The 226284-nt window shown below is 64.5% G+C and carries 226 protein-coding genes, 6 tRNA genes and 4 pseudogenes (1 of these 236 running past the window's edge); 82 read left to right on the top strand and 154 right to left on the bottom strand.

Going from position 1 to position 226284, the window contains the following annotated elements; translation table 11 throughout:
- Nucleotides 1-3: 3 nt before the first annotated feature.
- The 10 genes from ABG82_RS09330 to ABG82_RS09285 form a co-directional block, all read right to left on the bottom strand.
- The gene (locus tag ABG82_RS09330) at nucleotides 4-354 is read right to left on the bottom strand and encodes a hypothetical protein (protein WP_052510901.1); all 351 of its coding nucleotides are present in this window, start codon (nucleotides 352-354) and stop codon (nucleotides 4-6) included.
- A complete protein-coding gene (locus tag ABG82_RS09325) occupies nucleotides 351-1883 on the bottom strand; it encodes a DNA cytosine methyltransferase (protein WP_043075844.1) in 1533 nt (510 codons plus the stop codon). Before ABG82_RS09325 ends, ABG82_RS09330 begins: the two co-directional genes overlap by 4 nt.
- A complete protein-coding gene (locus ABG82_RS09320; protein WP_052510902.1) occupies nucleotides 1880-2857 on the bottom strand; it encodes an AAA family ATPase in 978 nt (325 codons plus the stop codon). The genes ABG82_RS09325 and ABG82_RS09320 overlap by 4 nt, the downstream gene beginning before the upstream one ends.
- Nucleotides 2854-3366 carry a hypothetical protein gene (locus ABG82_RS28215; protein WP_157847520.1) on the bottom strand — a complete coding sequence of 171 codons (513 nt, stop codon included), beginning with the start codon at nucleotides 3364-3366 and terminating at the stop codon, nucleotides 2854-2856. Before ABG82_RS28215 ends, ABG82_RS09320 begins: the two co-directional genes overlap by 4 nt.
- Nucleotides 3363-4451, bottom strand: coding sequence for a beta clamp domain-containing protein (locus ABG82_RS09310; protein ID WP_043075846.1), 1089 nt, complete (start codon nucleotides 4449-4451; stop codon nucleotides 3363-3365). Before ABG82_RS09310 ends, ABG82_RS28215 begins: the two co-directional genes overlap by 4 nt.
- The gene (locus tag ABG82_RS09305) at nucleotides 4448-4675 is read right to left on the bottom strand and encodes a hypothetical protein (RefSeq protein WP_043075847.1); all 228 of its coding nucleotides are present in this window, start codon (nucleotides 4673-4675) and stop codon (nucleotides 4448-4450) included. The genes ABG82_RS09310 and ABG82_RS09305 overlap by 4 nt, the downstream gene beginning before the upstream one ends.
- A 166-nt stretch (nucleotides 4676-4841) precedes the next feature.
- Nucleotides 4842-5255, bottom strand: a complete 414-nt coding sequence (locus tag ABG82_RS09300) for a hypothetical protein (RefSeq protein WP_043076095.1) — start codon at nucleotides 5253-5255, stop codon at nucleotides 4842-4844.
- Entirely contained in the window at nucleotides 5252-5512 is a 261-nt protein-coding gene (locus tag ABG82_RS09295; protein WP_043075848.1) for a hypothetical protein, read from the bottom strand. Before ABG82_RS09295 ends, ABG82_RS09300 begins: the two co-directional genes overlap by 4 nt.
- Entirely contained in the window at nucleotides 5509-5769 is a 261-nt protein-coding gene (locus ABG82_RS09290; RefSeq protein ID WP_043075849.1) for a DUF732 domain-containing protein, read from the bottom strand. The genes ABG82_RS09295 and ABG82_RS09290 overlap by 4 nt, the downstream gene beginning before the upstream one ends.
- A 188-nt stretch (nucleotides 5770-5957) precedes the next feature.
- A complete protein-coding gene (locus ABG82_RS09285) occupies nucleotides 5958-6206 on the bottom strand; it encodes a helix-turn-helix domain-containing protein (protein ID WP_054416701.1) in 249 nt (82 codons plus the stop codon).
- A gap of 104 nt (nucleotides 6207-6310) precedes the next feature.
- Between ABG82_RS09285 and ABG82_RS28575 the strand changes: the two genes are divergently transcribed.
- Entirely contained in the window at nucleotides 6311-6457 is a 147-nt protein-coding gene (locus ABG82_RS28575) for a hypothetical protein (protein ID WP_165587498.1), read from the top strand.
- 64 nt (nucleotides 6458-6521) lie between these two features.
- Here the strand turns inward: ABG82_RS28575 and ABG82_RS27610 are convergent, their stop codons facing one another.
- A complete protein-coding gene (locus ABG82_RS27610) occupies nucleotides 6522-6713 on the bottom strand; it encodes a helix-turn-helix transcriptional regulator (protein ID WP_054430100.1) in 192 nt (63 codons plus the stop codon).
- Nucleotides 6710-7114, bottom strand: coding sequence for a hypothetical protein (locus ABG82_RS09280; protein ID WP_043075851.1), 405 nt, complete (start codon nucleotides 7112-7114; stop codon nucleotides 6710-6712). Before ABG82_RS09280 ends, ABG82_RS27610 begins: the two co-directional genes overlap by 4 nt.
- Before the next feature lie 101 nt (nucleotides 7115-7215).
- Between ABG82_RS09280 and ABG82_RS09275 the strand changes: the two genes are divergently transcribed.
- Nucleotides 7216-7440, top strand: a complete 225-nt coding sequence (locus tag ABG82_RS09275; protein WP_131676217.1) for a hypothetical protein — start codon at nucleotides 7216-7218, stop codon at nucleotides 7438-7440.
- 38 nt (nucleotides 7441-7478) lie between these two features.
- Here the strand turns inward: ABG82_RS09275 and ABG82_RS09270 are convergent, their stop codons facing one another.
- Together ABG82_RS09270 and ABG82_RS09265 are read right to left on the bottom strand one after the other, a co-directional pair.
- Entirely contained in the window at nucleotides 7479-8315 is an 837-nt protein-coding gene (locus tag ABG82_RS09270) for a Rha family transcriptional regulator (RefSeq protein WP_052510903.1), read from the bottom strand.
- A complete protein-coding gene (locus tag ABG82_RS09265) occupies nucleotides 8312-8578 on the bottom strand; it encodes a helix-turn-helix transcriptional regulator (RefSeq protein WP_043075853.1) in 267 nt (88 codons plus the stop codon). Before ABG82_RS09265 ends, ABG82_RS09270 begins: the two co-directional genes overlap by 4 nt.
- 179 nt (nucleotides 8579-8757) lie before the next feature.
- Between ABG82_RS09265 and ABG82_RS09260 the strand changes: the two genes are divergently transcribed.
- A complete protein-coding gene (locus ABG82_RS09260; protein WP_052510904.1) occupies nucleotides 8758-9606 on the top strand; it encodes a hypothetical protein in 849 nt (282 codons plus the stop codon).
- A 2058-nt stretch (nucleotides 9607-11664) separates the two neighbouring features.
- On the opposite strand, the gene ABG82_RS09255 is transcribed toward ABG82_RS09260, so the two are convergent.
- The 7 genes from ABG82_RS09255 to ABG82_RS09225 form a co-directional block, all read right to left on the bottom strand.
- Entirely contained in the window at nucleotides 11665-12141 is a 477-nt protein-coding gene (locus tag ABG82_RS09255; protein ID WP_043075854.1) for a hypothetical protein, read from the bottom strand.
- A 10-nt stretch (nucleotides 12142-12151) separates the two neighbouring features.
- Complete coding sequence (locus tag ABG82_RS09250) at nucleotides 12152-12649, bottom strand: hypothetical protein (protein ID WP_043075855.1); 498 nt, start codon at nucleotides 12647-12649, stop codon at nucleotides 12152-12154.
- Between the two features lie 128 nt (nucleotides 12650-12777).
- Entirely contained in the window at nucleotides 12778-14397 is a 1620-nt protein-coding gene (locus ABG82_RS09245) for an alpha/beta hydrolase (protein ID WP_043075856.1), read from the bottom strand.
- Nucleotides 14397-14705, bottom strand: a complete 309-nt coding sequence (locus ABG82_RS09240; protein ID WP_234707963.1) for a WXG100 family type VII secretion target — start codon at nucleotides 14703-14705, stop codon at nucleotides 14397-14399. Before ABG82_RS09240 ends, ABG82_RS09245 begins: the two co-directional genes overlap by 1 nt.
- A gap of 46 nt (nucleotides 14706-14751) precedes the next feature.
- Nucleotides 14752-15972 (bottom strand): hypothetical protein, encoded by a 1221-nt coding sequence (locus ABG82_RS09235; RefSeq protein WP_043075857.1) that lies wholly within the window; start codon nucleotides 15970-15972, stop codon nucleotides 14752-14754.
- Nucleotides 15973-15988: 16 nt separating this feature from the next.
- Nucleotides 15989-16597 carry a DUF3558 domain-containing protein gene (locus ABG82_RS09230; RefSeq protein WP_054416698.1) on the bottom strand — a complete coding sequence of 203 codons (609 nt, stop codon included), beginning with the start codon at nucleotides 16595-16597 and terminating at the stop codon, nucleotides 15989-15991.
- The gene (locus ABG82_RS09225) at nucleotides 16597-16995 is read right to left on the bottom strand and encodes a hypothetical protein (protein WP_043075859.1); all 399 of its coding nucleotides are present in this window, start codon (nucleotides 16993-16995) and stop codon (nucleotides 16597-16599) included. Before ABG82_RS09225 ends, ABG82_RS09230 begins: the two co-directional genes overlap by 1 nt.
- A gap of 265 nt (nucleotides 16996-17260) precedes the next feature.
- Between ABG82_RS09225 and ABG82_RS09220 the strand changes: the two genes are divergently transcribed.
- The 4 genes from ABG82_RS09220 to ABG82_RS09205 all read left to right on the top strand — a co-directional run bounded on the left by ABG82_RS09220 (nucleotide 17261) and on the right by ABG82_RS09205 (nucleotide 20190).
- Nucleotides 17261-17440, top strand: coding sequence for an excalibur calcium-binding domain-containing protein (locus ABG82_RS09220; RefSeq protein WP_407661877.1), 180 nt, complete (start codon nucleotides 17261-17263; stop codon nucleotides 17438-17440).
- A gap of 2 nt (nucleotides 17441-17442) precedes the next feature.
- Nucleotides 17443-18381, top strand: a complete 939-nt coding sequence (locus ABG82_RS09215) for a pentapeptide repeat-containing protein (protein ID WP_043075861.1) — start codon at nucleotides 17443-17445, stop codon at nucleotides 18379-18381.
- Between the two features lie 275 nt (nucleotides 18382-18656).
- Complete coding sequence (locus ABG82_RS09210) at nucleotides 18657-19709, top strand: hypothetical protein (RefSeq protein ID WP_131676219.1); 1053 nt, start codon at nucleotides 18657-18659, stop codon at nucleotides 19707-19709.
- Complete coding sequence (locus ABG82_RS09205; protein ID WP_131676221.1) at nucleotides 19687-20190, top strand: hypothetical protein; 504 nt, start codon at nucleotides 19687-19689, stop codon at nucleotides 20188-20190. The genes ABG82_RS09210 and ABG82_RS09205 overlap by 23 nt, the downstream gene beginning before the upstream one ends.
- A gap of 10 nt (nucleotides 20191-20200) precedes the next feature.
- Here ABG82_RS09205 and ABG82_RS29225 read toward each other — a convergent pair.
- Nucleotides 20201-20381: pseudogene (locus ABG82_RS29225) on the bottom strand (tyrosine-type recombinase/integrase); the annotation flags it as partial.
- A gap of 159 nt (nucleotides 20382-20540) precedes the next feature.
- Nucleotides 20541-20613: transfer RNA gene (locus tag ABG82_RS09200), tRNA-Asn, on the bottom strand.
- A 216-nt stretch (nucleotides 20614-20829) separates the two neighbouring features.
- On the opposite strand from ABG82_RS09200, the gene ABG82_RS09195 reads away from it, so the two are divergent.
- On the top strand, nucleotides 20830-21078 hold the full coding sequence (locus ABG82_RS09195; protein WP_043075864.1) for a hypothetical protein: 249 nt from the start codon (nucleotides 20830-20832) through the stop codon (nucleotides 21076-21078).
- Nucleotides 21079-21083: 5 nt separating this feature from the next.
- Here the strand turns inward: ABG82_RS09195 and dnaG are convergent, their stop codons facing one another.
- Together dnaG and ABG82_RS09185 are read right to left on the bottom strand one after the other, a co-directional pair.
- Nucleotides 21084-22991, bottom strand: coding sequence for a DNA primase (dnaG, locus tag ABG82_RS09190; RefSeq protein WP_043075865.1), 1908 nt, complete (start codon nucleotides 22989-22991; stop codon nucleotides 21084-21086).
- A gap of 20 nt (nucleotides 22992-23011) precedes the next feature.
- Complete coding sequence (locus tag ABG82_RS09185; RefSeq protein WP_043075866.1) at nucleotides 23012-24289, bottom strand: deoxyguanosinetriphosphate triphosphohydrolase; 1278 nt, start codon at nucleotides 24287-24289, stop codon at nucleotides 23012-23014.
- Nucleotides 24290-24348: 59 nt separating this feature from the next.
- Here ABG82_RS09185 and ABG82_RS09180 point away from each other — a divergent pair, with 59 nt between their 5' ends.
- On the top strand, nucleotides 24349-26367 hold the full coding sequence (locus ABG82_RS09180) for a TPM domain-containing protein (protein ID WP_043075867.1): 2019 nt from the start codon (nucleotides 24349-24351) through the stop codon (nucleotides 26365-26367).
- On the opposite strand, the gene ABG82_RS09175 is transcribed toward ABG82_RS09180, so the two are convergent.
- From ABG82_RS09175 to ABG82_RS09060, 24 genes are all read right to left on the bottom strand, one after another.
- The gene (locus ABG82_RS09175) at nucleotides 26364-27758 is read right to left on the bottom strand and encodes an aspartate aminotransferase family protein (protein ID WP_043075868.1); all 1395 of its coding nucleotides are present in this window, start codon (nucleotides 27756-27758) and stop codon (nucleotides 26364-26366) included. The genes ABG82_RS09180 and ABG82_RS09175 overlap by 4 nt on opposite strands.
- 13 nt (nucleotides 27759-27771) lie before the next feature.
- Entirely contained in the window at nucleotides 27772-29190 is a 1419-nt protein-coding gene (locus ABG82_RS09170; protein WP_043075869.1) for a glycine--tRNA ligase, read from the bottom strand.
- 101 nt (nucleotides 29191-29291) lie between these two features.
- Nucleotides 29292-30188, bottom strand: coding sequence for a metal-dependent hydrolase (locus ABG82_RS09165; protein WP_043075870.1), 897 nt, complete (start codon nucleotides 30186-30188; stop codon nucleotides 29292-29294).
- A gap of 2 nt (nucleotides 30189-30190) precedes the next feature.
- Nucleotides 30191-31390 carry an MlaD family protein gene (locus tag ABG82_RS09160; RefSeq protein WP_043075871.1) on the bottom strand — a complete coding sequence of 400 codons (1200 nt, stop codon included), beginning with the start codon at nucleotides 31388-31390 and terminating at the stop codon, nucleotides 30191-30193.
- Nucleotides 31387-32517 (bottom strand): MlaD family protein, encoded by a 1131-nt coding sequence (locus tag ABG82_RS09155; protein WP_043075872.1) that lies wholly within the window; start codon nucleotides 32515-32517, stop codon nucleotides 31387-31389. Before ABG82_RS09155 ends, ABG82_RS09160 begins: the two co-directional genes overlap by 4 nt.
- Nucleotides 32517-33608 (bottom strand): MCE family protein, encoded by a 1092-nt coding sequence (locus tag ABG82_RS09150; protein ID WP_043076100.1) that lies wholly within the window; start codon nucleotides 33606-33608, stop codon nucleotides 32517-32519. The genes ABG82_RS09155 and ABG82_RS09150 overlap by 1 nt, the downstream gene beginning before the upstream one ends.
- 14 nt (nucleotides 33609-33622) lie before the next feature.
- Entirely contained in the window at nucleotides 33623-34636 is a 1014-nt protein-coding gene (locus tag ABG82_RS09145) for an MlaD family protein (protein ID WP_043075873.1), read from the bottom strand.
- A 2-nt stretch (nucleotides 34637-34638) separates the two neighbouring features.
- Nucleotides 34639-35706: an MCE family protein gene (locus ABG82_RS09140; protein ID WP_043075874.1), complete on the bottom strand. Its 1068-nt coding sequence runs from the start codon at nucleotides 35704-35706 to the stop codon at nucleotides 34639-34641.
- Complete coding sequence (locus ABG82_RS09135; protein ID WP_043076101.1) at nucleotides 35703-37232, bottom strand: MlaD family protein; 1530 nt, start codon at nucleotides 37230-37232, stop codon at nucleotides 35703-35705. The genes ABG82_RS09140 and ABG82_RS09135 overlap by 4 nt, the downstream gene beginning before the upstream one ends.
- A complete protein-coding gene (locus tag ABG82_RS09130) occupies nucleotides 37213-37980 on the bottom strand; it encodes an ABC transporter permease (protein WP_078343599.1) in 768 nt (255 codons plus the stop codon). Before ABG82_RS09130 ends, ABG82_RS09135 begins: the two co-directional genes overlap by 20 nt.
- Before the next feature lie 89 nt (nucleotides 37981-38069).
- Nucleotides 38070-38939: an MlaE family ABC transporter permease gene (locus ABG82_RS09125; protein ID WP_043075875.1), complete on the bottom strand. Its 870-nt coding sequence runs from the start codon at nucleotides 38937-38939 to the stop codon at nucleotides 38070-38072.
- On the bottom strand, nucleotides 38936-40594 hold the full coding sequence (locus ABG82_RS09120) for a fatty acyl-AMP ligase (protein WP_234707964.1): 1659 nt from the start codon (nucleotides 40592-40594) through the stop codon (nucleotides 38936-38938). Before ABG82_RS09120 ends, ABG82_RS09125 begins: the two co-directional genes overlap by 4 nt.
- Entirely contained in the window at nucleotides 40591-40866 is a 276-nt protein-coding gene (locus ABG82_RS09115; protein ID WP_043075877.1) for an acyl carrier protein, read from the bottom strand. The genes ABG82_RS09120 and ABG82_RS09115 overlap by 4 nt, the downstream gene beginning before the upstream one ends.
- A 17-nt stretch (nucleotides 40867-40883) precedes the next feature.
- Nucleotides 40884-41654: an ABC transporter permease gene (locus tag ABG82_RS09110; protein ID WP_043075878.1), complete on the bottom strand. Its 771-nt coding sequence runs from the start codon at nucleotides 41652-41654 to the stop codon at nucleotides 40884-40886.
- Nucleotides 41651-42589: an ABC transporter ATP-binding protein gene (locus ABG82_RS09105; protein ID WP_043075879.1), complete on the bottom strand. Its 939-nt coding sequence runs from the start codon at nucleotides 42587-42589 to the stop codon at nucleotides 41651-41653. The genes ABG82_RS09110 and ABG82_RS09105 overlap by 4 nt, the downstream gene beginning before the upstream one ends.
- 3 nt (nucleotides 42590-42592) lie before the next feature.
- Nucleotides 42593-43345 (bottom strand): hypothetical protein, encoded by a 753-nt coding sequence (locus ABG82_RS09100; protein ID WP_043075880.1) that lies wholly within the window; start codon nucleotides 43343-43345, stop codon nucleotides 42593-42595.
- Nucleotides 43342-43860, bottom strand: coding sequence for an SRPBCC family protein (locus ABG82_RS09095; RefSeq protein WP_043075881.1), 519 nt, complete (start codon nucleotides 43858-43860; stop codon nucleotides 43342-43344). Before ABG82_RS09095 ends, ABG82_RS09100 begins: the two co-directional genes overlap by 4 nt.
- Nucleotides 43857-44567 carry a hypothetical protein gene (locus ABG82_RS09090; RefSeq protein ID WP_043075882.1) on the bottom strand — a complete coding sequence of 237 codons (711 nt, stop codon included), beginning with the start codon at nucleotides 44565-44567 and terminating at the stop codon, nucleotides 43857-43859. The genes ABG82_RS09095 and ABG82_RS09090 overlap by 4 nt, the downstream gene beginning before the upstream one ends.
- The gene (locus tag ABG82_RS09085; RefSeq protein ID WP_043075883.1) at nucleotides 44564-46069 is read right to left on the bottom strand and encodes a pyridoxal phosphate-dependent decarboxylase family protein; all 1506 of its coding nucleotides are present in this window, start codon (nucleotides 46067-46069) and stop codon (nucleotides 44564-44566) included. The genes ABG82_RS09090 and ABG82_RS09085 overlap by 4 nt, the downstream gene beginning before the upstream one ends.
- Nucleotides 46066-47388: an aminotransferase class III-fold pyridoxal phosphate-dependent enzyme gene (locus tag ABG82_RS09080; RefSeq protein ID WP_043075884.1), complete on the bottom strand. Its 1323-nt coding sequence runs from the start codon at nucleotides 47386-47388 to the stop codon at nucleotides 46066-46068. The genes ABG82_RS09085 and ABG82_RS09080 overlap by 4 nt, the downstream gene beginning before the upstream one ends.
- A complete protein-coding gene (locus ABG82_RS09075; RefSeq protein ID WP_043075885.1) occupies nucleotides 47385-48443 on the bottom strand; it encodes a fatty acid desaturase family protein in 1059 nt (352 codons plus the stop codon). The genes ABG82_RS09080 and ABG82_RS09075 overlap by 4 nt, the downstream gene beginning before the upstream one ends.
- Nucleotides 48440-49420 carry an NAD-dependent epimerase/dehydratase family protein gene (locus ABG82_RS09070; protein WP_043075886.1) on the bottom strand — a complete coding sequence of 327 codons (981 nt, stop codon included), beginning with the start codon at nucleotides 49418-49420 and terminating at the stop codon, nucleotides 48440-48442. Before ABG82_RS09070 ends, ABG82_RS09075 begins: the two co-directional genes overlap by 4 nt.
- The gene (locus ABG82_RS09065) at nucleotides 49420-50616 is read right to left on the bottom strand and encodes a hypothetical protein (RefSeq protein WP_043075887.1); all 1197 of its coding nucleotides are present in this window, start codon (nucleotides 50614-50616) and stop codon (nucleotides 49420-49422) included. The genes ABG82_RS09070 and ABG82_RS09065 overlap by 1 nt, the downstream gene beginning before the upstream one ends.
- Nucleotides 50588-51670, bottom strand: a complete 1083-nt coding sequence (locus ABG82_RS09060; protein ID WP_078343598.1) for a hypothetical protein — start codon at nucleotides 51668-51670, stop codon at nucleotides 50588-50590. Before ABG82_RS09060 ends, ABG82_RS09065 begins: the two co-directional genes overlap by 29 nt.
- A 492-nt stretch (nucleotides 51671-52162) precedes the next feature.
- Between ABG82_RS09060 and ABG82_RS09055 the strand changes: the two genes are divergently transcribed.
- Together ABG82_RS09055 and ABG82_RS09050 are read left to right on the top strand one after the other, a co-directional pair.
- Complete coding sequence (locus tag ABG82_RS09055) at nucleotides 52163-52522, top strand: ArsR/SmtB family transcription factor (protein ID WP_078343579.1); 360 nt, start codon at nucleotides 52163-52165, stop codon at nucleotides 52520-52522.
- A 62-nt stretch (nucleotides 52523-52584) separates the two neighbouring features.
- Entirely contained in the window at nucleotides 52585-52977 is a 393-nt protein-coding gene (locus ABG82_RS09050; protein ID WP_162269249.1) for a Fur family transcriptional regulator, read from the top strand.
- Here ABG82_RS09050 and ABG82_RS09045 read toward each other — a convergent pair.
- Genes ABG82_RS09045 through recO form a run of 3 tightly spaced genes read right to left on the bottom strand, consistent with a single transcriptional unit; the run spans nucleotide 52974 to nucleotide 55040 of the window.
- Nucleotides 52974-53384, bottom strand: a complete 411-nt coding sequence (locus tag ABG82_RS09045) for a hypothetical protein (protein ID WP_043075890.1) — start codon at nucleotides 53382-53384, stop codon at nucleotides 52974-52976. The genes ABG82_RS09050 and ABG82_RS09045 overlap by 4 nt on opposite strands.
- The gene (locus ABG82_RS09040) at nucleotides 53384-54292 is read right to left on the bottom strand and encodes an isoprenyl transferase (protein ID WP_078343577.1); all 909 of its coding nucleotides are present in this window, start codon (nucleotides 54290-54292) and stop codon (nucleotides 53384-53386) included. The genes ABG82_RS09045 and ABG82_RS09040 overlap by 1 nt, the downstream gene beginning before the upstream one ends.
- Nucleotides 54255-55040 (bottom strand): DNA repair protein RecO, encoded by a 786-nt coding sequence (recO, locus tag ABG82_RS09035; RefSeq protein WP_043075891.1) that lies wholly within the window; start codon nucleotides 55038-55040, stop codon nucleotides 54255-54257. Before recO ends, ABG82_RS09040 begins: the two co-directional genes overlap by 38 nt.
- Before the next feature lie 73 nt (nucleotides 55041-55113).
- On the opposite strand from recO, the gene ABG82_RS09030 reads away from it, so the two are divergent.
- Nucleotides 55114-56514, top strand: coding sequence for an amidase (locus ABG82_RS09030; RefSeq protein WP_043075892.1), 1401 nt, complete (start codon nucleotides 55114-55116; stop codon nucleotides 56512-56514).
- A 92-nt stretch (nucleotides 56515-56606) separates the two neighbouring features.
- Here ABG82_RS09030 and ABG82_RS09025 read toward each other — a convergent pair whose 3' ends face one another.
- The 9 genes from ABG82_RS09025 to hrcA all read right to left on the bottom strand — a co-directional run bounded on the left by ABG82_RS09025 (nucleotide 56607) and on the right by hrcA (nucleotide 64741).
- On the bottom strand, nucleotides 56607-57455 hold the full coding sequence (locus ABG82_RS09025; protein ID WP_043075893.1) for a DUF559 domain-containing protein: 849 nt from the start codon (nucleotides 57453-57455) through the stop codon (nucleotides 56607-56609).
- 116 nt (nucleotides 57456-57571) lie between these two features.
- Entirely contained in the window at nucleotides 57572-58486 is a 915-nt protein-coding gene (gene era / locus ABG82_RS09020; protein WP_043075894.1) for a GTPase Era, read from the bottom strand.
- Nucleotides 58483-58809 (bottom strand): hypothetical protein, encoded by a 327-nt coding sequence (locus tag ABG82_RS09015; RefSeq protein ID WP_043075895.1) that lies wholly within the window; start codon nucleotides 58807-58809, stop codon nucleotides 58483-58485. Before ABG82_RS09015 ends, era begins: the two co-directional genes overlap by 4 nt.
- Nucleotides 58802-60109, bottom strand: a complete 1308-nt coding sequence (locus ABG82_RS09010; protein ID WP_043075896.1) for a hemolysin family protein — start codon at nucleotides 60107-60109, stop codon at nucleotides 58802-58804. The genes ABG82_RS09015 and ABG82_RS09010 overlap by 8 nt, the downstream gene beginning before the upstream one ends.
- Nucleotides 60109-60621, bottom strand: a complete 513-nt coding sequence (gene ybeY, locus ABG82_RS09005; protein WP_005060346.1) for an rRNA maturation RNase YbeY — start codon at nucleotides 60619-60621, stop codon at nucleotides 60109-60111. The genes ABG82_RS09010 and ybeY overlap by 1 nt, the downstream gene beginning before the upstream one ends.
- Nucleotides 60618-61661: a PhoH family protein gene (locus ABG82_RS09000; protein WP_052510906.1), complete on the bottom strand. Its 1044-nt coding sequence runs from the start codon at nucleotides 61659-61661 to the stop codon at nucleotides 60618-60620. The genes ybeY and ABG82_RS09000 overlap by 4 nt, the downstream gene beginning before the upstream one ends.
- Before the next feature lie 84 nt (nucleotides 61662-61745).
- On the bottom strand, nucleotides 61746-62522 hold the full coding sequence (locus ABG82_RS08995) for a 16S rRNA (uracil(1498)-N(3))-methyltransferase (protein WP_043075897.1): 777 nt from the start codon (nucleotides 62520-62522) through the stop codon (nucleotides 61746-61748).
- Nucleotides 62523-62529: 7 nt separating this feature from the next.
- Nucleotides 62530-63675, bottom strand: coding sequence for a molecular chaperone DnaJ (gene dnaJ / locus ABG82_RS08990; RefSeq protein ID WP_043075898.1), 1146 nt, complete (start codon nucleotides 63673-63675; stop codon nucleotides 62530-62532).
- A gap of 40 nt (nucleotides 63676-63715) precedes the next feature.
- The gene (gene hrcA, locus ABG82_RS08985; protein WP_043075899.1) at nucleotides 63716-64741 is read right to left on the bottom strand and encodes a heat-inducible transcriptional repressor HrcA; all 1026 of its coding nucleotides are present in this window, start codon (nucleotides 64739-64741) and stop codon (nucleotides 63716-63718) included.
- Between the two features lie 111 nt (nucleotides 64742-64852).
- Between hrcA and ABG82_RS08980 the strand changes: the two genes are divergently transcribed.
- A complete protein-coding gene (locus tag ABG82_RS08980; protein WP_005060335.1) occupies nucleotides 64853-65161 on the top strand; it encodes a type II toxin-antitoxin system VapB family antitoxin in 309 nt (102 codons plus the stop codon).
- 8 nt (nucleotides 65162-65169) lie between these two features.
- Here ABG82_RS08980 and hemW read toward each other — a convergent pair whose 3' ends face one another.
- Entirely contained in the window at nucleotides 65170-66345 is a 1176-nt protein-coding gene (gene hemW / locus ABG82_RS08975) for a radical SAM family heme chaperone HemW (RefSeq protein WP_043075900.1), read from the bottom strand.
- An 89-nt stretch (nucleotides 66346-66434) separates the two neighbouring features.
- On the opposite strand from hemW, the gene ABG82_RS29320 reads away from it, so the two are divergent.
- The 7 genes from ABG82_RS29320 to ABG82_RS29220 all read left to right on the top strand — a co-directional run bounded on the left by ABG82_RS29320 (nucleotide 66435) and on the right by ABG82_RS29220 (nucleotide 72210).
- Nucleotides 66435-66578, top strand: a complete 144-nt coding sequence (locus tag ABG82_RS29320) for an Ms4527A family Cys-rich leader peptide (RefSeq protein WP_350494483.1) — start codon at nucleotides 66435-66437, stop codon at nucleotides 66576-66578.
- Between the two features lie 105 nt (nucleotides 66579-66683).
- The gene (locus tag ABG82_RS08970; protein ID WP_043075901.1) at nucleotides 66684-68366 is read left to right on the top strand and encodes a nitrite/sulfite reductase; all 1683 of its coding nucleotides are present in this window, start codon (nucleotides 66684-66686) and stop codon (nucleotides 68364-68366) included.
- Nucleotides 68363-69076, top strand: coding sequence for a phosphoadenylyl-sulfate reductase (locus tag ABG82_RS08965; protein ID WP_043075902.1), 714 nt, complete (start codon nucleotides 68363-68365; stop codon nucleotides 69074-69076). Before ABG82_RS08970 ends, ABG82_RS08965 begins: the two co-directional genes overlap by 4 nt.
- Nucleotides 69073-69999 carry a sulfate adenylyltransferase subunit CysD gene (gene cysD, locus ABG82_RS08960; RefSeq protein WP_043076106.1) on the top strand — a complete coding sequence of 309 codons (927 nt, stop codon included), beginning with the start codon at nucleotides 69073-69075 and terminating at the stop codon, nucleotides 69997-69999. The genes ABG82_RS08965 and cysD (ABG82_RS08960) overlap by 4 nt, the downstream gene beginning before the upstream one ends.
- Complete coding sequence (locus ABG82_RS08955) at nucleotides 69999-71291, top strand: sulfate adenylyltransferase subunit 1 (RefSeq protein WP_043075903.1); 1293 nt, start codon at nucleotides 69999-70001, stop codon at nucleotides 71289-71291. Before cysD (ABG82_RS08960) ends, ABG82_RS08955 begins: the two co-directional genes overlap by 1 nt.
- Nucleotides 71284-71979 (top strand): sirohydrochlorin chelatase, encoded by a 696-nt coding sequence (locus tag ABG82_RS08950; protein WP_043075904.1) that lies wholly within the window; start codon nucleotides 71284-71286, stop codon nucleotides 71977-71979. The genes ABG82_RS08955 and ABG82_RS08950 overlap by 8 nt, the downstream gene beginning before the upstream one ends.
- A gap of 78 nt (nucleotides 71980-72057) precedes the next feature.
- Nucleotides 72058-72210, top strand: coding sequence for a zinc transporter permease (locus tag ABG82_RS29220; RefSeq protein WP_078343575.1), 153 nt, complete (start codon nucleotides 72058-72060; stop codon nucleotides 72208-72210).
- A 120-nt stretch (nucleotides 72211-72330) separates the two neighbouring features.
- On the opposite strand, the gene ABG82_RS08940 is transcribed toward ABG82_RS29220, so the two are convergent.
- The 5 genes from ABG82_RS08940 to ABG82_RS08920 all read right to left on the bottom strand — a co-directional run bounded on the left by ABG82_RS08940 (nucleotide 72331) and on the right by ABG82_RS08920 (nucleotide 76782).
- A complete protein-coding gene (locus ABG82_RS08940; RefSeq protein ID WP_005060315.1) occupies nucleotides 72331-73356 on the bottom strand; it encodes a sulfate/molybdate ABC transporter ATP-binding protein in 1026 nt (341 codons plus the stop codon).
- 24 nt (nucleotides 73357-73380) lie between these two features.
- Nucleotides 73381-74193: a sulfate ABC transporter permease subunit CysW gene (gene cysW / locus ABG82_RS08935; protein WP_043075906.1), complete on the bottom strand. Its 813-nt coding sequence runs from the start codon at nucleotides 74191-74193 to the stop codon at nucleotides 73381-73383.
- The gene (gene cysT / locus ABG82_RS08930; protein WP_043076107.1) at nucleotides 74190-74963 is read right to left on the bottom strand and encodes a sulfate ABC transporter permease subunit CysT; all 774 of its coding nucleotides are present in this window, start codon (nucleotides 74961-74963) and stop codon (nucleotides 74190-74192) included. Before cysT ends, cysW begins: the two co-directional genes overlap by 4 nt.
- A gap of 113 nt (nucleotides 74964-75076) precedes the next feature.
- Nucleotides 75077-76135 (bottom strand): sulfate ABC transporter substrate-binding protein, encoded by a 1059-nt coding sequence (locus tag ABG82_RS08925; RefSeq protein WP_043075907.1) that lies wholly within the window; start codon nucleotides 76133-76135, stop codon nucleotides 75077-75079.
- A gap of 386 nt (nucleotides 76136-76521) precedes the next feature.
- Nucleotides 76522-76782: a hypothetical protein gene (locus ABG82_RS08920; protein WP_043075908.1), complete on the bottom strand. Its 261-nt coding sequence runs from the start codon at nucleotides 76780-76782 to the stop codon at nucleotides 76522-76524.
- Between the two features lie 59 nt (nucleotides 76783-76841).
- Here ABG82_RS08920 and ABG82_RS08915 point away from each other — a divergent pair, with 59 nt between their 5' ends.
- The 5 genes from ABG82_RS08915 to ABG82_RS08895 are packed head-to-tail and all read left to right on the top strand — an operon-like array spanning nucleotide 76842 to nucleotide 81719.
- Nucleotides 76842-78392 (top strand): hypothetical protein, encoded by a 1551-nt coding sequence (locus ABG82_RS08915; protein WP_043075909.1) that lies wholly within the window; start codon nucleotides 76842-76844, stop codon nucleotides 78390-78392.
- Complete coding sequence (locus ABG82_RS08910) at nucleotides 78389-78802, top strand: hypothetical protein (protein WP_043075910.1); 414 nt, start codon at nucleotides 78389-78391, stop codon at nucleotides 78800-78802. The genes ABG82_RS08915 and ABG82_RS08910 overlap by 4 nt, the downstream gene beginning before the upstream one ends.
- A 1-nt stretch (nucleotide 78803) precedes the next feature.
- Nucleotides 78804-79961: a hypothetical protein gene (locus tag ABG82_RS08905; protein WP_043075911.1), complete on the top strand. Its 1158-nt coding sequence runs from the start codon at nucleotides 78804-78806 to the stop codon at nucleotides 79959-79961.
- Nucleotides 79958-80479: a hypothetical protein gene (locus tag ABG82_RS08900; protein ID WP_043075912.1), complete on the top strand. Its 522-nt coding sequence runs from the start codon at nucleotides 79958-79960 to the stop codon at nucleotides 80477-80479. The genes ABG82_RS08905 and ABG82_RS08900 overlap by 4 nt, the downstream gene beginning before the upstream one ends.
- The gene (locus ABG82_RS08895) at nucleotides 80466-81719 is read left to right on the top strand and encodes an FAD-dependent oxidoreductase (RefSeq protein ID WP_043075913.1); all 1254 of its coding nucleotides are present in this window, start codon (nucleotides 80466-80468) and stop codon (nucleotides 81717-81719) included. The genes ABG82_RS08900 and ABG82_RS08895 overlap by 14 nt, the downstream gene beginning before the upstream one ends.
- Here ABG82_RS08895 and ABG82_RS08890 read toward each other — a convergent pair.
- The 5 genes from ABG82_RS08890 to ABG82_RS08870 are packed head-to-tail and all read right to left on the bottom strand — an operon-like array spanning nucleotide 81709 to nucleotide 86507.
- Nucleotides 81709-82494: a hypothetical protein gene (locus ABG82_RS08890; RefSeq protein ID WP_043075914.1), complete on the bottom strand. Its 786-nt coding sequence runs from the start codon at nucleotides 82492-82494 to the stop codon at nucleotides 81709-81711. The two genes, ABG82_RS08895 and ABG82_RS08890, sit on opposite strands and share 11 nt — an antisense overlap.
- Nucleotides 82495-82510: 16 nt before the next feature.
- Nucleotides 82511-83311, bottom strand: a complete 801-nt coding sequence (locus ABG82_RS08885; RefSeq protein ID WP_043075915.1) for a hypothetical protein — start codon at nucleotides 83309-83311, stop codon at nucleotides 82511-82513.
- The gene (locus ABG82_RS08880) at nucleotides 83308-85278 is read right to left on the bottom strand and encodes a glycoside hydrolase family 15 protein (protein WP_043075916.1); all 1971 of its coding nucleotides are present in this window, start codon (nucleotides 85276-85278) and stop codon (nucleotides 83308-83310) included. The genes ABG82_RS08885 and ABG82_RS08880 overlap by 4 nt, the downstream gene beginning before the upstream one ends.
- Nucleotides 85279-85317: 39 nt before the next feature.
- The gene (locus ABG82_RS08875; RefSeq protein ID WP_043075917.1) at nucleotides 85318-85500 is read right to left on the bottom strand and encodes a hypothetical protein; all 183 of its coding nucleotides are present in this window, start codon (nucleotides 85498-85500) and stop codon (nucleotides 85318-85320) included.
- Between the two features lie 8 nt (nucleotides 85501-85508).
- On the bottom strand, nucleotides 85509-86507 hold the full coding sequence (locus ABG82_RS08870) for a nitronate monooxygenase (protein ID WP_043075918.1): 999 nt from the start codon (nucleotides 86505-86507) through the stop codon (nucleotides 85509-85511).
- Nucleotides 86508-86562: 55 nt separating this feature from the next.
- Between ABG82_RS08870 and ABG82_RS08865 the strand changes: the two genes are divergently transcribed.
- On the top strand, nucleotides 86563-87315 hold the full coding sequence (locus ABG82_RS08865) for a DUF899 domain-containing protein (RefSeq protein ID WP_196770502.1): 753 nt from the start codon (nucleotides 86563-86565) through the stop codon (nucleotides 87313-87315).
- Between the two features lie 21 nt (nucleotides 87316-87336).
- Here ABG82_RS08865 and lepA read toward each other — a convergent pair whose 3' ends face one another.
- The gene (gene lepA / locus ABG82_RS08860) at nucleotides 87337-89178 is read right to left on the bottom strand and encodes a translation elongation factor 4 (RefSeq protein WP_043076108.1); all 1842 of its coding nucleotides are present in this window, start codon (nucleotides 89176-89178) and stop codon (nucleotides 87337-87339) included.
- 77 nt (nucleotides 89179-89255) lie between these two features.
- Here lepA and ABG82_RS08855 point away from each other — a divergent pair, with 77 nt between their 5' ends.
- Complete coding sequence (locus ABG82_RS08855; RefSeq protein ID WP_043075920.1) at nucleotides 89256-89855, top strand: type II toxin-antitoxin system PemK/MazF family toxin; 600 nt, start codon at nucleotides 89256-89258, stop codon at nucleotides 89853-89855.
- 18 nt (nucleotides 89856-89873) lie between these two features.
- Here the strand turns inward: ABG82_RS08855 and ABG82_RS08850 are convergent, their stop codons facing one another.
- The 4 genes from ABG82_RS08850 to ABG82_RS08835 all read right to left on the bottom strand — a co-directional run bounded on the left by ABG82_RS08850 (nucleotide 89874) and on the right by ABG82_RS08835 (nucleotide 94075).
- Nucleotides 89874-90530 (bottom strand): TetR/AcrR family transcriptional regulator, encoded by a 657-nt coding sequence (locus tag ABG82_RS08850; protein ID WP_043075921.1) that lies wholly within the window; start codon nucleotides 90528-90530, stop codon nucleotides 89874-89876.
- A 62-nt stretch (nucleotides 90531-90592) separates the two neighbouring features.
- Nucleotides 90593-91432 (bottom strand): transglutaminase family protein, encoded by an 840-nt coding sequence (locus tag ABG82_RS08845; protein ID WP_043075922.1) that lies wholly within the window; start codon nucleotides 91430-91432, stop codon nucleotides 90593-90595.
- Nucleotide 91433: 1 nt separating this feature from the next.
- Nucleotides 91434-92411 (bottom strand): alpha-E domain-containing protein, encoded by a 978-nt coding sequence (locus tag ABG82_RS08840; RefSeq protein WP_043076109.1) that lies wholly within the window; start codon nucleotides 92409-92411, stop codon nucleotides 91434-91436.
- Entirely contained in the window at nucleotides 92411-94075 is a 1665-nt protein-coding gene (locus ABG82_RS08835; RefSeq protein ID WP_043075923.1) for a circularly permuted type 2 ATP-grasp protein, read from the bottom strand. Before ABG82_RS08835 ends, ABG82_RS08840 begins: the two co-directional genes overlap by 1 nt.
- A gap of 245 nt (nucleotides 94076-94320) precedes the next feature.
- Here ABG82_RS08835 and rpsT point away from each other — a divergent pair, with 245 nt between their 5' ends.
- Nucleotides 94321-94581, top strand: coding sequence for a 30S ribosomal protein S20 (gene rpsT, locus ABG82_RS08830; protein ID WP_043075924.1), 261 nt, complete (start codon nucleotides 94321-94323; stop codon nucleotides 94579-94581).
- An 83-nt stretch (nucleotides 94582-94664) separates the two neighbouring features.
- On the opposite strand, the gene holA is transcribed toward rpsT, so the two are convergent.
- Complete coding sequence (holA, locus tag ABG82_RS08825) at nucleotides 94665-95615, bottom strand: DNA polymerase III subunit delta (RefSeq protein ID WP_043075925.1); 951 nt, start codon at nucleotides 95613-95615, stop codon at nucleotides 94665-94667.
- Nucleotides 95616-95745: 130 nt separating this feature from the next.
- On the opposite strand from holA, the gene ABG82_RS08820 reads away from it, so the two are divergent.
- The 5 genes from ABG82_RS08820 (at nucleotide 95746) to ABG82_RS08800 (ending at nucleotide 100969) form a co-directional block, all read left to right on the top strand.
- Entirely contained in the window at nucleotides 95746-97599 is a 1854-nt protein-coding gene (locus ABG82_RS08820) for a hypothetical protein (protein WP_043075926.1), read from the top strand.
- Nucleotides 97596-97754: a hypothetical protein gene (locus ABG82_RS28570; protein ID WP_052510907.1), complete on the top strand. Its 159-nt coding sequence runs from the start codon at nucleotides 97596-97598 to the stop codon at nucleotides 97752-97754. The genes ABG82_RS08820 and ABG82_RS28570 overlap by 4 nt, the downstream gene beginning before the upstream one ends.
- Before the next feature lie 12 nt (nucleotides 97755-97766).
- Nucleotides 97767-98138, top strand: a complete 372-nt coding sequence (locus tag ABG82_RS08810) for a hypothetical protein (RefSeq protein ID WP_078343596.1) — start codon at nucleotides 97767-97769, stop codon at nucleotides 98136-98138.
- Nucleotides 98135-99460: a hypothetical protein gene (locus ABG82_RS08805; RefSeq protein ID WP_043075928.1), complete on the top strand. Its 1326-nt coding sequence runs from the start codon at nucleotides 98135-98137 to the stop codon at nucleotides 99458-99460. Before ABG82_RS08810 ends, ABG82_RS08805 begins: the two co-directional genes overlap by 4 nt.
- 90 nt (nucleotides 99461-99550) lie before the next feature.
- Complete coding sequence (locus ABG82_RS08800; RefSeq protein ID WP_043075929.1) at nucleotides 99551-100969, top strand: FAD-dependent oxidoreductase; 1419 nt, start codon at nucleotides 99551-99553, stop codon at nucleotides 100967-100969.
- 14 nt (nucleotides 100970-100983) lie between these two features.
- Here the strand turns inward: ABG82_RS08800 and ABG82_RS08795 are convergent, their stop codons facing one another.
- From ABG82_RS08795 to ABG82_RS08750, 10 genes are all read right to left on the bottom strand, one after another.
- A complete protein-coding gene (locus ABG82_RS08795; RefSeq protein ID WP_043075930.1) occupies nucleotides 100984-102501 on the bottom strand; it encodes a ComEC/Rec2 family competence protein in 1518 nt (505 codons plus the stop codon).
- A complete protein-coding gene (locus ABG82_RS08790) occupies nucleotides 102498-103304 on the bottom strand; it encodes a ComEA family DNA-binding protein (protein WP_043075931.1) in 807 nt (268 codons plus the stop codon). Before ABG82_RS08790 ends, ABG82_RS08795 begins: the two co-directional genes overlap by 4 nt.
- 83 nt (nucleotides 103305-103387) lie before the next feature.
- Entirely contained in the window at nucleotides 103388-104224 is an 837-nt protein-coding gene (locus tag ABG82_RS08785; RefSeq protein WP_043075932.1) for a DegV family protein, read from the bottom strand.
- Between the two features lie 3 nt (nucleotides 104225-104227).
- A complete protein-coding gene (octT, locus tag ABG82_RS08780) occupies nucleotides 104228-104971 on the bottom strand; it encodes a diglucosylglycerate octanoyltransferase (protein WP_043075933.1) in 744 nt (247 codons plus the stop codon).
- Nucleotides 104958-105623, bottom strand: a complete 666-nt coding sequence (gene gpgP, locus ABG82_RS08775) for a glucosyl-3-phosphoglycerate phosphatase (protein WP_043075934.1) — start codon at nucleotides 105621-105623, stop codon at nucleotides 104958-104960. The genes octT and gpgP overlap by 14 nt, the downstream gene beginning before the upstream one ends.
- Complete coding sequence (gene rsfS, locus ABG82_RS08770) at nucleotides 105620-106021, bottom strand: ribosome silencing factor (protein WP_043075935.1); 402 nt, start codon at nucleotides 106019-106021, stop codon at nucleotides 105620-105622. Before rsfS ends, gpgP begins: the two co-directional genes overlap by 4 nt.
- On the bottom strand, nucleotides 106018-106686 hold the full coding sequence (gene nadD, locus ABG82_RS08765) for a nicotinate-nucleotide adenylyltransferase (protein ID WP_078343572.1): 669 nt from the start codon (nucleotides 106684-106686) through the stop codon (nucleotides 106018-106020). The genes rsfS and nadD overlap by 4 nt, the downstream gene beginning before the upstream one ends.
- A 32-nt stretch (nucleotides 106687-106718) precedes the next feature.
- The gene (locus ABG82_RS08760; protein WP_043075937.1) at nucleotides 106719-108149 is read right to left on the bottom strand and encodes a vWA domain-containing protein; all 1431 of its coding nucleotides are present in this window, start codon (nucleotides 108147-108149) and stop codon (nucleotides 106719-106721) included.
- Nucleotides 108149-109054 carry an AAA family ATPase gene (locus ABG82_RS08755; RefSeq protein ID WP_043075938.1) on the bottom strand — a complete coding sequence of 302 codons (906 nt, stop codon included), beginning with the start codon at nucleotides 109052-109054 and terminating at the stop codon, nucleotides 108149-108151. Before ABG82_RS08755 ends, ABG82_RS08760 begins: the two co-directional genes overlap by 1 nt.
- A 13-nt stretch (nucleotides 109055-109067) precedes the next feature.
- Entirely contained in the window at nucleotides 109068-110396 is a 1329-nt protein-coding gene (locus tag ABG82_RS08750) for a glutamate-5-semialdehyde dehydrogenase (RefSeq protein WP_078343571.1), read from the bottom strand.
- 56 nt (nucleotides 110397-110452) lie between these two features.
- On the opposite strand from ABG82_RS08750, the gene ABG82_RS08745 reads away from it, so the two are divergent.
- Nucleotides 110453-111319, top strand: a complete 867-nt coding sequence (locus ABG82_RS08745) for a ribokinase (protein ID WP_078343570.1) — start codon at nucleotides 110453-110455, stop codon at nucleotides 111317-111319.
- Nucleotide 111320: 1 nt separating this feature from the next.
- Here ABG82_RS08745 and ABG82_RS08740 read toward each other — a convergent pair whose 3' ends face one another.
- The 13 genes from ABG82_RS08740 to ABG82_RS08680 form a co-directional block, all read right to left on the bottom strand.
- A complete protein-coding gene (locus ABG82_RS08740; protein ID WP_043075940.1) occupies nucleotides 111321-111863 on the bottom strand; it encodes a hypothetical protein in 543 nt (180 codons plus the stop codon).
- Between the two features lie 69 nt (nucleotides 111864-111932).
- A complete protein-coding gene (locus ABG82_RS08735; RefSeq protein ID WP_043075941.1) occupies nucleotides 111933-112553 on the bottom strand; it encodes a hypothetical protein in 621 nt (206 codons plus the stop codon).
- A gap of 149 nt (nucleotides 112554-112702) precedes the next feature.
- Nucleotides 112703-113344 (bottom strand): hypothetical protein, encoded by a 642-nt coding sequence (locus ABG82_RS08730; protein WP_043075942.1) that lies wholly within the window; start codon nucleotides 113342-113344, stop codon nucleotides 112703-112705.
- 113 nt (nucleotides 113345-113457) lie between these two features.
- A complete protein-coding gene (gene proB, locus ABG82_RS08725) occupies nucleotides 113458-114594 on the bottom strand; it encodes a glutamate 5-kinase (RefSeq protein WP_043075943.1) in 1137 nt (378 codons plus the stop codon).
- Nucleotides 114591-116039, bottom strand: coding sequence for a GTPase ObgE (gene obgE / locus ABG82_RS08720; RefSeq protein WP_043075944.1), 1449 nt, complete (start codon nucleotides 116037-116039; stop codon nucleotides 114591-114593). The genes proB and obgE overlap by 4 nt, the downstream gene beginning before the upstream one ends.
- A 55-nt stretch (nucleotides 116040-116094) precedes the next feature.
- Nucleotides 116095-116352 carry a 50S ribosomal protein L27 gene (rpmA, locus tag ABG82_RS08715; protein ID WP_005060213.1) on the bottom strand — a complete coding sequence of 86 codons (258 nt, stop codon included), beginning with the start codon at nucleotides 116350-116352 and terminating at the stop codon, nucleotides 116095-116097.
- A 46-nt stretch (nucleotides 116353-116398) separates the two neighbouring features.
- Nucleotides 116399-116710: a 50S ribosomal protein L21 gene (rplU, locus tag ABG82_RS08710; RefSeq protein WP_043075945.1), complete on the bottom strand. Its 312-nt coding sequence runs from the start codon at nucleotides 116708-116710 to the stop codon at nucleotides 116399-116401.
- A gap of 210 nt (nucleotides 116711-116920) precedes the next feature.
- Nucleotides 116921-119812 carry a translation initiation factor IF-2 N-terminal domain-containing protein gene (locus ABG82_RS08705; RefSeq protein WP_078343569.1) on the bottom strand — a complete coding sequence of 964 codons (2892 nt, stop codon included), beginning with the start codon at nucleotides 119810-119812 and terminating at the stop codon, nucleotides 116921-116923.
- A gap of 408 nt (nucleotides 119813-120220) precedes the next feature.
- A complete protein-coding gene (ndk, locus tag ABG82_RS08700; protein ID WP_005060204.1) occupies nucleotides 120221-120631 on the bottom strand; it encodes a nucleoside-diphosphate kinase in 411 nt (136 codons plus the stop codon).
- Nucleotides 120632-120641: 10 nt separating this feature from the next.
- Nucleotides 120642-121061 (bottom strand): DUF4233 domain-containing protein, encoded by a 420-nt coding sequence (locus ABG82_RS08695; protein WP_043075946.1) that lies wholly within the window; start codon nucleotides 121059-121061, stop codon nucleotides 120642-120644.
- Nucleotides 121058-122494 carry a bifunctional tetrahydrofolate synthase/dihydrofolate synthase gene (folC, locus tag ABG82_RS08690; protein ID WP_043075947.1) on the bottom strand — a complete coding sequence of 479 codons (1437 nt, stop codon included), beginning with the start codon at nucleotides 122492-122494 and terminating at the stop codon, nucleotides 121058-121060. The genes ABG82_RS08695 and folC overlap by 4 nt, the downstream gene beginning before the upstream one ends.
- A complete protein-coding gene (locus ABG82_RS08685) occupies nucleotides 122491-125130 on the bottom strand; it encodes a valine--tRNA ligase (RefSeq protein ID WP_043075948.1) in 2640 nt (879 codons plus the stop codon). The genes folC and ABG82_RS08685 overlap by 4 nt, the downstream gene beginning before the upstream one ends.
- 203 nt (nucleotides 125131-125333) lie before the next feature.
- Nucleotides 125334-125948 (bottom strand): DUF937 domain-containing protein, encoded by a 615-nt coding sequence (locus ABG82_RS08680; protein WP_043075949.1) that lies wholly within the window; start codon nucleotides 125946-125948, stop codon nucleotides 125334-125336.
- A gap of 127 nt (nucleotides 125949-126075) precedes the next feature.
- On the opposite strand from ABG82_RS08680, the gene ABG82_RS08675 reads away from it, so the two are divergent.
- The gene (locus tag ABG82_RS08675) at nucleotides 126076-127230 is read left to right on the top strand and encodes an FAD-dependent monooxygenase (RefSeq protein ID WP_043075950.1); all 1155 of its coding nucleotides are present in this window, start codon (nucleotides 126076-126078) and stop codon (nucleotides 127228-127230) included.
- Nucleotides 127231-127239: 9 nt separating this feature from the next.
- Nucleotides 127240-127935 carry a VOC family protein gene (locus ABG82_RS08670; RefSeq protein WP_043075951.1) on the top strand — a complete coding sequence of 232 codons (696 nt, stop codon included), beginning with the start codon at nucleotides 127240-127242 and terminating at the stop codon, nucleotides 127933-127935.
- Nucleotides 127936-127955: 20 nt separating this feature from the next.
- Here ABG82_RS08670 and ABG82_RS08665 read toward each other — a convergent pair whose 3' ends face one another.
- From ABG82_RS08665 to ABG82_RS08640, 6 genes are all read right to left on the bottom strand, one after another.
- Nucleotides 127956-129191, bottom strand: coding sequence for a YibE/F family protein (locus tag ABG82_RS08665; RefSeq protein WP_169918206.1), 1236 nt, complete (start codon nucleotides 129189-129191; stop codon nucleotides 127956-127958).
- Nucleotides 129192-129196: 5 nt separating this feature from the next.
- Entirely contained in the window at nucleotides 129197-129763 is a 567-nt protein-coding gene (gene mobA / locus ABG82_RS08660) for a molybdenum cofactor guanylyltransferase (RefSeq protein WP_043075952.1), read from the bottom strand.
- A gap of 89 nt (nucleotides 129764-129852) precedes the next feature.
- Nucleotides 129853-130185 carry a transglycosylase family protein gene (locus tag ABG82_RS08655; RefSeq protein WP_043075953.1) on the bottom strand — a complete coding sequence of 111 codons (333 nt, stop codon included), beginning with the start codon at nucleotides 130183-130185 and terminating at the stop codon, nucleotides 129853-129855.
- A gap of 687 nt (nucleotides 130186-130872) precedes the next feature.
- Nucleotides 130873-131181, bottom strand: a complete 309-nt coding sequence (locus tag ABG82_RS08650; protein ID WP_043075954.1) for a hypothetical protein — start codon at nucleotides 131179-131181, stop codon at nucleotides 130873-130875.
- A 200-nt stretch (nucleotides 131182-131381) separates the two neighbouring features.
- A complete protein-coding gene (locus tag ABG82_RS08645) occupies nucleotides 131382-132488 on the bottom strand; it encodes a 2-oxoacid:ferredoxin oxidoreductase subunit beta (protein WP_043075955.1) in 1107 nt (368 codons plus the stop codon).
- The gene (locus ABG82_RS08640; RefSeq protein ID WP_043075956.1) at nucleotides 132485-134446 is read right to left on the bottom strand and encodes a 2-oxoacid:acceptor oxidoreductase subunit alpha; all 1962 of its coding nucleotides are present in this window, start codon (nucleotides 134444-134446) and stop codon (nucleotides 132485-132487) included. The genes ABG82_RS08645 and ABG82_RS08640 overlap by 4 nt, the downstream gene beginning before the upstream one ends.
- Nucleotides 134447-134742: 296 nt before the next feature.
- On the opposite strand from ABG82_RS08640, the gene ABG82_RS08635 reads away from it, so the two are divergent.
- The 4 genes from ABG82_RS08635 to ABG82_RS28905 are packed head-to-tail and all read left to right on the top strand — an operon-like array spanning nucleotide 134743 to nucleotide 138547.
- Nucleotides 134743-137055, top strand: coding sequence for an FdhF/YdeP family oxidoreductase (locus tag ABG82_RS08635; protein ID WP_043075957.1), 2313 nt, complete (start codon nucleotides 134743-134745; stop codon nucleotides 137053-137055).
- On the top strand, nucleotides 137048-137872 hold the full coding sequence (fdhD, locus tag ABG82_RS08630) for a formate dehydrogenase accessory sulfurtransferase FdhD (RefSeq protein ID WP_043075958.1): 825 nt from the start codon (nucleotides 137048-137050) through the stop codon (nucleotides 137870-137872). The genes ABG82_RS08635 and fdhD overlap by 8 nt, the downstream gene beginning before the upstream one ends.
- Complete coding sequence (locus ABG82_RS28910) at nucleotides 137869-138228, top strand: immunity protein Imm33 domain-containing protein (protein WP_234707965.1); 360 nt, start codon at nucleotides 137869-137871, stop codon at nucleotides 138226-138228. The genes fdhD and ABG82_RS28910 overlap by 4 nt, the downstream gene beginning before the upstream one ends.
- The gene (locus ABG82_RS28905) at nucleotides 138212-138547 is read left to right on the top strand and encodes a hypothetical protein (RefSeq protein WP_234714539.1); all 336 of its coding nucleotides are present in this window, start codon (nucleotides 138212-138214) and stop codon (nucleotides 138545-138547) included. The genes ABG82_RS28910 and ABG82_RS28905 overlap by 17 nt, the downstream gene beginning before the upstream one ends.
- Nucleotides 138548-138559: 12 nt before the next feature.
- On the opposite strand, the gene ABG82_RS08620 is transcribed toward ABG82_RS28905, so the two are convergent.
- Entirely contained in the window at nucleotides 138560-139246 is a 687-nt protein-coding gene (locus ABG82_RS08620; protein ID WP_174544356.1) for a guanylate cyclase, read from the bottom strand.
- A 40-nt stretch (nucleotides 139247-139286) separates the two neighbouring features.
- On the opposite strand from ABG82_RS08620, the gene ABG82_RS28565 reads away from it, so the two are divergent.
- Nucleotides 139287-139448 (top strand): hypothetical protein, encoded by a 162-nt coding sequence (locus ABG82_RS28565; RefSeq protein WP_052510908.1) that lies wholly within the window; start codon nucleotides 139287-139289, stop codon nucleotides 139446-139448.
- On the opposite strand, the gene ABG82_RS08610 is transcribed toward ABG82_RS28565, so the two are convergent.
- Nucleotides 139445-140107 carry a TetR family transcriptional regulator gene (locus ABG82_RS08610; RefSeq protein ID WP_043076113.1) on the bottom strand — a complete coding sequence of 221 codons (663 nt, stop codon included), beginning with the start codon at nucleotides 140105-140107 and terminating at the stop codon, nucleotides 139445-139447. The two genes, ABG82_RS28565 and ABG82_RS08610, sit on opposite strands and share 4 nt — an antisense overlap.
- Before the next feature lie 104 nt (nucleotides 140108-140211).
- Here ABG82_RS08610 and ABG82_RS08605 point away from each other — a divergent pair, with 104 nt between their 5' ends.
- From ABG82_RS08605 to ABG82_RS08595, 3 genes are read left to right on the top strand one after another with little or no spacing between them, the layout of a single operon-like run.
- Nucleotides 140212-141303 (top strand): ferredoxin reductase, encoded by a 1092-nt coding sequence (locus ABG82_RS08605; protein WP_043075960.1) that lies wholly within the window; start codon nucleotides 140212-140214, stop codon nucleotides 141301-141303.
- Nucleotides 141304-141319: 16 nt separating this feature from the next.
- A complete protein-coding gene (locus tag ABG82_RS08600; protein ID WP_043075961.1) occupies nucleotides 141320-142495 on the top strand; it encodes a fatty acid desaturase family protein in 1176 nt (391 codons plus the stop codon).
- Nucleotides 142496-142505: 10 nt separating this feature from the next.
- Nucleotides 142506-142727: a hypothetical protein gene (locus ABG82_RS08595; RefSeq protein WP_043075962.1), complete on the top strand. Its 222-nt coding sequence runs from the start codon at nucleotides 142506-142508 to the stop codon at nucleotides 142725-142727.
- 50 nt (nucleotides 142728-142777) lie between these two features.
- On the opposite strand, the gene ABG82_RS08590 is transcribed toward ABG82_RS08595, so the two are convergent.
- The 7 genes from ABG82_RS08590 to ABG82_RS08560 form a co-directional block, all read right to left on the bottom strand.
- The gene (locus tag ABG82_RS08590) at nucleotides 142778-143320 is read right to left on the bottom strand and encodes a GNAT family N-acetyltransferase (RefSeq protein WP_043075963.1); all 543 of its coding nucleotides are present in this window, start codon (nucleotides 143318-143320) and stop codon (nucleotides 142778-142780) included.
- A gap of 17 nt (nucleotides 143321-143337) precedes the next feature.
- Nucleotides 143338-143961, bottom strand: a complete 624-nt coding sequence (locus ABG82_RS08585; protein ID WP_043075964.1) for a maleylpyruvate isomerase family mycothiol-dependent enzyme — start codon at nucleotides 143959-143961, stop codon at nucleotides 143338-143340.
- Between the two features lie 6 nt (nucleotides 143962-143967).
- Entirely contained in the window at nucleotides 143968-145248 is a 1281-nt protein-coding gene (gene clpX, locus ABG82_RS08580; RefSeq protein ID WP_043075965.1) for an ATP-dependent Clp protease ATP-binding subunit ClpX, read from the bottom strand.
- Between the two features lie 241 nt (nucleotides 145249-145489).
- On the bottom strand, nucleotides 145490-146143 hold the full coding sequence (locus ABG82_RS08575; RefSeq protein ID WP_043075966.1) for an ATP-dependent Clp protease proteolytic subunit: 654 nt from the start codon (nucleotides 146141-146143) through the stop codon (nucleotides 145490-145492).
- Nucleotides 146140-146733 carry an ATP-dependent Clp protease proteolytic subunit gene (locus ABG82_RS08570; RefSeq protein ID WP_078343568.1) on the bottom strand — a complete coding sequence of 198 codons (594 nt, stop codon included), beginning with the start codon at nucleotides 146731-146733 and terminating at the stop codon, nucleotides 146140-146142. The genes ABG82_RS08575 and ABG82_RS08570 overlap by 4 nt, the downstream gene beginning before the upstream one ends.
- A gap of 140 nt (nucleotides 146734-146873) precedes the next feature.
- A complete protein-coding gene (tig, locus tag ABG82_RS08565; RefSeq protein WP_043075968.1) occupies nucleotides 146874-148343 on the bottom strand; it encodes a trigger factor in 1470 nt (489 codons plus the stop codon).
- 66 nt (nucleotides 148344-148409) lie between these two features.
- Nucleotides 148410-148483: transfer RNA gene (locus tag ABG82_RS08560), tRNA-Pro, on the bottom strand.
- A 143-nt stretch (nucleotides 148484-148626) separates the two neighbouring features.
- Here ABG82_RS08560 and ABG82_RS08555 point away from each other — a divergent pair.
- Nucleotides 148627-148700 (top strand) — tRNA-Gly (locus ABG82_RS08555).
- A 21-nt stretch (nucleotides 148701-148721) separates the two neighbouring features.
- Nucleotides 148722-149591 carry a hypothetical protein gene (locus ABG82_RS08550; RefSeq protein ID WP_043075969.1) on the top strand — a complete coding sequence of 290 codons (870 nt, stop codon included), beginning with the start codon at nucleotides 148722-148724 and terminating at the stop codon, nucleotides 149589-149591.
- A gap of 6 nt (nucleotides 149592-149597) precedes the next feature.
- On the opposite strand, the gene ABG82_RS08545 is transcribed toward ABG82_RS08550, so the two are convergent.
- The 3 genes from ABG82_RS08545 to ABG82_RS08535 form a co-directional block, all read right to left on the bottom strand.
- On the bottom strand, nucleotides 149598-150260 hold the full coding sequence (locus ABG82_RS08545; protein WP_043075970.1) for a TetR/AcrR family transcriptional regulator: 663 nt from the start codon (nucleotides 150258-150260) through the stop codon (nucleotides 149598-149600).
- Nucleotides 150261-150338: 78 nt separating this feature from the next.
- Entirely contained in the window at nucleotides 150339-151136 is a 798-nt protein-coding gene (locus tag ABG82_RS08540; protein WP_043075971.1) for an Fpg/Nei family DNA glycosylase, read from the bottom strand.
- Between the two features lie 6 nt (nucleotides 151137-151142).
- Complete coding sequence (locus ABG82_RS08535; RefSeq protein WP_043075972.1) at nucleotides 151143-151622, bottom strand: ribose-5-phosphate isomerase; 480 nt, start codon at nucleotides 151620-151622, stop codon at nucleotides 151143-151145.
- A gap of 9 nt (nucleotides 151623-151631) precedes the next feature.
- Between ABG82_RS08535 and ABG82_RS08530 the strand changes: the two genes are divergently transcribed.
- Nucleotides 151632-152636, top strand: a complete 1005-nt coding sequence (locus ABG82_RS08530; protein WP_407661859.1) for a M48 family metallopeptidase — start codon at nucleotides 151632-151634, stop codon at nucleotides 152634-152636.
- On the opposite strand, the gene ABG82_RS08525 is transcribed toward ABG82_RS08530, so the two are convergent.
- Nucleotides 152633-153250, bottom strand: coding sequence for a mycothiol-dependent nitroreductase Rv2466c family protein (locus ABG82_RS08525; protein WP_043075974.1), 618 nt, complete (start codon nucleotides 153248-153250; stop codon nucleotides 152633-152635). The two genes, ABG82_RS08530 and ABG82_RS08525, sit on opposite strands and share 4 nt — an antisense overlap.
- A gap of 130 nt (nucleotides 153251-153380) precedes the next feature.
- On the opposite strand from ABG82_RS08525, the gene pepN reads away from it, so the two are divergent.
- The gene (gene pepN, locus ABG82_RS08520) at nucleotides 153381-155945 is read left to right on the top strand and encodes an aminopeptidase N (RefSeq protein ID WP_043075975.1); all 2565 of its coding nucleotides are present in this window, start codon (nucleotides 153381-153383) and stop codon (nucleotides 155943-155945) included.
- A 57-nt stretch (nucleotides 155946-156002) separates the two neighbouring features.
- Here the strand turns inward: pepN and ABG82_RS08515 are convergent.
- The 4 genes and pseudogenes from ABG82_RS08515 to ABG82_RS08500 all read right to left on the bottom strand — a co-directional run.
- A pseudogene (locus ABG82_RS08515) lies at nucleotides 156003-156638 on the bottom strand (endonuclease domain-containing protein); the annotation flags it as partial.
- A 175-nt stretch (nucleotides 156639-156813) separates the two neighbouring features.
- Nucleotides 156814-157281: a DUF5130 domain-containing protein gene (locus ABG82_RS08510; RefSeq protein ID WP_162269189.1), complete on the bottom strand. Its 468-nt coding sequence runs from the start codon at nucleotides 157279-157281 to the stop codon at nucleotides 156814-156816.
- Entirely contained in the window at nucleotides 157268-157537 is a 270-nt protein-coding gene (ctaJ, locus tag ABG82_RS08505; RefSeq protein ID WP_043075978.1) for an aa3-type cytochrome oxidase subunit CtaJ, read from the bottom strand. Before ctaJ ends, ABG82_RS08510 begins: the two co-directional genes overlap by 14 nt.
- Before the next feature lie 31 nt (nucleotides 157538-157568).
- Nucleotides 157569-158120, bottom strand: coding sequence for an HNH endonuclease (locus tag ABG82_RS08500; protein ID WP_078343566.1), 552 nt, complete (start codon nucleotides 158118-158120; stop codon nucleotides 157569-157571).
- Between the two features lie 246 nt (nucleotides 158121-158366).
- Between ABG82_RS08500 and ABG82_RS08495 the strand changes: the two genes are divergently transcribed.
- The 4 genes from ABG82_RS08495 to ABG82_RS08480 all read left to right on the top strand — a co-directional run bounded on the left by ABG82_RS08495 (nucleotide 158367) and on the right by ABG82_RS08480 (nucleotide 162185).
- Complete coding sequence (locus ABG82_RS08495) at nucleotides 158367-158774, top strand: globin (protein ID WP_043075980.1); 408 nt, start codon at nucleotides 158367-158369, stop codon at nucleotides 158772-158774.
- 51 nt (nucleotides 158775-158825) lie between these two features.
- A complete protein-coding gene (locus tag ABG82_RS08490) occupies nucleotides 158826-160415 on the top strand; it encodes a glycoside hydrolase family 13 protein (RefSeq protein ID WP_043075981.1) in 1590 nt (529 codons plus the stop codon).
- A 293-nt stretch (nucleotides 160416-160708) separates the two neighbouring features.
- Entirely contained in the window at nucleotides 160709-161443 is a 735-nt protein-coding gene (locus ABG82_RS08485; protein WP_078343591.1) for a class I SAM-dependent methyltransferase, read from the top strand.
- Nucleotides 161430-162185: a pirin family protein gene (locus ABG82_RS08480; RefSeq protein WP_043075982.1), complete on the top strand. Its 756-nt coding sequence runs from the start codon at nucleotides 161430-161432 to the stop codon at nucleotides 162183-162185. Before ABG82_RS08485 ends, ABG82_RS08480 begins: the two co-directional genes overlap by 14 nt.
- A gap of 12 nt (nucleotides 162186-162197) precedes the next feature.
- Here ABG82_RS08480 and ABG82_RS08475 read toward each other — a convergent pair whose 3' ends face one another.
- From ABG82_RS08475 to ssb, 5 genes are all read right to left on the bottom strand, one after another.
- Entirely contained in the window at nucleotides 162198-162845 is a 648-nt protein-coding gene (locus ABG82_RS08475) for a hypothetical protein (RefSeq protein WP_043075983.1), read from the bottom strand.
- The gene (locus ABG82_RS08470; protein ID WP_043075984.1) at nucleotides 162842-163267 is read right to left on the bottom strand and encodes an acyl-CoA thioesterase; all 426 of its coding nucleotides are present in this window, start codon (nucleotides 163265-163267) and stop codon (nucleotides 162842-162844) included. The genes ABG82_RS08475 and ABG82_RS08470 overlap by 4 nt, the downstream gene beginning before the upstream one ends.
- Nucleotides 163268-163274: 7 nt before the next feature.
- Nucleotides 163275-167945, bottom strand: a complete 4671-nt coding sequence (locus ABG82_RS08465; protein ID WP_043076115.1) for an NAD-glutamate dehydrogenase — start codon at nucleotides 167943-167945, stop codon at nucleotides 163275-163277.
- A gap of 227 nt (nucleotides 167946-168172) precedes the next feature.
- On the bottom strand, nucleotides 168173-169846 hold the full coding sequence (gene ettA / locus ABG82_RS08460) for an energy-dependent translational throttle protein EttA (RefSeq protein ID WP_043075985.1): 1674 nt from the start codon (nucleotides 169844-169846) through the stop codon (nucleotides 168173-168175).
- 116 nt (nucleotides 169847-169962) lie between these two features.
- Nucleotides 169963-170445: a single-stranded DNA-binding protein gene (gene ssb, locus ABG82_RS08455; protein ID WP_043075986.1), complete on the bottom strand. Its 483-nt coding sequence runs from the start codon at nucleotides 170443-170445 to the stop codon at nucleotides 169963-169965.
- Between the two features lie 185 nt (nucleotides 170446-170630).
- Between ssb and atzF the strand changes: the two genes are divergently transcribed.
- On the top strand, nucleotides 170631-172241 hold the full coding sequence (atzF, locus tag ABG82_RS08450) for an allophanate hydrolase (protein ID WP_043075987.1): 1611 nt from the start codon (nucleotides 170631-170633) through the stop codon (nucleotides 172239-172241).
- Here atzF and ABG82_RS08445 read toward each other — a convergent pair.
- Nucleotides 172238-174247: a cytochrome c oxidase assembly protein gene (locus tag ABG82_RS08445; protein ID WP_043075988.1), complete on the bottom strand. Its 2010-nt coding sequence runs from the start codon at nucleotides 174245-174247 to the stop codon at nucleotides 172238-172240. The genes atzF and ABG82_RS08445 overlap by 4 nt on opposite strands.
- A gap of 73 nt (nucleotides 174248-174320) precedes the next feature.
- Here ABG82_RS08445 and ABG82_RS08440 point away from each other — a divergent pair.
- Nucleotides 174321-174394, top strand: a tRNA-Arg gene (locus ABG82_RS08440).
- 12 nt (nucleotides 174395-174406) lie between these two features.
- On the opposite strand, the gene ABG82_RS28210 is transcribed toward ABG82_RS08440, so the two are convergent.
- Nucleotides 174407-174583, bottom strand: a complete 177-nt coding sequence (locus ABG82_RS28210; RefSeq protein WP_155772768.1) for a hypothetical protein — start codon at nucleotides 174581-174583, stop codon at nucleotides 174407-174409.
- 781 nt (nucleotides 174584-175364) lie between these two features.
- Here ABG82_RS28210 and ABG82_RS08430 point away from each other — a divergent pair.
- On the top strand, nucleotides 175365-177089 hold the full coding sequence (locus tag ABG82_RS08430) for a hypothetical protein (RefSeq protein ID WP_131676223.1): 1725 nt from the start codon (nucleotides 175365-175367) through the stop codon (nucleotides 177087-177089).
- A gap of 200 nt (nucleotides 177090-177289) precedes the next feature.
- On the opposite strand, the gene ABG82_RS08425 is transcribed toward ABG82_RS08430, so the two are convergent.
- The 4 genes from ABG82_RS08425 to ABG82_RS08410 all read right to left on the bottom strand — a co-directional run bounded on the left by ABG82_RS08425 (nucleotide 177290) and on the right by ABG82_RS08410 (nucleotide 181053).
- On the bottom strand, nucleotides 177290-178300 hold the full coding sequence (locus tag ABG82_RS08425; protein WP_078343564.1) for a GNAT family N-acetyltransferase: 1011 nt from the start codon (nucleotides 178298-178300) through the stop codon (nucleotides 177290-177292).
- Nucleotides 178301-178406: 106 nt separating this feature from the next.
- Entirely contained in the window at nucleotides 178407-179243 is an 837-nt protein-coding gene (locus ABG82_RS08420; protein WP_043075990.1) for an LLM class F420-dependent oxidoreductase, read from the bottom strand.
- A gap of 12 nt (nucleotides 179244-179255) precedes the next feature.
- Complete coding sequence (locus tag ABG82_RS08415) at nucleotides 179256-180146, bottom strand: aldo/keto reductase (RefSeq protein ID WP_196770501.1); 891 nt, start codon at nucleotides 180144-180146, stop codon at nucleotides 179256-179258.
- 76 nt (nucleotides 180147-180222) lie between these two features.
- Nucleotides 180223-181053: a helix-turn-helix domain-containing protein gene (locus ABG82_RS08410; RefSeq protein WP_043076117.1), complete on the bottom strand. Its 831-nt coding sequence runs from the start codon at nucleotides 181051-181053 to the stop codon at nucleotides 180223-180225.
- A 192-nt stretch (nucleotides 181054-181245) separates the two neighbouring features.
- Between ABG82_RS08410 and ABG82_RS08405 the strand changes: the two genes are divergently transcribed.
- Together ABG82_RS08405 and ABG82_RS08400 are read left to right on the top strand one after the other, a co-directional pair.
- On the top strand, nucleotides 181246-181995 hold the full coding sequence (locus tag ABG82_RS08405) for an SDR family NAD(P)-dependent oxidoreductase (protein WP_043075992.1): 750 nt from the start codon (nucleotides 181246-181248) through the stop codon (nucleotides 181993-181995).
- Between the two features lie 88 nt (nucleotides 181996-182083).
- A complete protein-coding gene (locus ABG82_RS08400) occupies nucleotides 182084-182428 on the top strand; it encodes a DUF732 domain-containing protein (RefSeq protein WP_043075993.1) in 345 nt (114 codons plus the stop codon).
- Nucleotides 182429-182449: 21 nt separating this feature from the next.
- Here ABG82_RS08400 and ABG82_RS08395 read toward each other — a convergent pair whose 3' ends face one another.
- Nucleotides 182450-183064, bottom strand: coding sequence for a TetR/AcrR family transcriptional regulator (locus tag ABG82_RS08395; protein WP_043075994.1), 615 nt, complete (start codon nucleotides 183062-183064; stop codon nucleotides 182450-182452).
- A gap of 74 nt (nucleotides 183065-183138) precedes the next feature.
- Between ABG82_RS08395 and ABG82_RS08390 the strand changes: the two genes are divergently transcribed.
- A complete protein-coding gene (locus ABG82_RS08390) occupies nucleotides 183139-184038 on the top strand; it encodes a hypothetical protein (RefSeq protein WP_043075995.1) in 900 nt (299 codons plus the stop codon).
- Between the two features lie 189 nt (nucleotides 184039-184227).
- A pseudogene (locus ABG82_RS08385) lies at nucleotides 184228-184449 on the top strand (hypothetical protein); the annotation flags it as partial.
- A 70-nt stretch (nucleotides 184450-184519) separates the two neighbouring features.
- Here ABG82_RS08385 and ABG82_RS08380 read toward each other — a convergent pair.
- Nucleotides 184520-185218 carry a hypothetical protein gene (locus tag ABG82_RS08380; protein WP_043075997.1) on the bottom strand — a complete coding sequence of 233 codons (699 nt, stop codon included), beginning with the start codon at nucleotides 185216-185218 and terminating at the stop codon, nucleotides 184520-184522.
- A gap of 45 nt (nucleotides 185219-185263) precedes the next feature.
- On the opposite strand from ABG82_RS08380, the gene ABG82_RS08375 reads away from it, so the two are divergent.
- Nucleotides 185264-187627, top strand: a complete 2364-nt coding sequence (locus tag ABG82_RS08375; RefSeq protein WP_043075998.1) for a Tex family protein — start codon at nucleotides 185264-185266, stop codon at nucleotides 187625-187627.
- A gap of 58 nt (nucleotides 187628-187685) precedes the next feature.
- Here ABG82_RS08375 and ABG82_RS08370 read toward each other — a convergent pair whose 3' ends face one another.
- A complete protein-coding gene (locus ABG82_RS08370) occupies nucleotides 187686-188255 on the bottom strand; it encodes a hypothetical protein (protein WP_043076118.1) in 570 nt (189 codons plus the stop codon).
- A gap of 103 nt (nucleotides 188256-188358) precedes the next feature.
- Here ABG82_RS08370 and ABG82_RS08365 point away from each other — a divergent pair, with 103 nt between their 5' ends.
- The 5 genes from ABG82_RS08365 (at nucleotide 188359) to cysC (ending at nucleotide 194679) form a co-directional block, all read left to right on the top strand.
- Nucleotides 188359-189558, top strand: a complete 1200-nt coding sequence (locus ABG82_RS08365) for an AAA family ATPase (protein ID WP_043075999.1) — start codon at nucleotides 188359-188361, stop codon at nucleotides 189556-189558.
- Nucleotides 189559-189646: 88 nt separating this feature from the next.
- Entirely contained in the window at nucleotides 189647-191008 is a 1362-nt protein-coding gene (locus ABG82_RS08360; protein ID WP_043076000.1) for a sulfatase family protein, read from the top strand.
- Between the two features lie 76 nt (nucleotides 191009-191084).
- Nucleotides 191085-191888, top strand: coding sequence for a trehalose 2-sulfotransferase (stf0, locus tag ABG82_RS08355; RefSeq protein WP_043076001.1), 804 nt, complete (start codon nucleotides 191085-191087; stop codon nucleotides 191886-191888).
- Nucleotides 191885-192802, top strand: a complete 918-nt coding sequence (cysD, locus tag ABG82_RS08350; protein ID WP_043076002.1) for a sulfate adenylyltransferase subunit CysD — start codon at nucleotides 191885-191887, stop codon at nucleotides 192800-192802. The genes stf0 and cysD (ABG82_RS08350) overlap by 4 nt, the downstream gene beginning before the upstream one ends.
- Nucleotides 192802-194679 (top strand): adenylyl-sulfate kinase, encoded by a 1878-nt coding sequence (gene cysC, locus ABG82_RS08345; RefSeq protein WP_043076003.1) that lies wholly within the window; start codon nucleotides 192802-192804, stop codon nucleotides 194677-194679. Before cysD (ABG82_RS08350) ends, cysC begins: the two co-directional genes overlap by 1 nt.
- A gap of 23 nt (nucleotides 194680-194702) precedes the next feature.
- Here cysC and ABG82_RS08340 read toward each other — a convergent pair whose 3' ends face one another.
- A complete protein-coding gene (locus ABG82_RS08340; protein WP_043076119.1) occupies nucleotides 194703-195044 on the bottom strand; it encodes a DUF732 domain-containing protein in 342 nt (113 codons plus the stop codon).
- A gap of 157 nt (nucleotides 195045-195201) precedes the next feature.
- Here ABG82_RS08340 and ABG82_RS08335 point away from each other — a divergent pair, with 157 nt between their 5' ends.
- Nucleotides 195202-197037, top strand: coding sequence for an APC family permease (locus ABG82_RS08335; protein ID WP_043076004.1), 1836 nt, complete (start codon nucleotides 195202-195204; stop codon nucleotides 197035-197037).
- 14 nt (nucleotides 197038-197051) lie between these two features.
- Here the strand turns inward: ABG82_RS08335 and ABG82_RS08330 are convergent, their stop codons facing one another.
- The gene (locus ABG82_RS08330) at nucleotides 197052-198431 is read right to left on the bottom strand and encodes a cation:dicarboxylate symporter family transporter (protein WP_043076005.1); all 1380 of its coding nucleotides are present in this window, start codon (nucleotides 198429-198431) and stop codon (nucleotides 197052-197054) included.
- A gap of 135 nt (nucleotides 198432-198566) precedes the next feature.
- On the opposite strand from ABG82_RS08330, the gene ABG82_RS08325 reads away from it, so the two are divergent.
- Nucleotides 198567-199310: an MmpS family transport accessory protein gene (locus ABG82_RS08325; RefSeq protein ID WP_043076006.1), complete on the top strand. Its 744-nt coding sequence runs from the start codon at nucleotides 198567-198569 to the stop codon at nucleotides 199308-199310.
- Here the strand turns inward: ABG82_RS08325 and ABG82_RS08320 are convergent.
- Nucleotides 199307-200680, bottom strand: a complete 1374-nt coding sequence (locus ABG82_RS08320) for an MFS transporter (RefSeq protein WP_162269244.1) — start codon at nucleotides 200678-200680, stop codon at nucleotides 199307-199309. The genes ABG82_RS08325 and ABG82_RS08320 overlap by 4 nt on opposite strands.
- Before the next feature lie 57 nt (nucleotides 200681-200737).
- On the opposite strand from ABG82_RS08320, the gene cmrA reads away from it, so the two are divergent.
- Nucleotides 200738-201541 carry a mycolate reductase gene (gene cmrA / locus ABG82_RS08315; RefSeq protein ID WP_043076008.1) on the top strand — a complete coding sequence of 268 codons (804 nt, stop codon included), beginning with the start codon at nucleotides 200738-200740 and terminating at the stop codon, nucleotides 201539-201541.
- Between the two features lie 118 nt (nucleotides 201542-201659).
- Here the strand turns inward: cmrA and ABG82_RS08310 are convergent, their stop codons facing one another.
- A complete protein-coding gene (locus ABG82_RS08310) occupies nucleotides 201660-203030 on the bottom strand; it encodes a sensor histidine kinase (protein WP_078343562.1) in 1371 nt (456 codons plus the stop codon).
- Nucleotides 203031-204193: 1163 nt separating this feature from the next.
- Here ABG82_RS08310 and ABG82_RS08300 point away from each other — a divergent pair.
- The 3 genes from ABG82_RS08300 to ABG82_RS28200 all read left to right on the top strand — a co-directional run bounded on the left by ABG82_RS08300 (nucleotide 204194) and on the right by ABG82_RS28200 (nucleotide 206795).
- Nucleotides 204194-204904, top strand: coding sequence for an MspA family porin (locus tag ABG82_RS08300; protein WP_043076011.1), 711 nt, complete (start codon nucleotides 204194-204196; stop codon nucleotides 204902-204904).
- A gap of 51 nt (nucleotides 204905-204955) precedes the next feature.
- On the top strand, nucleotides 204956-205654 hold the full coding sequence (locus ABG82_RS08295) for an MspA family porin (RefSeq protein WP_043076012.1): 699 nt from the start codon (nucleotides 204956-204958) through the stop codon (nucleotides 205652-205654).
- A 925-nt stretch (nucleotides 205655-206579) separates the two neighbouring features.
- On the top strand, nucleotides 206580-206795 hold the full coding sequence (locus ABG82_RS28200) for a hypothetical protein (RefSeq protein ID WP_054492961.1): 216 nt from the start codon (nucleotides 206580-206582) through the stop codon (nucleotides 206793-206795).
- Nucleotides 206796-206896: 101 nt separating this feature from the next.
- Here the strand turns inward: ABG82_RS28200 and ABG82_RS29315 are convergent, their stop codons facing one another.
- The 6 genes and pseudogenes from ABG82_RS29315 to ABG82_RS08275 all read right to left on the bottom strand — a co-directional run bounded on the left by ABG82_RS29315 (nucleotide 206897) and on the right by ABG82_RS08275 (nucleotide 213238).
- Nucleotides 206897-207052 (bottom strand): hypothetical protein, encoded by a 156-nt coding sequence (locus ABG82_RS29315; RefSeq protein WP_407661857.1) that lies wholly within the window; start codon nucleotides 207050-207052, stop codon nucleotides 206897-206899.
- 44 nt (nucleotides 207053-207096) lie between these two features.
- Nucleotides 207097-207826, bottom strand: a pseudogene (locus tag ABG82_RS08290) (YoaK family protein).
- 408 nt (nucleotides 207827-208234) lie between these two features.
- Nucleotides 208235-208540 (bottom strand): hypothetical protein, encoded by a 306-nt coding sequence (locus ABG82_RS08285; protein ID WP_043076013.1) that lies wholly within the window; start codon nucleotides 208538-208540, stop codon nucleotides 208235-208237.
- 49 nt (nucleotides 208541-208589) lie between these two features.
- A complete protein-coding gene (locus ABG82_RS27590) occupies nucleotides 208590-208898 on the bottom strand; it encodes a hypothetical protein (RefSeq protein WP_054173088.1) in 309 nt (102 codons plus the stop codon).
- A 1176-nt stretch (nucleotides 208899-210074) separates the two neighbouring features.
- Entirely contained in the window at nucleotides 210075-211220 is a 1146-nt protein-coding gene (locus ABG82_RS08280; RefSeq protein ID WP_043076014.1) for an AbrB family transcriptional regulator, read from the bottom strand.
- A 488-nt stretch (nucleotides 211221-211708) separates the two neighbouring features.
- Nucleotides 211709-213238, bottom strand: a complete 1530-nt coding sequence (locus ABG82_RS08275) for a helicase HerA-like domain-containing protein (RefSeq protein WP_043076015.1) — start codon at nucleotides 213236-213238, stop codon at nucleotides 211709-211711.
- A gap of 120 nt (nucleotides 213239-213358) precedes the next feature.
- Between ABG82_RS08275 and orn the strand changes: the two genes are divergently transcribed.
- The 3 genes from orn to ABG82_RS08260 all read left to right on the top strand — a co-directional run bounded on the left by orn (nucleotide 213359) and on the right by ABG82_RS08260 (nucleotide 214847).
- Entirely contained in the window at nucleotides 213359-213985 is a 627-nt protein-coding gene (gene orn / locus ABG82_RS08270; RefSeq protein ID WP_078343560.1) for an oligoribonuclease, read from the top strand.
- Between the two features lie 47 nt (nucleotides 213986-214032).
- Nucleotides 214033-214108, top strand: a tRNA-His gene (locus tag ABG82_RS08265).
- 148 nt (nucleotides 214109-214256) lie between these two features.
- A complete protein-coding gene (locus tag ABG82_RS08260; protein WP_043076016.1) occupies nucleotides 214257-214847 on the top strand; it encodes a GNAT family N-acetyltransferase in 591 nt (196 codons plus the stop codon).
- On the opposite strand, the gene ABG82_RS08255 is transcribed toward ABG82_RS08260, so the two are convergent.
- A complete protein-coding gene (locus ABG82_RS08255; RefSeq protein ID WP_131676225.1) occupies nucleotides 214779-215534 on the bottom strand; it encodes an aminoglycoside adenylyltransferase domain-containing protein in 756 nt (251 codons plus the stop codon). The two genes, ABG82_RS08260 and ABG82_RS08255, sit on opposite strands and share 69 nt — an antisense overlap.
- Nucleotides 215535-215651: 117 nt before the next feature.
- Here ABG82_RS08255 and ABG82_RS08250 point away from each other — a divergent pair, with 117 nt between their 5' ends.
- On the top strand, nucleotides 215652-216044 hold the full coding sequence (locus tag ABG82_RS08250; protein WP_043076018.1) for a DUF2834 domain-containing protein: 393 nt from the start codon (nucleotides 215652-215654) through the stop codon (nucleotides 216042-216044).
- Between the two features lie 387 nt (nucleotides 216045-216431).
- On the top strand, nucleotides 216432-217319 hold the full coding sequence (locus ABG82_RS08245) for a DivIVA domain-containing protein (RefSeq protein WP_043076019.1): 888 nt from the start codon (nucleotides 216432-216434) through the stop codon (nucleotides 217317-217319).
- A gap of 24 nt (nucleotides 217320-217343) precedes the next feature.
- On the opposite strand, the gene ABG82_RS08240 is transcribed toward ABG82_RS08245, so the two are convergent.
- Nucleotides 217344-218564, bottom strand: a complete 1221-nt coding sequence (locus ABG82_RS08240) for a L,D-transpeptidase (RefSeq protein WP_078343559.1) — start codon at nucleotides 218562-218564, stop codon at nucleotides 217344-217346.
- A gap of 158 nt (nucleotides 218565-218722) precedes the next feature.
- Between ABG82_RS08240 and ABG82_RS08235 the strand changes: the two genes are divergently transcribed.
- From ABG82_RS08235 to ABG82_RS08225, 3 genes are all read left to right on the top strand, one after another.
- Nucleotides 218723-218795: transfer RNA gene (locus ABG82_RS08235), tRNA-Lys, on the top strand.
- A gap of 204 nt (nucleotides 218796-218999) precedes the next feature.
- Nucleotides 219000-219476, top strand: coding sequence for an FAS1-like dehydratase domain-containing protein (locus ABG82_RS08230; RefSeq protein ID WP_043076020.1), 477 nt, complete (start codon nucleotides 219000-219002; stop codon nucleotides 219474-219476).
- Between the two features lie 375 nt (nucleotides 219477-219851).
- Nucleotides 219852-220667 (top strand): aldo/keto reductase, encoded by an 816-nt coding sequence (locus tag ABG82_RS08225; protein ID WP_078343558.1) that lies wholly within the window; start codon nucleotides 219852-219854, stop codon nucleotides 220665-220667.
- A 6-nt stretch (nucleotides 220668-220673) separates the two neighbouring features.
- Here the strand turns inward: ABG82_RS08225 and ABG82_RS08220 are convergent, their stop codons facing one another.
- On the bottom strand, nucleotides 220674-222122 hold the full coding sequence (locus tag ABG82_RS08220) for a flavin-containing monooxygenase (RefSeq protein WP_043076022.1): 1449 nt from the start codon (nucleotides 222120-222122) through the stop codon (nucleotides 220674-220676).
- On the bottom strand, nucleotides 222119-222976 hold the full coding sequence (locus ABG82_RS08215) for an SDR family oxidoreductase (RefSeq protein ID WP_043076023.1): 858 nt from the start codon (nucleotides 222974-222976) through the stop codon (nucleotides 222119-222121). Before ABG82_RS08215 ends, ABG82_RS08220 begins: the two co-directional genes overlap by 4 nt.
- Before the next feature lie 88 nt (nucleotides 222977-223064).
- Between ABG82_RS08215 and ABG82_RS08210 the strand changes: the two genes are divergently transcribed.
- The 3 genes from ABG82_RS08210 to ABG82_RS08200 are packed head-to-tail and all read left to right on the top strand — an operon-like array spanning nucleotide 223065 to nucleotide 225534.
- A complete protein-coding gene (locus ABG82_RS08210; protein WP_043076024.1) occupies nucleotides 223065-223700 on the top strand; it encodes a TetR/AcrR family transcriptional regulator in 636 nt (211 codons plus the stop codon).
- Nucleotides 223701-223759: 59 nt separating this feature from the next.
- The gene (locus ABG82_RS08205) at nucleotides 223760-225049 is read left to right on the top strand and encodes a magnesium transporter MgtE N-terminal domain-containing protein (protein ID WP_043076025.1); all 1290 of its coding nucleotides are present in this window, start codon (nucleotides 223760-223762) and stop codon (nucleotides 225047-225049) included.
- On the top strand, nucleotides 225046-225534 hold the full coding sequence (locus tag ABG82_RS08200; RefSeq protein WP_043076026.1) for a DUF1003 domain-containing protein: 489 nt from the start codon (nucleotides 225046-225048) through the stop codon (nucleotides 225532-225534). Before ABG82_RS08205 ends, ABG82_RS08200 begins: the two co-directional genes overlap by 4 nt.
- 2 nt (nucleotides 225535-225536) lie before the next feature.
- Here ABG82_RS08200 and ABG82_RS08195 read toward each other — a convergent pair whose 3' ends face one another.
- Nucleotides 225537-226193 carry a response regulator gene (locus ABG82_RS08195; protein ID WP_043076027.1) on the bottom strand — a complete coding sequence of 219 codons (657 nt, stop codon included), beginning with the start codon at nucleotides 226191-226193 and terminating at the stop codon, nucleotides 225537-225539.
- On the bottom strand, nucleotides 226186-226284 hold the 3' portion of the coding sequence (locus ABG82_RS08190) for a sensor histidine kinase (protein ID WP_043076028.1). Its footprint extends 1119 nt past the window's final position; 99 of the gene's 1218 nt are visible here — the last part of the coding sequence; its start codon lies off the right edge, out of view; the stop codon is at nucleotides 226186-226188. The genes ABG82_RS08195 and ABG82_RS08190 overlap by 8 nt, the downstream gene beginning before the upstream one ends.

Genomic DNA, 226284 nt, shown 5'->3' with positions numbered 1-226284 from the left:
ACTTCATGCCGCCACAAGGCTTCCGTCATCACACAGCAGCACCGTCTGCTCGTGGCGGTAGAACACCGCGACGTCTGCGGGCTCCTCGTTCTGGTCGACGATGAATCCGAGCTTGCGCGCCTCGCCCCGCTCCCCCGTCTCCAGGAAGCTATGGCACCAGGTGCATGCCATGAGTCCGTTGGCGGCCCGGCGCGACGAGTGGCGCTTGGTGCCACCGTTGCCACGGGGCCGACGATGGTGACCGACCAACTGGCTGCCGCTGCCCTGGCATACCTTGGGCCACTGCACCTCACAGAGTCCGTCACAACGCTGACGCATGAGCCGCAACGCCTCAGCAGTGAACTCGGCGGTCACGTCAAACTCTCCACGCCCACGGTGATCAAGTCGCGCGAGCTAGGCGGAGTCACAGCGTTTCCTGCCATGCGAACCTGTTCACGCCGGTTGCCCTTGATCACGTAGTCGGCCGGAAAGTCCATGGCGCGTTTGATTTCCCGTGGCTCCAGCATTCGGAAACGGACGTCGTCGAGATCGAACGTGGGCCGATCAGCGTCTATGAGTGACTGATGTCCCGTCGTCGTGATGGTGCGTGCGGGCTCGGTGGCCGGTGTGGAGTGCTCGGCACCGCTGCCTCGGCTGCTGTTGTTCCGCATGACCAAGGCGTGGTGGTTACCCGATGCGGTCACAGTCGCCAGCGGATCGGTAACCGCCCGCGCATCACTGCCGCCGCCGCGGAGTTCAGCGATGAACGCCAGCCCGTCGGTCTCCCGTGTGGTTCGGGTGGAGAACGGCTCGCTCGTCGGCGCCGCACCGTCGCGCCAAGTACCGCCACATGGGACGAGTAGTCCGGTTTCGTTGCGGGTGGTCATGGTGCGCATAGGTGCCGATATCGGTAGTGCTTGCTTGCCGTCGCGCCCCTCTACCGGAATTGCCAGCGCCTTGGTGGTCTCATTTGCCGTCACGGTCGACAACGGCTCATCCAAACCGCGCACGCGGTATTCGTGTCGGCGCTCGACGATGAACGGGGCCCAGTAGCGTTCGATACCTGCGCGGATCCGCGCCATGGTCTTCTCAGCTAGCGGTTTGTCGCGGTCGCCGAGGCGCGTGCCGAGTAGTGACCAGTCAATGATCTCGGCTGCGGGACGCACGGCTGGATCAACAACCTGGTGGCGGCACTTCGTGTTCGGGCATCGATAGAGGTATTGCGAGCGGTATCGGCCTACAGTGTTGCCGGGTTTCTTGAATGCCTGCATGGCGTTCACAGGTCCGCAGTCTGGGCATACGGCGCGGGGGCGCACGAGCCGCTCAAGATCGGGCTTCCGGTTGCCCCGCCGCCAGAACACCACATACAGGCGGTCGCGAGATTGCGGCGCCCCGAAGCCGGCCAGCTGCGCGTGCATCGAATTGAGCATCACGAGCCGGTGCTCGTACCCCAGTGATTCCATGGCCGCAAGCCACGCGGGGAACGGCGCCCACGAGGCCGCCTCGACTACGTTCTCCACGAATACCAGTTCGTATCGGTGAAATTCAGAGAACCGGATGACGTCCCACATTGTGGCGCGTGAGCGTTCCGCGGCTTCGTCGGGCAGGGTGTCGCCGAAGAGGTCGGGTTGCGAGTCAACGCGTTTGCGCCCCTTGGCTTGTGAGTGGTTGGTGCACTCCGGCGAGAACCAACCCATGGTCGTCTTCGGAAAGTACATAGGATGGATCTGCGACAGATCCGCGCAATAGTGATCAGCGTCCGGGTGATTCGCATTGTGCGTCTCGACGGCTAGCGGCCAATGGTTCGCAGCCGCCCGGACCGTCACACCGGCGACGTCTACCGCACCGGTACTCGAACCCCCTGCGCCACAGAAAAAGTCAGTCAGCGAGATATGCAGGCTCATGCGGCAGGCCTCCCCATCGCCTCGAAATGGTCGATGGTGGCCTGCAGCTGCTCCAGGTCGGTCGTTGAATTCAAGTCCCCGCCGTACTCACTGTTGAACCAGGCACCCGCGGCGGACGCCTCGATCCGCCTGTCCTTGAGCAGCGCCCGGAGGGTCAACTTCATCTGCTGCGCCGGCGGAATGTCAGATGCCTGCAAGGGCGTGGTCTTGCGCGGCGACATGCCGGGCTTCATCACGTCGAAGATCAGCCACTCCAGCGAGAAGTCCTTCACCGACCTGGGCTGGTCCACGCCGGGGCGCACCCCGTACGTGGGCGAACGGACACCGACAATCACCGGCGGCCGCTCACGGGAGAGCTGTACCCAAGCGGTCGCTTCGTACGCCAGGTCTTTCTGGCCCTCCACGCGGTAGTCGCGCTTGCCGGTGGGCTTCCCGTCCTCAACCTCAGCGACTTCCTTGCCGCGGGCGGTCATGACCACGATGCCGGGGAATGCCACGAGCATTCGCATCAGCTGGTAGTGCCGCTCGCTGACGTCGTTCCAGAAGTTCATCGACGGTTTGATCTCGGCGTCGGGATCCTTGGCGAGCTTGGCGCGATTGGCCGGTGTGTTCCTGGCGCGCTGATCGGCCCAGTCCTTGAGGAACGTCCATTCGTTGGTCATGGAGTCGATGACAAGCACGACCGGGGGCTCACCGGCAATGTGGGCGGCCTTGGCGAGCTTGGCCACTTCCTCGACCTGGTGCACGATGTCGTGCCAGGTGCCGTCGTGCTCGATGATCAGGTAGTCGGCGCCCGGGATGACTGAGTACTCGTCGGCTGCGTCTTCCCCCAGGTCGAGCCAGTAAGCCTGCCCGATCCTATCCGAGGAAGTGAACTGCGCTGCGGCGTAGGTCTTCCCGGACTTCTCAGGTCCCTCAATCAGCACTAGCGGGAACGGAACCACACCCGTGGGCTTGCGAACAGTCAGAGTCACGATTGCGCCTCCCTGTCGAGATCGGTGACGTCGTTCTCGATGAACCAGATGAGGTCGGCCAGGGAGCGCCGCCCTAGTAGTTCGGCGAGATGCTGGTCTGCGTCCTTGAGTAGTCGGGTGGTGGTGTAGGCGTTCGGCAGCTCCAGCCCAACCCACGGGCAGATTTCACCCTCTGCGTCGACTAGGCAGCCGCCATTGGCCGCCATGTCCGCCGACATCTGAGAGAGGAACGACGTGCGCACCGCGGGGACAATCTCGGTCGGCCAACGCTTCTGCACCCACTGGGCCAGTCGGTCCGGGTCCTCCACCTTGATCTTGGCGCTCGGTTGCACGCGAGTGGTGGACGACACCTCTACCTTGGCTCCGTCGATAACGACGTGAGCCTTGACTTTCTCCTCGGCGAATTCGACCTCGGCACGCTGGTTGGCCTCTGCCTCTATCACCTTGAGTTGCTTACGTACCCAGGAGATCATTGCGAGTATCTGTGCTGCGTCTCTGCGACCGCTCATTGCTTGTCTCCCACCATTCCCATGACTGCTACTGCCATCTCTTCGGGCGGCAGCGATATGTCTGTGCGCTCGAACACCACCTCGGGAGTTCCGGGGTAGATGCCTACGCGCATTCCGTTGAATCCCAGCGTCATCCGATCGGTATCGATCGCCTTAATCGCCGCCGCGAGCCGCCTACCGTTGATGGCGACCTTCGTGGGGGCGCCCGAGAACTTGTGCGGCTCCAGCTCGTCGCGGGTGAGGGCATCGCCGCCAAGGTTCTGGACGGCAAGGGTCCCCTCGCTCGCGAACAACTCGATGCGCGCGTAGTCCCCGGAGCTGAAAGCGGAGGCCCGGCTGAGCATGGTCACGAGCTGACTCTTGGACACCTCGCACGCCGCCGTCAGCTCCTTTGGATACACCCGCTCCACTGAGGGGTACGGGTAGGCCAAGATGCTCATCGTGGACGCAGATCCGCTACCCGATATGGCGAATAGGTTTTCGTCCCAGGACAACTCGATCGACCCGTCGAATCCCTTCCAGGGGCCCACCGCATCGGCCAGAAGCCCTGCGGGAACATCCACCCTGGTGACCTCATCGGCGGCGAAGTCGAAGGGGATCTGCTTGACAATGACTGAGCACTTGTCGCAGGCCGTCAGCTCGAGGTACGCCTCGGTGGCGACCATGTGCACGGCCGTCCACTCATGCAATGCGGGGTCACCGGCCGCGAACGGGGCTGCTGCGGCGACGGCCGCACTGAACTCAGCTGCCACTACCGAACCGACCACGCGATCCTCGGCGACCTGCGGCAGCTGTGGGTAGTAGTGGGCCTCCATGAGCGGCAGCACAATTGAGGCCTTGCCACACGCGACCGAGAGGGTTCCGCCCTCGACTTCCAAGACCACCTCGGCATCAGCGGGCAGTAGCTTGCCGATGGTGGCCAACAGCCTGCCGGCGACCAGCACGGGCCCGTCCACTTCGCCAACGTCAGCAGTGACTTCCATGCGGATGGAGCGCTCGTAGTCGTAGCTGCTCAGTGTGAAGTCACCCGTAATCACGATGCCCTCGATGCTGAACTGGGAGACTTCTCCCGCGTAAACGGTCATGCCACTACCTCCTGATACATCACGCACGAGCACGAAACTGGTTGGGACCAAACCCCGGTGGCCATCCGATACTGAACAACCCCATGGCCTTCACACAGCAGGCACACTTCGCCATCGGCCTTCGCATAGATGGCCCGCGCAGAGGCCACGGTCTCGATATCTGCCAGCGCCGCGTTGTCACGAATCAGCTCGGCGAGCGAGTCGTCAAAGTTCTGCAGGCTCATCGGCCACCACACTCAAACCACAAGACCGCGGTCAAAAACGCACTGAACAGCAGTACCCATCCGATTGCTGCCCAGTTCTGGATTCGCAGCCGCGCAGCCTGTTTCGCACACGGAGCACACGGCTTGAACGTCTGGTGCACTGTGCACACCGGCACGGTCAACTCGATCATTTGCCGTCCCCCGCCTGCATATAGCCGGGATGCTGACCCGCCATGTGACGCTCTAGGTTGGCGAATGTTCTATTGCAGCAAGGGCACACGCCGTTCGCGATCCGCTTCTTAGTCTTGGTCAGCTGGCCCTTGGTTGCGGCATGCGCGCGGCGCTCTGACTCCAGGCGCCGCTGCTCGGTGCGGATGTCGGCCTCGCGGGCCTCGACCTGACGCTGCAGTCGCTCGGCGCGCTCGCGTTGCTTCTCAGCCTCGGTCTTGCCGTAGTAGTGCTGACCGTGGCCAGCCGGGCAGTGGTAGGTCTTGTGGTCTTCCTTGCGGCGGCGTTGGAAATCGGCCGGGACGGCGAAGGCCATGCTGCAGGCGCAGCAGCACTCGACAACCAGCTGCTCGGTGTACTCAAGGGTTGTCATGCCGCCCACCTCGGCGCGTCAATCCACCAATCGCCCGCCAGCGTGGGCTTGTAGCCCAGCTTGTCGGCGATCTCGCGATAGCAGCCCCCGAACCAGTTCGGGTCCCCGTTGAACTCCGGCACCTGGATACCGGTCGTCTCCGACACGTCGAAGGCGACCGCGATCAGGTGGCCGATCACTACGCCGATCTCCACGAGGTCGTCCTCAGCATCCAGCTCGTCCTGGATTTCGACACACCGCATCTCGGTCGCGCTCATGCCGACCTCCCAGGCACGACGCCCGCCGCAGCGACGTAGCGCTGGAGCAGATCACTGTGACGTGGGCAGAATGTATCGACCGACAACCGCAGGATGCGGCCCGCGTCATACGACGAGAATCCTTCTCCTGCAACGAGTGCACCCACACGGGTCACCCCTGACAGTGTCGGGGTCGCGTCGAGCTGTTTGCAGACCAGGCCGCCATAGCTGGCGACGTAGTCGACCGCGCCATCGGCACGCGCAGGTGGTGCGCACATGACGAGGGCGGAGATCGTGGCGACTATTAGACTGACGCGTCCGACTCTGGATATGGTTGCTCTAGGCTTCCTCATGCCATGCCTTTCCATGAGAGGTGCTGGTTGATTCGGTACCGACGTCCGTTGGACCCGCCAAGATCAAGCGGACGTCGGTACTGGGTGGATATATTCAGTTGTGGGACATACGATTACGCGCTTCTGCAACGCTCCTGGGCATATCTGTTTAGCTCAGACAAGCGGACGATCACCTTGCGGGATCCGTGCTGCTCGGTGGCGATCTCGTCGCGTGCACGCAGCTCGTCGAACTCGCGCTCTGATACCCCGAGGTACTTCGCAGCCTCGATCCGCGGGATGAAGGGGTCATAGACCTGAGCGCCCTGAAGCGCCGCTTCGATCATGTCTCTGATCGCGGATTTGTCCGCAGAGGTCAACGCCATAACCCCACCTCCGACACGCCGTGCGTACTCCTGGACCTCGACGTATGCCGACGTATGGTTGATACGTACGAACAAACTTTCGATATGGGGAGGGGGTGAATTCCATGGCATCTCGCGGAGCATCGAGCTCCGGGCGCGGCAGCAGTTCGAAGAGCACCAGCGCCCGGAGCGCGATCAGCGGCCGGTATGTGACGAAGGCTTACGCCAATAAGCATCCGAACACGACCGTGAAGGAGACCCGCAAGAAGTAGCGTGCGGCCCTTCGCTCGGAGCGGGGTTTCTACGGGGAAGTGGTAGCCCCGCTCCGGGTCCACATCATTGCGCATTGCGATCACCCCCGCTGCTGACCCAGTCCCGAACATCGGCCCAGTCGTATCGGACCCACCTGCCGACTTTCGACCACTGCGGACCGCGACCGGCCTGGCGCCACTGAGCCAGAGTCACGACGCTGACTTTCAGGTACTCGGCGACTTCTACTGGCGTGCCTAGCGGTTCAAGCGGATTCATGCTTCCGCCTCTTTGATGGTGCCCGACGGCCGCGCGGTGAGCACGGCTCGTCGGACCCACGCCTTACGCTGCAACCACCGAGACGCGGCAAGGATCGCGCCGGCTACATAACGGGTGCTCAGCCCGTGCAACGTAAGGAGATTGTTATGGCCGAAGAATTTGATTTTCTCAACGACCACATCCCGGATGGATTCGAAGCCACCCGCGCGTTCCGCGACGGGGTCGCCGGCGACATCGCGAAGCACGGAAACGAACGAATCACCGTTCTTCACTCCATAGCCAGTAGGGCCGCAGCCGCGATCCCGGCGCTTGAGCAGCGCATCATCGCCCTGGAGAAGCGAATCGAGCAGAGCGGCGGATAGCATCGCGCCGGTCAAGTGAGGTCCATCGAAGGCGGTCATACGGGCACCACCTCAGTGCAGACAAGCTCGAAACCTCCACGCGTCCCTAGCCCTCCCTCTACCGTTGAGCTGCTTGATAGTTCGATCGAAGGGGAATGCTCATGGGTCTGAGGGACGACGTTCTGCGCCTCATTGGCGACGAACCGCCAATTACCGGCTTGCTGGCGGAGAACATCACACAAATCTTGGCCGCGGGCGACGCTGCGGCTGGCACCTACGACGTCGACAAGGTGCTTACAGCCTTCGTTTTTGCGTTTCGGGAACTCGAGGAGAGCATTATCCAGGATCGGCAGCGTCAGGAATTGTGGGGAAAGTTGCACGAGTGAGGTCACTGCCTCGGGTGCTCGGCGGACATCGAGGGCGGTCACGCGCTACGCCCGCCGATCTCACGTGGCAGTTCTAGCGAGCCGTTGGCGTTGATGTAACGGGTGATCCGCTCCCAGGCGTACGCCTGGCCGGCAGGGGTAAGTAGACCCGTGACAACATTCCGACCATTGCGGGTGTCGCGGCGGTTTTCGCAGAGCCCGCGGCGGATTGCATCGGTCGTGGCATGCCCGTTGTCCGAGCGGTCGCCGGCGACGAACAGATGCAGCTTGCGAGCCAGGAATTCGCGGATCTGCTTGTGCAGGATCCGAATTCCCTGCTCCTCTGCCCACTCCACAACCTCGCGGCCGAAGTCGGTTCGGTTGACCGATCCTGCCCCGGAGGCGTGGGTCCTTGCACGCTCGACGAGCGGCCGGTCGACTTCGGCCTGAGCCTCCAGCGCGATGCGCTGCTCGTGTTCGGCGCGATACAGCTCCACAGCCGTGGTTGTCGCCTGCGCCAGCTGCGCGATGTGGTCGACGTTGGTGATGTCGACCGCCAAGGAAGTGCGTCGGCTCAGCGCGGCGCGCATGGCGTAGAACTCCCCCACCAACCGCTTCTTGAAGTCTCGCACTACCGAGCTGTTGCGGAGGGAGGTCATCAAAAGCGCAGCAGCAGGCTCGTCGAGCTCGGCGTACCGGACATCCCCGCCGCCGTGCTGCCCCTCAGGTCTTGGTCGGATTTCAAATCGGACCAAGCCGACCTCGTTGAGATCGTCGAGGTTCTCGCGAACGAGTCGGATCACCGAGGCGTGCTCGTTACCCGTCTCAGCGGCAATGACCGTCGACGTGGTGAACGGCTCACCGTCAGATCCCATGAACACAAGGTCGATAGTCACGAGGCCACCCGCTCCCGAGAAGATTTCAAAGGATCGGGCTGGAATACATCGAGGCCACTCAGCCCCAGCGCCTTAGCCCAAGCGGTCATAAGCGGCTTGGATGCGCGCTTGTATCCGAGCTCGACGTTGCGGATCGTGTCCGGGTGGGTGCCTTTGGGCCCACCGGCCTGCTCGATGCGCTCAATCAGTGTCGGCACCGAGAACCCAAACGCTTCACGCAAGGCCCGGATAGGAACTTGAGCTCCGATAGGTCTGTCGTTCATGTCGATGAGTTTAGCGACAGGAGTCGACAGATACAAGAATTTGGCGCTATTTCTATCGGTTAATGTCACGTAAGCTGCGGAATGACAGGGGTGTAAGTAGCGGTGTTTGAATACTCACAGCGCTAGACCTGTCTGCGTGGCGCTAGACCTGTCAATGTCTGTCGAGGCAGACTGTCGTTATGGATACCGAGGACTGGGACCGGCTCGCCGACTTCGTCGGCGCCCGGGTAGAGGAACTGCACCTCACCCAGGCGGAGGTGCAGGCACGCGGAGGACCATCACCCGCTAAGGTTCGCGAAATAATCAACCGCCGAGCGCGTGCGCTGAGCCCGAGCAAGCGCCGCGACCTTGAGCGCGCGCTCGCGTGGGATGTCGGCAGTATTGACATCACACTCGCCGGCGGCGTGCCGACCACGCTTGAAAGCCAGGGCGCGCGCAGTGCCGAAGACTCGACGCCACCCACCGCACTACCGGACCTCGTCGCGTTAGGCCGCGCTGCCGCGGGATTTTCCGATGCCGAACGTCAACTGGCGAGCGTCGTCATTCAGTCGACGCTCCGCCAGCAGTACGACGAGAATGAACGCAAGATCCAGGAGCTGACCCTTGGCCAATCGGTGAAGCTCAACTCGGCCCAGGCTCTCAAAGCGCTAGTTGCACTACAGCGATACGTCGAGGAGACCTCAAATCTCAACGCAGATGAGCTAAACCAGCTCATCAAAGAGGTACGAGTACCCCTGCGCGATCTAGCCGAAGACGTCCTAGCTCGAAGCGCGGGGAGTGAGGAAGAGGTTGAACGGCTCCTCGACCTAAGTCGGTCACTGTTGACCACGTCCAAACACCTCCGGGAAGTATTCGGCGTGGGCGACGACCAACCAGCCGCCGTAGAGCACGACGCGAATTTGGTTCGCCTCAAACACGGGAACGGTGATGAGCTCCCCCCGGCTGTCGACGATGAACTGACAGCAGCATCGGAGGGCGAGAAGGCATCCGACCTAAGTCAGGCCACTAACGATGACTTCACTCGCTAGACCAACAAGTCGCTCCTTGTAGGCAGCAGGCCAGCTCTCCAATGGAGCGATCTCTAGCATCACACGAAGGCACAGATTCAACTCTTCATCGGACATCGGTGCGTACCACCCCGGCCCGCCACATACGACTCGAAAAGTAAACAGTTCCCTGTTCACCATCTGTAGCGGATGTGTGATTTGGTGTACCTTTAGGCATGACTGATCCCTTCCTCTATGCCCATAGATGAGTGCTTGGTCATCGGATGGCTTGGCGTTGCAGCGCCAAGCCATCCATCATGTCGGGGGTGCGACATGACTTACATCTCTGACATTCCATACCGTTATCGACGGCTTCGCAACCACCCCTGCATCGCCTCCGAAACACCTTGATTGTCTCAGGCGGCGACCGGCGTCCGCCGTGTGTTTTTCAGCCAATTTGCGTAACTCCTCGATGTCATCGATCCGTTTCCTGAAAGCCTAAGGGCGGTTTGTGTCACTGGGGTCGGTGAAGAACGACACGCCGACTTTCCGACGGTTCGTCCCCTACTGGCCATAGTTGGGACCGTAACGGGGCGGCCCGCATTTTGACCTACACCAACGGCGATTTTCTTCACGCCAATCACCGTAAACCCAGCTTGTGTCACCTTCCACATGCCTCGATCGAGCGAAACGTCGAAGCGGATCCCGGTAGGCGTACCGGTCCGAGTAAGTCATGCGCTAAGTCTCCCTGCTAGACCGGACAATCGTGGTTTGGCGCCCGTTGGCCACCTCGCTTGGCGTTCAGCCGCGATGAACTACAACACCACACCGGCCGCCCCCTCGCAAGCATCTAACTTTAGGCCTTCTAGCAGCGCATTTGCTGCTGCAGCTACCTCCGCGCCCTGCAACGCGCCCTGCATCGCGCCCTTCGTTGCGCGCTTCCGAGCGCCCTTGACGTGCGCTTGATTGCGCCCTTTATCCACCCTTCGTGGGGCCCTTCGTAGCGCGCTGTAGTGCGCTCTTCGGTCAGCAGTGCCATTGGAGATAGCGCTAGCTGGGGCATGACACGCCAATTCCGTATGCGCTGAGGCCGGGCCCTGTCTCGCTGCAGGGATTGGAGGCGACGTCATCGCCATCGCTTCGCGCAGGTCAGGGTGTTTCCGGCGTCCGATTTTTGTCAACGCCACTCCACCAAATGTGGACAAATCTGGATTTCCGGACTTAACATTGGACACGACAAAGCCTCCTCTGTTCCCACGGTCGAGAGTTTGGTCAATGGATGGCCTTGGTGTCGCAAGCACCGGGGCCATCCGCTTGTTCAGCGGTTCATATCTCAGTGTGACTTCGGTTTTGGGTCATGTCTACTCATTCTGAGCCCACTTAGCGTAAGCGGCAGAGGCTCCCCTACCCCCGTAAATTGACCTCCCGAATTTGCGGTACGACCATCAGCTTCTCACTCGATTTGATGGCCTGCCAGTACATGTGCACTCCCCGTGCCCATATCCCTCCACGACCGCAGAAAAGATCGAACGCGCCTCGGCTGGCCGTCAGCAATGATCACTTTCATAAGTTCGACCCTAGACAGCCGGTGCGACCGCCGACCACCACCCACGGCGGCAGATCCATGCCGAGGACTCGGTCTGTGAGATGTCGGCACAGTCGATCGTTTCCTTTCATGATTCGAACCGTAGATCTGGCTCAAGTCCGCCGCCAACCACCAACGGCAAAAAAATTCGGCGATTTTCATCAAGGCTGATCTCAGCACATCTACAACACGCACGCAAGGCGCGAATTAGCGAAACTCGTTCAATGTCAAGTGATTTGGTAACAAAGTTGCTAGCGCGGGCGCTACCACCGTTGGTAACAGACTTGGTAACACCGGCGGTAACACACGCTGAGAGCGTCAGGGATCAGGCACGACAAAACCCCCAGTTGCGGCAGGAGCAGGCGACACGGGGGCGGTTAAGCAATGGGATCGAGAATGCGATGCCGTTCATCGTTGGGCGCTCCTACAGTCGGGGGCTGCTGACATCCAGTACGACGTCGGCCCAGACTTGTTCGGTTCCAACAGTTTTGAACTATGTGGAGAGTTTTTGGCTGTTACACCGACAGCGGCGGATAGCACCAAGAGTAAAGAGCTGCAGCCTGTTTGGCCGCATAGGTCATGACCGGCCTGGAACCGCGAGAAAGAACTGTGTGCGCCTCTTCGAGTAGATCTCGCACAGGACGCAGCAGCTGGTAGTCGATAGCTTTCGCTCGGTTTGGCAATGGCGGGTGTTCAGGGCGCGTGATCGAGGCCTCGAAGGCTGCTGCCGTGTTCGGTGCCGCCACTTCGCCCGCGAAGTACGCATCTACCATCTCGTCATCGGCGCGCATCTTCACCGCATAGCGCCGATATCCCTCGGACTGCCACCGGATCAGGTCGACTAGCAGCTGCAAAGACGCCGCATCTTGCGGTGAAATCCCATAGCCCACAGCATCATCGAGAAAGACGTCGAGCTGCCAGGCGGACATGTCGTACAGGCCGGCCGCCAGCTCAAGTCGTGGTGGATCTAGTTGAGGCTGCGGCCTGTTCATGTACGCCGACCTAGTTCGTTGGGGCAGACTGGGTGATCACGCCCGGATTATGGCGCGCAAGATCGTCGTCCCTTAGATCTCCTGGGAAGCACGGTGATATGACCGTCAACGTGGGCGGGTAGGTCGCGGGGTGGGCGATTTCGATTTGAAGCCGGTACCCGTCGTCGGCGTATGCGAACCAGTTGGGCTTGTCGAACTCGTTGCGCTCAATCACCTTCAAACCCCAACTGCGCCAAACATCGCCGATATTCGCAACAATCTCCGTGGGGCTGACGTTTGTCGGTGTAGCCACATGGGTCGTCACGTCGTATTGGGTGGGACCCGGGCCGGGGCCTGCGAAATCGTCGTCGCATGACAGATTGCTGCCACCCTGCGCGTCACTGCTGTCCAGTGCCGTGCCCTTGGGCAGTGCGTCGACGGTGCGCTGCAGGTACTTGAGCACAGTGTCTAGGGCTTCTTGTTGGCTGCCAGGAATTTTCGGGCTTTTGGCTGTGGGTGTGGGTTCCATGGGTCCTCCGGGGATAGCAGTTGCACCGGATGGTGTGGACGGTCCGAGCGAGTCAGCGGGATGGCTTGGAGTGCATGCGACCACAACGAAAGCGAGGGCGACAACGGCTGCACGTGACATAGGTTTGATCATGGTACGAAACTCGGCGGCGTGACATCGGTGCGTCCGGCGATGATCTTCCCCATGTTGGCCAGTGCGGGGTTGCCCTTATCCCAGTAGCTGCTGTGCGCTTCGACGGTCGGGATACCAAGTGGCCAGGCCGGCCCCGGTGCGGCTTCGAACGGAATGCCTCCGAACTGGGAAGCCATGGGATCTGGACCGAGCGTCGCATAGGTGACAACACCGATGATGTCGTTCTGCGCGCGAGTGGAGAAGACGTTGGCGCCGGGCGCCAAGTTGAGATCTTTCGCGTGGTCAGCGAGTACCCCGGGGCTTCCGACCGTGATCACGTTGTTGGCATCGAGGTGGTGGCCGTCGGTGGCCGCACCGCCCAAAAGGGTGGAGCCATAACTGTGGCCGATGACGGTCTGGATCGCTTGTCCTCCAGTCGCCGCGTCATTATGCGATGCACGCAGCCCGGCTTGGAAATCATCAAGGGCTTGCGCGCCGTTGTGGGCGTAGCTCGTGGAGGCGGCTTCCGGGATACTCATGGGCCGGTCGTAGCCCATCCAGGTCGTCACGGACACATCGGTGGGATGCAAGCTGCGGTCGGCCTCACGGGATGCCCAGTACATCCGCTCAGACTTCTCGGTGCTGTATTCGAGGCGCGCGAGGTCTTGTCCCGTTCCGGGCACGTAGGTGGCGACGCGTTTGGCGTTGTCGGGGTTGTTGATTGATGTTGCCGCGTGGCCCTTGTCGTCGAGATAGCCCAGGTAGCGGCGCATGCCGTCCTTCGAATCCAACGATTTTCCGACTTGCTGATAGCCGGACAATGTGTGATTAGCGTTGTCCCACTGCTCTTTCCAGTGCCGATACTCCCAATTGCCACCCTTGTTCGTCGGCAGCTTTCCGTCGGCCCAATCCGGGTGTTGCGCCCGCAATGTATCGACATCGGCCTGCGCCGCGTGGGTCAGCTCGCCGAGGTGGCGCTCGTTGAATCTTGTGCGATCCTCGAACGGCATACCGGGATGGTTCCCGATGAAGTGATCGCGGTTGTAGAGGTCCTGCTTTTCATCCTCGGTAAGCCCTTCCCACCAGCGGGTGAACTGCTCGGGTTTGGCGAATTCCTTAGCCTTATCGAGAATCCAGGGCACCCTGCCCGCGTCGGAATCGCCTTCGGGGCCATCGAGCAGGCCAACGGCGCGAGTCAGCTGCGCATCAGAGGACTCCCCCGCCGCCAACACCTGTTTAGCGGTCGAAACGATGTACTCCATATCGGAGGGATCGTGATGCTCTTTGAGCGCGGTGACAGTGCCGCTGGTCTTGTCGAGCCGGAATCCATGGTCAGCGGCGTAGGCATCAATGGTTCTCAGCAGCTGTTGAGCGGCATCGAATCCATCTGCGGCACCGTACATTCCCTTGGTGGCTGCCCGGTAGTCGTCAGTATGGATGGTCATGAACTTGCCGAGACTGTCCAAATTGCCGAACGCGGCAGTGGCCGAAACACCGGTCCACCGGCCTTGGATCGGCAGCTTTCCTATACCGGCCTTGGTCTCATCCATCGAAGCGGCCTGCTTCTCCAGCGCCTTGGCCGCATCACGGATCGTCTCAACTTCCAGCCGCTCAATGTCGGCAAGGGTGATCGCCATCAATGCCCCTGCCGAGTAACGAGAATGTGTTCCGCGCTCATCTCGTCAGTGCGCTCGAATTCGTGACCGATCTGGCGCAACGCCTTGCTGTTGTGCTCCAGCTCATGCTCGACATTGTCCGAGATCTTTTGCAGAAAGCCGAGCTTGCCCTGAAGCGCCGAGGCCGATGTTCCAATCCATTTGGACGCCGCAGACTTCAGAGTGGCGTTGGCCGCTGTGTGTACTTCCTTGTGCTCGCGCTCAAACGTCGCCAACTGATCCGAAGACATCAACAGATCCACTGGGTCGACATGCAACCGATCCCCCACGCTCTACCCCTTCTCCACCGCTAAACCATCTTCCTGGCTGGTGTTCTCACTCGAACTTGACGTCCCAGCCCATGGATTTGTAGCGGCGAATCTCAGCCTCGCGGGCTTTCTTCTCGGCTTCCTCGTTCTCGGTCCAGTCACCGATCACACCGGGAGATGCCTTGATCGACTGACCGAACAGTTCATTGCCGTTGTCGACGTTGATCAGATAACTCGGCGTCGCGTGATCGTCATCTTCCTCACCCTTACCGCCACGACCATGCGCTCCAGCTCCGCCCATCATGCCCATCGGACCGCCACGCACACCCGCCGCACCCACGGCCGCCGGATTCACGCCACCGGCTCCACTACCGCTTACCGCACCGCCAGGCAGCCCTCCACCACGCAGCCCGCCGAGCCCACCCGGACCGCTCAACGCAGTGCCCGAGCCACCCCCACCAGTACCGGTCGACGACGGCGAGAACCCTGCAGCAGTGGTACTGCCCAACGGCAACCCCGAACCACCAGAGCCAGAACCCAATCCAGAACCCAGACCACTACCCGAACCACTACCGCCCGATCCGGACCCCTGGCCGCCGCCTTGCCCACCGCCCGAGCCCTGACCTTGCCCCTGTCCGGCGCCGGCCTGCTGGCCGTCACCGCCCGCCAATTGAGGCTTGGTGTCCTTGTTGGCTAAAGCATCAGCTCCAGAGGGCGACTTGGGCGTCTGGCTTCCACCACCGCCACCCCCGCCGGCGTTGCCTCCAGTGTCGCCGCCGGTTCCGGGATTGCCGGGAAACGATCCTTGATCTTTCGACTTGCCGACATCAGAGACCTTGGGCCGCTGCACATCCAACGGTGAGGTGTACAGCCGCTGCGCATCGGCACGCAGTTCCTCGGTCGCCTTGTTCCACTCTTCCAATGTGGCCTTCGAATTGGGACGCGAATGACTCTGGGGCACATTGTGTGCCTGCGTAAGCACATCGGCATCCTGATCGAGTGTCTGACTGATCTTGTCGGCAAGCGCCGGCAACCCGGAATCCGGATCCGCAACAGTCTTGTAGAACGAATCCAGGTTGGAGTGTGCAGCCGATGGCCCTTCACCAGACCAGAACCGATCATCGTTGAGCCGGTTGCGCGCCTCCTGTACCGCGGCACACGCTTGACTCACCTCCTGCCCCATCGCTTTGTAGCGACCACTGAGATCGTGCGCTACCGACGATTGAACACCGTTGAGCTTCTGCGTGATCTCATCGAAATTCCGCGACGGCCAACCGTCATCAGCCATAACTATGCCTCCCTCATCACTTCGGTAGCTTCCCCGCCACAACCGTGGCCACCGCCAATGCCTTCGCACACGTATCCGGCACCGCCTTCGGCCCCAGCTTGGGATCCAGAATGCTCACCAATGTCCCCACCGACGCATTCTGCGACGGCAATTCGACCCAACAGTCAGGCAGTGCGGTACCGGTTTTTTGATACGTCACACCTTCCAGCCCACCGACCTGGATGGATTTGCTGCCCGGAAAATTCTCCTGGTTCAGGTAATCCGAGACAGGGCGATTGATGACGCCCATGTAGATGTACCAGCCGTCACCGCTCCAGTTGCAGCCCCGAAGTACTCGGTCAGGAGCGCCGCGTTCCTCCACGGACTCGGGTTTAACTCCCCAGCTGCGCAACTCGTCGGCGGTGAATGCCAAGCACGGGTCGAACGTGGTGCCATCATTGTTTTGGTTCGGAGGCGGATGCGGAGCAGTCAACGAGTTACTGACCGTCGTACTCGCCGTAGACGAGCCACCGACCGAAGGCGCGGTCGTGGCGATACCGCCGGTCGTCGTGCCACATGCTGATGCGAGCACAACCGTAATCACGGCAACGGCTGCCGCAGATAAGGAACGGGACACAGCCGGCATCAGTACCCGACCGTCGTCGTGCCGTCCTTGTACGGATTGATGCGCCGACCGTTGCGTTCCTCGGTGTTCAGATACAGCATCTCCATTGCCAGGAAATGATCTGCCAACTGTTGACACGTCGCCCGCATCGAGGTCAACAGTCCCCGCGTGACCTGGTGCGATTGTTGGTATTGCTTGCTCACATCCTGACCGGTCGGCAGGTCGCCCCACCCCTCCATGCTGGGGGGCTCACCCCACTGCCGTAGCGCCGCGTCGAAGTGGTCGCGTGCTCGCAGCATGTCCGCCGCCTGGATATGTCCCGCGTTTTCCGACATGTGCACAATCTTGCTGGCCGCGTCAGCTGCATCGGAGCGAGCATTCGGATCCATGCCGTTGATGTCGAACTTGTAGTCGCCCACTGCCCACCTCGCGTTTCATCGTCACAACTGGCATTCATCTAGATACGACGACACTAGGCCCAATTCGGTTCCAATAATTTTCAAGGAAATCTGAGCTCGGTGAGCAGCATCATCAACAACGGCTCCGCCAGCCAGAATGGTGCTGTGAAACGGCTGTGAAGGATCTCGATCGCGAGTACATTCCCCTCACCACAAGCAAGATCACGGGGAGGTTGGGGGTATGGAGCTCACGGTCGGTGCAGTTGTCAGCACGTTCATCGGAGGAATGATGGTCGCCGCGGCAGCGGCTTGGCCGGCCGGCGCAGCAGCACCAACACAGGTCGATCCGCCGTACGGCAGCTGCAAGGAAGCCCATGCGGACGGTGCCTACAACATCAAAAAAGGCGACCCCGGGTACCGGCCAAAGCTCGACCGGGATAACGACGGGGTCGCCTGCGAGGGCTGATCATGCAGACCAGCATGCCCGGCTTGCGTGCGTGGTTCAGAACCTCCGTGATCGCCGCACTTGTTGCATTCGCCGCCGTATGCGTGTTGGCGGCTACCTCACTGAAGTGGGATTGGATTGCGGATCGGATCGGCGGACTACTGACACCGTTAGGGGCAATCGTGGTGGCCGCGCTCGCATCGGCCGGCGCGGCGCGAACTCTTCTGGCGCAGAGCGACATCGCCGAACGAAATAGGCGCGAAGACACCGAGGCTGCTCTTTGGACGCGCTACGACGCAGCAGCGAAGCAGCTGGGCTCGAGTGAGGGCTTCGCGGTTCGCGCTGCCGGCGTATATGCATTGGCTGGGCTCGCGAACGACTGGATACGTCATCACCAGCGCATGCAAGAGCTCGGCGATTACACACGGGCTGAAAACAATGAGTGCGACACCATCATCAGCATTCTCTGTGCACAATTGCGGAGAGCCAACCACCAAGACGGCAGCCTCAGTTGGGCACAACGTGAAGAAGAAGAGCTCGTGAATGAAGCGATCATCAGCCGACTACAGATTGAGTTCCAGCGCGGTGGAATTAACGGCCCAAGAGGTTCGTGGGTAGGCCGATCGCGCCTCGACCTACGCAGAGCAGACCTGTCGGGTGCGCTGCTCGCTGGCGTCGATTTCACGGGGGCAGTCCTGAAGGAAGCGAACCTCAATGACGCCGACTTCACCGATGCGATTCTCGACTTTCCGGCTGATCTCTCCCGAGCTGATGTCGCCAGGACTCACTTCACTCGTACATCCATGAACGGAACCATCGTTGATGGCGTCCTCGGAGACGCAAACACCCGTTGGCCAGCTGAATTCGACATGGTGTGTGGCGCCGACAGGATTGCGCGCATGGTCCCGCACCGACGAGTGATCGTGGCTGATTCCTCGGAGTCTCCGAACGCTAGTAACTGAAGCCAGGTCCCCGGCCCGACTGCGGGCTAGCGCTCAATGCAGCCTGCGCGCAGCGCAAGCCGAGCCGGCCGTACATGTCCATGGTCGACCAATGCCCCATCTACGAATCAGCTGTGAGGTAGGCGGGGCATCGCATATTCTCGTCAAGATCGCCCGGGGGGAATGGCGCCGCGTTGAGTAGCCGACCCACGTCGCGATGCACAATTATCCGAGCGAGGGGTTCAAGAGGGCTGATGGCGTCACGCGATACAGTAATCGTGCCGTACTCCATGAGAGTGGAGCAGAGTTCCGAGGTTCGCCACAAACCTAAGCTCGAGGGCCCACTACCGCTTTCAAACTTCGACGGGGCGGGCGCGGACCTCTTGAAGACCTTCGACGCCTTCGTCAGAGGCCTATTGGCTCACAACGAAATGGTCAAACGTGACGACGATCATTTTGGACAGCCCGACGAGATCGTTAGGGCGGGCAGAACGATGTCATTTCAACTGAATGGCGGCGAGTCTGGCCGAGAACGGACGGTACGCCTCGATGCCAATTCCGCCGAGCAGAAGTTAAAGAGAGAAGGGCTACTCTCCACACAGTTTCAGGTGTGGGTGGTCGTACCTACAAATTCAACAGTTGGTTGGATCCTTGTGGAGAAAGATGGCTACGACACTCTGCCTAGTGCATGGCGACGAGAGTTAATACGCGCCTTCAAAAGTCGTCACCGCGGCTACAAACTGACCTTGGCTCAGATCCGAAATGACGCAATCTGGCGACTCTTAGAAAAGGGGCTCGATGACCCCCAAGTCATCGACGTGAAGGTGCAACGCAGAGCAGAGCCATCGAACCGCGAACAGGAGACTCGCGGTTTTCCCCTCGAAGTCGAAAAATCGACTGAGACGGTCTACCGCGCCAAGAAGGGTTGGATGACTGGTCGACAGCTCAAACGGATCCGCCGATTCTTCACGATCACGAAGCGGTCGGACGGGTCCCTCGTCGAAATCGATCTGGCTGATGACACTCGCGACGAGTTCGCTGAAGGCCTTGAAATCCGCCTTGCTAACGATGTCCTCGAGATCACCGTCCACGCAGAAATCGACGGACGACGAAAGACAGTTCGCTTCAGCGGCGCCCGCGAGCCTGCGGAGTCTTACGTGGTCGAGGGACTTAACGGAACGCGGATCACACCAAGGACGTTCAGAAGCGAATGTCGGGGGCATACGGTAGACCTAGCCAAGGTCAGCGGTGCTCCTCTGGCCAACAAGTGGGATACTGGAGAGTGGACGGCTGAAGATCAGGTCAGTCCGTTGGAGGTGCCAGTTGGTGACCCTAAGAACGACGGCTGAATGCGTCGTTGGGATGCTGCACCGGTCATTGCCGGTGTCGGTCCCGTTGGCAGTTGGCTTCACAGCTTGGCACTTCAGCGTTGCCCTTCAGCCTCAGATTCTTCTGCCCGCAGCTGCGCTTACCACCGCTGCGTTGATGGGCCTCTCGGCGATCACTTTCACCCGACTGAAGGACGCCGCCGCTGTCAGCAAGCCTGAAGTCGGAGTCGACCCGGCCACGACCGCCTACCAACTGTTCAGGCGGGTGAATCGCGCCGCGGTCGAGGCGCTATTGCTTGGCGGTCTTTGCGTGCTGGGTATGTGCATCGGCGAGCGGTGGCAGTGGATTACTAGTGCCGCACTTCTTGCTGGACTCACATACGTGGGCATCCGGCTCCTCGGTGTCCTGCTAAGTCTTCGACAGCAAGCGGAGCACGTCATCGGTGATCGATATGTTCCCATTGGCGAGCAAAGCAAACCGGACATCAGAATCGCGCAGTAGCTTCCTGACGCTACTTCAATGCTGCGGCAATCGCGTTCGCCGCGGCCTGTGCGCTCCGTCGATCCAAGGTGACCGTACACATCCACAGTCATCTGGACCGACTCGTGGCCAAGGTGCTGCTGAATCACTGGCAGCGGAACGCCTGCCTGAATCAGCCATGACGCGCAGGTGTGGCGCATGTAGTGGATCCGCACCATTGACCGCCACCGGGCAACGCACTAGATACGGACAATGTCCGCTCAGTTGCGTGTGCTGGCGTGGAGTCGCATGGAAACCCCTAGCCGCGATGGAACATCGCCGTTGGCTACACCCTTGGCTACACCGCTGAACTGCAAATACAGTCTGACCTGCTCCCCCGCTTGGACTCGAACCAAGAACCGTCCGATTAACAGTCGGAAGCTCTGCCAATTGAGCTACAGGGGATTACCCGGTTCGCGCCGATTTGTGCCGCGAACCGAGGCATGACTCTAGCCTACGAGCCGGGGTGAAAGCCAAACCGCACTGCCCGCCTTCAAGCGACAAAGGTGGCGAGCGATGCGTGCTGTCGCTCAGAGGCGGGCAGATGTGACACTCCTGACGCAGCCGTTCACAGGTGCGTCAGGCAGGATAGGGAGAACTTCGTTAGTTGGTGGAGGGTTCGTGATTCGGGTTTTGTTGGTGCTGGCAGCTGGCTACGTGCTGGGCGCGAAGGCTGGCCGCCGCCGTTACGAGCAGATCGTCAACGGGTATCAGGCCGTCACCGGCAGCCCCGCGACCAAGAAACTGATCGAGATCAGCCGACGGCGCCTGGCCAACTCGCTATCCCCCGACCCGCACATGGTCGAACTCACATCGATCGATGAGACCACTCTGATCCTGGAGCCCGAGCCGCAGCTCGACAAGAAGTAGGGCGGCTAGACGGAGAGGTCGTCGCCGCTGACCTGCTCCAGCAGGCTGCGCCGGTACGCCTCCAGCGCCACCAGATCGCCGAACAGCGCGTGGTACTCGTCGGCGTTGTCCACCGGCGACATCCGCTGCAGCTTCGATTTCACCTCGGCCACCTGCCGCCCGACCCACACCTCTTGCAGCTTGGCCAGTACCGATCCGATGTATCGCGGCAGCCGCTCCTCGCTGTCCACCTGGATGACCTCGGCGGTCAGTGCGTTGATCAGCGTCACCTGATTCTGCGACGACGCGCTCTGGCGCACCTTGTCGATCCACTCCGCACCAACGATCCCCGCGGCGGTCCCGCCGGCGGCCTCGATCGCGGTGCGCACGGCCACGTAACCCGGGTGGGTGAAGCTGTCGGTGGTCAGCGAGTCGAACACCGGACCGGCGAAGGCCGGGAACTGCAGCGCCGCCTTGAGAGCCTCACGTTGCGGCCACAGCGTTGGGTCCTTGGGATCGGGCATGCTGGCCTTCGGCGCCGCGGACTCGGCCGTCGCACGGGGACGACGGTCTGCCGATGCGGCACCACCGCCCTTTGCCGCCTTACCGGCCTCCTCGCGCACCCGCGCCAGCACCTGGGCCACGTCATCCCACCCGACCCAACCGGCGAGCTGTCGGGCGTACTCGTCGCGCAGCGTCGGGTCCTTGATCTTGGCGACCATCGGGACACATCGGCGCAGCGCGTCCACCCGGCCCTCGGCGATATCCAGATCGGACTCCGACAACGCCGACCGGATCGCGAAGGCGAAAAGCGGGATTCGGCGCGCGACCAGATCCCGCAGCGCCCCCTCCCCCGACTTCAGTCGCAGATCGCACGGGTCCATGCCGTCCGGGGCCACCGCCACAAATGACTGCCCTGCCAGATTCTGCTCGCCTTCAAAGGCTTTCAGCGCGGCAGCCTGCCCGGCGGCGTCCCCGTCGAACACGTAGATGAGCTCACCACGAAAGTACGAATCGTCCATCATCAGGCGCCGCAGCATCGACAGATGCTCCTCACCGAACGCGGTACCGCACGACGCCACGGCGGTCGTCACACCCGCCAAGTGCATGGCCATCACATCGGTGTAGCCCTCGACGACCACGGCCTGGTGCCCCTTGGCGATATCCCGCCGGGCCATGTCGAGACCGAACAACACCGAAGACTTCTTGTACAGCATGGTTTCCGGGGTGTTGACGTACTTGCCGGGCATGGTGTCGTCGTCGAAGATCTTGCGCGCCCCGAAGCCGATCACCTCACCGCTGCTGGCGCGGATCGGCCACAGCAACCGCCGATGGAACCTGTCGATCGGGCCGCGACGGCCCTCCTTCGACAGACCCGCCGCTTCGAGCTCCTTGAACTCGAAGCCCTTGCGCATCAAGTGCTTTGTCAGGGTGTCCCACCCAGAGGGCGCGTATCCGCACCCGTACTGCTTGGCCGCCGCACCGTCGAAGTTGCGTTCGGTCAGGTACTGGCGCGCCGGGGCCGCCTCGGGCGAATCCAATGCGGCGGCATAAAACTCCTGCGCGGCGGCATTGGCGGCGACGAGCCGGGCCCGGGTACCGCGGTCACGCTGCGCGGCGGTGCCACCACCCTCGTAGTTGATGGTGTAGCCAATGCGATCGGCCAACCGCTCGACGGCCTCCACGAAGGTGATGTGCTCGATCTTCTGGATGAAGGTGTACGCGTCGCCGCCCTCGCCACAACCGAAGCAGTGGAAGTGGCCGTGATTGGGCCGCACATGAAACGACGGCGACTTCTCGTCATGGAACGGGCACAGCCCCTTGAGCGAATCGGCGCCCGCCCGCTTCAGCTGGACGTAGTCGCCGACGATGTCCTCGATCCGGGTGCGCTCACGGATCGCCGCGATATCGCGATCAGGGATACGTCCGGCCATTTGGGTCAGTCTAGGCCGCCCTACCCCCAGCTGGCCTGAACACCCAGGCTATCGCGGTCCACACGCTCCAGACGGCTCTCGGTGTACGACGCGATCTGGTCAACGACCACCCGGGTGCGGGCCGCGTCGTCGGCCGCTGCCTCGAAGGCGGGCAGGAAGACCGGGTCCAGGGTGGCCGGGGCCCCCTCCGCCAGCCAGCGCGCCACCCGGTGAATGCGTTCACGCTGACGCGTCTGCACCGCGATGTGCTTCGGATCGGACATGATGAACTGCAGCGCAAGCATTTTCAGCACCGCCACCTCGGCGGCAACCACCTCGGGCACGGTCAGCTCGGCCTCGAAACGGATCAGCGGCCCATCGCCTGCCACGTCGCGGGTGGCACCGATCGCCGCCGAGGCGAACCTGCCCACCAACTCGCTGGTCAGTCGCTTGAGGCTGGTCGACGCGCTCAAGGTGCCGTCATACGGGCCGATTGCCGCGACCACCGGCAACATCGCCAACCGCGCTGCGGCCTCCTCCAGCGCACCCTGCTCCAGGCCGCCGAACGACCGCACTCCCAGCTCGGCGAGTACCTGGGCCTCCCCCGGCGAGGCCAGCACGCGCAGATCGATACGGCCGGAGATCACGCCGTCCTCGACGTCATGCACCGAATAGGCGACATCGTCGGACCAATCCATGATCTGCGCTTCCAGGCAGCGGCGACGGGGCGGCGCCCCAGCCCGCACCCAGCCCAACGCGTCGACCTCATCGTCGTAGGCGCCGAATTTTCCGCCGCCCGGCGGGCGTAACCACGGATATTTGGTCGCCGCATCCAGGGCGGCCCGGGTCAGATTCAGCCCCGCGCTGTTGCCGTCGGCATCAACGACTTTCGGTTCCAGCCGGGTCAGGATGCGCAGGTTCTGGGCATTGCCCTCGAACCCGCCGCAGTCCACCGCCACCTCATCGAGGGCGCGCTCACCGTTGTGCCCATACGGCGGATGGCCGATGTCGTGGGCCAGTCCGGCCAGATCGACAAGGTCCGGGTCGGCACCCAGCCCGGTGGCGATACCCCGGCCGATCTGGGCGACCTCCACCGAGTGCGTCAAGCGGGTGCGTGGCGTGTCACCCTCACGCGGACCCACCACCTGCGTCTTGTCGGCCAGCCGCCGAAACGCGGCACTGTGCAAGACGCGCGCCCGGTCCCGCGCGAAGTCGGTCCGGTACTCCGAAGCGGGAATGTCGACGACGGCCGCGGTCTTGGGTGACTCGGTGACGACGCGTTCGCGGTCGGAATCGGTGTAAGCATCCTTTTTACGCATCGTAGGCACAGTCTGCCAGGACGGTTCGAAGCATCTTGCGAGGCACTAGATTGGCGACCATGCGTCTGCTGCGTGCCCTCGCGGGCCTGCTGGGAGTCCTCATCGCGGTCCTCGCCCCGACACTGCTGCTGGCGCCGGCCGCCAGCGCCGACCCGCCCTTCCGGATACCGGGCTATGTCACCGATCGGGCCGGGGCGCTGAAGAACCCGGCCAAGGTACGCGCCGCGATCGACCAGCTCTATGACCAACAGCACGTGCGGCTGTGGGTGGTGTACGTCAAGGACTTCAACGGTGCCGACCCGACTGCATGGGCAGACAAGACCATCAAGGCGAGCAACCTGGGCGACCGTGACGCCCTACTGGCCGTGGCGACTGAGGAGCGCAGCTACGCCTTCCAGGTGGCCTCGGGCATCAAGAAGGTCAGTGACTCCGAGATCGAGGATCTGCGGACCAACACCATCGAGCCCGCGCTCCGCAGATCCGACTGGGACGGCGCCGCCATCAACACCGCCACCGGCCTGGAATCGGCCGCCTCCTCAGCGGCGTCCATTCCGTGGAAGCCGGTGCTGGGTGCGCTGGCCTTCGGCGCCGTGGTGGTCGGCGGTTTCACGCTGTTCTCCTGGACCCGCACCCGGACCCGTCGTCGCGCGGAGATCGAAGCCGCCAAGGGCATCGACCCTTCCGATACCGAGGCGCTCGCGAATCAGCCGGTCTACGCACTCGACGACCTGTCGAAATCCATTGTGGTGAACGTCGACAACGCGGTACGCACCAGCGAGGCCGAGCTCGCACTGGCCGTCGAGGAGTTCGGCGCCGAATCCACTGCCCCCTTCCAGCAAGCCGTGGATTCGGCAAAAAAGGTACTGGCTCAGGCGTTCTCGGTGCGCAAACAGCTCGACGACGCGACCCCGGAAACGCCGCTGGAACAGCGTCGCCTGCTGATCGACGTCATCACGACGGCCGCACGCGCCGACCGCACCCTGGAGGATCAGTCCAGCGCCTTCGACGCGCTGCGCAACCTGGTGATCAACGCACCCACCAAGCTGGACAATCTGACTCAGCAGGTAGTGGCCGTCACCGCCCGGGTGCCGGAGTCCCAGCGCATTCTCGACCAGCTGCGCACCGAATTCGATGCCGGCGCGCTGGCATCCATCGCCGACAACATCACCGAGGCCACCGAGCGGGTCAGCTTCGCCGACAGCCGCATAACGCACGGGCGTGAGCTGGCCTCCCGCGCGGTAGAGGGACAGCAGATGAGCCTCGTCGACGCCATTCGCGGCGCCGAATCGGCACTGACACAGGCCAACGCGCTGCTGGATGCGATCGACAACGCCGCCAACAACATCCGCCACGCCACCGACTCGCTGGCCGCGTCCATCGCCGACACCAAATCCGACATCGCCCAGGCCGAGGCACTCCAGCAGCAGGGCGCGCTGCCATCATCGGACGAGTTGACCAAGGCCCACGACGCCGCCGCGGCGGCCGTCGCGGACGCCGAGCGCCTCGGCACCACCGACCCGTTGACCGCGTTCACCCGCCTCGCCGCGGCCGACGCGCAGCTGGACAAGCTGCTGGCGGCCGTGCAGGAGGAACAGGCCGCCGCGCAGCGGCGGGCCCGCGTGCTCGATCAGGCGATCGTCACCGCACGCCAACGGGTGATCTCGGTCAACCAGTACATCGGCCTGCACCGCGGCGCCGTGGGCGCCCGGACGCGCTGGAACCTCGACGAGGCGCAACGCAAGCTGACCACGGCAGAGCAGAGCCGGGCATCCAATCCGTCCGATGCCATCCTGCTGGCCAACGCCGCCGCCGAACTGGCCGCCCAAGCCGAATACTCAGCGCAGCAAGAGGTACAGGGCGCCCAGCGCTACTACAGCAATGGATACGGCGGCGGATACAGCGTCGCGGGCGACGTGGCCGGCAATGTCGCCGGTGCGGTGATCGGCGGAATCCTGCGCGGCATGATCAGCGGTGGCTCGGGCCACCACAGTTCCTGGTCCGGATCCGGATCATCGTCCTACGGCGGGTCCTCCCGATCCTCCGGATCGAGCTTCCGCGGCGGCGGGGGCCGCTTCTAGTCCGTATACCCGTCGGCGACGTTCAGCGCCTCGTCGATGATCGCGAGCCCGCGCCGCAGCTCCTCCTCGCTGATGATCAGCGGAGGCGCCACGTGCGTGCGGTTGAAGTGCGTGAACGGCCACAAGCCGGCCTTCTTGCACGCCGCCGCGTAGGCGTTCATCGGCGCCGCCGCCTCACCACTGGCGTTGAACGGCACCAGCGGCTCGCGAGTTTCCTTGTTGCGCACCAGTTCCACGGCCCAGAACAGGCCCCTGCCGCGGATCTCACCGACGCTCGGGTGCGCCTGCACCCAGCGCTCCAGCTCGGGACGCACCACACGCTCACCCAGGTCGCGCACCCGCTCCAGGATCTTGTCGTCCTCGAAGACCTTGATGGTCTCGACGCCGACCGCACAAGCCAACGGGTGGCCGGAGTAGGTCAGCCCACCCGGGTACGGCCGGTGGTCGAAGCTGGTGGCGATCGCGTCGGAGATCACCACACCGCCCAGCGGAACGTAACCGGAGTTGATGCCCTTGGCGAAGGTGATGAGGTCCGGGGTGACGTCAAAGGCGTTGATGGCGAACCATTCACCGAATCGCCCGAACCCGACCATCACCTCGTCGGCGATGAACACCAGTCCGTACCGATCGCAGATCTCCCGCACGCCGACCAGGTAGCCCGGCGGCGGCACCAGCACACCGTTGGTGCCGACCACCGATTCCAGGATGATCGCGGCGATGGTGGGCGGACCCTCCAGGTTGATGACCTGCTCGAGATGCTCCAGCGCCCTTTGGGTTTCCTCTTCGGGCGAGGTGGCGTGGAAGACCGAACGGTAGGCGTACGGACCGAAGAAGTGCACCACCGAGTTGTCGCCCGGGTCATTGGCCCAGCGGCGCGGCTCACCCGTCAGCGACATGGAGGTGGTGGTGCCACCGTGGTAGCTGCGGTATGCGGCAAGCACCTTGCGACGCCCGGTGTGATGGCGCGCCATGCGCACCGCGTGCTCCACTGCTTCGGTGCCGCCGTTGGTGAAGAACACCTTGTTCAGGGTTCCCGGCGCGCGCTCGGCGACCAGGCGGGCGAGCTCGCCACGCACATCGTTGGCGAAGGCAGGCGCGATGGTGGCCAGACGGCCGGCCTGACGCTGAATCGCCTCGACCAGACGCGGATGCTGGTGTCCCAGATTGAGATTCACCAGCTGCGAGGCGAAGTCGAGGTATTCCTTGCCGGTGTAATCCCAGAACGTCGCGCCCGAGCCGCCGGCGATCGGCAGCGGGTCGATCATCGCCTGCGCGGACCATGAGTGGAAAACGTGCCCACGGTCGTCGGCGCGAACCTGCGCCTCGGCCGCGGGGGCCTCGATCGGCGCACTGGCAGGATCGATTCCGATGTGATTCTGGACGTCAGTCATTTCTGCTCCTTGGCTAGCAGCCCTTGAGTGTCTTGGCGAGATGATCGGCCACGCCGCCGATCGGAATGCGCTGTTGGGTCATCTCGTCGCGGTCGCGGACGGTAACCGAATCGTCTTCCAGCGAGTCGAAATCGACTGTGACGCAGAACGGGGTGCCGATCTCGTCCTGTCGACGATACCGCCGGCCGATGGCACCGGCGTCATCGAAGTCCACGTTCCAGTACTGGCGCAGCTCGGCGGCCAGCGCCTTGGCGCGCGGGCTCAGATCGGCGTTGCGCGACAGCGGCAGCACCGCGACCTTGACCGGCGCCAGGCGCGGGTCGAGCCGCAGCACGGTGCGGGTGTCCACACCGCCCTTGGCGTTCGGCGCCTCGTCCTCGTGATAGGCGTCAACCAGGAAGGCCATGAACGAACGAGTGAGACCGGCCGCGGGCTCGATCACGTACGGCGTGTACCGGCGGTCCTCAGCCTGGTCGTAGTACGACAGGTCCTCACCGGAATGCTTTGCATGCGTCGACAAGTCGAAGTCGGTGCGGTTGGCGATGCCCTCCAGCTCACCCCACGGGTTACCGCTGAAACCGAACTTGTACTCGATGTCGACGGTGCCGTCGGAGTAGTGCGACAGCTTCTCCTTGGGGTGGTCGTACAGTCGCAGGTTCTCTGGGTCGATGCCCAGATCGATGTACCACTGCAGCCGGGTGTCGATCCAATACTTGTGCCACTCGGGCGCTGTCGACGGCTCGACGAAGAACTCCATCTCCATCTGCTCGAACTCGCGCGTGCGGAAGATGAAGTTGCCCGGGGTGATCTCGTTGCGGAAGCTCTTGCCGATCTGGCCGATGCCGAACGGCGGCTTCTGCCGCGACGTCGTGACGACGTTCTTGAAGTTGATGAAGATGCCCTGCGCCGTCTCGGGGCGCAGGTAGTGCAGACCCTCTTCGGTCTCGATGGGACCCAGGTAGGTCTTGAGCATCATGTTGAAGTCACGGGGCTCGGTCCACTGACCCTTGTTGCCGCAGTCCGGGCACACGATCTCGGTCATCGCGACCGACTCGGGATCCGTGAGGCCTTCTTTCGCGCCCTTTTTTTCCAGGTACGCCTCCTGCAGGTGGTCCTGCCGGTGACGCTTGTGACAGTTCAGACACTCCACCAGCGGATCGTTGAACACCTCGACGTGTCCGGAAGCCACCCAGACCTGGCGCGGCAGGATCACCGAGGAGTCCAGGCCCACGACGTCGTCGCGGCTGGTGACGACGGAGCGCCACCACTGCTTCTTGATGTTGTCCTTGAGCTCCACGCCGAGCGGTCCGTAATCCCACGCCGACTTGGTACCGCCGTAGATCTCACCGCACGGGTACACAAGTCCCCGGCGTTTGGCGAGGTTGACGACGGCCTCGATCTTCTTACCAGCGGCGTTCGGCTTGGCGGCCACGATTCGCTCAGGCTCCTCTTGAGGTCCACAAGACAGCTTTATTGACCTGGACAGCCTAAGGGCCGGACAAAACGCTTTCTACCTCGGTGGCCTGGCAGCAACTACTTCAGATGGTCCAGCAGGATCCCCTCGGGACCGAAGTACTCGTCGCGCCACGCTTCGAGCAAAGGGCCATGGTCGATGTCGTCGGGATGGAAACCGGGCCGCAGATAGCAGCGGATCTTGGCCCCGAGCCCCGCGAACAGCGGTGTGTGCGGCAAGGTCGCCAGGCTGCGCAGAGTCCGTCCGGGGTGGCGCCAGGCCCATGGGTCGGTAGCAATCGACGCCAGCAAGATCACCGTCCGGCTCAGGAAGAGTCCCAGCGTCAGCACCATCGCCGCGATACGCATCGGCTCGCTGCCCCCGACGTACCGATACACGTCGAAGGCCACCGACTTGTGTTCCATCTCCTCGATGGCGTGCCAATTCAGCATGGCGCGCACCTCGGGGTCGGTCAGCTGGCGCTGTATCCAGGGCACGCTGAGCACCTGCTCTCCCAGGATGGCGGTGAGATGCTCCACACCGGCGGTGACGGCAAGCGCTGACCGGGCGACGGTATCGGGCAGCCGGTCCCTGTTCTGTTTCATGCGTTTGACCAGCCGGGTGCCCACCCGGTCCATCAGCCCGGTGGCCCAGTAGCCGCGCCGCACCAGTTGTGCGTTCAGTTCGCGGTGCTGGATCCCGTGGGTCATCTCCTGTCCGATGAACCCGGCGACCTGCCGCTTGAGGACGGGATCGGCGATCTGCCGGTCGTAGCGCCGCACCGACTGGATGAAGAATTCCTCGCCCGACGGGAAGAAGCCAGACAGCAGTGCCACCAGATGGCTCATGGCGATGTCACCGGCCACGAAATGCCGGCGCGAGGGCGCCGACTGGTCGAACGTGAACGCGATCCGGCGGGTGTGCACCGCGCGCCCGGCGGCCGATGACGGTCGCGGATGTGAATTGTTCGCCGGCATCACTACCTCGGTGGCTCGATGGGCAGCGCCGGTCCACCGTAGGGCGTCGGGATGGTGTAGCGGCCGGGCGGCGTCGGGTCAGACCTGGCACCCAGGTCGGCACCCGGCGGTGGTCCGGCCGTGTCGTCACCTGCCGGGCGCGGTGCGTTCTTGGCCCCCCGAACCAGGACGGCGGGATCGTCGTCGCGGCAGTAGGTGTACAGGAACGGCTCCGGATAGTCGGCCGCCGAGGGCGGATGCCGTGGGGTGCCGTAATCGCAGGCGTACCGCGGATACAGATCGGCGGTCACCCACAGTCCATGCTCGTGCATGGTGCTGATGAAGGCCTCCAACGCGGAGCCCCGGTAGTTCGGGAACAGCGCGTTCAGCGCGGGCACTCGCACATAGGAGAGCCGGGCGTTGACGGCCAGGTTGGACAAGAGCTGCACCATGGTGTCGGAGTTGTCATCGAACAGCTTGTCCGTGGCCGCCAGCACCCGCGGCGACTGGTCGATGAGTTTCCGGTAGCCCCCGTCCATCGCGTTGATACCGGTGAGGGTGCTGCGCAGGTTGCGTGTGGTGGCGGCGATACCGCCGTTGACGTCCACCGCCGCCGACAGCACCGTCCGGCTGTTCTTGATGGCGCTGACCGTCTCGGGTAGCACCGAATCCAGGGTGGCCAGTAAGAACACGCCGCCGTCGACGATGTCCGTGAGCTTGCGTGGCCCCTCGGCGCTCAGGCGCAGCTCCTTCTTGATGCGTTCAATCTTGATCGGATCTACTTGCGCCAGAACGCCGTCGGCATGTGACAGCAGCTGTGCCGGGGTAACCGGGATGGCGGTGCGGTCTCGGGTGATCACGTCCCCCGCGGCCAGGAACGGCCCCGCATCCGATCCCGCGGAAAAGTCCAGGTATTGCTCACCGGCCGGTGACAGTCCGGTCACCCGCGCCACGGCGGAGGCGGGCACACGGACACCGTCGTCGACGTTCACGGTGGCGTTCACGCCGTCGCCGGTAAAGGTCAGCGAGCCGACAGAACCGATACGCACCCCGTGCAGCGTCACATCCTGGTTGGGCAGCAAGCCGCCGGATTCGGCCAGCTGGATGGTCACCGGATAACTCGAGACCAGGGGCCGCACGTGCAGCACACCCACCAGCAGATAGGTGACTGAAACCATCAGCAGGAGAACGAGAGACAGGCCGCTGACCCAGGCGCGGCTCATCGGGCGGGGCCTTCCACACCGAAGCCCTGCGCCTCGGGTCCCTGCCCGACGACGCGTTCTTGTAGCCGCCACAGCGAGTACTTGATGGTCCCGACGAACTTGGCCCAGTCGTACCGCTTGGGGCCGTGGAAGCCCGGGTCTCCCCCGAATCCGGCGTCGGGGATCGCACCCAGCACCAGCCGGTCGATACCGGCGCGGCCGGAAATAGCCGATCCCGCAGTGATTTTGATGAACGGCGCGTACAGCCGATTCAGCGAGAGCAGGCTGGTCTCCGGGTCCAGCACCACATCGTTCCAGGACCGGGAGATGGCGTTGGCATCGGCGACCACGCTGCGCCCGCTGGTGTCGGTCCCCGCGATGGACGGGAACTTTCCCAGCTCACGCGCGGTATCACCCAACAGCAGAACCAGATCCGAGATCTGGCCGGCATTCTCCTGCAAGGCCTGCGTCGCCGGCGCCGCCGCGTGCAGCACCTGCCCCAGCTCCTGGCTCTTCCCGTCCAGCGCCTGGGCCAGCTGCGCCGTCTCGGTCATCGCGGTATCCAGCTGTCCCGAGCGCGCGTTGAGCTTGCCCAACAGTTCGTTGGACTTTCCGATCATGCGCCCGAACGCCTGCCCGTCCGGTCCCGCCGCCCGGCCGGCCCCGTTGACGACGTTGGTGAGGTTGTGCACGGCACCGCCGTTCACCAAGATTGCCGCCGAGCTGAGCACCGACTCCACCGTTGCCGCGGCACCGGTCCGGTCGATGGGAATGGTGTCGCCGTCGGCCAGCGTTCCAGCGGCGGGCTGCCCCGGGGGCTCGATGGCCACAAACACATCGCCAAGCGGTGTGGCCGTGCGCAATTGGGCGGTGCTACCCGCGGGCAACACGACATCGTGCCGAATGCGCAGGGTGGTCACCGCGTGGAAGTCCCGGGCCGCCATGGACTCCACCTCGCCGATATCGGCACCGGCGAGCTTTACCTTGGCGCGTTCGGGCAGATTGAGCGCGTTCGCGAACACCGCGGTCAGCCGGTATCCCCCGCCGCCGAGCCCCGGCGCGGGCAACGGCAGGTCGGCCAGCCCGCTGGTAGAGCACCCCGCGCACAGCAGCATCACCACCAGGAACCCCGACAACCTGCGGCCCATCATTTCTGGCCCATCGCCGCGAGACCGTCGAGCATGTAGGTCAGCCCGAAATCGGGGCCGTAATCCTGCAGTGTCCCTGTGCTGCAGCCGAGTTGACGCAGCCCCATCAGATTGCAGATCTCCTTGGCCATCTGGCCGTCGAAGACCATGCGGTCGGCCAGGAAGTGCGCGCGGATCGCACCGTTGCGCTGATCAATGGCGTTGTACAGGTTGTCGGCCATCAGCGGCAACACATCGAAGAACTCGGCGACCTCCCGCTGACGGTCGTATACCGTCTGAATACTTTTGTTGCCGTTGGCAATACCACGCCGGATGGCATCCCGGTTGGCCTGCAGAATGTTCCCGGTCTGCTCGATCACCTCGTTGAACTGCTTCCCGGTGCTGCCCGAACCGAAATTCTCACCAGCCAGAATGTCACTGAGTTGACGCACGGTAGAGCCGAATTGGCGCAGACTCGCATCGTTGCGGGCTGCCGCATCCAGCAGTCCGCTGACGTTTTTGACGATGGTCGTCATCTGTTCACGGGTATGTGCCCCGCCGTCAGTGCCGAGTCGCAATGCCCGGGACAGCTCGTCCAGCGCCGTCTTGATGCGATCACCGTTGCCTGCGGCCACACCGTCACCGGCGTTGAGCACCGCGGCGATGGGGCCGCCGCCCGCGCCGTCGCCGTGCAGGGAGCCCGAGAGTTTGTCGAGCATGCCCAGCACCCGGTCGAACTCGACGGGTGTGCGGGTCCGGTTCAGGCCGATGGTGTCGCCGTCGCCCATTGCCGGCCCGCCGCGATACGGCGGCGTCAGCTCGATCTGACGGTCGGTGAGAATCGAGGTCGAGAGCGTCACGGCCTGCGCGTCTGCCGGGACCCGCACCTGACTGTCCACCGTGAACTCCACCTCGGCGTAGCCGCCCCGGGCCGTGATCTTGGAGATCTGGCCCACCGGCATGCCCAGCACCGCCACCACGTTGCCGGGATATAACCCTGCGGCACTGTCGAATTGGGCCGTAATGGTGATGGTTCCGCCGCCCCTGGTGACGGACCACGCCGCACCCGCCGTCGTCGCGGCGAGGGCAAGCCCCAGACAGATCAGGAGCATCTTGCGCATCGTGGTCACTGGCAGTCCTTGAAGTACTCGATCATTCCGAATTGCTTGGCGCGGCCGCTGATCGCACACATCCACGAGTCGATGAGCGCGCCGCCGCCGGGGTTGCCCTCGATCGAGTTGCCGAACCCGGTGGCATTGGCGATCTCGCGAATGGGCACCGGCGCTATCTGCAACAGGTTGCGCAACAACGCATCCTGATCAGCAAGCTTGCCGCTGAGCTCTTCCAGGGTATGGATGACACCGTCGAGAGCGCGGTGATCACCGACCACGATGGTGCGCAGCGACGCCACGATGCCCTGCAGCGAGCGCATCATCGCGTGGAAGGCGGCCGAACGGGCCACGAACTCACCCACCAGCTCTTGTCCCTGCTGGATGAACGTGCCGATATCGGACTGTTGGCGGCGCAGCATGCTGGTCACGTTCTCGGTGCTGGTCAGCAGGGTGCCCAACTGGTCGCGGCGTTGCGCGATCACCGAGGACAGGGCCCGCACGTTCTCCATGGCCTGCGGCACCACGTTTGGCAGGCCGTCCAGCTGGGTGCCCAGCACGTTGAGCGACGAGGCGATGCGGTCGGCGTCCACCTGCTCGAAGGTCCGGGTGGAGTCGGCGAGTGCGGCCTGCAGGTCATAGGGAACCTGGGTGTGCTGCAGGATGATCCGCCGGTCCGCCAACGGGGCGGTACCCGCCGGGCGCAGGTCCAGATACCGGGAGCCGAACAGCGTGGTGATTTTGATGGCGGCACGTGAGTCGGCCCCGACCGGCATGTTGTCGCGCACCCGGAAGGTCACCGACACCCGGTCACCCGTCAACCGCACCCCGGTGACCGAACCCACCTGCACGCCCGCGACAGTGACGATGTTCCCCGGCCGCAGGGCGGCCGCCTGCAGGAACTCGGCGGTGAATCGCCGGTACCCGATTCCCAGTTCCTTCACCAGCAGTAGTCCGCCGATCAGCGCGGCGATGACGGCAACGGCGATCACACCGAGCCAGGTCTTGTTGTAGGAATCCAGCGGTCTCATCGTCAGCCACCATCACCGGCGTTGCGGCACCGTGCGGTGTGTTTGGCCTTGTTGCCCGGAGTGGCCGCGTCCACGATGATCGGCACAACCTCGTTGAGCCCCGGGAAGAATCCGTAGGGGTTCACATCGCAGGCATAGGCGTTCATGTAGGCGCCCTCCCCGAACATGCGGGCCAGCCCCTTGAGAAACAATGGTGTGTTGAGCCCCGTGTAGGCGATCTGCGGTTCGATGTCCAGCATGTGCCGGGTGTAACCGGGCTCCCGCGTGAGTAGTTCGTGTACGGAGGGGTCCACATCCCGAGCGATCCGAGACAGGTTTTTGACCACCTCGGTCATCTTCCCCACTGAGGACACCAGTTCCGGGCGCCGGCTGTCGAACTGGCCGACCACCTGACGCGTCGCCGCGATGGCGTCCTCGAAGTCGTGGTTTTGTGCCGCGAGGCTGCCCACCACGTTGTCCAGACTCGCGATCACATGATCCAGCGCGTCGTCGCGCCCGGTGAATGTCTTTGTCAGTGTTGATGTCTGGTCCACCAGGGTGGCGAAGGCCGCGGTATCCCCCTGCAATGACCCGACGACGGCCTGCGTGAGGTTGTTCACCTGAGCCGGGTCCAGTACCGCGAAGAGCGGTTCGTATCCGTTGAGCAGGGTGCCGATATCGAAGGAGGGTTCGGTGCGCTCGACAGGGATGATGCCGCCCGGCGCCAGCAGCCCAGCCGGGCCCGACCGTGATTGCGCCAACGCGAGATAGCGCTGGCCCACGATGTTCTGGTAGGTCACCGAGGCGGTGGTGCTGGCGGGCAGTCGCTGCCCCTCCTGGATGGCGAAACTCACCTTGGCGGTGGTTCCGATGAGCTCGATGTGCTGGACCCTGCCGACACGCACCCCCGCGATCCGCACATCGTCGCCCTCACGCAGGCCGAAGACATCGCTGAACATCGCCGCGTAGGATGCCGTGTCGCCCTTGACCTCCCGGCGCAGCGTGACATAGACGAGCCAGGTCAGCACCGTGGCGACCACCAGGAAGACAGCCAGCCCGATCAGCGGGCCGCGTATTGCCGTACCTCTCACCGGGTCGCTCCTTGCCCGCTCGGGTTCTCGGTTCTGGTGACGACGGCGCCCCGGGCAAGGGGCCCGAGCACAAGCTGGTCGGCCGAGGTAGCCGGCTGTCCCAGGATCCGGCCCAGCTGGCCGCGTTCCTGCGCACTACCCACCGGGCCCACATTGCCACCGAAAGAAGCTGGGGCTGTTGCTGTTTCGCCGGGGTCGGCACTGCCCGGTACCGGCGGGGCCGGACTGAGCCAGGACGGCACCGGCGGGTTCGGGTCACGCAGGTCCGGATTCGGATTCACCAACGGCGGCCCCACCGCGAAGAGATTGCCGTTGTCACCCAACACCGTTCCCGGTGGCGGCGCCAAGTTGGCCGGCGGCTGGTAATTCTGCGGCAGCAGTACCTCGGGCAGGTCCGGGCGCACCGCGATCTGCGGAGCGGTGAAGCAGCTGGGCCCCTTGAGTTCCCCGTAACGCGGGCAGTCGGCGCGGGTGTAGGTGTACGAGGGGGTGAAGGACAGGTTGACCCGGCCCTTGGCCGTGGCCAGCTCCGGATCCCAGACCTCCTGAAAGAAGGTGTCCGAGAATCGGGTGATGCGCCGGGTGATCGGCACGAAATGCTGCGCGTTGTCGGCCAGTACACCGAGCACAGGGGTCAGATCGGTGGTGATCTGGATGATCTGATCGGTGTGGTTGTGCAACGACTGCACCATGGTGCCGGTGGTGTGCACACCGGCACCGATGAAGGTGCGCAACTGGTCCCGTTTCTCGGCGAGGGTCTGCATGGGCCGCACCGCCTGGTGCAGAGCGTCCACCAGATCCGGGGCGGTCTGCGACAGCCCGTGTGCGGCCTGCACCAGCGCCGAGACCGTCGAGGGTCCCTGGTCGGTCGCGACGATCGCGTTGAGCTGATCCAGCAGGCGATCGAGTTGGGCAGCGCTGGTGAGCAGTTCGACGCGGCGATGATCGGTGGCAGCCCCAACGGCCGCCAGTATCCCCACGGTGTTGTCCTCGGGGCCGCGGCCCGCCGCGGTGAGGATCTGGCGGAGCTTGTTGACGGTGGTCTGGAACAACACGGTGGGCAGCCGCGCGTCTTCGGCGATGTGTCCGCCCTCGCGAATCGGCGCACCCGATCCGTGATCGACAAGCTGCAGCGCCGAGACGGCGAACACATTGCTGGGTACCACGCGTGCGGTGACCGTGGCGGGAATCGATGCGGCGTAGCCGGGTTTCAACCGCACGTGCACCCGGTTGGGCTGCCCGCCCACCGACGGGGTGACGCCGTCCACGCTACCGACGAGCACGCCCCGGTATTTGACGTCCGAGCGCGGGGGCAGGCCATCACCGACGTTACGAAGTTCGGCGACGACGTTCACATACCGGTCCAGCACCCCGGTCGACTTGATCAACAGGGCCGCGGTGATGGCGCCGACCAGAGCCAGCGCGGCGCCCCCGCGCAGCAGCAGCTGGCGGCGCGAAAAGACAGCGCCATCCAGATCATGATGACTATCAGGGCGATTCAGCACATCAACCCCCGAACCTGGCACCGGAGTCGACACTCCACAGCGCCATGGTCAGCAGCATGTTGACGATGATCACCGCGGTGATGCTGGCGCGCATGGCGTGCCCGGCGGCAATGCCGACCCCTTCCGGTCCCCCGTCGGCACAGAAGCCGTAGTAGCACTGCACCGCGGAAGCGATCCACACGAAGACGATGGCCTTGCCCACCGAGTAGGCGATATCGGTGCCACTGGACAACAGGGTGAAGTAATGCAGATACGGTCCCATCGAGCCGCCGCTGACAATGCCAACCATGACCTGGCAGGACAGATAACTAATGGTCAGGCACGCCACATACAGCGGGATGATGGCCACCACGGAGGCCAGCAGGCGCGTGGTCACCAAATAGGGAATGGGCCTGATCGCAAGGGAATCCATGGCGTCGATCTCCTCGGCCATGCGCATCGAACCCAATTGGGTGGTGAAGCGGCACCCCGCCTGTACCGCGAACGCCAGCGCGGCCATGATCGGGGCGAGCTCGCGCGTGGTCACCAACGAGGAGATGACTCCGGTGGCCGGACCGAGCCCCATCAGCTCCAGAAAGTTGTAGCCCTCGATGGCCACCAGGGCGCCGGTGGTGACACCGAGCACCAAGACCACCCCGGCCGTACCGCCGCCAACCACGATGGAGCCGTTCCCCCAGGTGATGTCGGACAGCAACCGCAGAAACTCGCGGCGATAACGCCGCAATGCGATAGGAATCGCCAGGAAGGCATGTACGAAGAAGGTGACCATGTGGCCGAAACGGGCCAGTGGCCTGGCCGTCACTTCGGTGGTGAACACCCTGGAGCGCAACGGCTCCGGGCGAGTCTGCACTATCGCGGTCACAGCACCGCCCGGGGAAAGAGCATCGTGTAGACCTGGCTGACCACCACGTTGACGATCATCAGCAGCAGCACCGACTCGACCACGGCCGCGTTGACCGAATTGGCCACCCCCGTGGGCCCGCCATGGGAGGCCAGACCCTTCTGGCAGGAGATCACCGCCACAATCGCCCCGTACACCGCGGCCTTCAGCAGAGCCAGCAGTAGATCCGCCGGAGTCGCGAACGACGCGAAGGTGGCCACGAAACTACCTGGGGCGCCGCCCTGTACGAAAACATTGAACAGGTAACTGGCCAGGAATCCGACAAAGCAGACCACGCCGGTCAGGGCGATACCGATGATGATCGCCGCCGCGAAACGCGGCACCACCAGGCGCCGCACCACCGACACTCCCATGACCTCCATCGCGGCGGTCTCCTCCCGCATGGTTCTACAGCCGAGGTCGGCCGTCATCGCCGAGCCCACCGCCGAGGCCAGCAGCATCGCCGCCACCAGCGAGGCGGCCTGTCGCACCACCGCCAGGCCGCTGGCCGCCCCCGCCAACGAGGTGGCACCGACTTGTCCTGCCAGCAGCGCGAATTGAATGGACAGTGTGACTCCGATGGGCAACGCCACCAGCACCGTCGGCATCACGGCGGTACCCGCCATGAACGCGGCCTGCCGCACGAACTCCGTCCACTGGAAGCGGCCCATCACCAGGTCGGCCGCGAAGTACCGCAAGGTGTGCACACCGAGGACGAACTGCGCACCCACGGTGGTGAGCGCGGCGATCGGATGCTGCCGCAGATATCCCGCGCCGCGGTCACTCAGTGCGCGAAGCCCTTGGGGCATTTGGCTGCCGACACGGACTAATTGATCCCGTGTCGTCATCGGACCGGTTCACACCTCGCCAACCGTTCCGAGGTGGCCCTGCGACGCAGCTTCCCCGACGACGTCTTGGGGATCCACCCGGCGGGAACCACATGCACATCGCGCGGACTCACGCCGAGGGCGCGGTAGACGCGGTCGGCTACCTCTGCCCGGATGCGTTCGCTTTCGGCGGTATTCGCGTGCAACGCCGACTCGGCCACCATCGCGAATCCCTCACCGGCCGCCGCCGTGTGCAGGCGGACCGCCGCCACCCCGCCGGAACGCACTCCCGACACCCCAGCCACCGAGCGCTCGATGTCCTCGGGGTGCACGTTGCGCCCGGAGATGATCAGGATGTCCTTCTTCCGGCCACAAATCACCGGATGCCCGTCCTGCGTCAGATAACCGAGGTCTCCGGTGGACAACCAGCCCTGGGCATCACACATCGGTTCGAATCCGGAGGCCGTGCGGTACCCGGCGGTGACGTTGTCTCCGCGGATCTCAATCTCCCCGATCGATTCCATGGGCAGCACCACGCGGTCCTCGGTGACCACCCGTACCTCGCATCCCGGCAGCGGCTGCCCCAGCGAAACACGGGCACTGGCCTGTGTCCCCTCCGCCGCGGCGAGATCGGGATGCGGTGGGCACACCCGATACCCCTCGCCGCGCCGCACGAACGAAACCGCCAGTGTCGCTTCTGCCATACCGTAGGCGGGCACGATGGCGTCCGCCCGCATACCGAAGCGGGCGCCCTCGGCAACGAACCGTTCCAGTGTCGCGACATCGATGGCCTCTGCACCGCTGAGCGCGAACTGCAAGGAGGACAAGTCATACACGCCCTCGGGTGCCTTGCGCAACCGACGGGCCAGCAGCGAGTAGGCGAAGTTGGGGCCCGCCGTCATGCTGCCGCGGTACGTGCTGATGAGTTGGGCCCACAACAGCGGATCACCGAGGAAATCCATGGGCGTCACGCTGACGGTGTTCATTGCCCGGCACATGGGGACAATGAGAAATCCCATCATGCCCATGTCGTGGAACAGCGGCAGCCAACTGATCACCACATCTGTTTCGGGATCCGCACCGGAGGCGCTCACCATGGCCCGCAGATTGGCTTCGATATTGCGGTAACTGATGCTCACGGCCTTCGGAGTGCCGGTGGAACCGGAGGTCAACTGCAGGAACGCGATAGCGTCCTGGTCGGTCTGCACGATCTCGCCCGACGGTCCGCCGAGCAGCGCAGGTATCTCCAGGACCCGGGCGCCGACCGTCCCGAACTGTCCGGCCGCTGCCAGGAACGGATCACCCACCACGACAGTCGAGGAGCCGACGGCGGCCAACGCCCGGCCGGTGTCCTCGACCCACAGCCGCATATCGGATCGATGAGTGGGCTGATGCAGCATGGTCACCGATGCGCCGGAGAACCAGATGCCCTGTACCAGCGGCGCGATTTCACCTGGTGCACCGGCTAATACGGCGACAGCATCGCCGGGCCGCACGCCTGCCGCCTGCAGGGCACCCGCGACGCGCAGCCCCGCCTGATGCACTTGCGACCAGGGCACGGTACGTAGCTCCTTGAGCCGCGACGTGCCGTCGGGGCCGATCGGTGCCGAGGTGAGACCGCGATGGGTGATGGCGGAGCCGGCCTGCAACCGGTCGATGACCGGGTTCGTCGTCACAGTCGGCTCTCCACCAGGTCGATCAGCGCACCGAGTGTCTTGCATTCGAAGACGTCGTCCTTGGTCAACTGGATACCGAAGCGGCCCTTGATTTCCGAGACACCCAGGGCGAACGACAATGAGTCGAATCCGAGATCACCTACCAGCTCGGAGAAGTCGTGGACATCCGTGGTGGGCAGTTCCAGCTCCTCGGCGATGAATTCGATGAGGAACTCACGGACCTCTGATGAGTCGCTTACGCGAAGAACATCGGGTTGTGACGGGGTTTCCATATTTTTCTCTATGCCTTCTACTTGCCGATTTTCCGGCGGATAACCAAATGAATTGGGATTTGCAATAGCGCGAACATCCCGATGGCCACCAGGACACCCTTGGCCACCAACATCGCGTCGAAGTCGCCGTACATGATCGTGGAAGCGGCAGAAACGATGTGCGAGAAGGGGTTCGCGTTGATGCTGATCCTGAGCCAGTCGGACAAGAACACCGACGGCATGAGCGCCTGGCTCACGAACAGCACCGGCAGAGCCAGCGGCAACATCGCCACCGGCGCCTGCGGATTGAGAGTGCGCAATGCCACCAGGTAGAACAGCGAGCTGTACGCCGCCGACCACAGGAACATGATCAGCACCAGGAACACACCGGTCAGCAGTCCCGTCCGCAGTGGCGCATCGAGGAAGGCCAACAGCCCGATGACGATCACCGCGGCCGGCAGGATGCGGAACATCTCGAATCCGATCTTGGCCGCCATGATCTGGCCGGTCGACACACCATAGAGCCGCAGCCGATCGGTGAACCCCGATCTGATCTCGTCGATGAGCGTGCCGGCGCCGTACCCGGCACCCAACATCGGAATGAGCATGATGAGCCCGGGCGCGATGTACGCGGTATACGAGGACAGCGGGAACCCCGGAAGATCGGCGACACGCTGGAACATCGACCGTACGAAGATCACCAGCACCACCGGGAAGACGATCGGGAAGATGAATCCGAAAACCGGCTGCCGCAATCCCACCACGACGTACCGGCGGAACAGCCGCGCGGTGTTGGACAAGGCGGTCACTGGGTCACCTCCAGGAACGCGTCACGCAGCGAGGTGGACCGCACTTCGATACTGGCCGCACCCAAACCGACCCGGCCGAGTTCGGCACCCAGCGCCTCCAGATCCGCAGCCGAAGCCGAATCCAATGTCCCGGACAAAGTTCCGGAGTCGGTGCACCGCAGGGCATAGCCAGCTTCTGTCAGCCGCCCGGCGGCTTCCTCGGCTATGACGTTGTCTGCCGAGATCTCGACGGCGTAACCATGGCTACGCGTGAACTCCTGGGTGGAACCGGAAGCCACCAACCGGCCGCTCTTCACGATGCCCACCTCATCGGCCAGGGACACCGCCTCGTCCATGTCGTGAGTGGTCAACACGACGGTGCGCCCTTCGGAACGCAGCAGCCGGATGGCATTCCAAACCTCCTGTTTGCCTTCGATGTCCAGCCCGCTGGAGGGCTCGTCGAGGAACAACATCTGCGGGTTGTGCGCAACGGCCAGTGCGACATCCACGCGGCGGCGCATACCGCCCGAGAGCGCGCCCACCTTGCGGTTGACGTAGGTGCTTAGGCCGAACTGCTCCACCAGCTCTTCCTCACGGGCCTTGCGCCGCACCTTGGGCCAGCCCGCGATGGCCAGACTCATCCGGATCTGCTCGACGGGTGACATCCACAAGTCCAACGCCACCTCTTGCAGCGCGACACCGATCAACGGGCGCAGCTCCTTGGTCTTATCGACCGGAATACCAAGCACTGTGAGCTCGCCACTGGTGGGGGCCAGCAGGGTGGTCGCCATGCGGATGGTGGTGGTCTTGCCCGCACCGTTGCGGCCCAGCAGGCAGTAGACAATGCCCTGCGGGATCGTCAGGTCCAGGCCATCGACGGCCCGCGCTTCCGAGCCTGGATAGGTCTTGACGAGATCGGTCGCCTGCAGCGCCGGGGTCTGCGTTTCTGTTGTCATATGTCAGTCCTTCACTTTCGGGAGGACGTGGCGCTGCAAGTGCTGGGTGAGGCTGATGCCTTGCGCCGTCATGTTCACGTCGATCGAGGTGATCAAGGGGAAGCTCCCGACCGTGCTATCCCTGGGTACCTCGTTCACCTGGTGGATCTGGCCGCTGCTCGCACCGCTGATGGTGAGATCGACAACCGTGCGGACCAGTTCGACGGGTTTGTCACGCCACGTCGCCTTACGCCTGCCGTCGGCCTTCACCTGGCCATGGACCTTCGATCCGCCACCGCATGTCCCGGCGAGCTCGCGCTCACCGTCGATGTCCGACAAGGCGATTCCACCGTCCACGGCGCATTGCAGGGTCACCCGCGAGTCCAATGGGTTCACGATGGTGATGGCGTCCAGGGTGCTGGGCTTGCCGTCGCCGCCGGAGACGATGCCTGTCTCATAGGGGAAGCGGTCGCCCTGGTAGTACTGCTCGATCTTCAGCTCTCCGCGCCGTGGGCCGGGTCCGACGGTCATTACACCCGCGCCGGGCAACGCACTGGTCTCCCCCAGGTAGGTCACCGAGCCCGAGACCTCCAAGGCGTAATCACCGAACGGCGACCTACCCTGCGGCTCTGATGCCGGATCGGCCTGCCCCACTGGATATTTCAACAATTGAAAGGCGTGCCCCACCGGCTTTCCGGCTTCTTCGTTCACCGGTGCGCAGGCCGCCACGGCCGCCACCGAGAGCACCATCACCGCACGTGCGCCGCGGCGTCTCATCGCGGAACCCCGGCGGCGGACAGGGTACGGCTGAGGCGCCGGTGCCGATGTGTGAAGAAGGCGGCGAGAATCTTGCTCAGCAGCGTGCCCCAGCCTGGGATCAGGCCCATCGGCGCCTGTGGGGCCAGGGTGACCTCGTCGGTGACTCTGGTCTTTTCGCCCGTCTCGGACGCCACCGGTTCCAGGGTCCGGTGGTGTACCCACACCCGCATGCCCGTCATCAGGGACTCCTCGCGGAACATCCGGCCGGGCTCCAGCCGCGCCACGGTGATGTCGTCGAATCCGAAGGGCAGCACACCGAACAGCAGCAAGAAGCTCTTACCGATGCGGGTACCGGGCGAGACATCGGCGATGGATTTGCCCCGGAACTGCTTGGGCATGGTCATCTTCATGTAAGGGCCCATCTCGTCATTGATGCCCTCTTGGGTGGTGACCCGCTCCCACACTTTGTCTACAGGACAGTCGATCTCGCTGACCTTGCGGAAGACATGCTCTTCGGTGTGAATCGATCTCATCGGACTCTTTCCTTCTTGGGGGACGAGGGGGTGGCGCTGGCGGCCAACAGGGAGCCGTCGCGCACGGCATCGGCGGCGTCCGGAACAAAGGACCCGCTGATGTCGACGACGGCCGGCACACTGTCGGCACCGATGTAGTTGGGCAGGACCTCGCCGATCTGATGCAACCGGTCGGGCAACAGGTGCTGGTACCACTCGAAGAGCGGCACCACCAGCGCCACCGTGACGAACTGGACTCCCTCGGCGGCCAGGCCACCGAAAAACTCCCGCCAGATCTGCTCGATCGTCCCGGCGCGGCGGTGCTTCTTGCGCACGCCCTGCGTGGCGAGCTCGGCGACGCGCTCCGGAGCAACGCCACCGAAGAACGAATCCCACTGGGGATACAGGTAATTGCGTGCGGTCTTGTTTCCGTCCCGAAAGTTCCGGGCGTCCCGCAGGGTGCTGAAGCTGTCGAGCCCGAGCTCAGGATCGTGCCGCAGCGATCGCAGGACCGCGACGGGGTGCTCGGATGATTCACCGGAGAACCCGACGTAGATTTCCGATGACCGCTCCCACGGCCGGTAATGCACCATCTCCCCTGCCGCGAGATCCACCTCGTCGGCGAAGTCGTTTTCCAGACCGAAGATCGCGAACTCGACGTGCTTGGCCCAGCCAAAGCGCGCGTCGGAAGCCGGAACACGCTCGACGCGTGCCAGGTGATCGCTCATACCGCGCTGACCTCCGTGGCGCGTGCACGCCACACCCGGTTGCCGTGGGCCGCTATTTCGGAGACCATCGCGCCCGCCATCGAGGCCGTGACCAAGGGGTTGACGAAGGTGAGCTTGATCGCGTGCCCGCCGGCCGCACTCGAGCGGCCCACAATCGCCCGGCCGGTGTGCGCGAGTTCCGCCCGTACCTCGTCGTTGATATCGTCACGCACCCCGGACGGCAGGTCCGTGCGCCGCCAGCGCAGCACCACGGTGTTGGTGCATACCGGCGCCGCCAACTCCAGGTCCTGATGCTCGGCCGCGGCCTGCGCCGCCGCCGAGGCAGCCACACAGGTGGCATCGATCATCGCCGCGACGTGGCGCTGACCCACGGCCCGCAGCGTGACCAGCACCTTGAGCGCATCGAAACGGCGGGTGGTCTGCAGCGATTTGCCCACCAGGTTGAGCACATCGTGCTCCTCATCGCTGGCGGGATTGAGGTAATCGGCATGCGCGGCAAGCACTTCGAAGCTCTCCCGGTTGCGCACCAACAGCGCACTGCAGCTGATGGCCTGGAACAGCAGCTTATGGAAGTCGAGGGCGACCGAGTCGGCATGTTCGATACCGCGCAGCAGGTGCCGATACTGCTCGCTGAAGATCAGGCAGCCACCCGCGCAGGCATCGACATGGACCCAGATCCCGTGCGCGTGAGCGATCTCGATGGATGCCTCCAGTGGATCTATCGCCCCGAAATCTGTTGTCCCGGCGGTGAGTACCAAGGCGAACACCGGCGTGCCCGCGCGCTCTGCCTCCTCGAGGATCGCCGGGAGGGCATCGGACCGCAGCCGTCCGGCATCGTCGGTGGGTACCTCGATGACCGCCGAGGTGCCCAGCCCGAGCAGCCGCAGGGCCTGCCGTACCGAGAAGTGTGTCTGCCGAGTGCACAACACGCGCCACGCGCCGGCCTCGGGCGGAAGTCCCCGTGCCGCGATGTCCCATCCGGAGCGGCGCGCGAACAGGTCCCGGGCCAGCAGCAGAGCCTGCAGATTCGACTGGGTGCCTCCGCTGGTAAAGGTACCGTCCGCCTCGCGGCCATATCCCATTCTGGCGCAAAGGTATTCCACCACCTGCTGCTCTATGGCGGTGGCGGCGGGCGCCTGGTCGAAAGAATCCATCGACTGGTTGAACGCACTGATGAGCACCTCGGCGGCCAGCGACGGCAACGCGGGCGGGCAATGCAGGTGTGCCAGGTACGCGGGATGGGTGACCACGACGGATTTCTCGGCCAACAGCCCGGCGGCCTCATCCAGCGCCCGGCTCAATCCCACCCCGTCGGGGCTGTCCAGATCCAGCCGCCCCGCGTCGTTCTTCAGCGCGGCATATCCGTCGACCAGCCCGGGCCGGGTGGCACCACCCAGCGCGGCGCTTGTCCGCTCGGCCGCCAGCGCGATGGCTTCGCGGTACGTGTTTTCACTGTCCCCCGTGAGAAAGTCACTCACGAAGGGACTCTGGTGGGCCGTCACCGCGTGCGCTCCACCGCGCCCAGTGCGGCGTCAAACGCGTTCAGCGCCGCGGCGATATCGGACTCTTCGATGGTCAGCGGCGGCAGGAACCGCACCACGTTCCCGTACTGGCCGCCGGTCTCGACGATGAGCCCGTGCTGCAGGCAGGCCTGTTGGATGCGGGCGGCCAGGTCGGGCGCCGGCGCGGCGGCGTCATCCGGCCACGGCAGGTCGGGGTCCACGATCTCCACCCCCAGCATCAGCCCGACCCCACGCACGTCACCCACCAGCTTCGACCCGGACGCGATGGTGTTCAGGCCATCCAGGAACACCTTGCCGCGTGCGGTCACCTGACCGCGTAGACCGTTTTCCCGAGCGAAGCGCACCACGGCACTGGCCGCGGCAAATGCCATCGCGTTCCCGCGGAAGGTGCCGGTGAACGCTCCCGGTTCCCACACGTCGAATTCCCTGCGTACCACCAGGACCGCGATGGGGATGCCGGAGCCGAGCCCCTTGGAGATCACCACCATGTCGGGTTCGATACCGCTGTGCTGAAACGCCCATGCCGGGCCGGTTCGGAACATGCCGGCCTGCACCTCGTCGGCGATCAGCGGCACGCCGAGCGTCGAGGCGGTGCGCCGCAACGCCTGCCCCCACCGCGCCGGGGCCGGAATCACGCCGCCCTCGCCCAGCACGAACTCGGCGATCAGCGACGCCGGTGACGTCACGCCACTATGCGGGCGGGTGATCGCCTCGGCCGCGGCGATGGCCAGCTCGATACCGTGCTCGCCGCCCACCCCGAAGGGGCTGCGGTACTCCTGCGGGTACGGCAGGAAACTCGCCTGTGGCGACAGCACCACCGGTTGCCGCCGCAGACCACCGCCGGAGCTCGCGGCACGTGCCGCACGGGTGCATCCGTGGAAACCACCCTGCACGCCAATGTGTTCACGGCCACCGGTGGCGATCTCGGCAAGCATCAGCGCGGCTTCGACCGCGCTCGCTCCGCTGGGCGAGCACAAATGAATGCTGGCGTCGGCGGCCAACCGCACCGGCAGAATGGACAGCAACTCCTCGACAAACCGGTCCCGGGCGGGCGTGTGGAAGTCCAGGGACAGCAATGGCTCCCCGGAAGAGACCGTCTTCATGACGGCTTCGGTGACCACCGGATGGTTCCAGCCCAGCGACATGGCGCCGGCCGCGGCCAGGCAGTCGACATACCAGCGGCCGTCGTCGGCACGCACCCTGGCACCCCGGGCCTCGACGGGCCGTATCGGCAGTCGCCGCGAGTACGTCGCGGCTCCGGATTCTCTTGCAACGGGCGTGAATTGACTCGTGGTCATAGCGCCTCCTTTCGCGGGTGGGCAAGTAGCCGCCGCAACGATGAGGCGAGTGAACGGTCTTCGGTGGACCAGTACCCGGCGTCGGGCGGGATCGCCGCCATGAGCCGGCGGCGCGCCTCGCCCAGCTGGTGGTAAGGCAACTGCGGGAAGAAGTGGTGCACCGCATGGAAACGCAAACCGACCGGCGCCCACAGCGAGCCCAACACGGGCACCGACGGGTGATCGATCGAATCGAGAACCTGCTCCGGGAAGGTCATCCGCTCGCTCTTACCCTCGTACCGGTGGGCCACCAGCACCCGCAGCCAGTTCACGAACAGCGCCAGGGCAATCACCGCATAGGCCTCCACCAGCCGGTAGGGCGAGTAGAAACCCAGCAGTAGCAGCACCAGCAGCGCCGATGTGTAGGCGAAGCAAGCGAATTCCTGCACCAGCCAAGACCGCGGAGTGCCCTCGGGCGGCAGCGGGCGCTCGAAATCGGCGTCGATCATCAGCGAGGAGGCCCGCGTCAGCACCACGGGGCGGAGGGCAGGTATCAGCCAGCTCAGCGGCGCCAACACCAAGAACCGGAAGACGAAGGCCAAGGGCCCGCCCAAAGCGGTGAACGGCAACATGATGATGCGCCAGCGCGGCTCGCTGGCATAGGTGACGTACTCGCCGTCCTCCGCGGTGCCGTAGGTGCGCGAGGCATGGTGTTCGTGATGGAACTCGAAGGTGAATTTCGGTGCCAAGAAAGGTATTCCACACAGCACGTGCCACACCACCGAGAACCACCGCAGGTCGTCTTCGGCATGCACCAGCTCATGGACGAACAACACCGCACGATAGAACGCGAACACGGCCACCACAATGCACGCCACCGCCGGCAGCGAGAGCAGGTTCTGGGCCGGGCACAGCAGGAAGGCCGTGTACCCGACCGTCAAGCACGCGGCGAGGTCCAGCCAGTAGATCCATTGGCGGCGCTCAGTCAGATCGGATACCAGTGAGCGCGCATCGGCCATCGATATGCCGAGGGCTTCCTTGGAGCCGGCCTGCACCTGCCGCGACTCGACCGTCATCGTACGAACTCCGCTATCAATTCGTGGGTAGAGACCTTGGGAATTCCCAGTTCTCGCACCGCCCTTTCGGGCGTGTAGTACACCTCGCGGGCCATCAATTCGACGTTCTCGACGGCCAGCACATCATCGGGATCAAAGCGTCCGGCGATGTCCCGCAGCAGCCGGTTACCCCGGCCCGCCGTCCGGAACACCCCCATGGGGGCCGAGCGCACCGGGTGATCGCGCCCCACCGCGGCTACCAGCAGCTCCCCGATCTGCCGGTAGGACAGATTGGCGGTGCTCAGGATGTACCGGCGCCCGTTGTCCCCCTTGGCCATCGCCGCGGTGATCCCGGCGGAGAAGTCTCGCGCCGAGCACACCGCCGTGCCACCGGGAGGGACCACGCGCAGCAGACCCTTGCGTGCCGCGACCAACAGCCCCTGCCATGACCGGGCGGGCCCGGAGCCGGGTGCGAACACGGCGGACGGATTGACGACTACCACGTCGAGGCCGCGTTCGACGAAGTCCAGCATCAGCCGCTCGCCCGCACGCTTGGTCGCCGAGTACACGTTGTCCAGCACCGAATCCCGTGGATCGAAGTCCTCGTCCGCGACCACCCCATTGGGCGGGTATCCGATGGCGGCGGTGGATGACACGTGCACCACGCGCTGTACACCGTGGTGCAGCGCGGCGCGCGCCACATGATAGGTGCCCAACACATTCGTCTGCCAAATCATGTGCCCAAGGCGAGAATTCGGTGAGGCAATGCCGGCAAGGTGATACACGTGAGAAACGTCCCGCATCGCCTCATCGACACCGCGCGCGTCGGTGATATCCGCGTAGACCGTCTGCACATGCGGGCGCAGCTCGCCGGGAAGCGTGGCGGGATCGTTCGGGTGCTGCACGATGGCGACCCGCTCACCCGCCCGCACCAGCGATGCCACCAGAGTGGATCCCAGGTACCCGGAGGCCCCGGTGACCAATGTCCGGCTACCCATCAGAGGGCCTTCTGGTAGACCCGGTGAATCTTCTCGGGGTCCGTCTTCATCTGGGAGGTCAGCGAATTCGACCATACGTTGTCCTCGTGCACCCAGGTGGTGGCGACCGAGGAGTAGCCGCTGCCGGTGATCGTCCGGACGATCTCGCCCGCCAGCACCCTGCCGATGCCCGCACCGAATTGGGTTTGCGCCGCACCGATGAGCACCACGACGGCGGTGTCGATTCCCCGGATGCGCCCGTCGCGGCGAGCCGCGAGCCGAGCCAGCAGCGCCGGGGTGAGCCGGCCGGACCGTCCGGCGATCTCGTTGACGTCCGGCAGCATCAGCAGGAATCCGACTGGCATTCCTTCGGATTCGACGATACGCACGATGTTCGGGTCGATCAGCGGCCGCATTTCCGCTGCCATACCGGAGAACACCTCACGGCTCAGCGGAACGTTCTCGGGATGGTGGGCGAAGGAATCGTTGTACAGGCCGCGCAGCATTTCCAGTTCGTCGGCGTAGTCGCGCATCCGCACCGAACGCACCGTCACGCCCTGGTCGCGCATTACAGCGTCGGCGCGGCGCACCAGGCGCTGACGGACATCTCGGCTGCCGTCGACATGCCAACGGTAAGAAGCGGTATCGAATTTCTTGCGATACCCGGACGACTCGACCAAGCCCGGGTAGTACCGGGGGTTGTACGGCTGCATGAGGGCCGGCGGCCTGTCGTATCCGGAGATCAGCAGGCCTACTTCCTCCCGGGAGGTGTAGCTGAACGGGCCGATCATCTTGGTGATACCCCGGCGCCCCGCCCATTGTTCGGCGGTTCCCAACAGAGCAGCCGCGGTCGCCTCGTCGTTCTCGCTTTCAAAGAATCCGAAGAACGCGCATTCGCCGTAGCGCCGCACATAGGCGGAATCGATTGCCGCGGAGATACGTCCCACGGGAGTGTCACCCCGGTAGGCGACGAAGTTCTCGATCTGCACCTCCCCGTGCAGGGGGTTGTGCTTGGAGTTCATCTTGGCCCGCATGACCCGGCGCAGCATCGGGCGCCACTGGGGGTCGTCGCCGTAGATACGCCAGGGCATCGCGATGAAGTGCTTGGCATCGCGGTGGGACGCGACGCGGCGCACCGACACCGGCGCGCGCCCCTGCCGCTGCCGGGTCGGTGGCTCGATCAATCCCCTATCCAGCACGGACGATTCCCAAGTCATGTGCCAGCTCCGGATTGCCCTTGCTCTTCCAGAGCGCCCCATCCATGTAGAAGTGGTGCAGCACGAACGTCAGCGGTACCGCGAAGATCACCGTGTCGAGCTGTCCAGCAAGGATGCCCAGGCCGCCCAGGAAGGCGATGTACAGCGGCAACGCCTTGCGGGTCGACAGCCGTGCCAGCAGCAGCTTCTTCTCGTCCGGATCCTGCGAGCGTGCGAACCGCGTGTTGTTCCGCGTCCAGTTGATCAGGTGGTATTGCAGGCTGTGCGTGGTCGTGGCGATGAGGATCAGCGCGAACAGATCCGAAACCAGTAGGTAGGACAGGTTGTAGGACAGTGCCGCGATCACAAAGGTGGCGACGGCCATGGCCGGCAGGGTCCGTTGCCCGGCCCGCTTGAGTTGGATCTGCTCCCATACTGCGGCACCCAACAGGACTGCGGCACAAACAAATCCGCCGATCACCAGGAAATCGGGAATAGGTGGCACCGGCACGCTCAGGTTCGAGAAGGGCAGCCGGTGACCGAAGACCTCATAGTCGGAGAAGTTGAGCCCATGGCTGGCCCGGAACAGCACCGGAGCCAGGCAGACGCCGTACAAGGCGTACTTGATCCGGTTTCGCGGGCCCTTGTAACCGTTCTTCGCTGCGTAGATGTTGATGATGCCGAAGTGCTGTTTGAGAACGTGGAACACCTGCCAGTAGGCCCAGACGGCCAGCAGCGGCACCAGCCAGCCGCCGAACCACAGGGTGCCGACGATCGCGCCGACCACGATGAAGCTGATCACGTAGTGCGACCAGTACCGCGACCGCTCGCGGGGGTCCATCCACACCCGCGCCGAGGTCGTCAGCACATGCGGCAGGTCAGAGAGCAGTGAGAAGGCGACCGCTCCGACGAGGAAGACCCCCTTGTGGCCGTCGGCCGCGAAGAGCACCGCCGACAACAGTGCACCCAGCCCGAAGACGAAGAGGATGTCGACGCGTCTGCTGACGAACCAGCCCGGCCGGCCTTCTCCCTCGGTGTTCTTCAGCTCATTGGTGTCGGTAGCAAAGGTGGCCATCACGATCATCCTCGGGTAGGCATCAAAGTCTTAGTTGATAATGATTATCGTTTTCATAACGTAGAGACCACTGCGTCGGGTGTCAACGCCGCAGCCTGTGAGCGGCCTGTGACACTGCTCACCCGAAACTGGGCAGTTCGGACACATAATTTGATGGACATACGTTGATGGCCGCACCGATTCAAGCCAGGAGTGAACGCATCGCCGGAGCGGCATGAAATGCCGCCGCGCAGGGGACTTACAGGCGGTTCAGCGCCCCAAGAACGCCACCGCGCCGTCAGATCCGGACTCTTCAGCAAATACCAAAGGCGATGGGTCTGTACTGCGCCCCTACCCGGGCCCAGCGCCTCGCGGTGGCCGCCACGGCCACACGCTTACCACCAGATGGGCAATCGGCTACTACCCTCGATGGATGGGCCCGGTTTGCCGCCGGACTCGAACATTGGGACCCCGGACAAGCCGGGGCGTGATTTCAGGTTGAGGTAGATCGCCGTGGTGAACACCATGCTCAGTTCCGCACACGACGAGCCACCGCATGCGCCGCTCACCCCGCCCGGACCGCTGCCCCCGCGGGAGATCCTCGAACAATCCGGTGAACTGCTGCGCGCGCTCGCCGCGCCGGTACGCATCGCCATCGTGCTGCAGCTGCGCGAATCGCAGCGCTGCGTGCACGAGCTGGTCGACGCGGTCGGGGTGGCCCAGCCGCTCATCAGCCAGCACCTGCGCGTGCTCAAGGCCGCCGGTGTGGTCTCTGGGGAACGCCAGGGCCGCGAGGTGATGTACCGCCTCGTCGACGATCACCTCTCCCACATCGTCGTCGACGCGGTCGCCCACACCGAGGAACAAAGATGACTCCCTCGCAAGCCGGGGGTTCGCCCAGCGTGCGCGAGGACAGGCCTGCGCTGCGCGGGACGGTGCGCTCAACCCGTCAACGCGCGGCCATCACCGCGCTGCTCAAGCGCACCGACGAGTTCAAGTCCGCACAGGAACTACACGACGAACTCAAGCGCGAGGGCGAGGGCATCGGCCTGACCACCGTGTACCGGACCCTGCAGTCGATGTCGACATCGGGCGAGGTCGATGTGCTGCGCAACGACACCGGCGAGTCGGTCTACCGGCGCTGTTCGGACGGCCATCACCACCACTTGGTCTGCCAGAGTTGCGGTTTCGCGGTCGAGGTGCAGGCCGGCGCGGTCGAGAAATGGGCAACGGACATCGCCGAGGAGCACGGCTTCACCGAGGTGCACCACACCGTCGAGGTCTTCGGTTTCTGTAGCCGCTGCACCGCCGAACGGCGAAATTCCTAGTTGCCCAGCGCCTTTCGCGCGTCAGACCCGGTAGCGAAGACCATCATCAACAGCGTCAGCAGCGCATCGTCGTCATCGATGCCGGTGGCCGGGAAGTTGTAGCGCAGCAGCACATCCGCCTTGCGCCCCTTGGCGATCAGCAGAATGTTGCCGAACAAGGACTTCTGTGCGAGCCCGTCGACCAGATGCCGTGATTTGGCGTTGACCGCCACATCCCACGCCAGCACCTGCGACAACGACACCACATCCAGACCCGCGGCGATGCTGACCGCGCGGATCGAGGTCAGGGTGCCTTCGTAGTCGGCAGTCAGTGCGCCGTCGGGTTCCCTGGTGACCGGCAGCACCGGGTGCAACACGCGGTACACCCGATCGAGGATCTCGTCGGCTCCCCCATCCACGTCGACCATTACGCCGACCCGAATCGCCGGTCGCGCTGGGCGTATTCCAGGCATGCCGCCCACAGGTCGCGGCGGTCGAAATCCGGGTACATCTTTTCCTGGAACACGAACTCGGCGTATGCCGACTGCCACATCATGAAGTTGCTGGACCGAAACTCGCCCGAGGGCCGCAGAAACAGATCGACATCGGGCATATCGGGTTCATCGAGGTACTTGGCGATGGTCTCCTCGGTGATGCGATCGGGCTTGAGCTGCCCGGACTCCACCAGACGCGCGATTCTCCTTGTCGCCTCGGCGATTTCGGCGCGGCCACCGTAGTTGATGCATGTGGTCAGCGTCAGGGTGCTGTTGTTCTTGGTCAGCTCCTCGGTGATCTCGAGCTCCTTGTAGACGCTGCTCCACAGCCGCGTCTTCTGCCCGGCCCAGCGGAACCGCACACCCATGTTGTTCAGGTCGTGGCGGCGCCGCTTCACCACGTCGCGGTTGAAGCCCATGAGAAACCGGACCTCGTCCGCGGGCCTTCTCCAGTTCTCCGTGGAGAACGCGTAGGTGGTGAGCCACGGGATGCCCATCTCGATGGCTCCGCAGACCATGTCCATCATGGTGGCCTCGCCCATCTTGTGCCCCTCGGTGCGTGGCAGCCCACGCGCGCGCGCCCAGCGCCCGTTGCCGTCCATCACCACCGCGACGTGCCGGGGAATCAGCTCCTTGGGAATCTCCGGGGGCACCGCACCCGACGGGTGCTTCGGAGCGGGGTGCGGACGGGTACCGCCGGGGCCCACACCGGGCAGCAGCTTGGGGAAAACAGCAGGAAACACCGTCTTATCCGGGAACGTCGGGTTATAGCCCTGCGGGACGTCGGCCCAGTCGGTGTAGTACTTATCCTGCTGCGGATCGGGCTGGCTGCTCTTCACCATGGCTCATATTTAACCTGCTGCCACGTTCGACGAGCGGGAGTGTCCGCAGCTTGCGTTCCAGATGCCACTGCAAATGCGCCGCGATCAACCCGCTGGCCTGGGTGCGCTGGGTCTGCGGCACGTCATCGGTGGCCGCCCAGTCGCCGTCGTGAAGGGCCGCCATCAACTCCAGCACACCCTGCGGCGGAGTCACCGCACCCGCGGGACGGCAATGCACGCACACGCTGCCGCCCGCTGCCACGTGGAAGGCGCGGTGCGGGCCGGGCGTGGCACAGCGAGCGCACTCGCTGATGGCGGGTGCCCACCCGGCGATGCTCATGGCGCGCAACAGATATGCGTCAAGAACCAACTCGCGGGAACGCTGTTGATCGGCGATGGCCCGCAGCGCGCCGACGGTGAGGCGGTGCAGGGCGACGGCCGGGGCACGCTCCTCACCGGCAATCCGCTCGGCGGTCTCCAGGATGGCGCAGGCCGTGGTGTACCGGCCGTAATCGCTGACGATGTCGGCCGCGAAGGCGTCGATGGCCTGCACCTGGGTGACGATGTCCAGATTGCGTCCCGGATGCAGCTGCACGTCGATATGTGCGAAGGGTTCCAGCCGTGAGCCGAACTTACTGCGGGTGCGGCGCACACCCTTGGCGACCGCGCGTACCAGGCCATGTTGGCGGGTCAGCAGGGTCACGATGCGATCGGCCTCGCCGAGCTTGTGCTGTCGCAGCACGACAGCACGATCCCGATAAAGCCGCATTCGGATAGTTTCCCATCTGGTACCGACGAATCCCCGCATTGACGCACGATTTCGACCGCCTACCCTTCTGGTCATGTCGGGCTTTCCCACGCTGACTTCGCAGGCCGCCGCCCTATCTGACGGTTCGGCGAGTTCGGTTTCGCTCACCCTCGCGGCGCTCAACGCCATCAAGTCGAGCCAGTCGACCCTCAACGCGTTCCGGGTGGTGTGCACCAAGAGCGCCCTGGCCGAAGCCGCCGAGGCCGACAAACGATTAGCCAGAGGTGAGCGGCTGCCGTTGCTCGGGGTACCCATCGCCATCAAGGACGACACCGATTTGGCGGGCACCCCAACCGCATTCGGTACCGCCGGGGCCGTCGGCTCGGAATCCGAGGACGCCGAGCTGGTGCGCAGACTGCGGAGCGCCGGCGCGGTGATCGTCGGCAAGACCAACACCTGCGAGCTGGGCCAATGGGGCTTCACCAGCGGACCCGGCTTCGGCCACACCCGCAATCCCTGGAGCCGCGGCCATACGCCGGGCGGATCCTCGGGCGGCAGTGCCGCCGCGGTGGCGGCCGGGCTCGTCGCCGGAGCCATCGGTTCGGACGGCGCCGGAAGCGTCCGGATCCCGGCGGCCTGGACCCACCTGATCGGCATCAAGCCGCAGCGCGGCCGCATCTCCACCTGGCCACTTGCCGAGGCATTCAACGGAATAACCGTGCACGGCCCGCTGGCCCGCACGGTCGCCGATGCCGCCCTGCTGCTGGACGCGGCGTCGGGAAATGTTCCCGGCGACCTGCACAAGCCGCCGCATGTTCGGGTGCTCGACGCCGTGCACGAGGACCCGGGACAGCTGCGCGTCGCGCTGTCGCTCAAGGTTCCGTTCTCGGGCTTTCCGGCGCACCTCCATCCGACCATCGAGGCCGCCACGCGCTATGTGGCACACCAGCTGCGCTCGCTCGGGCACATGGTGTCCGAGAGCGACCCCGACTACGGCGTCGGGCTCGGCGTGAACTTCCTGCCCCGGGCGACGGCCGGGCTCTTGCCCTGGCGAGATCGGCTCGACGCCGGCGCGCATTGGGACCCACGCACGGTGGCGAACATGCGCACGGGCCGGCGGCTGGCCGGCTGGGCGCTGCGGCGCGCGCGGGCCGCTGAGCCTCGGCTACAGGCCCGCGTCGGCAAGATCTTCGGCAGCTTCAATGTGGTGTTGGCGCCGACTACTGCCCAACCACCAACGGGTATCTACGATTTCGATGACGTCGGCAGTATCGCGACGGATCGCGGGCAAGTCGGTGCGTGTCCCATGACGTGGCCGTGGAATGTGCTGGGCTGGCCATCTATCAACGTACCCGCCGGATTCACCGAGGACGGGCTACCGATCGGCGTGCAACTGATGGGCCCCGCGAACAGCGAGCCCTTGCTCATTTCCCTTGCCGCACAGCTGGAGTCGATCAACAACTGGGCATCGGAAACCCCCGACCCCTGGTGGTGATGCGCACCATTCTTTCTCGTCTTTCTTGCGCCGACACGCCGTGTTGTGCGTCGACTACTCGCGAAATACATCAGAAACCGTAGTTTCGATGCCTACGCGGCTCGTTGCGCAGCGGTCAATGCCGCACGCACCCGCTCGACGACGACCTTCGGCTGATTCATCAATTGATCCCGGCTCACACGCACGAGCCTCCAGCCGAGCGAAGCGATTGCCTCCTGCCGCTCGATGTCTCGGCGGTGCTGTCTCGAATCACCCCAGTGTTGCGCTCCGTCGAACTCCGCTGCGACCCGCTGCTCGCGCCAGCCCATATCGAGACGGATCGTCCTTCCCTCCGGACCGAGCAGCTCGATCTGGGTCTCTGGTTCGGGCAATCCACCCTCCACCAGACACAGCCGCAAGCGAGTCTCTTGAACCGATTCGGCGCCCGCATCTGCCAACGCCAGCACGCGTTCCAACTGCCGCAGGCCCCGTACACCGCGATGCTGCTCCGCGACACACATGACGGAATCCGGGGTGCAGAGCCCGAGCAGGACGTCTGTCAGTTCGACTGCCCTGTCCAACCGGACACGTCGCCCGATATCGAAGATCGTGCGTGCCGGGGTGGTGACCGGCATGCCGCGTACCGTCATCTGCTCCGTCGGCAATAACCGGTCGTGGTGGCTGATGATGCCTGGCGGTGCGTCATGTCGTACCCGGACAAGCTCCGCCGGCCGCTGCGCAGATATCCAAGGATTGCCATGCAAGGCCGCAGCCGATACCCCACATACGACTGCCTTACGCCGTGACCACAGGAACGCGGCCTCGGCACGCAGTGCGGCCGTCATCTCGACCCGTTGGTGCACATGCACGTTGTGAAAGACCTTCACGTAGTACTTGCGCAATTCCTGCCGAGTGACGTCGCCCGACGTCAGCGCCTCGCTTGCCACAATGAGCCCACCCATGGCAGGACTCTTGCAGGTACCCCCGACAAGTCGCCGAGACTACGGTTTCTGATGCATTTCGCGAGTAGTCGACGCACAACACGGCGTGTCGGCGGGGAGGGGGTGCGGCGCGCCGGTCAGAAACCCAGCTTGCCGAGCTGCTTGGGGTCGCGCTGCCAGTTCTTGGCGACCTTGACCCGCAGATCCAGGAAAACCTTTGTGCCAAGCAGCTTTTCGATCTGCGTGCGCGCGTTGGTGCCGACTTCGCGCAGCCGCGAACCGCCCTTGCCGATGACGATGCCCTTCTGGCTGTCGCGCTCGACGTAGAGAATCGCGTACACGTCGATGAGCTCGGAGCCCTCGGCACGCCCCTCACGCTCGTTCACCTCGTCGATCACCACCGCCAGCGAGTGCGGCAGCTCGTCGCGCACGCCTTCGAGCGCGGCCTCCCGGATCAGCTCGGCCATGAGCACCTCTTCGGGCTCATCGGTCAGTTCGCCGTCGGGATAGAACGCGGGCCCCGGCGCCAGCTTGGATGCCAAAACCTCTGTCAGCACCTCGACTTGGGCGCCGGAGACTGCCGACACCGGCACGATGTCCACATCCGGCCCGACGAGCTGCGAGACCGACAGCAGCTGCTCGGCCACCCGCTCCTTGCTCACCTTGTCGATCTTGGTGACGATCGCGATCAGCGTGGTGCGCGGCGCGACCAGCTTGATCTGCTCGTAGATCCACTTGTCCCCCGGCCCGATCCCCTCGTCGGCCGGGATGCACAGCCCGATTACGTCGACCTCGGAATACGTATCGCGCACAAGGTCGTTGAGCCGCTGCCCGAGCAGCGTGCGCGGCCGGTGCAACCCCGGGGTGTCGACGAGCACGATCTGGAAGTCCTCGCGGTGCACAATGCCGCGAATCGTGTGCCGGGTGGTCTGCGGCCGGTTCGACGTGATGGCCACCTTCTGGCCCACCAGCGCATTGGTCAACGTCGACTTACCGGTATTGGGCCGCCCGACGAAACAGACGAAACCGGAACGAAACTCCGGCGAGCTCACAGCTGCCCCGCCGGTACACCGGTGCGATCGGTCACGATCACCGTCGCCGACGGCGACAGTTCCCGCACCGCCGCCACGCCCGGGTCATCAGGTGAACCGCCGACGAGCACCGCCGCCTCGATGGCGGAGGCACCGCTGGACACGGCGGCCGCCACCGCCGCCTGCAAAGCGGTCAGCGAGAGGTGTGAAAGCGCCACCGGCGCACCGGCATACGTACGGCCGTCACCGTCGCGCACCGCCGCACCCGATTTCGCCTCGGCACGCCCCATGGCGCCACGGGCCAGCACGACGAGCTTGTTATCTTCGGCGTCCAACTCACTCATCTCTTTCCTCCGCTTTCTCGTCGCTTTCGGCATCGGGGTCGGGCTGCACCAGGATGGTGCCGATGCGCACCCGGCCGCGGGTGTCCGGACCACCCTCAGCCTGTAACAAAAGTCCATGCGAGGCGACTTTGGCGCCCGGCAACGGCACGCGGCCCAAGTCCAGCGCCAGTAGCCCGCCCACTGTCTCGACATCCAGGTCCTCATCGAACTCGATGCCGTACAGCTCCCCCAGGTCCTCGATGGGCAACCGGGCGGAGACACGGAACACCTTGTCGCCCAAATCCTCCACCGGAGCAACTTCGTCATGGTCGTACTCGTCGGCGATCTCCCCCACGATCTCCTCGAGCACATCCTCGATGGTCACCAGGCCGGCGATGGCGCCGTACTCATCCACCAGCAGTGCCATGTGTTTGCGATGCTGCTGCATCTCACGCAGCAGCTCGTCGAGCGGTTTGGAGTCCGGGACGAACACCGCCGGCCTCATCACCTGCGTCACCGTGACATCACGCCCACCGTTGACCGAGTAGTACGTCTGCTGCACAAGGTCTTTGAGGAAGACCACGCCGACGACATCGTCGACGTTCTCCCCGACCACCGGGATGCGGGAATGCCCGCTACGGACCGCCAGCGACGTCGCCTGCCCCGCCGTCTTGTCGTTCTCGATCCACACCATCTCGGTGCGCGGCACCATCACCTCGCGGGCCGGGGTATCGCCCAGCTCGAACACCGACTGAATCATCCGGCGTTCCTCGTCGGCCACCACCCCGCGCTGCTGCGCCATGTCGACAACCTCGCGCAGCTCGATCTCGGAGGCGAACGGCCCGTTGCGGAACCCGCGTCCGGGCGTCACCGCATTACCGAGCAGAATCAGCAGCCGCGAAATGGGGCCCAACAGCACCGAAATCACCTGCAACGGCACGGCGGCACCCAGCGCGATCGAGTACGCGTGCTGACGCCCCAAGGTCCGCGGCCCCACCCCGATCGCCACGAAGCTCGTCACCACCATGACGATCGCGGAGATCGTCAACGCGGCACCCAGGCTGATCCGCGCGGTCAGATACCCGACAAGAAACACCGTCGACAAGATCTCGCAGGTGGTGCGCAACAGCACCACCAGGTTCACATAGCGCGGGCGTTCCCGTATCACCACGGAAAGCCGTACCGCCCCTGGCCTTTCCTCACGAACCAGCTCGTCGACACGCGCCGGGGAGACGGTGTTGATGGCGGCGTCGATAGCCGCGAAGGCACCGCCCAAACCGACCAGCGCAATCGCCGCCAGCAGCAGCCCGATGCCAGACATCACTCGTCGAAGTTGCGCGACTTGTCGAGCAGACGGCTATCCCGGTACAGCTGGGCCTGCTGCTCATACCAGTCCTGCAGCAGCTGGTTCTGCAGCGCGAACATCTCGCGCTCTTCCTCAGGTTCGGCGTGGTCGTAACCGAGCAGATGCAGCACACCGTGCACGGTCAGCAGCGCCAGCTCATGCGCCAGCGAATGACCGGCCGCCTCGGCTTGTTCGGCCGCGAACTGCGGGCACAGCACGATGTCGCCCAGCATCGACGGCCCGGGCTCGGGTGCGTCGGGGCGCCCACCGGGCTCCAGCTCATCCATCGGGAACGACATCACATCGGTGGGACCGGGCAGATCCATCCAGCGCATGTGCAGATCGGCCATCGCCGCCAGATCGACGAGCATCATCGAAAGCTCGGCCGCCGGATGCACATCCATGGCCGCTATGGCAAAACGTGCGACGCTGACCAACTCGCCCTCGGCGACGTCGATACCCGACTCGTTGACAACCTCAATGCTCATCGCTGCCGGCTCCGGTTCCCCGAGGCGCGCCGCTGCGCGCGATTACCCGTCAGATCCGAGTCCTCAAAACGGGCGTAGGCATCCACGATCTCCGATACCAGCCGGTGGCGCACCACGTCGGCACTGGTCAACTCCGAGAAGTGAATTCCTTCGATGTTGTCGAGGATGTCCATCGCCGCGCGTAGCCCGGAACGGGCGTTTCCGGGCAGGTCAACCTGGGTGATGTCACCGGTCACCACGATCTTGGAACCGAAGCCCAGCCGGGTGAGGAACATCTTCATCTGCTCGGCGGTGGTGTTCTGCGCCTCGTCGAGAATGATGAACGCGTCGTTGATGGTCCGCCCGCGCATGTAGGCCAGCGGGGCGACCTCGATGACCCCGGCATCCATCAGCTTGGGGATGAGCTCAGGATCCATCATGTCGTGCAGCGCGTCGTACAGCGGCCGCAGATACGGATCGATCTTCTCGCTCAGCGTGCCGGGCAGAAATCCGAGCCGCTCGCCCGCCTCCACCGCCGGGCGCGTCAGGATGATGCGGGTGACCTGCTTGCTCTGTAACGCGTTGACCGCCTTGGCCATTGCCAGGTAGGTCTTGCCCGTACCGGCCGGGCCGATCCCGAACACAATCGTGTTGGCGTCGATCGCGTCGACATAGCGCTTCTGGTTCAACGTCTTTGGACGGATCGTCTTGCCGCGCCGCGACAGGATGTCCAGACTCAGCACCTCGGCCGGTGACTCGTCGCCGTCACCGGTCAGCATCGCCACCGCGTGCCGAACGGTCGAGGGCGTGAGCTGCTGCCCGCGCCGGGCAATCACGATCAGCTCGGAAATCACCCGCTCGGCAAGTGCCACATCGGCGGGCTCGCCGCGGAAGGTAATGGTGTTTCCGCGGACGTGGACATCGGCGGAAAGGACGTCCTCCAGCTCTCGCAGGTTTTCATCAGCTGAACCCAGCAGGCCCATGATGAGATCGTTCGGAATCTCGACGCTGCTGCGTACGTCCGAAGACGGAACAGCGGCACCTTCTTCTCGGCTCGTCACGTGGTTAAGGTCGCCTGCTTTCTTGGGTTGTGAAGTTGCTTTGAGTTTACCGCCGGCAACCGTCAGCCTCCACGCGATTAGGGCTCACCGGTGCACCAGCGGGCCAGCGGCCCAGCGATCCGTCAGCACCCCGAGCGCGCCGAGCGCGACTGCCGCGGCACTGGAGGTACGCAACACCGTCGGCCCCAAACGCACCGGAGCGGCACCCGCGTCGACCAAAACCCGCAGCTCCTCGTCGGCGACGCCACCCTCGGGGCCCACGATCAACACCACCGACGGCGCCGACGCGAACCGCTGCGCCAGGGCGCCGAGCCCCGAGTCCGCGGATTCATGCAGCACCAACACCACGGCCCCGTCCGCCGCGCGGGCACGCACCAACTCGGCCAGCTGCGCCGTCGAATGCAGTTCGCGCACCGCCGGCACGTAGGCCCGGCGCGACTGGCGCGATGCCGCGCCCGCCACCGCCTCCCAGCGCCGCTGCCCCTTCTCCGACTTGGCGGCGTCCCAGCGCGACACACACCGCTGCGCCTGCCACGGGACGATCTCGTCGACTCCCGCCTCCACCGCCAGATCGACCGCCAGCTCCGAACGATCCGACTTGGGAAGCGCTTGCACCACAGTCACTTTGGGACTCGCAGCGGCCACGCTCCAACGTTCGGTCACCTCGATGGTCAGGCCGGCGCGCTCAACCGAGGACACCACGCCGTCACCGACCTCGCCGGCACCATCGCACACCATGACGGACTCGCCGACCCGCATGCGCAGCACCCGTGTCGCGTGGTGTCCCTCATCCCCGTCCAGGATCACCCGCTCACCCACCGCGGGAACACTATCGACGTAGAAGATCGTGGCGGCCGCCATGAACCCGCTACCGACCCGTGAAGGCCTCGCGCAGCCGCGAGAACACCCCGCCGGACGCGGACTCGGCCCAGACGACCTCGGCACTCTCCTTGTTGCGGGCCCGGAAATCCTTCAAAAGCTCGCGTTCCTTGGAATCCAGCCGGGTCGGCACTACCACGTCGAGGTGGGCGTGCAGATTGCCGCGCACACCGGTACGCAGGTGAGGCATGCCCTTGCCGCGCAGCGTCACCACCGATCCGGGCTGCGAGCCAGGCTCGACCCTGATGGTGGTGTCGCCGTCGAGGATCGCTTCGACGGACACGCTGGTGCCCAGCGCCGCCTCCGCCATCGGGACCCGGACCGTGAAGTGCAAGTCATCGCCGTCGCGAATGAAGACATCATGCGGCTTCTCGTGCACCTCGACGTACAGGTCACCGGCCGGACCGCCGCCGGGGCCGACCTCACCCTGTGCCGCCAGGCGCACCCGCATCCCGTCGCCGACACCGGCCGGGATCTTGACCGTGATCTCGCGGCGCGCCCGCACCCGGCCGTCGCCACCGCACTTGTGACACGGATCGGTGATGACCTCACCGGCGCCCTGGCACGTCGGGCAGGGGCGCGAAGTCAACACCTGGCCAAGCAGGGACCGCTGCACCGTCTGCACCTCGCCGCGGCCACCACAGGTCTCGCAGGCGCTGGGCGCCGAGTTGCCGTGGGTGCCCTTGCCCGCACATCCGTCGCACAGAATCGCGGTGTCGACCGTCACCTGCTTGCTGACGCCGGTCGCGCATTCCACCAGTTCCAGGCGCATCCGCAGTAGGGAGTCGGACCCGGGCTGAACCCGGCCGCGCGGACCACGTGATCCGCCGGCCGAACCGCCGAAGAACGCCTCGAAGACATCGCCCAGGCCACCGAAGCCCGAGCCGAAACCACCGAACCCGTTGCCGCCGCCGCCGTTCTCCAGCGGATCGCCGCCGAGGTCGACAACGCGCCGCTTCTCCGGATCGGTCAGCACCTCGTAGGCGATGCTGACTTCCTTGAACCGGGCCTGCGCCTGCTCATCGGGGTTGATGTCGGGGTGCAGCTCGCGGGCGAGCTTGCGATACGCCCGCTTGAGCTCGCTGTCGCTGGCACCCTTGCTCACCCCGAGGATGCCGTAGTAATCACGCGCCACTGTGTTGATCTCGTTCCGTTGCTATCTGTTTCACATACTGCTAGCGGTTGGCTAGCACTTCGCCGATATACATGGCAACCGCCGCGACATTCGCGATGGTTCCCGGATAGTCCATCCGTGTGGGCCCCAGCACACCCATGCCGCCGAATACCGCTCCGCCCGCACCATACGGGGTGGAGACGACGGAGGTACCAATCATCTGCTCGGCCGCGGTTTCGTGACCGATATGCACGGTCACCCGGCCTGCCTCCTGCTGCGCGGCGAGCAAGCGCAGCACCACGACCTGCTCTTCCAGCGCCTCCAGCACGGTGCGCAGCTGTCCGCCGAAATCGGCGGCATTGCGGGTCAGGTTGGCCGTGCCACCCAGCAGCAGGCGTTCCTCATGATGCTCGACGAGCGTCTCCACCAGGACCGTCGCGGCCCTGGTGAGGGCATTGCGGAGGTCATCGGAGGACTGTTCGGCCAGCTCGGCGACGGCCACCGACGCCTCAGAGAGCTTCTTGCCGTCCAGTGCCGCACCCAGCAATAGGCGCAGGCGGCCAAGCTGTTCGTCGTTGATGACATCGCCCAGCTCGACGATCCGCTGATCGACGCGGCCGGTGTCGGTGATCACCACCAGTAGCAGCCGGGCCGGGCTGAGGGACACCACTTCCAGGTGGCGCACGCTGGACGAGGACAGCGTCGGGTACTGCACGACGGCAACCTGGCGGGTCATCTGCGCCAACAGCCGCACCGCCCGGCGCAACACGTCGTCGAGGTCGACGCCGCCCTCCAGGAAATTCAGGATGGCCTTGCGCTCGGCACCCGAGAGCGGTTTGACGTCCTCGAGGCGGTTGACGAATTCGCGGTAGCCCTTTTCTGTGGGGATACGCCCCGAACTGGTGTGCGGCTGGGCGATGTAGCCCTCTGCCTCCAGTACCGCCATATCGTTGCGGACGGTGGCGCTGGAAACGCCGAGGCTATGCCTGTCGACCAGGGCCTTGGAGCCGATCGGTTCCTTGGTGGTGACGTAGTCGGCGACGATGGCACGCAGCACCTCGAAACGCCGGTCATCGGCACTCGCCATGGTCACCTCCCTCGCGCGTGATTTTGCCCCTCATTTTACGGGGCCGGGCCGCTCCGCCCCTCCGCCGTAGCCGTCCACGCTAATCTCAGGTGTTATGGAGGCTCGTCACCGATGATCTTTAAGGGTGTACGCGAGGGGAAGCCGTATCCAGAACACGGGCTCTCCACCAGGGATTGGTCACGCATCCCGCCCCGGCAGATCCGTCTCGACGAGCTCGTCACCACCACCACGGTCCTCGCACTGGACCGGCTGCTGAGCGAAGACTCCACGTTCTACGGGGACCTGTTTCCCCATGCCGTCAAATGGCAGGGCGTCATCTATCTGGAGGACGGGCTGCACCGGGCCGTGCGCGCCGCGCTGCGCAACCGGGTTGTGTTGCACGCGAGAGTTTTCGATATGGACCAGCTGCGGGTGGTCTGAGCGCCGCGTCAGTCCAGAATCGTGCGGACCACACCGTCGGCAAGCAGCCGCCCCTGATCGGTCAGCACCAACCGATCACCTACCAGCCGGATGAGCCCGCGATCCACCACCGACGGCACCCGGCCGCGTTCGTCAACGGTCAAGTCGGCCAACGCGATTCCGGTGTTGAGCCGCACTGCCAGCAAGACGTCTTCGGTGTGCCGCTCGGCCGGGCCGAGAATCTCGTGCCCGCCGACGGGCAACTGCCCCTGCCCTAGCTGCTTGGCATACGTGTTGGGGTGCTTGACGTTCCACCATCGCACTCCGTTGACGTGTCCGTGGGCGCCCGGTCCGGCGCCCCACCAGTCACCGCCCGCCCAGTAGCCGAGGTTGTGGCGGCACTGACCGCCGGGCCGCGCCCAGTTGGACACCTCGTACCAATCCAGCCCCGCCTCCGACAAGGCGGCGTCCAGCAGTTGGTACCGGTCGGCGAGCGCGTCCTCGTCAGGGTTCGGCAGTTCACCGCGGCGCACCCGCCGCGCGAGGGCGGTGCCCTCCTCCACGACCAGCGCGTACGCCGACACGTGATCGACCCCGGCCTCGAGCACGGCCGCGATGGACCTGCGCAGGTCGTCGTCGGTCTCGCCCGGCGTGCCGTAGATGAGATCGAGGTTGACGTGCGCCAAACCCGCCGCACGCGCCTCCCCCGCGGCCGCCACCGCCCGTCCCGGGGCATGCACGCGATCGAGCGTGGCCAGGACGTGCGGGGCCGCGGACTGCATGCCCAGCGAGACCCGGGTGTACCCGGCGGCGCGGATCGCGTCGAAGAACTGTGGCGAGGTGGATTCGGGATTCGCCTCCGTGGTGACCTCAGCCCCCGGCGCCAGCGTGAAATGCGTGCCGATCGCGTCGAGCACCTCGGCCAGCCCGGCACCGCCCAGCAGGGATGGCGTGCCACCACCGACGAACACCGTCTCCACCGGCGGATTCGTCTCAAGGGTGCGGGCAGCCATTTCGAGCTCGGCGCGCAACGCCTCCAGCCAGCCCGCGGGCGAGGTCCCGTCCCCCAGCTCGTCGGCCGTGTAGGTGTTGAAATCGCAGTATCCGCAGCGTGTGGCGCAGAACGGGACGTGTACGTAGATCCCGAAGGGACGCCCGGGCGCCGGCACCAGGGGCGGCAGGGTGGCGATCGTCTCGGGCCTCACCCGTCAAGTGTGTGCCAGGGGCGACGGGAGAAAAAATCTGTGTGGTTGGTGGCGGGAATCCCCCACACCGATTGGAGGTTTTGCTCACAATGAGCGGAATTACGCCCCGGTGGCGTGGGGTCCTGCCGTTACATGGCACAATTGGCAGCGTGAGCACACATCAGGTTCCTCTTGTCGCACGGCGGCATATCGACCTGAAGCGTGTCTGTAGCGCGTGTTGTCTCCCTTACTGACGTAGTCCTGCCCCGTCTGCCACCCGAACGGTCGTGAGGATCTGCGCCTCCGGTCAGCCCCCCGGTGTGTCGCCCACGACTGTGCCTGCCTTCGTTAGGAGCACCATGACAACCAGTGAGACCCGGCCCGCGCGCCCCAAGCAACAGCGCAGCGAGGGCCAATGGGCACTCGGCGAACACGAACCGCTGAACCCCAACGAGCAGGTGAAGAAGGACGACCACCCGCTGAACGTGCGCGAGCGCATCGAGACCATCTATGCCCATAAGGGCTTCGAGAGCATCGACAAGACCGACCTGCGGGGCCGGTTCCGGTGGTGGGGGCTGTACACCCAGCGCAAGCCCGGTTTCGACGGCACCTGGACCGGTGACGAGAACACCGACATGCTCGAGGACGACCACTTCATGTTGCGGGTGCGTTCGGACGGCGGCGCACTGACGACCGCGGCGCTGCGCACCCTGGGCGATCTGTCCACCACCTACGCGCGCGACACCGCAGATCTCTCCGACCGCGAGAACGTGCAGTACCACTGGATCCGCGTCGAGGACATGCCGGAGATCTGGCGCCGTCTCGACGAGGTGGGCCTGTACACGACGCAGGCCTGCGGCGATTGCCCCCGCGTGATCCTCGGCTCGCCGCTGGCCGGCGAATCCCTGGATGAGGTGCTCGATCCGACGCCCGCCATCGACGAGATCGTGCGCCGGTACATCGGGAAGAAGGAGTACGCCAACCTTCCCCGCAAATTCAAGACGGCGATCTCCGGCCTGCAGGACGTGGTGCACGAGATCAACGACGTCGCGTTCATCGGCGTGGTGCACCCCGAGCACGGCCCGGGCCTGGACGTATGGGTAGGCGGCGGCCTGTCGACCAACCCCATGCTGGCCCAGCGCCTCGGTGTGTGGGTGCCCCTGGACGAGGTACCCGATGTCTGGGAGGGCGTTGTCAGCATCTTCCGTGACTATGGCTACCGGCGCCTGCGCTCCAAGGCGCGTCTCAAGTTCCTGGTCAAGGATTGGGGCGTCGAAAAGTTCCGCGAGGTTCTCGAAACCGAGTACCTCAAGCGGCCGTTGCTCGACGGACCCGCTCCGGAGCAGCCGGCACGCCCCATCGACCACGTCGGTGTGCAGCGACTCAAGAACGGGCTCAACGCCGTTGGGGTCTCCCCCATTGCCGGCCGGGTGTCCGGCACCATCCTGTCGGCGGTTGCCGATCTTGCCGAGAAGGCCGGTTCGAACCGCGTCCGTTTCACCCCGTACCAGAAGCTGATCATCCTCGATGTGAGCGATGACGAGTTGCCCGCGCTCGTGGCCGGACTCGACGCGCTGGGTCTGCCGTCGCAGCCATCGCACTGGCGCAAGAACCTGATGGCGTGCACCGGCATCGAGTTCTGCAAGCTCTCGTTCACCGAGACCCGCAAGCGCGCACAGGATTTGGTGCCGGAGCTGGACCGGCGCCTCGACGACCTGAACGCCCAGCTCGACACACCCGTCACCATCAACATCAACGGATGCCCCAACTCGTGCGCACGCTCGCAGGTCGCCGATATCGGCTTCAAGGGCCAGATGGTGGACGACGGTGAGGGCAACAGCGTCGAGGGATTCCAGGTGCACCTGGGCGGAAGCCTGGGCCTGGACAGTGGTTTCGGCCGCAAGCTGCGTCAGCACAAGGTCACCAGCACCGAGCTCGGCGACTACATCGACCGGGTGGTGCGCAACTTCGTCGCACAGCGCACCGATGGAGAGCGCTTCGCGCAGTGGGCCGTTCGCGCCGAGGAGGCGGACTTGCGATGAGCCCGAAGACAACCACCAAGGATCTCGACGCGCTGCGCGCGCTGGCCGAACGCGGTGCCGCCGAGCTGCAAGACGCCTCCGCCGAGGAGCTGCTGCGGTGGACCGACGAGAACTTCGGCGGCAACTATGTGGTGGCCTCCAACATGCAGGACGCGGTGCTGGTTGACCTTGCCGTACAGGTGCGTCCGGGTGTCGATGTGTTGTTCCTGGACACCGGGTATCACTTCGCCGAGACCATCGGCACCCGCGATGCCGTGGAATCGGTGTACGACATCCACATCGTCAATGTGGCCCCCGAGCAGTCGGTGGCGCAACAGGACGAGTTGGTGGGCAAGGACCTGTTCTCCACTGATCCCGGCGAATGCTGCCGCCTGCGCAAGGTGGTGCCGCTGCGTAAGTCACTGGCCGGGTACTCCGCCTGGGTGACGGGACTGCGCCGCGTCGATGCACCGACACGCGCCAACGCGCCGTTGATCAGCTTCGACGAGGCATTCGGACTGGTGAAGATCAACGCCATCGCGGCCTGGTCCGACGAGGACATGCAGAAGTACATCGACGAGCACGGCACCCTGGTGAATCCGCTTGTGGATGAGGGCTATCCGTCGATCGGCTGTGCTCCCTGCACGGCCAAGCCGGCACTCGGTGGCGACGCACGAAGCGGACGCTGGCAGGGCCTCGCCAAGACAGAATGCGGGTTGCACGCCTCATGACGACTGACATTGGAACGGAAGCCGTGTTGAATCAGACAGAGACGCTCACCGACCTGGAATCCGAGTCGATACACATCATCCGGGAAGTGGCCGGGGAGTTCGAGCGCCCGGTGCTGCTGTTCTCCGGCGGCAAGGACTCGACGGTGCTGCTGCACATCGCACTCAAGGCCTTTTGGCCCGCACCACTTCCCTTCGCGCTGCTGCACGTCGACACCGGACACAACCTCCCCGAGGTGCTGGCCTTCCGCGACGAGATCGTGGAACGCCACAACCTGCGCCTGGTGGTCTCGAATGTCGAGGACTACCTGGCCGACGGCCGTCTGACCGAGCGGCCGGACGGAATCCGTAACCCGCTGCAGACCATCCCTCTGCTTGAGGCCATCACCGACAACAAGTTCGACGCGGTGCTGGGCGGCGGACGCCGTGACGAAGAGCGCTCGCGGGCCAAGGAGCGAATCTTCAGTCTGCGCAACGCTTTCGGCCAGTGGGATCCCAAGAAGCAACGTCCCGAGCTGTGGAGTCTGTACAACGGGCGACATGCCCCGGGCGAGCATGTGCGGGTGTTCCCGATCAGCAACTGGACCGAGCTCGACGTGTGGCGTTACATCGCCCGCGAGAACGTGCAACTGGCCAGCCTCTACTACGCGCACGAGCGCGAGGTGTTCAACCGGGACGGCATGCTGCTGACTCCCGGCCCGTGGGGTGGTCCCCGCGATGGCGAGGAGCTGCAGACACTTTCGGTGCGCTACCGCACCGTCGGCGATGGTTCGACCACCGGCGCGGTGCTCTCGGACGCCACCGATGTGCACGCGGTGCTGGCCGAGGTGGCCTCCTCCCGGATCACCGAACGCGGTGCGACCCGTGGCGATGACCGAGTGTCCGAGGCGGCGATGGAAGACCGCAAGCGAGAGGGCTATTTCTGATGTCTGATCTTCTACGCATTGCCACCGCCGGCAGCGTCGACGACGGTAAGTCCACCCTGGTGGGCCGGCTGCTGTACGACACCAAATCGGTGCTTATCGACCAGTTCGACGCCGTCACAAAGGCTTCCGAGTCACGTGGGCTCGACGCCCCCGACCTGTCGCTGCTTGTGGACGGGCTGCGCGCCGAGCGCGAGCAGGGCATCACCATCGACGTGGCGTACCGCTACTTCGCGACGCCCAAGCGCTCGTTCATCCTGGCCGACACCCCCGGACACGTGCAGTACACCCGGAACACGGTGTCCGGAGCCTCGACCGCGCAGCTGGTGATCCTGCTGGTTGACGCGCGCAAGGGCGTCATCGAGCAGACCCGTCGTCACGCGGCGGTGCTGGCGCTGTTGGGCGTGCCACGACTGGTGCTGGCGGTCAACAAGATTGACCTGGTGCCCGACAGCGCTCGCATCTTCGAGGCCATCAGTGCCGAGTTCAACGAGCTGACCAGCTCGCTGGGCTGGAAGCCCGAGAATGTGGTCGAGATCCCGGTCTCGGCACTGCACGGCGACAACATTGCCAGCCGCAGCGAGCGCACCGGCTTCTACAACGGACCCACCCTCATCGAGCACTTGGAATCGGTTCCGGCGCATGGCGAATCAGAGGCAGCGTCCGGCACCATCGGCCTGCGTTTCCCCGTGCAATATGTGATCCGGCCGCGCACCGCCGAGTATCCCGATTACCGCGGCTACGCCGGCCAGGTCGCCGCCGGTGCCGTGCGGGTGGGTGACGAAGTGGTGATCTCCCCCGCCGGCCAGCGCACCACGGTGGCGGGTATCGATACCGCGGACGGGCCACTCGAGGTGGCGGAGGCCGGTCGCAGCGTCACCTTGATCCTTGCCGACGATGTGGACGCCTCACGTGGTGATCTCATCGCATCGCCCGATGTCCCAGAACCGGTCTCGGAGCTCGAAGGCACCGTGTGCTGGCTGGCCGACAAGCCCTTGAAGGCCGGAGCGCGGCTGCTGCTCAAGCACGGCACCCGCACGATTCCGGCGATCGTCGGCGAGCTGGTTGAGCGCTTCGACGAGCAGAACCTGTCTGCCGATCCACAGCCGGAATCGTTGGAACTCAACGATATCGGGCAGATCAGCATTCGCCTGGCCGAAGCGATCAGCGTTGACGAGTACGTCGCGGACCGCACAGCGGGCAGCTTCCTGCTGATCGATCCGTCGAGCGGCAACACGCTGGCGGCGGGGCTGGTCGGCGACGCCCTGCGCGCCGTCGAACTGAATCGTGCGTAGTCCAACACTTCTCGCCGTTGCGCACGGGAGCCGTGACCCGCGATTCGCGGACAATGCCCGCCGTCTGATTGGGCAGATACGGCGGCTGCGGCCGGATCTGGACGTCCGGCTGGCGTTCCTCGAGTTGTCGGAGCCCAACGTTGTCGAGGTGCTGGGCGATCTGACCGGTGATGCGGTGGTGGTGCCGCTGTTGCTGTCCGATGCCTATCACGCGCGGATCGACCTGCCCACAGTGCTGTCGACGGCACCCGCCGGGCTCCGGGTGACCCAGGCCGCCGTGCTCGGCGCCGATGACCGGCTGCTGGAGCTGGCCCGGCGGCGGGTGGACGAGGTCGGCGTCGAGAACCCCGGGGTGATTCTCACCGCGGTCGGTTCCTCCGATTCCAGCGCGAACGCACGCACCCGGGCGCTGGCCGCGCAGTGGCGAATCTCGACGACGGTGTTCGCCACCGGAGAGTCGGCGAGCCTTGCCGACGCGACCGAATTGCTGCGAGCCCGCGGCGCTACGGAAGTCGTTGTGGCACCGTGGTTTCTGTCCCCCGGCCTACTACTGGACCGGGTACGCGCCGAGGCAGCTCGGCTCGAGGTACCGGTGGCGGCCGCGCTTGGCGCCGATCGACTGGTCGCCGAGGTTGTGGTGCGCAGATACATGTCAGCGATCACCACGCCGGTCCCCGCACTCATCTAGCAGGCCCGCCCGGAAAAGTGGACACCGCTTCTACCGAACACATTGTTACATGCGCATGTGTGCGATACGGTCATACCCATGACGAGCACCGAGCACGAAACCCACAGCCATCCCGATCACACTCACGGCCCCGATTGTGGCCACGAAGCAGTTGCTCACGAGGATCACGTGGATTACATCCACGATGGTCACCGCCACGCCCCGCACGGCGATCACTACGACGAGCACTAGAGCTCGATAACGACATGGCCCCCGGGGATGCCCGGGGGCCATTTCTCTATCTCGCCTCGGCGAACCTCCCAGCGCAACGCATCAGACACCGTCGATACGCCGCGGAAGGACACGGAAGGACTACGACGCGACCTCGGCCAGCTCGCCGACATCGGGCACCCGCGTCACCCGCACGTAGACCGGATCGCCCTCGCGCAGCCCGAGCGCCTCGGCATCACCGCGAGTGATCTGCGCGGTGAACTGTTCTCCGGTCGCCGCGCTGGTCAGCTCGACACGCACCTCGAACCCGAGGTACACCACGCGGTCGACGGTCGCCTTCGTCACGCCCGTGGTTTCCCCGGTGCCTTCTGCCGCGGCGCGCGCCAGGTCCGCATTGCGCCCCACACGAATATCGTGCGGGCGCACCAGGATTCCGTTGAGCTTGGCCACCGGCCCAAGAAAGGACATCACGAAGCTGTTGGCCGGGCGGTCGTACAGATCCTCCGGCGATCCAACCTGCTCGATCCGGCCCTTGTTGAGTACCGCGATCCGGTCGGCCACATCCAGCGCCTCGGCCTGATCGTGCGTCACCAGCACGGTGGTCACATGCACCTCGTCATGCAGTCGGCGCAGCCACGCGCGCAGGTCCTCGCGCACCTTGGCGTCCAGCGCCCCGAACGGCTCATCCAACAGCAGCACCTGCGGATCAACGGCCAGGGCGCGCGCGAGCGCCATGCGCTGACGCTGCCCACCCGAGAGCTGCGCCGGGTAGCGGGTGTGGAAACCGCTGAGCCCCACTACCTCCAGCAGATCGTCGACCTTCTTCTTGATCTCCGCCTTCGGCTTCTTGCGGATCTTGAGACCGAAAGCGACGTTCTCCCACACCGTCAGATGCTTGAACGCGGCATAGTGCTGGAACACAAATCCGATATCGCGGCGCTGCGGCGGCACACCGGTGACGTCGCGGCCGTTGATGGTGATGGTGCCGCTATCCGGGTTGTCCAGCCCCGCGATCGAGCGCAGCAGCGTCGACTTACCCGAGCCCGACGGCCCCAGCAGTGCCGTCAACGACCCGCTGGGCACGTCGAAGTCGATGTTGTCGAGGGCGGCAAAGTCGCCGTAGTGCTTGTTGGCGCCGCGGACGGTGATGGTGTTTTCAGCAGTCATGAGGAAACTCCTTGGTAGCTAAGGCTATTTCGAGGTCTTGGCACGGTTGCGATCGAGAACCACCTGCACGACGAGGACGATGAGCGCCACCCCCATCAGCACGACGGACAGCGCGTACGCCCCGTATTCGTCACCGCGCAGATGCCGATCGGACACCAGCAGCGTCAGTGTTTGCGACTTCCCGGGCAGGCCGGAGGACACCATGATCACCGCGCCGTACTCACCCAGGGTGCGGGCGACGGTCAGCACGATGCCGTAGGTGAGACCCCACCTGATGGACGGCAAGGTGATCCGCCAGAACGTCTGCCACGGATTGGCGCCCAGCGTCGCGGCGGCCTGCTCCTGGTCGTCGCCGATCTCATGCAGCACCGGCTCGACCTCACGGATCACGAACGGCAACGTCACGAAGATGCTCGCCAACACGATGCCGGGCAGCCCGAAGATGATCTTGAACTTCCAGTCGTTCTCCACGAATCCGAGCAGTCCCGCCGAACCCCACAGCACGATCAGGGCCACACCCACGATGACCGGAGACACCGCGAAGGGCAGGTCGATGACGGCCTGCAGAATGCCTTTGCCACGAAACTTGTTGCGGGCCAGTACTAATGCCGTCGGTACCCCGAAGATCACGTTGAGCGGCACCACGATGGCCACCACCAGCAGCGAGAGATTGAACGCGGAGATCGCGGCCGGCGTGGAGATGTACTCCCAGAACTGGACCAGTCCCGGCGCGAATGCCCGCCACAGGATCAGGCCCAGCGGCACAATCAGCAGCACCGCCACGTACAGCAGCGCCAGTGTGCGCAGCGCGTACTTGACCGCAGGAGAGAGCGTCATCGATCAAGTTCCTCTCGCTTGGCCGCACGCGAACCCAGTCCGCGCAGGACGAACAGCACCACGAACGAAATAGCCAGCAGCACAATGGAGATGGCGGCCGCACCGGTTCGGTCGTCGTTCTCGATCAGAGTGCGGATCCACTGCGAGGACACCTCGGTTTCCCCGGGCACCGCACCACCGATCAGCACGACGGAACCGAATTCACCGATGGCTCGGGAGAACGCCAGCCCGACGCCCGACAAGAGCGACGGCAGCAACGCCGGCAAAATCACCTTGCTGAAGATCACCGGATTGCTGGCGCCCAGCGATGCCGCGGCCTCCTCCACCTCGCGTTCGAGTTCGAGCAGCACCGGCTGCACCGCCCGCACCACGAACGGCAGCGTCACGAACAGCAGGGCGATCCCCACGCCCCATTTGGTGTGCTGCAAATGCACATTGATCGGGCTGCTCGGTCCATACAGGGCCAGCAGCACGATGCTGGCCACGATGGTGGGCAACGCGAACGGCAGATCGATCAGCGTGTCGACTATCCGCTTGCCCGGGAAGTTGTCGCGCACCAGCACCCAAGCCACCAGCAGACCGAACAGGCCGTTGAGGACGGCCACCGCGATCGAGATCAGCAGCGTCACCCTGAACGAGGCCAGTGCCGAGTTCGAGGTGACAGCACTGACGAAAGCGCCCCAGCCACCCTCCGCGGACTGCCAGACGATGGCCGCCAGCGGCAGCAGCACAATGACCGACAGCCAGATACTCGCCACACCGATGCGCAATGGGTCGTCACTGAAGCGCTTGCGTGAGCGCGCCGCAGACGTGCTGGACTGTCCGGCCGGTGGCACCTTGTCCTCCGAATTGTCCTGTGAGGTGGGCTTTTCGATCACGGTACTCATCCGGTCGCCTCTTTGTAGATCTTGGTGATGGATCCGTCGTTTTTGTCGAACAATTCCTTGTCGACGTTCTTCCACCCGCCCAAATCCTTGATGGTCCACAACTTGGACGGCACCGGGAACGAGGACGCGAACTCCGCCGCCACCCCGGGGTCCACCGGCCGGAACCCGGTCTTGGCCCAGATGCGCTGCGCCTCAGGCGTGTACAAGAAATTCTTGAACTCGGTGGCCTTCTTGACATGCAGGCTCTCGGAAACCACCGCCACCGGATTCTCGATCTTGAAGGTGATCGGCACGTTGACATGCTCGATCGGCTTTCCGAGGCTTTCGGTGAAGATGGCCTCGTTCTCGTAGCTGATCAGCACGTCACCGCTGCCCTGCACGAAGACCTCGGTGGCCTCGCGGCCCGAACCCGGCCGCATCTTGACGTGCTCACGCACCAGCTTGGAGACGAAATCCAGTCCGGCTTGCGGGTTCTTACCGCCCTCGCTCTTCGCCGCGTACGGAGCCAACAGGTTCCACTTGGCCGAGCCCGAACTCAGCGGGCTGGGGCTGATCACCTCCAGGCCGGGCTGCAGCAGATCGTCCCAGTCCTTGACGTGCTTCGGGTTGCCCTTGCGGACAACCAAAGTCACCACCGACCCGAACGGGATGCCGCCGAAAGCATCCTTATCCCAATCCGCGGAAACCTTCTTGGCCTTCACCAGCCGGGTGATGTCGGGCTCTACCGAAAAGTTGACGATGTCGGCAGGCTTGCCGCCCTCAACCCCCCGGGACTGATCGCCCGACGCCCCGTAGGACTGGGTGATCTGTATCCCCTTACCGGCTTCGGTGGCGTTGAAGGCCGGGATGATCTCGCGGAAGCCAGGTTCGGGAACCGCATAGGCCACCAGGGTCAGCGTGGTATCGGCATCACCGCCTCGACCGCCACCAGGCACATCGCTCGGCCCGCCCTGGCAGGCGGCGGTCAGCGCGACGGCGACGACAAGCGCGCTTGCGATGAGCCCCCTGGGCGAAGAGCGATAGGGACCGTGGACTGACGATCTACTGGGGATCAAGACAACCCTTTCCGTGGCTGGGATTTGAAGGAGAACCGAAAGGAATCTCGGGCCCGGCCACGGAATGCGGACGTCAGCTCAGCGGGAGGGTCGGGTTGACCTGGGCCGAGGCGGCACGCGCGGACGGGCGAAAACCGTCAGCGACAACAGGCGACGTCGACAACCGGACCCACAGCAATGAGCGCCAACTCATGGCGCGGCTGGTATCCGGAAGACATGGCGGGAAGCCTAGCAGAGCTTATTGATGCCGTCTTAACGGATGAACGACCAGGTAGAGGCGGGTATTACCTCAACCGTTGGTGGCTATCGGCTCAACAGCCAGGCGACTATGACCAGAAGCGCCAGCGCAACCAGCGCCAACGTGACCCGAGACTGCGGCATGCCACTCATGAAAGGTCTCCCGGGGCGACTACCGCTACCGGATTCTCGGCAGGATGACGGCGCGCCACCTGATACCAGCGGACAACGCGATTAGCCGTGCTGAACAGCAGAAACAGGATCCTGTCACCCGCCACCGCCATCACATAGGCCAGCGCCAGCACTACAGGCATCACGATGATCGTTTGCAGGATGAAGCCACGTCCGCTCAGCCACAGCTCGACACCATCCCACCAACTCAGGATGCCGATCACGCTGTCGCTGTTCACGCGGCCAGTTTAGGCGGACCGCGTCGGAGCCCCGTCAGCGCAGGGCAGACTGGACACCGATGAACCGCGTGCACACGAAATGCCTGTTCCTGGTGCTTGCACTATCCACGCTGTTCAGCGGTACCCCTGTCGCGATGGCGGACTCTGCGACCGCCGGCTCCGACGTACAGGTCGCACAGAGTCTCGGCGGGCGTGAACTCACCGTCGTGGCCCGCCGCGTCACCAGCATCCCCGGCCCGCTGCACGTGGACGTCATCACGCATCAGGGCACCGCCGCCGGTCCGCTCCGCTTGCAACTCATCCCGACCGGCGCCGGCACCGACGAAGACGAACCCGCACCGGGGGTGCCCACCTCGACGGCCATGGTGGCGCTCGGCGAGAAACCCGGCCCATACAGCGCGACCCTCACGGTCGACCGCACCGGTCCGGCCGACCTCACCATCAGCGACGGGGTACACACCGCACGGGTTCCTCTCGTCCTCATGGGGCAGGCGATGTCCCCGCCGGAACGCGTGGCGTATCTGGGTTTGGCCAGCACCGGATTGCTGCTGGTGGTGTCACTGGTGGTCGCAACCCGAGTACGCCGCGGAATCTGGATCGCGCTGCCGGTCACCGCCACGGTGGTAGCTCTTGCGGTCGCGATCACCGGCGCGGTGCTGTCCGCGTCGGCACCGCCCCCGCCCGAACCGGGCCTGTTACGTGACCCGACCGTGGACAACACCGCCAATCCGTACCAACTCGACCGCCCCGCCGTCACCGACTACTCCCGGCCGTCGGCAATGCTGGTGGCCGAACAACCCGAACTGGACTCGGGGCGGACAACGGACGTCGGCTTCTCGCTGATCGACACCGCCACCGGACTTCCCGTCGACGATCTGGTGATCCACGACAGTGCGTTGATCCACCTGCTCGTGGTGGCCCCAGACGGACAGCTGTCCCATCTACATCCGATAAGGGTTGCGCCGGGCAGCTATTCGGTGCCGTTGTCACCGCGGCTAGCCGGACGACACGCCGTCTCCGCCGAGTTCGTGCGGCGCGGCGGCGGCGTACAGACGGTGCGCCTGCCCGGCGGACTGACAGCGCGCGGCGGAAAACCCGCACCGCCCGCCGCGTTCGACGGCCCCGGCATGCGCATGATGGACGGGCTGCACGTGCATGTCAGTGCCACCGGGCTGCGCGCCGGGCGCCCGACAACTCTCTCGGCCACCATCGGATCCGAGCCGGTGTTGCAACCATGGCTGGGCATGCTCGGCCACCTGGTCATCGCCGGACCAATTCCACGCCATACTTCCGCGAGCGACCTCGGCACCGCGGTGCAGGATTCGGCGTTGTGGGCACACGCGCACTCGATGGGCGGCCATGGCGCGTCCGATATGCCCGGCATGGAACACGGCGCCCACCACCAGGCTGTTGCCGATGAGGCCATGCCACCCATGGTCGGGGCGCCCCCGCTCAACGGTGACAGTCCCCCCGACGAGACGGTCGCCGCCTTCGGACCCGACGTACCGTTCACCTTTACCTTCCCCAAGCCGGGCCGATACCTCGCCTGGATTCAGGCACAGCGCGACTATCGGGTGCTCACCATCCCGGTACGGCTGGACATCTCATGACCCGTCGCGTGTGGGCGGGTCTGGTGCTCATCGTTGCCATAGTGCTGACGCTCACCTGGATCGCGTGGCCCAGCCCGCCCCGGGCCGTCACCCTGTACTCCGGCACCGAGCACTACACCGTCACGGTCACCGTGGACGACCCACGAGTCGGAACGAGCGCACTGGAACTGGCCATCGCCGAACGGGAGGACCACGAACTGCCCGGATCCGAGTCGGTGACGGTCGAACTGGTCATGCCGCTGATGGGTCACGCCATGCCTCCGCTGCGGGAGGTGGTGTCGGGCCGCACGAAATTCGACCAGGTGATGCTGTCGATGGCCGGCCCGTGGGAAATAGTCGTGACCATCACGCCGCAGTCAGGTGATCCCGATGAACGCGCGACGATGCCACTATGGGTGAGTGGAGGTTGAGATGAGCCCCGAGACGCGCGTCGCACGCGCAAGTGCCGAACACACGCCGAGAATCGCCAGCGCCACCATCGAGAAGTACGCGCCGCTGGGGGCATACGGGGTGCTGCTGGGCAGCATCGTGGGTGCCACGGGTACCACGTGGGACGTGCAGTGGCACAACGACGTAGGCCCCGATACATTCTTCACGCTGCCGCACCTGTTCCTGTATTCGGGCAGCGCCATCAGCGGAATCGCCAGCCTTGCCATGGTTTTGATGGTCACCGGCGCCCAGCGCGTCGGCGAACAGGTACCACGCTGGGTGGGTGGCGTGCCCATCCGTGTGTTCGGCGGAAGTTTCACCGCTCCCCTGGGCTTTCTCCTTTCCGGTTGCGGGGCAGCGTCGTTCCTGCTGTACGGACTGCTCGATTTGTGGTGGCACACGGTGTACGGGTTCGACGCGGTGCTGGCCTCGCCGCCGCACTTCGCCCTCTTCGTCTCCGGGACGGTCACCGATCTGGGCAGTATCGTGACGTTCGCCGCGGCGCGCCGGTTCGGCTGGGGAACAGCCGGTTTGATGGCGCAATCGTCACTGGTGGCGGCGATGACCGCGGTCCCGTTCAGCGCGCTGTTCCTCTTCAAATTCGACTTCAACCCCATCTCGTTGGGGTCGGCGTTCATCGTTCCGTTCGTCCTGCTGGTCGTCGCCGGTGTGGTCCGGTCGGTGGCGGCACCATTCGGCGTCGCGGTGATCATGGGCGCCGTCCAGGCCATCTTCTGGTGGTTCTCACCGTGGGCCGCACGCGAATACGCCGCCGCGGTGGGACTGCCGCTGCGTGATGATCTGTGGGGCGGCGCCCCGGCGATACCGGCGATGATGCCGATGTTCCTGCTGGTCTTCGCCGCCCTTGCCGCGGGCCTGCTGCACCTCGCCAAGGATCAGGCATGGCAGCGGCGCTCGATGACCATCATCGGCGCCATCCTCGGCTCGGTAGCCGGCATGGGATACCTGCTGCAGGGGGCGCTCGTGTACCGGCAAGGCACCGAAACGGTGGGCAACTACGTCACCGTCGGGCTTGCCGGCCTGGCACTGGGTGCGCTCGCCGGCTTCCTGGCGCAACGCATCGCCCTGATGTTGCGGGTACCCGGAAACGACGCCGATCAGGTGGGGGCCGCGGCGTGAGGTCCCTGCGCATCCTGTGGGCATGTCTGACGGTGATCTGCCTGTCGCTCGGAACCACCGCGCCGGCCAACGCCTACGCACCCGTCAACGTGGTGCATACCGAACACGTGGTCGCCGGGCCCTACGCGTTGACCATCGGCTTCTCGACATGGCCGCTACGCGCCATGCAGTCGCTCGACTTCACCTTCATTCCCGCCGACGGGATTACCGGCAAGTCCGGCACCCTGACCGTCGTTCCGCCCGACGGGCGCACATGGCCGGCCGAGCCCTTGGCCCGCCATCCGCGCAAGCGCGAGGTCTGGGGTCTGGACATCAAGGCGCTGCAGGAGCAGGGTCATTTCCAGTTCATCTTCGATATCGACGGCCCACAGGGGCCGGGCAAGGGCACGCTCGACCTCGATGTACTGCCCCAACCCGGACCGCCTTTGGCACTGAGCTGGGCGATTTCGTTGATTCCGCTGTTCGCGTTGATCGGCGTTCTGATCGTGGCGTGGAGGAGGACCCGTGAGCAAACCTGAACTGCCACAGAGCACTACATGTGCCATCGCCGGCGGAGGTCCCGCCGGGATGATGCTGGCGCTGCTGCTGGCGCGTGCCGGTGTCGACGTCACCGTGCTGGAGAAGCATCCGGATTTCCTGCGGGATTTCCGCGGCGACACGGTGCACGCCAGCACCCTGAACCTGATCGACGAGTTGGGCCTGGGGCCCCGGTTCGCGGCGATGCCGCACAACCTGGTGGAGCAGGTCACCGTGGACCTGGGCGAGCAGACCTTCCGCCTGGGTGATCTGAACCGGCTGCCCGGACCGCACAAGCACATCGCGATGGCGCCCCAATGGGACTTCCTGGAGATGCTGGCGAGCGCCGCGGAGACCGAACCCACGTTCCGCCTGCTGCGCAGCACCGAGGCCACCGGCCTGCTACGTTCCGGCGACCGCATCACCGGTGTCGAATATCGCACCGCCGCAGGCGAAACCGGCCAGCTCAAGGCCGACCTCACCGTTGCCTGCGACGGGCGTGGTTCGGTGCTGCGTGCCGCGGCCGGCATGCGGCCGCGACAATTCGGTGTTCCGATCGACATCTGGTGGTTCCGCCTCCCCAAGCGTCCCGGCGATCCCCAAGGACCGCGGGCACGCGTCGGCACCAACCGATTCATGGTGATGCTCGACCGTGGCGACTACTTCCAGTGCGGATACCTGATCGGCAAGGGCACCGACTCGCAGATGCGCAGCGGCGACGTGCAGGTGCTGCGTGACCGGATCGCCGAGATGGTGCCCTGGCTGGCCGACCGTACCGACGCCATCACCAGCTGGGACGACGTGAAACTGCTTGATGTGCAACTCAACAGGTTGCGCAAATGGTACCGCAACGGACTGTTGTTCATCGGCGACGCCGCGCACGCGATGTCCCCGGTGGGCGGCGTCGGCATCAATCTGGCGATCGCCGACGCGGTGGCCACCGCCCGCATTCTGGCCGAGCCGCTGCGCACCGGGACATTGACGACGGCCGACCTTCGCAAGGTCCAGCTGCGCAGGTGGGGACCGACCGCCCTGATCCAGCGCATCCAACGGGCCGTGCACCGGCGGGTGTTCTCGGCCGTGGACTCCGCCACCGCGGTCACCCCCAGCACCAAGATCGCGTCGGTGTTGTCCGTCGCCACCAAATACCCGTGGTTGCAGGCGATTCCGGCCTACGGCGTGGCGATCGGGCCACTGCCCGAGCACGCGCCCGATTTCGCCCGCCGCTCCCCTACTGGCTGAGGATGGGCACCATCGCGGGAACCACCTGATCGCGAATCTTCTCCCACGGCACGGTGACCGGCACGAAGTCTCCGGCCACATGCGGAACCGAGATGTAGAACGTCAAGCCCTTGGGTGCCGGGACCCAGTGCAGGAACTGCTCGGATTTCATGTCCCCGGCGGCCTTGATGCGATCCGGCGGGCCCAGTTCCTGGGCCAGCGTGCGCAACCGCGCCCGCGCGGCGTTCTGGTCCGCGAAGATGTCACCGACCATGATCGGTTGCGCCGTATCGGTATTGATGGTGATGGTCGCCACCCGGTGGCTGGGGTACGGGCCGCCGCTATTGGTGAGGAACACCGCCACCCCCGTCACCACGTGCGGGCCGATGAACGAGACCCGGCTCGATTCCTGGGCCTGCAGCTGCCCATCACCCACGTTCGCCGGCTTGGTGAGCTTGGGATCGTCCAACGCGCGCACCGTGTCGTTCAGCGCGGCGCGCATGCCTTCGTTGAAGCGGTCCCGAGCGGCGGCCTTATCCCCGGTGACTTGAGGCAGTTTGACCTTGTACTCGACTTTCCCCTTCTTACCGCTCACCTCATCCAGCATCGGGGTGAAGCCGAATGCCGGTTTGGCGGTGGGTGGTGCCGCTGCCGGGGTAAGTGCCACTGCCGGTTTCGATGGTGTCGTGCTGGACGAAGGCGGCGCAGGGGGCTGCGTGGGTTGCGGTGGCGGTTGCAGACACCCCGCCATGAGTCCGCACGTCAACACCAGCATCGAGACAAGACCTGACTTCACAAGCAAATACCCCCCACTACGGACTGAGCACCGGCACGATCTTGGGATCGACCAGATCACGAATCCCGTCCCACGGCACGGTAATCGGTACAAAATCACCGGCGGCATGTGAGACGGGGACATAGAACCGCAGGCCCGTCGGCGCGGGCAACCATTGTTCGAGTCGTACGTTGACAGTGTCCGGCCGCACCCGCCCGGAGGGATCCAGGCCGGGAAGCACCTGCCTCAGCCGTTCCATCGCCGAGTACTGATTGGGAAAGAGGTCGTCATAGGTGATGGGCTGTGCGGTGTCGCTGTTGATCACTGTCGTCGAGACGGTCACATTCGGGTGAGCAGCACCGCCCGCATACCAGAGGTACACCTGGATGCCGCCCACCACGTGCGGCCCGATGACGGCGACACGGGTGGTTTCGGGTCCCGGCCCCACATCACCGTCGTTGATCGACGCCGTCAGATCCTTGTTCGGGCCAGGCAGGTTCTCGATCAGGTCCCGTAGTGCGGCACGAGTGCCGGCGTTGAACCGATCGCGTACGGCGTCTGCCCCGCCGGACAGCTGCGGTAGATGCACGTCATAGGTGACCGTTCCCTCCATGCCCTTTGCCTCGGCCAATTCGGGGACGAAGCCAAAGGCGGGCGGTGCGGTGCCGGGGGCGGGCTCGGCCGGGCCGGGATTCACCGCCGAACTCGACGACGCCGGCCCCGTGGTGGACTCCGGAGCGGTGGCCGTCTGATCGGTCTGGTCGGCGCTACGGCCGCAACCAGCCACGATCACACACATCACCACCGCAACAGCGGCGGCACCGCCCCGCACCGTCATGTTGGCGCGTTGGCGGGTTGGAAGGTTCCACTCATGTCTGCCTCCTCTTCGGCCCGGATGACATGTACGACCGCATTGATCAACGCCAGGTGAGTGAACGCCTGCGGGAAGTTGCCCAAGTGACGCCCGGTACGCGGGTCGATCTCCTCGGCGTAGAGCTGCAGTGGGCTGGCGAAGGAAAGCAGCCGCTCACAGAGGTGCCGCGCCCGGCGCACCTCGCCGATCTCGACCAGCGCCGACACCAGCCAAAACGAGCAGATGGTGAAGGTGCCTTCCTCTCCCGACAGCCCGTCATCGGTTTCCTCCACCCGATAGCGCAGCACCAGTCCGTCATGGGTCAGCTCATCGGCGATCGCCAGCACCGTCGCCCGGATCCGCGGATCATCGGAAGGCAGGAAGCGGTTCAGCACCGCCAGCAGCAGCGAGGCATCCAATGCCGTTGAACCGTAACGCTGTACCAACACGCCACGCTCGTCGACGCCATGCTCCAGGATGTCTTCCTTGATCTCATCGGCGACACCACGCCACTGCTGGGCGTAGCTTTTCTCGCCGTGCATCTCGGCAAGCTTGGCGCCGCGGTCCATCGCGACCCAACACATGATCTTGGATGAGGTGAAATGCTGCGGCTCGCCGCGCACTTCCCAGATACCGCGGTCTGGTTCACGCCAGTGCCGGGCCGCCTCTTCTGCCTGGTTTTTCAGAATCGGCCACAGTGTTGCCGGGATCTGTTCCCGCGATCTGGCGTGCACATACACCGAATCCAGCATGGTGCCCCAGATGTCGTGCTGGATCTGATCGAAGGCGCCGTTGCCGATGCGCACCGGTCGCGCTCCGTCGTACCCGGACAGATGGTGCAGCTCCCCCTCGGTCAAGGTCCGTTCACCACCCACGCCGTACATCACCTGCAACGGATGTTTCTCACCGTTGTTCGCCCCCGAGGCGTCGGCGATGAACGAGAAGAAATCGTCGGCCTCCCGGTCCAGACCCAACGTGTACAGACCCCACAACGCGAAGGTCGAGTCACGCACCCATGAGTACCGATAGTCCCAGTTACGCACGCCCCCAGGTGTTTCCGGGAGCGACGTGGTCGACGCCGCCAGCAGCGCTCCGGTCGGCGAGTACGCCAGCCCCTTGAGCACCAACGCGCTGCTCTGCAAATACGAGCGCCACGGATGATCGGGAAATTCGCCGATGTTGATCCACTGCCGCCAGGCCTCGGCGGTCTTCCACATCTTGTCGGCCGCCTCCGCATATGTCTGCGGCACAGGGTGTTTCGACCAACTCAACGCTACGAACACATTGTCGCCCTCGGTGAGCCGGGTGCGGGCCCGCGCTTCCCGGCCTTCCAGACCCAGCCGCAGATTCGTGGTGAGTTTCAGCGTCGGATTGGCGTCCGGGTTCTTGGTGGCCCGGCATATCGCCTCGCCGTATCCGTCGCCGGAGTACTCCCAGCTGGCGCCCTCACGGTGATAGTCGAAAGCAGGCTCGCAGTTCATCAGCACCTCGACCGTCCCACTGACACAGCGCACGGTGCGCAGCAGGATGTGCTCGGCATCCCAATCGGTGGGGGTGCGCTTATGCGTTTTCGAACGGGAATCGACATCGTGCCAGGGCCCCAGGACCAGTGCGTCACGGACCGTGAGCCACCCGGTCTTGGTCTGCCATGTGGTTTCCACCATCAGGCTGCCGGGCAGGTAGCGGCGTGCGGCGGGCACGCTGTGCCCGTAGGGCGCGATCCGGAAATGGCCCGCCCCGCGATCAAGGATTGCCCCGAAGATGCTCGGCGAGTCCGGTCGTGGCACGCACATCCACTCCACCGACCCGTTCGAGGCGATCAGGCAGGTGTTCTCCCAATCCGAGAGAAACGCGTAGTCGGCAATGGGCGGAAAGGGGCCGCGCCGCTGGACGGGAGACTGACTGGAAAGCAGTCCTTCGAGCGACAGCTCGGGATCAACAGACGACACCATCCGACCATCGTAGGTGCGATCTGGCTACGCACCGTTCATTTAGCGCCGGCCACGCAGGTAGATACCGAGTCCACCGAAGAGCAGCAGATTGAATACCAAGAGCGCCACAAGAACACCCGCGGAACCGCCGCTGCGCGGACCGGCCAGATAGATGATCAGATCGATGCCGATCAGCAGGCATGCGGCAACGAGCACGGTCCAGATGAGGGTGGCTGGTTTCACGTCGATACCTATCCTTGCGCGGCGATCAGTTCGGTGGCCAGGGTAGCCATCAGTTCGGCCACCGGCAGCGCCCGGGCGCGGTGGTGTTCGGTGCCCGCCCACAGCGACATGACATCCGGGTCCCCGCTGGCCCGCAGTTCTTTGGTCGCGGAGTTCAGGGCCGGGAAGCTCACCGGGGCAACCGATTCCATGTCTCGCTGGAAAGCATTGGAGATGCTGCGCGCCGGCCGCCCGGAGAAGACACGGGTCACCACGGTGGCGGCGGGTTCCAGCAGGGCGTCTTTGTAGACCTGTTTGGCTCCCGACTCGTCGGTGACCACCAGCGCGGTACCCAGCTGCGCGGCCGCCGCCCCCGCGGCCAGCACGCGGGCAATATCCGCGCCATCCATGATTCCGCCGGCGGCAACGATCGGCAGCGCTGTGACCGCCCGAACACTCGCGATCAGGTCCAGCAACGGCTCCTCTGGGGCGCCCGCGTCGAAACTGCTTCGATGACCGCCGGCCTCCGGGCCCTGTACCACCAGTACGTCGGCCCCGATCCCCTCGGCGATCTTGGCCTCCGCCGCACTGGTGACGGTGATCCACACCTCGGAACCGGCATCGCGCAGCCGGTGCGCGTCCGCGGCGGTGGGCACGCCAAAAGTGAAGGACACCACCGGCACCGGATTGGCGATCAGATATTCGATCTTGTCGGCATATGCGTCGTCATGCCAGACCGGGTCGCCGGGAGCGACCTCAAGTTTGTCGGCCCAGATCTTCAGCTTGTCCAGGTACTCGCTGAGGTCGGCGCCCTGATCAGGGGTGGGCACGAACACGTTGAAACCGAAGGGCAGCCCCCCCATGGCCTCGCGGTCCTGCTGCAGTTGCGCGACGGTGCGATATCCGGCGGGCAGCAGCCCGAATCCACCCGCGGCGCTCACGCCACGCGCCAAGGCGGGAACGGTGATTCCGCCGGCCATCGGCGCACCCACCACAGGAAGACGAAGCCCGGCAAGCACGGTACTCATACATCTGAGCGTATCGACGCGATGAGTTTTCCCGCCGGGGTGGGTCGGTATGGATATGACCTCAGCACCTGCCTATCCCGCCGCCGTCACCCGAGAGGAATGGCTGGCGGCCCGAAAACGGCTACTGGCCCGCGAGCGGGAGGTCACACATCTGCGCGACGCCGTCAACGCCGAACGACGGCGGCTGCCCATGGTGAAGGTCGACAAGGACTACCTCTTCGAAGGGCCCGAGGGCCGCGTGGGGCTCCTGGACATGTTCGACGGGCGGCACACGCTCTACATCCATCACTTCATGTGGCTCGATGACCTCGACCGAGGCTGCCCCAGCTGCACCGGAGCCGCCGACATGACGTTCACCCCACAAGATGTCAGGCTGCTGCACGACAAGGGCGTCACCTTCGCCTGCGTGTCCCGTGCGCCGTATGCGAGCATCGCGCGGTACCGCGACCAGCATGGCTGGACGTTCCCGTGGTATTCCACCAACGACGGCGATTTCAGCTACGACTTCCACGTCACGCTCGATCCCACACGGGCACCCATCGAATACAACTACAAGTCCGCCGACGAGCTGCGCGCCGAGGGTTTCACCGACAAGGATCTGCGCGGGGACTGGCCCGGCGCCAGCGTCTTCCTGCGCCGCGGGGACCAGGTTTTCCACACCTACTCGACCTTCGCGCGCGGCCTAGACCATTCCGCCGTCGGGTACCCATTCCTGGATCTCACGCCGTACGGGCGTCAAGAACCGTGGGAGGACTCGCCCACCGGGTGGCCGCAGGGCGGGGCCGTCGTCGGCATGCCGAGCGCCTAGGGCGCGAGCGGGGGTACTGGCTTACTTCTTGGGCTTGTCCGCCGTCGACTCGGTGGACAGCGCCGCCACGAAGGCCTCCTGCGGCACCTCGACCCGTCCGATGGTCTTCATGCGCTTCTTGCCCTCCTTCTGCTTCTCCAGCAGCTTGCGCTTACGGGTGATGTCACCGCCGTAGCACTTGGAGAGCACGTCCTTGCGGATGGCCCGAATATTCTCGCGGGCAATGATTCTCGACCCGACGGCGGCCTGCACCGGCACCTCGAACTGCTGGCGCGGGATGAGTTCCTTGAGCTTCACGGTCATCTTGTTGCCGTAGGCGGCGGCGCCGTCTTTGTGCACGATGGCACTGAACGCGTCAACCGCCTCACCCTGCAGCAGGATGTCGACCTTGACCAGATCCGCCTCCTGCTCACCGGCCTCCTCGTAGTCCAGGCTCGCGTAGCCGCGGGTACGGGACTTCAACGAGTCGAAGAAGTCGAAGATGATCTCGCCCAACGGCATGGTGTAACGCAGCTCGACCCGCTCCGGCGACAAGTAGTCCATGCCGCCGAGCTCACCGCGGCGCGACTGGCACAGCTCCATGATCGAACCGATGAACTCGCTCGGCGCGATCACCGTCGTCTTGACCACGGGCTCGAAGACCGAACGAATCTTGCCCTCGGGCCAGATCGACGGGTTGGTCACCATCATCTCGGTGTTATCTTCCTTGACCACCCGGTACACCACGTTGGGTGCGGTCGAGATGAGATCGAGGTTGAACTCGCGCTCCAGGCGTTCCCGGGTGATCTCCATGTGCAGCAATCCCAGGAAGCCGCAACGGAATCCGAAGCCGAGCGCCACCGAGGTCTCCGGCTCATAGGTGAGCGCGGCGTCGTTGAGCTGCAGCTTGTCCAGCGCCTCGCGCAGGTTCGGGTAATCGGATCCGTCCACCGGATACAGACCGGAGTACACCATGGGCTTGGGTTCGCGATAGCCCGTGAGAGGTTCGGTCGCGCCCTTGCGGGCGGAGGTGACGGTGTCACCGACCTTCGACTGGCGCACGTCCTTCACGCCGGTGATCAGGTAGCCCACCTCGCCAACCCCAAGGCCCGCAGAGGGTTTGGGGTCCGGTGAGACGATGCCCACCTCCAGCAGCTCATGGGTGGCACCCGTCGACATCATCGCGATCTTCTCGCGCGGGGTGATCTTGCCGTCCACGACGCGGACGTAGGTGACCACGCCCCGGTAGATGTCGTATACCGAGTCGAAGATCATCGCGCGCGCCGGGGCATCCGGATCACCTTGCGGCGCAGGGATGAGCCGCACCACCTCGTCGAGCAGCGCCGCGACGCCCTCGCCGGTCTTGCCGGAGACCCGCAGCACATCGGAGGGCTCGCAGCCGATGATGTGCGCGATCTCCTCGGAGTAGCGCTCCGGGTCGGCGGCGGGCAGGTCGATCTTGTTCAGGACCGGGATGATGGTCAGGTCCTTGTCCAGCGCCAGGTACAGGTTGGCCAGCGTCTGCGCCTCGATACCCTGCGCGGCGTCGACCAGCAGCACGGCACCCTCACACGCCTCCAGGGCACGGGACACCTCATAGGTGAAGTCGACGTGCCCGGGGGTGTCGATCAGGTGCAGCACATGGTCCTGGCCATTGAGCTGCCACGGCAGCCGCACGTTCTGCGCCTTGATGGTGATGCCACGCTCGCGCTCGATATCCATGCGGTCCAGGTATTGGGCCCGCATGGACCGCTCGTCGACCACACCGGTCAGCTGCAGCATCCGGTCGGCCAGCGTCGACTTCCCGTGGTCGATATGGGCGATGATGCAGAAGTTACGGATCAGCGCCGGATCCGTGAACGTCGCGTCGGCAAAACTTGGCACGGCACCATGCTCCCATGCCGCGCGGCATGCTTCTGACACACGCGTCTGCGGGGGCTACCGGTCAGTATGCTCGCACCATGGCGTCACAGTGGCAGACGCTCGGGCGCAAGCTCGGGAAGATCGCGGTGAACACTCTGGAGCAAGTCGTGTTCCGTGAAGGCCCGAAGGTGCTGCGGCAACTGCAGGGGTCGGAATTCGTCCAGCGCGGGCTTCAGCTCGGGCTGGAGGCGATCGGTGTCGTCGAGCCGGAGCAGCAGACCGCGATCCCCGGCCGCCCGGTGACTCACCGCAGCGTGCCCACCGCCCACCGCGCCCGCCGCATCGAATACACGCCCGACCTGGACGGACGCGCCGATCCCGGGGAAATCGTGTGGACCTGGGTGGTCTACGAGGACGACCCCGCACAGGGCAAGGATCGTCCCGTGCTGGTGGTGGGACGTGACGGCGCGCTACTGCTGGGCCTGATGCTCTCCAGCCAGGCACACCATGACAGCGACCCGCATTGGGTGGCGCTGGGCAGCGGCAGTTGGGATTACGACGGACGCCCCAGCTGGGTGCGCCTGGACCGCGTACTGGACGTCCCCGAGGAGGGCATCCGCCGCGAGGGCGCCATCCTGGACGTGGAGCGGTTCAACGTTGTCGCGGCGCGACTACGCGCCGAATTCTCCTGGAGCTGACGCGAGGCCCGTGCAGCCTCAGCGTGCTCCGTGCTCAATGGAGTTGTGCACCGGCAGCGGCGTGAACATCGCCTGATCGACGAACTGGGCGGTGTATTCGGCCAGTTCTTCACGCTCCAGACGCAGCCGGCCGTCAAGCCATGCCAGCACGGTGCCGGCGACACCGGCGGCCAGGGCCTCTGCCTGAACGGCGGTGTAGTTGGGGTCGGCATCGGGGTCGAACTCCGCGCGCGCCGCACCGAGCATCAGGGCCATGTAATGCGTCAACCGCATGCGGCGACGGGTGAGCCGCTGGCTGCCCATCGCTTCGGTGGCGATGACACGGGCGCGCCGGGGATCGGCGGTCAGCGCGGTCACCGCACCCACGACGCCGGCATGCACCTGCGAGCGCGAGTCCTTGTCGGCAGCGGCCATCGCCGAGCCTGCCGTGGCGATGCTGTCCTCGATGATCCAGTCGAAGACCGCGACCAGCAGCTCGTCGAGCCCGTCGAAGCACTCGTAGAAGTAACGGGTGTTCAGTCCGGCGGTCTTGCAGATCTCCCGAACCGTTGTCGCTGCCCAGCCTGAGCTGGCCATAACCTCGAGGCCTGCCTCGAGGAGGCGTCGCCGCCGCTCCGCGCGGCGCTCGTCTGCCGTTCGTCCGCCGTATAGCCCGGTAGCTTGTTTGGTCACCATGGTCTACGCATTATTACTCTTCTTGCCAGACACCTGTGCAATAACCGGCTTTTCTGCCACGTTTAGGCGAGTCGTGTTACTTCGACCACAACATCCAAATCGGTAGATCCGCCGCCCGAGTAGATGCCCTTGAGAGGACTAACGTCCGAATAGTCTCGGCCAACGCCGACGGTGACGTACTGCTCGTTGATTTCGCTGTCATTGGTGGGGTCGTAGTCCCACCAGCCACCGGCCCAGCCCTGAATCCAGGCGTGACTTTGGCCATCCACGGTCTCACCCACCGCCGCATCCGCCTTCGGATGCAGGTAGCCAGACACATAACGCGCCGGGATACCCATGCTGCGCAGCAGCACCAGGGTCAGATGCGCGTAGTCCTGACAGACGCCCTTGCGCTCCCGCAAGGCGTCCAGGGCCGAGGAATGTACGCCCGTGGTCCCCGGCACGTAGTCCAGCTCCGAGTGCACCCACTGGGAAGCCGCGACGATGGCCTCGGCCGGACTCGCGTCCTTGGCGATCTTCTTGCCGACCGATTGCACCTTCTTGCTGTGCGGGACGTAGGCGGTCGGCGACAGGTACTCGTCGAATCGGTCGATCACCGCCGTGGTGTGCACCTCGTCCCAGCCCGCCTCCTCCTCGGGCTTCTCGGCCACATCGGTCTCGACCACCGACAGCCCCGTCACCTCCAGTTCGGTATGCGGGGCGTGCAGATCGAAAGTCGTGACCGCGGTACCCCAGTAGTCCACGTACCGATACGAGCGGGTCGCCGGGACAGTCTCCACGCGATTCAGGATGACGTTCTGCCGCCCGTCGCTGCGCGGCGTCAACCGCGCCTCGTTGTAGGAGGCGGTCACCGGTGTCTTGTACGCATACCCGGTGGCATGCACGATGCGCAGGCGCCACATGTCAGACCTCGCCTTCCTCGATGGGCTCCAGATCGTGCGCGCCACCGGCATCGGACCACGCCACCCACGGCGCGGCGTGGAAGTACTGCAACGCCACCGCCTCACCCAGCTCGCGGCACGTCTGCTGCAGCCCGGCCAATCGGGTGGGCAGATCCTCCAGCAGCACACCCGGTCTCATGAACTCCAGCTCACTGCGGGCACGGCCCAGCAACCGTTGCGCCTCGGCGCGCGCGCCGACCCGGCTGTGCGGCCGGTGATCCAGCTCATCCAGGCTCAGCTCCGCCTGCCGCAACGAATGGAACACCGAACGTGGGAACAACCGGTCCAGCAGCATGAACTCCACAACCCGGTTGGCATCGAGCACACCGCGGTAGGTGCGCAGGTACGTGTCGTGCGCGCCCGCGCTGCGCAGCAGTGTTACCCAGGCTGGTGACGAGGCCCGGTCGCCGACACGCGAGAGCAACAGTCGCACAGTCATATCCACCCGCTCGATGGACCGGCCCAACACCAGGAACCGGTATCCGTCATCGCGGCTCAGGGTGGAATCGGCAAGTCCCGCGAATTGGGCGGCACGACCCTCGACGTAGGTGAAGAACTCGTGCGGGCCCAGCCTGCGGGCCGCGCGTTCGCGGTCCGGCAACGCGTTGTACGTCGTGTTGAGACATTCCCACATCTCGGTGGAGGTCACTTCGCGTGCGCCACGGGCATTTTCGCGAGCAGCCGAGATGGAGTCGACGATCGACCCACCCTGCACTCCCCTGCTGAACGCGACAAGCTCGGTCAGCGACCACACGTCAAGCACGGTGTCCGGCGCGTCGATACCCAGCACGCGCAGCAGGACGCGCGAGGCATGGTCGGGGTCCACGCTCGCGTCTTCCAGCAGCTGATGCACCGTCACATCGAGGATGCGCGCGGTGTCATCGGCGCGTTCTACGTAGCGGCCAATCCAGTACAGCGACTCCGCGTTTCGGGCCAGCATCAGCACCACCGACCCTGTTGTTGCTGCTGCTGCTGTACATGGTGCTGCTGCAGTCCCGCGGTGGCGGCCTCGGGTCCCTGCTCGACCTCGGCGGGCTGCGGCAGCTCGGAAACCAGCTCGGCGCCCGCCAGCTCACGCTCGGCGACCGAGGCCCGCGAGGCCAGCACCCAGGTGTCCTTGGATCCGCCGCCCTGACTGGAGTTCACCACCAGCGAGCCCTCCGGCAGCGCCACCCGGGTGAGCCCGCCGGGCAACACCCAGACATCGTCACCGTCGTTGACCGCGAAGGGGCGCAGGTCTACGTGCCGGGGCACCAGTTGGTCGTCGATCTTGGTGGGCACCGTCGACAACTGCACGACCGGCTGAGCCACCCAGCCACGCGGATCGGCCCTGATCTTCTTCGCGATCGCGGCCCGCTCCTTCTCCGAGGCGTCGGGACCGAAGACGATCCCGTATCCCCCGGAACCTTCGACGGGCTTGATGACGAGGTGCTCGAGGCGGTCCAGCACTTCCTCGCGTTCCTCGTCGAGCCAACATCGGAAGGTATCCACGTTCGCCACAATGGGTTTCTCGCCGAGGTAGTACTCGATGATGGTCGGCACATAGGTGTAGACCAGCTTGTCGTCGCCCACCCCGTTACCGACCGCGCTGGAGATCACCACGTTTCCGGCACGTGCCGCGTTGAGCAGGCCGGCAACCCCGAGCACCGAATCGGGGCGGAACTGCATCGGGTCCAGGTAGGTGTCGTCGATGCGGCGATAGATCACGTCGACCTGACGCTCGCCTTCGGTGGTGCGCATGTAGACCTGGTTGTCGCGGCAGAACAAGTCGCGGCCCTCGACCAGCTCGACGCCCATCTGGCGGGCCAGCAGCGAGTGCTCGAAATACGCGGAGTTGGCCACGCCCGGTGTGAGAACGACCACGGTGGGATCGGCCTCGTTGGTGGCCGCCGACTTCCGCAATGCCCGCAGCAGGTGCGAGGAATAGTCGTCCACCGCCCGCACCCGGTGGGTGGCGAACAGGTCGGGGAAAACCCGCGCCATGGTGCGGCGGTTCTCCATCACATAGGAGACACCCGACGGTGACCGCAGGTTGTCTTCCAGCACCCGGAAGGTGCCCTGGGCGTCCCGGACCAGGTCGATGCCCGCGACATGGATGCGCACCCCGTTGGGCGGGTTGATCCCGGCGGCCTCGCGGTGGAAGTGCTCGCAGGAGGTGACCAGCCGGCGCGGGATCACCCCGTCACGCAGGATCTCCTGATCGCCGTAGATGTCGGCGAGATACATCTCCAGCGCCCGGACCCGCTGGGCGATGCCCCGCTCCAGCCGCGACCACTCCGCGGCGGCGATGACGCGCGGCACCAGGTCCAACGGAAACGGGCGTTCCTGGCCTGACAGCGAGAACGTGATGCCCTGATCGATGAACGCCCTGCCCAGGGCGTCGGCGCGCGCGGCCAGGTCGGCGGCGTCGGTGGGCGCCAGCTCGGCGTAGATCCCCTTGTAGGGGCCGCGCACGTTCCCGTCGGCGTCGAACATTTCGTCGAAGGCCTTGGAGTAGGCCCCCTTCTCGGACACCAGTTCGCGGTATCCGCCGAATATCTGGTCGTCGCGCCGGGTTAGCCGTGGCGTTGCCGCCGTGCGTGCCGGGCGCCCCGAGTTCGGCATCACTGTTCGCAGGCTCACGTTGCCTATGCTGCACCAACTTGCCGGATTCGGCAGTGCGTGCGCGCGTATCGCCGATACTTGCTGGCTACCTGAACGCAATCTTGTGTTGTGCGCTACGCCGCCGGTTTCAGGTTTTGGCGGTTCCCCTGGTAGTCTCTTCCCTTGCGGCGCTGCTCAGCTGCCCCGGGTCAAATGACCTGGAGGCCTGCCGCCCCACCAGACGATTTACCGAAGGATTTAGACGCGTGGCCAATATCAAGTCGCAGGAAAAGCGCATCCGCACCAACGAGCGTGCCCGGTTGCGCAACCAGGCGACCAAGTCGTCCCTGCGTACTGCCATTCGCGGCCTGCGCGACGCGATCGCCGAGGGCGACAAGGAGAAGGCGGGCGAGCTGCTCGTCTCGGCCAGCCGCAAGCTCGACAAGGCCGTCACTAAGGGCGTCATCCACAAGAACCAGGCCGCCAACAAGAAGTCGGCGCTCGCCCTGGCTCTGAACAAGCTCTGATTCTTTCTTTCGATCAACGCCGAGTGTGAGCGCTACCGCGCACACTCGGCGTTTTTCGTGCCCTCAGACTCACACTCGACGGGCTAGTTGTTCACCAGTTCGGCTACCTTGCGTACCGCCGATTCCAGCGCGTAGTCGGCGTCGGCCGCCGCGCCCTTCACATCGGCGTTGAGCGCCGCCACCACCCGCATCGCCTCGGCCACCGCGTCACGCGTCCAGCGACGCGCCTGCTTCTGAGCCTTCTCGATACGCCACGGCGGCATGCCAAGCTCCGAGGCGGCGGCGTACGCATTCTGTTTGATGGGCCCCACCCGCGCGATGGTGTGAACCGCCTCTGCGAGCGCATCGGCGAGCAGCACGTGCGGAACACCCCGCTGCATCGCCCAGCGCAGCGCTTCCGTGGAACCGGCGACGTCACCCACCACCGCCTTGTCGGCGATATCGAACCCGGAGACCTCGGCACGGCCGGAGTGGTAACGGCGCACCGCGGCCCCGTCGACATTGCCATCGGTGTCCGATACCAATTGCGAACAGGCAGCCGCCAATTCGCGAATATCGGAGCCGACGGCGTCGATCACGATGGCCACCACATCGGCGTCCACCTTCTGCCCCAGACGGCGAAATTCCTTGTGCACGAAATCGGCCCGCTCGGCGGCCTTGGTGATCCGGGCACAGTCATGGACGGCGGCGCCGAGTTTTTGCAACGTGGCCGCCAGCGCCTTGGCGCGGCCGCCGCCCGAATGCTGCACGATCAGAAAGGTTCCCGGCGGCAGCTCGGTGGCCGCCTGTTCGATGAGGGTGACGGCATCCTTGCCCGCCTCCGCGGCTGCCTCGATGACGATGACGCGCTCATCGGAGAACAGCGAGGGACTCAGCAGTTCGGCCAATTCGGCCACATCCACCTGACCCGCGCGCAGCCGATTGACGGGGATCTCCGCGCTTGCCTTGCCCCGCACCGCCTGGAGCACGGTGGTCACCGCCCGCTCGACCAGTAGTTCTTCGTCTCCCAGGATGAGGTGCAGCGCATCGGTCACCCGTTGATCGTCCCATGGCCCGGCGACAGCACGTTTTGGCACGTACCCCTGTTTGAGCGGACGAATTCTGGAAACATTGCCCGCCAGCACGACCGGCTGCTCCCTACTCAACCGACAGGATGGCGAGCCCATGACTACACAATCTCTGCGCATCGTCGCGGCGGCCACCGAAGGCGGCGGGGCCGCGCTTGATCAGGTGATCGGGATGTCTGTGGCCGCCACGATCGTCTCGGTGGGCCTGTTGTGGATCGGCTATCTGCACCGTCAGCGACGCATCACCTGGTTGCAGAACCTGGCCGACAAGGTGGGCAACAAGTTCAATCGGCCACCCTGGGTGGCCCTTCAGATCTGTCTGTTCGTCACCACCATCGTCGCCGCGCTCTTCGGTTTCATTTGGGACGTCAGCCTGCACATCGGCAAGGGCCGCGACGCGGGCCCGCTGGCCAACCCCGCGCACTACTTCATCTTGTTCGGGTTGTTCCTGCTGTTCATCGCCGGCACGCTGGCGATGGTCCTGCCCTACGACAAGCCCGGAGCGGCGGCGGTGCGGATCACGCGCACCTGGTACGCGCCCGTCGGTGGCCTGCTGATGGCCATGTGCGGCCTCTACGCATTGATCGGATTCCCGCTGGATGACATCTGGCACCGCATCTTTGGCCAGGACGTTACGCTCTGGGGCCCCACCCACCTGATGCTGATCGGCGGCGCCGGACTATCGCTGGTATCCGTGCTGATACTCGAGTATGAGGGCAGGCGCGCCATCGGTTTCAGCGCGGATGACGACACACGTTTCGTGAAGTTCTTGCGTTACTTGTCCTTTGGCGGGTTGTTCATCGGCCTTTCGGTGTTCCAGATCGAATACGACTTCGGTGTCGAACAATTCAGGCTGGTGCAGCAGCCCATGATGATCGCCGCAGCGGCCGCCTTCGCCGCGGTGAGTGCGCGCGTCGTAATGGGGCGCGGCGCCGCGATCATCGGCGCCGCGCTGGCGATCGTGCTGCGGGGAGCCGTGTCGTTGCTCGCGGGACCCATCCTGGGCGGACCGACAAGCTGGTTCGCGCTCTACCTCGGACCGGCAGTTGTCGTAGAACTCATCGCGCTGACCCCGCTCATCAAGCGGCCCATACTGTTCGGGGCCATCGCCGGTCTCGGGGTGGGGACGGTCGGCCTGTGGCTGGAATCGCTCTGGATCGGCGCGGTCTATCGCTATCCGTGGCCGGTGAGCATGTGGCCGGAGGCGCTTGCCATGTCGGTGCCGAGCGCCATCGCCATGGGAGTCTGCGGCGCGCTGCTGGGCGTGGTGCTCACCGGCCGGCCGCTGCCCAAACGCTCCCTCAGCATCACGGCGGTGGTTCTCACGGTACTGATCCTGGGCGCGGCAGTTGCCAACGGCCTACGCACCGAGGTGCCCGAACATGCCACCGCCACAATCGCATTGACCGACCTGTCCAATGACGGCGGGAAGCGGATGGTATCGGCGGACGTGGTGATCAATCCGCACGATCTCATCAGCGATGATCCCGAGTGGGTCACGATCCTGTCGTGGCAGGGCGGCTTGGCCAACGATCACGGCTTGGCGATCGACAAGCTGCACAAGATCAGTGCGGGCCACTACCGATCCACTCAGCCCATCCCGGTATACGGCTCGTGGAAGACCCTGCTGCGTGTGCAGGACGGCAGCACCATGACGGGGGTGCCCATCTTCCTTCCTGCCGACCCCGGCATCGGCGCACCGGAGACGCCCGCGCTGGCGTCCAGCACCAGGCCGTTCACCCAGGAGCTGACGATCCTGCAGCGCGAACGCAATCAGAACCATCCGTCTTGGCTGTTCGAGGTGGCCTCGCTGGTGGTGCTGTTCTGCACCCTGGTGTTGATCGCCGTGTTGAGCTGGGGCGCCGGGCGTATCAACGGCACCGAAACGCGCAGCGACAGTGACGCATTGCCGACACCGGGCCCTAAGGAGCCGGTGCCGCACGGCCCATGACCGTCGCATATCTGGCCGATCATTCATTGCTCTTGGCGCTGCCCGCCTTCGCGCCCGCGGTCGTGGTGGCGGGCGTCGTCATCTGGGTGGCGATGCGGGACCGCCGCCGGGGGGACGAGGACGATCTGGCCGACAACGAAGAAGACCCCGACTAGGAGGAACCAATGATGATCAGAGGCCTTGCCGCAATTGCCGCCGCCACCGCCGTGATCTGCGGCGGCTGTAGCACGTCACCGCAGACCCCCGCCGCCGGATCCGGCACGCCGTCGCCTCAGCTGGCGGTCAATGTCAGCATCAAGGGCGGGGCCGTCACTCCGACGAATGCCACGCTGTCCGCGCGGGTGTCCGAGCCCATCGTGGTACACGTCGACAGCGATGCCGCCGACGAGCTGCACGTGCACTCCACCCCCGACCACAGCTTTGAGATTCAACCCACGAACGCCCAGACATTCGAGTTCACCGTCAATGTGCCGGGCAAGGTCGACGTGGAACTGCACAAGCTGAAGAAGACCATCGCCACCATCACCGTGCAGCCGTGACGAACGATCGGGCGACGACGGTGCTCGCCCACGGGCTGGGCGGTTCGTCCGATCTTCCCGTCCCCTACACCTACGCGCTGATCGGTGCGGCGTGGGCGCTGACGTTCACCTTCGCCGTGGTGGCACTGGCATGGAAGAAGCCCAGGTTCGACCCCGCCCGGGCGGGGCGGCCGCTACCGGCCTGGTGCACGGCTGCCGTCGACGCACCCGCCACCCGGTGGGCGGCCACCGCGGCGGTACTTGCGGCGACTGCCTGGATCACCGCCGCTGCGGTGCTCGGCCCGCAGGACGGCAAGAACGCACTGCCGGGTGTCTTCTATGTGCTGCTCTGGGTGGGCCTGGTGACCGTCTCACTGTTCTTCGGTCCGGCATGGCGGGTGCTGTCACCCGTCCGTGCCGTGTACCGGCTGCTGCCGCTCTCCAGACGGCCTGCGCCTCTGAAATACCCACGGCGGTGGGGATATTGGCCGGCAGCGGCGGGACTGTACCTGTTCGTCTGGCTGGAACTGGCCAGCGCCGACCCGGGATCGCTGGGGGCGGTGCAGGTCTGGCTGTTGACCTATCTGACGCTCACCCTCGCCGGCACACTGGCCTGCGGCACGCGCTGGTGCGCGCGCGCCGATCCGTTCGAGGTGTACAGCATGGTGGCCTCGCGGCTATCACCCCTGCGGCGCAACGCCGATGGCCGCATCGCGATCGGCAATCCATTCGATCATCTACCGTCGCTACCGGTTCGGCCGGGCATCGTGGCGGTGCTCGCGGTGCTGCTGGGCTCGACCGCGTTCGACAGCTTCTCGGCGATGCCCGAGTGGCGCGGATTCGTCGATGAGCTTGCCGGTGGCTCCACGGCGGCGGCCGTGGCGATCCGTACCGCCGGGCTGACCGTGTTCGTGATCGTGGTGGCGACAACGTTCTGCCTGGCCGCCCGCGCGACCGGTGGTGTCGACAACACCACCCGGCGCGATCTGCCGGGCCTGCTCGCGCACTCGTTGATCCCGATCGTGATCGGCTACGTGTTCGCGCACTACCTGACATACCTCGTCGAGCGCGGACAGCAGACCGTGCTGCGGCTCGCCGACCCGTTGGGGCGGGGATGGCTCTCCGGCATCGATGTCTCGTATGCCCTGTCCATGCACCCGTCGGTGCTCTCGACGCTCAAGGTGGGATTCGTGCTCGCCGGGCATATCGCGGGCGTGGTCGCGGCGCATGATCGGGCCCTGAAGGTCCTACCCAAACGGCATCAGGTGACCGGACAGCTGGCGATGATGCTGGTGATGGTCGGCTACACCTTCACCGGGTTGTACCTGCTGTTCGGGGGCTGAGGTTGACCAGAGAGAAATCCGAATCTAAGGCAATTCTAAGAAATTAAGAGATAAATAAGAGTAGGGTGCATCGAGACGAAAGGATCAGCGATGACACCTGAAGTTCGGGACCACAGAGATCACGCGGTAGTCCTCGGCGCCGGGATGGCGGGACTGCTGGCAGCCAGGGTGCTGTCCGAGTCGTATACATCGGTCACGGTGGTCGAACGCGACGAGTTGAAGAACGGTGCCGCTCCCCGCAGCGGGGTGCCGCAGGGGCAGCACATTCATATGTTCATGAGTTCCGGCACTCAGAGGTTGGAGCAGCTGTTTCCCGGAATCCTCACCGAGCTACGAATCGATGGCGCAACGGTCTGCGACGAGGGCGATCTCTCGCGCATCCGGATGATGATCGGACCCGACGAGATGTTCAATCGCGCGGGGAAGTTCAGCGATCCGGAAACCTTCAAGCTCTATCTCGCGACCCGGCCGTTCCTGGAATTTCATGTACGCCAACGTGTTCAACGTCTGGGGAACGTGAAATTCCTGGATGGGCACGATGTCATCGAGCCCATGACCGCCGAGGAACGCGTCACCGGCGTCCGGGTCGCGCGGCGATCCACCGGCCTGGTGACCACCCTCATCTCGGACCTAGTGGTGGACGCCACTGGCCGCACTCCGCGCACCCAGACGTTCCTGGATCGGCTCGGCTTTGCCCGTCCAGCCGAAATCCGGGCGATGTCACCGGTGACGTATGCGAGCCAGCTGCTGCACGTTCCCGAGGACTGCGACCTGGACAAGCTCACCTTCCTCAACGCCGCGCCCGGTCACCCGTTCGGCGGGGCGATCGCGCGCTGTGAGCACGACACCGTCATGCTGACCCTGGGCACGTTCGATCTCGCTGAGCCGCCCCGCAGCTTCACCGAAATGATCTCCCTCGCTGAACGATTCGCACCTCACGAGGTGGTGGAGGTGCTACGCACGGCCGTGCCGGTGGGTGATGTCCACAACTTCTGGTACCGCGACGCGTTGTGGCGCCGCTACGACCAGATTGCGCGGTTCCCTGAGGGCCTGCTGGTAATCGGCGACGCCATCTGCAGCTTCGACCCCATCCGGGGCCAGGGTATGACGATGGCGGTGCTGGAGGCGGTCGCGCTGCGTGACTGCCTCTTCGAGGGTGACGCCGGCCTGGCACACCGCTATTTCCACACCGTCGGCCGGCGCATCCAGACGGTGTGGCAACAGAACCGGTTGGCAGCGCCGCTGACCACCGCGGCCCCCGACAGCGCGAGCATCGGCCAACGTGCCGCGTGGAAACTGCTGAGGTGGTGGTCGAGAAAGATGCTGATCGCTGCGCGCAACGACATCCGGATCACCGAGACGATCCTGCGTGTCAACAACATGCACGAATCGCCGCTCTCGATGCGGCGGCTCGCTTTCGTGTTACGGGTGTTACGTCACTGCTGGCGCAGTCCCGACGCCCCCGCTACGCAAGCACCTGAACGCCAACTCGCACTTTCCGGGGTGTAGCGCCCGGTGGCCGGCTAGCTTGCCAGTCTCGCCGAGATCACCAGTGCGAGCACGCACAGCGCACCGGCACAGGCCAGACCGCGGAACCACCGACGGCGCCACAACCACACCGAAATGCCAACCAGCGCAGCGGTAAAAGCGAAACCGGCCGCACCGGATGGCACCGGCAACGCCGTGGCGCCCCCAGCCGAGGTGCACTCGGCGACCTGTAGCAGCCACCACAGTTCCGGGCCGCAAAACCTCACCAACAGCCCGGCAACCCATGGTGAGAGGACGGCCAGTGCGGCCGCCGCGGTTCCGAGAATGGTGATGGGCGCGATCACCAACCCCGCCAGCACGTTCGCTGCCACGGAGGCCACACTGAAGCTGCCGGAGATCGCGGCGATCAGCGGCGCGGTCACCACCTGCGCCGCGACCGCGACACACAACGCGTCGGCCAACGGTTTGGGCCAGCCGCGCTCTGTCAGGCGCCCCGACCAGCGCGGTGCGATAACCACCAGCGCCGCCGTCGCAGACACCGACAGTGCGAAGCCGATATCGACGGCCAGCCCCGGCGACACCGCGAACAGCACCAAAATCGTTGCCGCCAGGGCGGGTATGGCCTGACGGCGGCGCGCGGTCAGCAGGCCCAGCAGACCGACCGCACCCATCACCGCGGCACGCAACACGCTCGGTGACGGCCTCACCACGATGACGAACCCGACAAGCACGAGCCCCGCCAACACCACCGAGGTGCGCAGTCCGACCAGACGGCCCAGCAGCAGCACGGCCCCGCACACGATGGAGACATTGGCCCCGGAGACCGCCATCAGATGCGTGAGTCCCGCTGTCCGAAATGTCGCGACGGTCTGCGCGTCGAGGGCACTGGTGTCACCGAGCACCAGCCCCGGCAACAGCGCGGCTTCGTCAGCGGGCAGCGCGTTTCGCGAGACTTCGACAAACCGATCACGAATACCGTTGGCCACGTTCTGCGTAGATGACGTACCGACAACATGGGTGTCCCCCGCCACCGTGAGCATGGCCACCGTGAGGTCACGCCGGGCCGGGCGCGCGATCGCCGCGCGCGCCTGCACGGTGTCCCCCACCCCGACCGCGCCCAGCAGTGCGGAAGAGCCGAACACCACCACCGAGCCCGTCATCGCCTGCGCCGGATCACCCAGGGCGACAAGGTCGGCACGCATCATCGCGCGGCCACCCGCGACGATCTTCGGATCATCGGTCACCCTCAGCTGCACCACCGCGATCTGCCCGATCCGGGAGCGCAACGGGTGACTGTGTACCCCGTGCTGGCGTATCGCGGCGGCCACCGAGAAACCCACCCCGGCAATGAGAACGGCCGTCGCCCCGGCGACGGCGGCTCTACTCATCCGATGACGACTCAGCCGCACGCCGATCATCGTGATGCCCAGTACGGCGGCCACCACATAACCCACTGACCAGAGAATCCCCGTGGCGGTGACGGCCCAGGCGGCGAGTGCGGGCGGCACCAGCCGCAAATCCAGAAGCGGCTCACCGTCATCGGTCGACCTCACAGCACGACGAGAGCCCGCAGCTTATCGAGCCGCGAAGGACCGATACCGTCCACTTCCGCGAGCTGATCGATGCTGGTGAACTTCCCATGCTCGGTGCGCCACCGCACGATCGATGCCGCCATGACCGGGCCCACGCCGGGAAGCGCATCCAACTCCGATTCCGTTGCCGTGTTCAGATTTACCCGTCCAGATCCGCCCGGCGCTTTGGTGCCGGCGCCCCCGGCCGGGACTTGTCCGGCGGCAACGATCGAACTCGCCATCCCCATGGGCTGGCCAGGTACCGGCGAAAGGCCGACCACAATCTGATCGCCATCGACGACCGGCCTGGCCATGTTCAGGGTGATCACATCGGCGCCCTCGACCGCTCCCCCGGCCGCCGTCACCGCGTCGGCAACCCGCGCACCGGTGGCCAGCGTGACCAGCCCAGGGCGCTTGACCAGACCGACCACACTGATGACCAGGGAGCTCGGCGCCGATACCGAGCTCGACGACACAGGTTGTACCGGCGGCAGATTGGCACTGACGGGGGCAGGCGGCTGACGCATCACCGTGAAGATCGTCACCAGCACTGCCAACACACCGATCGCTCCCAACGCGACCACACCGGCACGGCCGGGGTCGGTTCGGACGGACTCCAGCCAGCCACGTGTACCGCCGGTCGTCAGAGAGTCAGGGAGCCAGCGCAACGACGACTCCGACTCGGGGCCGAGCGCGTTCCCTACGAAATCCTCGTCATCCTCAACATCGTCGTCACCCTCACGGTCGCCCGCTGCCAGACGCCTGCGCAACAGCTCGGATTCCATGTCTCGACGCTAGAAAGCGGTACCGCCGAGATCCAGTGCCGGACCGGCAATTGTGGATCAATACGAGGTTGTGGACAAACCCGTCAGTCCACCGGTTCCGCGCATACCCCAACAGCACCCGGACCCACATGCACCGCAAGCACCGGACCCATCTCCGAGATCACCGGATCATGCGCGGTGACCAGCCGCGAGCACACCAGCTCGTTCACCTTCTCGGCCGTTTCGGTGTTATCCACGTGGTGGATGGTCACCGAGACTCGACGCTCACCCACGAACTCGACGATGTTGTCGACCATCGCCCCGATCGCCTTGGTCGCGGTCCGGACACGCTGAGCAAGAACCAGCTTGCCCTCGTCATCGATCTGCAGCACAGGTTTGAGCGCGAGCGCGGTACCGAGCCACGACGAAGTGGCGCTGATGCGTCCGCTGCGCCGCAAGTGGTCCAGTTTGTGCACCACCATGACGCACCGGCTGCGCCCCACCGCGTCCCGCGCGGCCTGGTAGGCGGCGCTCAGATCGGCACCGGCGGCCGCCGCTCGTGCCGCGGCCAACGCGACGAAGCCGCTGCCCATCGCCGCCGACCGCGAGTCGACGACATGGACCTGTTCGCCGCACTCACGCGCCGCCTGCTCAGCCGCCTCAAACGTGCTCGACAGCCGCCCGGACAAATGGACCGCGACCACGCCATCGCCGCCGCTGTCGATCAGCGCCTGCCGATACACCTGGGTCAGCTCGGCGGGCGAGGCGCCGGCAGTGGTGGCACGGCCCCGCTCATATACCGAGGCAGGAATGGGATCCACCCCGTCCCGGAGGTCCTCGTCACCGGTCAGTATGTGCAAGGGCACCAGCCGGATACCCAACATCTCGGCGTCTTGCGGTTGCAGTCGCGCTCCCGAATCCGTCACCACCACAACCGGCATAAATCACCTAGTCCCGAGCTCAGGCAGCACAGACTGCAGCGCGTCAATCATCAATTCGGCAACGCGTTCATGGGCGACAAAGTTCCAATGAATCCCATCCGGATTGCCCCGGCCCGAGAAAATCTCCTCACCGACGCCCTCCTTCAGGTCGACCACCGGCATCTTGTGTTCGGACGCCCACGCCGTGATGGCCGAGGCGGTAGCCTCCCTGCCCGAGTGGACACGGCCATACGACTCCGCGATGTGCACCGACGGCAGCGATGCCACCATGGGCAGCCCTGGACGGTTGAAATCGAGTGCACCACGCGTCTTTTCAAGATATTCCACGGTGAGCTTGGGCGGCAGCGCAACGCGCGCGATCGGCGACAACCGGGGCTGCAACCAGCCGTAACCGTCACGGACCCAGCCGCGCAGCGTGGCGGGCCGGATCAGCCGAATGGATTCGCGTAGTGCCGTCGGCAGCGGCGACGGCAGTGAGTCCATGCCCCCGGTCGCGAAGATCACCGCGCCGGCGCTGGGCACGGCGGCCCACGCACGCGGGTCCTGTATCGCGGCCCACCACACGTCTCGGGACGTCCAGCCGATCCGCGCGATCAGCTCCAAATCCCAATCAAGCTTCTTGGCAACGATATTGGGCCAAATCCTGGGGTCGCTGGCGGGCAGCCCGCCGGTCGGCCCGTAGTAGGACAATGAGTCGGCGAAGACCAGTAGCTTCTTACGCTCGGCGCCACTCTCAGAGGACGTCATTGGTCACCTGGGCCGAGGCATTCCACACATCCAGGCGCCAACGGATGTCGTCGAAGCCCGCGCCCTCGGCTGAATGTCCGCCCAGCTGAACCCAGCTCGCGTTGCCCATGCCGCCGAGCACAGGCCAGTTGCTCACATCCAAGCGCAGCAGCGCCGCGGTCAGCGCGGCGATCAGGCCTCCGTGCGCAACCAGCACCACGGGATGATCGCGCTCATCGGTGCCCCAATCTGGCACCGACTCAACGAGTTCGGCAACGACAGGCACGCTGCGGTTGGCCACATCAATGCGGCTCTCTCCCCCGTGTGGCGCCAGCGTCGCGTCATCACGCCAGGCGGCACGGGCACCCGGGGCGATGGCGTCCACCTCATGGTGTGTCAGCCCCTGCCAGTCGCCCAGATGCGTCTCTCGCAGGCGCTCATCGACGGACACCCCGACGTGGCAGCGATCTGCCAGCGCCGTCGCGGTGTCGTATGCACGCTGTAGATCCGAGGAGACGATGGCCAGCGGGAGCCGCTTGGCCAACACCTCGGCGGCGGCAACGGCCTGGGCCCGGCCCAGATCCGACAGTCCGGTGTCGAGCTGGCCCTGCATGCGGCTGTCGGCGTTGAAGGTTGTCTGCCCATGCCGTAGCAGCACCAAGCGCCGGATCACGCGCCCTCCTCCGCGTCCGTGGCGTACTCGGCCGGCAACGCGTCCAGGTCGACGGGAATGGTCGGGCAATCGCGCCAAAGACGTTCCAGCGCATAATAATTACGTTCTTCCTCGTGCTGCACATGCACCACGACGTCCACGTAGTCCAACAGCGTCCAGCGTCCTTCGCGCCCACCCTCACGGCGCACCGGCTTGTGACCGGCCCGGCGCAGAACCTCCTCGACCTGGTCGACGATGGCGTTCACCTGACGCTCATTGGCAGCCGACGCGATGACGAAACAGTCGGTGATGACCAGTTGTTCGGATACATCAATGACGACGACGTCGGCGGCGAGCTTGGAAGCGGCGGCTTGCGCCGCCAGTGTGGCCAGCTCGACGGCTTCTGCGGCGGCGGTCATGCTGGGCCTCCCTGCTCTCCGTTGTTTTCGCTGTACAAGCGGTGTTTTGCGACATACTGCACGACACCGTCGGGCACCAAGTACCAGATCGGTCGTGCCTGACCTGCCCTGATTCGGCAGTCGGTCGATGAGATGGCGAGCGCGGGCACTTCGACCAGCGACAGGCCGTCGGACGGAAGCTCGGCGTGGGCGATGTGATCCGAACTCAGTTCGTATCCGGGCCGGTTGACCCCTATGAACGTGGCCAAGGTGAACAGCTGCTCCCAGTTCTCCCACGACAGGATCGATGCCAGCGCGTCCGCGCCGGTGATGAAGTACAGATCCGCGCCGGGATTGGCGTCTCGCAGATCGGTGAGGGTGTCGACGGTGTAGGTCGCCCCTCCGCGGTCGATATCGGCTCGGCTCACGGTGAACCGCGGATTCGATGCGGTGGCGATCACGGTCATCAGATAGCGGTGCTCCGCGGGGCTGACCTTGCGCCCCTGCTTCTGCCATGGCTGACCGGTCGGTACAAAGATGACCTCGTCGAGTTCGAATCGGTCGGCGACCTCGCTGGCGGCAACCAGGTGACCGTTGTGGATGGGGTCGAACGTCCCACCCATCACGCCAAGTCGTCGTCGCTGCGATGAGCCGCTCGCGCGAAGAACATCGGGGTCAGAGTGCACGAATTGCCAGCTTACTGGAGTGATAGGCCACGCTAAACCGGCAGCAGGTTATCGATCACCGCGGCCAGCTGCTTGGCCGAGCGACATTCGTGCATGGTGATGGCGTCTTGGTAGCGCTTGGCGGCCGAGTCACCCGTCCCCCAGTGGTTCTTGGGCTCGGGATTGAGCCAATGCGCGTGACGGCTGGAGGACACCATCGACGACAACACCTCCACGGCAGGGTTGCGGTAATTGGTGCGGCCGTCCCCCAGAATCAGCAGCGCACTGCGCGGGGACAACACCGTCGGGAACTTCTCCACGAACGTCTTGAACGCATGTCCGTAGTCACTGTGCCCGTCACCGGTGAAGACCTGTGCTTCGCGGGTGATCCGCACGATGGCCTCGGCCAGGTCGGTGTCCGGCGTGAACAGGTGAGTCACCTCATCGGTGGTGTCGATGAAGGCGAAGACGCGTACCCGGGAGAACTGTTGCCGCAGCGCGTTCACCAGCAGCAGCGTGAAATGTGAGAACCCGGCGACCGATCCCGACACGTCGCACAGCACCACCAGCTCGGGCCGCGCCGGGCGGGGTTTTTTCTGCACGACATCGATCGGCACCCCACCGGTGGACATGGATTTGCGCAGGGTGCGGCGCAGATCGATCTGGCCGGTATGAGCGCGCCGGCGCCGGGCCGCGAGGCGGCTGGCCAGCATGCGCGCCAGTGGGTGCACCACGCGGCGCATATTGCGCAGCTGTTCTCCCGAGGCACGCAGGAACTCGACGTTTTCGGCAAGCTGCGGCACCCCGTACCCGGTCACGCGTTCGCGCCCGAGCTGTTCCGCGGTGCGGCGCTTGGTCTCCGCCTCGACGAGCTGGCGCACCTTCGAAATACGTTCCTTGGCAATTGCTTTCGCGACAGCTTGATCCGTGGGCGAGGCCGCGGAGTCATCGTCTCCGCCGCCGAGTAAGCCGGCCAACAGCTTGGCCTCGATCTGGTCCAGGGACAGCGATTTCATGGCCTGGTACGCCGAGTAGGAGGTGCCACGGGTGGAGTTGTACTTCCCGTAAGCCTCCACGATCTGAGCGATCAACGCGTTCAGTGGTACGTCACCGGCATCGGAAGCCAACAGATCCACCAGCTCGTCGCGCACCTGCTCGATGTCCCGAATGTCCAGAGGTATCGATTCCTCCGAATCCACCTCAACGAAGCGCGCACCGAGCGCCGGCGGGAACCAGAGGTCGAACAACACATCGAACGTGGGGCGGTGATCGGCGCGGCGCAGCAGCGCACAGGCCAAGCCCTCGCGCAGCTCGGCGCGGCTCTGCAAGCCCAGTACTGTCAGCACCCGGCCCGCGTCCACCGTCTCCGATGGACCCACCGAAATACCTTGTTCGCGTAGTGCTTCCACGAAGCCCACCAGGTGGCCCGGCAGACCGTGCGGTGCGAGGGGCAGCACCGCCTTGGGGGGCCTACGCGCGGGCATCAGTTCAGCCTCAGCTCTCCTGCGGCCCGCTGCTGATCGGAGTGATGTTTGAGAATCACGCCGAGCGTCGATGCGATGACGGCATCGTCCAGGGTGTCCAGGCCGAGCGCCAGGATGGTGCGGCCCCAATCGATGGTCTCGGCCACCGAGGGCACCTTTTTGAGCTGCATGTTGCGCAGCACGCCGATGATGCGCACCAGCTCCTCGGCCAGCGACGCGGGCAGTTCGGGCACCCGTTTGAGCAGGATGCGCCGCTCCAGCTCGGCATCGGGAAAATCGATGTGCAGGAACAGGCAGCGCCGCTTGAGCGCTTCGGAGAGCTCGCGGGTGGCATTGGAGGTCAACAGCACGAAGGGCTTTCGGCTGGCGGTGATGGTGCCCAGCTCGGGGATGGTGACCGCGAAATCACTGAGCACCTCCAGCAGCAGGCCCTCGATCTCGATGTCGGCCTTGTCGGTCTCATCGATCAGCAGCACCGTGGGGTCTTCGCGGCGAATCGCCGTCAGTAATGGCCGGGACAGCAGGAACTCCTCGGCGAAGACGTCGGTCTTCGTCTCATCCCAGTCACCCGATCCGGCCTGGATCCGCAGGATCTGCTTGGCGTGGTTCCATTCGTAGAGAGCGCGCGCCTCGTCGACCCCCTCGTAGCACTGCAGCCGCACCAGCCCGGAGCCGGTGGTTTGCGCCACCGCCCTGGCCAACTCGGTCTTACCCACACCCGCCGGACCCTCCACCAGAAGTGGCTTACCCAGCCGGTCTGCGAGGAATACCGCTGTCGCCGTGGCGGTGTCGGCGAGGTAGCCGGTCTCTGCCAAACGCGCGGTGACATCGTCGATGCTCGTGAACAGCGGCGCGGTCTGGGTTCGGGACTGCGATGAGCCGCTCGGGCGAAGAGGATCAGACACGGTGCTCCAGGGGTTAGACGGGACGGATCTGACCGTCGCCGAGGACGATCCACTTGGTGGTGGTCAGTTCGGGTAGCCCCATCGGGCCACGGGCGTGCAACTTCTGGGTGGAGATACCGATCTCGGCACCGAAGCCGAATTGCTCACCGTCGGTGAATGCGGTCGAGGCGTTGACCATGACGGCCGCGCTGTCCACCCTGTCGGTGAACTCCTGGGCCGCACCGAGATTCGCGGTGACGATGGCGTCGGTGTGCCCGCTGGAGTACCGGTCGATGTGGCGGATGGCGGCATCGAGGTCGTCGACGACAGCGGCCGCGATATCCAGCGACAGATACTCGGTCTCGAAGTCCTCCTCGGTCACCGGAACCACACCCGGCACGGAAAGATCGGCGTGCACGGTGACCCCCGCGGCCTGCAGGGCTCCGATCAACCGTGGCACGGCGACATCCGCGATGGCCCGATCGATCAACAGCGTCTCAGCGGCATTACACACGCTGGGCCGACGAGTCTTGGAGTTCAACACAATCCGCTCCGCCAACGCGAGATCGGCTTCGGCATGCACATATACGTGGCAGTTACCCACACCGGTTTCAATGGTCGGCACCTGCGCGTCACGCACCACCGCGTCGATGAGGCCGGCCCCACCGCGCGGTATCACCACATCGACGAGACCGCGCGCCTGGATGAGATGGGTGACAGTCACCCGGTCCTGGCTGTCCAGCAGCTGCACGGTGTCGGCGGGCAGCCCGGCGGCGACCAGCGCCTCACGCAGCACCCGTACCAGCTCGGCATTGGACGTGGCGGCCGACGAACTGCCGCGCAGCAGCACCGCGTTACCCGACTTGAGGGTCAGCCCGAAGGCATCCACGGTGACGTTCGGGCGCCCCTCATAAACCATGCCGACAACCCCCAGCGGCACCCTGATCTGACGCAACCGCAGGCCGTTGGGACGGGAGGAGCCGCGCAGGATCTCACCCACCGGATCGGGCAGACCGGCGACTTGGCGCAACCCGGTGGCGATGCCGCCGATCCGGCCGGCGTCGAGGGCCAAACGGTCGAGCATCGCCTCCCCGATGCCGGCTTCCCGTGCGCGCCGCAGGTCATCGGCATTGGCCGCGATGATCGAATCGGTGGCAGCCACGAGAGCATCGGCCGCGGCAAGCAGCGCGGTGTTCTTGGCATCGGAGGTCAGTCGCGCCAGAGCGCGCGCCGCGACCCGCGCCCGCCGCGCGGCGTCATGAACATGCGCGCGCAGGTCTGATTTCGCAGGCGCTTCGGCCCCCGGGACGGGCGTCACCGACCCCGCGATTCCAGGAGCCAACTCGTTGGTTGAAACGCTCATCGTGTCAGGGTATCCGGGTGTCCGAAATGAAGCTGCGCCAGGACTAACCTAGGCGGGTGACTGAGTTAGCCACGGTATGCGTCCTCGGTAGCGTCAACATGGATCTGACGTTGCGGGTAGACGAGCTGCCCGCCCCCGGAGCGACGGTACTGGCGACGTCGGCCATGCCCGCTCCAGGAGGTAAGGGCGCCAATCAGGCGGTGGCAGCGGCGCGCGCGGGCGCTGCGGTGCAGTTCATCGGCGCGGTCGGCTCCGACGGTGCCGCACCGATACTGCGATCGCACTTGGCGGACAACAACGTTGGCCTGGACGGACTCGTCGAGGTTGAGGGACCCAGCGGAATGGCCACCATCACCGTGGAGGACTCCGGCGAGAACTGCATTGTGGTGGCGCCGGGCGCCAACAGCGCCTTCACCCTGGACGAGAAGGTACACAAGGACATCATCTGCTCGCATGATGTGCTGCTGTGCCAGTTGGAAATCCCGGTGCAGGTGGCACTGACCGCTGCCCGATGGGCCGCCGCGGCCGGAAAGCAGTTCGTGCTCAACGCTTCTCCGGTACCCGAGCGCTCGCCTGATCTGGCGGAACTCGCCTTTCGCGCGAGCGTGGTGGTGGTCAACGAGACCGAGGCCCGATCCTGGTTGTACCCGTCGCGGCATCTGGTCACCACCCTGGGCGACGAGGGGTCGCGCTATCGCGGCCCGCACGGTGAGATCACGGTGCCGTCGTATCCGGTGCGGCCGCTCGACACCACCGGCGCCGGCGATGTCTTTGCCGGTGTACTGGCGGCCTGGTGGCCGCACGGCGCGGAGACCGCCCTACGACGTGCGAATGTGGCCGGCGCGCTGGCCACGCTGCGCTCGGGAGCCGGAAACTGTGCGCCGACTGCCGCGCGGATCGAGCTATCGCTCAAGGGGGCGTAAGTCAGCGAACGGTGATCACCGGGTTGCAGTAACGCCAGGCGTCACGCTCGTAGGTCAGGTACCAGTCGGACGTGGTGGTCTTGGGCGAATCATTGCCCCACACCGACGATGTGGTCACCGTGACCGTGGCGTTCTTGGCCTCGATGACGTTGATCTTGTCGATGTTGGTCACCGTCAGATGCGCGTTCTCACGCACCACCTGCACCGAGGCCTGCCGGAAGGCGGCGGCGTCCTTGCGCTTGGCCGCGTCGAGGAGCTGATCAAGCGTTTCCTGGGAGAGCTTGGGGAATTTGGCGTACAGGTCGCTGGGCTTGACGAAGTCATCCCAGGTAGGGATCCGCGACTCGCTGTTCGCGGTCTCCCGGTCACGGTACTTGTCGCAGGTCAAGTCGCCGATCTTGTTGGTATCGACGTCGTTGTACGCCTTCTCCCAGGCCCGCACATGCTCGGTTACCGCCTCACGGTTGGGTGCGGCGTGCGCCGCGGGCGCGCCAAGGGCAGCCAGCGCGCCAACCGCCGCCGTGACGGCGAGCATTCGGTTCATGGTTCCCTCCCCTGGCTACAGTGCGTCACACGACGTTATCGCCGTGTAGCCCGGTGTGCGTTACGTCGGCTAGCTGCGGGCACCCGGCGGGTTGCAGTCCAGCCACTTGCCGTTTTCCTTCACGAACTTGACGGTCTGCTGCTCACTTTTGGCCGGCTTGTCACCACCGGTCGTGGTGGTCACCGTCAGCTCCGCGGTGGCCTGGTCGCCCTTGATTTCGATGTCCTGAACTTCAGCCTTGACCACGATGAGCGACTTCAGCAGGTTGCGCATCGCCGTCTGATAGGCCGGCTCGTCCTGATTGACCAGACTGTCCACCACCGCACTGATGACATCGGGCGGCACCGTCGGGAATTTCTGCGACAACAATCCACGCAGCGCGTCGCCCGCGCCGGGCGCGGTGGCGATCTCCGGCGGAACGATCTCGTTCATCGCGGGGATGGGCGGTCCGCTCTGCGCCGTGGTGTCCCGATATTTGGCGCACTTGGTTTCGGCCAGCTTGGCGAAGTCGAAATTCGCGGCATAGGTGTTTTGCTGTTGAACCAGGTCATTGATCTGCTTCTCATCATGCACCGTGGCCAGCGCCTCGGCGTTGGGCTGACCGTCACCATCAACGGTTCGCGAACAACCCACACCGCCCAGCAACAGGGCCCCCACCAGCGCCGCTCCGGCCCATCTCCGGCAAACCATTACTACCCTCGCTCGTATAGATCACTTGCCTGCGAGCTAATTTCTATCAGTACAGATCAGCTCGTGCACCCTCACCGAGCAAACCTACCAGCCGGCGCGCCATGGAAATCGCGTTCGCCAGCGGCCCGGGCAGCCTTTCGGCAGACTGACTACTCGCCCGCCAGCGAGGCGTCCAGCAGGCCCTGGCGCCCCTGGCCGACGACGATCCCCTGCACGTTGTCCTGCTCGGGCACGGCGGTGCAGTCCTTCCACTCGTGGTCCTCACGAATCAAGTCCCAGCGCTGATTGCTGCTGTTGCCATCGACGCGGACGGCCACGACGGCCTGCGCTTTCTCGCCGGTGACGTCGACGCTCTTGACCCGATACGACAGCTTCGCGAACGAGCTCGACCACAGCTGGTGCCACGCGGCGTCCACCTCACCCTGGTCGGCGTCGGTGACCGCCTGCACGAACGCCTCGACGGCGGCACTGGACGCCATCGGGAAGATCTCTTTGGTCTTGGCGCGCAGTTTCTTGGCACTGGCGCCCTCGAGCCGGGTGACATCCGGTGGCGAGAACATCTGGCTGTGATCGGCCTCCACCTTGTCCCGGTAGTCCGTGCAGTAGGTGGCGGCGTACGCGGCGGCGTCAACGGCTTGCAGTGCCGTCAGCTGGCCGGCGATCAAGCTTCGAATTTGGGTCTCGGCGGTGTCGGGTGCGGCGTGTGCCGTCACCGTCACGCCGAATAATCCCAACATCAGTGCCACCGCGCTCACACAAGCGCTGACGATCCCCGCACTCCGGCCTGCCATGTGATCCCTCCCGCACCAAGCCCGGGGCACGCCCCCGAAGCTGTGAACCAGCTGAACGTTTCTATCAGGCGGGGTTGCGATGTGCCACTGTTTCGGGCAACTGCGCGAAGCGATCAGGTTACAAGGTCGTCGGCGTGTACGGCAGGGCGCCGCAGGTCCTCGGGAAGTTCGTTGGTGGAGCGGCCCAGCATCGTCGCCAATTCGGCGACGTCATAAGCGACCACGCCCCGGCCGACCATAGTGCCGGCAGCGTCGCGAAGCTCAACGACATCGCCTCCGTGGAAGCGCCCGGACACCTCGGTGATCCCGGCCGGCAGCAAGGAGCGGCGCGACGCCACCACCGCACGCACCGCGCCGGCGTCCAGCGTCAGCGAGCCGGTGGCTTCGGCGGCGTAACGCACCCAGAACTTGCGGGCCGACATGCGCTGCGGCCGCGCGGCGAAAACTGTTCCGCACGAGCCGTCGCCGAGTGCCGCCGCCGCCTCTGTCGCCGAGGCCAACAACACCGGGACACCGGCGTCGGAGGCCAGCAGCGCCGAGGACAGCTTCGAGGCCATTCCCCCGGTGCCACGTGCCCCGCCGGGGCCGGCGATCACGTCGGCCAGGTCCTCGGGTCCACTGACGTCAGAGATGAAGCGCGCATTACCCTTTCGCGGGTCAGAGTCATAGAGACCGTCGATATCGGAAAGCAGCACCAGCGCGTCGGCACCCACCAGATGTGCGACGAGCGCCGAGAGTCGGTCGTTGTCTCCGAAACGAATCTCGTTGGTGGCCACGGTGTCGTTCTCGTTCACGATGGCCACCGCGTGCAGTGCCGTCAACCTGTCGAGGGTGCGTTGCGCATTGGTGTGATGCACGCGCATCGAAATGTCATGTGCGGTCAGCAGTACCTGGCCCACGGTGCGCTCATAGCGCGCGAAGGCCGCGCTCCAGGCGCCGATGAGCGCGACCTGGCCCGCACTGGCCGCCGCCTGTTTGGTGGCCAAATCTGTTGGGCGCTTGGTCAGTCCGAGCGGCACCATACCCGCCGCGATTGCCCCGGAGGACACGATCACCACATCGGATCCGGCCTTCATCCGGCCCTCGATGACCTCGACGAGGTACTCCATCCGGTCGGCGCTGAAGGTCCCCGACTCATCGGTGAGCGCCGCGGTCCCGACCTTCACCACGACGGTGCGCGCCGATCGAATTGCTTGGCGCGCCTGCGCACCCGCGCTGGATGTCGCCGACTTCGCGGCTCCGGAACTCACTCGGGTTCCACTTGCCCGCGGCGCACCCGTCGGGCCTGGCGGCGCTCGGCCGCGCCTACTCGATCGATCTTGTCGATACGCGCGTCGGTGCCGCGCCCGCTCAGGGTCACGTCAACGCCCGCCGGCGTCTGCGGCTCCCAATCGAACGTCATCTCACCGATGGTGACGGCACAACCGGGCTGCGCACCGAGCTTGAGCAGCTGGTCTTCGACACCCAGGCGGGCCAGTCGGTCGCCCAGATAACCGACGGCCTCGTCGTTTTCGAAATTGGTCTGGCGAATCCAGCGTTCGGGGCGCACACCACGCACCACAAAGCCACCGGGGTTGTCCGGATCCGGAGAGACGGTGAATCCACTCTCATCGACAGGGATGGGCCGGATCACCGGACGGGTCTTGACGGGTTCGGGCCGGGCCGCGCGGGCCGCCTCGATCATCTCCCACAGCGCGAATGTCAACGGCCGCAGTCCGTCCCGGGTCAACGTCGACACCTTGAAGACCGGCCAGCCACGCTTAGAGACCTCTTCGGTGACGAAGTCGGCAAGTTCGTCGGCCTCGGGCACGTCGATCTTGTTGAGCACTACCGCCCGGGGCCGATCGGCCAAATCGCCGAGCACAGAATCGGCTTGCAGTGTGGGCTGGTACCGCGCCAACTCGTCTTCCAGCGCGTCGATATCGGAGACGGGATCGCGGCCGGGTTCCAGCGTCGCGCAGTCGACGACGTGGACGAGCACCGCGCAGCGCTCGATATGCCGCAGGAATTCCAGGCCCAGGCCGCGCCCATCGGCGGCACCGGGAATAAGCCCAGGGACATCAGCCATCACGAAGGAGTTCTCGCCGGTGGTCACCACTCCGAGATTGGGCACCAGCGTGGTGAACGGGTAGTCGGCGATCTTCGGCTTGGCGGCCGAAAGCACCGAGACCAGCGAGGATTTACCCGCCGACGGGAATCCGACCAGACCCACATCGGCGACAGTTTTCAGTTCCAGCGTGAGGTCGACTTCGGCGCCCGCCTCGCCCAGCAAGGCGAATCCGGGTGCCTTGCGGGCACGAGATGCCAACGCCGCATTGCCCAATCCACCGCGGCCACCCGCGGCGGCATCGAAGCGCGCGCCCGCACCGACCAAATCGGCAAGGATGCGACCGTCATCATCGAGGACGACGGTGCCGTCGGGCACCCTGAGAATCAGGTCATCGCCGTTGGCGCCGTTGCGGTGGGCTCCCATGCCCTGAGTGCCGTTGGGCGCCTGCACATGCGGATGGAAGTGAAAGTCCAGCAGGGTATGCACCTGCGGATCCACCTCGAGGATCACGCTGCCGCCACGACCGCCGTTTCCACCGTCGGGCCCGCCGAGCGGCTTGAACTTTTCGCGGTGTACCGAGGCACAGCCGTGACCGCCGGTACCTGCCTTGGCATGGATGACAACGCGGTCAACAAAACGAGGCATCTGGGGCCTCCTTCAACTGTTCTGTGTTCGGTCAATGCCGAACACAGAACATCAATTAAGCGTCGACCGGGAGGATGTTGACGACCCGGCGACCGCGACGGGCGCCGAATTCCACGGTGCCCGCAGAGGTCGCGAACAGGGTGTCGTCGCCGCCACGGCCGACATTCACGCCGGGGTGGAAGTGGGTGCCGCGCTGGCGCACCAGGATCTCGCCGGCCTTGACGACCTGGCCGCCGAACCGCTTGACGCCGAGGCGCTGCGCGGCGGAATCGCGACCGTTGCGCGAGCTGGACGCGCCCTTCTTGTGTGCCATTAGTGGAGGCTCCCTAGTCTTGTCTGTTCTTTGCCCGAGGGGCTCGTCACTTGATTCCGGTGACCTTGAGCACGGTCAGCCGCTGACGGTGACCCTGCCGCTTGTGGTAGCCGGACTTGTTCTTGAACTTGTGGATGCGGATCTTCGGGCCCTTGGTGTGCTCGACGATCTCGCCGGTCACCGCGACCTTGGCCAACTTGTCGGCTTCGGTGGTGACAGTGGCGCCGTCCACGACCAGGGCAACGGGCAGCTGCACCGAGGAGCCGGGCTCCGAGTCGATCTTCTCGACCTTCACCAGGTCGCCGACGGCAACCTTGTACTGCTTGCCACCGGTCTTGACGATTGCGTAGGTCGCCATCGTTGCGTCTACCTCTGCTCTGCTGTTCGAACGCGCGCAACCAGGTCGGTTGACGCATCTGGATCGTGGGGTGGGCCCGCTTCGTTGATTCACTGGGCCGCATGCCGCGGGCCGGAGGCCTCGCGACAACTGCTCAAGGCTACTTGACCAGCAGCCTAAGGGTCAAACCGGCTCGCGGAGCTGCACAGCCGGCGACCCTCAGGTTGCTGCCTAGTGCTCGACCGGGGGCCCCGCGGCGCGCGCCGCGGACCGTCTGCGCCGGGGCCTGGTGGGCGCCTCAGCAGCCGGTTCGGGTACCACCACCGGCGCCTCGGGCTCAGCAGCGGCAACCTCGGGCTCAGGGAAAGTGACCTCCGGCACGCTTTCGGTGTCCGGTTCCGGCGCGGTATCGCTGTCGGCCGGAGCGGCCCCGGATTCCGCCTCGGGAGCGGCCGGTGTCTCCGCGTTGTCGACGGCCTCGACAATCTCCTCGACCTCGTCGGTCGTGTCATTGTCCAGCACGTCCTCGACTAGCTCGCCGTCTTCGTCATCCTCGGGATGCCCGTTGGCTGCCGCCATCGCCTTGAACATCGGGTGCTCGCCCTGTGGATGTGAGGGCGTGCGCGACACCACGACCTCTTCGGCCTTGCCCTTGCGGGATCGCTTGGCCCGCCGTCCGGTTTCGGCCTTCTTGACTCCTCCGGGCGCGGCACCCGCGTTGTCGACAGGGTCGACGTGCAACACGATCCCCCGGCCCGCGCAATGGCTGCAGGTCGAGGAGAACGCCTCGATCAGGCCCGTGCCCAGCTTCTTGCGGGTCAGCTGCACCAACCCCAGCGAGGTCACCTCGGACACCTGATGGCGGGTGCGGTCGCGGCCCAGCGCTTCGGTGAGACGCCGCAGCACCAGATCGCGGTTGGATTCGAGCACCATGTCGATGAAGTCGATGACCACGATTCCGCCGACATCGCGCAGACGCAGCTGCCGCACGATCTCTTCGGCGGCTTCCAGGTTGTTGCGGGTGACGGTTTCTTCCAGGTTGCCGCCGGCGCCGGTGAATTTTCCGGTGTTGACGTCGACCACCGTCATGGCCTCGGTGCGGTCGATCACCAGGGTGCCGCCCGAGGGCAACCACACCTTGCGATCGAGCGCCTTGGCCAGCTGCTCATCGATGCGGTGCACCGTGAACACGTCCGGCCCCCCGGCGCCCTCATACCGCTCGATTCGCGAAAGCAAATCGGGGGCAACGGTTTTCACATAGTCGTCGATGGTTTCCCAGGCGGCGTCGCCCTCGATGGTGAGCTTGGAGAAGTCCTCGTTGAACAGGTCGCGGACCACCTTGACCAGCACATCGGGCTCTTCGTAGAGAGCCATGGCGGCACCGGACGCCTTGGACGTGAGATCGGTCGCGCTCTGTTCGATGCCCTGCCACTGCTCCTGCAGCCGCTGCACATCGGCGCGAATGTCCTCTTCCCGCACCCCCTCCGAGGCGGTGCGAATGATGACACCGGCGTCCGACGGGACGATGTCGCGCAGGATTTCCTTGAGCCGCTGCCGTTCGGTATCGGGAAGCTTGCGACTGATTCCGGTCGACGAGGCACCCGGCACGTACACCAGATAGCGACCCGCCAGCGAGATCTGTGTGGTGAGCCGGGCTCCCTTGTGGCCCACCGGGTCCTTGCTGACCTGAACCAGCACGTAGTCACCGGACTTGAGAGCCTGCTCGATCTTGCGGTTGGAACCGCCCAGACCCGCGGCGTCCCAGTTGACCTCACCGGCGTACAGCACACCGTTGCGACCACGGCCGATGTCAACGAAGGCCGCCTCCATGGAGGGCAGCACGTTCTGCACGACACCGAGGTAGATGTTGCCCACCAAGGAAGCCGACGCGGCCGATGTCACGAAGTGCTCGACCAGCACCCCGTCCTCGAGGACGGCGATCTGCGTGTAGCGGGCACCCTCATGCGGTGACTCCGTGCGGGTCTTGTCCCGCACCACCATCACCCGGTCAACTGCCTCGCGCCGGGCCAGGAACTCCGCCTCGGTGAGGATCGGGGGACGGCGCCGTCCGGCGTCGCGTCCGTCACGGCGGCGCTGACGCTTGGCCTCCAGGCGCGTGGACCCGGAAATGCCCTGAATCTCGTCGCCTCGCTCGGCGCGCGGCTTGCGCTCGTGCACAACAGTATTCGGCGGATCGTCATCCGACGGGCCATCGCCATCGTCACCGCTTCCGGCCTTGCGACGGCGCCGACGGCGCCGACGGCGGCTGGCGCCCTCGGGTGTGTCACCGTCCTCGGCATTCGACTCGTCGCCCTCGGCGGCCGACGAATCACCCTCGGCGCTCTCGGCAGCTTCGTCACCCTCGGTGGCGTCGCCATTCTCGGCGGCGTCGTCACCGGATTCTTCTGCGCCTTCGCCACCGGCCTGCTCGCCACGGCCACGGCCACGGCCACGGCGTCCCCGCCGTCTCCGGCGTGCGGGGCGATCGCCGTCGCCCTCACCGTCGGCGTCCGCGTCGGAATCGTCGCCCTCACCGGCGTCCTCATCCACGTCCTCGGCCTTCTCGGCACGGACGGGCGCGGGGCGTTCCTGTGGTTCGGGGGCCTGCGGCGCCACGAACAGCGGACCGTAGTCGTAGGCGGTGGGGCTGGGCGCGGCCGGCGCCGGCACCGCCGCGGCCTCGATCGCCGTCGCCTCAGCGATCAGGATCGGTGTGGTCGGCGGATTGTCTGGGTCCTCGGCCGGTCCGGCCGTGACGGCGGGCGCTTCCTCGGTGGCAACCGGGGCCGGGGGCTCGGCAGCAACCGGGGCTGCCGGGGTCTCGGCGACTACAGGTGCCTGCTCGGCGGCCTCGGCCTCGTTGGCCAGTGCCTCGCGAACCTTCGCCGCGTCCTGCTTGTCCACATTCGAGTGCGGGCTGCGGGCGCGGCCGTCCAGCTTGGACAGCGCGTCGAGCACGCGGCGTGTGGAGGTGCCGAGTACGCGTGCGAGGGAATGCACCCTCAGCTTCTCGGGTAGTTCGCCCTGCTCAGCAGGGGCTGGCGGGGTGTCCGGCGCTAGCGCGGCGGGTTCCCCTTCTGGAGCGCTGGTGTGTAGGTCTTCTGGTAGCTCATAGTCGGCCACTTATTCTCCTCAAGCCCCCGGGCGCGTCGTCAGACGCGGCCACGCGAGGGCTTTCTCTCTATGTACCCGGGCTAGGTCCGGGTTTGTGGTGGTCTCGCTCCGAGCGATCCGTAGCTGCGAAACCGCAGTTCCGAACCCACCCGGTGCCTGGCTGGAATGATGGCTTGACGTGCTGCAATGGTGATCGCGCTCGCCGTGTCGTCATTCGGGTCGGTGGCTGGCCGGTTGTGGCCGCATGTGCCGTGACCCACATTCAGTATCCCATACGAATCAGGTAGCGGGGACCAAGACACAAACCCGCCCTATCAGGGGGCCCACATATGTAATCGAGTGTGCGGTTTACGTCGAAATTCCGGGAGGAACCGACGCAAACCGCACACTCGTGGGTTTCAGATCAGGTCGATTGGGTCAGAGCGCGGGGAACCAGAGCGCGATCTCGCGGGCCGCCGACTCGGGCGAATCCGAGCCGTGCACCAGGTTCTCCTGGGTCTCCAGCGCGAAGTCGCCGCGGATGCTGCCGGTAGCGGCCTTCTCCACCGGATCGGTGCCACCGGCGATCTGGCGGAACGCGGCGATGGCACGCGGGCCTTCCAGCACCGCCGCCACCAGCGGACCCGAGGTGATGAATTCGAGCAGCGAGCCGAAGAACGGCTTCTCTGCGTGCTCCGCGTAGTGGGCCCGGGCCGTCGCGTCATCGACGTTCTTCAGCTCGAGCGCGGCCAGTGTCAGGCCCTTGCGCTCGATGCGATTCAACACCTCACCCACAAGTCCGCGTCGCACACCATCGGGCTTGATCAAAACCAGAGTCCGCTCAGTCACGGGCGACAGCCTACTGGTCGGTAGCGCGGCCCCGCTGACCCGGCAGCTCCCCACGGCTCTGACGGTCACGGACCTGGTTGCGCATGTACCAGATGAGCAACCAGACGCCGAGGAACAGCAGACCCACAAAGCCGATCGCGGCGTTGATGAAGAACCCCGCGACGAGAACCAGCTGCAGTGCCAGATTGGCCTGCAGCGCCCAGGGCCGGCCCTGCATGCCGCACAGCAGGACCATCAGGACGACGACGCCGATGAGGAATGTCAGCGAGAGCGGGGAGAGCCCGCCGCCCACCATCTTCACCACCGGGATGGCCAGCAGCACCACGATCGTCTCGAGGATGAGCGTGCCCGCCATGACGCCGCGGAAACTCCGCCACGGATCCGGTGGAGCCGCGGCGCCGGGTTCGATTCCATCCTCGGCGTTGCTCACTGCGGGTCCTTTCCGAACAGGGTCCGTGCGGCGCCCGCGGTCACGACCGATCCGGTGATGACGATGCCGGTACCGGCGAACCCCTCCGCTCCCCCGTCCTCGGCGGCCTCCTCCACCATCGCGGTAGCGGTCTCGATGGCGTCGAGCAGGGTGGGCGCCACCACGACGCGATCCTCTCCGAACAGCTCGAGAGCGATACCCGCCAGCGCGTCGGTCTCCATGGCACGGGGAGAACCGTTGTGTGTCACCACGATCTCGTCGAATGCCGGCTCAAGCGCGGCGAGGATGCCGGCGACGTCCTTATCGCCCATCACGCTGATGACCCCGACCAGACGCCGGAAATCGAACTCCGACTGCAAGGTCTCGGCCAGCGCGGCGGCGCCGTGTGGATTGTGTGCGGCGTCCAGGAAAACCGCGGGCGCGCTACGCACCCGCTCCAGACGCCCGGGGACGATCACCGAGGCGAATCCAGCGCGTATCGCCTCGATGTCGAGCTGACGGTCGGCGCCTGCCCCGAAAAACGCCTCGACCGCGGCGAGCGCCACCGCCGCGTTGTGCGCCTGATGCTCACCGTGCAGCGGCAGGAAGATCTCCGAGTACACCCCGCCCAGGCCCTGTAATTCCACGAGTTGGCCGCCGACGGCGACCTGCCGGGACAGCACCGCGAACTCCGAGCCCTCGCGCGCGACGGCCGCGTCGGCTTCCACCGTTTGGCGCAGCACCACCTCCATGGCTTCGGGGGCCTGCTGGGCGATAACGGCAACCGTATCGGGACCGGCCTCACCGGTCATCGCATCGGGCTTGTGCCGCTTGATGATTCCGGCCTTCTCGTTGGCGATTGAGGCTAGGTCCGGCCCGAGGAACTCCACGTGGTCGATGCCGATGGGGGTGATGACGGCAACCGGGGCGTCGACGATGTTGGTGGCGTCCCAGCGTCCACCGAGCCCGACCTCCACCACCGCGATGTCGACGGGCGCATCCGCGAACGCGACGAAGGCCATGGCGACAAGCACTTCGAACTTGCTCATCGCCGGACCGCCCTGCTCCTGCGATTGCTTGTCCACCAGCTCGACGAACGGTTCGATCTCGGAATAGATCTCCACGTACTTCGCCGGTGAGATCGGTTGTCCGTCAATGGCAATCCGCTCAACAGCGGATTGCAGATGCGGGCTGGTGGTGCGACCGGTACGCCGGTGCAGTGCCGTCAACAACGCGTCTATCATCCGCGTCACCGAGGTCTTGCCGTTGGTACCCGCGACGTGGATGCACGGATACGCACGCTGGGGCGAGCCCAGCAGTTCCATCAACGCCACGATGCGGTCGGTCGACGGTTCGATCTTGGTTTCGGGCCAGCGTTGATCGAGCAGATACTCGATCTGCAGCAGTGCCGCGATCTCGTCGGGCGAAGGCTCCGAACTCAGCGGCTCGCTCACACCAGCCCCGCCAGCCGCGCCGTGATCCGCTCGACCTCTTCGGTGGCCACCTGCTGACGGGCCCGGATCTTCTCCACGACCGCATCCGGCGCCTTGGCCAGAAACGCGTCATTGCCCAGTTTGCTTGTGGTTCCTTCGAGTTCCTTGCGCGCGGCGGCAAGATCCTTCTCCAGCCGTCGGCGTTCAGCCTCGACGTCCACGGTGCCCGAGGTGTCGACCTCAACGGTCACGGTGGCACCGGTCAACCGGACCTCCACCGAAGCGGTGGGACTGAAGCCGTCCTCTGCCGGGGTCAACCAGGCCAGTGACGTCACGGCGGCGAGCTGGCCGTCCAGCCCCGCCTCGGTGACACCCGAGAGCCTGGCCGCGACCTTCTGCCGGTCGCCCAGACCCTGGTCGCTACGGAATCTGCGGACCTCGGTAACCAGCTTCTGCATATCGGCAATGCGCTGTGCAGCAGTGCCATCCAGCTCAATACCCGATCCGGCCGGCCAGGCAGCGATCACCACCGACTCCTGGCCGGTAACCGACTTCCACAACACCTCGGTGACGAACGGGATCACCGGATGCAGCAACCGCAGCACGGTGTCCAGCACGGTGGCCAGCACAATGCGGGTGCTCTCGGCGCGGTCGGCCATTTGCACCTTGGCCAATTCCAGGTACCAGTCACAGAACTCGTCCCAGGCGAAGTGGTACAGCGCCTCGCAGGCCACACTGAATTCGTACCGGTCGAACGCGCCATCCACCTCGGCCCGCACCTGTTCGAGCCGGCCCAGAATCCATCGGTCGGCGTCGGTGAGTTCGGCGGCGTCGGGCAGCTCGCCCAGCGCGGCACCGTTCATCAACGCGAATCGGGTGGCGTTGAACAGCTTTGTGGTGAAGTTGCGCGAGGCACGGGCCGCGTCCTCGCCGATGGACAGGTCGCCACCGGGGCTGGCTCCGCGCGCCAGGGTGAAGCGCAGCGCGTCGGCGCCGAACATCTCCACCCAGTCCAGCGGGTCGATGCCGTTGCCCTTGGACTTACTCATCTTCTGGCCGAACTGATCGCGGATCAGGCCGTGCAGGAAGACGTTGTCGAAGGGCACCTTGCCGCCATGCAGCGCGGGGTCGTCGGCCACGAAGGTACCGAACATCATCATCCGCGCCACCCAGAAGAAGATGATGTCGTATCCGGTGACGAGAACGCTTGTGGGATAGAACTTCTCCAACTCCGGCGTGGCTTCGGGCCACCCCATGGTGGAGAACGGCCAGAGTGCCGAGGAGAACCAGGTGTCGAGCACGTCGGGGTCCTGCTCGTAGCCCTCGGGGGCGGTCTCGTCGGGTCCCAGACACACGATCTCGCCGTCGGGGCCGTGCCAGATGGGGATGCGGTGGCCCCACCACAGCTGACGAGAGATGCACCAGTCGTGCATGTCGTCAACCCAGGCGAACCAGCGCGGCTCCAGGCTGGCCGGGTGAATCACGGTGTCACGGTTGCGGACCGCGTCGCCGGCGGCCTTGGCCAGCGACTCGACCTTGACCCACCACTGCAGGGACAGGCGCGGCTCGATGGGTTCACCCGAGCGTTCGGAGTGCCCGACGCTGTGCAGGTAGGGGCGCTTCTCGGCAACGATGCGGCCCTGCTCGGCCAGCGCCTCACGCACCTTGACCCGCGCCTCGAATCGGTCCATGCCGTCGAATTGCGTTCCGCTGTCACAGATCCGGCCGTGAATGTCCATGATGGTCGGCATCGGCAGGTTGTGCCGTAGCCCGATCTCGAAGTCATTCGGGTCGTGGGCGGGCGTGACCTTGACTGCGCCGGTACCGAATTCCGGATCGACATGGTTGTCGGCCACGATCGGGATGCTGCGGTCCTGGAACGGATGCGGAAGCTCGGTACCGACGAGATGCCGGTAGCGCTCGTCATCGGGATGCACCGCGATCGCGGTGTCACCCAGCATCGTCTCCAGACGAGTGGTCGCCACCACCAGGTGCGGCTCGCTGTCGTCGAGAGAGCCGTACCGGAACGAGACCAGCTCGCCCTCGACCTCGTCGTACTTGACCTCTAGGTCCGATATCGCGGTCTTCAGCTCGGGTGACCAGTTGACCAGCCGTTCCGCGCGGTAGATCAGTCCAGCGTCGAAGAGCTTCTTGAAGATGGTGCGCACCGCGCGGGACAGGCCCTCGTCCATGGTGAACCGGTCGCGGCTCCAGTCCACACCGTCACCGAGACGACGCATCTGCCCGCCGATGGTGCCGCCGGACTCGCGCTTCCAGTCCCACACCTTCTCGATGAACAGCTCGCGGCCGAAGTCCTCTTTGGTCTTGCCATCGGCGGCCAGCTGCTTTTCCACCACGCTCTGGGTGGCGATGCCGGCGTGGTCCATGCCGGGCAGCCACAGCACCTCGTAGCCCTGCATGCGTTTGCGGCGGGTGAGCGCGTCCATGAGGGTGTGGTCGAGCGCATGGCCCATGTGCAGGCTGCCCGTCACGTTCGGGGGCGGGAGCACGATCGAGTAGCCAGGCTTGTCGCTGGACGGGTCGGCGGTGAAATATCCGGCGTCCACCCAGCCCTGATAGAGATCCGCCTCTACCGCTCCCGGATCCCATGAGGTGGGCAGGGAGCTGGCGGCGTTCGTATCAGGGCTTTGGGTCACCCATCAGATTCTAGGGTTGCCGGTCCAGTCCGATTTTCACGGGCATTTGGGGCGATCGGCACCGCTTACGCATCGAGCGCGAGCCTGGCGCGGATTTCGGGGCCGATTTCCGCGTCACGCTCGCACTCGATGGAGGTGGGACGCCATATGACGGAACGACCCGGGCCCTGGGGCGCCGGGTCGTTCCGATTGAGATTGCGTGGCTACTTCTTGCCGCCGAGCAGTCCGCCGAGGATGCTGCCGAGAGCGTCGCTGCCGCCCTTGCTGCCGAGCACGCTGCCCAGGATGCTGCCGAGCGGGTTGTTTCCACCCGAGGACGCACCGCCGCCGACGGCGCTGCCCAGGATGTTGCCGAGGATGTCGCCGATGCCGCCACCGCTGGCCGCGGGCGCCTCTGCGGGCGCGGCCGCCGCGCCGCCGCCGGTGAGCTTCTTGGCGACGAACGCCAGCACGATCGGGGTCAGGATCGGCAGCAGCTGCTTGATGAGGTCGCTGTTACCGGCGCCGGCACCGGCCAGCTTGGCGGCGACATCGTCCGCGTTGTTGTCGCCGAACAGCGAAGCTACTACCGCGTTGCCCGCGTGCTGATCGACGTCCTCGACGTTGACGCCGCCGTCGAGGAGGGTGCTCGGTGCGTTGTTGACATTGGCCTGCAGATCGGCAGCCTTGTCGGGATCGTCGGCGTTGGCCTGCAGTCCGCCCACCAGCAGCGGGACCACGGACTTGATCGCCTTGTCGGCCGTCTCGTTGTCGACCCCGAGCTTCGCTGCGATCTGTTCGGTGGGGATCTCGTTGAGCAGCTCGTCGAGTGTGGCCATGGGTCTCCTCCTAGATATCTGGGGTTTGGTGAACCTTAGCCAAGCAGATCAGCCCCGAGTGAACGAATGCCGAACATCACAACCCCAGACCCTTTACCGCTGTGGGGTCCACCCATAACGTCAAGCTATGAGCGACCACATCGCCGTGGTTGGCGCCGGGATTGCCGGTCTTGCCACCGCAGTCGCGATACAGCAGTCCGGACGTGACGTCGTGGTTCTCGACGACCGTGACGGCGCCTCAACCGGTTACGCAATCACATTGTGGCCCAATGCATTAGCGGCATGCGACGCCCTCGGCGTCGGTGATGAAGTACGCGCCGCGAGCGCGCGGGTCGAGGCCGGAACCATGCGCTGGCACGACGGGCGAGTTCTGCGAGAACCCCCGAGTGGGCAGTTCACCGAGGCCGTCGGCGAGCCCGTTGCGGTCACCGACCGCAATCAACTCCTGGCGATTCTGGCCGATCGACTGGCACCGGGAACCGTCCGCTACGGCGCACGGGTGAGCAACGTTCGGGACGGTCTGCACGGGACCTCTGTCGAGCTGGCCGACGGGCAATCGCTCACCGCCGCCGCGGTCATCGGCGCCGACGGGGTCGGATCCCTCGTGGCGCAGTATCTCAACGGGCCGCTGGCGTTCCGGTACGCCGGCTACACGGCCTGGCGCGGCATAGCCGATGTCCCCATTCCGGACGAGCTGGCCGGCCTCACCGTGGGACCGGGTGTCGAGTTCGGGCACCTCCCCCTTTCCGGTGGACGCACCTACTGGTTTGCCGCCGAACGATCCATGGAAGCCCAACGCGCCCATGATGGCGAAATCGAGTACTTGGCAAAGAAATTCGGGGAATGGGCCGACCCCATCCCCCGCCTGCTCAGTCAGAGCAGAGAGTCCTCAGTGCTGCGCGGCGACATCTACGACCGCGGCCGCCTGCGACGAGTCACCGGCGGGCGGGTTGTACTGGTGGGCGATGCGGCACATCCCATGCGGCCGCATCTGGGCCAGGGCGGCTGTCAATCACTGGAGGACGCCGTGGTGCTCAGCGCCGCGGTGTCCGAACGTTCCTCTCTGCCAAGCGCTTTCCGCGAGTACGCGCGGCGGCGAAAGTCACGGACCCGCACCGTGGTCAACCGGAGCCGTCAGATCGGCAACGCGACCTTCGCCCGGCCCGCGGCATTGGGCGGACTGCTCACCCGGGCCTCCGCCCGCATACCGGCGGCGGTGTTCTGGCGGCAGTTGCGCAACATCGCCGGGTATAACGCCAGCGATCTCACGGTCCACCCCTAGGATTTCCCTGTGTCTGACCTCGGGCCCAACCCCACAGCCAGTGCCAGCCTCAAGGATTTCTGCATCGACGCGACGATGCCGGTGCCCGTCGCCAAGTTCTGGGCCGCGGCCATCGGCGGCGAGGTCGACGTCGATGAGGCCGGCGAGGCCTTCATCCGGCGCGGCAAGGCCGTCGATATCTGGGTCAACCGGGTGCCGGAGCCCAAGAGCGTCAAGAATCGGGTGCATTTCGATGTCTACACCCGCGCCGTGGCCGACCTCGTCGCATTGGGCGGGACGCTGTTAGAAGAGCACGAACCGGACCGAGTGGTGATGGCTGACGTCGAGGGCAACGAGTTCTGCGCGTTCCTCGACCCGGATCTCGAAAGCGATACGCCCGCAAGCCTGTTCGCAGTGTGTACCGATAGCGATAAGCCCGTCGAGATCGCCCGGTGGTGGCACGGTCTCGTGGGTGGCACGCTCACCCCCGGCCCCGACGGGACGTTGCGCTGGTTGCGCGGCGGCGCCGGTTGGGACGATCTGATCTGGAAGTTCGTCCGGGTTGCCGACGAGCGGGTGGTGAAGAACCGCTGGCATTGGGACGTGCGTGCCGACGCCGCCGAACTGGTGCATGACGGCGCCCGGGCACTGCGCGGGCCCGACACGGACATCCGCTGGACCGTGCTGACCGACCCGGACGGCAACGAGTTCTGCGCTTTCGGTTAGGCCGCCTTGCCCGCCTTCGGTTAGGCCGCCTTGCCCGGCGTCGCCAACGCCGCCGCGATGGCTGTCGTCAAGGGAACCGACAGCACCAGCGCGATACCGCCTACCGCGGACCGGGCGATCTCGATCGCCACCCCCTCGCTGGTCAACACGTCCCCCAGGGAGCGATTGGCGACACTGAACAGCAGCATGAGCGGTAGCGAGTTACCGGCGTACGCCAACACCAGCGTGTAGACGGTGCTCGCGATGTGATCGCGCCCCACCCGCATCGCTCCCAGGAATACATCCCTGCGGCTGGAGCCGTCGCCCAGCTCTGCCAATTCGTAGACCGTCGACGCCTGGGTGACCGTGACGTCGTTGAGCACACCGAGCGAGCCGATGATGAAACCGGCGAGCAACAGCCCGGAGATCGAGACCCCACCCATGTATGCGGCGACTTCGTTGTTCTGTTCATCGGACAACCCGGTCAGATGGGTCAATCCGATGACACCCCAAGACAGCCCGGCCGCAAGCAACATCGCCGTGAGGGTGCCCAGTAGGGCCGCACTGGTACGCATGCTCACGCCGTGCGCCAGATAGATGACCACAAAGAGGATCGTGGCCGACGCGACCAGTGCCAGCGGTAGTGCCGGACCACCGTCACGCAGAGCCGGTAGCAGGAAAACGGCAAGTACCAGGAAGGCGACCAGGATGCCCACCAAGGCGCGCAACCCACGCCAGCGCGCCACCAGGCAGATGACTATCGCGAAGGCCGCGGCAACGGCGACCAACGGCCAGGTGCGTTCATAATCGTAGAAGCTGTAACTGGTCGCACCCTGCGCGTCGACCTGCCGGGTAATCCGGATGTGTTCTCCGGCAGCAAGACTCGGTTGTCCACCCCCGACGGTGAATTCCAGCTGAGTCTTGGCACCGGAGTTCGGGCCAGAGGTGATGGCGATCAGGTCGAGTGCACATGTCGATTCCGGCGTCTGCCCGGCCGCGGGGTCGGCGGTGAGCACCTGTCCTGTTGACGTGCTGCCGCATTCCCCGAGGCGCGTGGACAGCACCGTGCCCGATTCGGTGGTTACCGCACCGCCGTGGGCATTCTGATACGGCAGCGGGATGTCCACTGTGCGATGCTCCGGCCACAAGGCCACCAACCCGACGAGAACCGCGATACCCATCGCGGCGAGCAAGCCCACCACGATCCGGGCAGCAGTGGAACCGAAGGGCGCCGGACCCGTCGGCATCGCGTGGGAATGGGTATGTGAATGCGACACGACTGTCAGGGTAGAGGTGGCAACGTGGCCAGGTCCGCCGCTGTGTTCACGTTCACGATCCATCTCGGATCGGAAATCGAAATTCGTTGGGCACCAACGCGCTCGATGAGTGCGCCGAGCCTGCGTTCGCCGGCCGAAGCCAATTCATCAACGGTGTCGCATAGGCCTACGTCATAGACGGCGGCTAGGTAGTGATCCCGGCCTGCGGCGGTGGCCAGGACAATGCGATCCTGACCGGCCTCCAGCTCATCGATGAGGGCCGGGGCAACCAGGGGCATATCGACGGCGCACACGAAGGCGCGACCAGCCCCCCTCTCTGCCGCGGCCCGCAGACCCTGCCCCAGCGCCACCAACGGGCCCTGCCCGGGCTCCGGGTCGTCGATCACGATGGCTTCCATATCCGCAAGGTCCTGACCGTGGGCCCGCACCACGATCACCGGCGCGCAGCGCGCGCTAACCGTCTCCACGATGCGCCCCGCCAGAGTCTGCCCACCCCAGCGGATGGACGCCTTGTCACGCCCCATGCGGCGAGACGCCCCGCCGGTCAGCACCACCGCCGCGAGTCGGGTCATGGAAGCACGGTACGCACAAACGCCAACACGCCACCACGAAGCGGGTATCCGCTCGTGGTGGCGTGTTGGGGGGTTCTGTGTTCTTGGGCTTAGCCGCGCCGTCCGCAGACGGGCCATGCGCCGATCCCCTGGCGGGACAGCACGTTCTCGGCAACCCGGATCTGCTCCTCGCGCGAGGCAAGGTGCGGGGAGCCGGAGCCGCCGTTGGCACGCCAGGTCCCCAGGTTGAACTGCAGACCGCCGTAGTAGCCGTTTCCGGTGTTGATCCCCCAGTTGCCACCGGACTCGCACGCGGCGATGGCATCCCAGTTGACCGGATCCGCACTCGCTGTTCCAGCCAGTGCCATCGGAGCCGCGACAAGCGCAGGGGCCATGGCCCAAAGGACGGCGCGGGTGGTGAGCGTTTTGCGGATGTACTTCATGTCTTTCCTCTCGCCGGGCACGCACCGACCACTACCCGCGTGCGGATTACCGCCGCGGGCTCTGGCACGCCTCCACAGAGGCGGACATCTTCGTCGGATCGCGCCGTCTCGGTCGGGCGCGACAAGGGAGGCGGCTGCGGCCTCACCGGCTCGTGGTGGCCGGCGGCCAGCGACCGCCAGGCGGCGTTACTGGCCCCATTTACACACAGGGTTCACGGTTCGGAGTTTTGCTCCGATTTGTTGACGATCGGACCGTACGGAACGATTCGGCGAAAGTCACTTCACGACACGCGGATACCAAACCAATAACGAAACAATTACAGACCCAATTTTTAGCGACTAACCCCAGGTCGCTTAGGAAATTCTCAGGTTCTCTTAGAGTCGCTCCCACCTGGTATTAGTGAGCCAGATCACGCAGAATTTGTGAGCCGGACCACGAATGTGGCAAATCACTCAAACCACATTAGGAACTTCAACAACATACGGCGTGGCGAATTGACAATTTCACTACATTAACTCCTTTATCAGGAGTAACACTATTTGCCATTTACCAATTGCGACACAGTTTTTACATAAAACAATGCGGCCACGTCCGACATCTTCGGGCACTCCCGGGAAAGTCACTGGCACGCAAGGTATTCCGCTGCTAGGCAGCGTCGACGGTCGGAGTTGTGCTGCGCTGGCGGGTCAGCAGCGCAGCGCGACGACGGCGATCTTACGCTGAGTGACCGGAACGGTGGTCGGATAGTTCTGCGCGTCGCGCCCCGCACCCACATCCGTCACCGGGGACTGCTTTTCCACCGACGTGACCGTGCACTTGCTCAAATCGCCGGTCCCGCTCTTGGTGATGATCACCCGGTAGCCGTTGGCCTTCAGCTCATTGATGACGTCATTGGCGTTACCTCCGCCAGGAGCCGCCGCCGCGACGACCGCACCACCCAGCCAGGCCCCGACAGCCGTCACTGCTGCCACTACCGCAACCAGCGACTGTCTCACGGCCTTCTCACCTCACATCTCGGGCATGAAGGTTGAGTTCGCGCACCGGCCGCGGCCAGCCCAGAACATCAACGTCATTGCATCTTACGAGAGCAGCGGCATTTCGCGCGCCAAGAGAGGGCCAGGCACACCGAGTGCCGGGCAGACAGGAACCCAAAGTAGGTGCTACCGACGCCATTTCCCCGGTAGCACGCACCTACCTAGCCGACGGTCCAGGTGTCGCGACCGGTCAGAAGCGCCTGCAACGCGGCGGTATCACTCGGCTTGGCCGCGGCTGCCGCGGTCAGCTGCTCGCGCGCCTGATCGTCGTAGGTCGGCCGCTGGACGCTACGGAAGACACCCATCACGGTGTGCTCCAGGTCCTGCTCCGACAGCCGAGACAGCGCGAATGCGTAAGCCGGATCATCCGAATGCGCGTCGTGCACCACGATGTCCTCCGCCTTCACGTCGGCAGTCTTGGCCACTTCGAGGCCGAAACCCGAACGGATGACGCAGAGTTCACCTTCGGCACCAAACGTGATCGGCTCACCGTGGCGCACGTTGATGACGCGCTGCTCGGCGCCCTCCTTGCGCAGCAGGTCGAATGACCCGTCGTTGAAGATCGGGCAGTCCTGCAGAATCTCGACCAGGGCGGCGCCGCGATGCGCGGCCGCCGCACGCAGCACCTCGGACAGGCCCTTCTTGTCCGAGTCCAACGCCCGCCCAACGAAAGTCGCCTCGGCGCCCAGCGCCAGCGAGACCGGGTTGAACGGATAGTCCAGCGAACCCATCGGCGTCGACTTGGTGACCTTGCCGGTCTCCGAGGTCGGCGAGTACTGGCCCTTGGTGAGGCCGTAGATCCTGTTGTTGAACAACAGAATTGTCAGGTTCACGTTGCGGCGCAGAGTGTGGATCAGGTGGTTACCGCCGATGGACAGCGCGTCGCCGTCACCGGTCACCACCCACACCGACAGGTCCTCACGCGCCAGCGCTAAACCGGTCGCGATGGCAGGAGCGCGCCCGTGAATCGAGTGCATGCCGTAGGTGTCCAGGTAGTACGGGAATCGGCTGGAGCAGCCGATACCGCTGATGAACACGATGTTCTCGCGCTTAAGGCCAAGCTCAGGCAGGAAGCCGCGGATGGTGTTGAGGATGACGTAGTCACCACATCCGGGGCACCAGCGCACCTCCTGATCGGAGGTGAAGTCCTTCGCCTTCTGCTCCACATCGGTGGTCGGCACCAGAGCATTGGCGGTCAGGCCGAGATCCAGTCCGTTCAGGCTGCCGGTTCCGTTCGCGGTGCTGGCTTCGTTCAACAAGTCGGTCATGCTCGATCCCCTACGGCCACCGCGGATTCACGCGCGAGAACAGCCTTCTGACTTTCCTTTTCGGCGAGCGACCCATCCAGGGCCGCATCGATGATTCCTTCAACCTCGTCAGCGAGGAAGGCCATGCCCTGCACCTTCGTCACCGACTGGACATCCACCAGGTACTTGCCGCGCAGCAGCAGCGACAGCTGTCCAAGATTCATCTCGGGCAGAACGACCTTCGGGTACTTGCGCAGTACCTCACCGAGGTTCTGCGGGAAAGGATTGAGATGTCGCAGATGAGCATGCGCCACCTTCAGCCCCTTGCGACGGGCACGCCGGCAGGCCTCACCGATGGGTCCGTACGAGCTGCCCCAGCCGATCATGAGCAGCCCCGCGTCACCGGTCGGATCGTCAACCTCTAAGTCCGGCACCGTGATTCCGTCGATCTTGAGCTGGCGCAAGCGCACCATCAGATCGTGGTTGGCCGGGTCATAGGAGATGTTGCCCGAGCCGTTCGCCTTCTCCAGGCCGCCGATGCGGTGCTCAAGGCCGGGGGTTCCGGGGACGGCAAACTGGCGGGCCAGCGTCTCCGGGTCGCGGTTGTAGGGCGCGAAGTCCTGGTCGGGTGAGGCGAAGGTGTGCTCGATCGGCGGATAGCTCGCGATGTCCGGGATGGCCCACGGCTCAGAGCCGTTGGCAATCGCTCCGTCGGACAGGATCATCACCGGGGTCCGGTAGGTGAGCGCAATCCGCACCGCCTCCACGGCGATGTCGAAGCAGTCCGAGGGCGAACGCGGCGCAAGTACCGCAATGGGCGACTCGCCGTTGCGGCCGTAGAGGGCCTGCAGCAGGTCGGCTTGCTCGGTTTTGGTGGGTAGGCCTGTCGACGGTCCGCCACGCTGCACATCGATCACCAGCAGCGGCAGTTCCGTCATCACCGCCAGACCCACCGCCTCGCTCTTGAGCGCCACACCGGGGCCGGAGGTGCTGGTGACGCCGAGCGCGCCACCGAACGAAGCACCCAGGGCCGCACCGATTCCGGCGATCTCGTCCTCGGCCTGGAAGGTCAGCACGCCAAAGTTCTTGAGCTTGCTCAGCTCGTGCAGGATGTCCGAGGCCGGGGTGATCGGGTAGGTACCGAGCACCACCTGAGTCTTTGCAAGCTGCCCCGCGGCGACGACGCCATAGGCCAGCGCCGTGTTGCCCGAGACCTGCCGGTACTCGCCGGCGGGCAGCGATGCCTTGGCCACCTCGTAGGTGGTTCCGAAGGCCTCGGTGGTTTCGCCGTAGTTCCAGCCCGCCCGGAAGGCCAGAATGTTGGCCTCTGCCACGTCGGGCTTCTTCGCGAACTTCTCACGCAAGAACTGCTCGGTGCCCTCCAGCGGGCGGTGGTACATCCAGGACAGCAGGCCCAGCGCGAACATGTTCTTGGTGCGCGCGCCGTCCTTCTTGGAAACGCCGGCGGGTTCGACGGCACCAAGCGCCAAGGTGGTCATCGGAACCTGATAGACCACGTAGTCGGACATGTCATCGTGCTCCAGCGGATCGGACTGGTAGCCGACCTTGGCCAGGTTGCGCTTGGTGAACTCGTCGGAGTTGGCGATCACCATGCCGCCACGTGGCAGATCGCCGATGTTGGCCTTGAGTGCCGCCGGGTTCATCGCCACCAGCACGTCGGGCCGGTCGCCCGCGGTGAGGATGTCGTAGTCGGCAATCTGGATCTGGAAGGACGAAACACCGGGGAGTGTGCCCTGAGGGGCCCGGATCTCGGCGGGATAGTTCGGCTGGGTTGCCAGGTCGTTGCCGAAGATCGCGGCTTCGGAGGTAAATCGGTCTCCGGTGAGCTGCATTCCGTCGCCAGAGTCTCCAGCAAACCGGATAACGACTTTTTCCAGCTTCTCCGATACGGCTCCGTCGCCCACCGGTGACCTACCTTTCACGACGAACTCTGGCGGTGACGGTACGTACGCCACCATTCAGCAGAGTTTTCTGTCACTCTCGGTACCGATTATTGCACTTTCACACCGTTGACCTTGACCAGGGCATACCCGCAGGTACGAAACTTGACACCTGTCGAGCCATTCTCGCTGCCTGGCCAGTGCTGTTGCCTCGATACCCATCAGTAGACGTGAGGCAAATCACAAGGATCAGCCAAGCATCTGCTTGGTTGCCCTTGGTGCAGTCCCCCAGAACGAGTGGGGGCCGCCCACCAGAGAAACACCATCCCGGGGTTGCGGCGCCCAAATTCAACGACGGGTCCAGAATGAGAACCATGACCGGGCACCGGATACCGACGGTCCATCAAGGCTCCGAGGCCGATCTCGCCGTCACCGGGGCGAAGGGCGTGGCGGCAGGGATGACTGCGGTGGGAGTTTCCCTGCAACGCGGTATCGAACAAATGGGCCCGCTGCGCACCGCGGCAACGCTGACGAAGCTGAATCAGCGACACGGGTTTGACTGCCCCGGCTGCGCCTGGCCCGAAACTCCCGGACACCGCAAACTGGCGGAATTCTGCGAGAACGGCGCCAAAGCCGTCGCGGAAGAGGCAACGACGCGCACCGTCACTCCGGCGTTCTTTGCCGAGTATTCAGTGGACCAACTCCGCCAGGCACCCGAATATTGGCTCAGTCAGCAAGGCCGCCTGACTCACCCGATGGTGTTACGCCCAGGCGAATCTCACTACCGCCCCATCGATTGGGATGACGCCTACACACTCATCGCCGACGAAATCAGGGCGGCCGCGGATCCCGACCGCCTGGTGTTCTATACCTCCGGGCGCACCAGTAATGAGGCCGCGTTCTGCTACCAGCTGTTGGTACGTAGCCTGGGCACCAACAACCTGCCCGACTGCTCCAACATGTGTCATGAATCGTCGGGCACCGCGTTGACGGACTCGATCGGAATCGGCAAGGGTTCGGTATCAGTGCCCGATCTCGAGCACGCCGACGTCATCCTGATCGCGGGCCAGAATCCCGGCACCAATCACCCCCGCATGTTATCGGTCCTGGAGAAGGCGAAAGCCAATGGCGCCAAGATCATTGCCGTCAATCCCCTCCCCGAGGCCGGCCTGCTGCGGTTCAAGGATCCGCAGAAGGCGCACGGGGTGGTCGGACATGGTGTGGCGATCGCCGACGAGTTCGTGCAGATCCGGCTCGGCGGGGATATGGCGTTGTTCGCCGGCCTCGGCCGTCTGCTGCTGGAGGCTGAGGACGCCCATCCGGGGAGCGTGATCGACCGGCGATTCATCGACGAGCACTGCGCGGGCTACGAGCAATGGGCTGCGCGCACTCGCCAGGTTGATTGGGAAACCGTCACGCGGGCAACGGGTATCGAGATGCCCCAGCTCAAGACCGTGGCCAAACTCCTGGCCGAGTCCAAGCGCACCATCTTCTGTTGGGCCATGGGCCTCACCCAGCACCGCCACGCGGTCGCGACCATAGGCGAAGCGACCAACTTGCTGCTGATGCGCGGCATGATCGGCAAGCCGGGTGCGGGCGTGTGTCCCGTTCGTGGCCATTCGAATGTCCAGGGCGATCGGACGATGGGCATTTGGGAGAAGATGCCCGAATCGTTCCTGGCCGCACTGGATGCCGAATTCGGCATCGCGGCGCCCCGTAAGCACGGTTTCGACACGGTCGACGCGATCCGGGCCATGCGCGACGGCAATGTTTCCGTGTTCATCGGTATGGGCGGCAACTTCGCCGCCGCCACGCCGGACACCGCCGTCACCGAGGCGGCCCTGGGCAACTGCGCCCTCACCGTGCAGATCTCCACCAAGCTCAATCGCAGCCACCTGGTGAACGGGCGCACCGCACTGATCCTGCCCACCCTCGGGCGCACCGATAGGGACATCCAGAAATCCGGTAAACAGCTGGTTTCCGTAGAGGATTCGATGTCCATGGTGCACCTGTCACGCGGCAGTCTGCACCCCCCGGGCAACTTGCTGCGCAGTGAGGTCGCCATCGTGTGCCAGCTGGCACGCGCCACCTTGGGGCCCGCGCATCCCGTGCCCTGGGAGCGGTTCGCCGACAATTACGACACCATCCGCGATGCGATCTCCCGGGTGGTGCCCGGATGCGCCGACTACAACACCAAGGTGCGCCAACCGGACGGTTTCGCGCTCCCGCACCCACCTCGCGACGATCGCCACTTCCCCACGCACACGGGGAAGGCCAACTTCTCGGTAGCACCGCTGGAATGGGTACCCGTGCCCGAAGGCCGGCTGGTACTGCAGACCCTGCGTAGTCACGATCAGTACAACACCACCATCTACGGTCTGGACGACCGCTACCGCGGTGTCAAGGGCGGGCGGCGGGTGATCTTTGTTAATCCGGAAGACCTTGCGGCATTGGGGTTATCCGAGGGATCGCGGGTCGATCTGGTGTCCGAGTACCCAGGCAAGGACGGGGCGATTGAGGAGCGTAGAGCCGAAGACTTTCTGGTGGTGCCCTACTCCACTCCGCGTGGGAATGCCGCCGCGTATTACCCGGAAACCAATCCGCTTGTGCCCCTTGATCATGTCGCCGAGCGTTCCAATACCCCGGCCTCCAAGGCTGTGGTGATCCGGCTGGCCGCTCGTGGGTAGGGTCACCGATAGACGCAAGATCCGGCGCATCGAGGGCGCGGGGCGTGGCGACCGTAGCGAGACCCTGGTTGTCGAGGAGCCCTTGGAGATTCGGGTGAACGGGCAGGCGGTCGCGGTCACCATGCGCACTCCAGGATCCGATGTCGAACTCACCCAAGGGTTCCTGCTGACCGAAGGAGTCATCGCCAGCCGCGACGACCTGCTGACCGTGCGGTACTGCCAGGGCGAGGGGCCCGACGGCCTGAACACCTACAACGTTCTGGACGTCACGCTCGCGCCGGGCGTTGACGCTCCCGACCCGACCGTGACGCGGAATTTCTACACCACGTCCTCGTGTGGCGTCTGCGGCAAGGCCTCGCTGGACGCGGTGCGCACCATCAGCCGCTTCTCCCCCGGCGATGACCCGTCCACCATCGACTCGGGCACGCTGTCCGGCCTGTCGGACAAACTTCGTTCGAAACAAAAGGTTTTCGCAGCCACCGGCGGGCTGCACGCCGCCGCACTGTTCACCGTGGACGGGACCATGCTGGCCGCACGCGAGGACATTGGCCGACACAACGCGGTGGACAAGGTCATCGGGTGGGCACTCGAGAACGACAAGGTGCCGCTGGGCGGGACCGCGCTGTTGGTCAGCGGACGCGCCTCCTTCGAGCTCGCTCAGAAGGCGACCATGGCGGGCATTCCCATCCTGGCCGCGGTGTCGGCACCCTCGTCACTGGCGGTGGATCTCGCGGCACAGTCCGGGATGACGCTGGTGGCATTCCTGCGGGAGGACAGCATGAACGTCTACACCCGGGCCGATCGGGTGACTGGATGACAGACAAAGCGTTCTGGCTCTCTGCCGATCAAATAGTTCCCGACCTCGCGCGGAACGAGGCTTGCATCGCGAGCGATCGGATCACTGTTGACGGCCGGCCGGTGGGCTTCATGTTCCGCGATTACTCCGGCTGGAACTTCTTCACCGGCGACGAGAGCCAGGAGTATGTCGACGATGCCGGGAATCTGGGCCTGTACTCGCTGAACACCATTGCCAACTATGACCGCGCGATACTGCCTCATCGACGCTTCCCACCCACTTGGTTTGAACCCGGACTTTCCTTGGGCCGACGGCCGATTCGATATGACCCAGGACTGCAGTATCGCGTTACCCGAACCGATGAACCGCAGGGTTGAGGATGGGCAGCTCGTACTGTGGCGTCCAGGTCTCACGGCATGGATCACCGTGTGGGTCAACGACGAGGAGCCGCAGGCGCGGTTGGCCAAGGTTCTCCAGGGCACATCGCCCGCTGGCTACGACCGCAAGAACTGGGCGACCGGGAACGTCCTGTTCCACTCGTACCGATTGGATGAACAATCCGCCGACGGGCGCGCTCCGGCCCTCTACACAGCTGCCGTCGGCCTGTCCAGCCATGTCCATCTCGCCGTGTACTTCGACAACGAGGGAGACATCGCGTCCGCCGAACAGCTTGCGCATTCGATCCAGATGAACTGAGCCACAATCCCGTTAAGGCTCAGGCACCTCAACCGCGATCTCCCTACCCAGTGAGTAGCCCGGCGCCAGCGGCAAGTCATCGCCACTCCAGAACGATCCCGGATCGAAGTAGTTTGACCGCTTTTCGGTGATGAGCAGCCCCATCTCCTCCAGGGTGATCGCCACCGTCTCGGCACAAAACGCCGTTTCCAGCCCGGCCTGCCGTTTCTTCTGAATATCCCGCTCGGCAACCTCGCGAACCTTCTTGTGCACGAAGGGAAGTCCACGCGTGAGGTCGCTGACGGTGGGAAGCCGCCCGCGCATCCAACGGCCGGTCAGCCGGGCTGTCGCCGGAAATGGAGTCCCATCCATGCGCGCCACCACACGCAATGCGGTGTCCTCCTGCTCGCGGGTGACCCGAGGGCTGAGTTGGCGCAGCCAGCACCGCTGCCCGTATACGTGTACCCACCGCTCGATCGCCGCGCGGGCATCGTGCAGTTGCACTCCCCGGTGGTTATCGCCCGTCCACACGTCGGTGAGCTTGTTGCCGAGTTCCGCGTGCCACATCAGCGGCGGCAGATCGTCGATCGCCAGCGTCATACCAACGTGATTGACCGGACTGTTCGACAACGTCTGGATGAGTCGGTCGGGACCGGATCGTCCGCGGAACACCCAAATGTCGCCGGTCCGTGTCGCATCAAGTGCCTGCTCGATCGACACACTCCGTTGCTCGGCCATGTTCGCACCGTAGCCTGGACTGATGGCCAACATGTGGAAGTGGGTCGGGCTCGCCGGGGCGGTCGGGGTGGCCGCTGGGGGCGTGCTGGTGGCCCGGGATCAACGTAAACGCGAGGCCTACACGGTCGAGGAGATCCGCGACCGGCTACATCAGCGGCTCGGCGAGTCGGAACGTCGCGGCTAGCGCTGAGACGGCTTCCAGTTCTGCAGGCCCACGAAGGCCATCGTCAACGCGCTGGTTGCGCCCTCAACCACCTCGGCGGTGTCCGCGTCGGGCTGCACCAATTCGGCGACCGCGTTGGCCGCGATCGACAGAATCAGATTGGCCGCGGTGGTGAGGTCGACCGAATCCCATAGCCGCATCTGATCGCGCCGGGCCAGGTCGATCGCCAGCTCCCCCGCAAGTAGCCGCATCTCGATACTCACCGCCCTCCGCACTTCGGTGGGCGCGGTGTACCGCTCGGTGACCACAAACCGCAGCTGATCCGGATTTTCCTGCACCTGTTCGGCGAGGATGCCCATGGATTCGGCCAGTGTCGCCGGTTCACGCCGGCGGATTTCCCGCGCGATCCCACGGGCAATGCGCATGCCCTCTTCGGCCAGCGCCACGCCCAGGTCATCCAGCGATGAGAAGTGACGGTAGAAGGCCGTCGGCGAGATTCCCGCACCACGGGCGACATCACGCAGGCTCAATCCCGAGAAGGCCTGGGTACGCGAGAGTTCGAGAGCCGCCTCCATCAAGGCGGTGCGGGTGCGCAGCTTCTGCTCACCCCGGACCGAGTCGCGACGCGAGGACGCACCCGAATGCGATCCCCGATCCCGATGACTGGTCATGACGATCACTGTATCGCTGTGATGACCGACACGGTGCTTACGGCTTGACTGAGTGGGGGCATGTTGGTTCACAATTTCAGTGTACATTCGTTAACCTAACGGAGGGAGTTCGAATGACATTTCTAACTAAAGCCACCCGACGCATCCTCACGCCCGAGTCGTCGCTGGGCCGGCTGTTGACTGCCGCCCTCACCCCACACGCCGTCGACCGGTACCTCGAACTCGTCGACCCCATGATCACCTGGGAAGAGGCCCGCGCCCGCGTCATCCGCGTACAGCGCCGCACCACCCGCTCGGTGACCCTCACTCTGCGCACAACTCACCAGTTCAAGGGCTTTCGCGCAGGTCAGTTCGTACAGCTGGGTGTCGTGATCGACGGCGTCCGGCACGTCCGCTGCTTCTCGCCGTCCTGCGCCGACGATGCCCGCGAGATCATCGAGCTGACCATCGCGCGCCGGCCGGAGGGCCTGGTCTCCAACCACCTCTACAAGCACGCCGCGGTGGGTGATGTGTACAGCATCACCCCGGCCGCGGGGACGTTCGTCCTGCCCGCCCCACGCCCCATCCGGACCGTACTAATTGCGGCCGGCAGTGGGATTACACCCGTGCTCTCAATGGCGAGAACACTCATCGGCAATGGATACCCGGGTCAGCTCGCGGTGCTCTACTACGCACCCACGGTCGCGGACAACGCGTACGCAAGCGAACTCACCGCTTTAGGCGAGGTGCCGTCGGTGACAGTGCACACGGAGTACACCCGCGACGGCGGCCGGCACTTCAGCGCCGAGCAGCTGCGGGCGGTCGCACCCTGGCACGCCGACGCACAGACGTTCCTGTGCGGACCGCCGTCATTGCACGAAGCAGTAAGCGCGTTGTATGCCGAACGTGGACTCTCCGACCGGCTGCACACCGAAGAGTTCACGCTCGCCACCTCGGGCACCACCGGTGAGGCCGGAGGCGTGCTGCGGTTCGCCACGTCGGGCGTTACCGCCGAGAACGACGGCCGGCCCATCCTCGAACAAGCCGAGGCAGCCGGCCTGCAGCCCGAATTCGGCTGCCGAATGGGAATCTGCTTCGCCTGCACGGCGGTCAAGACATCCGGATGCACCCGGAACCTACGCACCGGCGATGAGAACGACGACCCCGATCAGCACATCCAACTCTGCATCACCGCACCCGTCGGTGACGTCTCGATCAACCTCTAGACCCAGGAGATAGACGATGACCAGCAACGAAATCACCATCAGCGCAGCCGATATCGAAGCGCTGGGCAAGGATCTCGATGGACTGCGCGAGCGGATTGTCGCCGATCTGGGCGACCGCGACCGCGAGTACATCTACTCGATCATCAAGACGCAGCGCGGCTGCGAGGTCGCCGGGCGCGCCCTGATGTACCTGGGGTTCATCCCTCCGGTATGGCTCGCCGCGGTGGGCGCGCTGTCCGTCTCCAAGATCCTGGACAACATGGAGATCGGCCACAATGTGATGCACGGTCAGTACGACTGGATGCGCGAAAAAGGCCTGAACTCACGCGAATTCGAATGGGACACGGTGTGCCCCGCCGACCAGTGGCGGCACTCGCACAACTACATGCATCACACCTACACCAACATCGTCGACATGGACCGCGATGTGGGCTACGGCATTCTGCGCATGGCACCCGAGCAGCGGTGGAACCCGTACTACCTGGGCAACCTGGCCTGGGCGACCGCCCTGATGGTGTTCTTCGAGTGGGGCGTCATGGTGCACGAACTCGAAGCCGAGAACATCGTGCGGGGCAAGCGCAAGTGGTACGACCTGAAGCCGCTGATCAAGGGCATGTGGCGCAAAGCCAGTAAGCAGGTTCTCAAGGACTACGTGATCTTCCCGGCGCTGACCGGGCCGCTGTTTCCGATCACCTTCCTGGGCAACATGTCTGCCAACTTTGTGCGCAACGTGTGGACGTTCTCGATCATCTTCTGCGGGCACTTCCCGTCCGGCACCCAGACCTTCTCCAAAGAGGAGACCGCCAACGAAACGCGCGGCGAGTGGTACCTACGGCAGCTGCTCGGCTCGGCGAACATCGAGGGCGGCAGGCTCTTTCACATCATGAGCGGCAACCTGTCGCACCAGATCGAGCATCACCTGTTCCCCGATCTGCCCGCGAACCGCTACCCGGAGATGGCCACCGAGGTACGGGAGCTGTGCCAGAAGTACGGCCTGCCGTACAACTCCGGAGGCCTCTTCGCGCAGCTGTCGTCCACCTGGAAGAAGATCGCGCGTCTATCCCTGCCCAACGGCTGGTTCCGCGGCGAGGAGGAACTCGTCGTACACATCGAACGGGACAAGCAAAAGGAAGCGGCCGCCGAACCAGAGGTCGTTGTCATCGACGAGCGCGGCGAGCTGGTAGACGCGTAAGTTAGGAACCGTGGTGAGCAAGTTCGAACGCAACAAGGACCTGGCCCAAGAGGTCGTGTCGTCGGCCGCCGAGCATGTGGGTGAGATCGCCAAGATCATCACCAACGCGGTGGTGGATGTCACCCGGCAGATCGGTGAGATTGCCACGGATGCCTTCGAGATGCGTGAGGCGGCCCAGCGTGCTGAGCAAGACCAGGCCCGGGACGTGGACGAGAATCCGGAAACGCACTGATATCAGTCTCCGACTGAGCGTGGCGCTCCGCGCGTCAGCGTGCGCCGCGCTCAGTCGGAGGCATCCCGCCAATCTGCCGCGGTGATGGTGAAGTACACGTAGTCCTCCAGCGCGCCGTTGATCTCACGCTGCTGACGGTGATGCTCCCGCGCCCCGATCTTGGCGAGGGCCTTCTGCGACCTGAGATTGGCCGCGGCCACGTGAAACCACACCAGGTCGGCGTTGATGAACGCGTAGTCCAACATGAGCGTCTTGAGCTCGGCGTTGACGGTGCCGCCCCAATATTCGCGGACGATGAAGGTGTACCCGATGGCCACCTCACGCTTGTCCGGATCCCACTCGTAGAAACGAGAAGACCCGATCATCTCCCCCGTCGAGTGATCGATGATCGCAAGCGATTTCGCGGCCAGTGCCTCCGCGAACCACTTCTCGAAAACCGGCCGCTGATAACGGTCCGAGCTGGGGTGTTGCGCCCAGATCAGCGGATCGCTGGCCGCGCGATACAGCGGCTCAAGGTCGTCTTCTCCCAGCGGACGCAGAGTGAGCGTCGGCCCCTCTAACGTCGGCTGGCTCAGGAACTCGGTGGACATCATCACCAGCTTACGAGCAGCTACGAAATATGTTGCGCCAGGGTTGATTTACCAGGCCCGTCGAGGTCGGCGAGCGCACAGGAGCGGGCCGCCATCGCCATCAGCAGCGCCTCCGCAGGCCCCGTCACCTCGGGTCCCCTCCCCCGCGACCAGTCGAGGTCGGTGGCCACCAGCCGCACCCCACGGGCGCGGACTGCGCCGCGCACCGGTGGTGCCCAGCGCGCGAAATCCAGGGCCACCGCCAACCGTTCGCCGGGAATCTCTCGCGGGATGCCCAATGGGCGCCGGATGTCTTGTTGATGGATGATGCCGTCCAGCAGCGCGATCCGGCCACCGAAACCCGATGTCAGCACACCCGGCGTTTCCGCGGCCCGAACCATCTCCAGCAGCTGCTGCGGTGTGCGGTCGGCCAATTCGGCGACGCGATGGGCGTTGGCCTTGTTCGGGTTGAAGCCTGCCTTTGCCACCCGCGAGTAGAACTCGGTGCGGCTGAGATCTTCATACCCGATCATGTGCGTGACGACGTCGCGTACCCGCCATTGAGTGCACAGCGACGCAGCGTCCCACTGCTCAGAGGTGAGACCGGCCAGGAATTCGGCGAGGTCGATACGCTCGGCCCGCGCCAGCTCCATGGCGCTCCGCATCGCGACCTAGGCGGACTTGTCGCGCCGCTCGGTGCGTGACGGCTTGCGCGGCACGATCGTCGGCAGCACGTTGTCGATGACGGTCTCGCCGGTCACCACGACCTTGGCGACATCGTCGCGGCTGGGGATGTCGTACATCACCGGCTGCAGCACTTCCTCCATGATGGCGCGCAGACCACGCGCGCCGGTGCCACGGTGGATGGCCTGATCGGCGATGGCCTCCAGCGCATCCTGGCTGAATTCCAGCTCGACGCCGTCCATCTCGAAGAGGCGGGTGTACTGCTTGACCAATGCGTTCTTCGGCTCAGAGAGGATCGTGATGAGCGATTCGCGGTCGAGGTTGGTCACCGAAGCCACGATCGGCAGGCGGCCGATGAACTCAGGGATGAGCCCGAACTTGATCAGATCCTCGGGCATGACCTCAGCGAAGTGGTCGGTAGTGTCGATATCGGCCTTCGACTTCACCTCGGCACCGAAGCCCAGGCCGCGCTTGCCGACGCGATCCGACACGATCTTCTCCAGGCCCGCGAACGCACCGGCCACGATGAACAGCACGTTGGTGGTGTCGATCTGGATGAACTCCTGATGCGGGTGCTTGCGGCCACCCTGCGGCGGCACCGAAGCCTGGGTGCCCTCCAGGATCTTCAGCAGCGCCTGCTGCACGCCCTCACCGGAGACATCGCGGGTGATGGACGGGTTCTCGCTCTTGCGGGCGATCTTGTCGACCTCGTCGATGTAGATGATGCCGGTCTCGGCACGCTTCACGTCGTAGTCGGCGGCCTGAATCAGCTTGAGGAGAATGTTCTCCACATCCTCGCCCACGTACCCGGCCTCGGTCAGCGCGGTGGCATCGGCGATGGCGAACGGAACGTTGAGCATCTTGGCCAGCGTCTGCGCCAGGTAGGTCTTGCCACAACCGGTCGGCCCCAACATCAAGATATTGGATTTGGCCAGCTCAACGGTCTCGCCACGGGCGTCACGGGCCTTGTCTCCGGCCTGGATGCGCTTGTAGTGGTTGTAGACGGCCACGGCCAGCGTCTTCTTCGCGGTGTCCTGGCCGATCACGTAGTTCTCCAGGAATTCGCGGATCTCCGCGGGCTTGGGCAGCTCATCAAGCTTGACGTCGTCGGCGTCAGCCAGTTCCTCTTCGATGATCTCGTTGCAGAGGTCGATGCATTCATCGCAGATGTACACGCCGGGGCCGGCGATGAGCTTCTTGACCTGCTTCTGGCTCTTTCCGCAGAACGAGCATTTCAGCAGGTCGCCGCCGTCTCCAATACGTGCCATGGTGGCCAGTCCTACTTCCTGTCACGCGGTGGTGGATCGTGGTGTCAACACGTCCTCTGACCTGTTGGTCCCGACGCTACCCGCTACCTCGGCCGCACCGCGACCGATAAAGCGAATCGCACCGACGGCATTTACGCGCTGCCGTGCTGGAGAACATATCGCCTCGCACCGACTGGCGCCCCGGATGACGCGCACCGGAGACCGGTGTGTTGCAACTGTTATCCGGGGCAGCCGCCGGCGGCTACGAAGCTGCCTGAGCGGAGAGCTTGCGGTACTCCAGCACGACATCGATGATCCCGTACTCCTTGGCCTCCTCGGCCGTGAAGATCTTGTCGCGATCGGTGTCCTTGCGGATCTCCTCGGCCGGCCGCCCGGTGTGGCGGGCCAGCGTCGTCTCCTGCAGCACACGCATGCGCTCGATCTCCTTGGCCTGGATCTCCAGGTCGGTGAACTGACCCTGGATCACACCGGACAACGAGGGCTGGTGGATGAGCACGCGCGCGTTCGGCAGCGCCATCCGCTTGCCCGGGGTACCGGCCGAGAGCAGCACGGCGGCAGCCGACGCGGCCTGGCCCAGCACCACGGTGCGGATGTCGGAGCGGACGTACTGCATGGTGTCGTAGATCGCCATCAACGAGGTGAATGAGCCACCCGGGGAGTTGATGTACATGGTGATCTCGCGGTCGGGATCCAGCGACTCCAGCACCAGCAGCTGGGCCATGATGTCGTTGGCCGAGGCGTCGTCCACCTGCACGCCGAGGAAGATGATGCGCTCCTCGAACAGCTTGTTGTAGGGGTTCGACTCCTTGACACCGAAGCTCGAGTGCTCGATGAACGAGGGCAGGATGTAGCGCGCCTGCGGGGCCAGTTCCGGGTTGAGGTGCTTCGAGATCACTTGGAGGCTCCCTTGCTGCCGTTGAGATTGCCGCGGGTGATGATCTTGTCGACGAACCCGTACTCGAGTGCCTCGGGAGCGGTGAACCAGCGGTCGCGATCCGAGTCCTGTTCGATCTGCTCGATGCTCTTGCCGGTGAATTCGGCGTTGAGACGGAACATTTCCTTCTTGATGACCTGGAACTGCTCGGCCTGGATGGCGATGTCCGAGGCGCTACCGGTCACACCACCGAGCGGCTGGTGCATCAGAATGCGGGCGTGCGGCAGGGCGTGGCGCTTGCCCTTGGTGCCGGCGGCGAGCAGGAACTCGCCCATCGATGCGGCCATGCCCATCGCGTAGGTCGCGATATCGCAGTCCGAGAGCTGCATGGTGTCGAAGATCGCCATGCCCGCGCTGATCGATCCACCCGGGGAGTTGATGTACAGGTGGATGTCCTTGGTGGGGTCCTCCGCCGTCAGCAGCAGAATCTGCGCGCACAGCTTGTTGGCGATGTCGTCGTCCACCTGCTGACCCAGGAAAATGATGCGCTCGGAGAGCAGGCGCTCATACACCGAGTCGATCAGGTTGAGCCCGGCTGTCGCCGAACGCATTTCAGTCACTGTGCAACCTGCCTTCGTCTAGCTCTTCGGGATTCCACTTGAGAAACCATTTTGCGTACTGCCGACATTAACCAACATCGGGTGCTGCGCACTCCCCGCCACGGGTGAGTTCGCTCAGAGCGTGACGCGGACTAGCTCTCGTCGTCGTCCTTGCTCTTCTTCTTGGCCTTCTTCTCGGCCTTTTCGGACTTGTCTGTTTTCTCGCTGTCCGCGCTCTTCTTGGCCTTGGCCGGCTTCTCCTCGGCGGCCGACTCGGCATCGGCCTCGTCGGCTCCGCCGCGGCGCGGCCCCAGCACGGCGTCGACGTCCACGTTCGCGCCGGTGGAGTCGGTCACCTTGGCCTGGCGGATGACCTCGGCGATGGCCTTACCGCGGCGCACGTCGACGTACAGGCCGGGCAGCTGCTGCTGCTGGGTCAGGTACTGGATCAGCTGCTGCGGCTCGATGCCGTACTGGCGCGACATGAGGACCAGACGCTCGGTGAGGTCCTGCTGGTCGACGTTGATGTCGAACTTGTCGGCGATCACGTCGAGCAGCAGCTCGGTCTTGATGGACTTGGTCGCAGACTCGCGCATGTCCTTGTCGAACTCCTCGCGCGAGGTGCCCTGCTCTTCGAGCAGCTCGTTGAGGCGCTCCTCGTTGTGGTCCAGACCATGAACGGCCTCGTGCAGGCTGTTGCCGATCTGCTCCTCGAGGATCTTCTCCGGCACGGGGATCTCGATCTTGTCGAGCAGCGCGGTGATGGTCTCGTCGCGGATCTCGTCGGCCTGCGCGATGCGCTTGCGGCCCTTCACCTGCTCGGTGAGGCTCTCCTTGAGCTCGCCGATGGTGTCGAATTCGCTTGCCAGCTGGGCGAAGTCGTCGTCAGCGGCGGGAAGCTCGCGCTCCTTGATGGAGCCGACCTTGACGGTGACCTCGGCGTCCTGCCCGGCGAACTCACCGGCGGCCAGCTTGGTGGTGAACACCTTCTCCTCGCCGGCCTTCAGGCCGATGATGGCCTCATCCAGACCGTCGATCAGCTGTCCGGAGCCGATCTCGTGAGACAGCCCGGTGGTCGCGGCTTCCTCGACCTCCTTGCCGTCCACGGTGGCCGACAGGTCGATCGAGACGAAGTCGCCGTTCTCGGCGGCGCGCTCGACGCCCTTGAGGGTTCCGAACCGGGCGCGCAGCGCGTCCAGCTCGGCCTCGACCTCGGAGTCCTCGACGGTGACGGGCTCGACGGTCACGGCCACGGTGCTCAGGTCGGGCAGCTCGATCTCGGGACGCACATCCACCTCGGCGGTGAAGGTCAGCTCCTGGCCGTCCTCGATCTTGGTGACCTCGATCTCCGGCTGGCCAAGGGGCTTGACGTCGGAGGCGGTGACGGCCTCGCTGTAGCGAGCTGGCAGGGCCGAGTTGACGACCTGCTCCAGTACCGCGGCGCGGCCGACGCGGGCCTCGAGCAGCTTCGCGGGGGCCTTACCGGGACGGAAACCGGGCAGACGAACCTGCTGGGCCAGCTCCTTGTAGGCCTTGGAGAAATCTGGTTCGAGCTCTGCGAAGGGAACCTCGACGTTGATGCGAACCCGGGTCGGGCTCAGCTTTTCGACGGTGCTCTTCACGTGCAGTGCTCCTTCATAGTTCGCGGCAGGTCGTCCTGACCTGCAGTTCTTCGTGCTGTCGTGCTGTCGGGGTGACAGGATTTGAACCTGCGACCCTCCGCTCCCAAAGCGGATGCGCTACCAAGCTGCGCTACACCCCGTTGGACCTGCGTCCATCACTTCGTCCAAGACTCCGTGCAAGACCTGGTGATCCTACGGCCTCAACATGCAACGGTATGAATTGGATTTGATCCGCCCCGGCGCTGTACATTCATCAGCGCGTACGGGACAACCTCGCACGCATGCGGGTGTAGCTCAATGGTAGAGCCCTAGTCTTCCAAACTAGCTACGCGGGTTCGATTCCCGTCACCCGCTCCAGCAGTCAGTACCGTAGGTGCCATGGAAATCATCCTGGGCCTGCTTCTCGTCGGCGTGATCGTCGGCGGCGCGATCATCTACACACAGGGGTCGAACCGCCGGCGCGGCGAGCAGCTCGAAGACGCCAAGGCAGAGGCCCGTCGCCTCACCGAACGTCTCGGTGGACAGGTTCTCGGGTTGAGCGGCACCGATGACGCCTCTCGGCAAGCGCTGGCCGACGCCTCCGAGCGCTACACCGCGGCATCCTCGGCCATCGAGCAGGCCCGCACCCCCTCGCAGGCGGCGCTGGCCAAAGAAAGCGCCATCGAGGGGCTCTACTACGTGCGCGCCGCCCGGCTTGCCATGGGCATGGACCCCGGACCCGAACTGCCCTCGACCACGGGCCAGAGCCGGGCCGGCGCGGTCAGCGAGGAACGTCGCATCAACTTCGAAGGCCGCGAGATCGAAGCCTCCCCGGAGCCGTCGGGCCGCACACCCAACTACTACCCCGGCGGCACGGTCGCGGGACGCCCGGTTCCGGCCGGTTGGTACTCCGAGCCCTGGTGGAAGCCCGCCCTTGTCGCGGGCGCCTGGGGCGTGGGTTCGGCGCTGCTGTTCAACTCGCTATTCTCCGGCATGCACGGCGTGGGATACGGTGCGCAAGGCTTCGAAAGTGGCTTCGGCCAAGGTTATTCGGACGGCTACGATGCCGGCTTGAATGCCGGGCAGGACGGCGGGGCGGACCAGGCCGGCTGGGATCAGAGCGCAGGCGCCGACCAAGGTGGCGGCTGGGATCAGGGCGGCTCCAGCTGGGACCAGGGCTCCGGTTGGGACAGCGGTGGCAGCGGCTGGGACGGCGGAGGCTGGGATGGTGGCGGCGGCGACTTCGGCGGAGACTTCGGAGACTTCTAGAGCCCGCTACGGTGCCGTCAGCGGCACATTGGGCGTCAACAGAATGGGCGCGAAGGTTTCTCGCGCCAGCGCCCGCACCTCTTCGGTGTTGCCCAGGTCGATGGTTGTCACCGGCGCGGCAAGATATCCGAGCACCAGGTGAATGAGGACGTCGACCTGCCGACGCGAGTCGCCCGGCGGGATGCGCCCTTCCTCGCGCATCTGATCGATCTGGGCGGCAAGATAATCGCGCGCCAGTTCGATGGGTGCCGGATCGCCCTGGGTGATCGCCTCCACCGCGGTCATCCTGGCCACGAGCGAATCACCGCGCAGTAGAGGATGATTCACGATTTCTATGCAGACCGCGAACCCCTCGGCCACGCGCTCACCGATGTCGTCAAAACCACCCGCACGTTCCTGTAGCTCGTCGAGGAACTTGCGCATTTCTTGAGCCAGGGCCCGTTCGAACAACTGGTCTTTACTGGAGAAGCGCCGAAATACTGTGGCGCGGCCCACTTTTGCACGCCGCGCCACCTCGTCGATGGTGGCCGTTTGGGTGCCCCGCTCGGCCAGTACTTCGATGGCGGCGTCCAGCAACCGGGTTTCGATATCGTCCGGTTCGGGGTGCGAGCCAAGCCCGCGGACCGCGCGCGCCATCAGTTTTCCCAGTGGTGCACCCGGTCGCGTCATGAGCCCACCTCTCGGGTTATTGGTACTCGGCGTCCCATTCAGCGCAGCTTACAACCGCGGGCGTCATCGCGGCGGTCATCAGCGAATTTGGCAGGAGGGGCACCAGAACAGGTTGCGGGCGTCCATTTCCGCGGTGAGAATCGGAGTTCCGCAGACCCGGCAGGGTGAGCCGGCGCGCCGATACACATAGGTGCGCGGCCGGTCCGGGGCGTAGGACGGGTCGCCGCAATCGTGCTCGGAGTCGACGGTGACGATCTTGCCCACCCGCAACCCGACGCGCATCCGTTCCACCAGATCGACCCAGAGCGCGGTGAGCTGCTCCGGATCCAAGCGGTTTCCCTCGCGGTACGGGTCGATCCGCTGGCGGAACAGCACCTCGCTGCGGTACACGTTACCGACACCGGCGATCACCTTCTGGTCCATCAGCAGTGCGCCGATTGGCCTGCGCGACTTGGCGATTCGCTCGAACGCGGACGCCGGGTCGGCTCGCGGGCGCAGCGGGTCGGGACCCAGACGCGCCAGGATGGCCTCGACCTGAGGGCCGTCGATGAGCTCGCACGCCGTCGCGCCGCGCAGGTCGGTACCGAACTCGGCCCCTTCGATACGCATCCGTACCTGACCGACGGGCAGGCCCATCGGCACCGGCAGTTCGGTGAAGGCTCCGTACAACCCCAGATGCACATGCACGACGCCGACGGGGCCGTAGTCGTGGAACAGGTGCTTACCCCAGGCGTGCGCCCTGACGAAGGTGCGCCCGTTGACCGCGGCCGCTCCTTCGGTGAACCGCCCCTGCGGACTGCTCACCGACACCCGTGCGCCGGCGAACCGGCGCTGATGCAACCGGGCCAGCCGGTGCAGGGTATGCCCCTCCGGCACAGGCTTTTACGCGCTGGCGCCAGGTACCGGCGGCGCCTGGTGGGTGGCCTCGTACTCGGCCAGGATGTCGATGCGGCGCTGATGCCGCGGTTCCTCGGACCACTTGGCCGCCAGGAACGCGTCGACAATGGCAAGGGCCTCGGGCACGGTGTGCATGCGGCCACCGATCCCGATCAGCTGCGCGTTGTTGTGCTCACGGGCCAGCACCGCGGTCTCCAGGCTCCACGCGAGCGCACAACGCGCCCCCGGAACTTTGTTGGCGGCAATCTGCTCACCATTACCCGAACCGCCCAGCACAATGCCCAGGCTGCCCGGGTCGGCGACGGTACGCCGGGCCGCGTCGATACAGAACGCGGGGTAATCATCCTGCGGGTCCAGTTCAAAGGCACCGCAATCCACCGTCTCGTGGCCGCGGCCACGCAGATGCTCGATGATCTTCTGCTTCAACTCGTAACCGGCGTGATCGGCTCCCACATAGACGCGCATGCCCTAATTGTGACAGTCGCGTTGTGCCAGGTTGCCCCGCGGTCGGTTACCGTGGCGCGCATGTACCCGGTCGGACTGCCCCAGTACACCTATCCCCCGCGGCGCCATCCGTGGGAGATCGGGTTGCTCGTCGTCGTCATCCTGTTCACAGTGCTGCTGTACATCGGCGCAGTGGCCGGGATCATCGGTTTCCTGGCGGACCCCGAGCACGTCCAGCTGAACATCATCATCATCGCGCTGGCGGCCACGCCGCTGACCCTGTTCCTCGGTCGAGGCATCCTGTACGGGCAGCAGCGCGTGAACGGTGTCAAAATGTCTCCCACCCAGTTCCCCGAGGGGTACGCCATGGTGGTCGAGGCGGCGCAACGCTTCGGCCTGCACGAGGTTCCCGACGCCTATGTCGTGCTGGGCAATGGACAGATCAACGCCTTCGCCAGCGGCCATGGGTTCCGCAGGTTCGTCGTCGTCTACAGCGACCTGTTCGAGATCGGTGGTGAGGCTCGCGACCCCGAGGCACTGGCCTTCATCATCGGCCACGAGGTCGGCCACATCGCTGCCGGCCACGCCTCGTATTGGCGCCAGTTCGCCCAAACCGCGATGAATTTCGTTCCGTTCCTGGGCACCTCGCTGTCCCGGTCCATGGAGTACACCGCCGACAATCACGGCTACGCCATGCGCCCCACCGGGATTCAGGGGGCAATCGGCGTGATGGCGGCCGGCAAGTACCTGCTCAAGCGGGTCGAATTCGACACGTTGGCCAACAGGGCGACGTTCGAGACAGGCTTCTTCGTCTGGCTGGTCAACATGCTCTCCAGCCACCCCGTGCACACCTGGCGGGCCGCCGCACTACGGAATCGGCAGCAGGCCGGGTCGTTGTTCTTCCGACCCAAGCTGCTGCCGCCGACTCCCATTCCTCCGGTACCGCCGTTACTTCCGCCGGCACCGCCACCCATGCCGCACGGCTACGTTCCGCCTGTTCAGGCGTACACGTACGACAATCCGCCGCGCTACTAGTCGAAGGTCGGCGCCTCCGTGCGCGTGCGCTTGAGCTCGTAGAAGTGCGGGTATGAGGCGAAGATCACCGACGCGTCCCACAGCTTTCCGGCTTCTTCGCCGCGCGGAATCTTGGAGATCACCGGGCCAAAGAAGGCCACTCCGTTGACGTGGATGGTCGGGGTTCCGACATCCGGGCCCACCTTGTCCATTCCGGCGTGGTGGCTGGCACGCAGCGCCTCGTCGTACTCGGTGGACTCGGCCGCGTCGGCCAGCTCTGCGGGCAGACCTACCTCTGCCAGGGATTCGGCGATGACGGCGGGTAGATCCTTGTTGTCCTGATTGTGGATCCGGGTTCCCAGCGCGGTGTACAGCGGCTCCAAGATTTCCTGCCCCTTGGCCTGCTCGGCGGCGATGGCCACCCGCACCGGGCCCCAGGCCGTCTTCATGAGTTCCTGATAGCGCTCCGGCAGGTTGTCGCGCCCCTCGTTGAGAACCGCCAGGCTCATCACCCGGAACTTCACCTCGATATCGCGAACCTTCTGGACCTCCAGGATCCATCGCGAGGTGATCCAGCACCACGGACATAGCGGGTCAAACCAAAACTCCGCGAGATCCTTCTTGCCTGCAGACATAGCGCGCCTTTCCGATGTGAGTTGGCCAACACGTATCGCAACTCCCCATGGTGCCGTCCTGTTCCCATGCCGCACGAATGCCCCGCGCTTGCTCCCGCCCCTTCCGCCCCGCAACCGCTACGTTAGGTACGTGGCACTTCCCAACCTCACCCGTGACCAGGCCGCGGCCCGCGCCGCTGCGATCGACGTCGAGCATTACGCGATCACTCTCGACCTCACCAATGACACCGGCGGTCCGAGCGAAGAGACCTTCCACTCGTCGACCACCGTCACCTTCACCGCGCAACCGGGTACGTCGACGGTCATCGACATCGCCGCCCGTACGGTGCGCCGCGTCGAGCTCAACGGGGTCGAGTTGGACGTCAGTGGCTACGACGAGGAACAGGGCATCACGCTGCCGGGGCTGGCCGCCACCAACACCGTGGTGGTCGAGGCCGATTGCGAGTACTCGCACACCGGTGAGGGATTGCACCGTTTTGTCGACCCCGTCGATGACGAGGTGTACCTCTACTCCCAGTTCGAAACCGCCGACGCCAAGCGGATGTTCGCGTGCTTCGATCAACCTGACCTCAAGGCCGCCTTCGATGTCACCGTGACCGCCCCGGCCCACTGGCAGGTGATCTCCAACGGTGCGGCGCTCTCGGTCGCCGACGGCGTACACACCTTCGCGACCACCCCGAAGATGAGCACTTACCTGGTGGCATTGATCGCCGGACCGTACGCGCGGTGGAACGATCAATACTCCGATGATCACGGCACCATCGATCTGGGCATCTACTGCCGCGCCTCGCTGTCGGAATTCATGGACGCCGACCGGCTGTTCACCGAAACCAAGCAGGGATTCGGCTTCTACCACAAGAACTTCGGCACCCCGTACGCGTTCGGCAAGTACGACCAGCTGTTCGTGCCGGAGTTCAACGCGGGCGCGATGGAGAACGCCGGCGCGGTGACGTTCCTGGAGGATTACGTCTTCCGGTCCAAGGTCACCAAGTATTCCTACGAGCGCCGCGCCGAGACCGTGCTGCATGAGATGGCGCACATGTGGTTCGGCGATCTGGTGACCATGCGCTGGTGGGATGACCTGTGGCTCAACGAGTCCTTCGCGACATTCGCGTCGGTGCTGTGCCAGGCGGAGGCCACCGAGTACACCGAGGCGTGGACCACCTTCGCCAATGTCGAGAAGTCGTGGGCATACCGCCAGGACCAGCTGCCGTCGACGCATCCGGTGGCCGCGGACATCCCGGACCTGGCCGCCGTCGAGGTGAACTTCGACGGCATCACCTACGCCAAGGGCGCCAGCGTGCTCAAACAGCTTGTGGCGTATGTCGGTTTGGAGAACTTCCTATCTGGTCTGCGCGCCTACTTCGCGGCGCACGCTTTCGGCAACGCGACGTTCGACGACCTGCTAGGCGCACTGGAGGAGGCGTCCGGACGCGACCTGTCGGACTGGGGCACGCAGTGGCTCAAGACCACCGGACTGAACACCCTCTCCCCCGATTTCGAGGTCGACGACGAAGGCAAGTTCACGCGGTTCGCCGTCAAACAGTCCGGCGCGGCGCCGGGTGCCGGTGAGACCCGCGTGCATCGCCTGGCTGTCGGGATCTACGACGACGTCGACGGCAAGCTGGTGCGGACTCATCGCGAAGAGCTGGACGTCGAGGGTTCTTCGACTGATGTGCCTGCGCTGGTTGGTGTTTCCCGCGGCAAGCTGGTCTTGGTCAATGACGATGATCTGACGTACTGCTCGCTGCGACTCGATGACGAGTCCCTAGAGACACTGCTGTCCCGGATCGCCGATATCGCCGAGCCGCTGCCGCGCACGCTGGCCTGGTCGGCGGCCTGGGAGATGACCCGCGAGGCCGAGCTGCGGGCTCGCGACTTCGTGGCGCTGGTCTCCTCCGGGGTGCACGCCGAATCGGAAGTCGGTGTGGCACAGCGTCTGCTGCTGCAGGCACAGACCGCGCTGAGCTCCTATGTGGAGCCGCAGTGGGCACGCGAGCACGGCTGGCCCGCCTTCGCCGATCGCCTGCTGGAGCTGGCGCGCGCGGCCGAGCCGGGTTCGGACCATCAGCTGGCCTTCGTCAACGCCCTCACCAACTCGGTGTTGTCGGCCGGGCACACGGTGGTGCTGCAGGCACTGCTGGACTCAGATCCGGCCGCGCTGGATCTGCCGGGCCTGACCGTCGACACCGACCTGCGCTGGCGAATCGTGAACGCGCTGGCGGCATCCGGCGCGCTGGAGCCGGACGCGTCGGTGTTCATCGATGCCGAACTGGAGCGCGACCAGACCGCGGCGGGTAAGCGCCAGGCGGCCCAGGCCCGCGCCGCGCGCCCGGTGGCCGAGGTGAAGGAAGCGGCGTGGAAGCAGGTCATCGAGGATGACTCACTGCCCAACATCACCGCACGTTCGGTGATCGCGGGCATCGTGCAACCGGGCCAGGCCGAGCTGCTGGAACCGTTCTCGGGCCGCTACTTCGATGCCATCGAGGGTGTGTGGGCGCGCCGTTCCAGCGAGGTCGCCCAGACCGTGGTGATCGGCCTGTACCCGTCCTGGGACATTTCGCAGCGCGCGGTGGAGTCAGCAGACGGCTTCTTGGCCAAGGAGATCCCGTCGGCGCTGCGCCGTCTGGTTTCTGAGGGGCGCGCGGGCATCGTCCGGTCGCTGCGGGCCCGCGAGTTCGACGCAGGCGCTTAGTCCACCACGCCGAGCGTGAAGCCATTGCGGGTTTATCGCACTTATCCCGCAGTACCTTCACGCTCGGCGGGCTAGTGCCTCTCGTACCCGGCGGAGGATGTCGTCGGGATGATCCTCGGCCACCACCCTGATGATCAGCCAACCCATGCCCTCAAGCATTTCTAAGCGCGTGATGTCCTTGCGATACTGCCTGCGGTCGCTGCGATGCTGGTCACCGTCGTATTCGAGGCCGACCATGAAGTCCTCCCAGCCCATGTCGATGTAGGCGAGTGCCACGAAGTCTCCGTTGTGCACCAGGATCTGGGTGGTCACGGGTGGAAGTCCGGCATCACGAAGCAGCAGCCGCAGCCAGGTCTCCCTGGGCGACTGCGCACCGCTATCCACAAGATCGAAAGCTGCACGCGCCTTACGGATGCCACGCATCCCGCCATGTCGCGAAGCCAGATCGAATATCTCGGAGGTCTTGAGCTCGGTCGCGCGGCACAGCGCGTCGATCGCGGCCACGGCCTGCCCTCGCGGATACCGGCAGGCCAGGTCGAGAGCCGTACGCGCCGCCGTAGTGACCCGCATGCCGTGGATCACGCAGCTCTCGTCCGGCGCGATCTCTCCAGACCAGACGGTAATCCCCCGCTGTCGATGACGGTTGTCATGAATCGCCTCCGCATTACGTGCGGCATCGACCCAGCGTGCGCCGTCAGCCTGCCGGATCTGACTGCCTCACTGCCGACGAACGGTTCCCCCATGCGGGCAGTGTGCGCTCAACCCCTGACATGCAACGAGCGTGAAGCTATTGCGGGAAAAACTCGAAATCCTCGCAATAACTTCACGCTCGGCGTAAAGCGGTGTGCGCGGAAACCCGCGCGAAGAACTACGGACGGGCGATGGCGGCGCTCATCACACGCACCGCGCTGAGAATCCCGTCGAGCAGGTTGCCTTCCTTGAAGGCGGCCAGCGCGGCGGCGACACCGAGATCAGCGGCCGATTCGGCGCCGCGTCCCTTCAGCGCCTCGCCGTAGACGACCTCCACGACGTGCTGGTCGGGAGAAACGGCGATCAGCACGGCCTCATCAGGGGTAGGCACCTTGAGGAAGACCTCGCGCGCGCCGGCGTTGGTGTCGTTGCCCAGATCGCCGATGTATACCGAGAAGCGGGCCTTGGACTGACGTGACCCGTAGGTCAGCGCGTCGTCAAGCTCCGCCAGCTCGTAGTTGGGGAACGGGTAGTGAACCGACAGCTCGCCCGGCTCGGTAACACCCGAGAGGCGCCCACTGACGGTCTCGGCCCAGCCGCGCGGAAGCTCTCCGACGGGCTTGACTGCGACATCACCACTTGCCACTTGCGGACCCTCCAATCGCGTGCGCCGCGCCGTGCGCATCACCATGCCCGTGGTGCCCGTGGGCATCACCGATGTTCTCGTCGACGGCAGCCCACAGGATCGGGCCATGTGTCCAACCGTCGTTCATGTTGTAGGTCGCGGGGTGCACGCCCTTCTTGCGCATGGTCCACAGTCCGATGAGCACAAAGGCGACCGGGGTGATCAGGGCTACCCAGACCGGCATCCCGATGTATGTGGGGCTGTTGAGGAAGCTCACGATGCAAACCGTAGCTGACCGCACCACGAACTCATGCCGCGCCCTCCCCTAGATATCGCACCCAGGCCGGGTCCAGTTCCTTCACCGAGGACAACAGCCGCCAATGTTGCCCCTTGGGCGGCATCGGCGTGGTGTGCAGCGACCAGCCCAGCTCCGCCAACAGCCGGTCGGCCTTGCGGTGATTACAGGACGAACAGCAGGCCACACAGTTCTCCCAGGAGTGACCGCCTCCCTTGCTGCGCGGAATCACGTGATCGATGGTGTCGGCCCGTCCGCCGCAATACGCGCAGCGGAAGCGGTCGCGATGCATCAGCGCGGCGCGCGTCATGGGCACCCGCGCGCGGTAGGGCACCCGCACAAAGGTCCGCAGCCTGATCACCGAAGGGACCGCCACCGACTTTGTGGCGGAATGAATGATGGGGGCAGCAGGGTCGTCATGCACCACATCGGCCTTACCGCACAGCAGCATGATCACTGCCCGGCGCATGGGTAGCGCGGTCAGCGGTTCATACGTGGAGTTCAGCAATAACACACGACGCCGGCCCCAAAGGGAACCGGCGTCGTTGGACTGCTGTGGGGGCATCGCCCCGGGAATCCTGCTCTCAAGGACTCCTGGGACGCTGTGCAGTATTCGGGCCGTCCCGTTTTGGGTCGGCCCAGCGCTGGCACTGTTATGCCGGTGCCCGCGGCTCTTCTTGTGTTGCGCCATTACCACCAGTGCACCACGATTCCGCGGTCTTCGCATGACAATTTGGCCAGTGTTCGCAGGTCAATCCAATGAACATCACGTAACCAGCCCGGCGACGCGGTCGGCACAGGTACCAGCACAATGGACAACGTGGCAGCCCCTACCCCTGAAAACTTCTACGACGCCGTCGGTGGCGCCGCCACCTTCCACGCGATTGTGGCCCGCTTCTACGAGCTTGTTGCCGACGACGAGGTGCTCCGACCGCTCTATCCCGAGGAGGACCTCACCGGCGCGGAAGATCGCTTGCGGATGTTTCTCGAGCAGTACTGGGGCGGCCCGCGCACCTACTCGGACCAGCGTGGACACCCACGGTTGCGGATGCGGCACGCGCCGTTTCGGATCGGGCCCATCGAACGCGACGCCTGGTTGCGCTGCATGCGTACCGCCGTCGATTCCATCGACCGAAACACCCTTGACGACGATCATCGCGCCCAGTTGTGGAGCTACCTGGAAATGGCGGCGCAGTCAATGGTCAACTCGCCGTTCTGACAGTCGATCACGATTCGAGGCCAGCGCCGCCGTGGTGCAGAATGATGAACCGTGACCGCCGCCTACTTGGGCCGACATGACGACCCCTGGTGGTCGCGGGCCGTCTTCTATCAGATCTACCCGCGCTCGTTCGGCGACAGCGACGGCGACGGTGTCGGTGACCTGGACGGCATTTCAGCAAAGCTTGGCTACCTTGACCTACTCGGGATCCAGGGGATCTGGCTAAATCCCGTTACCAAATCGCCGATGGCCGATCACGGGTATGACGTGTCCAATCCCCGCGAGATCGACCCGTTGTTCGGCGGGCTCACCGCCATGCACCGGCTGATCGCCTCGGCACATCGGCACAACATCAAGGTCATCATGGACTTGGTGCCCAACCACACCAGTTCCGAACACCGCTGGTTCATCGAGGCACTCGCCGCCGAGCCCGGCAGTGACGCCCGCGCGCGTTACATATTCCGGGACGGCAAGGGCGCCAACGGTGAACTGCCGCCGAATAATTGGCCGTCAGTGTTCGGCGGTCCGGCCTGGACGCGGATCACCGAACCGGACGGCACCCCCGGCCAGTGGTACCTGCACCTGTTCGCCCCCGAGCAGCCCGACGTCAACTGGGACAACCCCGAGGTGTTCGACGATTTCGCCGATACCCTGCGTTTCTGGCTGGACCGGGGCATCGACGGATTCCGTCTGGACGTCGCCCACGGCATGGCCAAGCCGCCGGGCTTGCCCGACATCGAGGACACCGAAACCTCGATGCTGCATATCGCCGATGAGGACCCGCGCTTCAACAACGAAGGTGTGCACGAGTACCACCGCAAGATTCGCAAGGTGCTCGACCAGTATCGCGATGTGGTTGCGGTCGGCGAGATCTGGGTGAACGACAACACTCGCTTCGCCGAGTATGTCCGGCCCGACGAGCTGCACCTCGGATTCAACTTCAAACTGGTCGAGGCTGAGTTCGACGCCGACCAGATTCGTGCCGCCATCGAAAACTCGCTTGCCGCGGTGGATTCAGTGGGCGCGACACCCACCTGGACGTTGTCCAACCACGACGTGGAGCGTGAGGTGACCCGTTACGGCGACGGCCAGATCGGCCAGTGGCGAGCCCGGGCCATGGCCCTGGTGATGCTGGCGCTGCCGGGAACCGTGTTCATCTACAACGGTTCCGAACTCGGCCTGCCGAATGTCGAACTGCCCGACGAGGCCTTGCAGGACCCGGTGTGGGAGCGCTCCGGCCACACCGAGCGGGGTCGCGACGGCTGCCGCGTGCCGATCCCCTGGGAGGGCACCGAACCCCCTTACGGCTTCTCGAGCAACGACCAGACCTGGCTGCCCATGCCGCACGGCTGGGCAGACTTCACCGTGGAGCGCCAGCTGGAGCGCACCGACTCCACACTGTCGCTGTATCGGCGTGCCATCGAATTACGCAAGAACCGCGAGGAATTCACGGGCACCAGCCTGGAGTGGTACGGCAGCCCTTCGGGAGCACTGGCATTTCGCGTCAAGGGCGGCGGCCTGACGTGCGCCTTGAACGTCAGCAGCGATCTGGTGGATCTGCCCGCGGGCGAAGTCATCCTGACCAGCGGGCCGCTGGTCAACGGCAAGCTGCCGCGTAATACCGCTGCCTGGATCGTCTAGCTCTCACGCTCCGCCACATCAGTCAGTCATTTGACTGATGTGCGATTGATCTCCGGTGGTCAAGACTTCATGTGGCGCATTGTTGTGCGCCGGAACTGACTGCCGGGAACCAGGAGTACCGATACGCATGGGCACAGCCGATCCAGAACCGTAGACACCCGCTTCTGGGATAGCTACTCGCTAGCAAGTCCCCGATAAGTTGACCCGAAATCTTTACCGCCGCATCAATTCTGGCATGAATAGTCGGCGCACGATTTCTTTCGACAGACGAAGCGCGGAGATACACAGTGGAGATGATCGACTGGGATCAGGTCTACCGAGTGGGCCATACACCCGGATGGAACATCGGTAGACCGCAGCCCGAATATGAAGGGCTGATCAACCAAGAAGGCATAGTCAAAGGCGAGGTCCTCGACGCCGGTTGCGGGTACGCCGAACTTTCTTTGGCACTAGCCGCACGGGGTCACTCAGTCGTCGGCGTCGACATCGCGGCCGCACCGATCGCATCGGCAATCTTGACTGCCGCGATGCGACGGCTGCCCAGCGCCAAATTCATCCATGCCGACATCATGAACCTCAAGCGATACGCCAATCGTTTCTCGACGATATTCGACAGCGGACTTCTCGATGTGGTGCCGCCGAAGCTGCACGCCACATACCTTCGCTCGATACTGCATATGGCAAGGGCAGACGCACGCCTCTACATCTTGGCCTTTGCCTCTGGCGCGTTCCCCGGTCATACCGGAACACTGCCGACGCAGTTCACCAGAGATTCCCTTCACCAACTTGTGTCCGCCCACTGGAACATTCATTCCATCCGGCCGGCAGTCATCCATGCCAGAAACGCACAGCTACCGGATGGATCGGCGGCACCAGACATAGTTCTCGATGCGGATCGAGCCGTTAGACTTCCCGCCTACCTTGTTATCGCCCGCAAACCTGTCACTGAAAATGGTGGCAAATTTTCGGGTTTTCAAGCATTAATTGACAGAGGAACGAACGGAAGGATGCGCCGTGGCCAAGGATGACTCCGCCGTACGAGTAATCCGAAGCTCCGATCGGTGGCACTGGCGCAACGAGTGGCTTGAGTCATGGCAGTCGTTCCCCGTGACGGGAAATTTCGATTTGGCCGGGAACGCCCATGGCCTTCTGATGGTCCACAATGAGGACACCGTCGACCCGGGCGAAGGCTTTGACGCGCACACTCATCGCAATACCGAAATCATCACATGGGTACTCGAAGGCACTGTGGTGCACAAAGATTCCCTGGGCAACCTCGGAGAAATCCGTCCGGGAATCGTGCAAAGGATGAGCGCTGGAACCGGGATCACACATTCGGAGCGAAATGGTGCGGGACGGCTTGAACGCCAGCAGCTTCATGTGATCCAGATGTGGATCCCACCAGATGAGATAAATAGAGAGCCGAGCTACCAAGAATCGGACCTTACTGCCGACCTTGATCGAAATACTCTGGTACCCATAGCATCTGGAATGCCCAGGTATAGCAATGACGCCGCTATCTCAATCGGGAACCGCTATGCCACGCTGCATGTCGCCGTCCTGGACCCCGGGCATTCAGCCAACATCCCCGATGCCCTGTACGGCCACGTCTTCGTAGCGCGGGGACAGGTCGACTTCGAGGGCCACGGTCTACTTCAGCAGGGTGACGCGGTGCGTCTCACCCGGTCGGGAGGACACCGCGCTGTCGCCACCGGCGAAGGTGCGGAACTACTCGTGTGGGAGATGCACGGTACGGCGATAAATGTCTGAACCAGAAGGTAACTAGCGCACCAGCAGTGATAGATCGGTTCGGCTGCGGTACACCGATCCGAACCGGGCATCCAGCCGCAACCATGACGGTAAAGCACGCACCCGCACCGGCTCATCGGCCGCGGGGTTAGTTGGGATGAAACCCATTGCGGTCAAAGCGAAGACGCACCGCATCGGCACATCGACCTGCTGCCCCCCAGCTCCGTTGACTGTGACGACCGACTGATCCAGCAGCGATACGGGCGGTCCATGGGCACTGCCGTGCTCACGGGCCAGCTCTCCCCCGCGCTGCGCCAGTTCCAGCACCGACTGTGCGGGAATATCGTCGAGGTACTCAAATCCACTGTCGGCGGGCAGCGCACCGCGCCACACCGAGTCCATGGGAAATCCGGTGTGCACGTACCCGTCTGGGTCGGGGGCTTGTAGGCCGCGCAGCACTTCATCGACGGCCGCGCTGATATCGGGGGTGCGCAGCTCGCCCCGCACCGCACGGCAGGCCAACACATCGAACTGCGTCGCGGCCCAAACAACTACGTGACCACCATCGCGCACACGCAGTCGCACCACCGCCGACTCATCGAGCTGCGAAACACGGGACAGGAAGGTCGCCAAGTCCTTGCGGTCGTAGGCGTCAGGCACCCGCAGCGCGGCCTCTGTCACGGCCGTGTCCAGCGCTGCAAGTACTCGCGATGGGTGTCGGTGAGACGCAACAGGGTCTGGCTGTCGAGGTGAAAGGTGACCAACTGGGTGTCCGCGATCACCGCGGGTTTGGAGTCGGGCGCCGCGTTCACCGAGCGCACCTCGTAGTTGATGGTGAAGTCCACCGCGCGGATCTTGGACACCCACATGGTCACCTGCAGCGGCGAATCCGACAGCCGAACCTGCCCCTTGTACTTGACATGCACGTCGGCGATCAGCAGACCGGTGGTGGTGATCTCGGCGCCAAAGACGTCCCGCAGGAAGGGCACTCGCGCCTCTTCCAAGATCGTCACCATCGTCGCGTGGTTGACGTGCTGGTACATGTCGATATCGGACCAGCGGACCGGCACCGCCGCGACGTACCCGGGCTTCTCAGAACTCATGGCTCCATCATGCAGGACCGGTGATGCTGCTCCTGATCATCCCTCTGATCTGGCGTGCTGCCACCGATAACGTCGCCAGGTCCGGCTCGCCCGAGGCGAAGATCTCCGCGAGCGTGCCGCGGGCCCGTTCCAGCCGCGACGCGTTGGTGAATTCCCACTCCGCGATCTTCTGCTCACCGGTCTCGTCCGGTTCACCCACGGACAGCACGTCCATGGTGAGGGCCCGCAGCGACGAGTAGATGTCGTCGCGGATCGCCAACCGGGCCAACGAATGCCACCGGTCGTTGCGCTCCAGCTGAGAGACGGCGGTCAGCAGGTCGTCCACCCGCAGATCATCCATCAGGGTGAAGTACAGGTCGGCGACCTCGGCCCCGTCACGATCGGCGATATCGGCGATATCGATGATGTCCAGCAGGCTGAATCCGTACAGGCAGCTGGCGACGTCACTGGCGAGGTCGAACGGAACACCCAGTGCCACCAAGTCTTCGGTCTGCTTGGTGACGATCTCCAGATCGTGGCCACGCAGCCAGGTGGTGAGCTGAGGGCTCAGCTCGGCGATGCCCTCGGCGAAACGATTGATCTCGGCGCCAACCGCCAGAGGTTGGGGCCGGTAGCTGAGGAGCCAGCGCGAGGCCCGATCCAGCAGGCGGCGCATGTCCAGCGTCAGCCGGTCCGAGACCGCCACCGGCACGTCCGCATGCCGGATGCGATCCCACAACGAGCGCAGTCCAAAGATGGCTTCGACGGCGACGTACGTCTTGAGCCCGTCCACCGAACCCGTTCCGGCATCCTCGAGGAGCCGGTACACATAGGTGATTCCACCGCAGTCGACCACCGAGTTGACCAGCATGGTGGCGTAGATCTCCTTGCGCAGCGGATGCTGGCGGATCTCCGCGTCGAACCGCTCGCGCAGCACGTCCGGGAAGTAGTGCACCATGCGTCGCAGCGTCACCTCTTGGTCCGGTGCGTCACTGGCCAGCAGATCATCCTTGAGCCCCAACTTGACGTGCGCCATCAAAGTCGCCAGTTCGGGTGAAGTCAAACCGATTCCGAGCGCGGCACGCCGGTCGATCTCCTTCTCGGAGGGCAGTGCTTCCAATTCGCGGTCCAGGCCGCGCTCATTGACCAGGTAGCCGATCTGGCGCGCGTGCACGCTCAGCAGTGAAGCCGCGTTGGCGCGGCTGGTGCCCATCAGATTGTTCTGGGATTCATTGTCGGCCAACACAAGCGTGGCCACGTCGTCGGTCATCGACTCCAACAGCGCGGTCCGCTCGGATGCCGCGATCTTGCCGGCACTGACCAGCGAGTCGATCAGGATCTTGATGTTGACCTCGTGGTCCGAGCAGTCCACTCCGGCGGAGTTGTCCAGCGCGTCGGTGTTCACCCGGCCACCGTTGAGCTCGAACTCGATACGGCCCCGCGAGGTGAGTCCCAGGTTGCCTCCTTCGCCGATCACCCTGGCGCGCACCTGGTTTCCGTTGACCCGGACGGCGTCGTTGGCCTTATCGCCCACATCGGCCTGCGATTCGCTCTCCGCCTTGACGTAGGTGCCGATGCCACCGTTGAAGAACAGGTCCACCGGCGCCAGCAGGATGGCACGAACCAGCTGCGGCGGGGTCATCTCCGCGACGCCACTGTCGAGCCCCAGCGCCTCCCGAACCTCGGGGCTGATCGGTATCGACTTCTGTTCCTTGCTGTACACGCCGCCACCGGCACTGATGAGTGCGGAGTTGTAGTCGGCCCAGCTGGAGCGCTCCAGCGCGAACATCCTCTTGCGTTCAGCCCACGAGGACGCCGGATCAGGGTTGGGGTCCAGGAAGATGTGCCGGTGGTCGAAGGCGGCCACCAGCTTGATGTGCTGGGACAACAGCATGCCGTTGCCGAACACGTCCCCACTCATGTCGCCGACTCCGACGACGGTGAAATCCTCCGTCTGGGTGTCGATTCCCATCTCCAGGAAGTGCCGTTTGACGCTCTCCCAGGCGCCCCGCGCGGTGATACCCATCGCCTTGTGGTCATAGCCGACGGAGCCACCGGATGCGAAGGCGTCGCCGAGCCAGAATCCGTAGGACAGCGCGACGTCGTTGGCGATATCGGAGAAGGTCGCGGTGCCCTTGTCGGCCGCCACAACCAGGTAGGGATCGTCACCGTCCCGGCGGCGCACTCCTTCGGGCGGCACTACCGCATTGGTGGCGCGGTCGCGGTTATCGGTGATGTCGAGCAGGCCGCTGATGAAACGCCGGTAGCACTCGACACCCTCGGCCCGGAACGCGTCACGATCGGCGGCGGCGTCGCCGGTAGCGGCGGGTGGATTCTTGACGACGAAGCCACCCTTGGCACCGACCGGCACGATGACGGCGTTCTTGACCGCCTGCGCCTTGACCAGGCCCAGGATCTCGGTGCGGAAGTCCTCGCGGCGATCGGACCAGCGCAGGCCGCCGCGCGCGACCGGGCCGAAGCGCAGGTGCACGCCTTCCACTCGCGGCGAGTACACGAAGATCTCAAAGCGAGGCCGGGGCTCGGGCAGCTCGTTGATCTCGCGCGGATTGAGCTTGAAGGACAGCACACCCTTGGCGCGCGCCGAATCCTCTTTATTCACAAAGTAGTTGGTGCGCAAGGTGGCCTGGATCAGGCCGAAGAAGGCGCGTAGCACCCTGTCGGTATCGAGGCTGACCACCTTGTCGATCTCCGCCAGCACCTGTGCGGCCTTGGCATCGGCCGCGGCGTCATCGGTGACATCAGGGTTGAAACGAGCCTCGAACAGTTCCACGAAATCGCGGGCGGTCTGGGAGTTGTCGGCCAGCACCGTTTCGATATGCGCCTGGCTGTAGGGGAAGCCGGCCTGCCGCAGGTACTTGGCATATCCGCGCAGGATGGTGACCTGACCGGCGGTGAGCCCGGCCCGCAGTACCAGCTCGTTGAACCTGTCGGTTTCGACACGGCCGTGCCATACCGCGTCGATGGCGCGGGTCAGGAGGTCGGCGCGACGCGCGGTGCCCTCGGCGTCGAAAGTACGCGCTATCGCCGGGTGCACCACGATGCGGAAGGCGTACAGCGACACGGCCAGGCCATCGGGCCGGGTGAAGTGATACGGACGTTCCTCAAGGACATCGACGCCCATGCTGTGCAGTACCGGGAGCACCTGGCTCAGGGAAGCCGAGCGCCCGCCCAGGTACATGCTGAGCACGCCGGTGCCCAACTCGTCGGCGTCGTAGGCAAGATCGATGGAGTTCTCTTGCAGCCCTTCGATTCTCGCGATATCCGCGATAGCCTCGGCGGGCGGCACATTCTCCTTGAAGACCTCCGGCAGGATGACCGAGTACCGCTCTGCGCAGGCCCTGTCGATCGGCGAGTCGGGGTGCACCGCCCGGACCAGGCGGTCGCTCCACGTACGAGTGGTCTGGGTGAGCAGGCCCTGAATGCGGACCCGATTGGCTTCCGAGGTGTCGATGCTGGCGTGTGGGCTGTGCTCCGGCAGGCGCACGGTGAAATGGACCAAAGCCCAGGGAGATTCGCTGACGCGTGCGGTGTAGTCGATTCCCGTGCCGCCGAGCTCTCGCACCAGGGTGTCCTGCATGGCGAGCCGCACCGTGGTGGTGTAGCGGTCACGGGGCAGATACACCAGCGCCGTCACAAAGTTACCCAATTCATCGGCTCGCAGAAACAGCAGCGAACCCGGGTGCGCACCAATATTTCTCGACGCGGTGACGATGTCGTAGAGCCTGTCGACGCTGGAAGCGAACAGCTCGGCGCGGGGCAGATTCTGCATGAACTCGATCAGCATGTGGCCGGCCAGCGAATCCTGGGTCGCGTCCGAGCGACCGAGAACTTGGTGCACCCGGTCGGAGATCACCGGGATGGCGAGCACATCGGCGTTCATCGCCGCGACGGTGAAGACACCGACCAACCGGTGCTCGATGGCCGGCCCCGCGCCGTTCTCTTGCCGGATCACCACGATGTTCGGGTAGATGGCATACCGCAGATAGGTGGGCGTGGTCGCCTGCGCCAGCACCAGTAGCTGATCGGTGTGGGTGAGTTGTGGAAGGACATCCTCGCGGCGTTTGAGCAGACCGAGCCGACTGGACTCATCGACGGTGGCGCGGCCGTTCTCGACAGTGCAGCGCTGGTAGCCCAGCAGCGTGAAGTTCCCATCGACCAGCCAGCGCAACAGGTTGGCGACCTCGGTCAGTTCGGCCGATGAGAACCGCGCGTTGCCCGGCGACGCGTCCAGATCGCCGGCCAGTTCGATGACCGCGTCACGCATGGCGTCGGAGTCGGCGGCGACATGGCTGCCGTCCTCCAGCGTGTGCGGCAGCTGGGTCTCGATGAACGCCAAACGCTCGGCGTCGATGGACGGCGGCAGCTGCAGGTGAATCCAGCTCTCGGCATTGGGCGCCGTGTCGCTTTGCGGGTGCTCCACCGGGATCGCCGAAAGCAGCGCGCCGTCGGTGGCCCGATCCACCGAGAAAACGGGGTCCATCAAGTCGACGATGGCCACGCCCTGGCGCCGCAGCAGCACCGTGATGGACTCGGTCAGCAACGGCGTGTAGTCGGTGACCAACTGCACGGCGGTGCCCAATCCCGCGTCGTCGCCATTGCGGTAGGTGGCCATCGCGATCTCGTGTGGCTGACGCCGCGCGGCCAACCGCAGCAGCGCACGCATGAGCGCCTCTCGCACCGGCGGGGCCGCGGGTGGCGCATGCCCGTCAGAGTCCAGCGGCTCGTCCCAATCCATCTCCCCCATGTACCGGGCGCGGCTGAAAGCAGCTGCCAGCGCCTCGATGGTCGGCACGCCAGATCCGTTGGTAGACGGCGTGTTTTCGGAAGTGGTGGTCCCTGTATTAACAGTCACGCAGAACGCTCCTGGCTGAGGTTGCGTACCGGGTTTCGGCACGCAACTTCACCCTAGTCGCGCGTCAGGCGGCGGTGGGTAACTCTGTGAGGTCTGGCCGCATCGATACCCAAACGTTCGACTTTGTTCTCTTCGTACGCCTGGAAGTTGCCTTCGAACCAGAACCAGGAAGCGGGGTTATCGTCGCTTCCCTCCCACGCCAGGATGTGCGTGCAGGTGCGGTCCAGGAACCACCGGTCGTGCGAGATGACGACCGCACAGCCCGGGAACTGCTCGAGTGCGTTTTCCAGCGAGCCCAGGGTCTCGACGTCCAGGTCGTTGGTGGGCTCGTCCAGCAGGATCAGGTTGCCGCCCTGCTTGAGGGTGAGTGCCAGGTTGAGACGGTTGCGTTCACCACCGGAGAGCACACCGGCCGGCTTCTGCTGGTCGGGTCCTTTGAATCCGAAAGCTGAAACGTAAGCCCGCGAAGGCATTTCATTCTGGCCGACCACAATGTGGTCGAGACCGTCGGACACGACCTCCCAGACATTCTTCTTGGGGTCGATACCGGCACGGCTCTGGTCGACGTAACTCAGCTTGACGGTCTCACCCACCTTGACCTCACCGCCGTCGGGGTTCTCGAGCCCGACGATGGTCTTGAACAGGGTGGTCTTGCCGACGCCGTTGGGACCGATGACGCCGACGATGCCGTTACGAGGCAGCGTGAACGAGAGATCTTTGATGAGGGCGCGTTCCTCGAATCCCTTGTCGAGATGACTCACCTCGACCACCACATTGCCCAGGCGCGGGCCGGTGGGAATCTGAATTTCCTCGAAGTCGAGCTTCCGCGTCTTCTCCGCCTCGGCGGCCATCTCCTCGTAGCGCCCGAGCCGTGCCTTGTTCTTGGCTTGACGGGCCTTGGCGCCTGAACGCACCCATGCGAGCTCTTCCTGCAGGCGCTTGTGCAGCTTGGCGTCCTTGCGCCCCTGCACGGCGATGCGCTCGGCCTTCTTCTCCAGGTAGGTGGAGTAGTTGCCCTCGTAGGGGTACGCGCGGCCGCGGTCCAGCTCAAGGATCCACTCGGCCACGTTGTCCAGGAAATACCGGTCGTGGGTGACAGCCAGGATGGCACCCGGGTAGCTGGCCAAGTGCTGTTCAAGCCACAGCACGCTCTCAGCGTCCAAGTGGTTAGTGGGCTCGTCGAGCAGCAGTAGATCAGGCTTCGACAGCAGCAGCTTGCACAGCGCCACGCGTCGGCGCTCACCACCGGACAGGTGCGTTACCGGCTCGTCGGGCGGCGGGCAGCGCAGCGCGTCCATGGCCTGCTCCAGCTGCGAGTCGATGTCCCAGGCGTCGGCGGCGTCCAGCTCTTCCTGGAGCTTGCCCATCTCTTCCATGAGCTCATCGGAATAGTCGGTGGCCATCAGCTCGGCGACTTCGTTGTACCGGTTGAGCTTGCCCTTGAGCGCGACGCCGGCCTCGACGTTCTCGCGCACCGTCTTCGTTTCGTCCAGCTCCGGCTCCTGCATCAGGATTCCGACGCTGGCGCCGTTCGCCAGGAATGCTTCGCCGTTGTTGGGCTTGTCCAGCCCGGCCATGATCTTCAGGACGCTGGATTTACCGGCACCGTTTGGACCGACCACACCAATCTTGGCGCCGGGCAGGAAGTTCAGGGTGACATCGTCGAGGATGACCTTGTCGCCATGCGCCTTGCGGACTTTCATCATCGTGTAGATGTACTCAGCCATGCCGCGCTGTCGCCTCTCCTCTAAGTTCTTTCATCGCAGCTCACGACCATTCTGGTGGGCTGCCCGAACCATCCTAGGTGAGAGGCGACCGCGCGGTCGCCGGTGTCGGCCCTGGGTCAGGCGCTTAGGGGCAGGTTCACCGACTCTTCGCTGCTCTCGTCCATTTCCAGGAGCCCGGCCGTTGATTGCCCGGCGCCGGAATCGGGTTGCTCGGGCGCTTCGGCGTCATTGTGTCTGCCGGTGTAACCGACCTTCTCTATCCGGGCGATGGTCCGCGACAGATCCGGTCCGACGGCGATCGCTTTCATCTCCGTGACCTGACGACGGTTACCTTCCTTGTCCTCGAACTCGCTGGTGTGCAGATGACCGTGCACGATCACCGGCGCCCCCTTGCCCAGTGCGGCACCGACACCGGTCACCAATCGGCCCCAACAGCTGACATTGATGAAGAGGGAGTTCGAATTCACCCAACTTCCGTCTTCTCGCCGGCGGCGTGCGTTACTGACGACGCGGAACCTGATCATCTCGTCGGAGCCGACTTGGCGCCGCTTCAAATCTCCCACGATGGAACCGATAACGGTCACGGGTGTCTCGAACATGTCATGCCTTTCCTGTTTCTGTATCTCTGCTACGCACCGCCGAACCGGTGCCCTTGCCGACTCCAGTAACCCGGCCGGTACCGACGCCGCCGCCCGGCATCGGGCATGTTGCGGCGGCCGTTGTGGATGAACGTCAGGTTGGGGATAAGTGGCCGATGACTCCGTCCACCCGTACCTTGCTTGACATGACGGTTTGGATCATGCTCCGCCCCGAGGACGACATCGCGGCCGAATTGGAGGCCTCATCAGGGCCATTGACCGGTATGCGCCTCGCGGTCAAGGACAACGTCGATGTCGGCGGGGTGCCTACCACCGCCGCCTGCCCCGAGTACGCGTACGTCCCCGAACGCGACGCACCCGCCGTGGCGGCACTACGCGCGGCAGGCGCCGTCGTGGTGGGCAAGACCAACCTCGATCAGTTCGCGACGGGGCTGGTGGGCACGCGTTCTCCCTATGGCGCGGTGCCGGACTCACGGCGCCCCGAATACATCAGCGGCGGTTCCAGTTCGGGATCGGCGGTGGCCGTCGCCACCGGCGAGGCCGATATCGCGATCGGCACCGACACCGCTGGATCCGGGCGAGTTCCCGCCGGGTTGCAGGGCATCGTCGGCATCAAACCCACCGTGGGCGTCATCGCCACCGAGGGCGTGGTTCCGGCGTGCGAATCTTACGACTGCGTCACTATTTTCGCCTCCACACTGGCCACAGCCAACGCGGCGATGGCGGCAATGGGGGCAGCGGCCGGGCCACGACTCTGGCCCACCAACACCCGCCTGGCCGCTCCCCCACAACCCACGATCGCTGTCCCGCGCGAGCTGCCCGCCCTGGACGAGGTGTGGCGTAACGCGTTTCATGCGGTCGTCGCGGACCTGCGCGCCGCCGGCGCGACCATCGTCGAGATAGATCTGACGCCCTTCCTGGCAGCGGCGAAACTACTGTACGAAGGCGCACTCGTCAGTGAACGCTACGCGGCGGTGGGCGAATTCATCGATGCGCACCCCGAAGCCTCATTGGATCCCACTGTCGCGCGGATCATTTCCGGCGCACGCGACATTCCCGCGCACCGTCTGGTCCGCGATCGCGCCGAGGTGCAGGGTCTGCGCGATCGGGCCATGACCTCGCTGGCCGGTGCCGACGCACTGCTGGTTCCAACGGCACCGCTGCATCCGACGATCGAACAGGTAAACGCCGATCCGATCGGCGTCAACGCGACCATGGGCACATACACAAATTTCTGCAACTTGTTTGACCTATGCGCGGTATCGGTGCCCGCCGGAACCGCGGGCGACGCGCAGTTCGGCGTGACGGTTCTGGCACGCGCGTTCGATGACGCGGTGGCCTTCGACATCGCCACGCTCGTCGCCGGAGAACCTGCCGGACAAGATGTTTGGCCTGCGGCGATCGCCCTGTCCCATGAGCTGGCGGTGTTCGGCGCGCACCTCAAGGGCGGCCCGTTGGAGTTCCAGCTGACCGATCTGGGTGCGCGCTGGATCGGACCGATCCGGACCGCCACGAAATACCGGATGGCGGCGCTGCGGACCACACCGCCCAAGCCAGGCCTTACCCGATCCGAAGAAGACGGCGTGAGCATCGGTGGCGAAATCTGGCGTCTGTCCCCCGCCGCGCTGGGCACCTTCCTGGCGCAGTTGCCCGAACCGATGCTGCTGGGCAAGGTCGAATGCGATGACGGCTTGTGGCGCACCGGTTTCGGGTGCGACGGCGCCGCCGCGCAGGCCGGTGTCGATATCAGCGAGCACGGCAGCTGGCCTGCGGCCATCGCCGCCGGCGCGGTCTAACCGCGGGTTTTCTCGTCGTGCTGGGCCATTTTCGCAAGCATGGCGTTGTAGGCGGCCAGGTCTGCGTCGTCATCGCGGTCGGCGGCGCGGTCCTGCCGGCGAGCCAGCCTTTCGTCTGAGCGTGACCACTGCACGACCAGGGCGATCATCACCACCATCAGTGGCAGCTCTCCCGTCGCCCAGGTGATGGCGCCACCCATGTGTTGATCGGCGGCCAGATCTATCCGCCACGGCAACGCGAGGTTGCTGTAAAACTTCTCGCCGAGAATCGATTTCGTCCCCATCAGGATGACTCCGAAGAAGGCGTGCAGCGGCAGCGAGACCAGCACGATGCCCAATTTCGCGACGGGCGGTAGGCGCCGTGGAGAGGGATCGATGCCTATGACCACCCAGTAGAAGAGGTACCCGCTGAGCAAGAAATGCAGATTCATCGCCAGGTGCGCGGCGTGCACGTCGACGGCGGCGTCGTAGAGCCCGCTCAGGTACAGGCCATAGAAGCCGCCGATGAACAGCGACGTCGCCACCAGCGGATGCGTCAGGAAGCGAGAGAACTTGCTGTGCAACGCCAATTGGACCCATTCACGCAGGCCAGGCGGATCGCCCTTACCCGCCGCGGGCAGCACCCGCAGCAGCAGGGTGACGGGACCACCCAGCACCAGCAGCACGGGTACCAGCATCGAGAGCATCATGTGCGCGACCATGTGCATGCTGAACATCGCGGGCATGTACCGTCCGACGCCCGATGACGTAGCGATCAGCAAGAATCCGCAGCCGGACAACCAAGAGATGGTGCGGCCGACCGGCCATTCGTCGCCGCGCTGCTTGAGCCTGCGGACACCGACCACGTAGGCGACAGCGAAAACAATGGCGGCCGTTCCGAAGATCAGATCGAAGCGCCAATCGAACATCAGCCGCCCCGGAGTCGGCGGACCGTCCAGGTTGTAGCCGATGGCGACCTCGACTGGAGACGGGTTGAGGTTGACCGGCGGCGGAGGCGGAGTACGGCCCAGTCCGACGGCGATGCCGAAGGTGATCGCGAAGATGACGGCTTCCACCCCGGCCAGCCGAATCAGCGGTCGGCGGTTATCCGGGTCCTTGTTCAATGCCGTTATCGCCGAACGTCGTTGCAGATAGCCCAGCACGCCCAAGAGCAGCAGCGCGGTGGCCTTGCCCACCAGCAGCCAGCCGTAGCGGGTGGTGAACAGGTCGGAAAGCTGCACTCGGATAAGGGCGTTGATGATTCCGCTGAGGCCGATCGCGATGTAGCACCACAGCGCCACGGTGGAGAACCGACGCGCGGCCACGTCGAGGTGGCCGCCACCGCGCAGCGCATGTATGAGCAGCGAGACCAGCCCGCCCGCCCACAGCGCCGCGGACACCAAATGGATGATGAGGCTGTTGGTACCCAGGTCGTGCGCGCCACCCGTGGCCGAATGCCCCACCAAGGCCAGCGGCATCAACGTGGCGATCGATCCGAGCACCAGCACCGGCGTCCACGACCAGCGCAGCACCACCCGGCTGGCGATCGCAACGCCCGCCGCGATGAAGGCCATCCAGCGCCAGGCATTCACCGTTTCGATCTCGCCTGCCAGTGTCCACAGCTCTCCGGGACCGAAATCGCTCACCGGCTGACCAGACACATCGGACACCGACAGCGGCACCATGGCCGCCGAGAGCACCGCCAGTGCGACCGATGCCGCCGTACCAACGCGCAGCGAGCGGTACCCGTCGACATCGAGCACTCCACTGGATTGCGGGGGGACGAGGAAGGCCGCGAGCAGGAACGCGCCGACGGCGACAACGGCGGCGATTTCGGCGGCCGCTCGCACGAACGGCAAACCGTAGGAGGTGACGGGGCCGGGGTTGGGCAGACCGGTCGCGATCAGCGCATCGGTCAATGACAGAGCACCGATAGTGGCTGCGACCAGGCCCGCCAGTACCGCAAGACCGACGACGATCGTCCATATCGGCGAATCGGTCTTCCTGGCGGTGGGAGTGGTCGTCACCAGTCAAGGGTATGGCGAGATGCGATCCACACCGCCACCGGTTCGATAGACTCCCATCCGGCTAGCGCCACATGCCTCCGTAGCTCAGTCGGATAGAGCAAGGGCCTTCTAATCCCTAGGTCGCAGGTTCGATTCCTGCCGGGGGCGCTGCTTCGACCGTCAACACAACGCCTGCACCATCTGGCGGGTGGCGACGTCGACCTGTATGGATACCCGCGGGGAAAGACTCAACTCCCCCACCAGGTTGTGGACCCGGCCACGGCGCATGTAGCGGTCCTGGGTCATCGACACTTTGGCGTGCCGCAGGTGGTCGACGCCGATACGCGCGGACAGCAACTACCTTGGCGAAGGGTCACTCGCCCCGCGTAAGCGGTGCCACTCATGGCCGTTCCACATGCGGCGGTCCGGTCCTGCGGTCGGTTGTGTCAAGGGTGGGGAAGCTATGACGGAGTCACGCCGGAGGGGCTCTTTACTCGGCCGACCGACGGACCAGACGCTTCGGAAATGGAGGGATGGCACGCGACGCGGCGGCGGCGCCCCTGGCGGGGGGTGGTATTGCAGAACCACTTAGTGGACCGCGCCTGAGCCTCCCGGCACTGGCCTCCGCCGCGCGTTTCGTTGGCTGTGACCGCTTAATATCGGGATGACAGGTTCCGGCGTCAAGGGAGAAACGATGCGGGCAGAGACTGCACGAAAACCACGCTGCTAGACCATGCCCAGTAGTCCGCGCCAAACACGCGCCGAGCAGCCCGGGCCGTACTTATCCCCTCCTGCCATCAAGGCCCTCCAAAAGCTCCGCCAGTCTCCGAACCCGCATTCAATCGAGGTTGTCCGCACCTCGATTGTCAAAGAGGGACTATCGGCGAAAAAGCGTATAAATACGGAGATCGACACACTGCGATCGATGGTCGAGCGGAGTGACCCGCTTCATCTCTACGGGGCGCTCCACATGTGGGATGTCCGCGCCCGCAGTGTGCTCAGCGGCGCGCAGCTGCACGGATCGGACGCGCTGCTCGAATTCTTCGCCGGAGTAATCACAAGCGAACCCGAGGCCGACGTTACCGCAAGGCTACGAACTCAATTCGACCCACAGATCGTCCTCGACGCTGAGAATCAGTTGCGCAAGATCGGCGAGCTGCAGGCCTCCATCGACTTCGGCGATGCCTTCAATACTCCGCCAAAATCACCAGTCGAGAGTGTGATGAATCTTCTCGCACTTGAGCGACACTTTGATCGGATGGCAGGTTTCGAACGTCATCTACGCAGGATCGCCGATCAGGTATTCGATCTTGTCGATATCGCCGCAAACGAAGTTCTAGGTTTCCAACTCAGCGACGCGGTGCGCTTCGCCGATCTGCATAGCCAAGCACTGCAATCGATATGGGAGTCAGTGTCCCATGACATCGCGGAATCACACGCACCACTGAGTCGTGAAGCCGACGACGCCGAAAGGATGCAATGGCTCTTCACCGACATCCTGATGTTTGTGCTCGACGCAGCCGCACCACTAGTGACGCCCGATCACAACGGCCCCATAGCCGAAGCCCTAGGGCTAGGCAGCGCATCGTTCGAGAACCTCATTTCTGCGCTCGCAACGCCACTGGGGTCGCAGCAGATACAGGACCTACACAGCGACAACTCCGTTCGCAACCATCCCATCCTCCAAACGTCCAGCGGCGACTGGATGTGGTGTCGGCCAGTCGATTTCGTGCACTGCATATTCGACTGGGCATTTGAGACCTGTCAGCGACACCCGCGGCTCCTCCAGAAGTTCGATAAGGCTCGTCAATCAACAGCTGAGCGGCTCCCTGCTGACGTCCTCGCCGAAGTCTTCGGTGAGGATCGACTCCACGTCAACGTGACCTACCCCGACAAGGAGTCGGACGCAGAAGCCGACATCGTGGTTTGCCTACCCGGAGCCAATCTCATCGTCGAGTGCAAAGGCGGGCGCATAACCGCCGCCGCGCGCCGCGGGGCGCCTAAGCGTGTCGAGAAGCACGCCGAAGAAATGATTACGAAGGCAGCCGACCAGAACCTGCGGACCGCAGCAGCGATCAGAGCCGGCGCCACGCTGAATGACAGCAAGGGCCGAGTACTACCTGTGCAGACAGACGATTTGAACCTCGCCGTCATCTGCACATTCGATCGGATTGACCCATTCAATACTTATCTTGGGCATCCCCAGAACGACAGTCTCAAAGATCGCTCTTGGACAGTGACACTCGCAGACCTTTTGCTAATCGCGGACGTACTCCCAGATCCCAGCGAGTTCTTTGCATACATCCGACGGCGGGTGGAGATGGTGAGAGCCGACAGCCACCGAGTGATCGTGGAAGCTGATGCTCTCGGCGCCTGGTGCCAAGATCGCTTCAACTCGTCGAAGCCCGTCATTCCCGGCGGATTCACGCTGATCGACAAAACATCGGATCTCATCAACGATTACTTCACCATACCGCCCGATTACATCGCAGATGAGGATGTCCCACGACCACAGTCCGGCGTTCCGCTAGAGATACTCGGCGCCCTTGGGCGACTGCTAAATCGCAACGACCCCGAGTGGGTCAAACGCACCGAACAAGGCTTCAGCATTCACCCGTCCGAATGGCGGATATTCAACCGACGGCTTGCGCTCGCCGTGAACCCGGCAATGGTGACGGGTCGCACAGCGCGTAAACATCTTGCTCAGGCACAACGCGGTTTCATCGTTGCAGGGATGCTGCCCGTCAAAATCAACGTCGATGCGCCCGTTGAGGGCTCCGAGGGCTTCTTGATTGTGGAACCCGCTCCGACCGACTCGAACAGCGACACTGATGGGACTGCCCCTGGTTTGGTCGACTCCTGAACTGCAAAGCGTCGCCGCCGCCGGAAGGACCAACCTCCATAACAGTAGAGAAAGTTCTCACAGGCCCAATTCGGCAGGAATTATTCGGTCCGTGGTGGCGCACGGGAGCGCCAGCGGAAGGTAGTCGCCACGGCGTGGATCTTCTTGACCTAATCCCTAGGTCGCAGGTTCGATTCCTGCCGGGGGCGCTGCTTCGACCGTCAACACAACGCCTGCACCATCTGGCGGGTGGCAACGTCGACCTGTATGGATACCCGCGGGGAAAGACTCAACTCCCCCACCAGAGGCACATCGAAGACCGTGGTGACCACGCCCGGGCCGTCCGATTCCCAGCGTGCACCGTATCGATTCAGAATGGTGCGCATCGCGTAGTTCTCGGAGAGCACCGAGGCCGTGAATCGGCGTACACCGCCGGCATGCGCCGACACCGAGAGCGCTTCCATCAACAGTGTGCCGATTCCGCGCCCCTGGTAGTCATCGCCGACCGTGAATGCCAACTCGGCACTGTCGGGTTCGTCGGCGTGCCGGATAAATCGAGCGTCAGCGACAACGAGACCGTCCACACCGCCTGGCCCGTCGGTGAGGGCCCACGCGAAATGTTCGAGGTAGTCGACCTCGAACAGGTAGGTGATCATCCGCTTACTGGGGACCCCCATAAAGCGGCGGTACACGGTGCGCGGGGAAAGCCTCGCCAGACGGTGACTGTCGCCGGGAAGGATGGGCCGCAGGTAGAACTCGGCGCCGTCACGCAGCCGCACCGCAATGGGCGTGACGAAGGTGGCTAACCGCTGACGCGCGGTCCACACCAATGCCTCTGACACACCCGGGATTTCGAGCATCGCAGCGAATGCGTCGCGACCACCGGCCCAGCCCCGCACCGATTCGGTCGCCACGACGGTCGCCGTCCGGGCGGTCCCTCGCAGGAGGGCGATCTCACCGACAACCGTGCCGGGCACCAGATGCGCGACAACGGAATCCCCACCCTCTCCGGCGTGAAGGATCTCGCCGCCCCCAGAGCCGAGGAGCAGGAACCAGTCGGCTGGCTCGCGCTGGCGCATCAGTACCTGCCCGGCAGCTGCCTCCAGAGGTGACAGCAATTCGGCCAGCGGAGCAAGCGACCCGGCCGAATTGTCGGCGAAGAAATGCATGTGCGCGAGCTCGGCGGGATCGACACCAACAGATCCGGGCCACGCTCCGTCCACGATATGCACCGCCCTAGCCCGTCTAGCTGAGTCAGTTCGGATGGTAATCACTACCGTCACGTCCGATCAGCTATTCACGGAACCACACGCGCATTCAGTCGAGGCTCACATGTCCTCACACCCCCAGTGCGGCCAACCGGTCCAGCTTGCGCAACGTGGTGTCGCGGGACGCCACCGGCAGCAGGCCTAACAGCACACGATGCACGCCAAGGTCGGCGCGGCGTTCGATATCTCCGGGCTGCGGCTCCAAGATGGTCGCGGTAACGGGAACGCGCGGCCTGCCCTGTTTCGCTGCCAGCACATTGAGCTCGTCGATTCCCTTCCGAAGCTCTTCCACCCCAAGCATTGTCGGCGCCATCCAGCCGTCGGCATGATCGAGTACTCGCTCATGGGTAGACGGGCCCCAGCCCCCCAACCACACCGGTGGGTGTGGTTGTTGAGCAGGCTTGGGCCAAGAGAGAATCGGGTCGAACGCCACATACTTACCGTGGACCTCGGCCTGCTCTTGCGTCCAGATCTTCTTGACCGCGTGGATGCGCTCGCTTTGTAATGCCACCCGCGTGCGCGGGTCTGTGCCGTGATTTCGTATCTCCTCGCGCAGCCATCCGACACCGATTCCCAGTTCCAGCCGCCCGCCCGATGCCCGGTCCAAACTGGCGGTCTCTTTGGCGAACGTGATCGGGTCTCGCTGCACAAGCAGCGCCACCGCGGTACCGATACGGAGGTCTCGAGTCGCAGCCGCCGCGAACGACAACGCGACGAACGGATCAAGGCTGCGGCAATAGTCCCGGGGTATTTCATCCCATCCGGCGTGGATGGCTTCGATCGTCACCGGTATGTGCGTGTGCTCGGGCACAAAGAGGGATTCGAACCCGCGTTCCTCGATCTCGACCGCCAGCTCGCCGGGCGCCATGCCTTCGTCGGTGATCGCGGTGAAAATGCCTATCCGCATGGAACTCTCCGGCTATTCGTTTCGGCCGTCGGGCAGCGGCACCGCCGCGGAAAGGGCCTCGAACTCGGCATCACTCAGTGCGATGTCCGCAGCGGCAACGTTCTGGGCGAGGTGCGCTTCCGACGATGTTCCCGGGATCGGAAGCACCATCGGGGAGCGGCGAAGCAGCCATGCCAAGGCAATCTGCGCCGGGGTACGGCCGTGTGCGTGCGCGATGACATCCAGAGCGCTGCCGGCGCCATCCAAACCTGCGGTAGCGAGCGGGAAGTACGGGATGAATGCGATGTCGTGGGCGGTGGCGTAGTCCACCACATCAGATGCTGACCTGTTGGTGAGGTTGAACAGGTTTTGCACGGAGGCGATGGGCACGATCTGCCGTGCCGCGTGCAACTGATCCACCGAGACCTCGGAGAGCCCGACGTGCCGGATTTTGCCTTCGTCTCGCAGCAGCTTGAGTTCGCCGATCTGGTCTTCGAATGGAACGGTGGGGTCGACTCGATGCAGCTGGAGCAGGTCGATGCGCTCCAGCTTCAGGCGCCGTAGGCCCATTTCCGTCTGTTGGCGCAAGTATTCGGGCCGCCCCAACGGAATCCATCCCCACTCCGCCGGGCCAGTGCGCGCGAGACCGACTTTTGTGGCGATCGTGAGATCACTAGGATACGGGTGCAGCGCTTCACGGATCAGGTCCTCGACGATCTGCGGGCCGTACGCATCCGCGGTGTCCAGGAAGTTCACTCCCAACTCGATCACCCGTATGAGCAACCGCACCGCGGATACCGGATCTCGCGGCAGCCCCCATACCCCTGGGCCGGTCAACTGCATCGTGCCGTAGCCGAGCCGATTGACGGTGATGTCACCGCCGAGGGTAAGAGTTCCTGCTCCAACGGGCTGTGTTGATGTCACGATTCGATCCTGCGCAATCTGAACTCAAGAGACTGCGAATATCGCTTGTCTCAAAGGGATTTGGATGTGGTTCCTACTACTCGTGCTGCTGGTCTGCCGCAAGTCGGGCCAGTAGCTCAAGTCCATCGGCATCGGCACTACCGGGGTCAGCCGAGTAGATGAGCAGCTGCTGCCCGGGTGCTCCACCGACCGCGAAGCTGTCGTACTGAAGGCTGATCTCACCGACCTGGCTGTGGCGGAATCGTTTGGTCCCGCTTGTTCGCGGCCGAACATCGTGCTGCATCCACACGAACGTGAAAACGTCGCTCTGAATCGTCAACTCACCCACGACTTCTGCCACACGAGGGTCATCGCGAAACGACACCGACATAGCACGCAGATTTCGGGCGGTATCCCGCGCGATGTCGTCCCATTCGGTGTAGAACTCGTTGGCCACGGGGTCAAGAAACACCATGTACGCGAGGTTGTCGGCCCGCGAGAAGTCACCGTAAAGCGCCTGCGCGCGAGCGTTCATAGCCAGAATGTCCAGTGCCGGGCTGATGACCAACGCTGGGGCGTGCACCACATTGTTGACGATTCTCATGGTCCCCTCGCTGGCGTCGCGCTGGCCGCCTACATCGGCTGCTGCCCCAGACGGCCGGGCAAGGCCGGCGAGATGTTCAGTCGCATGCGTATCCAGCTGCAGCGCCCGGGAAATCGCCCGCAGCACTTGCTCAGAGGGATGTCGCTCACGCCCCTGCTCAAGCCTGCTGTAGTAGTCGGCACTCACCCCGGCCAGCGCGGCAACCTCTTCCCGGCGCAGGCCCAAGACGCGGCGCGGCTCGTCCTCCGGCAGCCCTACTTGTCGCGGCGAAACCAGAGCACGGCGCGCCTTCAGAAAGTCGCCCAACTCATTTCGCCGATCCATGTCCTCAACATACTCACGGCGACTCGCGCCAACCAGGGTGTAATACACCCACCCAGCGGCGCGTCACTTCAGCCGCACCGGATGCCCAGGTAGGAGTAGCGCACCCTTCCAGGACTGAGTCCACGAATTTACGCTGAGGAAGCAACCGGATGTAAATGAAATATGTTGCGGTCAAGTGAAAGACGGAGATCAATGAGCATTCTGACAGGCAAGACGGCACTTGTTACGGGCGCGTCGAAGGGAATCGGCGCGGCTATCGCGCGCGACCTGGCTTCCGCGGGAGCACATGTGGCAGTCCACTACTCGTCAAGCAAGAGCGGAGCCGACCACGTGGTGAAGTCAATCTTGGATGCCGGAGGCCAGGCCTTCGCCATCCAGGCTGATATCTCCGACCCGTCCAGCGTCAGAGAACTCTTCATTCAACTCAGAACTCGGATCGACAAGCTCGACATCCTCGTCAACAACGCCGGGGTGTACGAGATGGGTACGGTTGAATCGGTCACCCCAGAGGAACTTCAGCGCCAGTTCAGCCTGAACGTCTTCGGCCTGGCGACCACGATCACCGAAGCACTCGGCAGCGCCCTCGGTCCCGGCGCGAGCATCGTCAACATCGGGTCGAGTGTCACCAGCTTCACGCCGGCCAACTCGCTGGTGTACACCGCGTCGAAGGGGGCGGTGGACACGATTACCGGCACACTCTCCAAAGAGCTCGGCCCGCGGGGCATCAGGGTGAACTCGGTCAATCCCGGGTTGACCGTGACCGACGGCATGCAGTCGAGTGCCTTCTCGAGCCGTGAGTTCCGCACCGAAATTGAGAACATAACCCCCCTTGGCCGGATCGGCGTCCCCGAGGACATCGCACCGGCAGTGACATTCCTGGCCTCGGACCTTGCCTCGTGGATCACCGGAGAGATCCTGGTCATCGGCGGTGGCCTGAACTAAGGCGCCCTGGGAGCGGCTGTCTTCGCAATTCGGCACTGCCGGGCCCGCCCTGATGGCAATAATGCTGGTGACCGGAAGGAATACAAGGATGTACAAGCTCCGCACCAGGATCGTCGTCGGGATCGCTGCCGTTGGCGCTTCGGTTGGCGGCCCCTTCGGCACCGGGATCGCACAGGCGAACGACCACACATTCCTGGACAGTCTGCGCGCCGCGGGGGTCTACATCCACAAGGATGCCGAGCCGTACGTGATCCAGGCGGGGCATCAGGCGTGCCGCGATCTGCACAACGGAGTGCCGCCCGAAGAGGTGGGCAATTCCTTCCCCTGGGGCAATGGCGTCGCGCCCGCTCCTGCCCCACAGGTGTACCTGGACATTCTGCAAAGCGAGTTGTGCCCGAATGCGCTCAATCCTGCACCACCGCCACCTGCGTAAACGGCCAAGCGCCAGTACTGATTACGCCTTGACGGCGTCCCACGCTGCCTGCCCGAGAACCGGCGCCGCCGCAAGCACGTCGAAGTCGGCCGACCTGGCCAGCCACAGCCGGGCATATTCGACGCAGGGCCCCATCCACAATGCCTGACACAACCTGGGCGGCAGCGGCTTGATGCGCCCTTTCTCGACGTGCGGTTGCAGCCACGCACTGGCCTTGCCATAGAAGTCCTCGTGCAGCGCGGTAATCGTCGAGCGCGATTCCTCGATCACCTCGAACTCGCGACAATGAAACAGAAAACGGGCCCGCATCTCGTTGGCGGCAACCCACTCCAGATGGAAACGCACCGCGGCCACAACTCCACCACGGGCGCCTGAACTCGCTTGCAGTGCAGCAAGATACGCATCGTAGTAATCGCGCAGCGTTTCCAGGTACAGCTCGGCAGCCACGCCTTCCTTGCTCCCAAAGAAGTGGTAGATGCTGCCCACACTGGCCCCGGATTCGCGATGCAGCGCCTCGACCGTGGCCCCCGCCACCCCACTTTTCAGGAAGGACGTGAGCGCTGCGTCGAGGATGGCGCGCCGACGAGCGACGCCGGCATTCGAGGCAGTGGGCACCACCGAACAATACTGAACCACCCCTTGACTAGAGAATTTTTCTAGAATAACTTTCGATCCGATGACGAATTTCACGGCGGGAAGGACTGCGGCAGATGCGCGCGGACAGCGAGAACCGCACGAAAAATGAAGCGCGACGGGCCAGTCCAATGGATGTGGCCCTTGGCCTCGCCTGTGTGGTGTGGGTGGTCATGACACTTTGGTCGGGCATTTCCACCGGCGGCGCCGGACTTCCGGTGATCGCACAGACGGTCACCTCGCTGGCACTGGTGGTGGCGGTGTTCGGCCACATGCTCAAACATCTAGGCGTCAAAATGGCTTCGGCCTACTTCGTCATCGCATCCATCGTGGAGTGGGCCTTCGAGCAGGCGAACATCAGTTTCGGCGGGTTCGTGTGGGGCGATCTGCGCTACGGCGACACACCCATGATGGGCCCGCATATCGGCAGCGTGCCCCTGCTTGTCCCCGTCGGAATGGTCGCGTTGTTGTGGCCGATCTACGTGATTATCAACGTGATACTCGACGGCAGGATCGTGGTGAACCCACATACCCTGCGGCCGTGGCAGGTCGTGTGGCACTGCGTGTTGTACGGCATGCTGCATGCCTGGATCGCGTTCTTGGCCAACGGTTTTTGCACGAAATTCGGCATCTACGAATGGGTCGGGAAGTCCAGGGCGCTGGCCCCGGAAGACTCGTTCTTCGGCGATCCGGCCCTACCCATCGGGTGGGCAATCTGGGGATTCCTGATCACGCTCATCATCTCGTACGTGCTTCTGCCGCTCCTGGGCAAGGACGCGCTCACACAATCCGAGCAGCGCCGGCTGAGCTGGGTCGATGCCGCACCCGTCGTGGTCATCGGCGCGTATGCGTTCGGCTTGTTCCTCAACCCGGTCAACGAATCCGTCGGCAGCGTCATCCTCTTTATGTTCGGCTTCATCTCACTGCTCGCCCTTTACCGCTTTTCAGCGGTCTTGCTCAACCAAGGAAATCCCTAGTCTGATGATTTGCTGCGAAGTAGCTGACAATGGCTGAACAGGGTATTTAGCCGATGGAGTTCACGTGCGCCGGCGTCACCGAAATCCACCCGCCGATATTCACCCGATTGATAGCCAACACGTCCTGGTAGCCAGGTAGGTTGTCGGCGTTCGACTCACCCGATTCGTCAACGACCAAAGGACAGCGTGATGAAAAGATTGGCGACTGTTGCAGCAGTGAGCGCGGCCATGATGTTCGGTTGCTACGCACCCACTGCGATCGCGGATCCCAGCACCCCCAGCCCGGCGCCAAGTACCGCCACCCCGAGCGCGGGCAAGTTCTGTTCTAAGGACCTGGAAGACAAGACCGGCAAGGCCAGCGACGGCACCGTCCTGACCTGCACCAAGGGCGACGACGGCAAGGACCGCTGGGCCAAGAAGTAAATCCCGTCGCCAGTCCTGTTCCCGGGCCGACAGCCCGGGGGCAGGACGGCAATGGGCCTCACCCGCAGTCGTACTGCACACCAATTCCGCGCGGCGGAGTCGCCCGCTTGGTGCACCCGTACACCTCAAGCTCGTCGCCCATCCGGATGGCCGAGTGATGCGGGTAGTTCACGCAATACAGACCTTTCTGGTCCGATCTGCATTGGTAGTCACCGAATTTGAGGCGCTTGCCGTACTCAAGCGGAAGCCCCACGCCCTGGATGAACGGCCCGGGGTCTCCGTGACGACTGCCAACGGTGACCGTCGCTCCGTCAAAGCTCACCCAGCCTCCGATCCACTGGCCCGGCAAATCCGGTGGACGCGGTGGCGCGTTGCGAAGCCCCGGCAGGCAGGACAGCGGCTCCTGGTACTTCATCTCCGTGATGCATCCGCCGACGGTCCGCGGACCCAGCTCACGGGGTGGGCGAAAAGCTACGTCGCCTTCGGGCAGCTGGCCCGGCGTGCCGTCTTGATCGACCGCCCGGAATTTCTCGGGGTCGACAGGATCGCCCGCCTCGATCCAACGGGTCACCGCCGTCACCGACGCCTGCGGTCCCGGCGCGGCGGCCCGCGATGTTGTCGTGGTCGGGGCTGTGGCGGCCACGCTTGAGGAAGTGCTGGTGGACACCGCGGAGGTCGAGGCCGGCGGCGCCTGCTCGTGATGCGGCGCGCATCCCGCGACCAGCAGGATCAGGGCCAACACGCTCCAGACACGCACCCGGTGAGCCTAGCTTGTCCCCAATATTGGGTAGGGTCCCTCGGCGTGACTCAGAGCGTGACCGTGAAATCTGTAAATGCCCGCCTCGCTGCTGAACTGGAGGTCGCTGAGGCCCAGGTCGCGGCCGCTGTGCGGCTGCTCGACGAGGGTGCGACGGTCCCGTTCATCGCGCGTTATCGCAAAGAGGTCACCGGCAGCCTGGACGACGGCCAGCTGCGTGACCTGGAAGAGCGGCTGCGGTACCTGCGGGAACTCGATGAGCGGCGGGCCGCGGTGCTGTCCTCCATCGAGGACCAGGGCAAGCTCACCGACGAGCTGAAGGCCGCGCTGCTCTCCGCCGACACCAAGGCCCGTGTCGAGGACATCTATCTGCCCTACAAGCCCAAGCGGCGTACCAAGGCACAGATCGCGCGCGAGGCCGGCCTGGAGCCGCTGGCCGACCGGCTGCTGGCGGACCCGACCCTCGTTCCCGACGAGGCGGCCGCCGAGTTCCTCACCGAGAACGTCGCAGACGCCAGCGCCGCCCTGGACGGCGCCCGTCACATCCTCATCGAGCGTGTCGCCGAAGACGCGGAACTCGTCGGCGCCACCCGTACCAAATTCTGGGCAGAAGGTGCACTACAGACCGGCCCATGGTCCGAAGACGCCGCGAAAACCGAAGCCGCACAGAAGTATCGCGACTACTTCGAATTCTCCGAATCTCTGGAAACCATGCCCTCGCACCGGGTGCTCGCCGTCATGCGCGGCGAGAAGGAGCAGGTTTTGGCCCTGAACTTCGACGGCGGTGAGGACGCGCCGTACGAGCACATGGTCGCGCAGTCGCTTGGGGTGAATCTGACAGCCAAGACCCCGGCCACGCCGTGGCTGGCCGGTACCGTTCGGGTCGCCTGGCGCGCCAAGCTCATGTTCTCCGCATCCGTCGACGCCCGCCTGAAGCTGCGCCAGCGCGCCGAGGAGGACGCCGTCGGGGTGTTCGCTCGCAACCTCAAGGATCTGCTGCTGGCCGCGCCTGCGGGCACTCGCGCAACCCTGGGCCTTGACCCCGGCTTCCGCACCGGCGTCAAGGTGGCTGTCGTGGACGGCACCGGCAAAGTCGTGGACACCTGCGCGATCTACCCACATCAGCCTCAGCAGAAATGGAATGAGGCCAAAGCCACTCTTGCGGCGTTCGTCGCCCGCCACAATGTCGAACTGATCGCCGTGGGTAACGGGACCGCTTCCCGCGAAACCGACGCACTGGCAGCAGAACTCATCGCCGATATCAAGGCTGCGGGCGCCAAGGCGCCCACCAAGGCGATGGTCAGCGAAGCCGGCGCGTCCGTCTACTCAGCCTCGGCCTACGCCGCCCATGAACTTCCCGACCTCGACGTCACCCTGCGCGGAGCGGTGTCCATCGCCCGGCGTCTGCAAGATCCGTTGGCCGAGTTGGTGAAAATCGAACCCAAGTCAATCGGCGTTGGCCAGTATCAGCACGACGTCACGCCGGGCACCCTCGCCCGCAGCCTCAATGCCGTCGTCGAAGATGCCGTGAACGCTGTCGGCGTCGACCTGAACACGGCCTCGGTCCCACTACTCGCACGCGTATCCGGGGTCACCGAATCGTTGGCCGAATCCATCGTCGCCCATCGCGAGAAGGCGGGTGCGTTCCGCAGCCGCAAGGGGCTACTTGAGGTTCCCCGGCTGGGGCCCAAGGCCTTTGAACAATGCGCCGGATTCCTCCGTATCCAGGGCGGCGACGACCCGCTAGACGCGTCGGGAGTGCACCCCGAGTCATACCCGGTGGTGCGCAAGATTCTGGACCGTTCGGGTGTGACCCTGGCCGAGCTGATCGGCAACGAGCGGTCATTACGCTCGCTCAAGCCCGCCGACTTCGCCGACGAACGGTTCGGAATTCCCACTGTCACAGACATTCTCGGCGAATTGGAGAAGCCGGGGCGCGACCCACGCCCCGCATTCACCACGGCAACGTTCGCTGCCGGTGTCGAAAAGGTGTCGGACCTGAAGGTCGGCATGGTGCTGGAAGGGGTCGTGACAAATGTGGCCGCCTTCGGCGCGTTTGTTGACGTCGGCGTGCACCAGGACGGCCTTGTGCACGTGTCGGCGATGTCGGATCGGTATGTCTCCGACCCTCACGAGGTGGTCAAGTCCGGCCAAGTGGTTCGGGTCAAGGTCACCGAGGTCGACATTCCGCGTCAGCGCATCGGCCTGACCCTGCGCCTCAACGACGATCCGCAACAGGGCAAGCGTCCTGAGCGTTCCGGCGCTCCCCGTCGTGACGACAAGAACCGCGACGACCGGAATCAGGGTCGGCGAAACCAGAACCGCGACAAGAATTCCCGCCAGCGGGAAGAGTCTCGCCCGACCGGTTCGATGGCGGACGCGCTGCGCAACGCCGGTTTCGGGCGGTAGGAGCTCGGGGGATCCTCGTCTGGCCTCCCGATCACGAGGCCTACGGGGATCACGCCCCTCAGAACACCCAGCTGCCAGAAGCGGCCAGCACAAAGCCATGCGGAGGGAAATCCGCCTGGCCAAGGCTCTTGTAGGCATGGCAGGCGAGAATGAAATCGCCTCCCGTGCCGCTACCGCACGCCATCAGAATGCTCGGAATGTTGAGAAACACTTGCAATTGTTTCCCGGCAGAAAAGTGCGGGTACGTATTGAGGTCCCCCAAGGAGTTGGATCCTTTGAGGAATCTTGCGTACGGGGCGCCGGAGGTACCGATATCAATACGGGCGATGTTCTCGCCGTTCGGCATTCCCGGCAGCTCGCCCGCGCAGGCGACATCCGCGGGTGGCATTTGGAAGGTCCCCCATGCCTGCAGACGTAACCGGCAGTACACCCCGTCGGCGGGCGAGAAGATGTTCTCGATCGGCCACTGTTTCCCGTCGGTCGGGTCGAAGCCCGCGGGATATTTGATCGAGGCCATGGGCAGCGAGTCGATGTCCGGGAACGCGGGGTCCGCGTTCGCCGGCGCAACGGAACAAAGCGATCCCATCAGGTTAATCACCACAGCCGTCGCAACGGCTAGCTTGCGCATCCCCTTGATCCCCATGCCGCGTGATCGTACCGAGCCGCACACCGTCCGGCCATAGAACCGGCCGATCCAGCACCGTGTCGGCACCCCTGGCTAACCTGGCCCCGTGTTGACGACCGTCGCCGTTCGCGGATACCGATCGCTGCGCGATCTTGTGCTGCCGCTTGCGCGACTGACCGTTGTCACCGGCGCCAACGGCACCGGAAAGTCCTCGCTCTACCGGGCCCTGCAGCTACTGGCCGATTGCGGCCGCGGCGAGATCATCGGCTCACTGGCACGCCAAGGCGGCCTGCGATCGGCCATGTGGGCCGGTCCGGAGAACCTCAAGGCCGCGCGACGCACGGGGGTAATCCAGGGCGCAGGGCGCACCCGCCCGGTATCAATTGAGTTAGGTTATGCATCAACCAATTTCGGATATCTCGTGGATCTCGGCCTGCCGATTCCCAGCGACTCCGCCTTCGGCCGCGATCCGGAGATCAAGCGTGAGATCGTCTTCACCGGCCGGACCCTGCGCCCCAGCGCCACCCTGGTGCAAAGGACTCGTCCCGTAGTAGAAGCTCGGTCGGATTCGGGGCACCGATTCGAGGGATTCAGTCGCTCGCTACCGACGTATCGCAGCATGCTTTCCGAATTCCCCGGAAAACTACCGGAATTGGGCGCTGTGCGGGACACGCTGCGCGGCTGGCGGTTCTACGACGGATTTCGTGTCGACATGCTCGCACCGGCGCGTCAGCCTCAGATCGGAACGCGAACAACGGTGTTGTCGAACGACGGTAGCGACGTGGCGGCAGCCATCCAGACCATCATCGAGACCCGTAGCGACACCTTGGACAAGGCCGTCGCCGCCGCCTTCGATGGCGCGTCGGTTGCGGTGGCCGTCAGTGACGGGATATTCGATCTTCAGGTACAACAGCCCGGCATGCTGCGCCCGCTGCGTGCGGCGGAATTGTCCGATGGCACCCTGCGCTTCCTGCTATGGGCCGCCGCGCTGCTCAGTCCCGAGCCACCGCCGCTGATGGTGCTCAACGAACCCGAGACATCCTTGCACCCCGACCTCATCGCTCCGCTCGCAACGCTCATCCGGGCCGCGGCCACCAAGACCCAGGTGGTGGTGATCACTCACGCGAGCGCCCTGGTGGATCACCTTGCCGCCCGATCATTGCGCGACGTCCTTGCGGACGAGGACGACCTGATCGACGACACCGGGCCTGCGCTGCGGCTCGAGCTCGTCAAAGATTGGGGTGAGACGCAGATCGTGGGACTGGACCCGCTCAGGGCACCACCCTGGCATTGGAGATCGCGCTGACGCGTAGCCGTTCGCCATGAGCCGAAGGGTTGCCAGAAACGCAAGGCACACTGTTGGCTGGACCGTCGAACCTGCGGAAGGGAGCACAGTGACCGAAGCGTCACGGGACAACGTTCTGATCGTCCATTGGCATGACCTCGGTCGCTACCTGGGCGTCTATGGGCACGCCGATGTATCCAGCCCGCATCTGGACCGATTGGCCGCCGAGGGCGTCCTGTTCACCCGCGCACATGCGACCGCACCGCTGTGTTCGCCGTCCCGCGGTTCTCTTTTCACCGGGCGATACCCGCAGAGCAATGGCCTTATCGGGTTGGCCCACCACGGCTGGGAATACCGCGCCGGGGTGCGCACGCTCCCCCACATCTTGTCTGGATCGGGCTGGCACACAGCACTGTTCGGAATGCAGCACGAAACGGCGTATCCGGCCACGCTGGGATTCGACGAGTACGACGTATCAAACTCGTATTGCGAATACGTGGTGGAGCACGCCTCCGCCTGGTTGCGCAATTCCCCCAGCGCACCGTTTCTCCTCACGGCCGGATTTTTCGAGACGCATCGTCCTTTTCCGCGTGAGCGCTATGAACCGTCCGACGCGGAAGCCGTCGACGTTCCCGGCTACCTGCCCGACACTCCCGAGGTACGCGATGACCTTGCCGAGTTCTACGGCTCCATCACGGTGGCCGACGCCAAAGTCGGCGAGCTACTGCAGGTCTTGACCGAGACGGGCCTGGACCAGAACACCTGGGTGGTCTTCATGACCGACCACGGTCCGGCGCTGCCGCGCGCCAAATCCACCCTGTATGACGCCGGCACCGGTATCGCCTTGATCGTGCGTCCGCCCCGCGGCCGCACATCCTCACCGCTTCGCTATGACGAACTCTTCAGCGGGGTCGACCTGCTGCCCACCCTATTGGGGCTATTGGGTGTCGAAATTCCCGAAGAGGTGCAGGGAGTTTCTCATGCCGAGAATATCCAGAAACAATCAGGCGAACTCCAAACAGTCCGTTCCGAGGTATTCACCACCAAGACTTATCACGATTCTTTCGATCCTATTCGAGCTATCAGAACAAAGAATTACAGTTACATCGAGAATTACGCACCCCGGCCGGTTCTGGACCTCCCCTGGGACATTGCCGACAGCCCGCCGGGCCGCGCTGTCGCCACGCACATCACCGGGCCCCGGCCCCACCGCGAGCTCTACAACCTCCAGACCGACCCGGAAGAGGCACATAACCTGCTCGGACTCGACGCCGACGCAGAGTCCGAAGCGGTCGCCAATGACCTCGCACTGCGCCTGAACGACTGGCGGGAGAAGACCCTCGACGTGATCCCGTCTGATTTTGCGGGCACGCGTATTTCCGAGCGGTACACCGAGACATTCCTGCGCATCCACGGCAGGCCCGGAGCTAACCGGTCCGCAATCGCGGACGAGCGCGGTATCGAACAATAGTTTTGTTCGCGGTGATTGCAATTCACGGCGAACCCAATTAGTCGAATACGAAACAATTGCGGTTAGGCTACTGCGCATGCCCGACCACCCCACCGCATATCTGGTGCTCGCGTCCCAACGCAGTGGCAGCACCCTGCTGGTCGAATCCCTGCGTGCGACCGGCGTAGCCGGTGAACCGCAAGAGTTCTTCCAGTACCTGCCCACCACGAGCCAGTCGCCGCAGCCGCGAGAATGGTTCGCCGACGTCCAGGACGAGTCGATCCTGCGGCTGTTGGATCCACTGGACGCGGGCAAGCCCGATTTGGCGCCCGCCACCATCTGGCGCGATTACATCCGCACCGTCGGGCGCACCCCCAACGGCGTCTGGGGCGGCAAGCTCATGTGGAATCAGACCCCGCTGCTGTTGAACCGGGCCGAGGGACTCCCCGACCGTTCCGGCCAAGGCCTGCTCTCCGCGATACGCGACGTTGTCGGCAGCGACCCCGTGCTGGTGCACGTGTACCGACCGGACGTTGTGTCGCAGGCAGTTTCGTTTTGGCGCGCGGTGCAGACGCGGGTGTGGCGCGGACGCCCCGACCCGGTGCGGGACGCACGGGCCGAGTACCACGCCGGCGCCATCGCGCACGTCATCACCATGCTGCAGGCACAGGAGGCCGGCTGGCGCCGCTGGTTCACCGAGGAGAACATCCAGCCCATCGACGTCTCCTACCCGTACCTATGGCGCAACCTGACCGAGGTGGTCGGCACGGTGCTGGAAGCACTGGGCCAAGATCCACGGCTCGCGCCGCCGCCGGTACTGGAACGGCAGGCAGATCAGCGGTCGGACGACTGGGTGGACCGATACCGCGCCGACGCTGAAAAGGAGGGGCTACCGCTATGACGACCATAGAAAACCCATTGCAGGTCAACGAGCTTCGGTTGTTGGAGGCCGAGGCGGTGCACATCATTCGTGAAGTGGTCGCCGAGTTGCAGCGCCCGGTGCTGCTCTTCTCAGCGGGCAAGGACTCGATCGTGCTGCTGAGGTTGGCAGAGAAGGCCTTCCGGCCGGCCCCCCTGCCCTTCCCGGTGCTGCACGTCGACACCGGGCATAACTTCCCCGAGGTCATCGAGTTCCGCGACCGGCGCACCACCGGACACGGACACAAACTCATCGTCGCCTCGGTACAGGACACCATCGACGCCGGCCGGGTGCCCGACCCGGGCCCGGGCGCCTCGCGCAACCGACAGCAGACCCGCACCCTGCTGGACGCCTTGGAAGCCGGAGGTTTCGACGCGGCGTTCGGTGGCGCCCGGCGCGATGAAGAACGCGCCCGCGCCAAGGAGCGCATCCTGAGCTTCCGCGACGAATTCGGCCAGTGGGACCCGAGGGCGCAGCGGCCCGAACCGTGGTCGCTGTACAACGGACGCATCCGCAAGGGTGAACAGGTCCGCGTGTTTCCGTTGAGCAACTGGACCGAGCTGGATATCTGGCGCTACATCCAGCTGGAAAACCTTGAGCTGCCGTCGATCTACTACGCACACCAACGCGAGGTCTTCGAACGGGACGGCATTCTGCTGGCCACCTCCGAGTACGCCACCCCGACGGGCCTGGAGAGGGCCGCCACCGAATGGGTGCGCTACCGCACCGTCGGCGACATGACCATCACCGGCGCCGTCCGCTCGCAGGCCACCGAGATCGAAGGGGTGATCGCGGAGATTTCCGTGGCCACCGTCTCCGAACGTGGCGAGACCCGTGCCGACGACCGCACATCCGTGGCCGCCATGGAAGACCGGAAACGAGAGGGCTACTTCTGATGAGCACCCAGACCGCGGTGGACACCCGCCAACTGCTGCGTATCGCCACCGCCGGCTCGGTGGACGACGGCAAGAGCACGCTCATCGGGCGGCTGCTGCACGACACCGACAGCCTGCCGGTCGATCACCTGGAAGCAGTCACCGATGAAGAGGGCGTAGCCGACCTGGCCGCGCTTTCGGACGGCCTGCGCGCCGAACGCGAACAGGGCATCACCATCGACGTGGCCTACCGGTTCTTCTCCACCGAGAGCCGCAGCTACATCCTGGCCGACACTCCCGGGCATGAGCGCTACACCCGCAACATGTTCACCGGCGCCTCCAACGCGCATGTGGCGATCCTGCTGGTCGACGCGCGCGCCGGGGTATTGCGGCAGACCCGCCGCCACGCCCGCATCGCAAAGCTGTTGGGCATCAAACACTTCGTGGCCGCCGTCAACAAGATCGACTTGGTCGATTTCGACGCGCAGCGGTTCGCCGAAGTCGAGCGCGAACTACATCTGCTGGCCGACCGGCTGGGCAAGGTCGACATCACCGTCATTCCGCTCGCCGCCAAGCATGGCGACAACGTGGTGCACCGCTCGGAGAACACATCGTGGTACTCCGGTCCCACCCTGCTCGAATACCTCGAAAACGTTGAGCTTTCACCTCCACAGCCGGAAGCCGCCAAGCTGCGCCTGCCCGTGCAGTGGGTCTCGCGGCCCACCGCCGATCAACGTCGCCGGTATACCGGCCGCCTGGCAGCGGGCACGCTCAGCGTCGGCGATTCGGTGGTGAATCTGCCGTCGGGCACGCGCTCCACTGTCACGGTGGTGGACACCCTGGACGAAAACCGTTCCACCGGTGTGGCTCCGCTGTCGGTGTCGATCGAATTGGCCGACGACATCGACGTGGGCCGTGGCGATGTGCTGGTGAGCGGTGCCGAAGACGCGGTGTTACCGGTGCTGGCACGCGAGATCGATGCCACGGTCTGCTGGTTCACCAACGGGCCGCTGCGCGCGGGTGATCGGCTGGCGCTCAAGCAGGGCACCCGGACCGTGCGCGCCACAGTTCAGGCTCTGCACACCCGGCTGGACCCGGAGACGCTGGATGAGCTCGATGGTCCGGTTGAATTGGCGCTCAACGACATCGGTGCGGTGACTCTGCGCACCAGTTCGGTGGTGGTGGCTGATTCCTATGCCGACAGCCGCGACAGCGGGGCCTTCATCCTGATCGATGAGGCCTCCAACGACACCGTCGGCGCCGGCACCATCACCGAAGCGCGCGAGGTCAAACCGGAGACCCACTCGCGCACCGACATCCGCTGGCACCCGTCGGCGCTGGACCGCGAATACCGTTGGGACAGCACCGCGCAGCGCGGTGCGATCATCTGGTTCACCGGCCTGCCGGCCTCCGGGAAGTCGACCATCGCGGTGGCGGTGGAACGCGCACTCGTGGAGTCGGGTCAGGTCGCGTATCTGCTCGACGGCGACAACCTGCGCCATGGGCTATCCGATGACCTGGGGTTCTCCCCCGGCGACCGTGCCGAGAACATCCGCCGGGTGTCACATCTGACGCGGCTGTTCGCCGATTCCGGCGTGGTGGCGCTGGCGTCATTGGTGTCACCGCTGCGCTCCGACCGCGAGACCGCGCGCAGCATCAACGCGGCGGCCAAGTTGCCGTTCATCGAGGTCTATATCTCCACGCCGCTGGCCGAATGCGAAAAACGCGACCCCAAGGGTCTGTATGCCCGTGCCCGCGCGGGTGAGCTGAAGGGTTTGACGGGTGTAGAAGCACCCTACGAAGCCCCGGAAAATCCTGAGCTCGTCCTGGATACCACCGGGGCGGATATCGACGAGCTGGTCGCTCAGGTACTCGACGTTCTTAACCGCGCTCGCTGAGCGCGGTTAAGAACGCACCGGATTTAGGTGTGGCTGGCTGCGCGCTCCAGAACGGGGCGCTGCTCCGGGCAGTACTCATCGATCGAAGCGGACAGGAACTGCCACTTCTGCTCGGTTGAGCTGTGCCGGTCGAGATTCTTGGCTAGGAACTCGGTGGACTGGTAGGCGTCCTTGTCCAGGCCCGTGTCCAGGCGATGGCACGCGATCTTGCCGAGGTAGGCAGTCTTGTCCGGCGGCGCGTAGATGCCGTAGGAGTGCAACGTCTGGTTGAAGCTGACATCGTCGGCGTGTGCCGGGGAGGCCATGGCGATCGCCGCAGCACCCGCACCCATCGCGATCATCGCAGTAAGGCTGAGTCCCTTCATGCGGGTGAGTCTACATCCGTTGACCTCACGGGACATAGGTTCACGAATGTCATCGTGATTGACACCACTATCGCCCACTCCGGCACTGCCCTCTGGGGCGCCTCAAGATTCCGTAAAGAACCACGAAAACAGCCATATCTGTGCCTATCCTCCCCCGGTGGTGTCCGCCCCTCCCGTCAAGCCCAAACCGCAGCGCGTCGCCGACCCTCGGCTGCGCCGCGTTCTCAAGGACGACGCGCACAAGCTGACCGCTGTCGGCGGGCTGGCCGCGCTGTCCCTCGACGCCCTGTCCTCCGTCGCCTACGGCCCCGAGGCCATCGTGCTGGCACTGATCGCGGGCGGCGTCGGCGCCATCACGTTCACCCTCCCGGTGGCTATCGCGATCACGGTGCTGTTGATCGTCTTGGTGTTCTCCTACCGCCAGGTGATCGCGGTACACCCCGAGGGCGGGGGTTCATACGCGGTCGCCAAGAAGGACCTGGGCCGGGGCGCCAGCCTGGTGGCGGCCGCGAGCTTGGTCGTCGACTACGTGTTGACCGTCGCGGTCAGCCTTGCCGCCGGTGCGGCGAGCCTGGCGAGCGCCTTTCCCTCGCTGGCGCCGCATCTACTGTCCATCACGTTGATAGGGCTGGCGATCCTGACAGTGATCAACCTGATCGGCATCAGCGAGTCCGCCAAGGTGTTGATGCTGCCGACACTCTTGTTCATCGTCTGCATCATCGCGGTGATCGTCTTCGGGCTGATGCACTCCACGCCGGTCGCCGTCATCGGTAAGGACCTCGGCCCGGTCGAGCCGGTGAGCGCGCTGGGAATCATCTTGGTTCTCAAGGCCTTCGCGGCCGGCTGCTCGTCCCTGACGGGAGTCGAGGCCATCGCCAACGGCGTTCCCGCGTTCAAAACCCCCGCCATCAAACGTGCGCAAAACACCGAGGTGGCCCTCGGAATCCTCCTGGGCGTCATGCTGATCGGGCTCAGCGTCCTCATCAAGGCGCACCATGTGGTTCCCCGCGGCGACGTCACCATTCTCGCGCAGCTGTCCGCCGCGGCGTTCGGCACCGGATGGCCGTTCTATGTCACCAACGTGACGGTGGCCCTGATCCTCGGGTTCGCCGCCAACACCAGCTTCGGCGGACTGCCCGTGCTGATGAGCCTGCTGGCCAAGGACGACCGCATGCCGCATCTGTTCGGTCTGCGGGCCGAGAAGCCGGTCTATCGCTACGGTGTGGTCGCTCTGGCGCTGTTCTCCGCGATCATCCTCATCGTCAGTGACGCGGACACCCATCGACTGCTCCCGCTCTTCGCCATCGGCGTCTTCATCGGATTCACCATCAGCCAAACCGGATTGGTCAAGCACTGGTTTGGCTGCCGTACCCCCGGCTGGCAGTGGAAAGCCGCGCTCAACGGGTTCGGCGCGACGCTATCGGCCATCGCGATGGTGGTGTTCTTCGTCAGCAAGTTCACCGAGGGCGCCTGGGTTCTCCTGCTCATCATCCCCTCGTTGATCCTGCTGTTCGGACGCACCGAGAACTACTATCAGGGCGTCAAACGGGAACTGGCCCTAGACGAATTGCCTGCCCTCACCCCCAACCCACCCGATCAGACGCCACTGGTGATCGTGCCGATCGACGACATCAACAAGCGCACCGTCCAGCTCTTGGAGGCGGCGCTGCATCTCGGGGGCGAGGTGGTGCCGGTCATCATCAGCCGCACGGACCAAAAGGCCGAAGCGATAACCAAGCGCTGGGCCGAATGGAACCCGGGACTAGAACTCATCGTGCTGCCCACCAAGCACAGGTCGCTGGTCACTCCGCTCGTCGAATACGTCAAGAAGCGCCAGTGCGACGGGCGCCAGGTGACCGTGCTGATCACGGAGATCAAGACCAAGCGGCGCTGGCACCAGATCCTGCACAATCAGACCGGAATCGTGTTGACGGCCAATCTCATTGACCGCACCGATGCGATCGTCGCGAACTACCCCTATCGGATGAACTGACTTCCGCGCAGGCATCAACCGGCCGTTTGCGCGGGCACCTTCTCCTCGGCGGTGTCACCGGCGTGGTCGTCGAGCATGGTGGTTTCATCGAACGGATCGGCACCTGAGAGCACTGCCTTGATCTGATCGCGATTCAGGGTCTTGGTCCATGTCGCGATGAGGAGCGTGGCCACCGCGTTGCCGGAGAAGTTGGTCAGCGCCCGCGCCTCGGACATGAATCGGTCGATGCCGACGATCATGCCGACACCGTCAACCAGATCCGGGCGATGACTTTGCAATCCGCCCGCCAGCGTGGCCATCCCGGCACCGGTCACGCCTGCCGCACCCTTGGAGGCGATCATCATGAACGCCAACAGTGAAATCTGCTGCCCCACCGACAGCGGCGCACCCATGGCATCTGCGACAAACAAGGCGGCCATCGTCAGATAGATCGCGGTGCCGTCCAGGTTGAACGAATATCCCGTCGGGACAACGATTCCCACCGTGGACTTGTCGACGCCCAGATGAGTCATCTTTGCGATCAGCCGTGGCAGCGCCGATTCGGAGGACGAGGTCGACACGATCAGCAGGTATTCACGCGCCAGATAGCGCACCAGCTTGAAGATAGACACCCGCGATACCGCCCACAACAACGCGCCCAACACACCGAAAATGAAGATCACACAGGTCACGTAGAAACCGAGCATCAGGGTGCCCAGCTCCTTGACGGCGTCCCACCCGGTTTGGCCCACCACATTCGCGATAGCGCCGAAGGCGCCGATGGGCGCCAGCCAGAGCACCATGATGAGGACCTTGAAGACCAACTTCTGCAGCATCCCGACACCGCGGACGATGGATTCGCCGGTCGATCCGAGCGCCTGCACCGCGAAGCCGACCAACAACGCGATGAACAGCGTCTGCAGCACGCTGCCGGATGTCAGTGCCGAGAACATGGTTTCCGGCACAATCGATTTGATGAAATGCCAGGTTCCGCCGGCAGCGTGCGCCTGGTCCGCATATTTGGCTCCCGCGCCCTGGTTCGCCCCGGAAAGGTGCAATCCCGTGCCGGGGGCGAGCAGATTGCCGACGACGAGCCCGATCGCCAACGCGACGGTCGACATTGCCAGGAAATAAACGAACGCCAGTCCGCCGACGCGCCCCACGCTTGCTGCCTTACGCACCGATCCGATACCCAGCACGATCGTGCAGAAGATGACCGGGCTGATCATCATCTTGATAAGGCTGACGAATATCTCGCCCAGCACTCCCACCGACTTTCCGAACCCGGGCCACAGCATCCCGACGGCCACGCCGAGCACCACCGCGACAATGACCGCGATATACAGCCAATGCGTGCGATCCTTGTGCTTCTTGGGTGGTGTGCTCTCGGAGGCCGGTGATTCGGTCACTGTCATGGCCCCTATCGTGCCGTACGGTGACCGGGATCACAGCCCAACGACACCATTCACCCGCGCGTGGCGACTTACCACCGAAAACACGGCCGACGTGCTTTCACCTGCATTGATAGCTTGACGGGTACCCTGACGGCCATGGACAGCAACCGCCGCGACGACGCGGCCGCCCCGGGCGGCTCCACGTCATACGGTTCGTGGTCGCAGTCCAGCCAGCCGTTGGACTACCCCGAAGACCCTGCCTACGCGTCACAGGCATTTGAATATCCCGCGCTCTCCGGCACCGCCCAGCCGAACCAAACGGCGGTGCTGCCGCAGCAGTACGGGCAGCAGTACGCGTCGTACGGCCCCCCACCCAAAGATCCCGAGCCGCCACGCCGGTCGAACACCTTCTGGTTGTGGGTAGTGGGAATCGGCGCGCTGGTGGTCATCGTCGCGCTGATCATCACCTTGGTCGTATTGATTCGGCGCGAGGACGAGCGGCCGCCCACTGTCGTTTCCACGCCGCCCACCCGCACCTCGACGACCACCGCGCCCAGCCGGCCAACCATCCCGCCGATTCCGAGCTTCACCATTCCCCCGATCCCGGTGAACCCACCCACGCAACGCGGCCAGGCCGCGACGGAGAGCGTTGTCTATGAGGTGGGCGGCCACGGGCCCGCCCTCAACGTCACCTACTTCGATGCCAGCGGTTCGCTGCAAATGGAGTTCAACGTCAAGCTGCCCTGGCGCAAAGAGGTCAAGCTGAACACCGAACAGGTGACCAACGCGGTGGTGATCGCCGCCGATTTCTCGCACGACGTGTCCTGCACGCTGCTGGTCAACGGGGCGCAGAAGAGCGCCACCTCCGGGAAGATGGCGACCTGCAGCACCCTGGGCTAGCCCGCGTCGCTGACGATTCCAGCGCGGGCAGGGTCATAGCGCGGAACCTTGACAAGGATCACCGCCACCATGCCCAGCCCAATCATCAATACGGGACCGGCGATGCCCGCCCTGGTGGCATGAAACAGCAGTGCAAACGTGGCGAACAGCCATGGGCCGACGAAGGAGACCGCGCGTCCAGTCATCGTGTAGAGGCCGAAGACGAAGGCCTCTCGTCCCGCCGGCGCCATCCGCAGCACCAGTGTGCGCGCCGCCGACTGCGGCGGACCGACGAAGGCCGCGATGGCGAGCCCGCAGACCCAGAACGCGGGCTGACCCGTGAGGAACATCATCAGGATGCCGAGGCTAACGATCACGGCCAGTGATCCGACGATGATTCCCTTGGAACCCAACCGGGTGTCGAACAGGCCCCCCACGATCGCGCCGACCGCCGCCATCACGTTCCCGGCCACGCCGAACAACGTGATGTCGGCGCCGGACAGGTGGAACACCCCATTGGCGATCACGGGGGTAAGTGCGAACATCGCGACCATTCCGTCGCGGAAGATCGCGCTGGCGGCCAGGAAATAGATGATGCGTCGATCCAGGTGCCACTGCTCGACCAGATCCCGCCACAGCTCCCGATATACCCCGAGTACACCGGGCGAACTGGCTGGCGGCGCCCCGGGATCTGCCCGCGGCCGGGTGAGCACCAGCGGCAAAGCGAAGACGGCGAACCAGGCGGCCGCCAGCAAGGCCGACACCCGCACGTCGTACCCGTCGGAGGCGGGCACATGGAACAGACCGCGAGTCGGCCCATCGCCGGAGATGAAACCCAAGTAGCAGACCAACAGAACCAGGACACCACCGATGTACGCGGCCGCCAGGCCCAGCCCCGAAACCCGGGAAGCGTTGGCCGGTGTGGTCAGTCCGTGGAGCATCGCGTTGTAGGGCACCTGGGCCAGCTCGTTGAACACCGAACCCGCGCAATACAATCCGAGACCCAACCAGAGGTATCGATTGTCCTCACGAACCATGCTCATGGCGGTGGCGATCAACACCACCAGCGTGGTGAGGGTGCCCAGCGCAACGCGGCGCCGCTGCGGAGTGTCGGCCCAGACTCCGATCACCGGCGCCAACAGGAAGACGAGAACACCGCCCAGACCCATCATCCAGCCCAGCAGACCCTGCGGCACACCGTCGGGCATGCCCGCACCGACGCGGCCGGTCAGGTATGGCGTGAAGATGAACATCACGATGACGGTGTTGAAGGCCGCAGAACCCCAGTCGAACGCCGCCCACGCGGCTATCCGGCCACGCGAGGTGGGGGTGTCTACTCGTCGACCGGGTCCCGGGTCTTGACGCCCCATAGGCTCTTCGACCCCAGGCATACTCATTGCCGACCAGCGTAGCCTGGCCCCAAATCGGCAACCTTTACGATTGGCCTCATGCCGATACCCGCACCAAGTCCCGATGCCCGCGCCGTCGTCACCGGAGCCTCCCAGGGGATCGGGGCGTCGCTCGCCGAAGAGCTTGCCGCCCGCGGACACAACCTCATCATCACCGCCCGGCGCGGCGAAATTCTCAACGATCTCGCCAACAGCCTGACCGAGAAGACAGGCGTGATCGTCGAGGTACGTGCCGTTGACCTGGCCGACCCGGGTGCGCGCGACACGCTGTGCAAAGAGCTCTCCGAGCGCAACATCTCGATCCTGTGCAACAACGCCGGAACCGCGACATTCGGGCCGATCCGCGGCCTGGACCCCGCCGAAGAGCGCAAGCAGGTTCAGCTCAATGCCGTTGCAGTGCATGACCTTACGCTTGCGGTCCTGCCCGGCATGCTGGAACGCGGCGCCGGCGGCATCCTGATCTCCGGTTCGGCGGCCGGCAACTCCCCGATCCCAAACAACGCCACCTACGCGGCCACCAAGGCCTTCGCGAACACCTTCTCCGAGTCGCTGCGGGGCGAACTCAAGGGCACGGGTGTGCATGTCACATTGTTGGCCCCCGGGCCGGTGCGCACCGTCGAACCCGATCCCGCCGAGGCATCGATCGTGGACAAGGTGGTGCCGGACTTCCTGTGGATCAACGGCGAGTACACCGCACGCGTCTCACTGGATGCGTTGGACCGCAACAAGATGCGCGTCGTCCCCGGCATCACATCCAAGGCCATGTCGGTGGCGGCGGGCTATGCACCGCGCGCCATCGTCGCCCCGATCGTCGGCAGTTTTTACAAGAAGCTCGGCGACTAACCTCGCCCCGCAAGTCCAACAGCGCGGCGTGGGCCGTCTCGACCCGCGCCGGGCCCAATTGCCGAGAACCCGACGTTGCCGCGAGCCGCTCCGCTTCGCGACTTTCCCGAGAGCCGAGTCACCGGCTATGCGGCAGATGAACGGTGACGACTGTGCCGCCACCGCAACGGTCACCGATACCGATCGTTCCAGCATGTGCCCCAACAATCTCAGCAACGATCGCCAGTCCAAGCCCGGTGCCGCCGCCGTGTCGGGAACGATCGGCGTCTAAGCGTACGAACCGTTCGAACACCTTGTCGCGGTCAGCCTCTGGGATTCCGGGCCCATCGTCGTGCACCTGCAGATAGGCGTGAGCATCGTCGCCACTCACCTTGATAAATACCTCATTGGCCGCATGTCGGACCGCATTGTCTACCAGGTTACGCAACACCCGCGAAAGACCCTGTGCATCGCCAGTCACCCGCACAGCGGCTAGCTCGCACGAAACCTTCAGCCCAGTGTGCTGTTTGAGCCGCTGAACCTCCGCCGACACTAAATCATCGAGATCGACGTCCGTGCGCCGCATCGGCAAACCGTGTTCATCGGCACGCGCCAGCAGCAACAGATCCTCAACCAAGTGCTGCATACGGCGCGCTTCTGGCAGCAACGTGCAGTGCACCATCTGCGTGTCGAAGCGTTTCGGATGCGCCGCCGCAATCTCCAACCCAGAAATCACAGTCGCCAGCGGGCTCCTAAGCTCGTGGGAGGCGTCGCCGACAAAGCGTTGCTGGGCAGTGTGGCCGGCCTGGATCCGCGCCAGCATGTCATTCATCGTGACCGCCAACGCCGCCATCTCGTCAGAGCCACCGGGCACCGGAACCCGCTCAGCGAGATCAGAAGCACTAATCGCCGATACCCGCGAGCGGATCGCATCCACAGACCGCAGCGACCGCCGCACCAACAGGTACGTAGCCCCGCCAGCCACCACGGCCACGATCGGAGCCGTGACCGCGAGCATCACAGCCACAGACGAAACCATCGACTCGGCAGGTTCAATCCCACCACCCACCAGCACGGTGTAGCCGCCTCTACGACCACTGACCGTTGCGGTGCTCACGCGTACCTCTTTGTCGGAGGTCAGCGGAGCTTTGGCCTCCGATCCCGAACGGCGCACCACCGCGCCATCGCTGCGGAGTACTTGGACGGCCACAACACGCTGATCGGTTGCCAACAGAACTGATTCGAGCTCGTCAGGCGGCTCCTTGTGCAGGCGCTCAGCCACGGCCAGCGCCCGCGCCCGGGCAGCGTGGTCGACATCCTTGATCATCAACTCGTACAGCGCCGCCACCGATATCACACCGACGGTCACCAGACCGGCAAACACCGCGATCCCCGAAATGAACGCCGATCGAATAGCGATGCTTCCCCGCCAGCGCCGGAGGGCACGCCATGCTGCCACTGACACGATGCGAATCCGGCTATGCGCCAGCATGTTCGTCACTGCGGGCATCGTCCCCGCAGACTAGGGGCGCATCGCCAACGGCCGGCATGCCGCCGTCCACCCGTTCATCGAATCGCGACTGAACATGGCCGTGCCCTGTGTCCAGTTCAGTGCCGACCCAAACCCCAGCGCCGAAGATCAATCCCGGTGCGATGATCGCCGCCGCAGTGGCCCCCGCGATCATTAAACGGTCTCGGGTGGCGCGGCCTTTCCCGCCACATGGTGCGGGAACGGTTCCTCGGATGTCTGTCACCGGAATTGATGTAGGCGCCTGAACTGATACGACCAGTGGCTCCGTGGACGGTGGGGTGGGATCGTTCGGCTTCTCGCTGGGCACGGCCCACACTGTGCCTGGCGCATGCTGAGACTTCGTTGAGAGAGCTAGGGCGAGGTTCATATCGTCGTAACTCTCACGACTGCAGGCGATTTCGGCAACAACTCTGCCCGCTTACTCTGGCGCACATCCTCTTCCCCAGACCGCCGGCGAGACGCCACAGCACGACCTTGTGCGCAACCGTGATCACCCGCCGCACCAATGCGTGATCTAGTCGATCAGGAGTGAAACCCGACCACACCCGCGGGTGGCTCCGATTCGCGCGCGATGAACGTCACGGTACTTGTCCTCAGCCAGTTCTCATCCCCCAGTCTCAGCGAGCTCTCAGCTCCGACCGGGCATTGTCAGCACGTGCCTGAACATTGGCCGGAACCAACCGCGCGTCGGTTTCAGATAACAATTTCAGAGAAGGCAAGAGGTCCGCTATGGGAAGAACCTTAATCACCAGTAGCACATCAATTTTCGATGATCTTTGAATGGCCCTCGGATACCGCGAGCAGCCGGAACAGACGCCTTCGCAGCTCTGCGGAAGGTGGTTGGGATGGCTATCCGACGGCACCACACACCCGATCGCGGCGACCGCGCACCCGCGTCACACCCCAAGCTACGGAATCCTCGGACACCTTGCCCTTACCCGAATAGAACTCGACACGCCACGCCGCATCAAACAGATGCCCAACATCCAATGTTTGTCCCCCGCCAGTTTACCTATCAGACGTTTAACTCTCTTAGATATGACGTATACCCCCAACCCGCACGGGGTATACGCCGGCTTTCCTACCGTTCCGCATCTCGGGGGGTAGATCCTTGCTGCAACAAACGAGAGGCAACGCCGCCCATGCTGAAAAGTCTTGTCGCCCTGGCTACCGCCTGTACGCTGGGCGCGGCCACTCCTCTAGCCCTAGCCGATCCTCCTGGGGGCGAGCCGCTGCCCGACCACCCCGCGGTCAATCTCGAATCCATCCCACCTGCAGTCAATCCCGAGTCCGCCCCACCTGTGGACAACGGCGTTGTTGCTTCGGCAGAGCCCGGAACATTGCGGACTCGGGAGGGCTGGATTCTGGCCGTCGCCGCCAAGGACGAGACTCAACTACCTGTTGCACCCTTGACCACCGCGCTGTCCTCCCGCGAGTACATAGTTGGCGGCACCTTCATGGGAACCGTCCAAGGTTCTGGCACAACAAAACTCACAGAAGGAATTCTTGAGGCCGGATATCAAATCGGTTGTGGCATCAATGCCGCCGAGGTGGATTTGAGATTCGGCGGTGGTATCACCCCACAAATCAGTCCCGCCGGCGTGCCGAGCATCGGAGGCAATGCCTTCGCGCAGGTCCGTCCGAGCCTCAAGCCGGGCAACTCGCTCATCATCCCGATCTCAAAGATGGCGATTACCAAGGAAACTACCGCGCGAGTCACGATCGCCGGGTTCCGCATCAAGATCGACAGCTGCGTGGGGCAATCCTTCATCCGCTCGTACGCCATATTCACCAGCGCTACCGAGGACACGCAGGACGTAGTCACCTACATGGGCATGACCAAGGCGGTCTAAGCGCTCCAAATCCTCTGTCGCTCCACCACTTACCTCGAGAGGCGTCAAACGATGTTCAAGGCTTTTGCTGCTCTGACCGCCGCTGCCGTACTGGCCGGGTTGGCTCCGACGGCGTTGGCCGAGCCCGACACCCCCGCGATCCCCGAACCTGCCGCGGCGAACAACCCTCCGCCCCCCGCTGAGGGAGAGCTCGGCCCACCGCCGGACAACGGGATTGTCGGGTCCGAGCCGCCGACCCGGTTCAAGACTCCCGATGGATGGGAGTTGACAGTGGCCGCCGAGGATGAGACCCAGCTGCCCATTCCGCCACTGACGACTGCTCTGTCCTCGCGCGAGTACCTAACCGGCGGCACATTCATGGGCAGCGTGAAGGGCCGCGGGACCACAACTCTCAAGGGCGGAACCATCGAGGCGGGTTATCAGATCGGGTGTGGTATCGAACTGTCTGGTGTCCGCCTGACCGGCAATATCGGCATCAGTTCCTCGATAAGCGCATCCGGTCTTGGCAACATCAGCGTTCCCATCGTGGGCAACATTGAAATCAGGCCAAAGCCAGGCGAAGTCATCAACGTGTCGGTGACCAAAAAGAAATTCAAGGGCACCCAACCGCGTGTCACGATCAAAGACATACACATAAAGATCGACGGATGTGTTGGACAGTCATTTCTTCGTTCGTACGCGATCCTGACTAGTTCCGGCTCAGGCAGCGAAGACATCGTTGCCTACTACGGCGTGACCAAAAGCGTCTAATCCCTTTGACACTCCAGAAATCATCGACAACATTGAGCCAAGCACCACAGGAAGATCCAGAGTGACAATGACGCTTCTCACCCACTCAGGCATCAGCACTGCACTTGCCTCTGCGTTGGCGACCGCCGCTTTGGTCGCCAACGCAGCCACCTCCAGCGCGGATCCGGGACCGGCGGAACCTGGCCCGTCATCGACGACTGCGGAACAGCCCGTCGCCGCTGCAGGACCGCCTCCACCGTCACAGATAGGCAATCCACTCGCGCTAGCAGGCACTGAACAGGGCCCCGGAGGAATTCCGACCAACCTGTCCGTCACGGGTGACACAACGCTACTCGGCCAGAACACCGCACCAGCCGCACCAACGGGCAACGGCCCCATCATCACTCCGGGCACAAATGCCCTGAACAACCAATATCTACTGCCACAAAACCTGAAACCAGCCGTACCAGGCAAGGGGGAAATCTACGAGGTCGCGCCTGGAGCCGAAAACGCCGACGTAACCGGAGGCGACTACCTGAAGCGGCTGTGGCATCAATATCAAGACGGTGACCTCAAAGGAGGGCTATTGGGCCGCCGACCCAAGGAGGAGTTAAGCCAACCGATCCCAGACACCGCGCCCCCTCAGGGGACACGCATACCCGGCCTGGGCGATGACTCCCACGGGCCAACTCCTGAACAGTGGCACTGGAATCCGCCCGATCAGCCTGAGGACCGTACCGCATCGCCCATACCCGCAGAGCATGCCTAACCCGGCCCTGACGTACATGTCACCGCTTCAAGAGGAAACGCACGCTTATCGGCGCAGACAGCACCGAGGTTGGGCATCCCCGTGACAACGCGCGAACTCGTCGGATACCAGAACGGATGCCGATGCATACACTGCCGGACAACAGAATCCGGTCGAACTCGGCGCGAAGTAGAACAGATGGCTAGCGCACCCCCGAATAGGCGCAAAGCGGCATTCACGTATCAGGCGGTCGCCGGGCCAAATCGACGCTGGACGGTGGCCGAGATCGGTATCGCTCTGGATGACTCCCTGACCCACAAACAAGCCGCTCATCTCACGGGGCGCACGCTCGGCGCCGTGCGCTACATGCGGCGCAAACTCAACCAACAATTCCGCACCAGCCCCAGCGAGTGATGCGCATATGTCGGTCGAAAGCCCTCTCTAAGAACCTTGTTCGAGGGATATCGCCTCCACCGATCGCGTGCGCCCGAGCGGATCGGACACCCGGTCAACAGTCAGTAGTGGATGAGCCAGAATGGCGCGAACTTGGCCATCCCCAGAGCAATGAAGAGGGCTGCGATTGTCAGTGCCATAACCAGGTCATTCGTGTGCTCAAGCACGCTTCCCGACTCAACCTTCGGTGGCTCGGAGATCTGGAATCCCGGCCCCACGGTGCGCCTCCTTTCCTCAATTCGGTTGAGTATCCACACTCGACTCAGCCGAGAATGGTTTCGTGAGTCGACGTGGAAGAACGTGACGAGAGTGGTCGCACCACATATCAGACCGGCAGTGAGGATCATCACGGAGCCGCTGCAGAGCGACGCGATCACTCCGCCGGTCGCGGCCCCCAGAATGAAGGACAGGTACAACATCGCGTACCCCAGCCATTCAAAGACCGTGCCCTTGCCGAACAGATGCCGCTCGATACCCTGCCCCAGTTTGACGACGGTGCCCGTCACATAACTCAACGGGATGGCCGTTTCACCCTTCTTCACAAATGATGTATTCAAGGCCCCAATAGAGAACGCCAACAATAGAATCGGCGTGAAATGCACGTCGGCATTCGCGTTTAACCCCCGATCCTGACAGAAGTCGACTGCCGCGGCGGCCAACAGGCCAACGGTCGTGAGAACCATCGCCCCATGCGGCTGGTTCTTCCAGAACTTCCGCCGGCAATAAGAGGCGACGACGACCCCGAGCAGGAAGACCGCGATCATCGAGATGGCGGCGCTCGGACCCGCACCCGCCACCTGCTGCTTATCGGTGACTTTGAACCACGTCAAGACGGCACGCTCGGTATTTCCGGTCATAAACGTGACGAAGTAGCCAGTGCTATGCAAGAAGGCAACGGCCCCAACCATTCCGGCCAGCCCCGAAAGCAACCACGACAATCGAGCCTCGGTACCCACGGCAGCCTCACGCGTTATCACCGCATCGGCTGCCACCCGAGTACCCCTCCCCGACCTCGCACCGGCCTCCTCGACCTGACGGGCCTCGGACACATCAATCAGCGAACCTCGGATCAAATTCCGCGTCAAATCAATCCCTTATCCTAGTGCTGTTCACGTGATACTCGGCATGATGACGAATCGGAGATCCCCTCGAAAGATCTCCTCGAGGCATGGGTGAGATATCCACTGCTCAAACCGAATTCAGCGATGTAAAAGAAACCCAATGGCCAAGCCTCCGCACGTGCAGAACAGCGCGAACCAAAGTATCTGTTGTGGAGTTTCAGCGCTCTCGGGTGTTCTTGGCCGCGCTGGTTCATACTCGAACTGTTGTTGCCGAGCGAAGCGATATCAGAACCGTTGGAGCACTGACGATTACCGAGTGCCATTGTCCATCGACACCAACTAGCAGGCTAGTGTGACGTACGCAACCTTCTGTCCCACGGCGGGCACCATCGTCGGCAGATTCCGCATGTTGCGGCCAGGCTGGACACTCTCGATGGCTGGCTGTTGGTTAACCCCTTGAACAGTGCACTGCGACGGATGGTCGGAGCCGACCTTGGTGATGATCACCCGGTATCCGTTGGACTTGAGGTCGTCAATGACCGAATCCGGTTCTGCCGCTGGTCCTGCGAGCGCGGCGGCCGCCGTCACTATGGACAGCCCAGCGGTACCAAGCACTGCGGTGGCTGCCGATACGATCTTCTTCATTGTGGGCACTCCTTCTACGCCGTTGAAGATGAAGCCGATTGACGAATGGCTAAGCGTTATCCGGCGATGGGGACAGAGTCGGGCTGATCTTGTTCGTGCCGTAGGGAACATGCGGGTTGGTACCCAACGGGACCAGGGGGTTGGCACCCTCGTAAGTCGGCTGATGGGCACCTTGTTGGTATGCCGAACCACCGGGCGACACACACGGCCGATGATCGATCTCGTTGACACTCGTCTCCTGGGCGTAGCAGTGCGGAGGCGGAGCCGGAGTCGTAGCCAACGCGATCGGTGCGCCAAGTAGGGCCGCGGATGCGGCACAACCGACCCCGGCCACCATCGCAGTAAGCAGTCTTTTCATGATGTTTCTCCTTATGTTGTGATTGCGGTTGCATCGCACCGTCGGGCGGCCATGCTCTTCACCGCCGGATGCGCGCTGGATACGCTCACCACCGAAAAGGTTTTGATACAAAGCCTTCGGCTATCAGAGATCGTTTCGGCGTCTGCCGAACCGGGCGTCGTCTCCATGCCCTTGATATTGCTTTCACCGCACTGAAAGAACGCTGAGAAGACCCGCTAGCCGATTGCTACGATCTCGGCGCCGCAGGATATCTGGCGTGTCCACTGCGCCACCTTCGCCCAGATTTCGCGGTCGCCATCCGCCACAGACCCCGAAACGACGGTCGAGTTTGGCGACCTTTACACGCCTCGCAATGACCACCCCTGAAGCACAGTCAACTTCGCTCTACCGAACCTTTGCGAATTGTCCGCGAACTGCCAAACCTGCATCGTCCTCACATGCGCAGACTTGGGGTGAATGTCCAATTACCCAGGCAAACAACGTTATTGAGTCGCATCCAGATCGGCGGACCGATATCCAACAGGCAGAGTCACCTCCAGTTAAGGAACCCGGAACCAGGCGACGATCACGCAGGCGCCAAGGCCCATCGCGTGGCTATGACTACACACCCACCACCTATGTGCGCGCATATGAACCGAGCACTTCGACTTGTCTCGCGCGCAAGATGATCGATGACTTCTACCGATTGTCGACGTTGAGAGAACGCTGAGGAGCCCCGCATGGAGATTGCTGCGATCGCAACATTTCGAGATATCTCGGGTGACCACCGCGCTGGATTCGGCCAGATTTCGCGGCCGCCTTCCGCCACAGTGCCACGGCACGTCGATTTCGGCCCTTCACACGCCGGACGACGACCAATTCTGCGGCACAGCCGACTTCGATCACTGGCCGCCTGGAACCCGTCAGGGTTAACGTCCCATCCTTAGTATGGCAGTGGTGGGCGCAAGCCGAATGCTGCTTGACTATCGCTGGATTCCCGATTCACATGTCCGACGTGGCGCAACACGACGGTCCTGGCGCAGCAGATCGCCGAACCCCTGTCGGCAACCGCAGGTGGCTAAAAACGACAACGCCGTCTGGTTCCGAACCTGCAGCCCCGCAATACATCACGCGAGGTGCCGCAGCACGCGATGCGCCCCCATACCCGGATAACTGGGTAGCGCTTGACCCCTATCGTCAGGCTCGCGCCGCCAGGGCGCATTTCCTGCGGTTGCCAAGCCGTGGCAGCAGCGCGGCGACGAGCGGCGTGAGCAGTGTGATCATGAAGATTCGGGTGACCTGCGCGACCGCGACTGTCGCTACGTCGCCTTGGTAGTTCGCAGAAGTTTCGGTGGCGGCATAAATCCCACCCGGCGACATCGCCAGGTATCCGTCCAATATCGTCCAGCCGTTCAGTCTTGCCAATAGCCAACCGATTACGCAGGACACCACCACAAGCACACCGACCAGCACGGTAGCCGTCGGCAGCATCGCCGCGATCTTCCTTACGGTATCGACAGTGAATTTGACCCCTGCTTGCCAACCGATCACTACGAACGCGAGGACCGCCACGTATCCGGGAAGCTGGAACTCTGGAACCACACCTGCGATTTCCAGAGCTAGGCCCAAAATCATCGGCCCTAACAATGCCGCAGATGGTAGACGGACTGCCCTGCCCAGCACATACCCAGCACCCGCGACGCCGGCCAGTAGCGCAAAGTCGCCGAAGTTCAGGGAAGTTTCGTTGACGTCCGACAGCAAGCCAAGATCAGCGCTGGTCCCCGACGACAGAACATAAACAACCGCAGGAAGACTGAGGGTTACGACTATGACCCTTAGATACTGCAGCGACGCCACGATGCTGGCATCTCCGCCGACATCCTTGGCCAGTGTCGTCACGCTGGTTGATCCGCCCGCGATGCTCGCCAAAATCGCCGTTGGCCTACCCACACGATGCACACGATGTAAAACAACTCCGCCGACAGCAGATATCAACAGCGTCAGTACAGCGCCCCCGATTATCCAGGGCAACTGCGGGAATACGTCCACTAGCTGGTCGCGGCGCACCAGTGTCACCAAGTACACGCCGAGGATGCACTGTGCCGCTTGAATCGTACTGGAGGGCAGTACCCGCGGTCCCCGTGACAACAATGCCAGCACGGCGGCAGAGACCGTGCCAGCGAGTAGAGGTGCGGCTGGAAGTTGTACACGCAGAAAAAGTGCGGTAAGCGCAGCGGTGACACCGGCTAAGACCAACCACTGCTTAACCATCGGAATTCCAGCCGTCTCATCGCAGCGTTCACGGATTGCGCCGCCGTGTGCCGACCCAGCTATCGTCTCCATAGCCGAATAGTGCAGACATGCCGCTGAGAGTGACCTGAGAACGACTCGAGCCCAGCCTTACGCCGGCGATGATCAACAGAGGCTTTTCGTGTTAAACATGCTGCCCCGCACTAATATTCGATAGTCGAGTGCGCCCAATGAACACCAACCGAGTCCGAGATTCGGCCTTCGCCTTCAAGATGCCCCTGAGGCAAAGACAGCTGCAGAGCCCACCTCACAAAGCTCTCAGCGATCGTTCAGCTGGACGCGGCTACATATTGGGATATGCCGTTGAACACATCGCCGAAACATCAGGCGATCAACGTACGCAACCCACCCCGCTCCGGAGACGCTGTCGCCGCTGGCCGCACCGCGCATGGTGCCCGAAGGCTTTGTCTCCCAAGCAGCCGGTCAGAGGCGGAGGACGCCTAGGTCTCGGCGGCGATTACGCGCGGTCTGTCGCGGCAATCCGCCCAAGGACGCACAGTCAACGATCTGCTCGGCGGCCCTTACTTCTTACCCATATTGCGGATGAGCTGCTTGCCCAGCGCGCTGAGGAAGCTTTGAAAGCTCCTGTTACTGAGCAGGCGCCGCCACCAGCTGGGCTTTTCGGGTGCGGGCTTGGCGCCCTTCCGTGCCGGAACCTGATCGGCGGACGCCTCTGCCGGGGGCGCCTGCGCCGCCCGTTCCTGCAGGATCTCGTACGCCGATCGCGAGTCGACAGTCTGTCCGTACTTCGCTTGCAGCGAGCTGGCGCCGGCCGCGCCCTTGATCGCTTCGTCGCCGATGGCCCCCATCAGTGAGCGCGGGGCCCGCAGCCGGGTCCACGCCACCGGGGTCGGCGCGCCCAGCTCGGAAAGCACCGTGACCACTGCCTCTCCGATACCGAGCGAGGTCAGCGCCTTCTCCAGATCGTAGACACTCGTTTTGGGGTAGGTACGCACCGTCTTGGTGAGCGCCTTCTGATCATCGGGAGTGAACGCCCGCAACGCGTGCTGGATTCGGGCACCGAGCTGCGACAGCACGTTGTTGGGGATATCGGTGGGCAGCTGGGTGCAGAAGAAAACACCGACACCCTTGGAACGGATGAGTTTGACCGTCTGTTCGACCTGTTCCAGGAAGGCCTTGGAGGCATCGGTGAACAGCAGATGCGCCTCATCGAAGATGAAGATGAGCTTGGGCTTATCGACGTCACCAACCTCGGGCAACACAGTGAACAAGTCGGCCAGAATCCACATCAGGAACGTGGAGAACAACGCCGGCCGTGCCGCCTGGGCGCCCAACTCCAACAGTGTGATGATGCCGCGGCCGCCCACGGTGCGCATCAGGTCCGCGGGCTCGATCTCGGGCTCGCCGAAGAAGGTGTTGCCGCCATCGGCCTCCAGGTTCACCAGGGCGCGCAGGATGACACCCGCCGTCGCGGCCGACACACCACCGAGCGACTTCAGGTCGGCCTTACCCTCATCGCTGGTGAGGTGGGTAATAACCGCACGCAGATCCTTCAGGTCCAGCAGCGCCAGGTCCTGCTGATCCGCCCAATGGAAGATCAGGCCGAGAGTTGATTCCTGAGTAGCGTTGAGCCCCAACACCTTTGACAGCAAGATGGGCCCAAAGCTGTGGATGGTGGCGCGGATCGGGACCCCGATCCCAGTGGTGCCCAGCGACATGAACTCCACCGGGAAGCCCGTGGGCGCCCAGTCGTCGCCGGTGTCCTTGGCGCGGGCGGCGGTCTTCTCGTTGGCCTCGCCGGGCTTGGAGATACCCGAGAGGTCGCCCTTGACGTCGGCCATGACGACGGGGACTCCCGCCGCACTGAGCTGCTCCGCGATGACCTGGAGGGTCTTGGTCTTGCCGGTACCGGTGGCGCCGGCAATCAGTCCGTGACGGTTCAGGGTCGCCAGCGGAATGCGGATTCGCGCGGCGGGATCGACGGTGCCGTCAACGAGGACAGTCCCCAATTCCAGCGCTTGCCCGGTAGTGGCATATCCAGCGGCGATCTGCTGTGCGGGGGTGGTTCCCGCGGTGGTCGGCTCGGCCATGGCAACGACCCTATCGGCTCATCGCCGAGATGACATCTGCGCACACAAAACACGAAACACCCCCTTCGTGGATGTCATCTCGGCGTCACCGGCAGCTCCGACCGCTACTGTGGTCAGACTGTGAGTGCTCCACGCGATGAACTGGTCTGGATCGACTGCGAGATGACGGGGCTCGACCTCGGCTCCGACAAACTGATCGAGATCGCAGCCCTTGTTACCGACGGCGACCTCAACATCCTCGGCGAGGGTGTTGACGTCGTCATTCACGCCGATGATGACGCCCTGGCGGCGATGCCACGGGTGGTCGCCGATATGCACGCCAAGTCCGGGCTCACCCAAGAGGTCCGCAAGTCGGTGGTCACCCTGCAGGAGGCCGAGGCCCTGGTACTCGACTACATCCGGCAGCATGTACCTTCCGCCAAGACCGCTCCCCTGGCCGGAAACTCCATCGCCACCGACCGCGGGTTCATCGCACGCGATATGCCCGAACTCGACGGCTTCCTGCACTACCGCATGATCGACGTCAGCTCCATCAAGGAGCTGTGCCGCCGCTGGTACCCACGGATCTACTTCGGCCAGCCCGACAAGGGGCTGGCGCACCGCGCGCTCGCCGATATCAAGGAGTCGATCCGCGAGCTGCGTTACTACCGTCGGGCGGCCTTCGTGCCCGACCCCGGGCCTTCTACCAGTGACCTTGTCGCGATTGTGGCGAACCTGGACAACGCGCCGGACGCCGATTCGGCCTAAGGCACCATCACCGGTTAAGATCTTTCACGCCGCTCCGCGCGGCAATGGTGGCTGTAGTTCAGTTGGTAGAGCACCAGGTTGTGATCCTGGCTGTCGCGGGTTCGAGTCCCGTCAGCCACCCCACCAAGAACATCGCCCCACCCGCAAGTATCGGGTGGGGCGATGTTCGTTTTCTGGATTCCCCGTCAAAAAGCATTGGACTCGGTGACACCGCCCGGACAGGATGGCCGCTGACGTTATCCGCTGCTGGATCTATCGGGAAGGATGACCGGTGGATGTATTTGTCGAGACCGAGCGACTACTGCTACGCCGGTTCACCGACGCCGACCTCGACGACCTGGTGTGGCTGGATAGCGATCCCACGGTGATGCAATTCCTGACCGGTGAGCCCACCCCACGAGCCGAGATCGAGCACGAGGTGCTGCCCAAGATCCTGCACGACTACCAACTCAGCCCGGCGGGGCGGTTCGCCGCTATCGAGCGTTCCACCGCGGCCTTTGTGGGCTGGGCAGCGATTCAGCCGCCCCAGCGTGGTGGCGCCGTCGAGGTGGAGCTCGGCTACCGCTTCGCGGCACACGCCTGGGGCCAGGGATACGCCACCGAAGCAGCGCGAGCACTCATCCGTAAGGGATTCACCGACCTCGGCACCGAACGCGTATGGGCACAGACGATGGCGATCAACCTTGCCTCCCGCCGCGTAATGGCCAAAGCCGGCCTCACGCAAGTGCGGACCTTTCATCCACACTTTGACGACCCCCTTCCCGGCAGTGAACACGGCGAGGTCGAATATCAACTACTCCGTGCGGATTGGGTCGGCGATCTGGCCGAGGACGCGGCGCACAAAGCGCGCCACAGCCAGTGAGTCGAGATCGGCTCCGGTGAGACATCTCTGACGATCCAGTGCCGCGCGGATCAGTTCGCGGTCTACACCTGCCATCCTTTCCAGTGCCCACTGTCCACCGTCGACCTTGGATACCAGCACACCGTCCATCGCGAATTGCCAAGCACGGCAGGCGTTGAGCACAGCGTATTCCGCGGGCGCATGCCCAGCACCCCAGCGCACTTCGGCCACCAACTGGGCGGCCACCATGTCCCTGCCAATGGGGGCGAAGACCTCCGCTGCCGCACGGCCGGGACCTACCAGCCGTCCAGCCTGACGACAGACCGCAAAGTGCAAGATCAGGTCGGGGTCTCCGGGGTGACCATGGCCATCGATGACCTTGCTGTCGGTCGGCGCCGTGGTGATGTGCAATTCGAACAACGGTTGCACTGAGGGACGCCCGGCGGCCGCGAGGGTCACGATGCTCAACTCCAGCCCGGCAGCCGGACAGGGCAGGTGCTGCGCCCTCAGTCGCTCGGCGACTGCGGACTGCTGGACTGCCGTCATCACGTTCTCGCAGACCACCACGATGTCCACATCGCTTCGCCGCGGGTCAAATCCGCCCAGCACCGCCGAACCGTGGAGGTAGACACCGACCAGCTGTGCACCGAACACCGATGCCATCTCTGCTGCGACTCTCCTGGCATAGGCATTGGTCTTAGCGTCCACGAAACGGGACTATAAATCCCGCCGCAAAGGACTATCCACCCGATTTCCCACGTGCCACAAGTACTTCGGTAGGCAAACCGCTGAAAACAGGGGCCTGCTCAGGAGACACTCCACGCCATGAGAGCCGACCCATCCGCGCCGAGATCAGACAGAAACCGCACCATCTTGCTTGCGACCACATTGGCCGCCTTCGTCGTACAGAACTCCATCGCATGGCCGTACGTCGCGAAGCACGGCCCGAGAAAGGCTGCCGTGGACTTCTTCAGACCACCGAGCAAGGCACCGCTGCCGGCAATCCGATTCATCTACTCGGACACCTACCTCATGGGCACCGCGTTCCAGGCCTGGTCTTTTGCCGAAGCTCGAAAACTCGGCATCCTGCGCTGGTGGGTGGCTTCAGTTCTGGTGACCTTCGGTGTCGGAGCGGGCACCGCGGTCCCGTTCTTCCTGCTGATCCGCGACATCGCCGCGACACGGGCCGACCAGATACCCCATACCGCGACCGGGTAGTTCGCGCCATCGCTACTTGAAGTTGCGCAATCAAGATCGATTTCAGGAAACCGCACATGTAGGCCATACGTTCCAAAATCCCATCCACGGCAAACCAGGCATCACAAGATCAGTACGCCCACAGTGATGCCCCCGCGAAGCGATAGCAAACATATATGACATTCGGCCGCGACAGTGGCGAACCTCCTACGGGCATGCTGTCGCCGAATCGACGGCAGTAACAATCAGAAAATAGACGCCGTGACCAGGCGTATCTAGCGCTGCAAATCTGGTTACAGTGCGCTCCACTATTTACCAACACCGCTATACGAGAACTGGTAACGCGTGTCATACTCTTCGCGGGCTAACGCCCATCTCTACTTCCATACCTGTTCCCAAGGGGTACCCGTGACCGCGACCACCACCAATGAGTCCACCCGGAACTTCACTCGGACCCGTAACGGGTACGACCCGATTGAGGTCAACGAGTACATCAGCCGATTGACGATCATGCACCAATCGGGGCTGAACGATGTCGAGACGCTCAAGAGCCGGCTCGAAGACGCGACCAAGCAGATCGGCTCACTCAAGGACGAGGTTTCCACCCTCAGCGACACCTCCCCCTCCGCTCACGCGATGACCGACCGCATGGCCAAGATGCTCCGTATCGCGGTCGACGAGGTCTCCGAGATGCAAAGCGAGGCGCGCACCGAATCCGCCGCCCTGGTCGCCTCCGCCAAGGCCGACGCCGAAGCCATGCGCACCAAGCACAAGGAGATGCTCGCCGACATGGCGGCGCGGCAGAGTGCGCTGGAAACCGAATACACCGAGGTGATGGCGCGGGCCCGTGAGGAAGCCAATCAGATTGTCGCTCAGGCGGTTAGCGAATCCGAGCGACTGCGCGCCGCCGAAGCCAAACGGCGCGAGAAGGCCGAGACGGAATTGGACGAAGAGCTGACCAAGCTGCGCACCGACACCCAGGCGGTCGTTGATGAGCAACGGCGTGGCACCCAGGCCGAGTGCGAAAAGCGCCTTGCCGACGCCAAGGACGAGGCAGACCGCCGCCTGCGGCTGGCCGACGAACAGATCGAACGCCGACTGGATCAGGCCCGCCGATCGGTGGAAGAGGTTGGCCAGCAGCGTATCTCAATCCTGGAGCAGCTGATGAGCGTGCATGGCAAGCTCGAGAGCATCCCGTCGATCCTGGAGTCGGCCTACCGCGATCGCGATAACTCCAAGTCGATCATCATGGTGCCGTCCAAGCGGGTTATCGACCAGAAGGTGATCGAGGGCTAGCCGGCCGCGCGCGAGCAGACGCCGTTACTGCTGGCGCGCGTTTCCAGCCTTCCACTGCGCCCACGGAATGTTCCAGTCCCCCAACCCCTCGGTGCCCGGCAAAACCGGCCCGACGGTATGCGAGACGATGACCACATCACCGCGTTTGGTGTTCTCGTAGAACCACTTTGCGTTCGCGGTGCTGACGTTCAGACAGCCATGGCTGGTGTTGGTACGCCCCTGCGCACCAACAGACCACGGCGCCGCGTGCACGTAAATCCCGCTGTAGGACATCTGGGTGGCGTACTGCACCTTGGTGCGGTAGCCATCGGGCGAGTTGACCGCGACACCGTAAGTCGACGAGTCCATGATCAGATCCTTGAACCGCTCACCAATGATGTACGTGCCGTTGTTGGTGGGCGCCTTGTCCTTACCCATCGACGTCGGCATGGTCTTGATGATCTCGCCGTTGCGCTCGATATTGAGAACCTTGTTGGTGTCATCCACACGGCTGATCACCGCGTCACCGATCGTGAAATGGGAAGCCACATTGTCCTGGCCGAAGACACCGTCGCCGAGGTTGACGCCGTAGGTGTTGACCTTGACATCGACAGATGTGCCGGAATCCCAGAACGACTCGGGGCGCCAACGCACTTCGCGGTTGTTCAGCCAATAGAAGGCACCCTCGACCGGCGGGTTGGTGGTGATCTTGATGGCCTTCTCGGCCGCGGCACGATTCGGAATGTTCTCGTCGAACCGGATGGCCACCGTTTGACCGATGCCGACAACCTCGCCGTCGCCCGGCACGACGTACGGCATGGTCATGTTGTCCGGTGACTGCGTGCGGAAGGTCGCGTTGCCCCGAGCCACGCCGCCGAGACCCCGTGCATCGGCCGTGATCGTGTACTGCTTGTCGTAACCCAACGGCTCGGTAGTCGTCCAGGTGACGCCGTCGGGTCCGATCTCGCCGGCGATCTCTTTGCCATCGGAGTTGACCATGGAGACGCTGCCCAACACGCCCTCGCCGGCAGTCACTGTCACCGGCGCGTCGACCGGGACACCAACGGCTCCGTCCTTAACCGACATCGCCAGCTTCGGCACCAACAGATCGGCGTAAGGCGTTGCCTTATCAATGACTTTCGACGGTTCCTGCGGTGTGGCGTCGGCGCATCCGGCCAGTACAGCCATTGCCAGCATAGGAAGAGCAAGTGTGCTGGCCCATCGCCGACGCGCGCCAACCATCAGGCGTGGACGACCCTGGGTCATACTTTGCTCCCTTTGAATCTTGATGCAGGAAAATCAGCCACGATTGTACGGGTTCGCGAGGATCCTCGACGACCTCAACCAACGCGACCGGGCTATCGCCGGGATTACAATTTTCGTTACGGGCACTGAGGCTGCTAAGGTCTTCCACGCACGTTCACGCGCCGTTAGCTCAGTTGGTAGAGCAGCTGACTCTTAATCAGCGGGTCCGGGGTTCGAGCCCCTGACGGCGCACAACATAGGCCGGTGTAGGCGGGACAACAAGTCCCCCCTACACCGGCCTAATGCTTTGGCGAGTGGCGCTATGGCCATGTCACGCAAGTACATCGAGTTCATGTAGACGGCGCAGGCATGTCCGGCCACCCCGGCGGCGACGGCGCGCACAATTTAGGCAACCCTGTGCCAGACCACAAGTCAACGCCCGTTTACATTAGGGCCATGCCCATCTCTCCTGATCTGATCGGCACTCATCACCGGTACCCCGCTACGTACGTGGTCGGACGCGAGAAGATCCGCGAACTATCCCTCGCTATCCAGAACCTTCACCCGGCACACCACAGCCTGCCCGCGGCCAACGCCCTGGGATACGGCGAGCTCGTGGTACCGCCGACATTCCTGTGCATCCTGGGGTACACCGCCCAGAAGTGGTTTTTGCAGCACTGCGGCATCGTCATCAACGACAAGAAAATCGCGCAGGTGGATCAGCAATTCACCATGCTGCACCCCATAGTCACCGGGGATGTCCTGCATTGCGAAGTCCACATGCACGACATTCGCACCGCATTCGGCGCCGACATCGTCACCACCAAGAACGTGATCACCACCGATGACGGAACCACGGTGCAACACGGATACACCACCCTCATGGGACAGGCAGGCGACGACGCGGGGTTCACCCAAACGCAGTCCCACTAGCATTCCAGGATCCGGCAAGACGCCGGCGCAGCACGCAGCGGGGGGCCCAATCCGCGTCTCGTGCAATCGATCCGCCCGAAAGAGGCAGCAGGTCTCGCGTTTTGTGCGCACTCTCCGCGAGCCATAGAATTTCGCACCGGGGGGTGACAATCATGGCTGCCATCGTTGCGGTCGCTGTCTGGTCGGTTCTTGCCGCAATCGCGGTGGGCGTGTGGCGCGCAGATCGAAACCATCCGCCGCCGCCCGAAGACACCTGGTGGTGAACGTTTCCGCGCCCGCGCAAGGTGCAGAGAGTCACTTAGCCCACCTGTGCGGGAATACTCGGCGGCCCCTCGTGTTGGGTTGACCGTGACAGTTCCCCAGATAGTTCCGAATGTGACGCTCAACTCCGGATCGGCGATTCCGCAGCTCGGCTTCGGCGTATGGCAGGTACCCAGCGATGGCGCCCAGGCCGCCGTCGCGACCGCACTGCAGGTCGGGTATCGGTCGATAGACACCGCCAAGGTGTACGAGAACGAGGAAGGCACCGGCCGCGCCATCGCGGAGTCGGGAATTCCACGCGGCGATGTCTTCCTAACGACCAAACTGTGGAACGCCGACCAGGGCTACGACAATGCGCTGCGGGCCTTTGACGCCTCCCTGGAGCGGCTGGGTACCGACTACGTGGACCTGTACCTCATCCATTGGCCCGTGCCCGAGCTCGATGAGTACGTCGCGAGCTTCAAGGCTCTACAGCGGATCCAGGCCGACGGGCGCGCCAAGTCCATCGGCGTCAGCAACTTCACTGTGGACAACCTCAAGCGCGTCATCGACGAGACCGGAGAGGTGCCCGCCCTCAACCAGATCGAGCTGCACCCGCGATTCACCCAACCCGAACTGCGGGCATTCCACGCCGAATATGGCATCGCCACCGAAGCATGGTCGCCGCTGGGGCAGGGCACGATCTTGGAGGATGCGACCATCGGCGCCATCGCCCTGGCACACAACGTGACCGCGGCACAGGTGATTCTGCGTTGGCACCTGCAGCTGGGCAACGTGGTGATCCCCAAGTCGGTGACACCGGCACGAATCGCCGCCAACTTCGATGTGTTCGGCTTCGAACTCGGCACCGACGAGGTGGAGCGCATCACCGCGCTCGACGCCGCCGACGGCCGCATCGGCCCCGATCCGGCGACGTTCAACCTGCGCTAACACGCGTCACCGCACGATGTAGTGGCTCTCCTCGGGAGAAGCGAGCATGTGCTCCATGGTCTTGCGGTCGAACGGCCACAAGTCAACCGAACCGTCCTCGGTGAGGTACCAGGAGTTGCACCCGGTGGCCCACACGGTCGGCTTCATCGCTTCACGCGCTTGGTCATTGAATTCATCAGTGGCCTCGCGACTCACCTCAACGGTGGTGATCTCGCCGCGGGCGAAGCGATGAAGCCAGCTGATGATGTACTCGGCGGTACGTTCGGCCGTGTGCTGAAGCCAGATAGACCCGGTGGGTGAATTGGGTCCGAGCACGGTGAAGAAGTTCGGGAAGCCGGGGATCGCAGTCATCCGGTAGGCCCTGGGCCCCTTCTCCCATGCCTCGTCTATCGAATACCCATCCTTGCCAACCAGATTCATGGGGCGCATGTAGTTGTGCGCCTGAAATCCGGTGGCCAGCACAATCACGTCAAAATCGCGTTCGATACCGTCTACCGTCACAACTCCGGCCGGGGTGACTCTGTCGATGCGGTCGGTGACAATCTCGACATTCGGCTTCTGCACAGCACGGTGGAACGATCCGGACAGCACCTGCCGCTTACACAGCGGCTCGTAGTCCGGGGTGAGCTTTTGACGCAGTTCCTTGTCGCGGATCAGGTGCAGGCACGCGCGTGCGTACTGCTGCACCAGACGCCGCCCCCAGCTGGGCCGGGTCACGATGTTCACCAGAGCGTCGGTCCCCGCCAGCGCGCTCAACCGCACGACGCGTTCGGTGGGCAGGGCCGCCAGCACCTTGCCGACGAACTTCGGCTGCCGCATCGACATCGGCGCCCACAGCACCCACTGCGGTGTCCGGATGAATGACGTCACCTGCTCAACGACGGGCTGCATCGCCGAAACCACCTGCACACCAGTGGAGCCCGTCCCAATGGCGGCGACGCGCTTGCCCTCCAACCGCACCGAATCGTCCCAGCGTGCGGTGTGCACGACGTCCCCCTGGAAACTGTCGAGCCCGGGAATATCGGGAATGTTCGGATGATGCAGCACCCCGGTGGCCGCGATCAGGAAATCACAGTTCAGGGTCTCGCCCGCCGCGGTGGTCACGCGCCAGCCCGAACCGGTGAACTCCGCCGCCGTGACTTCCTGCCCGCACCGGATGTGTGACATCACGCCCAGGTCCTCCGCCACCTTGCGGTGGTATGCCTGAATCTCGGGACCGGTGGCGAAGAGGCGGGGCCAGTCGGTCCGGGGCGCGAATGGGTATTGGTAAGCCTGTGACGGCACGTCACAGGTCAGCCCCGGGTAGCGATTCCAGTACCAGACGCCGCCGACGTCCTCACCCTTCTCCAGAATGGTGAAATCGTGGAAGCCGGCGTCTTTGAGTTTGTGCCCCACAGCAATTCCTGCCATGCCCGCACCGACGACGATGACCTTGGGATCGCGCGTAGCGCTCATTTCTGATGCTCCTTGCTTTGACGCTCGATGCGTTCGATGTAGGCGCCGCGCGCGTTCAGGTCGAGCGACGTCAGGGCACGACGGTCGTCGATGAGCCGGCGGGCAAGCCGCTCAACCGGTTCGGGCACGAACAGATCCACCAGTCCCCACCCGAATGCGAGCCAGCCCGGCACCGAAATCTGGGCGCGGCGGGTGTCGACGCTGCGCACGATGGCGGCGGCCACATCCTCGGGGTCGACGGTAGGCATGCCCTTGCCCAGGGGCGCCCCCGAGGCCAGCTCGGTGCGGACCGCGCTCGGCAACACGCAGCTGATGCTGACGCCACTGTTGCCGTACTCCTTGCGCAGCGCCAACGACAACCCAACGGCACCGAATTTGGAGGCGTTGTAGGTGACCATGCCGGGCACCGCCAATTTGCCCGCCATCGAGGCCACGTTGACGACGTGCCCACGCCCGCGGGCCACCATCGCCGGCAGCGCGGCCCGCGCGCCGTTGAGCGGACCGCGCACGTTCACGTCGAGGATCAAGTCGGTGGTGCGCTCGTTCTCTTCGACGAATCCGCCGAGCGGCATCACGCCGGCGTTGTTGATCAGGATGTCGACGGGTCCCGCTTCGGCACGCACCCGCTCGAGAAACGCCGTCCAGGATTCGGGCTTGGTCACGTCGAGCACGCCGGCCTGTGCCCGCGGAATGCGGTCCGCGGTCTCTTTGGCCACCACGTCATCGACATCGCCAATCCAGACATCGGCACCCTTCTCGGCGAAGAGGCGCGCGGTCGCCGCGCCGATTCCCCTGGCTCCGCCGGTGATGACGACCACCGCGCCGGCCAGCTCAATCTTCGGATAACGACTCACATCTACCTCCAACAGAACGGAATGGCGTGTCAGTTTCGGAATGATATGTCATTCTTGAGAGGTGTCAAGGTCGGTAGGATCGCGAATCATGTCGACAAGTCCGGCTAGTTCCCCCACGCTCAGCCGTGTCGAGCGCAAAAAGCTCGAGATGCGACAGGAGATTCTGGACGCCGCCTTCGCCTGCTTCGCCGAGCAGGGCTATCACGCCACGGGTGTCGCGGACATCGCCGGACGAATCGGGATCGGCCACGGGACCTTCTACCGGTACTTCAAGAGCAAGCGGGACATCATCGAGCATGTCATCGATGACGTCACCGGTCAGATCTTTGAAGCGATCGGGGCAGAAAACGCCGCCGGCCTTGCCGACGACATCGAGCAATATCGGCAACAGTCCGTCCGGATCGGCGCCGCGCTGGCGCACCTGTTCAGGGATAACCCGCACCTACCGCTGCTGCTGCTGGAGGCCGGGTCGGTCGACAGCGAGCTCCGCGAGCGGGTATTCGGCATGCTCTCCACGAGTGATCACCTCACCGAGGCCTATCTGCGACACGGGGTCGAAAAGGGTTATCTACGCGCCGATCTCGATACCGAGTACACAGCGCGGGCGGTGACCGGGATGATCCTCGCCAACGGACTGCACGCCTCACGGGGCGGTGAGGTGCAGGACACCGAACGATTCTCAGCCGCCGTCATCGCCCTGATGTACGGCGGAATCGGCCCCTAAGCAGCCAACTCTCGACACCGGCGAACGGCCAGAGCGGATCACCCCCTAATCTTGCTGTCATGGCCGCAGTGAGCAAGGTGTTCGCAGCCAGGCTCTCGGGCCTGGTCGTTCTCGGCCCGGACGGCGAGTCGATCGGACGGGTGCGCGATGTCGTGATCGGCATGGGCGTCGCGCGAAAACAACCGCGCGTGATCGGCCTTGTCGTCGAAATGCTCACGCGCCGAAGAATCTTCGTGCCGATGCTGCGGGTCACCGCCATCGAGCCCGGGTCGGTGACGCTGAACACCGGCAATGTCTCACTGCGCCGCTTCGAACAGCGCCCCAGCGAGGCACTGGTCCTGGGACAGGTCCTCGACACCACCGTGCGTACCGACGATCCCGAACTCGACCAGTTCCACGGAGTCGATCTCACCGTGGTGGACCTGGGCCTGGAACAGACCCGCACCCGGGATTGGGTGGTGACCCGTGTCGCGGTACGCAGCCCCCGGCGGCTGGGACGGCGCACCGGTGTGCAGGTGACGGACTGGAGCCACATCCAGGGCTTGACGCCGTCGAGCCTCAATCTGCCCGGTCAGGGCGTGGCCCAGCTCATGCTTCAATTCGAGGGTATGCGGCCGGTCGAGGTGGCCGATGCCATCCGTGAGCTGCCCGCCAAACGGCGCGATGAGGTACTTGGCGCCTTCGACGACGAGCGGCTGGCCGACATCCTTCAGGAGCTTCCCGAAGACGACCAGGCCGAGGTGCTGACCAAACTGAAAGACGAACGGGCCGCGGATGTGCTGGAGGCCATGGACCCCGACGACGCCGCCGACCTACTCGGCGAGCTCCCCCCGGCAGAAGCCGAATCACTGCTGGCGCTGATGGACCCGGAGGATTCCGAGCCTGTCCGCCGACTGCTCACCCACTCCCCCAACACCGCCGGTGGCATGATGACACCGGAGCCGGTGATCCTGAGCCCCAATACCACCGTCGCCGAAGCCCTTGCCCGCGTGCGCGATCCAGACCTGACACCGGCACTTTCCTCGCTGGTTTTCGTGGTCCGGCCGCCCACGGCGACGCCCACCGGCCGCTACCTCGGATGCGTGCATCTGCAGCGGCTGCTGCGCGAGCCCCCCTACGCGATGGTCGGCGGCATCCTCGACACCGACCTGCCCTATCTTGATGCCGAAGCCCCATTGGCCGAGGTGACCCGCTACTTCGCCGCGTACAACCTGGTGTGCGGCCCCGTGATTGACAGGGAGGACCACTTGCTCGGTGCCGTCACCGTGGATGACGTGCTGGATCACCTGATGCCCGATGGCTGGCGCGCCGAAGAGCCCGAGTCCGTCGCGGGAGGTGACCGCCGGTGAGTGAGGCTTCAGCGCGACAACGGCTCGATACCCCGCGCACGTCGCGCCGACTGTCTCTCGGTCTCGACGTCGAGGCAGTCGGCCGGGTAAGTGAAAACATCGCCCGCTTCCTGGGCACCGGACGTTACCTGGCGATCCAGACGATATTCGTCGTAGTGTGGATCGCCCTGAATCTGTTTGCGGTTGGGCTGGAATGGGATCCGTATCCGTTCATCCTGCTCAACCTGGCCTTCTCCACACAGGCCGCCTACGCTGCGCCGCTGATCCTGCTGGCCCAGAACCGGCAGGAAAACCGCGACCGAGTGTCGCTGGAAGAAGATCGCAGGCGCGCCGAACAAACCAAGGCCGATACGGAATACCTGGCTCGGGAGCTGGCGGCGCTGCGGCTCGCGGTGGGCGAAGTCGCCACCCGCGACTATCTGCGCCGTGAGCTGGAGCAGATACACGAGGCGCTGGAGAACATTCGCGAAAAGGACCTGCTGTAGCCCTATTTGGGAGTCACAATGCCGTGGTCATAGGCGTACACAATGGCTGCGGCCCGATCCCGTAGGTCGAGTTTGACGAAGATGCGCCCGATATGGCTCTTGACCGTCACCTCTGAAATCACCAGTTGTTCGGCGATTTCAGCGTTAGTAGCTCCGGATGCGATGAGCGCCAACACATCCAATTCTCGTGCGGTCAGCTTCTCCTCGGCGTCCCCCGATACCGCGGCGGGCGCACGCCGATAGGCGTTGAGCACTCGCGATGTCACCGCGGGATCCAGATATGCCTCACCGCGCGCCACCGCGTGTACCGCACGCACCAGTTCCTCCGCAGGCGAGTCCTTCAGGATGAACCCGGCGGCGCCGGCACGCAGCGCGCCTGATAGCAGCTCATCATCGTCAAATGTAGTGAGCGCCAATGCCGGCGGCCCCTGCGAGGCGTGTAACAACCGAATCGCGTCGATACCGCTCATCTTCTTCATCCGCAGGTCCATGATCACCACATCGGGACACACCTGGCTTACCGCCGCGGCGACCTCGCTGCCGTCGGCGCACTCCCCCACAATCGCGAATCCGTCCTTGCGGCGCAGAATCCTGCGCAGCCCGGTCCGCACCAGCTCCTGATCGTCGACCAACAATACGCCGACCTCGGTGTCAGCCATGGCGCCACAACACCTTCCTGCGCCGGGAACGGCACGGCGTACCACTGGATTCCAATGGGACGCTGGCCGAAACGGTCCAGCCGTCCTCAGC

It is taken from the genome of Mycobacteroides immunogenum, from assembly GCF_001605725.1.
GTDB classification, from domain to species: Bacteria; Actinomycetota; Actinomycetes; order Mycobacteriales; family Mycobacteriaceae; genus Mycobacterium; species Mycobacterium immunogenum.
Note: the sequence above shows the minus strand (reverse complement) of the source record. Positions and strands in the feature narration are given on the sequence as shown.

Excerpts from the sequence above, each read along its gene's own strand:
- ABG82_RS09325 (WP_043075844.1), bottom strand. The coding sequence starts at position 1,883 with ATGAGCCTGCATATCTCGCTGACTGACTTTTTCTGTGGCGCAGGGGGT.
- ABG82_RS28215 (WP_157847520.1), bottom strand. The coding sequence starts at position 3,366 with ATGAGCGGTCGCAGAGACGCAGCACAGATACTCGCAATGATCTCCTGG.
- ABG82_RS09310 (WP_043075846.1), bottom strand. The coding sequence starts at position 4,451 with ATGACCGTTTACGCGGGAGAAGTCTCCCAGTTCAGCATCGAGGGCATC.
- ABG82_RS09305 (WP_043075847.1), bottom strand. The coding sequence starts at position 4,675 with ATGAGCCTGCAGAACTTTGACGACTCGCTCGCCGAGCTGATTCGTGAC.
- ABG82_RS09300 (WP_043076095.1), bottom strand. The coding sequence starts at position 5,255 with ATGACAACCCTTGAGTACACCGAGCAGCTGGTTGTCGAGTGCTGCTGC.
- ABG82_RS09295 (WP_043075848.1), bottom strand. The coding sequence starts at position 5,512 with ATGAGCGCGACCGAGATGCGGTGTGTCGAAATCCAGGACGAGCTGGAT.
- ABG82_RS09290 (WP_043075849.1), bottom strand. The coding sequence starts at position 5,769 with ATGTGCGCACCACCTGCGCGTGCCGATGGCGCGGTCGACTACGTCGCC.
- ABG82_RS09285 (WP_054416701.1), bottom strand. The coding sequence starts at position 6,206 with ATGGCGTTGACCTCTGCGGACAAATCCGCGATCAGAGACATGATCGAA.
- ABG82_RS28575 (WP_165587498.1), top strand. The coding sequence starts at position 6,311 with ATGGCATCTCGCGGAGCATCGAGCTCCGGGCGCGGCAGCAGTTCGAAG.
- ABG82_RS27610 (WP_054430100.1), bottom strand. The coding sequence starts at position 6,713 with ATGAATCCGCTTGAACCGCTAGGCACGCCAGTAGAAGTCGCCGAGTAC.
- ABG82_RS09280 (WP_043075851.1), bottom strand. The coding sequence starts at position 7,114 with ATGACCGCCTTCGATGGACCTCACTTGACCGGCGCGATGCTATCCGCC.
- ABG82_RS09275 (WP_131676217.1), top strand. The coding sequence starts at position 7,216 with ATGGGTCTGAGGGACGACGTTCTGCGCCTCATTGGCGACGAACCGCCA.
- ABG82_RS09265 (WP_043075853.1), bottom strand. The coding sequence starts at position 8,578 with ATGAACGACAGACCTATCGGAGCTCAAGTTCCTATCCGGGCCTTGCGT.
- ABG82_RS09260 (WP_052510904.1), top strand. The coding sequence starts at position 8,758 with ATGGATACCGAGGACTGGGACCGGCTCGCCGACTTCGTCGGCGCCCGG.
- ABG82_RS09255 (WP_043075854.1), bottom strand. The coding sequence starts at position 12,141 with ATGAACAGGCCGCAGCCTCAACTAGATCCACCACGACTTGAGCTGGCG.
- ABG82_RS09250 (WP_043075855.1), bottom strand. The coding sequence starts at position 12,649 with ATGGAACCCACACCCACAGCCAAAAGCCCGAAAATTCCTGGCAGCCAA.
- ABG82_RS09245 (WP_043075856.1), bottom strand. The coding sequence starts at position 14,397 with ATGGCGATCACCCTTGCCGACATTGAGCGGCTGGAAGTTGAGACGATC.
- ABG82_RS09235 (WP_043075857.1), bottom strand. The coding sequence starts at position 15,972 with ATGGCTGATGACGGTTGGCCGTCGCGGAATTTCGATGAGATCACGCAG.
- ABG82_RS09230 (WP_054416698.1), bottom strand. The coding sequence starts at position 16,597 with ATGCCGGCTGTGTCCCGTTCCTTATCTGCGGCAGCCGTTGCCGTGATT.
- ABG82_RS09220 (WP_407661877.1), top strand. The coding sequence starts at position 17,261 with ATGATGGTCGCCGCGGCAGCGGCTTGGCCGGCCGGCGCAGCAGCACCA.
- ABG82_RS09215 (WP_043075861.1), top strand. The coding sequence starts at position 17,443 with ATGCAGACCAGCATGCCCGGCTTGCGTGCGTGGTTCAGAACCTCCGTG.
- dnaG (WP_043075865.1), bottom strand. The coding sequence starts at position 22,991 with ATGGCCGGACGTATCCCTGATCGCGATATCGCGGCGATCCGTGAGCGC.
- ABG82_RS09185 (WP_043075866.1), bottom strand. The coding sequence starts at position 24,289 with ATGCGTAAAAAGGATGCTTACACCGATTCCGACCGCGAACGCGTCGTC.
- ABG82_RS09180 (WP_043075867.1), top strand. The coding sequence starts at position 24,349 with ATGCGTCTGCTGCGTGCCCTCGCGGGCCTGCTGGGAGTCCTCATCGCG.
- ABG82_RS09175 (WP_043075868.1), bottom strand. The coding sequence starts at position 27,758 with ATGACTGACGTCCAGAATCACATCGGAATCGATCCTGCCAGTGCGCCG.
- ABG82_RS09165 (WP_043075870.1), bottom strand. The coding sequence starts at position 30,188 with ATGCCGGCGAACAATTCACATCCGCGACCGTCATCGGCCGCCGGGCGC.
- ABG82_RS09160 (WP_043075871.1), bottom strand. The coding sequence starts at position 31,390 with ATGAGCCGCGCCTGGGTCAGCGGCCTGTCTCTCGTTCTCCTGCTGATG.
- ABG82_RS09155 (WP_043075872.1), bottom strand. The coding sequence starts at position 32,517 with ATGGGCCGCAGGTTGTCGGGGTTCCTGGTGGTGATGCTGCTGTGCGCG.
- ABG82_RS09150 (WP_043076100.1), bottom strand. The coding sequence starts at position 33,608 with ATGCTCCTGATCTGTCTGGGGCTTGCCCTCGCCGCGACGACGGCGGGT.
- ABG82_RS09145 (WP_043075873.1), bottom strand. The coding sequence starts at position 34,636 with ATGAGACCGCTGGATTCCTACAACAAGACCTGGCTCGGTGTGATCGCC.
- ABG82_RS09130 (WP_078343599.1), bottom strand. The coding sequence starts at position 37,980 with ATGGTCACCTTCTTCGTACATGCCTTCCTGGCGATTCCTATCGCATTG.
- ABG82_RS09125 (WP_043075875.1), bottom strand. The coding sequence starts at position 38,939 with ATGACGACACGGGATCAATTAGTCCGTGTCGGCAGCCAAATGCCCCAA.
- ABG82_RS09115 (WP_043075877.1), bottom strand. The coding sequence starts at position 40,866 with ATGGAAACCCCGTCACAACCCGATGTTCTTCGCGTAAGCGACTCATCA.
- ABG82_RS09105 (WP_043075879.1), bottom strand. The coding sequence starts at position 42,589 with ATGACAACAGAAACGCAGACCCCGGCGCTGCAGGCGACCGATCTCGTC.
- ABG82_RS09100 (WP_043075880.1), bottom strand. The coding sequence starts at position 43,345 with ATGAGACGCCGCGGCGCACGTGCGGTGATGGTGCTCTCGGTGGCGGCC.
- ABG82_RS09095 (WP_043075881.1), bottom strand. The coding sequence starts at position 43,860 with ATGAGATCGATTCACACCGAAGAGCATGTCTTCCGCAAGGTCAGCGAG.
- ABG82_RS09090 (WP_043075882.1), bottom strand. The coding sequence starts at position 44,567 with ATGAGCGATCACCTGGCACGCGTCGAGCGTGTTCCGGCTTCCGACGCG.
- ABG82_RS09080 (WP_043075884.1), bottom strand. The coding sequence starts at position 47,388 with ATGACCACGAGTCAATTCACGCCCGTTGCAAGAGAATCCGGAGCCGCG.
- ABG82_RS09075 (WP_043075885.1), bottom strand. The coding sequence starts at position 48,443 with ATGACGGTCGAGTCGCGGCAGGTGCAGGCCGGCTCCAAGGAAGCCCTC.
- ABG82_RS09070 (WP_043075886.1), bottom strand. The coding sequence starts at position 49,420 with ATGGGTAGCCGGACATTGGTCACCGGGGCCTCCGGGTACCTGGGATCC.
- ABG82_RS09065 (WP_043075887.1), bottom strand. The coding sequence starts at position 50,616 with ATGACTTGGGAATCGTCCGTGCTGGATAGGGGATTGATCGAGCCACCG.
- ABG82_RS09060 (WP_078343598.1), bottom strand. The coding sequence starts at position 51,670 with ATGGCCACCTTTGCTACCGACACCAATGAGCTGAAGAACACCGAGGGA.
- ABG82_RS09045 (WP_043075890.1), bottom strand. The coding sequence starts at position 53,384 with ATGGTCGACGTGGATGGGGGAGCCGACGAGATCCTCGATCGGGTGTAC.
- ABG82_RS09040 (WP_078343577.1), bottom strand. The coding sequence starts at position 54,292 with ATGGTGAAGAGCAGCCAGCCCGATCCGCAGCAGGATAAGTACTACACC.
- recO (WP_043075891.1), bottom strand. The coding sequence starts at position 55,040 with ATGCGGCTTTATCGGGATCGTGCTGTCGTGCTGCGACAGCACAAGCTC.
- ABG82_RS09030 (WP_043075892.1), top strand. The coding sequence starts at position 55,114 with ATGTCGGGCTTTCCCACGCTGACTTCGCAGGCCGCCGCCCTATCTGAC.
- ABG82_RS09025 (WP_043075893.1), bottom strand. The coding sequence starts at position 57,455 with ATGGGTGGGCTCATTGTGGCAAGCGAGGCGCTGACGTCGGGCGACGTC.
- ABG82_RS09015 (WP_043075895.1), bottom strand. The coding sequence starts at position 58,809 with ATGAGTGAGTTGGACGCCGAAGATAACAAGCTCGTCGTGCTGGCCCGT.
- ABG82_RS09010 (WP_043075896.1), bottom strand. The coding sequence starts at position 60,109 with ATGTCTGGCATCGGGCTGCTGCTGGCGGCGATTGCGCTGGTCGGTTTG.
- ybeY (WP_005060346.1), bottom strand. The coding sequence starts at position 60,621 with ATGAGCATTGAGGTTGTCAACGAGTCGGGTATCGACGTCGCCGAGGGC.
- ABG82_RS08995 (WP_043075897.1), bottom strand. The coding sequence starts at position 62,522 with ATGGCGGCCGCCACGATCTTCTACGTCGATAGTGTTCCCGCGGTGGGT.
- hrcA (WP_043075899.1), bottom strand. The coding sequence starts at position 64,741 with ATGGCGAGTGCCGATGACCGGCGTTTCGAGGTGCTGCGTGCCATCGTC.
- ABG82_RS08980 (WP_005060335.1), top strand. The coding sequence starts at position 64,853 with ATGATCTTTAAGGGTGTACGCGAGGGGAAGCCGTATCCAGAACACGGG.
- ABG82_RS29320 (WP_350494483.1), top strand. The coding sequence starts at position 66,435 with ATGAGCGGAATTACGCCCCGGTGGCGTGGGGTCCTGCCGTTACATGGC.
- ABG82_RS08970 (WP_043075901.1), top strand. The coding sequence starts at position 66,684 with ATGACAACCAGTGAGACCCGGCCCGCGCGCCCCAAGCAACAGCGCAGC.
- ABG82_RS08965 (WP_043075902.1), top strand. The coding sequence starts at position 68,363 with ATGAGCCCGAAGACAACCACCAAGGATCTCGACGCGCTGCGCGCGCTG.
- cysD (WP_043076106.1), top strand. The coding sequence starts at position 69,073 with ATGACGACTGACATTGGAACGGAAGCCGTGTTGAATCAGACAGAGACG.
- ABG82_RS08955 (WP_043075903.1), top strand. The coding sequence starts at position 69,999 with ATGTCTGATCTTCTACGCATTGCCACCGCCGGCAGCGTCGACGACGGT.
- ABG82_RS29220 (WP_078343575.1), top strand. The coding sequence starts at position 72,058 with ATGACGAGCACCGAGCACGAAACCCACAGCCATCCCGATCACACTCAC.
- ABG82_RS08940 (WP_005060315.1), bottom strand. The coding sequence starts at position 73,356 with ATGACTGCTGAAAACACCATCACCGTCCGCGGCGCCAACAAGCACTAC.
- cysW (WP_043075906.1), bottom strand. The coding sequence starts at position 74,193 with ATGACGCTCTCTCCTGCGGTCAAGTACGCGCTGCGCACACTGGCGCTG.
- ABG82_RS08915 (WP_043075909.1), top strand. The coding sequence starts at position 76,842 with ATGAACCGCGTGCACACGAAATGCCTGTTCCTGGTGCTTGCACTATCC.
- ABG82_RS08910 (WP_043075910.1), top strand. The coding sequence starts at position 78,389 with ATGACCCGTCGCGTGTGGGCGGGTCTGGTGCTCATCGTTGCCATAGTG.
- ABG82_RS08905 (WP_043075911.1), top strand. The coding sequence starts at position 78,804 with ATGAGCCCCGAGACGCGCGTCGCACGCGCAAGTGCCGAACACACGCCG.
- ABG82_RS08885 (WP_043075915.1), bottom strand. The coding sequence starts at position 83,311 with ATGACGGTGCGGGGCGGTGCCGCCGCTGTTGCGGTGGTGATGTGTGTG.
- ABG82_RS08880 (WP_043075916.1), bottom strand. The coding sequence starts at position 85,278 with ATGGTGTCGTCTGTTGATCCCGAGCTGTCGCTCGAAGGACTGCTTTCC.
- ABG82_RS08870 (WP_043075918.1), bottom strand. The coding sequence starts at position 86,507 with ATGAGTACCGTGCTTGCCGGGCTTCGTCTTCCTGTGGTGGGTGCGCCG.
- ABG82_RS08865 (WP_196770502.1), top strand. The coding sequence starts at position 86,563 with ATGACCTCAGCACCTGCCTATCCCGCCGCCGTCACCCGAGAGGAATGG.
- ABG82_RS08855 (WP_043075920.1), top strand. The coding sequence starts at position 89,256 with ATGGCGTCACAGTGGCAGACGCTCGGGCGCAAGCTCGGGAAGATCGCG.
- ABG82_RS08850 (WP_043075921.1), bottom strand. The coding sequence starts at position 90,530 with ATGGTGACCAAACAAGCTACCGGGCTATACGGCGGACGAACGGCAGAC.
- ABG82_RS08845 (WP_043075922.1), bottom strand. The coding sequence starts at position 91,432 with ATGTGGCGCCTGCGCATCGTGCATGCCACCGGGTATGCGTACAAGACA.
- ABG82_RS08840 (WP_043076109.1), bottom strand. The coding sequence starts at position 92,411 with ATGCTGGCCCGAAACGCGGAGTCGCTGTACTGGATTGGCCGCTACGTA.
- ABG82_RS08835 (WP_043075923.1), bottom strand. The coding sequence starts at position 94,075 with ATGCCGAACTCGGGGCGCCCGGCACGCACGGCGGCAACGCCACGGCTA.
- ABG82_RS08820 (WP_043075926.1), top strand. The coding sequence starts at position 95,746 with ATGACTACACAATCTCTGCGCATCGTCGCGGCGGCCACCGAAGGCGGC.
- ABG82_RS28570 (WP_052510907.1), top strand. The coding sequence starts at position 97,596 with ATGACCGTCGCATATCTGGCCGATCATTCATTGCTCTTGGCGCTGCCC.
- ABG82_RS08810 (WP_078343596.1), top strand. The coding sequence starts at position 97,767 with ATGATCAGAGGCCTTGCCGCAATTGCCGCCGCCACCGCCGTGATCTGC.
- ABG82_RS08800 (WP_043075929.1), top strand. The coding sequence starts at position 99,551 with ATGACACCTGAAGTTCGGGACCACAGAGATCACGCGGTAGTCCTCGGC.
- ABG82_RS08790 (WP_043075931.1), bottom strand. The coding sequence starts at position 103,304 with ATGGAATCCGAGCTGTTGCGCAGGCGTCTGGCAGCGGGCGACCGTGAG.
- ABG82_RS08785 (WP_043075932.1), bottom strand. The coding sequence starts at position 104,224 with ATGCCGGTTGTGGTGGTGACGGATTCGGGAGCGCGACTGCAACCGCAA.
- octT (WP_043075933.1), bottom strand. The coding sequence starts at position 104,971 with ATGACGTCCTCTGAGAGTGGCGCCGAGCGTAAGAAGCTACTGGTCTTC.
- rsfS (WP_043075935.1), bottom strand. The coding sequence starts at position 106,021 with ATGACCGCCGCCGCAGAAGCCGTCGAGCTGGCCACACTGGCGGCGCAA.
- ABG82_RS08760 (WP_043075937.1), bottom strand. The coding sequence starts at position 108,149 with ATGCCCGCGCGTAGGCCCCCCAAGGCGGTGCTGCCCCTCGCACCGCAC.
- ABG82_RS08750 (WP_078343571.1), bottom strand. The coding sequence starts at position 110,396 with ATGAGCGTTTCAACCAACGAGTTGGCTCCTGGAATCGCGGGGTCGGTG.
- ABG82_RS08740 (WP_043075940.1), bottom strand. The coding sequence starts at position 111,863 with ATGAACCGAATGCTCGCCGTCACGGCGGCGGTTGGCGCGCTGGCTGCC.
- ABG82_RS08735 (WP_043075941.1), bottom strand. The coding sequence starts at position 112,553 with ATGGTTTGCCGGAGATGGGCCGGAGCGGCGCTGGTGGGGGCCCTGTTG.
- ABG82_RS08730 (WP_043075942.1), bottom strand. The coding sequence starts at position 113,344 with ATGGCAGGCCGGAGTGCGGGGATCGTCAGCGCTTGTGTGAGCGCGGTG.
- obgE (WP_043075944.1), bottom strand. The coding sequence starts at position 116,039 with ATGCCTCGTTTTGTTGACCGCGTTGTCATCCATGCCAAGGCAGGTACC.
- rpmA (WP_005060213.1), bottom strand. The coding sequence starts at position 116,352 with ATGGCACACAAGAAGGGCGCGTCCAGCTCGCGCAACGGTCGCGATTCC.
- rplU (WP_043075945.1), bottom strand. The coding sequence starts at position 116,710 with ATGGCGACCTACGCAATCGTCAAGACCGGTGGCAAGCAGTACAAGGTT.
- ABG82_RS08680 (WP_043075949.1), bottom strand. The coding sequence starts at position 125,948 with ATGGCCACACTCGACGAGCTGCTCAACGAGATCCCCACCGAACAGATC.
- ABG82_RS08675 (WP_043075950.1), top strand. The coding sequence starts at position 126,076 with ATGAGCGACCACATCGCCGTGGTTGGCGCCGGGATTGCCGGTCTTGCC.
- mobA (WP_043075952.1), bottom strand. The coding sequence starts at position 129,763 with ATGACCCGACTCGCGGCGGTGGTGCTGACCGGCGGGGCGTCTCGCCGC.
- ABG82_RS08655 (WP_043075953.1), bottom strand. The coding sequence starts at position 130,185 with ATGAAGTACATCCGCAAAACGCTCACCACCCGCGCCGTCCTTTGGGCC.
- ABG82_RS08645 (WP_043075955.1), bottom strand. The coding sequence starts at position 132,488 with ATGACCGACTTGTTGAACGAAGCCAGCACCGCGAACGGAACCGGCAGC.
- ABG82_RS08640 (WP_043075956.1), bottom strand. The coding sequence starts at position 134,446 with ATGGTGGCGTACGTACCGTCACCGCCAGAGTTCGTCGTGAAAGGTAGG.
- ABG82_RS08635 (WP_043075957.1), top strand. The coding sequence starts at position 134,743 with ATGACCGGGCACCGGATACCGACGGTCCATCAAGGCTCCGAGGCCGAT.
- ABG82_RS28910 (WP_234707965.1), top strand. The coding sequence starts at position 137,869 with ATGACAGACAAAGCGTTCTGGCTCTCTGCCGATCAAATAGTTCCCGAC.
- ABG82_RS28905 (WP_234714539.1), top strand. The coding sequence starts at position 138,212 with ATGAACCGCAGGGTTGAGGATGGGCAGCTCGTACTGTGGCGTCCAGGT.
- ABG82_RS28565 (WP_052510908.1), top strand. The coding sequence starts at position 139,287 with ATGGCCAACATGTGGAAGTGGGTCGGGCTCGCCGGGGCGGTCGGGGTG.
- ABG82_RS08605 (WP_043075960.1), top strand. The coding sequence starts at position 140,212 with ATGACATTTCTAACTAAAGCCACCCGACGCATCCTCACGCCCGAGTCG.
- ABG82_RS08600 (WP_043075961.1), top strand. The coding sequence starts at position 141,320 with ATGACCAGCAACGAAATCACCATCAGCGCAGCCGATATCGAAGCGCTG.
- ABG82_RS08590 (WP_043075963.1), bottom strand. The coding sequence starts at position 143,320 with ATGATGTCCACCGAGTTCCTGAGCCAGCCGACGTTAGAGGGGCCGACG.
- ABG82_RS08585 (WP_043075964.1), bottom strand. The coding sequence starts at position 143,961 with ATGCGGAGCGCCATGGAGCTGGCGCGGGCCGAGCGTATCGACCTCGCC.
- clpX (WP_043075965.1), bottom strand. The coding sequence starts at position 145,248 with ATGGCACGTATTGGAGACGGCGGCGACCTGCTGAAATGCTCGTTCTGC.
- ABG82_RS08570 (WP_078343568.1), bottom strand. The coding sequence starts at position 146,733 with ATGCGTTCGGCGACAGCCGGGCTCAACCTGATCGACTCGGTGTATGAG.
- ABG82_RS08550 (WP_043075969.1), top strand. The coding sequence starts at position 148,722 with ATGGAAATCATCCTGGGCCTGCTTCTCGTCGGCGTGATCGTCGGCGGC.
- ABG82_RS08545 (WP_043075970.1), bottom strand. The coding sequence starts at position 150,260 with ATGACGCGACCGGGTGCACCACTGGGAAAACTGATGGCGCGCGCGGTC.
- ABG82_RS08535 (WP_043075972.1), bottom strand. The coding sequence starts at position 151,622 with ATGCGCGTCTATGTGGGAGCCGATCACGCCGGTTACGAGTTGAAGCAG.
- ABG82_RS08525 (WP_043075974.1), bottom strand. The coding sequence starts at position 153,250 with ATGTCTGCAGGCAAGAAGGATCTCGCGGAGTTTTGGTTTGACCCGCTA.
- ABG82_RS08500 (WP_078343566.1), bottom strand. The coding sequence starts at position 158,120 with ATGCCCCCACAGCAGTCCAACGACGCCGGTTCCCTTTGGGGCCGGCGT.
- ABG82_RS08495 (WP_043075980.1), top strand. The coding sequence starts at position 158,367 with ATGGACAACGTGGCAGCCCCTACCCCTGAAAACTTCTACGACGCCGTC.
- ABG82_RS08485 (WP_078343591.1), top strand. The coding sequence starts at position 160,709 with ATGATCGACTGGGATCAGGTCTACCGAGTGGGCCATACACCCGGATGG.
- ABG82_RS08470 (WP_043075984.1), bottom strand. The coding sequence starts at position 163,267 with ATGAGTTCTGAGAAGCCCGGGTACGTCGCGGCGGTGCCGGTCCGCTGG.
- ettA (WP_043075985.1), bottom strand. The coding sequence starts at position 169,846 with ATGGCTGAGTACATCTACACGATGATGAAAGTCCGCAAGGCGCATGGC.
- ssb (WP_043075986.1), bottom strand. The coding sequence starts at position 170,445 with ATGTTCGAGACACCCGTGACCGTTATCGGTTCCATCGTGGGAGATTTG.
- atzF (WP_043075987.1), top strand. The coding sequence starts at position 170,631 with ATGACGGTTTGGATCATGCTCCGCCCCGAGGACGACATCGCGGCCGAA.
- ABG82_RS08420 (WP_043075990.1), bottom strand. The coding sequence starts at position 179,243 with ATGCGGATAGGCATTTTCACCGCGATCACCGACGAAGGCATGGCGCCC.
- ABG82_RS08410 (WP_043076117.1), bottom strand. The coding sequence starts at position 181,053 with ATGGATCGGCGAAATGAGTTGGGCGACTTTCTGAAGGCGCGCCGTGCT.
- ABG82_RS08405 (WP_043075992.1), top strand. The coding sequence starts at position 181,246 with ATGAGCATTCTGACAGGCAAGACGGCACTTGTTACGGGCGCGTCGAAG.
- ABG82_RS08400 (WP_043075993.1), top strand. The coding sequence starts at position 182,084 with ATGTACAAGCTCCGCACCAGGATCGTCGTCGGGATCGCTGCCGTTGGC.
- ABG82_RS08390 (WP_043075995.1), top strand. The coding sequence starts at position 183,139 with ATGCGCGCGGACAGCGAGAACCGCACGAAAAATGAAGCGCGACGGGCC.
- ABG82_RS08370 (WP_043076118.1), bottom strand. The coding sequence starts at position 188,255 with ATGCGCAAGCTAGCCGTTGCGACGGCTGTGGTGATTAACCTGATGGGA.
- stf0 (WP_043076001.1), top strand. The coding sequence starts at position 191,085 with ATGCCCGACCACCCCACCGCATATCTGGTGCTCGCGTCCCAACGCAGT.
- cysD (WP_043076002.1), top strand. The coding sequence starts at position 191,885 with ATGACGACCATAGAAAACCCATTGCAGGTCAACGAGCTTCGGTTGTTG.
- cysC (WP_043076003.1), top strand. The coding sequence starts at position 192,802 with ATGAGCACCCAGACCGCGGTGGACACCCGCCAACTGCTGCGTATCGCC.
- ABG82_RS08340 (WP_043076119.1), bottom strand. The coding sequence starts at position 195,044 with ATGAAGGGACTCAGCCTTACTGCGATGATCGCGATGGGTGCGGGTGCT.
- ABG82_RS08330 (WP_043076005.1), bottom strand. The coding sequence starts at position 198,431 with ATGACAGTGACCGAATCACCGGCCTCCGAGAGCACACCACCCAAGAAG.
- ABG82_RS08325 (WP_043076006.1), top strand. The coding sequence starts at position 198,567 with ATGGACAGCAACCGCCGCGACGACGCGGCCGCCCCGGGCGGCTCCACG.
- ABG82_RS08320 (WP_162269244.1), bottom strand. The coding sequence starts at position 200,680 with ATGCCTGGGGTCGAAGAGCCTATGGGGCGTCAAGACCCGGGACCCGGT.
- cmrA (WP_043076008.1), top strand. The coding sequence starts at position 200,738 with ATGCCGATACCCGCACCAAGTCCCGATGCCCGCGCCGTCGTCACCGGA.
- ABG82_RS08310 (WP_078343562.1), bottom strand. The coding sequence starts at position 203,030 with ATGCCCGCAGTGACGAACATGCTGGCGCATAGCCGGATTCGCATCGTG.
- ABG82_RS08300 (WP_043076011.1), top strand. The coding sequence starts at position 204,194 with ATGCTGAAAAGTCTTGTCGCCCTGGCTACCGCCTGTACGCTGGGCGCG.
- ABG82_RS08295 (WP_043076012.1), top strand. The coding sequence starts at position 204,956 with ATGTTCAAGGCTTTTGCTGCTCTGACCGCCGCTGCCGTACTGGCCGGG.
- ABG82_RS28200 (WP_054492961.1), top strand. The coding sequence starts at position 206,580 with ATGGCTAGCGCACCCCCGAATAGGCGCAAAGCGGCATTCACGTATCAG.
- ABG82_RS08285 (WP_043076013.1), bottom strand. The coding sequence starts at position 208,540 with ATGAAGAAGATCGTATCGGCAGCCACCGCAGTGCTTGGTACCGCTGGG.
- ABG82_RS27590 (WP_054173088.1), bottom strand. The coding sequence starts at position 208,898 with ATGAAAAGACTGCTTACTGCGATGGTGGCCGGGGTCGGTTGTGCCGCA.
- ABG82_RS08280 (WP_043076014.1), bottom strand. The coding sequence starts at position 211,220 with ATGGAGACGATAGCTGGGTCGGCACACGGCGGCGCAATCCGTGAACGC.
- ABG82_RS08275 (WP_043076015.1), bottom strand. The coding sequence starts at position 213,238 with ATGGCCGAGCCGACCACCGCGGGAACCACCCCCGCACAGCAGATCGCC.
- ABG82_RS08250 (WP_043076018.1), top strand. The coding sequence starts at position 215,652 with ATGAGAGCCGACCCATCCGCGCCGAGATCAGACAGAAACCGCACCATC.
- ABG82_RS08240 (WP_078343559.1), bottom strand. The coding sequence starts at position 218,564 with ATGACCCAGGGTCGTCCACGCCTGATGGTTGGCGCGCGTCGGCGATGG.
- ABG82_RS08230 (WP_043076020.1), top strand. The coding sequence starts at position 219,000 with ATGCCCATCTCTCCTGATCTGATCGGCACTCATCACCGGTACCCCGCT.
- ABG82_RS08220 (WP_043076022.1), bottom strand. The coding sequence starts at position 222,122 with ATGAGCGCTACGCGCGATCCCAAGGTCATCGTCGTCGGTGCGGGCATG.
- ABG82_RS08210 (WP_043076024.1), top strand. The coding sequence starts at position 223,065 with ATGTCGACAAGTCCGGCTAGTTCCCCCACGCTCAGCCGTGTCGAGCGC.
- ABG82_RS08205 (WP_043076025.1), top strand. The coding sequence starts at position 223,760 with ATGGCCGCAGTGAGCAAGGTGTTCGCAGCCAGGCTCTCGGGCCTGGTC.
- ABG82_RS08195 (WP_043076027.1), bottom strand. The coding sequence starts at position 226,193 with ATGGCTGACACCGAGGTCGGCGTATTGTTGGTCGACGATCAGGAGCTG.